This is a genomic window from Microbacterium sp. (genome assembly GCF_036823965.1).
Lineage (GTDB): Bacteria > Actinomycetota > Actinomycetes > Actinomycetales > Microbacteriaceae > Microbacterium.
In genome coordinates this window covers 169511-397586 of sequence record NZ_DAITBE010000001.1, presented here as the reverse complement: position 1 = coordinate 397586, position 228076 = coordinate 169511, and the positions used below count along the sequence as shown (strand labels likewise).

Below are 228076 nucleotides of genomic sequence, written 5' to 3'. Positions count from 1 at the left end.
GTCATCTCACGCCTCCTTCCGGCTGAGCCCGAATGCAGCACCGGCGGGAGCCGGCGTGTCCTGGTACGGCGAGTCGCCGGTCAGGTTGTCGCCTCGGTTCGCACCGGGCCGGGCCTGACGGGTGGGTCCGTCGCCGAACTCGGCCTGCACACGAGCAGCGTGGGTCGGAGCATCCGGCACATTCGCCGGGCGGTTCTTCGCGAGCTCCTTGCGGAGCACCGGCACGACCTCGGAACCGAGGATGTCGAGCTGCTCGAGCACGGTCTTCAGCGGGAGGCCCGCGTGATCGATCAGGAAGAGCTGACGCTGGTAGTCGCCGTAGTAGTCGCGCATCGCGGCGTAGCGGTCGATGACCTGCTGGGGTGAGCCCACGGTGAGCGGCGTCATCTCGGTGAAGTCCTCCATGCTCGGACCGTGGCCGTAGACCGGCGCATTGTCGAAGTAGGGACGGAACTGATTCACGGCATCCTGCGACTTCGCCGCCATGAACACCTGACCGCCGAGTCCGACGATCGCCTGCTCGGGCGTGCCGTGGCCGTAGTGCGCGTAGCGCTGCCGGTACAGCTCGATCAGACGCTGGTAGTGCTCCTTCGGCCAGAAGATGTTGTTGGCGAAGAAGCCGTCGCCGTAGTACGCGGCCTGCTCGGCGATCTCGGGCGTGCGGATGGAGCCGTGCCAGACGAAGGGCGCGATGCCGTCGAGCGGGCGGGGCGTCGAAGTGAAGCCCTGCAGCGGCGTGCGGAACTTGCCCTCCCAGTCGACCACGTCCTCACGCCACAGCTTGTGCAGCAGCGCGTAGTTCTCGATCGCGAGGGGCAGACCCTGGCGGATGTCCTGACCGAACCACGGGTACACCGGGCCGGTGTTGCCGCGGCCGAGCATCAGGTCCATGCGGCCGTCGGAGACGTGCTGCAGCATCGCGTACTCCTCAGCGATGCGCACGGGGTCGTTCGTGGTGATCAGCGTGGTCGAGGTCGACACGATGAGCCGCTCGGTCTGCGCTGCGAGCGCGGCGAGGAAGGTCGTGGGACTCGAGGACCAGAACGGCGGGTTGTGGTGCTCGCCGATCGCGAAGACGTCCAGGCCGACTTCCTCCGCGTGCGTGGCGATCGCGAGGGTCGCCTTGATCCGCTCCTGCTCGCTCGGCGTCACACCCGTGGTCGGGTCGCGCGTGATGTCGCTGACCGACATGATGCCGAACTGCATCGCCGGGGCGCCGGACTGCTCGCTCATGATTCCTCCGTCTGCTCGAATCGGATGACTCCGCATCCGTTTCTATTCATTTGAATGTATATGAGTCAACGCGATCGCAGCAACTTTATTCCCCGCGGTAGCCTCACAGTATGAGCAGCGCCGGCGCGGACACCGCAGACCCCCCGACCGGAGCCGTCTCGAAGCCTCGACGCAGAGTCCCGTTCTGGGACAACGCCCGCTACGCCTGCATCGTGCTCGTCGTCCTGGGGCACGCCATCCAGCGCCTCATCTACGACTCCGACATCGCGTTCGCCTTCTATCTCACGCTGTACGCGTTCCATATGCCGGCGTTCGCGATCATCTCCGGCTACTTCTCGAAGTCCGGTTCGCCGACGAAGACCCAGATGGCGCGGATCATCACCGACATCATCGTCCCCTACGTGATCTTCGAGCTGCTCTGGACCCTCACGAAGTGGCTGGTCGAAGGCCAGGCGAACCCGAACATCACCCAGCCGTCGTGGACGCTCTGGTTCCTGCTCGCACTCGGCATCTTCCGTCTGGTGCTCCCGTATCTCGCGCTGCTGCGCTGGCCGCTGCTGTGGACCGTCGTGATCTCCATCGGCGCGGGATATCTCCCGAACGTCGACAGCACCTTCTCGCTCTCCCGCACCCTCGGCCTGCTCCCCTTCTTCGCCCTCGGCTGGTGGCTCCGCGAGCACGACATCGTCACGCGACTCCGGCTGCTCGACTTCCGTCCGTGGTGGATCCGCGTCGCAGCCGTGGCAGTGATCGCCGCGACCGGCTGGGCGGCCTGGAACTGGCTGCCGATCTGGCAGGCCACCGACCTGCGCAGCTGGCTGTTCTACGAGGACTCCTACGCCGATCTGGGCGGCGAGCAGTGGTGGGCCGGAGGCGTGCGCCTCGCGCTGATGGCGCTCGCCGTGCTCCTCAGCGCGAGCTTCTTCGTGCTCGTCCCCCGCGGCACCTACTGGTGGACCACGTTCGGCCAGTACACGATGTACGTCTACCTGCTGCACTCCTTCGTGCTCTACCCGTTCCGTGAGACCGGTGTGCTGCGTGACCTGGAGCCGACCTGGATCTGGCTCCCGCTCGTCACGATCCTGTCGGTCGTCGTCGCGCTGCTGCTCGCGACCAAGCCGGTGCGCCGAGTGTTCCGGCCGCTGGTCGAGCCGCGACCCACGTGGCTCTTCAACGATCCGGCCCTCGCATCGCGCGAGAGCCGTCGCAATGACCCGACCGGCTCCCGCCGGCCACGGGACGCCGAGCGCCCGCGCTCGCGGCCGGACAGCGCCCGATAGCCTGGAGGCGTGAACCGCGCGCAGCTCATCCGTGACCGCATCGTGCGACAGGTGGAAGACACCGACTTCACCGCACACGGGCTCCATGTGCTCGTCGGGGACGAGATCGCCGAGCACCGGTGGACGCCCGACATCAGGGAAGACGTGCACTCCGCTGCGAAGGGGGTCTGCGTCCTCGCAGCGGCGCTCGCGGCCGACGACGGACTGATCTCCCTCGACGAGCCGGTCGCCGACCTGGTGCCGCACATCGCAGTCGGCGCCGGCGTCGAGGAGGTCACGCTCCGCCACCTGCTGACCATGTCGAGCGGCATCGACCTGCCGTGGTCCGAGACCATGATGACCGACTGGCCCGATCTCGCGACCGAATTCCTCGGGCGCCCTTCCCGCGGACGCGTGTTCCAGTACTCGAACGCGAGCACCTACACGGCGATGCGTGTGCTCGCGGAGCGGGTCGGCGACGTGCAGGACTACCTCTCTGCGCGGCTCTTCACCCCGCTCGGCATCGATGACGTCGTGTGGGAGCGGAGTCCGAACGGACGCATCATCGCGGGCGGCGGCCTGTTCCTCCGGACGGAGGAGCTCGCACGCCTCGGTCGGCTTCTCCGTGATCGGGGCACCTGGCACGGTCAGCAGCTCGTGTCGCCCGAATGGATCGACGCGATGCACTCCGACTGGGTCGTCGCCGGCGAGAACCCAGGCTATGACCGGTACGCACTGGCGGGCTGGGGCGGCCCAGGGGCCGGCTGGCGACTGCACGGCGCCCACGGCCAGCTGGTGATCTTCCTGGACGAAGCGGTCGTGACGATCACGGCGTCAGATCACGTCGGGGCGGATGCGGTCGCCGCATTCGTCGTCGAGAGCCTCGAGGATGTGCGGCACTGAGCGGCGAGACCGCTCAGGCGAACAACTCGGCCCCGATGTAGGACCCGGCGGTCACCCCGGCCGGAACCGCCCAGATGCCGGACCCGACGTGCCGGATGTACTCGTTCATGCGGTCGGTCGACAGCCGTCGCTGCAGCGTGATGAACTGCGCTGGATCGCGCTGGTACGACAGGAAGAACAGTCCGGCGTCGAGTCGCCCGAGATCGTTGTTGCCGTCGACGTAGTTGTAGCCGCGGCGCAGGATGCGGATCCCCTCGTTCTGCTCCGGGTGCGCGAGCCGCACGTGACTGTTCGCATCGATCGCAGCGCCGTGGAAGTCCGGCTCCGTGAACTCGTCCCCGCCGGAGAGCGGTGCGCCCTCGCCCTTGTCACGCCCGATGATCGTGTCCTGCTCGCCCAGCCGCACGCGATCCCAGGTCTCGATGAGCATCGCGATCTTGCGGGCGACGAGGTAGGACCCGCCGGCGAGCCAGGCCGGTTCGTCGTCGGACGCCACCCAGACGTGCTCGTCGAGGGCCTGATGATCGTCGGCGAGGATGTTCGCCGTGCCGTCCTTGAACCCGAAGAGGTTGCGCGGGGTCGCCTGCGTCGCAGTCGTGCGCGAGGTCTTGCCGAATCCGAGCTGCGACCAGCGCAGCCGTGCGCGCCCGAAGGCGATCCGGCTGAGATTGCGGATCGCGTGCACCGCGACCTGCGGGTCGTCGGCACAGGCCTGGATGCAGAGATCGCCGTGCGAATTCTGCGGGTCGAGATCGTCGCCGAGGAATGCCGGGAGACGCTCGAGTCCCTTCGGGCGGAGAGCGGCGATGCCGTAGCGATCCCCGTCCTCGTTCTCGAACAGTCCTGGCCCGAAGCCGAAGGTGATCGTGAGACCGGCGGCAGGAAGTCCCAGCGCCTCGCCGGTGTCATCCGGCGGAGCCTCGGTCGGTCCGCCGACAGCGCCGGTCGCGCTGACCTCGAGTCCCTGGCTCATCCGCGATGCCGCGTACGACCAGTCCTGCAGCAGGGAGATCAGGTCATCGCGGTCGGTGCGCGGCATCATGTCGAACGATGCGAAGTGCAGGTGGTCCTGCACGGCGGTGGTGATCCCCGCCTGGTGCTCGCCGAAGTATGCGAACGGATTCTGCATCTCCTCGGCGGCTCGCGCCCGTCCGATCGCCACGCCGCCGGTGAGTCCTGCGCCCGCTCCGACTGCGAGACCGGCGACGCTGCCACCGATCGCCAGACCGAGGAGTCCTCGACGGCTCAGACCGGTCGGAGCGGATGCCGCGGCGTTCTCCGCGGTCGACGCCACGTCGGCCGCGGCATCCGTTCCTGGTTCATTCACGTCGTGAATCGTACCCGTTCAGGCGATCAGTCCAGCACCGTGCCGGTCAGCTGCGAGAGCGGCTCGGCGAGGGCGTTGATCAGATCGGTGAACTCGCGCTTGTCATCCTCCGTGAGCTCGGAGTAGCCGACGAAGCCGTCGGTCAGCGAGCCGTGGGCCGCGAGCGACTCCTCGAGCGCCGCGTAGCCTGCCTCGATCTCGGAGACGAGTGCAGCCCCGTCGTCGCCCTGCGCCGTGGCGAAGTCCTGCACGAGCGAGAAGGCCATCTTCGAGCCCTCGACGTTCGCGGCGAAGTCGAAGAGGTCCGTGCCGGACCACCAGTCCTCCTCGCCGGAGATCTTGCCGGTGGCGACCTCGTCGAGCAGCGCGATCGCGCCGTTCGAGATGCCGCCGATGCCCTGGTCGTCGAGCGCGGTGGTGAAGTCGTCGGAGTGCACGTAGTCGTACAGCTCCTGCACGTCGGCGAGCAGCAGGTCACCGTAGTCTGCCCGCTCCTCCGGCGTCGACGGGGCCCAGTCCTGCCACGCCGGCGTCTCGCCGTCGGCGTTCAGCGCATCCTGCGCCGGCACCCACAGATCCTTCTCGATGCGGTGGAAGCCGGTCCAGTCGAGGCCCTCGGCGACGGCGTCGACCTCGCGGTAGTCGATGCGCGGATCGAGGTCGCCCAGCGCCTCCGCGACCGGCTCGATGCGCTCGTAGGAGGCACGGGTCTGCGGGAAGAGCGCACGAGCAGTCTCGTCGTCACCCGACTCGTAGGCCGTGACGAAGTCCTCGACGGCTGGGACGAGCTGGCCGACCTGATCCTTGACGAACGCGGCATAGAGATCCACGGCCTGCTGCTTCTGCTCGGAATCCGGGCCGTCGACCGTGACGCGGTCGCCCGTGACGGTGAACGCGGTCTTGCCGACACCCTCGCCGATCATGCCCGGCTTGCAGAGCGTGTAGTACTCGCCGGGCTGCGCGACGACCGTGAGCGTGCGCGATGCGGCCGGAGCGATGTTCTCGACCTCACCGACGATCCGCAAGCCGTCCTCGGCGAGCAGGTAGAACTCCGACACCTGGTCGGTATCGTTCTTCACCGCGAACGTGAGGGTGCCACTGGTGGCGGTCGACTCGGAGACGGCGCAGTCGCTGTCGGTCGACGAGACGTCGAACGCCGCCGCTGCATCGGCGTCGCTCTTCGCGACGCATCCGCTGAGGATCAGGACCGCAGTGCCGGTGGCAGCGAGTGCCCCGAGGATGCGACGAGAGGTGGTCATGCTGCTCCTTGTGATGAGAGGGAGGCCCTCGTGTCGTCCTCGGGCGCCGCGGAGGCCCGCGGCGTTGAGGGGCGACGAGAGCGGAGTCCGCGGATGTACAACGATCCGACGATGAGGAGGTAGAGGGTCCACGCGATCACCTGCAGCCAGGTCATCGCGGGCATGAAGCCGACGGTGGCCTGCAGGATCGAGGCGAGCGGGCCGCCCGGTGCGATCGTGGCGGAGACGTCGAACGCCCAGCCGAACGGGAAGCCGGCCCAGCCGATCGCGACACCGCCCGTGACGGCGTCGATGGGCGCCGCCGCGGTGAACGGGCCTGGCAGGGCACCGGCCTCCTGCAGGTCCATGAAGGCGTAGGCGAGCACGCCCGCTGCCACGATCACCAGGAAGCCGCCGGTCCAGGCGAAGAATCGTCGCAGATCGAGCTTCACTGCGCCGCGCGCGATCAGCCAGCCGATGACGGCAGCCACGACGAGGCCGAGCAGCGCGCCGAGGAGTGCGGACGGAGCGTCGCCGAAGGACTGCACCATCGACCAGAGCAGCAGCGTGGTCTCGATGCCCTCGCGGGCGACCGAGACGAATCCGATCGCGACGAGCGCCCAGACGCCGCCGCTCGTGAGCGCGCGGTCGATGCCGCCTTCCAGCGTGGCCTTCATCGTGCGGCCGGCACGCTGCATCCAGAAGATCATCCAGGTGACCATCGCCACCGCGAGCAGTGAGAGCCCGCCGCCGATCAGCTCCTGGGCGGTGAACGTGAGCTCGTAGGCGCCGAAGGTGAGGATCGCGCCGATGCCGAGGGCGAGCAGGATTGCGAGGCCGACCCCGGCCCACATCCTCGGAAGCACGTCGCTGCGACCGAGTCGGCGGAGGTAGGCCACCAGGATGCCGACGACGAGTGCTGCTTCAAGGCCTTCACGAAGGCCGATCAGGAAGGTGGCGAGCACGGAGAGACTCTCTGAGGAAGATGAAGGTAAGGCAGCCCTTACCAAGGAGAGACTCTAACACCGTGCGGGCCCTCCCGTGAACACGATCCGCCGAGGCGTGCTCGAGAAGGCACCGGGTAACGCGACGCAACACTCGGCCTCGCGCAGTTCGAGCGGATCTACGCTCGGGACATGGCCGCTGAACTCTCGCTCCCCATCCTCGACCTCTCGAAGCTCGACGACGGTCCCGACGCCGCCGCGCGGTTCCGCGATGACCTGCGCGCGGCGACCCACGACGTCGGATTCTTCTACCTGACCGGCACCGGGATCTCACCCGAGCTCGAGTCTCGCCTGCACCGGGCGGCACTCGACTTCTTCGCGCTCCCGGACGAGGACAAGCTCGCGATCGAGAACGTGAACAGCCCGCACTTCCGCGGCTACACGCGCATCGGCGGCGAGCGGACGCAGGGCAAGGTCGACTGGCGCGAGCAGATCGACATCGGCCCCGAGCGCGAGGCCATCGAAGGCGGACCGGCGTTCAACCGGCTCATCGGCCCGAACCTGTGGCCGGAGGCGCAGCCCGAGCTGCGCGACGTGGTCGCCGAGTGGCACGCCACGCTGTCCGAGGTCGCGCGCAAGCTGCTCCGCGCGTGGGCGCAGACCCTCGGCGCCCAGGAGACCTACTTCGACGAGCACTTCGGCGACCCGTCCACGCTGATCAAGATCGTCCGCTACCCCGGCACGCACGAGCCGGAGCCGCAGCAGGGCGTCGGGGCGCACAAGGACTCCGGCGTGCTGACCCTGCTCTGGGTCGAACCGGGCAAGGGCGGGCTGCAGGTCGAGCGCGATGGCGCATGGGTCGACGCTCCCCCGGTCTCCGGAGCCTTCGTCGTGAACATCGGCGAGCTCCTCGAGTACGCGACCGGTGGCTACCTCAAGGCCACCAACCATCGCGTCGTGTCGCCGCAGGCACCGAACGAACGCATCTCGATCCCGTTCTTCTTCAACCCTGCGCTCGACAAGCGCCTGCCGTTGATCGACCTGCCAGCGGAGCTCGCGGCAGAGGCGAAGGGCGTCACGGACGACCCCGGCAACCCGATCCACGCGCTGTACGGCGAGAACGCGCTGAAGTCGCGACTGCGCGCACACCCCGATGTCGCGGCGATCCATCACGCGGACCTGGTCGACGCCTCCGCCTGACATCTCCCCAGCGCGGTTCGCGCCTCAGAGCACCTGCGTCCCGCTCAGCGAGACGATCTCGCGCAACGCCTGCAGGTGCCCGGCGAACGCATCGAGGCCTGCCCGAGTCGAACGCACCCAGGTGCGCTGACGACTCCCGAACCGCTCCTTGCGCGCGATCACATAGCCGGCCGCTTCCAGATGACTGATCGCCTTGCTGAGCGGCGAGTCCCCGCACTGCAGGATCTCCCGAAGGGTCGGGAAGTCGAGTTCGATGCCGTCACCGAGCGATGCCATGAGCGAGAACCGGATGGGCGACGCGAAGTGGTCGTCGAGACGCGTGCGCGGGTGCGGGTTCTGGCTCACCTCAGTCACGCGGATCACGCCCTGGGACGAACGAGACGGCGACGAGCAGCGCGACCACGCCCGCACCGGCGAACGCCGTCACCGACAGGTCCGCCCCGACGCCGCCCGCGCGGATCCCGATGAACGCGAGCAGGACCGCAGCGGCCACCGCGAACGCCAGCACATGCGGCCAGCGCCACACCGCCCCGATCGCCGGCAACCCGAGCTCGGTGCGAGCCGCCAGGATCCAGGCGAGCAGGAGCAGCACCACGAGGAGCATGAGGATGCTCGTGACGACGCCTTCAGGTGCGCCAGCGAGCAGGATCAGCACACCGAATGCGACGCCGACGAGGATCGTCCCCCATCGGATGCCGCGCGACAGCGGCGCTCGGATGGGACGAGGCGGGCGCGGATCATGGGAGGCGCGGTAGAGCTGGAACACGCCGTATCCGCCCAGACCGACCAGCATCAGGATGCCGGGGGTCAGCATGGCGATGGGCGGCAGCCGCTCATCCCAGATCGCGAACCAGAAGATCACGAGTGCGACGATGAGGAGCACCGCGCCGAGGACGACGATCGGCCACCGGGCTCTCGACATCCGCCACTGCATTCCGTTGCGCTGCGCCATGCCGCTCGCAAGCTGGCTCCAGACCAGGAAGGCGAAGAGAACCACCTGTGGCACGAAGGTTCCGGCATCCCGCAGAATCCAGGCGAAGGCCGTCAGGAACACAGCCCCGACCACGGCATTGGCGATCTGCAACCAGGCCAGCGCCCGCCGATCGACAGCGCGGTCACGACGTACGGCGACCGCCTGCGCCTCGTCGAGGTATCGGCGCGCGATGTCGGCATCCGGCGGCACGAGTGCCTCGTGTCCTGGGACCGGGTTCTGCTCCATGATTCGACCTCCTCGGCTTTCCAGATGGAAAGCTCACTACTTTCCTACTGGAAAGCGAAACCGAGATCAACCCCCACACACAAAACGAAGGCCGCCCCACACCGTGGGACGGCCTTCCAAGAATGTTTTGCGCGATAGTACGCAGGTTCGCGGTGCTGTGCTCAGCGGCGAAGACCCAGGCGTTCGATCAGCGAGCGGTAGCGCGCGATGTCGATGTCCTGGAGGTAGCCGAGCAGACGACGGCGCTGACCCACCATGAGGAACAGACCACGACGCGAGTGGTGGTCGTGCTTGTGCTCCTTGAGGTGTTCGGTGAGGTCCTTGATGCGCTGCGTCAGCATTGCGACCTGCACCTCGGGGGATCCGGTGTCACCGGGGTGCGTCGCGTACTCTTCCATGATCGCCTTCTTGGCGTCAGACTCGAGTGGCATAGATGGGATCCCCTTTCAGTTCGTTGCGCGGCGCCCGACGCCTGATGCGAGGGCTCTCTTTATCCGCGGCCGATCAAACGGCAACCTGAAGAGTCTATCAGTCATCCTTCCCTTTCGACGACCGCCGCTGCCGCGGAGCGAGCCGCACGCTCCCGCGCTCCGCTACGCTCGACAGGTGCAGGACATCGGAATCGACGAGTGAGCGGGACGCGCGGACATCTCATCGATCTCCGCCCGCTGACGCAGAGCCCGGCATTCGCCCGGATGTGGATCGGCTCGACCCTCTCCGGCATCGGCGGTCAGCTCACACTCGTGACCGTGATGCTGCACGTCTTCGCTCTCACAGGCAGCACCTTCGCGGTGTCCATGATCGCCGTCGCCGGCCTCGTGCCGATGATCCTCGCCGGTCTCTACGGTGGCATGCTCGCCGACGCCTTCGACCGCCGCCGCGTCGCACTGATCGCGGCGACCATCACGTTCCTGTCGACCGCACTGCTGGCCACCCTCACCTGGACCGGCGGCGAGACCATCTGGTGGCTGTATGTGCTGAGCATGGTGACCGCCGCCGCGAACTCGGTCGGCATGGCCACCCGGACCGCGATCGTCCCTCGCCTGATCCCGCGCGAGCTCCTCGCCCCGGCATCCGCATTGAGCGGTGTCGCCTTCGGCCTCACCGTGATGGCTGGACCCGCCCTGGCAGGGCTCCTCGTCGCACTCACCGGCTACGGGTGGACCTACACGATCGACGTCATCCTGATGCTGTCGATGTTCCTCGGGCTCTGGACGCTGCCCGCACTGCGCCCCGAGGGCGAGATCGTGCGTCCAGGACTCGCATCGCTCGTCGACGGCTGGCGCTTCCTCCGGCGCGCAGGCAACATCCGCGCGCAGTACGTGATCGACATCATCGCGATGACCTTCGGGCAGCCGCTCGTGCTCTTCCCTGCGCTCGGGACCGTGCTGCTCGGCGGCGGCGCAGTCACGACCGGGCTCCTCACCGCGGCGGTCGCGGTCGGCACATTCGCCTCGAGTCTGCTCTCGGGTCGGATCGTGCAGTACCGCTGGCACGGCCGAGGCATCGAACGCGCAGTCGAGGCCTACGGCGCCGCGATCCTGCTCTTCGGACTCGTGCTGCTGCTCGGCACCTGGGCCGCCCCGGCCACCGAGACCTCGGCGAACGTCGCTCTCATCGTCGTGGCGTGCGTCGCGCTGGCGTTCTCCGGCGCGGCCGACAACGTCAGCTCGATCTACCGCAACACGATGATGCAGTCTGCTGTGCCCGACTCCATGCGCGGTCGGCTCCAGGGCGTCTTCGTCGTCGTGGTCGCCGGCGGGCCTCGCATCGGCGCGCTCTATGCCGGCGCGCTCGCGACCGTCACCTCGCTCTGGTTCCCGCCGATCCTCGGTGGGTTCCTGGTGATCGCGCTCGTCGCGATCGTGGCGCGGCGCACCCCCCGCTTCCGCGCCTATGACGCAGAGAACCCCGAGCCCTGAGGGCCCGGGGTTCCGCGCAGTCCTGACGGATCAGGTTCTGCGAGCGCTGCGATCAGTCCTGCTGCAGTGCGCCCTGCAGGTCGAGGCTGATCGTGACATCCTTGCCGACCAGCACACCGCCGGTCTCGAGTGCGGCGTTCCAGGTGAGGCCGAAGTCCTCGCGGTTGATGACCGTCTTGGCGGAGGCGCCGGCCTTGTAGTTGCCCCACGGGTCGCTGCCGAAGCCGCCGAAGTCCAGCTCGAAGCTGACCGGCTTCGTGATGCCGCGGATCGTCAGGTCGCCGTCCACGAACAGCTCGCCGCCCTCAGCGCGGGCGCCGGTGGAGACGAACTCCATGGTCGGGAAGTTCTCGGTGTCGAAGAAGTCGCCGGAGCGGAGGTGCGTGTCGCGACCCTCGTCCTTCGTGTCGATCGAGGTGACGTCGACGCTCGCCTCGACCTTGGCCTCGAGGGGGTTCTCGGGAGCGATCAGGGTCGCGCTCTTCACGCCGAAGGTGCCGCGCACCTTCGAGATCATCATGTGGCGGACGCTGAACGTGACCTCGCTGTGCGACGGGTCAAGCACCCAGGTGCCTGCACGGTAGCCGGGGATGTCGATGGTGGTCATGGGATCTCCTCACGGGACGGGGGGCCGCAGCTGCGGCATACGAGAGAACAACTCGCATTCACGAGAATACATTCCCGTGCATGCGAGATTGCTGGACCGGCCTCGGATCGACTCGGTCGGACAACGCAGAACGCGCCTCACTCCGTACAGGAGAGAGGCGCGTCCGGTGCAGTTCGTTCAGCCGACGGCGACCAGATCGATGATGAAGATCAGGCTCTTGCCGGAGAGGAAGTGTCCGCCACCCGCGGGGCCGTAGGCCAGGTGGGGCGGGATGACGAGCTCGCGGCGCCCGCCGACCTTCATGCCGGGGATGCCGTCCTGCCAGCCCTGGATCAGGCCGCGCAGCGGGAACTGGATGGTCTCGCCGCGACCCCACGAGGAGTCGAACTCCTCGCCGGAGTCGTACTCGACACCGGCGTAGTGCACGGTCACGGTGTCGCCGGGCTTCGCCTCGGCGCCGTCGCCCTCGATGAGGTCGCGGATGACGAGCTCCGAAGGAGCGGGGCCGGCTGGTGCGTCGAACTCAGGCTTTGTGCGATCAGTCATGCTTCCATCCAACCCGAGCCGCGCTGACTGGTCAACGCGAGCGCACCCGCTGACAGCGAACAGAGCAGACGAAGACCCTCTTGACACCTCGCGCGAGCAGGAGCACCCTGAGTACAGATCAACTCAGCGCCCGGGTGACATGCAGGCATCGCCGCAGCACCGGGCGCTGAGTCTGTCTGCAGGAGGCGTGCTCGACCCCTGGCCGGTGCGGCTCAGTGCGACGGCAGCGCGTAGGCGATGAGACGCTCGGCGACCTCGACGGGACGACTCAGCATCACGCAGTGGCTCCCGGGGATCTCGTCGGGCGTCACGCCCAGCCGCTCCGCCGCGACCCGACGCTGGAACGCCACGGGGAAGAACCGGTCGTCCCTGCAGATGAGCAGATGCGTCGGCACCTGAGGCCAGGAGTCGAGCGGCCAGACCGCCGCCATCGAGGCGGATGACGGATGCTCGCGCTCCCTGCTCATCGCATCCAGGGCGAGCTCGCGCGGAACGTCGTGAGCGAAGCTCACGAGCGGATCCTCGTTCCCCGTGAGACCGCCATCCAGCGCCGCCTGCTCCTCCACCGCCGCCGCGTAGCCCGTGTTCGCCCACCACTCATCCGGTGCCTCGCCCGGCGCGGGGATCATGCCGGCGAGCAGCACGAGCGCATCGGCATCCATCCGTTCGGCGACCAGCGGCGCCGTGAAGCCGCCGAAGGAGTGCCCGACCACGACGATCCCGCGTCCCTCGGCGGGCCCGCAGGCGTCGACGACCGCCGCAGCGTAGTCGGCGAGGGTCAGCGCATCGTCGTCCGCTGGGAGGTCGGGGGCGACGACGCGATGCCCTCGCGCCTCGAGCTCCGCCTGCACGAGATGCCAGGACCAGCCGACGTCGCCGCCGCCGTGGATCAGCACGAACATCGTCATGTCGACTCGTCCTCTCCCGGCTCTCCGCGGATCCGGTGTCAGTAGGCCAGCAGCGCCGCCCTGGTCGCTCTGGTGCGGATCAGCAGCGCCCGCTCGTCATCCGCGGCGAGCGGGTCGCGGCCGGTGACCGCACGCTGGCGCACCGAGGCGAGCGCCGTCGCATCCTTGATGAACTCCCGCATGAGCGGTCGCCTGTCGCCGCGCAGCTGCGCGGCCCACGCGAGACCGACCTTGCGTCCGGCTGGGGTCGCCAGCATCGTGACCTCCTCCGGCGTGAACCAGCCGGCGGCGGCGTACTCCCCCAGGCGGGTTCGCGTGAGACGGGCCTCCTCGCGCTTGAGCGCGATGATCCCGAGGATGAACCCGATGAACAGGGGCACCTGCAGCGTCACGTACAGCACGAAGAAGTCGGCGAAGGTCGCGGAGCCGTTCCACAGCGCGTGCAGCAGGATCGCGCCGAGGAGGCCGAGCAGTCCGACGCCCACCGCCGAACCTGCGGACGCATGACGTCGCGCCGCGAGGCCGATCGCGAAACCGGTGAGCGCGGTGAACATGGCGTGCGCGAACGGCGAGAGCAGGGCCCTGACCACGAAGGTGACCGTGAGCTGCGCTCCGCCGCCCTCGATCAGGCTGATCGCGAAGTACTGGATGTTCTCCGTGAAGGCGAAGCCCGCACCGACCAGCGCACCGTAGACGACGCCGTCGACCGGCCCGTCGAACGCACGACGCGCGACGAGGAAGACGAGGAAGACGCCGAAGCCCTTCCAGAACTCCTCCACGATGGGCGCCTGGACGACCGCCGTCAGCGCGTCGTCGCGGAGGCCGACCAGGAGCGTGATCCCGAGATCCGTCAGGAGGGTGAGACCCACTGCGGCGACAGCACCCCAGGCGATCGCGAAGATGACGAGCCGCTTGGGCTCCGGCTCCCAGCGGTCGATCATGCGGATGCCGAGGAAGACGATCGTGAGCGGGATGAGCGCGAGTACGAGACCGATCACCGACGCGAGCGGACCGAGCGCCCACACGAAGTAGCCGATCAGCGCCAGCAGCAGGAATCCCAGGAATCCGAACAGCCAGAACGAGACCGAACGGCCCTTCTTCGTCGGAACAGGCAAGGCGGGCAGCGCTTCGGCGGGAGACGGGGCGACCGGTGCCGGCGGCGTGTACGCGGTCGGCTGCGCGAGTGCCGAGGCATAGGCCGGCTGCTGGGCGAACTGCGGCGGCGTGTACGGCGACTGCGAGTACTGCTGCGCCGAGTACTCCGGCGCCCGCGACGGCTGTCCCGGCTGCTGTCCCTGGTGCGGAGCGGGGTGGGCGGGCGGCGGGGTGTACGGCGACGGCTGCTGCGGCTGAGGCGGTCCTCCGAAGGTCATGGGGACAGCCTATGGGTCCACGGTGCTGCTGATCCGGCGATCCGGCGATCCCTGCCAAGCGATCTCGGCTCCGCACCCGGTAGCGTAGAGGCATGCGGTTCGCTCATCTGCGCCGTGCCGACTCCCCCCGCGCGGTCCTCGCCGTGGTGGAGGACGCCGATGCCATCCTCGTCTCAGACCTCCTGCCCGACGCTCCTGCCACCCTGCAGCAGCTCATCGAGGGAGGAGACGAGACCCTCGACGCACTGCGCGCTGCGCTGTCGCTCGGCACCGCGCCGCGGCATCCGCTCGATGGCTGGACATACGACTCCGCGGTGATCGCTCCCCCGGCCGTGCTCGCGGTCGGCCTCAACTACGCCGCGCATTCCAGCGAGCTGGGGCTCAAGACCGACACCGCCCCGACCGTGTTCACGCTGTGGCCGAACTCGCTCACCGGGCACGAGCAGACCACCTCGTGGCCGCGTGCGCTCAGCGAAGCCGTGGACTACGAGGCTGAGCTCGGCGTGCTGATCGGCACCCCGGCCAAGAACGTGTCGGAGGGCGACGCGCTCTCGCACGTGTGGGGCTACACGGTGGTCAACGACATCACGGCTCGGAACATCCAGTTCGCGGAGGCGCAGTGGTCGCGCTGCAAGTCCTTCGACGGCTTCACGCCGACCGGGCCCTTCGCGGTCACGGCCGACGAGGTCGCCGACCCGCAGGACCTGCACATCTGGACGATCGTCGACGGCAACACCGTGCAGGACGCCTCGACGGACCAGATGGTGCGCTCGGTCGCGAAGCTCATCGCGCACCTGTCGCAGTCGCTGACGCTGCTGCCCGGCACGCTGATCTCGACCGGCAGCCCCGGCGGCGCCGGCTACTCGCGCGACCCGCAGATCTTCCTGCGCGATCGGTCGACGGTCACCGTGGGGATCGACGGCATCGGTGCGCTCACGACGCACTGCCGCATCCTCGACTGACGCCGTATCCCGCAGGGCGCGAGAGGCCCCGGTGGGATTCCACCGGGGCCTCTCGCCGTGCGGGCCGGATCAGATCTCGATGAGATCCTCCGGCGAGATGATCGGGATCGCGGCCGTCACTGCCTCGAGTCCGGAGAGACGTGCGGGCGAGAGCTGCTTCATGACCTCATCGCGCGACATGAGCCCAGCCTCGACGACCAGGTCGGCGACGTTGCGGTTCGTGAGCAGCGCGGTCTTCGCGAGCGCCGCAGCGGCGGCGTAGCCGATGAACGGAGTGAGTGCGGTGATCACGCCGACCGATGCACCCACCATCGCACCCAGACGATCGCGGTTCGCCGTGATGCCGTCGATGCAGTTGACGCGAAGCGTCCACATCGCCTGACGCATCCAGGTGATCGACTGGAAGATCGAGTGCGCGATCACCGGCTCGAAGGCGTTGAGCTGCAGCTGGCCGCCCTCGACCGCCATGGTCACGGTCATGTCGGCACCGACGACCGCGAATGCGACCTGGTTCACGACCTCGGGGATCACGGGGTTGACCTTGCCGGGCATGATGCTCGATCCGGCCTGCATCGCGGGCAGGTTGATCTCGCCGAAACCGGCCTGCGGTCCCGATGCGAGCAGTCGGAGGTCGTTGCAGATCTTCGAGAGCTTGATGGCGTTGCGCTTGAGCGTCGAGGAGAACGACATGAACGCCCCGGTGTCGCTGGTGGACTCAACGAGGTCGGTCGCGGTCTCGAGATCCAGCGAGGTGATCTCGCGCAGGTGCTTGAGCACAGCCGGCGCGTAGTCGACGTGGGTCGTGATGCCCGTGCCGATCGCGGTCGCGCCCATGTTGATCTCGAACATGAGCGACGCGTTCTCGCTGATGCGGCTGTGATCCTCGCCGAGCGTCGTGGCGAAGCCGTGGAACTCCTGGCCGAGGGTCATCGGCACGGCATCCTGCAGCTGCGTCCGTCCGACCTTGAGGATGTCGTGGAACTCGACTGCCTTGCCGAGGAACGACCGACGAAGCAGATCCAGCTCCTCGAGCAGCGAGCGCAGCGTCAACGAGAGGCCGATCTTGACCGCGGTCGGGTACACGTCGTTCGTGGACTGGCTGCGGTTGGTGTGGTCGATCGGCGACAGGAAGGCGTAGTCACCCTTCTCCCGGCCGGCCATCTCGAGCGCAATGTTGGTGATGACCTCGTTCGCGTTCATGTTCGTCGAGGTGCCGGCACCGCCCTGGATCACGCCGACCGTGAACTGGTCGTGGAACTCGCCGTCGATGACGCGCTGCGCCGCCCGGTCGATCAGATCGGCCCGCTCGGGATCGAGCACGCCGATCTCGCGGTTCGCGCGGGCGCTGGCCTGCTTGACCATCGCGAGCGCTCGCACCAGATCCGGGTAGACCGAGATCGGTCGCTTCGTGATCGGGAAGTTCGCATCGGCGCGGGCGGTGTGGATCCCCCAGTACGCGTCGGCAGGAATCTCCATGCTTCCGAGCGAATCGGTCTCGGTACGGGTCAGGGTAGGCGCGGCAGAAGCCATGTCACATCCTCGTGGGTCGTGGCGGGTGAGAAGGGTGGGGGATGCGACCATCCTACGCCGGTGGGACTCGGCGCCCCCTGAGTCCGCCCGCGATTCAAGCACCTTCCGCGCGAACGTACTCGCTCAGCACGACGCCCGAGTCGAACGCGGTGGTGGCGACCTCGTCGAAACGCTCCGGCGCATACGCTCCCGGCGCGAAGAGCGGGATGCCTGCGCCGAACACGACCGGGCTGCGCTTCAGCACCAGGCGGTCGATCTCGCCCAGGAGGCTCGATGCCAGTGCGCCTCCCCCGCACAGCCAGATCGCGTCGCCGGGCTCTCGCTTCAGCCGCCGCACGAGCGCGACCGGATCCTCATCGGTCGTCTGCACGTCGTCGGCCTCAGCACGCCGCGTGCTCGAGAACACGATCTGACGGAGGTGCCGGTATGGACTCGTCACGCCCATCGGCAGACCGACCGCATAGGTGTTCCAGCCCATCAGCACGGTGTCGAACATCGGAGTGGTGCGTTCGACGCCGAGCGCGAGTGCGAGGTCGGTCGGGATCGTGTCGGCGTAGCGCTCATTGATCGCGTCCATATGATCGCCCTCGATCGGGAAGGCGTCGAACTCACCGGCCGGGCCCGCGATGAAACCGTCGATGCTGACGGCGACGTAGTAGACGAGCTCTCGCATGGTGACTCCAATCACAACATTTGTCGTGGTTCGAGAGTACAACAGCTGTAGTGATGACGCTAGAGTCAGCACATGGCCAAGAACGAGACGAGGCGGCGCGCGATCGCGGACGCGGGGCTGCGCGTCCTCGCGCAGGACGGATCGCGTGGACTCACGCACCGCGCCGTCGACGAGGCTGCTGCGGTGCCGACGGGCACCACGTCGAACTACTTCCGCTCCCGAGATGCGCTCATCGCCGGACTCGTCGACCGGATCGGCGAGCGACTCTCCCCCACCCCGGAGGATCTGGAGGCCCGCGCGACGGGCACGCCGAGCCGCGAGCTCTTCGCCGACTACATCCGCGACATCGTGCGGCGTCTCACGGATGACCGCGAGGTGACGCTGGCGCTGTTCGAGCTCCGCCTCGAGAGCAGCCGACGCCCCGAGCTGGCGGCGATCCTGGGAGCGTGGCAACGCGCCGGGTTCGAGGGCGACGTGGCGTTCAACGCCGCAGCAGGGCTCCCCGGCGGGCCGCGGGAGATCGCGCTGTTCCATTACGCGATCGACGGGCTCCTGCTCGACCGTCTCACGACGTCGATCGACCCAGGCACCTCGACCGACCAGGTGATCGACGACCTGGTCGTCGGGCTCCTGCATTGACGGCTGCCGGTCGGACCCGTCGTCAGCGAGCGCGTTTGCGGGAGAAGGCCTCGAGCCGCTGCTCCGGGGTCAGGGCCGCCATCCGCTCCAGCCACGCCTCCGAGAAGAACTCGCCGGTGGGAGCGGCGGTCACCGGCACCACCGTGTGCGTGATCGTGTCCGGATGCACGTGCACGAGCTGGAACGCCTGCGCGGCATCCATTCCGTTGACATCTGCGGCAGGGAGCGACACGTTCATCGTGTAGCAGGTGGCGGACGAGACGCTCACCGGCACCCCGGCGAACGTGCCGTGCGCGGAATAGTGCAGATGGCCGGCGAGGATGCCGCGGACATCGCTGCCCCTGATGACCTCGGCGAGTTCGTCCTGGTGGCGCAGTTCCAGGATGTCGAAGAGCGGCAGGTGGCTCGGCAGCGGTGGGTGATGCATCGCGAGCAGCGTGCCGTGGGGCGCAGGCTCGGCGAGCACGTCGCGCAGCCATGCCAGCTGGGCCTCGTCGAGGTCACCGTGATGCCAGCCGGGGACGCTCGTGTCGAGCGCGATCAGCCGGAGTCCGTCGAGGTCCCAGACCCCGGTCACCGGCTCCTCCGTCGGCGCGAGGTCGAGGAGCCCCTCCCGGAGCGCCGGGCGCTCGTCGTGATTGCCCGCGACCCAGACGACGACCGTGCCGAGCTCGGCCGCGACCGGCTCGAGCGCATCGCGCAGGCGCCGATACGCATCCGGCTCCCCCAGGTCGGTCAGGTCGCCCGTCACGACGATCGCCGCAGGATGCGGGTGGACCAGTCGGATCGCCTCGAGCGTCCTGGCGAAGTTCGCCTCCACGTCGTAGCGTCCACCCAGGCGGGCGCCGCCGGCGAGGAAATGCGGGTCGCTGACGTGGATCAGCACGTGCGACGCCGGCTGATGACGACCGAACACGTACTCGTTGCCTGCGGGGGCTGTCATGCCATCAGCCTAGAGCGGGTCTCGGACTCGGGCGGCCTGCCTGCCGGCGCTCCCGTTCAGCAGCTTCGGCTCAGTGCCCGACGACGATGATCAGGATGCCGGCGATGACCGCGCACGCGCACAGCGCGAAGCACGCGTAGGCGCCGACGAGCGAGAGCCGTTTCTGCCCCTCGGTGAGCGGGCTCTTGCGCGCCTGCTTGGCAGCCTGCTTGGCCGCCCGCTTGAGCTCCTTCTCGGAGATCACGGTGATGGCGTCGGTGAACTCGGCAGGGCTGACCACCGGCGCTCGGCCGCTGCGGACGAGCAGGCGCAGGCCGACAGCGTAGAACGTGACGATCGCCGATGCCCCGATCAGGGCGGCGGCGAACACCAGGAGGAAGGCATTCCAGTCGATCACGACGTTCACTTCGACTCCTCATCCGATGCAGCCGGAACCGTGGAGCTGGCGTTCCGCTTGGCCTTCGCCAGGGCGACGCGCTGCTGGCGACGCGTCGGCGGCGGCGAGTCGGGCAGTTCGATCGCCAGACCGGACTCGGCCACGTCGCTCATGGCGTTGGCGGGGGTCACCGCGTCGCGGCGCGAGCGCAGGAACAGTCCGACGATGACGACCAGCGCCAGGACCGCGTCGATCGCGATGCCCCAGGTGCCGAGCCAGTTGATCATGAGGGCGGCGACCGCACCCACCGCTCCGGCGGCCGGCAGCGTGAGCAGCCATCCGATCGCGATGCGTCCTGCGGTCCGCCAGCGCACCGTGGACCCGCGGCGACCGAGGCCGGAGCCGATCACCGATCCCGAGGCGACCTGCGTGGTCGACAGCGCGAAGCCGAAAGCGCTCGAGGCGAGGATCGTGGCCGCGGTCGAGCTCTCGGCCGCGAAGCCCTGGGCGGGCTTGACCTCGGTCAGGCCCTTGCCGAGTGTGCGGATGATGCGCCATCCGCCGAGGTAGGTGCCGAGCGCGATCGTGACCGCACAGGCGACGATGACCCACAGGTGCGGATCCGCCTGGTCCTGGCTCTGCCAGCCGACCGTGATCAGGGCGAGGGTGATGACGCCCATGGTCTTCTGCGCGTCGTTCGTGCCGTGCGCGAGTGCGACCAGCGACGAGGTGAAGATCTGGCCCCAGCGGAACCCGTCTCGCCCGTCGGGCTTGCCGTCGTACCGGCGCGTGATCGAGTACGCGATCTTGGTGGCGATGAAGGCGATCACCAGGGCGGTCACCGGGGCGATCAGGGCCGGGAGGATGATCTTCGAGAGCACCATGCCGAAATCGATGCCGCCGACACCGACGCCGACGAGCGTGGCGCCGATCAGGCCGCCGAACAGCGCGTGCGATGAGCTCGACGGCAGGCCGAGCAGCCAGGTGAGCATGTTCCAGGTGATCGCGCCGATCAGGCCAGCGAAGATCATCGGCAGGAAGAGATCCGCCTGTTGCTGGATGCTCTCCTCACGGATGATGCCGTGCGAGACGGTCTGCGAGACCTCGGTCGACAGGAAGGCGCCGACCAGATTGAGGACGGCCGCGAGGAGCACGGCGGTCTTGGGCTTCAGCGCGCCGGTGGCGATGGGGGTCGCCATCGCGTTCGCGGTGTCGTGAAACCCGTTCGTGAAGTCGAAGAAGAGTGCCAGCAGGATCACCAGCACGACGATGAGGGCTGCGGTTTCCACCGTTCGCTTTCGGTCGTTTGAGGAAGAAGGAGGTGTCGACGAGATCGACGTGATGAACGAAGAGTTCACCGTGGGTTTGACTTCCGTTAACCGGCCCCGTTGAATCCTCCCACCCTGCCCGGTGCCGGTCAACTTGACCTGGGATAGCGTGGAGCGGTGACTCAAGCACCGATCGCCGATCGCCGTCCGACCGCCCGCACCCATCACGGTGACACCGTCGATGACCCGTACGAATGGCTGCGCGCAAAAGACGCCGCCGACGTGATCGGCCATCTCGAAGCGGAGAACGCCCACACCGAGGCATCGACCGCGCACCTCGCCGACCTCCGCGAGCGGCTGTTCCAGGAGATCAAGGGGCGCGTGCAGGAGACCGACCTCTCCGTGCCGACCCGTCGTGGCGACTGGTGGTACTACAGCCGCACCGAGGAGGGCGCGCAGTACGGCATCCACTGCCGCGCGGCAGCCGCGCCGGATGACTGGACTCCCCCGACCCTGGAACCAGGCGTACCGGTCCCCGGCGAGGTCGTGCTGCTCGACGGCAACGCCGAGGCCGAGGGCCACGAGTTCTTCTCGCTCGGCGCCTTCGACACGACCGACGACTCGACGAAGCTGCTCTGGTCGACGGACTTCGAGGGCGACGAGGTCTACACCGTGCACGTGCGCGACCTGGCGACCGGCGAGACGCTCACCGACGAGATCCCGAACACCGGGAGCGCATTCTTCACGCCGGACGGCACGGCGATCATCTACACGACGCGCGACGAGGCCTGGCGTCCGGACACGCTCTGGCTGCACCGGCTCGGCACGCCCCTCAGCGAGGATGTGCGGCTGTTCCACGAGCCGGACGAGAAGTACTGGCTGGGTGCCGGTATCACGCGCAGTCGCCGGTACCTCGTGATCGGCGTCGGCTCGAGCATCACCAGCGAGGAGTACCTGGTCGACCTGACCGGCGATCTCACCGCGACGCCGCAGATCGTGTGGCCGCGTGTCGAAGGCGTCGAGTACTCGGTCGACCACGCGGTCGTCGACGGCGAGGACCGCCTGCTGATCCTGCACAACGACGGCGCGCTCGACTTCGAGCTCGTCTCGGTCTCGGCATCCGCTCCCGCCGGCGAGCGTCACGTGGTCGTTCCGCACGTCGCCGGGCGACGGCTGCTCGGCATGGACGCGTTCCGCGACTTCGCGACGCTCGAGTACCGCAGCGAGGGTCTCGAGCGCGTCGGGCTGCTCGACTACTCGACGGATGCCGTGGACGAACTCGCGTTCGACGAGCCGCTGTACTCGGCTGGTGTCAGCGGGAACCCGGAGTGGCACTCCCCCTACCTGCGCCTCGGCTACACGTCGTTCGTGACACCCGGCACCGTGTACGACCTCGATCTCGCGACCAGTGAGCTCCTGCTTCGCAAGCGCGCGACCGTGCTCGGCGGGTACGAGCCGAACGACTACGGGCAGCAGCGCGCGTGGGCGACGGCCGAGGACGGCACCCGCGTGCCGATCTCGCTGGTCTGGAAGCGGTCGTTCGGGACGCCGGGCGACGAGCCCCGCCCGCTGCACCTGTACGGCTACGGGTCGTACGAGCACTCGATCGACCCCGGCTTCTCGGTGGCCCGGCTCTCGGAGCTCGATCGCGGCGTCGTCTTCGCGGTCGCGCACGTGCGCGGCGGCGGCGAGATGGGCCGCCAGTGGTACGAGGACGGCAAGCTGCTGCAGAAGAAGAACACGTTCACGGACTTCGTGGCGTGCGCTCGGCACCTGGTCGACAGCGGCATCACCTCGCCGGATCGGCTGGTCGCGGAGGGCGGCAGCGCCGGAGGACTGCTGATGGGTGCGGTCGCGAACCTCGCACCGGAGCTGTTCGCGGGCATCCTGGCCGCCGTGCCGTTCGTCGACGCGCTCACCACGATCCTCGACCCCTCGCTGCCGCTGACGGTGATCGAGTGGGACGAGTGGGGCGACCCGCTGCACGACGCAGACGTCTATGCCTACATGAAGTCGTACACGCCGTACGAGAACGTGCGCGACGGGGTCGAGTACCCCCGCATCCTCGCCGTCACCTCGCTCAACGACACGCGAGTGCTGTACGTCGAGCCGGCCAAGTGGGTCGCGCGTCTGCGTGAGGCAGGGGCCGAGGACGTGCTGCTGAAGTGCGAGATGGTCGCAGGGCACGGCGGCGTCAGCGGACGGTACAACTCCTGGCGCGAGCGGGCGTTCGAGCTCGCCTGGCTGCTCGACACCCTGGGTCTCGCAGAGGCCTGACACACGACACCGCTGCGCGCCACAGGGCGCGCAGCGGTGTCGGATGCAGGATTCTCAGCCGAACAGGGCTGCTGCCTCGTCGTAGCGGCTGCGCGGCACGGTGTTCAGCTCGCCCAGCGCCTCGGCGAAGGGGACCCTGACGATGTCGGTGCCGCGGAGCGAGACCATCTTGCCCCAGGCCTCTTCCACGAGCGCATCGGCCGCGTGGAGCCCGAGGCGGGTCGCGAGGACGCGGTCGAAGCCGGAGGGCGATCCGCCGCGCTGGATGTGGCCGAGCACGGTCGAACGGGTCTCGATGCCGGTGATCCGCTCGATCTCCGGCGCGAGCACCTCGCTGATGCCGCCGAGACGCGGACGGTTGAAGGCGTCGAGGCCCTTGTCGCTGAACGCCTCGTCCATCCCCGTGAGCGTGAAGCCCTCGGAGACGACGACGAGCGGAGCACGCCCACGGTCGTGCGCGCTGCTGACGAGCGCGGTGATCTCATCGATCGACATCGGCACCTCGGGGATGCAGATCACGTGCGCGCCGGCAGCCATGCCCGCGTGCAGAGCGATCCAGCCGACGTGGCGGCCCATGACCTCGGCCACCATGCACCGCTGGTGCGAGTCACCGGTCGTGCGCAGACGGTCCATGGCGTCGGTCGCGATGTTGACCGCGGTGTCGAACCCGAAGGAGTAGTCGGTCGCGCGGAGGTCGTTGTCGATCGTCTTGGGGACGCCGATCACGTTGATGCCGTCCTTCGCGAGACGATCGGCCGCCGCGAGCGTGCCCTCGCCGCCGATCGCGACGATGCCGTCGATGTGGTGACCGTAGAGCGTCTTCGCGATGTTCTCTGCGCCACCACGCGGCCCCTCGTAGGGGTTCGTCCGGCTGGTGCCGAGAATCGTGCCGCCGACCTTCGACAGACCCTTCACCTCGTGACGCGTGAGCGGGAAGAAGTCGCCGTCGACCACGCCGCGCCATCCGTCCCGGATGCCGACGAACTCGATGTCGTAGGTCGTGGTCCCCTTCAGGACGATGCCGCGGATGACCGCGTTCAGACCGGGGCAGTCGCCGCCGCTCGTGAGGATGCCGATCTTCATGCTGCCGCCTTCAGACGTTCGGGAGTGTGGGGGAAAGAGGCGACGTTGCCTCGATCGACCCTAGCGCCCCGACGCCGCTCAGCGCCATTCGGGCGAGGCGAAAACCCACGATCTTGACAGTGGGATCCGCGCGAAACCTCGAAGTTGGCGCCGAGCGTCGATCAGACCTCGAGAACGGGTGCAAGAACCGACGTTCTTAACACCGTCCTCAGGCCTCGCCGAGCGCCTGTCGCAGCAGGTGCATGAGCGCCGCGAGCTGGATCGGCTCCGCCGCCGCCTCGTCCGCCGCCTCGCCGTCCAGCGCACGGGCAGCGAGGCCCTGCTTCTGGTCGATCAGCTCGGCGATCTTCGTGTCGATCGTGTGCGCCGCGATGATGCGCCACGCCGTGACCGGCTCGTCCTGTCCGATGCGGTGCACGCGGTCGATCGCCTGCGTCTGCTCTGCGGCCGTCCACGACAGTTCGGCGAGCACCACGTTGGATGCCGCCTGCAGGTTCAGACCGACGCCGGCGGCCGTGAGCGAGCAGACCGCGATGCCGACGTCGGGGTCGCCGTTGAAGTCGTCGATCGCCTGCTGGCGGGCCGTCGTGCTCTGGTCTCCTCGGATGGACACCGAACGGATCCCGACCGAGGCGAAGTGCGCCTCTGCCCGGTCCATGACGTCGATGTGCTTCGCGAAGAAGACGACCTTGCCGACCGAGCGCTGCAGCTGCGCCGCATAGTCCGCGGCGAGCTGCGCCTTCGCCTGACCGATGCGACGCACCATGGTGAAGACGTTGTCGCCTCCCGTGCCGGACGCCTTGGACTCCTCGAGCTCGTTGTGCGCGACCATGCGGACGATGTCATCGTCGATCTCACCGGGGGCGAGACCGCGGTCTCCACGTGCGTCGATGATGCGGCGGTACTTCGCAGCCAGCCGCTCCCCCAGCTCGCGCTCCGCCTGACGGATGCTGCGGCCGAACTCGTCGTCCAGCTGCACCGGCAGGTCTGCGACGAGCTTGTCGGGCAGATCGGCGGCGACGTCCTTCTTCTTACGACGGACGATACCCATCGAGATCACGGCGTCGCGAGCCTCCGGATAGAAGGCCTTGTCCGCCGGCGTGTAGCCGGTGGCATCGAGCTTCTCCATGAGCTCGGGACCGGGCTTCTCGCCGGTCGTCCAGCCGAGGAAGCGCCAGATCGCGTCGAAGTCCTCGACGTCGTTGATCAGCGGGGTGCCGGTGAGGGCGAGCATGAGCGGGTTGCCGCCCGGGGTGCGCTCGCGCACGCGGGAGGCGAGCGACAGCACATTCTGCGACCGCTGCGAGGAGAGGTTCTTGATGAAGTGCGCCTCGTCGACGACCATGCCGCGCAGACCGATCGACGACAGCCACGAGAGGTGCCGGTCGAGGATCTCGTAGTTCACGATGAAGATGTCGGCGAACGCGTCGATGTCGGCGCCATCGCCCTGGATGACGGTCGCTCGGCGCTGCGGCGTCCACCGCTCCACCTCGCGTGCCCAGTTCATCTTCACGACGTTGGGGACGACGACCAGCAGCGGGTAGGCGCCGGCGACGGATGCCGCGAGCAACGACTGGGCCGTCTTGCCGAGGCCGGGCTCATCGGCCAGGAGGAAGCTGCGGTGACCCGCGCGCACCGACTCGAGGAAGCGCGACTGGTGCACCATCACCTCGAGGCCCTTGGGCGACAGGTGGTCGTACTCCGGGGCCGGGGGCAGCTCCATGCTCGCCGCGGCTCCGCCCGCTCCGGTCTCGAAGGACTTGTAGAGCGGTCCCATCAGCTCCCAGCCGTCCAGGCGCCGGCGCGGCGTCGTGGTCGCACGAGGCGTGAGGTCTGGTGCGAGGAACGGGTTCGCCAGCTGACGCGACTCCACCGACGGCGGGGTGACCTGACGCTCGGCGATCGCTGCCGAGACGACCGGCATCTGCACCGGCGCGATGTCGGCGATGATCAGCTCCTCCGGCGCGAGCTCGGCACCGGATTCGAGCAACCAGTCGCGGCGCATGCGCTTCGCGACGGGCGAGGTCGCCTGGTCGGCCTCCAGCAGCTGGATCAGCGAGGTGTCACGGGCAGCCGTCTTGGCGAGGATCGTCGCGACGCCGTCGAGCCGCTTCAGCAGCTCGGCGCGGGCGGGGTCGCCGATCTCGGCATCCGCCTTCACCCGTGCACGTTCCTCGCGCACCAGGAATGCAATCACCTGGAACTTGACCCTGTTCGTCGGGCCGAGCTTGCCGCGCTGCGACTTCGCCTCGATCTCGCGCACCTTGCGCGCGAGGATCGGGATCAGCGGTGCCTCGTCGTCACGACGGGACGTCTTCTTTCGCCGCGTGGCGGCGGTTGCCGTAGTCGGCATGCTCCTCCTGAGCGTGAAGGCTTTCGCATCCTCAGACGCGGGAGCCGTTCTCGATGTCCGCGTGTGGCGTGGGCCATGACCGTACGAACAGTAGATCCGTTCCCTCCGATGCACGCATCATGCGTGAGGATCGGCCGGAACCACCCTCAGTCTACGCCATCACGGGCTCCGGGCGAAGAATCGGAGCCCAGAAGGATGCGTGTCAGGCCCCGACGATGGGACGCCGGGCTCTCCGGCCGCATCGGCGACCGACGCGTGTCAGGATGCGACGCCGAGCACGCGGGCCGCGTCCGTGACGTCGTCGCCCATCTGCTCCGCGAGCTTCTCCATGCCCTCGAACGCCACCATGCCGCGCAGGCGCTCCACGAACTCGACCGTGACGTCGTGGCCGTAGAGGTCGAGCCCGTCGAGGTCGAGTCCGATCCTGCCGATCACGTGCGCCTCGACCTGGCGGACCAGCACGTCGTCGAAGGTCGGGTTCGTTCCGACCGAGATCGCCGAGGGATGCCGGAGGCCGGTGTCGTGATCGACGAGCCACCCCGCGTACACGCCGTCCGCCGGGACGAACGCGTCGGTGATGGTCGAGAGGTTGGCGGTCGGGAATCCGAGCTCGCGCCCGCGCTTGAGGCCGTGGACGACCTCGCCGCGCACGTCCGGGTATCGACCGAGCACGCGAGCGGCCGCGGTCACGTCGCCCTGGATGAGCAGTTCGCGGATCCACGTCGACGACACCCTGCGCGAGTACTCGGGCAGGTACACGTCGTCGACCACCTCGACCGTGAAGCCGTTGTCCGGTCCGAGCGCACGCAGCAGCTCCGGGGTTCCGGCGCCGCCGTGCCCGAAGCGGAAGTCCTCGCCGACCAGCACGGTCGACACCTTCAGCGCCCGCACGAGGATCTCGGCGACGAAGTCCTCGGCGCTGCGCGACGCCAGCTCGTGGTCGAAGGTGAGCAGCAGCGTGGCATCGAGGCCGAGCTCTCCGAGGAGCTCGATCTTGCGGTCGACCGACACCACGTTCTCAGGGCAGCGATCAGGGCGCAGCACCGCGAGCGGGTTGCGGTCGAAGGTCACGGCCACGGCGCGGGCGCCGGTCTCCGCTGCGCGCTCGTTCAGGCGCGCGATGACTGCGCGGTGCCCCGCGTGCACGCCGTCGAACTTGCCGATCGCCACGACGCTCGGGCCGAAGTCGGCCGGCACCTCACCGGTGTCGCGGAAGACGATCACGCGGCGACCTCGGCGCGCGAACGCTCGAGAGCCGCTGGGTTGTGCGTCCGCAGCCACCAGATGCCGAAGATCGGGAGCACGAGCGGGATGAAGAGATAGCCGCGTCCGAACAGCGACCAGACGGTCTCGTGCTGGAAGAGCTCGGGCAGCAGGATGCTCAGCAGACCGACCACGAGCACTCCCGTGAGCTCGAACACGATCGCCACCCAGGCGACGGTGTACCACCCGCGACGCCTGGCCAGCACGAGCGCGAGGGTCGCGAGGATGTAGACCAGTGCGGCCAGCGCCGACAGCGAGTACGCCAGGGGCGCCTCGTCGAATCGGCGGACGATCTGGACGAAGCTGCGGCCCGTCGCGGCGAGGGCCATGACGGCATAGACGATCACCAGGACGCGACCGATTCCTGTCATCCGAGTGGAGGGGGCGGTGGAGCTCATAGCGCATACCATCCTAGAGCCGCCGGCTGAGACGGGATCCCGCTGGTCGCCGTGTGACGTGATCTGCGGCGCGCGTCACGCGATCTGGATGGTCCAGATCACCTGCATGCGCCACAGCATGACGGCGACCGCGAATGCCGCCACGCCGAGGATCACGGTGCTCCAGCGGCTGCGTTCCATCAGGGCCCAGAGCACTCCGCCGATCGGCAGCAGTGCGGCGGACACCAGGTACACCCAGTACTCGAGCAGATCGCCGGTCGGCGCGTTGCCGGCCAGCGGTGCGACGATCGCCACGATCACCTGGACGATGAGCAGCACCTCGACGAGCGCCAGCGATCCGACGCTGAAGTCGCTCGGCCTGCGCCCAGCGAGTCCGGCGATGAGGCAGAAGAGTCCTGCCACGACTGCGACCGCGATCTGCGCGATCGTGAACCAGAGGATCATCCGGCGGCCTCCGGCATGTTCATCGCGCTCTTGAGGTCGGCGCCGCGCTTCTCGACGATCCCGACCAGGTCGCCCTGCTCGTCGATCGCCGCCGCGATCGCTCCGTCGAGACGCTCCGCCTGGCCGACGAGCCGCTTGCCGTGTCGCAGGTCTCGGGCCTCCTCGGCCGTCACGGGCAGAGCCTGCAGGATCCGTGCGGCGGCCGCGCCGGCGGTGAGCGTCGCAGCGCCTTCGAGGGCGTCGATCGAGACCGCATCGGCCACCTCGAACGGACCGACGCGGGTGCGGCGCAGGGCCGTCAGGTGTCCGCCGACGCCCAGCCCGGCTCCGAGGTCGCGGGCGAGTGAGCGGATGTACGTGCCCGACGAGCAGTCCACGATCACGTCGAGGTCGAGGTACCCATCGCCTGAGCGCTCCGCCAGCAGGTCGAAGCGCGACACGACGACATCGCGCGCGGCGAGCACGACCTCCTCGCCGGCACGCACGCGGTCATAGGCTCGGCGGCCGTCGACCTTGATGGCGGACACCGAGCTCGGCACCTGCGAGATCGGGCCGCTCAGCGCGGCGATCCCGGCGGCGATGCGTTCGGGCGAGACGTGTTCCCAGGCATCCGACGGTGCAGCCGTGACGATCTCGCCCTCGGCGTCATCCGTGCTCGTGCGCTGTCCGAGCCGGATCGTCGCCTCATAGGTCTTGTCTGCGCCGACCACGTAGGTCAGCAGTCGGGTCGCCCCTTCGATGCCGATCACCAGCAGCCCGGTCGCCATGGGGTCGAGCGTGCCGGCGTGGCCGACCTTCCTGGTCCCGAATGCGCGGCGGGTGCGAGCCACCACGTCATGGCTGGTGAGCCCAGCGGGTTTGTCGACGAGGAGGATGCCGGGCGAGACCATCCATCCAGCCTACCCACGCGCCGGCCGTCGCTCAGCCGAGCAGCGGCCGGCGGCTGAGGGCGCGCGCGGCGAGCTCGAATAGGCTGTCAGGATGCCCCAGACCGCGTCCCCGGCACCCCAGGGAAGAACGCTGCCGCTCACCGACTGGTACCGCACGAACGCACGCGACCTGCCGTGGCGGCGCGCCGCATTCCACGAGGAGTTCGGTGCATGGGGCGTGCTCGTGAGCGAGTTCATGCTGCAGCAGACGCAGGTCTCCCGCGTGATCCCCCGCCTGGAGGCCTGGCTCGAGCGCTGGCCCACCCCGGCCGCGATGGCCGCAGCGACCCCGGCGGAGGTCGTGCAGCAGTGGGCGAACCTCGGCTACCCCCGTCGCGCGCTCTGGCTGCACCGCGCCGCGGTCGAGGTGGTCGAACGGCACGGTGGCGTGGTGCCGCGAGACGTCGATGCGCTGCTCGCCCTCTCCGGCATCGGCGATTACACGGCGCGTGCCGTCTCGGTGTTCGCCTACGGCGACCGGCATCCGGTCGTCGACACCAACACCCGCAGGGTGCTCGCCAGGGCTGTCGAGGGGCGATCCCATCCGGCATCGCCGTCTCGACGAGATCTGCTGCTGATGGAGTCGCTCCTGCCATCGAGCGACGCGGAGTCAGCCGTCTTCAACGCTGCGGCGATGGAGCTGGGAGCGACTGTCTGCACCGCGCGGTCGCCGCAGTGCGAGATCTGCCCGCTGCTCGGTGATTGCGCCTGGGTCGCCGATGGACGGCCGGACACCGGTGATGCGCGCAGGCGTCAGGCGGCGTTCGAGGGCTCCGATCGACAGGCGCGCGGCGCAGTCCTGCGCGTGCTCCGCGGCGCCGACGCAGACGGTGTCGCCCTGGAGACCGTGCTCCCGGACTGGCCGGACCCGGTGCAGCGCGACCGAGCGATCGACTCGCTGATCGCAGACGGCCTGGCCGAAGCGGCGGACGGCGCACTCTCGCTCCCCCGCTGACTCCCGATCTGCGCCGGCATCACGTCAGCCGTGCCGATTCGTCCGATGCGCGAGCACGGTCAGCTCCACACGAGTGCGGACGTCCAGCTTGGCGAACACGCGCCCGAGGTGCACCTCGACCGTGCGCACGGACACTCGGAGCGTGTCCGAGATCTCCCGATTGGTCGCTCCCCCGACCGTCAGCATCGCGACCTCGAGCTCGCGCGCCGTGAGCAGCTCCGACCAGGTTCTGCGACATGCCGCCATGGAATCGGATGGCAACGCGTCGGGGTCGCCGAGGCGATCCCAGCTGTCCAGCCGGTCCTGCACGGACCTCGCCCATGCACTCGCGCCCGATATCTCGAACAGCCCGATGGCCGTGCGCAGATGGGCTCTCGCCGCCACGTGATCAGCCCGGATCGCGCACTGGACGCCGATGGCGGACTCCACGGTCGCGCGCTCGAACGGGGAGCGCACTCCACGCAGCGCGTCACGGATCTCCTGCCGCTGGACCCGCCATCCCGATTCCGTCATCGAGGCGGAACGCCGCCGCAGTTCGGACGCGAGCGCCATCCCGGGTGGGCGCAGCACGCGTCGGCGATTCCCCTCGCTCCGTGTCGACGCCCCGTCGATCCCCGGCACGGCGAAGCCGGATTGCGGTGCGCCCAGCTCGAGCCAGAGTCGTCGCGCCGACTCGGCGTCGTCGAAGGCTCCGGCCAGTGACGATCGGATGCTCCGGTCGACCAGGAGATCGAACCTGACCGGTGCGGGAAGCGCGGTCGAGAGCGCGCGCGACACCGGGCCGAGCTCGCCGAGCACCGCGATGTCGAGTCGGCGTGCGAGGATCACCCCGAGTCCGGCGAACGGGATCGTGACCGGCAGGTCGAAGGACGCGGCGATCATCCGATCACGAGCGACGCCGACGTCACCGCGCCACAGCAGCAGCAGCACCTCGGTGACCGCCAGATAGGCACGCACCACCGGGCTGTGCTCGAATCCGGTGAGGAGGGGATCGGGATCGGCCGGCACACACGGTCCGTCTGCCGCGAGCATCCGGAGCGCGCCGTCGATGTCATCCTCCAGGGCGGCCCTGAGGGCACGGACGATCCGGGCACTCGGCACCTCGACGCCGGGCGCTTCGCCGGGACCGGACTCCGGTTCACCGATGAGCAGCCAGCTGAGCTCGACCGCCGAGTCGTGCAATGCACGTCCGTCCGCCACGCGCGCGGTCCCGTCGTGGACGGTATCGAGCCAGAGTCGCATCGTCCGGCGATCACCGCGCTCGGCACTCAGGATCGCTGCGAATGCCGCCGCACGGGACCAGGCGAGCCAGTTGTCACCGTCGTCGGTCCGAGGTCCGAACGCAGCAGGAGCCGGATCCGGCACGGTCCCCTGCAGGAACGCCTGCGCGCAGATGCGACCGGAGAGCGCCTGCAGGCGGAATCGTTCGGCGCCGGCGGGGAACAGCCTGCTGAGGCGAGCGGAAGCCTCGTCGGACAGTCCCGCCGCAGCGGCAGCGACTCCGGCGGCGAGCTGGGCCATCTCCTGCGCAGCGCCCGTGGCGTGCGCTGCCGCCTCGTCGGCGAGCCGCAGCGCGCGGAGCGGACGCCCGGTCTCCGTGAGCTCACGCGCGCTCCTGATGAGCGTTGACGCGCTCGCGGGACGCCGCTGGAGCGATGCCCTCGCGCGATGCCAGTCCCGCTGCATCCGGTCTCCGCGCGCGTCGAAGACCGCGCTGAGGCGCCCGTGGACCGCAGCCTGCTGACCGGCGGTGGTGGTCGACTGCACCCAGACGGCCAGTCGAGGGTCGACCAATCGGATGCTGCCGGCACGGATCGCGATGTGGACCCCGAGCGACCCCTCGGCGATCTCCGCGGCGGAGCGGCCGTCGAACTCGAGGATCGGAGCAAGCCGATCATCCAGATGCAGCGCCAGCGCCAGCAGCAGCTCGCGATCCTCCGCGGTGAGCTCCAGCGCTCGGAACGCATCCGAGATCGCGGCGACGCAGGGAAGCGGCACGGGCAGAGAGCTGACCCCGTGCCGCTGTGCGGCAGTGAGCGTCTCCGCGACCTGCAGGATGGCGCTCCGGTCACCGTGCAGCTGCTCCACGAGCACGGTGAGCACATGGGGAGCGCAGCTGACACGGGCGGCCAGGAGGTCGTCGAGGAGCGACTCCATGGCCGGACGCACGACGAATCGTTCTGGGTGGGCGCGCGAAGCGTCGATACCGATCCCCTTCAGCTACGCGAGCCACCCATCTCGCACGGCTGAGGATAGCAAGACCGGGGTCAGTCCTCTTCGGATTCCTCGGCGCGTCGGTACGGGTCGGCCTCACCGGCGTGGGACGAGGAGGACGCGAGCTTCGCGACCTCGGTGTCCCGCTCCCGTGCTTCGCGCAGGAGTGCCGAGATGTGATCCGCGTTCTCCGGGAGCGCATCGGGGATGAACTCCAGGGTCGGCACGAGGCGCGTGCTGAGCTGACGTCCGACCTCGCTGCGCAGCATCCCGGTCGCCGAAGCGAGGGCCGCACCGCTGGCGATGCGCTCCTCCTCGGTGCCGAGGACGGTGTAGAACACCGAGGCGTGCTGGAGGTCGCCGCTGACGCGGCAGTCGGTCAGCGTCACGAAACCGAGCCGCGGGTCGCGCAGCCCCTTCTCGAGGCGTTCAGCGAGGATCACACGGATGCGGTCCGCGAGACGGGCCTGTCGTTCACCAGCCATTGTTCTCTCCTTCTCCACGAAGTCTTCGGGCGCCCTTCCTCGCTGTGCTCTCGAAGGAGCCAGCGCGAAGAGCGCCCGAAGATCTCGATCTGACTCCTAGCCTCGCGGCTTCTCGATGAGCTCGGTGGTCTCGATCTCATCGCCGATCTGGATGTCGTTGTACTTGCCGAGGCCGATACCGGCCTCGTAGTCCGTGCGGACCTCGGTGACATCGTCCTTGAAGCGGCGCAGCGACTCGATGGCGAGACCATCGGCCAGCACGACGCCGTCGCGGATGACGCGAGCCTTGGCGTTTCGCGTGATCGTTCCCGATCGCACGATGACACCGGCGATGTTGCCGAACTTGGAGGACCGGAAGACCTCTCGGATCTCCGCGACGCCCGACTGGATCTCCTCGTACTCCGGCTTGAGCATGCCCTTGAGCGAGCTCTCGATCTCGTCGATCGCGTTGTAGATCACCGAGTAGAACCGGATGTCGACGCCCTCGCGCTGAGCACGCTCGCGCGCCTTCGTGTCCGGTCGGACGTTGAAGCCGACGATGATCGCGTTGTCGATCGTCGCCAGGTTCACGTCGGACTCGGTGATCGCACCGACACCGCGGTGGATGATGCGCAGCTGCACCGAGTCGTCGACCTCGATCTTGAGGAGCGACTCCTCCAGCGCCTCGACGGCACCGGAGACGTCACCCTTGATGATGAGGTTGAGCGACTCGACCTTGCCGTCTTCGAGAGCACGGGTGAAGTCCTCGAGCGAGATGCGCTTGCGAGCCTTGGCCAGCTGCGCGTTGCGCTCGACTGCTTCACGCTTCTCAGCGATCTGGCGGGCCATGCGGTCCTCTTCGGTGACGATGAAGACGTCACCGGCGCGAGGCACGGAGTTCAGACCCTGCACCTGCACCGGACGCGACGGGTAGGCCTCGAGGACCTGCTCGCCGTTCTCGTCAGCCATGGCGCGCACGCGGCCATAGGCCGTGCCGGCCACGATGGCGTCACCGATCCGGAGCGTTCCGGACTGGATCAGCACGGTGGCGACAGAACCGCGACCCTTGTCGAGCTTCGCCTCGATCGCGACACCGCGGGCACCCTTGTTGGGGTTGGCGGTGAGGTCGAGACCGGCGTCAGCCGTGAGCAGCACGGCGTCCAGGAGGTCCTGGATGCCGGTGTTGGCGCGAGCGGAGACGTCGACGAACATGACGTCGCCACCGAACTCCTCAGCGACCAGACCGTACTCGGTGAGCTGCTGACGAACCTTCGACGGGTTGGCATCGGGCTTGTCGACCTTGTTCACCGCGACCACGATCGGCACGTTCGCCGCCTGGGCGTGGTTCAGCGCCTCGACCGTCTGCGGCATGATGCCGTCGTCGGCTGCGACCACGAGGATCGCGAGGTCGGTGACCTGCGCACCACGAGCACGCATGGCGGTGAACGCCTCGTGACCCGGGGTGTCGATGAAGGTGATGGCGCGCTCGATGCCCTCGTGCTCGGTCCAGACCTGGTAGGCACCGATGTGCTGGGTGATGCCACCGGCTTCACCCTCGATGACGTTGGTCTGACGGATCGCGTCGAGGAGTCGGGTCTTACCGTGGTCGACGTGACCCATGACGGTGACGACCGGCGGACGGATCTCGAGGTCGTCCTCGCTCTCCTCCTCCAGCTCCTGCTCGAGGTTGAGACCGAAGCCCTCGAGGAGCTCCTTGTCCTCGTCCTCGGGCGAGACCATCTGGATCTTGTAGCCGAGCTCGGCACCGAGGACCTCGAACGTCGCCTCGTCCAGCGACTCGGTGGCCGTGGCCATCTCGCCGAGGTTGAAGAGGATCGTCACGAGGGTTCCGGGCTGCACCGTGTAACCGGTCAGCGTCTCGATCTTGTCCGCGAAGTCCGCGATGGACGCGCCGCGGCGCATGCGGATGATCTCCCCGTTACCGCGGGTGACGTTGACGCCACCGACGACCGGGGCGCTCCGCATCTCGAATTCCTGCCGCTTCGCCCGCCGCGACTTGCGCTGCTTGCTCTTGCCGCCACCCTTGCCGAAGGCACCAGCGGTGCCTCCACCCGGGCCACGACCGCGACCGCCGCCGCCACCGGGACGACCTGCGAAGCCTCCACCGGGGCGTGCGCCGGGGCCACCTGCACCACCGGGTCCACCGGCACCGCCGGGACGACCGGGGCCGCCGGGACGCTGCTGGAACGGTGCACCACCGGGACGACCACCCTGACCGCCGCGCGGAGCGCCGGGACGGGGAGAGCCGGGACGGGGTGCGCCCGGACGCGGGGCGCCGGGACGAGGCGCCTGCGGGCGCGGGATGTTGCCGGGGGTCGGGCTCGGGCGCTGGCCCATGCCCTGCGCCGAGGCGAAGGGGTTGTTCCCCGGACGCGGGCCGGCGGGACGCTGTCCCATGCCCTGCGCGGAGGAGAACGGGTTGTTGCCGGGACGCGGGGCGCCGGGCTTCGGAGCGCCGCCTTCAGCGGGCTTCGACTCGGCAGGAGCCTCGGTGGCTTCTGCTGCGGGAGCCGCGGGTGCCGCGGGTGCTGCCGGAGCGGGTGCAGCCTCGGCCGGAGCCGGTTCTGCGGGCGCCGGAGCAGGCTTCGGACCCGGCTTGGGACCGGGGGTCGGTGCCGAGGAGGCACCGGGCTTGGGCGAAGAGCCGCTCGACTTCGACGCCGGCTTCGCAGCGGGCGTCGCCTCGGGGGCGGACTTCAGCGAGCCGTCGGCCTCGATCGCCGCGCGCAGCTTGCGCGCCACCGGCGGTTCGATGGTCGATGAGGGGCTCTTCACGAACTCGCCGAGCTCCTTGAGCTTTGCGAGTGCGATCTTGCTGTCGACGCCGAGCTCGGCGGCGATCTCGTGTACGCGTGGTTTACCAGCCACAATTCTCCTGTCTGAGTTGGTCCACCCAGACAGGGCAGACCACTAGTCGCGGACGGGTCTCATTTCGAGCCGTTCACTTTGTTTCCATAGCTGTTCAGCCTTTGTTTCTCGGTGGGTGCTGTTCGAAGGTCCGTGTGTCCAGCTGAGTGGACGCACGCAGTGCTCGTCCGAATGCTCGACGCCGCAGTGCGGCATCCATGCATTCAGCCGTCGGATGCACCCACGCGCCGCGCCCCGGCAGAACCGCACGCTCGTCGATGACGAGGATGTTGTTCTGGTTCACCACCCTGAGCAGAGTGGAGCGGGAAGCACGCGTGCGGCAACCGACGCACGTTCGTACGGGTTCCATCTTACACCTGCGTTTCGTCTCGCTCTGTGCGAGCTGCCGCCGAGTCGGCGGAAATGACCGCGGATCAGTCGAGCACGCTGTCCGGCTGGATGTCGATCTTGGCGCCGGTGAGCTTGGCCGCCAGGCGGGCGTTCTGGCCCTCCTTGCCGATCGCCAGCGACAGCTGGTAGTCGGGGACGAGGGCTCGGACGGCCTTGGTGCTGGCATCGAGGATGAAGGCGCTCGTGACCTTCGCCGGTGAGAGCGCATTCGCGACGAACGGCGCGAGCTCCGGGTCGTAATCGACGATGTCGATCTTCTCCCCGGAGAGCTCCTCGGTGACCGCGCGGACACGGCGTCCCATCTCGCCGATGCAGGCGCCCTTGGCGTTGATCGCCGGGTCCTTCGCGACGACGGCGATCTTGGTTCGGTGGCCCGCCTCACGGGCGAGCGCGACGATCTCGACGAGACCGGCCGCGATCTCCGGCACCTCGAGCGCGAAGAGCTTGCGGACCAGGCCGGGGTGGGTGCGCGAGACGGTGATCTGCGGCCCCTTCATGCCCTTGGAGACGCTCGTGACGTAGACGCGCAGGCGCGACCCGTGCGTGTACTGCTCGCTGGGGACCTGCTCTTCAGGCGGCAGGATCGCCTCGACCGAGCCGAGGTCGACGTGGATCATGCGCGGGTTGGGTCCCTGCTGGATCACGCCGGCGACGATGTCGCCTTCCTTGTCCTTGAAGTCGCCGAGCACGACGTCATCCGCGATGTCGCGCAGACGCTGGCTGATGACCTGCTTGGCGGCGAAGGCGGCGATGCGCCCGAAGTCGTCCGGCGTGGCGTCCTCTTCACCGATGATCGCGTCCTCTTCATCGCGTACGACCTGGAGCACGGCGACATGGCCGGTCTTGCGGTCGAGATGCACGCGCACGCCCTCGACGGGAGCGCCGTCGAATGAGACGTGCTTGGAGTACGCCGTCAGGATGGCCTGTTCGATGATCGAGACGAGTTCATCGAAGGGAATCGCCTTCTCCTTCTCGATCCCTCGCAGCAGACTCAGTTCGATGTCCATGACGGCCTCCTCTATTCAGCTCTCGTCGCGTCTGTGTGCACACGCGACATCCGTACAACGATACCGTGTGCGCGGCACTGCTGCCACGACGCGACCGCTGATGCCTCTGTTCGGTCAGACCGCTGGCGCCGAGGGAAGGGCGTTGATCGCGCCGATCAGGCGGAACAGATTGCCGACCTGACGCTGATCGAGATGCAGGGCGAGCCGCGGCAGATGCAGCAGATCGTCGTCGGCGACCTCGACCCGGCTCGGCTCGGCTCGCTCGATCGCACCGACTGCGAGCATGGCGGCGAACTCCTGGTTCAGGCCCGCGATCTCGCCATCCGTCGGCTCTGCTCGCAACCGCAGCACCAGCGTGTCGCCGATCCAGCGGAGCGAGTCGTAGTTGCGCCAGAACCCGGCGATCTGCCGTCGAGCCTCCTCGACGGAGTCCGTGATGACGACGCGGTCGAAGTCTCCCTCGGAGATCACGCCGGTCGGCGCGAGATCCTCGTCGATGAACCGGCGGAGTCCGTGCCAGAAGGTTCCGCCTTTCTCGTCGAGCAGCACGATCGGGGTGGGCTCTGCCTTGCCGGTCTGCTGCAGCGTGAGCAGCTCGAACATCTCGTCGAGCGTGCCGAAGCCGCCAGGCAGGCAGATGAACCCCTGGGACTCCTTGATGAGCATGAGCTTGCGGGTGAAGAAGTACTTCATCGCGACGACATGATCCTGGCCGGCGACGAGGCTGTTGGGCTTCTCCTCGAACGGCAGACGGATGGACACGCCGAGCGAGAGCTCAGGGCCTGCGCCCTCGGCCGCCGCCTGCATGATGCCGGGACCCGCGCCGGTGACGACCATCCAGCCGTCGTTCGCGAGCGCGGCCGCCACGTCGCGCGCCTGCAGGTAGAGCGGATCATCCTGCAGGGTGCGTGCCGAGCCGAAGACGGTGACCTTGGGAATCCCCCGGTAGGGCGCGAACAGCCGGAACGCGTCGCGCATCTCCGCCAGCGCCGCCGAGGCGATCTTCAGATCGAGCCGCTCGGTGTCGTCCTCACCGAGCAGGATCGAGGTGCGCATGAGCCGCATGACCAGGCGGCGATCAGCGCTCACGCCTGCCGCATCGAGCACGGCGTTGACCTCGGCGCTCAGCGCCTCCGGCAGAGCCTCGTCGATCATGGCATCACCCGGCGACGAGTCGCGCGACCGCCTCTGCGACCGACACGGCGTCACGATCGCCACTGCGACGGTCCCACAGCTCGACCTGGCCGTCGGCGGCACCGCGGCCGACGATCACGATCTTCGGCACGCCGACCAGTTCGGCATCGCCGAACTTCACGCCGGGCGACACCTTGGGACGATCGTCGTAGAGCACGTCGAGGCCCGCCGATTCGAGCTGCGCCGAGATCTCCTCGGCGACGTCGAACGCGACCTGGTCACGACCGGCCGCGACGACCTGCACGTCGAACGGCGCGACGGATGCCGGCCAGATCAGCCCCTTGTCGTCGTTGTTCAGCTCGGCGATGATCGCGAGGATGCGGGTGACGCCGATGCCGTACGAACCCATCGTGACCGTGACGAGCTTGCCGTTCTCGTTCAGCACCTTGAGCCCGAGCGCCTCCGCGTACTTCCGGCCGAGCTGGAACACATGGCCGATCTCCATGCCGCGAGCGAGCTCGACCGGGCCGGAGCCGTCGGGTGCGGGGTCTCCCGCGCGCACGTTCGCGATCTCGACGATGCCGTCTGCAGTGAAGTCGCGTCCCGCGACGACCGAATGCGCGTGCTTCTCGTCGATGTTCGCGCCGGTGATCCACCTCGTGCCCTCGCTGACGCGGGGGTCCACGAGGTAGCGGATGTCGGTGGCGGACTCCTCGCCGAGGATCGCACCGGTCGCGGACCAGGGGCCGATGTACCCCTTCACGAGCAGCGGATGCTTTGCGAAGTCCTCGGGTGTGGCGGTCTCGACCTCTGCCGGAGCGAAGGCGACCTCGGCGCGCTTCTGGTCGACCTCGCGGTCGCCGGGGATGCCGACCACGACCAGCTCACGCGAGCCGTCGAGGTGGGTCAGCGCGAGCACGACGTTCTTGAGGGTGTCGGCTGCCGTGTACTCGCCGTCGAGCACTGCGTTCGCGTGCGCGACAAGTGTCTCGATGGTCGGAGTGTCCGGTGAGTCGAACACGACGGGCTGCGCGTCGGCGTCGAAGGGGATCGCGTCGGGGACGGCGGTGGTGAATGCCTCGACGTTCGCGGCGTATCCGCCTGCGCTGCGCACGAAGGTGTCTTCGCCGACCGGCGTCGGGTGCAGGAACTCCTCGCTGCGCGAGCCGCCCATTGCGCCGGCATCCGCCTGCACGATGACGTACTCGAGTCCGAGCCGCTGGAAGATGCGCTCATACGCATCACGCTGGGCCTGATAGCTCGCGTCGAGTCCCTCGTCGGACGCGTCGAACGAGTACGCGTCCTTCATCGTGAACTCGCGGCCGCGGAGCAGGCCTGCGCGAGGCCGCGCCTCGTCGCGGTATTTGTCCTGGATCTGGTAGATCGTGAGGGGCAGGTCCTTGTACGAGGAGTACAGGTCCTTCACGAGCAGTGTGAACGCCTCTTCGTGGGTCGGCGCGAGCAGGTAGTCCCCGCCCTTGCGGTCCTGCAGGCGGAACAGCAGATCGCCGTACTCCTCCCACCGGCCCGTCGCCTCATAGGCCTCGCGCGGCATCAGAGCCGGGAAGTGCACCTCCTGGGCACCCGCCGAGCCCATCTCCTCACGGACGACGGTCTCGATCTTCGACTTCACGCGAAGCCCGAGCGGCAGCCAGGCGAAGATGCCGGCAGCCTGCGGTCGGATGTACCCGGCGCGGATCAGCAGCCGGTGGCTGGCGACCTCGGCACCTGCGGGGTCTTCACGGAGCGTACGGAGGAAGAAATTCGAAAGACGAGTGACCACGGAGCAAGTCTACTGATCCGCGGTCACTCGTCTCGGTCGACGCTCGTCAGTTGAGCGCGGGAAGTCCGGACGGCACCACGCCACCCTTGTACAGGCTCGCGGCGAGCTCCTGGAGTGCGGTCAGCGCGACGCGCTGCGGGAGCGGACCGTAGGAGATGCGTGCGACGCCGATCTTCTCGTACTCGGATGCCGCGAGCGCACCGGGAACACCGATGACGCTCACCTTGCGCTCGCCGATGCCCTCGACGAGCTGACGTGTGATGCTCGCGTCGAGCAGCCCCGGGACGAAGACCGCGGTCGCGCCGGCGTCGATGTAGGCACGGCCTCGGTGGATCGCGTCGGCGACGCTCTCCTGGGCAGAGCGTCCGCCGGCACGCACGAAGGCGTCGGTGCGGGCGTTGAGGGCGAAGGGCACGCCCTCCGCCTCTGCAGCCTTCACGATCGCCTCGACGGCGGCGACGGACTCGTCGAAGGGCTTGAGGCGGTCCTCGACGTTGGCGCCGACGACTCCGGCGGCGATCGCGAGTCGGGTGGTCTCCCCCGCGTCGCCGTATCCGTCATCCAGGTCGGCGGTGACCGGCACGCTCACTGATGCCGCGATGCGTCCGACCATGTCGAGCATCAGGTCGCGGGGGATGGAGCCGTCGTCGTAGCCGAACGAGGCGGCGATGCCGTGTCCTGCGGTTGCGATGGCATGCGTTTCGGGAAGCGTGGCGACGGCGCGAGCCGACACCACATCCCACACGTTGACGACGCGGAGGATCTCCGGAGCGTCATAGAGTCCGATCAGAGTCTGGGCCTTGGCAGCTGGAGTGGTCATGCCACCACGCTAACGCGGGTGATCGACATCGGGGCCGGTGCGAGCGAGATAGCTCCCGGCTCGACGAGGTTGCGATATACCGGTTTGTCCGGTTGATCTGGGGTTTGCATGTCGGTGGTCCATGGTTGGCTGCGGGTATGGCGGCGATGGCGGATGCGACGATCGAGCAGGTGGAAGCACTCGGTGCGCTCACCGCGATGCTCGTCGACGTCGAACGCACACTCAGCAGCATCCAGGCGATCCGCGAAGGGATCCTCGCCCACGGATCCTCAAACACCACACACCCTGGCACGTCCAACCCCACCACGACGGCCACGACACCTGGACCAGCCCCACCGGCACCGACACACCACCACCCCAACACACCATCACCTTCACCTTCACCCACGAGCGCGCCTTCATCGAAGAAGACATCCGCTCCGAGACACCGGTCGGTGCACCATTCTGATTCGGCGTCGCTCACGGACCGGCACACTTCGTTCGAAGACCTGCCGCTGTGCCTTCCTGAGCGCTGCTGCTGATGTCTCGACCTAGGGTGGGGACATGCCTCAGCGCCGATCGCACGTCGCCCCGTCAGCCGCGCAGACCGAGCTCGCCACAGCGCTCGCAGTGCTGCGTGAATCATTGGATGCCCCAGTGGAGTTCCCGGCCGGGGTCATCGCGGAGGCGGAGGCAACGACCGTCGTCACGCCCGACCTCGACCTGCGCGACGTGCCGTTCGCGACGCTGGATCCCGAGGGATCGCGTGACCTGGACCAGGCGTTCCACCTCGAGCGTGCAGGATCGGGCTTCACGGTCCGCTACGCGATCGCCGACGTGCCCGGTTTCGTCAAGCCCGGCGGAGCCGTCGACGCAGAAGCGCGCCGCCGCGGGCAGACCCTCTACGCCGCAGACGGATCGATCCCGCTGCATCCCCGCGTGCTGAGCGAGGACCGCGCCTCGCTGCTCGCCGACGTCGATCGACCCGCGCTGGTCTGGACCTTCGCACTCGACGATTCCGGTGCAGTGTCCGAGCACCGACTTGAACGGGCACTCATCCGCTCGCGTGCGCAGCTCGACTACGTGTCAGCCCAGCAGGCGCTCGATCGCGGCGAGGACGGGCCCTGGTCGCTGCTGCCGGAGATCGGCGCCCTGCGGATCGCGCAGGAACAACAGCGCGGCGGTGCGAGCCTGAATCTGCCCAGTGAAGAGATCGTCCAGGCCGACGACGGAAGCTACGCGATCGAGCGGCGGCATCCGCTCCCGATCGAGGAGTGGAACGCACAGCTCTCCCTGATGACCGGCATGGCCGCGGCAGAGGTGATGCTCGACGCCCGCGTCGGCGTGCTCCGCACGATGCCCCAACCCGATGAGGCCTCATTCGACGCGTTCCGCCACCAGACCGAGGCGCTCGGACGACCGTGGACCTCCGGACGCTACGGTAACTACCTCCGGCAGCTCGACCGCGCGGATCCGATGACCCTGCCGGTGCTCGAGGCCGCGGCGATGCTGTTCCGAGGCGCCGGCTACGTCGTGTTCGACGGCACCGCACCGACGGATGCCGAACAGGCCGCGATCGGCGCACCCTACGCCCACGCGACCGCTCCCCTGCGCCGCCTGGTCGACCGCTGGTCCCTCGCGATCTGCCTCGCCGCATCCAACGGCGAAGCAGCTCCGGCCTGGGCACGCGAGTCCCTCGCCGAGCTGCCCACCCTGATGCAGGAATCCGGCCAGCGCGCCTCTCGACTCAACTCCGCGACGATCAATGCGGTCGAGGCGGCACTCCTCACCCCACTCGTCGGCTCGGTCGTGAATGCGACCGTCATCGAGCTGCGCGGAGAGCGCGCCTCGATCCAGATCGCAGACCCCGCTGTGACCGCGACCGCGCCGATCCCCGCCGGCGCCAAGCCCGGCGACGTGGTCGCGCTGCGCGTGGTGCGCGCGGACATCGCACGCGGTGAGGTCGAGTTCGCGCTCTGAGGGATCACCGGCGGAGCGAGCGCCGCCGCGCAAGCGCGAGCAATCAGGCCGCAGGCACGACCGTGGTCGTCATCACGAGCAGCTGCGGATCGCTCAGATCGAGCGCGACCGAGATCGAGGCGAACTCCGCGAGGGATGCAACGTGCGTGCCGCCGCACAGGATGACGGCCTCACCCTCCGGCAGCTCGCAGCGCCAGCGACGACGGTCGACGATCGTCGGCCCCTCCGTCACGATGCGGCTGGATGCGGCTGATGCCACCCACGCCGCGAGCTGCGCGTTGATGCTGCCCTCGCGATCGGCGAGCGTCGCGGCGAACGTCTCGGTGTCGAACCCCGCACGACGCAGGCTCTTCCCGAGCCGGTATTCGTCGACGCTGCCGTCGTCGTGGATGCGACTCGACTGGTTCGCCCGCCCCTCGAAGTCCGGGTTGCCGAGTGCATCCGCCCCCGGGTCCTTGCGCCACAGATCTGCGACGGCGAGGTCGAGCGCCAGCGAAGCGAGGTGGCATGCGGTGTGACCGCGACTGAGCCCCGCTCGATGCGCGGCATCCACCTCGAGGCGCACAGATGCGCCGTCGACGAATCCTGCAGCAGCCTCACCGTCGAGCAGATGCCCGACCAGCCAGGTCCAGCCCTCGGCACCGCGCTTGACCGGGATGTCGACGCCGACTGCGAACTCGCCCTCCTCGCTGACGGCTGCCATGAGCGCCTCGGCGACGACGACTCGTTCATCGCCGATCGCGATCGTCCCGGAGTCGCCGGGCTGGTCCGGCCAGGTGTGATCCACCGGATGGAACGGCGTCGCGTCGGTGACCACGACGGTACCGACCGGCGATGCCTCGACCCGGGTGACGACGGCCTCGCCTGACGTGGAGCCATCGGCGAAGGAGACGAGCGTGGCAGACATGGTTCTCCTCAGGAGGACGCACCGGAGACGACCGGTGCGATCGGGGTCAGACGATACAGGTCGAACGCTGCCGCTCAACCGGTGTCGGCCGGACGATCTCGGTCAGACGGTGATGACCTGGGCGGTGCCGACGGATGCGTCCGGCCCCATCTCGGCGGCGATGCGGTTCGCCTCTTCGATCAGCGTCGCGACGATCTCGGCCTCGGGGACGGTCTTGATGACCTCGCCCTTGACGAAGATCTGGCCCTTGCCGTTGCCGGAGGCGACACCGAGGTCGGCCTCACGAGCCTCGCCGGGTCCGTTCACGACGCAGCCCATCACCGCGACGCGCAACGGCACGGTCATGTCCTTGAGACCCTCGGTCACGTCTTCGGCCAGCGTGTACACGTCGACCTGCGCGCGACCGCACGACGGGCACGACACGATCTCGAGCTTGCGCTCACGCAGGTTCAGCGACTGCAGGATCTGGTGCCCGACCTTGACCTCTTCGGCTGGCGGCGCGGAGAGCGACACGCGAATGGTGTCGCCGATGCCCTCGCCGAGCAGGATGCCGAAGGCGGTCGCGCTCTTGATCGTGCCCTGGAACGCCGGGCCGGCCTCGGTGACGCCGAGGTGCAGGGGCCAGTCGCCGCGTTCGGCCAGCTGACGGTAGGCCTTCACCATGACGATCGGGTCGTTGTGCTTGACCGAGATCTTGAAGTCGTGGAAGTCGTGCTCCTCGAACAGCGATGCCTCCCAGACGGCGCTCTCGACGAGCGCCTCTGCGGTGGCCTTGCCGTGCTTCTCGAGGATGCGGCGGTCGAGCGATCCTGCGTTCACACCGATGCGGAGCGAGACGCCGGCGGCCTTCGCGGCCTCGGCGATCTTGCCGACGTTGCCGTCGAACTCGCGGATGTTGCCGGGGTTCACTCGGACGGCACCACAGCCGGCGTCGATCGCGGTGTAGATGTACCGCGGCTGGAAGTGGATGTCTGCGATCACCGGGATCTGGCTCTTCATCGCGATGATCTTGAGCGCGTCGGCGTCGTCCTGGTGCGGGACGGCGACGCGGACGATCTCGCAGCCGGAGGCCGTGAGTTCGGCGATCTGCTGCAGCGTCCCGTTGATATCGGTGGTCTTCGTCGTCGTCATCGACTGCACGCTGACGGGAGCGTTGCCGCCGACGAGCACCTTGCCCACCTTGATCTGGCGAGACTTCCGGCGCGGGGCGAGGACTTCGGGGATCTTCGGCATCCCGAGATTGACTGCTGGCACACCTCGATTCTACGTCGCCTGGATGCACGGAGGCTGGATGCCGGGCGGTCGGCGCGGGCCGTCATGCGCCGTGGGCGAACGCCGCCGGTGTGGTAGTTTCGGCCCATGCTCGCGAACTTCACCTGGTGGCCCGCCTCCTAGGCGGTGTGTTCGCGTTCCCACGAATCCAGACCGCCTCCGGGGCGGTCTTTTCGTTGAGCCGAGCCGGAGCCCTGCACAGGAGACATCGATGACCCCCTCACGACTCGCCGAGCTCAGCCATGACCCGGACGCCTCGTTCGTCCTGATCGCACGCGACGGCGCGGACACCGTCGAGCTGCTCACCGGCGATGTCGTCGACGTCGACCTGCTCGCCGACATCCCACTGACGATCGACGGAACCGCGCGCGAGGTCTTCTCCCTCGTCCCCTACCGCCAGGTACGCGAACGCGGTTTCGTGGCGCAGGACGACGGCGCACCGCTGCGCTGCCTGGTCGTCGACGAGCACCTGCATCTGCCGACCGCCGAACTGCTCGCGGAGCTGCCGACAGCACCCGTGCCCCTCCGCGACGACGGCTTCGACATCGCCGACGAGGACTACGCCGCGATCGTCGAGACCGTGATCGCCGACGAGATCGGCCGTGGCGAGGGCGCGAACTTCGTGATCCGCCGCGACTTCACCGCGAACATCGACGTCGACGACCGCACCGCCGCACTCACGTGGTTCCGAGCGCTGCTGACGCACGAGCGCGGCGCGTACTGGACCTTCGCGGTCTTCACGCCCGGCCACATCGCCGTCGGCGCGAGCCCGGAGGCGCACGTCGTGGCACGCGAAGGCGTCGTCACGATGAACCCGATCTCCGGCACCTTCCGGCACCCCGCCGGCGGATCGACGCGCGAGACGCTGGTCGACTTCCTCTCCTCCACCAAGGAGACCGAGGAACTCTTCATGGTGGTCGATGAGGAGCTCAAGATGATGAGCGCGGTGTGCTCCGACGGCGGACGCATCACCGGCCCGCATCTGAAGGAGATGTCGCGGCTGACCCACACCGAGTACATGCTCCGAGGCCGCAGCAAGCTCGATCCGCGCGACATCCTGCGGGAGACGATGTTCGCCCCGACCGTGACCGGCTCGCCGATGCAGAACGCCTGCGCCGTCATCCGACGTCACGAGCGCGAGCCTCGCGGCTACTACTCCGGCGTCGCCGCACTGTTCACTCCGAACGCCGACGGCGGCCACGACCTGGACGCCCCGATCCTCATCCGCACGGTGTACCTCCAGGACGGCGCGCTGCGCGTGCCGGTCGGCGCCACGCTCGTGCGGCACTCCGACCCGCACGGCGAGGTCAGCGAGACGCACGGGAAGGCAGCCGGCGTGCTCGGCGCCATCGGGGCGATCGATCGTGACCGCGCCGCCGAGGCCCGCAGTGAAGCGGATGACGCGGATGCACCGGGGGCCGCACGCAGCCTCGCAGACGACCCGGTGGTCGCCGAGCTGCTCGCATCGCGCAACTCCCGGCTGGCCGAGTTCTGGCTCAACCCGCAGGGCGACGACGACGCCGGCCGATTCGCCGGACGCACCGCCGTGGTCATCGATGCCGAAGACCGGTTCACGACCATGCTGGCGCACCAGCTGCGCCACCTCGGTCTCGCAGTCTCGATCGTCGCGTGGGACGCGGCGACGGATGCCGAACTGGATGCCGCCGACCTCGTCGTGACCGGCCCGGGACCCGGCGACCCGCGTGATGCCGAGAACCCACGCATCGCCCGCATGCGCGAGGCCGTCGGGCGGCGCCTGGACGCCGACGCACCGCTGCTGGCGGTGTGCCTGAGCCATCAGATCCTCGCCGACCGACTCGGCATCGCGCTCACGCCGCTGGACGCTCCGCACCAGGGCCTGCAGAAGTCCGTTCCGGTGTTCGGCGAGGACGCCTCGATCGGCTTCTACAACACGTTCACTGCCCGCGTCGTACCGGGGACCACCGTCCTCGAGAACGTCGAGATCTCCGCGGATCCGCTCACGGGTGACGTCTACGCGCTCCGCGGCGAGCACTTCGCCTCGGTCCAGGGCCACCTCGAGTCGATCCTGTCGCGAGACGGCATCCGCACCCTCGAGCGGCTCGTCGAGCACGCGCTGCGCTGAGTTCGGGTCGACCCGGGCTGCGCCGCTTCGAGCTGAACCCACCCGGGGCACTCGTGCTCAGTTGAGCGCGAGACGTGCGTTCAGCCGAGGATGTCGATCGGCTTGAACAGGTCGGCGATGATCAGCAGCGCGCCCATCGCGATCAGCAGCGTCGCGACGACCACCGTCAGCGGCACAAGACGCGTGGCGTCGACCGGCGCGGGCGGCGGACGACGGAACAGCTTGGCCCAGCCGCGCTTGATCCCCTCCCACAGCGCGACCACGATGTGACCGCCGTCGAGCGGCAGCAGCGGGATCAGGTTGAAGACGAACAGGGCGATGTTCAGCGAACCCAACAGGCCGAGCAGCACCGAGATCCGGTTCAGCACCGGCGCCTCGGTCGCCGCGACCTCGCCGGCGAGCCGGCCGACGCCGACGACGCTGAGCGGGCCGTTCGGGTCGCGCTCCCCACCGGTGACGAGGGCGACGCCGACGTCCCACAGGCGCACCGGCAACGTCACGATGAGCGTCCCGACCCTGGCGACGGTGTCGCCGGTCATCTCGACGCCGGCGGTCAGCGGCTGCGGGACGAATCCCATCTGCGACGCCATGCCGACGTAGCCGACCTTCTTCACGATCTCCGCGCCGGTGTCGTCCAGCAGCGGCTGTCCGCTGGCATCCGTCAGCGTCCGTTCCGCCGAGATCGGCGTGATGCGCAGGGTCTGCTGCGCGCCGTCGCGCTCGACGACGACATCGAGCGACTGACCGGGAGACGCCTGCACGATCGAGGTGGCCTCGGCGAAGGTCGAGACCGGGGTGCCGTCGATCGACACCAGCACGTCGCCCGGCATGATGCCGGCTTCTGCTGCCGGCGTCGCCTGATCCCCGGGCTGGCACTCGGTCTGAGTGGAACCGGCGGGGACGACGCACTCGTTGACCGAGGCGATCGTGGTGGTGCCCTGCTGCATCCCGATGCCGGAGAGCAGCACGGTGAAGATGACGACGGCCAGGACGAGGTTCATGAACGGTCCGCCCAGCATGACGATCACGCGCTTCCAGACCGGCAGCCGGTAGAAGACCCGGTCCTCGGCGCCCGCAGCGATCGTCTCGTCATTGGCCGAGCGAGCGTCCTGGATCAGCGCACGGAAGACGCCCTTGGCAGGCCCCGCGGTGGACGAGGCCGGGTACATGCCCGACATCGAGATGAATCCGCCGACGGGCAGCAGTTTGAAGCCGTACTCGGTCTCGCCGATCTTCTTCGACCAGAGACGTGGTCCGAACCCGATCATGTACTGGCCGACGCGCACGCCGAAGAGCTTCGCGGGAACGAGGTGGCCGACCTCGTGCAGACCGATCGACAATCCGAGGCCGATCAGCATGAAGAGGATGCCGGCCAGATAGAGGAGGATTTCCACCTGCTCACGGTACAGGGCTGGATCTAGGAATCCGCCCACACGGGCCGCGGCTCGCCGCTGATCCGGGTCGCGCCGAAGACGAATCCCGGCTGCGCCATGAGATCATTGACGCGACATGTCGATTGAACAACAACCGAGCCTGCCTCCCGTGCTCCGCCCCGCGAACCCGCCCCGGCGTGAGCTGTCCGAACTCGCTTCTCGATTCGCCCGCACTGTGCGCGGCGATGTGGACGGCGTCGTCGTCTCCGGCATCACGCTGGCGACTGCCGATCTCCGTGCTGGGGAGGCGTTCGTCGCGATCCGGGGGGTGAATCGTCACGGAGCCGAGTTCTCGGCGGCCGCCGCCGCGAAGGGCGCGGTCGCGATCATCACCGACGAGGCCGGTGCGACCATCGCCGAGACGGTCGGCCTGCCGATCCTCGTGGTCGACGACCCGCGCAGCGTGCTCGGCGACCTGAGCGCCTGGGTGTACGGCACCGAGGCCGGAGACCCGCTCCCGCTGCTGTTCGCGACGACCGGCACCAATGGCAAGACCAGCGTCTCGCATCTGCTCGAGGGCATCCTCGAGCAACTCGGCGTCGTCGCCGGACTGTCATCGACAGCCGAACGGCACATCGCAGGCGACGTCATCGTCTCACGGCTCACCACGCCGGAAGCATCAGAGATGCACGCCCTCCTGGCACTCATGCGCGAGCGTCACGTCGAAGCTGTCGCCGTCGAGGTCAGCGCGCAGGCGCTCTCCCGGCATCGCGTCGACGGCCTCGTGTTCGACGTCGCCGGCTTCACGAACCTCAGTCACGACCACCTCGACGACTACGCGGACATGGAGGAGTACTTCGAGGCGAAGCTGCCGCTGTTCCGTCCCGACCGGGCACGCCGCGCGGTCATCTGCCTCGATTCGCCGTCGGGCGCCATTGTGGTCGAGCGCGCCGAGATCCCCACGGTCACGGTGGGAACGCCGTCGATCGCTGCGGATCCGGATGCCGCTGCAACGGCCGACTGGGTCGTCGTGATCGACGACGAGCGCGCCTCCGGCACCACGTTCACGATGACCGGTCCGGCCGGCTCGCTGACGACCACCGTCCCGGTGATCGGACCGCATATGGCCGCGAACGCCGCACTGGCGATCGTGATGCTGCTCGAGGGCGGCTACGCCTGGGATCGGATCGTCACGGCACTCGAGCGCGACGGCGGCATCCACGCCTACCTGCCCGGTCGCACGCAGCTGGTGTCGGGCGACAGCGGCCCCGCCGTGTTCGTGGACTTCGGCCACTCCCCCGACGCCTTCGAGAAGACTCTCGCGGCCGTTCGCCGGGTCACCCCCGGCCGAGTCGTGATGCTCTTCGGCGCAGACGGCGACCGCGACGCGAGCAAGCGCTTCGACATGGCGCGCACCGCCGTCGAGGGCAGCGACATCCTGGTCGTCACGGATCACCACCCGCGGTTCGAGAACCCGGAATCGATCAGGGCCACGCTGGTCGAAGGCGCCCGCACGGCGCGACCGGATGCCGAGATCCACGAGTACTCCCCGCCGGAGCGCGCGATCGTCGCCGCGGTGGCGCTCGTCGGCGATGGCGACGCGATCCTCTGGGCAGGGCCAGGCCACCAGGACTACCGCGACATCCGTGGCGTCCGCACGCCGTACTCCGCCCGCGAGCTCGCGCGACGCGCGCTCAAGGCGGCCGGATGGCCGGTTCCCGACTCGCACTGGCCTGTGCCGTACCCCGACGAGGATTGAGCCGTACCCCCTGATTCTCGGGGCTCAGACCGCGGCGGCGATCAGACGATCAGCCTTCTCGCGCGCCCAGCGCTCGGCCTCGGCGAGTGACTCGACCGTGAGCGCGTCAGGCGGCTCGTGCGCATCGACGACCCGCGCGATCGTGTCGACGATACCGAGGAAGGGCAGACGCCCCTCGTGGAAGGCGTCGACCGCCTGCTCGTTCGCGGCGTTGTAGACGGCGGGGAAGGTCGCACCGGCGCGTCCGACCGCCTTCGCGAGGGACACAGCGGGGAACGCCGAGTGGTCGAGCGGCTCGAACGTCCATGACGTCGCCGACGTCCAGTCGATCGGCGTCCCGACGCCGCCGACGCGGTGCGGCCAATCGAGGCCCAGCGAGATCGGCAGTCGCATATCGGGCGGCGAAGCCTGGGCGATCGTCGATCCGTCGATGAACTCGACCATCGAGTGCACGACCGACTGCGGGTGCACCACCACCTCGATGTCGTCGTAGGCGACGTCGAACAGCAGATGTGCCTCGATCACCTCGAGTCCCTTGTTGACGAGCGTGGCCGAGTTCGTCGTGACCATGCGTCCCATGTCCCAGGTCGGATGCGCCAGCGCCTCGGCCGGCGTCACCGATGCCATCTCCTCGCGGCTGCGGCCACGGAATGGGCCACCGGACGCCGTCACGACCAGGCGTCGGACCTCGGCATGTGTGCCGCACCGCAGTGCCTGGGCGATCGCGGAGTGCTCGGAGTCCACAGGGACGATCTGATCCGGTGCGGCGGCGGCCTGCACCAGGCCACCGCCGACGATCAGCGACTCCTTGTTCGCGAGCGCCAGCGTCCGCCCGGCCTTCAGCGCTGCGAGCGTCGAACCGAGTCCGATCGAACCGGTGATCGCGTTGAGCACGACATCCGCCTCGACGTCGCGGACCAGCTGCTCAGCCTCATCAGCTCCCAGCGCCGTGTGCTCGACCTGGAACTGCTCGGCCTGCGACGCCATCATCTCGGCGTTCGTGCCGGCCGCGAGGCCGACGAGTTCGAAGCGCCTCGGGTTCGCCCGGATCACATCCAGCGCCTGTGTGCCGATGGAACCGGTGGAGCCGAGGACGATGATGCGACGCATGCCGCCAGCCTATGTCACGCCGCTGTTCGTGCTGCTGGAGCCTCGCTTACTGCTGGACGGGAGTCGTCGCGAGGATGTCGACCACGAAGACGAGGCTCTCCTTCTGGAGCTCGTTGCCCTCGGACGCGCCGTAGCCATCGGCCGGCGGCATCTCCACGATCACCTGGCTGCCGACCTTCTGCCCCTCGAGCGCGGTGCGGAAGCCGGTCACGACGCCGGTCGTCTGGAACTGCGCGGGAACGGCGTCCCGACCCCAGCTGGAGTCGAACTCCTTGCCGTCGGACCACTTCACACCGAGATACTGCACGACGACGAGGTCACCGGGCGCAACCGTCGCGCCGTCGCCCTGCTTCAGGACGGCGACCTTGGTCTCGGTGGGCTCATCGGAATCCGGGATCGTGATGGTCGGGGCGCCCTTGTCGTCGAGCTTGACGGTCGGCATGCCGGGCGTCGGGTCGACCGGGGTGCCGGTGGCGACCTCAGGGAGGTGCTCGACGGCTTCGGCGTACACGATGACGTTGCTCGCCCCGTCACCGAGCACGCTGCTCGGCAGCGCCAGGGCGATCTTCGAGCCGACGGGCTCGCACTCGAGCGCGGCGACGAAGAGCGAGGACTGGTTCGTGTCGAGCAGCACCGGGAGGAGCCCATTCTCGCCCCGGGCGGAGGAGTCGAGCACCTCGCCGCTCGCAGCATCCACGATCTGGTAGCGAACCGACACGAGGTCGTTCACGAAGATCTTCTCGCCATCGCCGGGCGTCACGACCGTGCGCTCGACACCGGCGAACGCCGCATCCGCCGGAACGGTGACCTTGGCATCCGCGCCTTCACCCGCGACGACGACCGAGTCGGAGGTCGCACCGGGCTGCGCGTCCAGCGCGCACTCGCTCGATGCCGTCGGCTCCGGCGTGCCCGAGCTCTCCGGCGCAGCGCCACCGGCGCAGCCTGCCAGCATCAGGGTCGCAGCGGCGACGGTGGACAGGAAGACGAGCGGACGCGTGCGCACAGTGAGACCTCAGGTTCGCGGGCAGGGCAGGACACTCCATCCTCCCCCATCCCCCTTTGCCCGCGCTGAGAGACGCGGCGCGATTCTTCATTCCAGCGATGGCATGAATCCGGGAGTAACCTGCTCTGATGACCTCTGAGCAGTTCGTCGAGCCCGAATCCTCGCCAGAGGACACGTCGTCGCCAGAGCCGACCTCATCGCCAGAGGATGCATCGAAGCCACGGCACGCCGGATTCGCCTATCGACTCGGTCGCGGTCTCATCACCCCACTGGCCAGGCTCGTCTACCGTCCGAAGATCGAAGGCCGTGAGAAGGTGCCGCAGAGCGGTGCGGTGATCTTCGCGAGCAACCACCTCTCGTTCATCGACTCGATCGCGATCCCGGTCGCAGCTCCCCGCCCCGTGCACTTCCTCGCCAAGTCGAGCTACTTCGAGGGCACCGGGTTCAAGGGCTGGATGAGCAAGACCTTCTTCCAGTCCATCGGCGCGATCCCAGTTCGCCGCGGCGCAGGACAGGCAGCACTCGACGCACTCGACCTGCAGCGCCAGCTGCTCGACGAGGGACTCGCGGTCGCACTGTATCCGGAGGGCACGCGTTCCACCGACGGCCGGCTCTACAAGGGCCGCACCGGTGTCGCGTTCCTCGCGCTGCAGACCGGTGCGCCGGTCGTGCCTGTCGGACTCGTCGGCACCAACAAGGTGATGCCGGTCGGCGCCAAGATGCCCACCCTGTCAGAGCGCATCACGGTGCGCTTCGGCGATCCGCTCGACCTCTCCCCGCACGGTCCGGCGACCAGCGGGCGCGCCCGTCGGCTCGCGACCGACGAGATCATGGCAGCGATCCACGCGCTCTCTGGGCAGGAACTCGCCGGCGCCTACAACGAGGCGCCGGCGCAGGGCGCCATCGAGAAGATCAAGCAGGCGCTGCCGCACGAACGTCGCTGAGGCGTGGATCCCCGGCTCGGCGACAGCCGCAGCCGTTCACGGGTCTCAGTCCTCCGCGGTGACGGTCGCCTCGTGATGCACCGGGAAGTTCATCGAGTTCGCGATGAAGCACCAGTCGTTCGCCTGCACGTGCGCCCGCTCGGCGGCCTCGATCATCGAGGCATCAGCGACGACGACCTCGGGATGCAGCGTCACCTCGACGAACGCGCCACCGCCTGAGCCGTCTTCGCGCATCACGCCCGTCGCCTGATCCCGGTACGAGATCACGACGACGCCCGCGGTCACGCAGGCGTGCAGGTACGAGAGGAGATGGCACTCGGAGAGCGACGCCAGCAGCATGTCCTCCGGGTTCCATCGGCTCGGATCGCCGCGGAACGGCTTGTCCGCAGAGGCGAGCAGCACAGGCTTTCCCTCGACTTCGATGGTGACGTCGCGCCGGTAGTCGCGATACCCGCTCGTGCCGGTGCCGCTGTTCCCGGTCCAGGTGGATGCCAGGGCGTATCGATGCTCGCCGAGGACGTGAGGGGTCGAGTTCGCTGCCATGCGTCCAAGTCTGCCACCGGTAGGCTTGTCGGGTGCTGGAGACTCTCACTGTTCAGGATGCCGTAGAGCTCGCTGTCGTCGAACGCAGCGGCTTCGTCGAATCCCGCCATGCGGGTGCGGCGGTGGTGCTGTCGCCGGATGGCGAAGTCATCGCCCGGCACGGCAACCCGGATGCCCTGATCCTGCCGCGCTCGAGCCTGAAGCCCCTGCAGGCCGTGGCGTGCATCACTGCGGGCGCTGTGCTGGAAGGCGAGCAGCTCGCGCTGTCCACCGCGAGCCACGTCGGCACCGACCGGCACGCGGCGACCGTTCGCGACATGCTCACGGAAGGCGGCCTCACCGAGGATCACCTCGCCTGCCCTCCTGCCTGGCCGACTGACACGGCGACCCGCGACGAGATGGTGCGCGAGCACGGCGCACCGGAGCGGATCCGCATGAACTGCTCGGGGAAGCACGCAGCCATGTTGCGTGCCTGCGTCGCCACCGGTTGGCCCACCGACGGCTACCTCGACCCTGCGCACCCGCTGCAGGCGCATATCCGCGATGTCATCGAGCGGCTCACCGGAGAGAAGATCGCGCACACGGCGATCGATGGCTGCGGTGCCCCGGTGCACGCGATCACGCTCACCGGGCTCACCCGCGCGATCCACCGCATCGGCACGGCGTCCGACCGTTCCCCCTTCGCCCTGCACCGTGTCGCCGGCTCGCTGGTGCGCGCCGTCCGCGAGAATCCCTGGACGATCGAGGGTCCCGGCCGTCCCGACACGATCGCGATCGAGAAGCTCGGCGTCTTCACGAAGGGCGGCGCCGAGGGGGTCATGGTGATGGTCGCCCCGAACGGCACGACGGTCGGTCTGAAGATGCTGGACGGCTCCGCCCGTGCATCGACCCTCGTCGCCGCGACGCTGCTCGCCCACGCCGGCGCACTGAGCGATGCCGACGTCGCCGCTCTCGCCGAGGCACTGCCGCTCTCGGTGCTCGGCGCCGGTGCCGAGGTCGGTCGCATCCGTCCCGGCAGCGGTATCTGACACCCGGCTCTGCCGGCCGGCTTCGGCCGCCTGCCGACAGCAGATCACGCCACCTCGGTCCGTGCGGTGCGCTGGCGCAGCTCGCGCCGGGATCGCGCGACGGGTGCCTGCTCCGCTCGTCGCGGATCCGGCTGCTCAGTGTGCGGCAGCACCGGACCGAATGCGGACAACAAGACGCGCTGCGGGCTCCGGTCCCCGCGCACGGCCCAGGCCCGGCCAGCATGCAGATGGGCGTATGGCAGAAGCTCACGCACCCCCGCCACGTGCCGCACGTCGGTCGGACTCTCCACACGGAACAGCAGGGTCCCCTCGGCGCGTATGCGCTGCAGGATGGCGGGGTTCCGCTGCCAGCTCTCGATGTCGCCGACGATCAGTGCTGGCTCCTCGAGCGCCCGCGGCGTCTCACCGCCGACCGGGATCACCTCGCACCCGGGATACTCGGCCCGCAGTCGCAGTGCCACCGCGGCGGGGCTCGTGGTCACGATGCCCGACGCACCGCTCGGAGGAGCCCACTGCGGCGTGACATCCTCCGAGAGGGGTGCCGTCGCGGAGCCCTCGATCCAGGCGATCTGCACCTCTCTCTCACCGATGCGAGCACGGCCGGGCGGGCGATCGTGCAGGAACCCGGATGCTTCGCCGCCTGCTGCAAGATGCTCGACTCTGCTCGAGAATCGGAGCAGTGCGCGGCTCGGCAACGCGTCCAGGACTCGCCCGACCGGACCTGAGGCCCTCGACGCGGTCAACACGAAGGTCGTGCGCGTCGCCGACCGCAGCACCTGCTCGCAGCGCTGCAGAAACGTCTGGGCGTAGTCCACAGGAAAACCGGACGCCAGCAGGTCCAGATCATCGCACACGACCAGGCGCCGCGGCGAGTCGGCGCCAGTTGTCCACGCGGAGAGGAGATCCCACGCGGCCTCTCGATCCGCCGGCACCCACTGCGCGTCGGGGTGCTGCGCCGCGAGGACTCGCAGCGCAGTCGTGCGCCCCGATCCCGGGGCTCCCAGGATTCCGAGTCCACGATCGACACCCAGCCGGAGCGTCTCGGCCGGCTGTCTCTGACGATCCGGCTCGTCCGCGCGTCCGAGGACGACGACGTCACTCGAGCCAGCACCACCGGCGATCTCGCGCAGCTGGAGCAGTGGCGGCAGCGCCGGGAGCCAGGGGCTGTGCGGCGCCTCCGCATCCGCCCAGCGATCCACTGCCTCGCGCAGAACGGCGTCATCAGCGCTGGCCACCCTGATCGCCTGCGGCTCCGAGTCCTGGGCGCGGCGCAGGAACGCGAGTCCGCGTGACTCAACGCCGCCGGGTATCTCCGCCGCTGCGGTGGATCCGATCATGAGCCGACTGTCTGCCGCATCCACCACCCGCAATCCGATCCGCAACGGACAGTTGGCGGCGAGAGCGTCACGGATCACACCCGACGCGCGCTGGGTGCCGAGGATCAGATGCAGACCGAGCGCGCGTCCGCGAGCTGCGACGTCGGTGAAGACGGACCCGAGGTCCGGATGCTCCTGCAGCAACGCGGCGAACTCGTCGACCACGATGACCAGCCTTGGCATCGAGACCTCGCTCACATCGCGCGCTCCAGCCTTCGCGAGCACCGCCTCCCTTCTCCGGAGCTCTGCCCGCAGGCTGGACACGCCCCGCCGAGCACCTTCCTCGTCGAGGTCGGTGATCACCGCAGCGACCTGTCGCAGAGCGCGCAGAGGCTCGAATGCCGTGCCTCCTTTGAAATCGGCGAGCACGAAGTTCACGCGACCCGGACCGTACGCCCGTGCGATCGCCGTCACCCAGGTCACGAGCAGTTCACTCTTGCCCGCCCCCGTCATCCCGGTGACGATCGCGTGCGGGCCGTCTCCGACGATGTCGACGACGGCATCCGCACTCGCGCCCCTGCCGATCGCCACGGTCAACCCGCGCGGCGACAGCTCCTGGGCGAGATCACCGAGCGTCACCGACGACGGGACGCCGTCGGGCTCCTGGCCACGATCCATCCGATCGGCGAGGATCGCCTCGAACTGCGCGCGGGAAACGCCCTCGGCTGCGACTCCGATGATCCCATCGGCCGTCCGGACGACGGCAGACTCCGGTTCGAGCACATCCAACACGGTGGTCACACCGGGCGGCACCTCGGTGTCAGCAGGCAGCAGCCAGATCACGACGTCGGCTTCGGCGTCACGGAGCTTCACTGCCACCGGGTAGTCGGCGCAGATGATGCCGATTCGGCACGTGCCCGGCCTCGCGCGGGCGGAATGCGGGGTCGGCAGGTTCATGCCCGCGGCGGCGAGATCCCCGACCAGCGCTACCTGCGACGTGCCGAAGCGCAGACACACCTGCACGAGCAGCCCTCGCGCGACAGCGGCTGCAACCGGCAGCGGGCCCCGGATGCACAGACCGTTCCCGAGCGCGATCCGGACCGGCGCATCTGCGATCGACCTGCATCGTCGCTCGAACTCCCGAGCGCGCTCACCGTCTCCCCCGCCGCTGCGGATGCCGCTGGGCACCGCGCCACGCCCGATCACGATCTCGGTCTCGGCGTCGGGCGGTCGCAAGCCCTGAAGCGGCGGCTGAGCGATGCACGTGGCGACATCCGGATATCGATGCCACATCCGTGCGCGGACTTCCCGTTGCCGATGAGCGAGTTCTTCCTCGGCGCGCGCCCATGCGGCATCCGCATCAGCCTCGTTCGATCGACGTTCGCGGCGTCTGACGCGCACGCCGTCGATCAACGACGCTGCGATCATCACCGGCCCGAGCACGGCGAAGCACAGCGCGTACAACGAGCCCGAGACGAGCCACAGCACGACACCGGCAGCGACCGGAACGATTGCAGCGATGAACGGCAGCGGCGGACGGCGTGCCGGTGCGGGAGCCGCTGGGAGCGGGATCGGCGAGGAATCCATGCCGACCATTCGACACCAGGGTGGAAGCCCTGAGCGGACCTTCCACAGACCTCCGGGGCTATTCGGCGGTATCGGCGTCCGGGGAGGATGAGTCGTCGGCGTCGGCGTCGGCGTCCGTGACCTGCACGATGATGAGCGTCACGTTGTCGCGGCCCCCGTTCTCGAGCGCCGCGGCGAGCATGGCATCGACCGCCGGTCCCGGCTCGGCGTGCTCGCGCAGGAAGTGCTGGATCCCGTAATCCGTGAGTTCCTTCGTCAGACCGTCGGAGCAGATGACGAAGCGATCCCCCGCCTGGACGTCGATCGTCAGGTAGTCCGGCGGAGTCAGCTCGCTCGCTCCCACCGCACGCGTGATCACGTTGCTGTACGGATGGCCCTCGGCCTCTTCCGGGCTCAGCTTGCCGGCAGCGATCAGCTCCTGCACGACCGAGTGATCGGTGGTGACCTGCACGAGGCGATCGTCACGCAGGAGGTAGACGCGCGAGTCGCCGATGTTCAGGGAGACCCACTGCGGCTGCTCCGCCTCGAGATCGAGGAAGACGCCGGTGAGCGTGGTGCCGGTGCCCTCGTCGGTGGTCTCCGGGTGGTCGGCGATGTCGGCCACAGCGCGCTCGAGCGCCTGCTCGATGGCCGGTCGGGTGACCGCGCCATCCGTGACGACGCCCTGCAGTCGCGTGACGGTGCTCTGGCTGGCGATCTCGCCACCGGCGTGCCCGCCCATGCCGTCTGCGACGACGAACAATGGATACTCCGCGAGGAATGCATCCTGGTTGTTGTCGCGCCGGCGGCCCTGGTCGGTGATCCCCGCCCAGGACAGCAGCAGATGGCGCTGCGCAACCGTGACGCTTCGCGTCGTCGTCGTCGTTTCAGCCACGTGCTGCCTCCGATGGGACTGCGGCCAGTCGGACGGACGCAGGATACTCACACATCGTACTGGAACCCGCAGGTCTCATACGCGAGCGCCCGGGTCCTCTGGCAGCGGGAAGAGGGCATCGATGGCCCGAAGATCGGAGGCGTCCGGTGTCCAGGCGGCTCCCGCCTCGGCGTTCGCCTCGACCTGTGCGGCCGATGTCGCCCCGGCGATCACGCTGGAGACGAGGGGGTTCGCGAGCAGCCAGCCGAACGTCGCCTGCAGCATGGTGATGCCGCGCTCGTCGCAGAATCGCTGGAACTCCTCGAGTGCCGCCCAGGGTGCGTCCTCCCAGACGTGCCGACGGCTCGACATGATCCGGCTTCCTGCAGGCCCGCCCTCGCGGGTGAACTTCCCGGTCAGCAGGCCGTTGTGCAGCGGGAAGAACGGGAAGAATCCGAGGCCGTAGCGTTCGACAGCCGGCAGCACCTCGCGCTCGGCGGCGCGCGCCAGCAGCGAATAGTGGTTCTGCGCCGAGATGAACCGTCCGGTCGAACGCTGCTGCGAGACGAACTCGGCCTCCGCGATCTGCCAGCCCGAGAAGTTCGAGTGTCCGTAGTAGCGGATCTTGCCCTCGCGGACGAGTTCATCGAGCGCATCCGTCGTCTCGGCGATCGGCGTCTCGGGATCGGGCAGGTGCAGCTGGTACAGATCGATCCAGTCGGTGCGCAGTCTGCGCAGCGACTCCTCGACCGCACGACGGACGTAGCGGCGCGACCCACGACCGGCGGGGAAGTCGTAGCCCATGTCGCGCTCGTGGCCGAACTTCGTCGCGAGGACCACGCGATCACGGCGTCCCTCGATGGCCTCCCCCATCAGGCTCTCGCTGGTGCCGGCAACGGCTCCGTACATGTCGGCGGTGTCGAGCAGGGTGATGCCGTTCCCGATCGCGGCGTCGATCACCTCGCGGGTGCCTGCGAGCGTCTCGGTGGCGGTGCCGGCACGACCGAAGTTGTTGCAGCCGAGACCCGTAGGCGACACGAGGAGACCTGATGCGCCGACGCGGCGCTGCGACATGACCATGCGTTCCACGTTAGCCCAGCCCGGCCGGCGTCGACGCCGCCACCGACGCGACAGGGCCCCCGACCGGAGTCGAGGGCCCTGCTCACATCTCTCAGGCCGGAGGCTGAGTGGGGTTGGTCGGCGGAGCCGGCGGTGCCGCAGGCGGTGCTGCCGGAGGAGCCGGCGGCGTCGTGGGCGGTGCCGGCGGTGCTGCCGGCGGAACCGGCGGAACACCGGGAGCGCCGGTCTCCGGCACTGCAGGAGGCGTGTAGCCCGGCTGGGCCGGGGGTGCATAGCCGGGCTGAGCCGGGGGTGCGTATCCCTGCGGTGCCGGCGGGGCGTAGCCCTGCTGCGGTGCGCCGTACCCCTGCGGAGCCGAATAGCCCTGCGGAGCTGCCGCCGATGCCTGCGCCGGGATCCCGTCCCAGACGGTGCGGTCGCCGAGGAAGCCGTTCGAGGCCCAGGACGCCGGCACGACGTTCGGGTTCCAGCGCGACTTGTCGAAGGCGTTGATGCCGAGCCAGACGATCGAGAGGAAGAAGTACAGAACGACCCAGACGGCATCCTTCTGCAGCTTGAGGCCGATGCGCCATGCGGCGAGCAGCGACAGCACCGCGAGGGCGATCGAGAAGATCGCGCCGATGCCGATCCACGACAGCAGGATCGTGCCGCCGAGGCCGTAGAGCACGAGCCACGGGCTCAGGTCGCCGAGCTTGAAGAAGATCATCGTGTTGTAGACCGGCACCCACGCGCGCCACTTGCCCTGCACGCCTGCCTTGTCGAAGATCTTCATCAGGAACAGCGAGCCGATCACATAGCCTGCGATCGCGACGATGAAGCTGATGAGCGCAATGACGCCGAACAACGCGGCGTACTGTGCATCGTAATAGTCCATGATCCCCTCCGGATGGGAATGAGCGAGCGCCGTCCGCGCCGCGACACCACCATATCGGTCGCCCTGTCGGCGGGCAACGACCGACGCGGGCAGAACTCCCCATGTGACGGCGACAGGACCTCCGCATGAAACACCCGTCACTCCTGGGCGCTTCCAGACGAGGGTCACTCGGCGACGACGAGCTCCAGCGTTCCGGCATCCGCTCCGTCGCGGAGGACGATCCCCTGCTTCTCCGCCCAGTTGCGGAGCGAGCGGCGCGAACCGATCTTCGGGCGGCTCTCGGCGAGTGCCCGGACGAGGAGTCCCTTGGACTTCTTGTTGAAGTGATTGAGCGCGCGCGATCCGCCCTCGTCATCGGTGACGACACGCACGTACGCCGAAGGGACCGAGTCGGGAACCGGTCCGAGCGCCACGTATGCCTCACTTCGCAGATCGAGGACGAAGGTCGGATCCTCCCCCGCGATCGCCTCGGTCGTGGCATCCGCCCAGTGCCGCCGAAGCGCAGCGATGCCGGGCAGCGAGGTGCCGGCGGCCAGGCGGTACGCGGGGATCGGGTCGAGCGCGCCGACCGGGCCCATCGGCGCGCTGTGGATCCACACGTGCGCCGCGAGCCACCGGCGAGACGCCGGAGAGAGCGTCGCGGCATCGAGCGCGTCGAAGAGCACGCCGGTGTACCGGTCGACCGCCGGCATCGTGGCGGCCGTCTTGAGCAGGCGGTTGTGCTCGATGTCACCGAGCTGCCGTGCGCTGAGCTTGAGCACCCGTCGGGAGGCGTCTTCGTCGGACGCGAGATCGATGAGCGCCTCGACGACGGCCGACCGCTGCGCGTGCAGTGACGGAAGCGCGAGCGCTGCGAGATCGAGCGGAGCGCCGTCGCCCCCGGGACGTTTGGTCTCGGACGGCGGAAGCAGGATCTTCATGATGCCTCGTTGAATGACAGACGCGTCCGCCTCGGGACCCGGTGAAGGGTGCCCGAGGCGGACGCGTCGAGGTGAACTGCTCAGGCGATGAGAGCCGCGTTGCCGGCAACGATCGTCAGGGTGTCGCCCTCCATGGAGAGGAACCCGTCCTGTGCGTTGGCCAGCACCTTGCTGCCATCCGTCTGGGTGATCCGGACCTGGCCCTCGGCGAGGATGGCCAGCACCGGCTCGTGGCCGGTCATGAAGCCGATCTCACCCTCGACGGTCTTGGCGACCACGAGGCTCGCCTCTCCCGTCCAGACCTCCGCGTCCGCGGAGACGAGGCTGACATGCAGCGCCATGGTCAGCCGTTCTCCTTCTGGATCTTCGCCCACTGCTCTTCGACGTCGTTGATGCCACCGACGTTGAAGAAGGCCTGCTCGGCGACGTGGTCGAAGTCACCGCGAGTGATCGCATCGAACGACTCGATGGTCTCCTTGAGCGGGACGGTCGAACCCTCGACACCGGTGAACTTCTTCGCCATGTAGGTGTTCTGCGAGAGGAACTGCTGGATGCGACGTGCACGCGACACGACGATCTTGTCTTCCTCGGAGAGCTCGTCCACACCGAGGATGGCGATGATCTCCTGCAGTTCCTTGTTCTTCTGGAGGATCTGCTTGACGGTCGTCGCGACACGGTAGTGGTCGTCGCCCAAGTACCGGGGGTCCATGATCCGCGACGTCGAGGTCAGCGGGTCGATGGCCGGGTACAGACCCTTGGACGCGATCTCACGAGAGAGCTCGGTCGTCGCGTCGAGGTGGGCGAAGGTGGTCGCCGGAGCCGGGTCGGTGTAGTCGTCGGCCGGCACGTAGATCGCCTGCAGCGAGGTGATCGAGTGGCCACGCGTCGAGGTGATGCGCTCCTGGAGCACACCCATCTCATCGGCGAGGTTCGGCTGGTACCCCACGGCGGACGGCATGCGGCCGAGCAGCGTGGAGACCTCGGAACCGGCCTGCGTGAAGCGGAAGATGTTGTCGATGAAGAGCAGCACATCCTGCTTCTGCACGTCACGGAAGTACTCCGCCATCGTCAGAGCCGAGAGGGCGACGCGAAGACGCGTTCCCGGCGGCTCGTCCATCTGGCCGAACACGAGGGCCGTCTTGTCGAAGACACCCGCCTCTTCCATCTCGTGGATCAGGTCGTTGCCCTCACGGGTGCGCTCACCGACACCGGCGAACACCGACACTCCACCGTGGTCCTGCGCGACGCGCTGGATCATCTCCTGGATGAGGACGGTCTTTCCGACACCGGCTCCACCGAACAGACCGATCTTTCCACCCAGCACGTAGGGGGTCAGGAGGTCGATCGACTTGATGCCGGTCTCGAACATGGTGGTCTTCGACTCGAGCTGGTCGAAGTTCGGCGCCTTGCGGTGGATCGGCCAGCGCTCGGTGACCTCGATGGTCTCGCCGGGCTCGAGGTTCAGGACCTCGCCGATCACGTTGAAGACCTTGCCCTTGGTGACGTCGCCGACGGGGACCGAGATGGCCTCGCCGGTGTCGCGCACTTCCTGACCGCGGACGATGCCGTCGGTCGGCTTCAGTGCGATGGCACGGACGAGGTCGTCGCCGAGGTGCTGAGCGACCTCGAGCGTGATCTCGACGGAGTCGTCGCCGATCACGATCGTGGTCTTGAGTGCGTTGTAGATGTCGGGGATCGAGTCGTGCGGGAACTCGATGTCGACAACCGGACCGTTGACGCGTGCGACGCGCCCGACGACCGCGGTCGCCGGCTGGTCAGCCGTAGCGGTGGGGGTCATTTTCGTCTCTCTCCTGATGGTCTATTTGCTCGATGAGAGCGCGTCGGCGCCGCCGACGATCTCTGCGATCTGCTGCGTGATCTCCGCCTGACGCGCGTTGTTGCGCAGACGGGTGTAGTCGGTGATGAGCTTGTCGGCGTTGTCGCTGGCCGACTTCATCGCCTTCTGCGTCGCCGCCTGCTTTGCGGCAGACGACTGCAGGAGAGCGTTGAAGACGCGGCTCTGGATGTACACCGGCAGGATCGCGTCCAGCACGGTCTCGGCATCCGGTTCGAACTCGTACAGCGGGTAGATCGTGTTGCCCGCCTCCGTCTCGTCGGCTTCCGAGATCTCCAGCGGGAGCAGACGCAGGGATTCCGGCGACTGCGTCATCATGCTGACGAAACGGTTGTACACGAGGTGGATCTCGTCGAGACCGCCGTCTTCGCCACCGCGGGAGAAGTCCTCGAGCAGCTTCTGCGAGATCTCCTCCGCCGTGTGGAACGACGGGGTGTCGGTGTCGCCGGTCCACTCCGCTGCCGCCGCGATGCGGCGGAACTGGAAGTAGCCGACGGCCTTGCGACCGACGAGGTAGAACACCGGCTCCTTGCCCTGCCCACGCAGGAGCTCAGCCACCTCGAGACCCTCACGGAGGATCTGCGAGTTGAAGGCTCCGGCAAGACCCCGGTCCGAGGAGAAGATCACGACCGCGGAGCGGCGGATCGTCTCAGGCTCGCGGGTGAGCGGGTGGTCGACGTTCGAGTGCGTCGCGACGGCAGACACGGCCCTCGTCACGGCTCGCGCGAAGGGGCTGGACGCTTTGACGCGTGCCATCGCCTTCTGGATGCGCGAAGCCGCGATGAGTTCCATCGCCTTCGTGATCTTCTTGGTCGTCTGAGCAGAAGAGATCTTCTGCTTGTAGACCCTGAGTTGAGCGCCCATGAAATCAGTCCCTCACGCGGTTACGCGCGACGACCCTTGACGATCTTCTCCTGGTTGACGTCGTCCGCCTCGGCAGCCGCGTGCTCCTCGTGGCCAGGAGCGCCGATGCCGGCACCCTTGCCACCCTGGAACTCCAGGATGAACGCATCGGTGTGCTTCTCGAGCTCTGCGACCGTGTCGTCGTCGAGGACGTTGGTCTCACGCAGGGTGTCGAGCACCTTCGTGTTGCGACGCAGGTAATCCAGCAGCTCGCGCTCGAAGCGGAGCACGTCGGAGACCTCGATCGTGTCGAGCTTGCCCTTGGTTCCGGCCCAGATCGAGACGACCTGCTCCTCGACGGGGTACGGCGAGTACTGCGGCTGCTTCAGCAGCTCGGTCAGGCGCGCACCACGCGACAGCTGACGACGCGACGCCTGGTCGAGGTCGGATGCGAACATCGCGAACGCCTCGAGCGAGCGGTACTGAGCGAGCTCGAGCTTCAACGTACCCGAGACCTTCTTGATCGACTTGACCTGCGCGTCACCACCGACTCGCGAGACCGAGATACCCACGTCGACCGCCGGACGCTGGTTGGCGTTGAAGAGGTCGGACTGCAGGAAGATCTGGCCGTCGGTGATCGAGATCACGTTGGTCGGGATGTACGCCGAGACGTCGTTCGCCTTGGTCTCGATGATCGGGAGACCCGTCATCGAGCCGGCGCCGAGCTCGTCGGACAGCTTCGCGCAACGCTCGAGCAGACGGGAGTGCAGGTAGAAGACGTCACCCGGGTATGCCTCACGGCCCGGCGGACGACGCAGGAGGAGCGACACGGCGCGGTAGGCCTCAGCCTGCTTCGACAGGTCGTCGAAGATGATGAGGACGTGCTTGCCGCCGTACATCCAGTGCTGGCCGATGGCCGAACCGGTGTACGGAGCCAGGTACTTGAAGCCGGCGGGGTCGGATGCCGGAGCGGCCACGATCGTGGTGTACTCCAGGGCGCCTGCCTCTTCGAGCGCGCCCTTCACCGAAGCGATGGTCGAGCCCTTCTGGCCGATGGCGACGTAGATGCAGCGGACCTGCTTGTTGACGTCGCCGGACTCCCAGTTGTCCTTCTGGTTGATGATCGTGTCGATCGCGATGGCCGTCTTACCGGTCTGGCGGTCACCGATGATCAGTTGACGCTGGCCACGGCCGACGGGGATCATGGCGTCGATGGCCTTGATGCCGGTCTGCATCGGCTCGTGGACCGACTTGCGCTGCATGACGCCGGGCGCCTGTAGCTCGAGGGCGCGGACGCCTTCGGTCGCGATCGAGCCGAGGCCGTCGATCGGGTTGCCGAGCGGGTCGACGACGCGACCCAGGTAGCCGTCGCCGACGGGCACGGAGAGGACCTCACCGGTACGGGTGACTTCCTGACCTGCTTCGACACCGGTGAAGTCGCCGAGGACGACCACACCGATCTGGTGCTCGTCGAGGCTCAGCGCGAGACCCTTGGTGCCGTCGCCGAAGGTCACGAGCTCGTTGGCCATGACGCCGGGCAGGCCCTCGACATGCGCGATACCATCCGCGGCGTCGATGACGGTGCCGACCTCGGTCGCCGCTGCCCCGGTGGGCTCGTAGGCGGCGGCGAAGTCCTTCAGCGCGTCACGGATGACGTCGGGGCTGATCGATAGTTCTGCCATTGTCTTCCCTTTGTATCTGGGTGCGCGGTTCCCCGCGCGAAGTCGTGTTAGCCCGCGAGCTTCTGGCGAAGGTCTGCGAGTCGAGCGGAGATGCTGCCGTCGATGACGTCATCGGCGATCTGCACGCGCAGACCTCCGAGAACGGCAGGGTCGATGACGACGTTGAGCGAGACCTTGCCGTCGTAGCGACGCGAGAGCGCGTCGCTCAGACGGGTGCGCTGAGCTTCGTTCAGCTCCGACGCACTGTGGACCGTCGCGACGACCCGACCGTGCTGGCTCGAGACGATGCGCATGGCGCGGTTCAGCAGCTGGCGGATGCGACGCCCGCGCGGCTGGCGCACGAGCGAGGAGACGATCAGCGACGCAGGTGCGCTGATGGAGCCCGAGACCAGGCGCTCCACGAGCTCGCCCTTGGCCGCTCCTCCCCCGAGGCGGCTGCCCAGGGCGAGTTCCAGCTCCGAGTTGGCGGCGATGACGCGAGAGAAGCCGAAGAGCTCCGCCTCGATGTCGGCACCGCTGTCGGCGACCGCCGCCGCTCGGATCGCCAGCTCCTCGATGCCGTCGATGAGCTCATCGGCGTCGGACCAGCGTTCCGTGACGACGGCCTTCAGCACGTCCCGCGTGTTCTGCGAGAACCCGGCGAAGACCGCGGCGACGACGTTCTGCCTGGACTCGGCCGAAGCCGAGGCGTCAGCAAGCGCGCCGCTCAGATGCGACGATTCGCCCACGGCATGCGCCGCGGCGAAGAGCTCCCGCGAGGTGTCGAGGGTCACGCCGGATGCCGCGGCAAGCGCCTGAACGGATGCCGCAAGCGCCTGAGTGGTCGCGCTGCCCATTACTGGGCCGCCTTCTCGGATACTTCGAGGTCGGCGAGGAAGCGATCGACCACAGCCGTCGCACGAGCGTCGTCGGACAGCGTCTCCCCGACCACGCCACCGGCGAGGTCGATGGCGAGCGATCCGACCTCGCTGCGCAGCGAGACGAGAGCGGTCTGACGCTCTGCTTCGATCTGCGTGTGCGCGGTCGCGGTGATGCGGGCAGCCTCGCTGCTCGCAGCGTCCTTGGCCTCGGCGACGATCTTCTTGCCGTCCTCACGGGCGGCCTCACGGATCTCACCGGCTTCGGTGCGAGCCTCGGCCAGCTGACGCGTGTACTCCTCGAGCGCGGCCTCAGCCTGCTTCTGAGCCTCGTCAGCCTTGGCGATGTTCCCCTCGATGGCGGCGGACCGCTCGTCGAGCATCTTCGTCAGCTTGGGAAGGGCGACCTTCCACACGACGACGAGGATGATGATGAACCACAGGCCAGACCAGATGATGTCGTACCACGCGGGGAGAAGCGGGTTGTTGGCCACTTCGCCCTCCGCCGCGAGGTTCGTGACAAGAGCGTTGAGCATCCTGTCTCCTTCAGAAGTCAGTGTGGATTACGGGAAGGGGATGAATCCGACGGCGATGCCGACGAATGCAAGCGCCTCGGTGAAGGCGATACCGATCCACATGAGGACCTGCAGGCGACCGGCGAGCTCGGGCTGACGAGCGACGCCCTCGATGGTCTTGCCCACGACGATACCCACGCCGATGGCCGGGCCGATCGCTGCGAGGCCGTAGCCGACCGAAGCGAGGTGGCCGTTGATTTCAGCGAGAACCGTAGTTGCGTCCACGGGTTTTTCCTTTCGTTGGGTGGGAAGGCTGTTGCCGACCCGCTCAGTGCTCTTCTGCGACCGCGAGCTGGATGTAGACCGCGGTGAGGACGGTGAAGACGTATGCCTGGAGAACCGTGACCAGGATTTCGAACAGGGTGAAGGCGCCGCCGAAGGCGAGGGTGCCGATACCGAGCGCGGCCCATCCTCCACCGGCGGTGAAGAAGAAGAACTGGGTGGCCGCGAAGCACAGCACCAGGATCATGTGGCCGACGACCAGGTTCATCAGGAGTCGGAGGGTCAGGGTGACCGGCCGGATGATGAAGGTCGAGATCAGCTCGATCGGCGTGACGATGATGTACACCGGCCACGGCACGCCCGAGGGGAAGAGTGCGTTCTTGAAGAAGTTCTTCGGGCTCTTCTTGATGCCGGCGTAGATGAAGGTCACGTAGCTGACGAGGGCCAGCGTGAGCGGCACCGCGATGATGGCGGTACCGGGCATGTTCAGGAACGGGATGATTCCGGTGACGTTCATGAACAGGACCATGAAGAAGATGGTCGTCAGGATCGGCAGGAACCGGTCGCCGTCCTTGCGGCCGAGCAGGTCGTGCGCGATGTTGGTGCGGACGAATCCGAGGCCCATCTCGACGAGGCTCTGGCCACGGCCGGGGATGACCTTCATGCGGCGGGTGCCGAGCCAGAGGATCAGCACCACCACGACGACGGAGAGCAGCTGGATCAGGTGGATCCGGTTGACGGGGATGGGACCGACGTGGAAGAGGATCTCCGGGAAGAATTCATCGATCGACGGACCGTGGAACTCGCCATCCGAGGACGCGAGTCGAGGGGTCAGGGTCGCAGCAAGATTAAACAGCGCGGGCTCCAGCTTCGGGGCACCGGTCAGAACCGGGGCGACGATGGTCGGTGTGCTTCACTGCGCAAGCGCTCGCGGGAGAGCGGCGGGCACGTTTCAACACTATCAGAGTCAGATGGTCCGGGAGTCCGTCGAGCCCTCGTCGGCGGGCTTTTCCGGCACAATGTGGTGCCGTCCCGGCGCCCGGTCCTCCGGGACCACGGTCGGCAGCACGACTCCGGGTGCACGGTCCTCCGGCACCTCGGTCGGGAGGGAGATGTCGCTGACGTTCGGCAGGCGCATCTTCGTGAGCACCAGCACGTCGATCACGAGCGACATGATCACGCCGGCGACGATCGACAGGAAGAACACCATCGGGTGGATCCAGGGCTGGCCGCTCAGCACGATCATGATGACGAGGAACAGGCCGAGCTTGAGCAGCCAGCCGCCCATGACGATCGCGAAGAAGAGCTGCACGTACAGGGGCTGGCCGAACCAGCGGTTCGCGATCAGGATGCTGGCACCGGTGATCGCGAGGAAGAGCATCGCGAGCACGACGCCCAGCAGACCGCTGATCAGGCCCTCGGTCTGTCCGACGATGAAGCCGACCACGCCTGCGACGATCGCGAGGATCACGGTCGCGACGCCGGACAGGATCAGGGTGCGGCGCAGGATCGGATTGCTGGACACGGGATTCGGGCTCATCAGGACTCCAGGGGTGTCGGGTCGGGCTCGGGTGCCGTCGCCGGCTTCTTGCGACGTGTGGGCAGGAGGGTGATCAGCAGGCAGGCGACGATGCCCACGAGGCCGAAGGCGACGCCGGGGAGGTACTGGCCCGGCCAGTCCTCTCTCGCGCCGACGTACATGAGCAGCACGGCGAGCGAGATCACTGCAGTCCATGCGTAGAAGATGAGCACGGCGTCGCGGTCGCGGTGGCCGAGGTCGAGCATGCGGTGGTGCAGATGCTTGCGGTCAGGCGAGAACGGCGATCGGCCGGCGCTCATACGGCGCAGCACCGCCAGCCCGAAGTCGAGCAGCGGCAGCAGCACGACCAGCAGCGGCAGCAGGATCGGGATGAAGGCACCGAGGAGCTGCGAGCGTCCGAGCTGCTCCGGGTCGAGCGCGGAGGGCTCGAGCTGTCCGGTCACGGCGATCGCCGACGTCGCCATCAGCAGACCGATCAGCAGGGCGCCGGAGTCGCCCATGAACAGCTTCGCCGGGCTCCAGTTCAGCGGCAGGAATCCGATGCACGCACCGATGAGCACTGCAGCGAGGAACGTCGAGAGGTTGAAGTAGCTGGAGGCGCCGGAGTCGCGGGTGAGGATGTACGAGTAGGCGAAGAACACGCCGTTCGCGATCAGGCACACGCCGGCGACGAGTCCGTCGAGTCCGTCGATGAAGTTCACCGCGTTCATGACGATCACGATCGCGAACATCGTGATCGTGATGCTGAGCCAGCTCGAGAAGACGATGAGGTCGCCGAAGGGCAGCGAGAGGATCTGCAGCCCGCCGCCGACGGTGATGATGCCGGCCGCGAGGAACTGCGCGCCCAGCTTGATCATCCAGTCGAGGTCCCAGAGGTCGTCGACGACGCCGATCACCGCGATCAGGAATGACGCGGCGAGAATCGACCACATGGTCTGCGGCGGCATCCAGATGGTCTGGAAGAACGGGTTCGTCGCCGAGATGCCGAAGGCGATCGCGATGCCGAAGAAGATCGCGACGCCACCCAGCCGAGGGGTGGGAGTGGTGTGCACATCCCGCTCCCGGATGCCGGGATAGAGCTTGTAGCGGAGGCTCAGCTTCCAGACCGCCCAGGTCAGTGCGAAGGTGATCGCGGCGGTGAGGATGATCGTGAAGAGATACTGCTTCACGAATTCCCGTCCTGCTGCGCCTCCTGCGTCGGCTCCGTCGCCTGACCGGACTGCGCTTCCTCGTGCTGCTGGTCGCTCTCGTTCTCGTGGCCGTGCTCGTGCTCGGTCTCGTCTGCCGGCTTCGCCTCGGGCTCGAGCAGATCGCCGAGCACCTCCTCGAGCTGCACGCGGGTCACGACACCATGGCGGAGGATGCGCACGACACCGCCCTCCGGGTCGTCGCCCATGCGGCGGACCAGGGAGGTCGCATCGATGATGGTCGAGGCGATGCCGTCCTTGCTCATGCCGTCTGCGAGATAGACCGCGACGCTCTCGCCGAGCATCTGCTCCGCATCGTGCGCCGAGATCGCGGCATCCTTGCCGGTGAGGTTCGCACTCGACACCGCGAGCGGGCCGGTCTCTGCCAGCAGTTCCAGCGCGACACGACCCTCCGGCATCCGCACCGCGACCGTGCCGAGGGTCTCCCCCAGGTCCCAGACCAACGACGGCTGTGCCGGGAGGACGATCGTGAGCCCACCGGGCCAGAACGCGTCGACGAGCCGCTGCACGGCCTCCGGCACGGACTCGGCCAGCGCGTAGAGCGTGTCCTTCGAACCGATCAGGACGGGCGGCGGCTGATTGCGGCCGCGGCCCTTGGCATCGAGCAGCTTCTGCACCGCTGCGGGCGAGAATGCATCTGCGGCGACGCCGTAGACGGTGTCGGTGGGCATGACGATGAGGTCGCCGCGGCCGATCGCCTGGCGTGCGTGCCGCATTCCGGCGAGGAGCTGTGCCTCGTCGTGGCAGTCGAAGATGGAGGACATGACGGTTCGATTCTATGCGTCGTCGGCGTGGCGGATGCTCGGAGCCGGATGATCAGGGGCGCAGCGCCGTCGTGGCACGGTCGCGGAGGGTGAGATCGCGGTGGGTGGCGGCTGCTCGCCAGCCGTCGCCGGTGAGGATGTCGCGGATCGACTCCCCCTGCAGCTCGCCGTGCTCGATCACCAGCAGACCGCCCGGTCGGAGCAGCTGCAGCGCCCTGGTGCTCAGCACCCGAACGATGTCGAGCCCGTCCGCGCCGCCGTACAGCGCCATCGCGGGATCGAACAGGCGGACCTCCGGGTCGCGCGGGATCGCGGCATCCGGCACGTAGGGCGGATTCGAGATCACGACAGCAGCCGTGCCGTCGAGCTCGGGGAACGCGGTCGCGAGATCCGACAGCACGAGCGTGAGGTTCTCGACACCGGCCGTGTTCCGACTGGCCCAGACGTGGGCATCCGGCGAGAGCTCGGCAGCGTGGATGCGCGCGTGCGGCACCTCTGTCGCCATCGCGAGCGCGATCGCCCCGCTGCCGGTGCCGAGGTCGATGCCGATCGGCGCCTCCTCCGGCGAGTTCAGCAGCGCATCGATCGCGTACTGCACGACCGTCTCGGTCTCCGGGCGAGGCACGAACACCCCGGGGCCGACCGCCAGCTCCAGGTGTCGGAAGGGTGCGGTGCCGGTGATGTGCTGGAGCGGCTCGCGCGCTGCGCGCCGGACCACCACCTCATCGAGTCGCGCTGCGGCGGCATCGTCGACCGAGTCACCGCGGATCAGTGCCGCCTGCACCTCACCTCGACGCAGCCCCAGGACGTGGCCGGCGAGGAGCTCGGCGTCTACAAGGGGATCCGGTACGCCGGCATCGGCCAGTCGCTGCGCTGCGGCGCGCACGATGGACGCGAGGGAGTTGTCAGGCATGCGTTCCAGCGTAGAGCGCCGAGGGGTGTCACAATGCCGCCCCACCAGGAGACCTCCCATAGGCTGAGGCTGCAGCTACCCGCAGAGGAAAGGCGTCTCCATGTCCGGCATCCACTCCGACATCACGACCGCGTTCGGCAACACCCCGCTGGTCCGCCTGAACACGGTGACCGAAGGACTGGGCGCCACCGTCCTCGCGAAGCTCGAGTACTACAACCCGGCGTCGAGCGTGAAGGACCGCATCGGCATCGCGATGATCAACGCGGCCGAGGCCTCCGGCGAGCTGCAGCCGGGCGGCACCATCGTGGAGTCGACGAGCGGCAACACGGGAATCGCCCTCGCGATGGTCGGCGCTGCGCGCGGCTACAAGGTCATCCTCACGATGCCTGCGTCGATGTCGAAGGAGCGCCGTCTGCTCCTCAAGGCGTTCGGCGCCGAGATCGTCCTCACCGACCCGACCAAGGGCATGAGCGGCGCGATCGAGGTCACGAAGCAGATCGTCGAGGACACCCCAGGGGCCATCTGGATCCGCCAGTTCGAGAACGCGGCCAACCCGCAGATCCACCGCGAGACGACCGCGCAGGAGATCCTGCGCGACACCGACGGCGCGGTCGACATCTTCATCGCAGGGGTCGGCACCGGCGGCACGATCACCGGAACGGGACAGGCCCTCAAGGCGGTCAAGCCCGACGTGCAGGTCATCGCCGTCGAGCCGAAGGACTCCCCCGTGCTCAGCGAGGGTCACCCCGGCCCTCACAAGATCCAGGGCATCGGTCCGAACTTCGTGCCGGCGATCCTCGACCGTGACGTGATCGACGAGGTCATCACCGCCGAGTTCGAGGAGTCGATCCGGGTGGCACGCCGACTGATGGCCGAGGAGGGTCTGCTCGTGGGCATGTCCTGCGGCGCCGCAGTGTCGGCGGCCCTCACGGTCGCAGCGCGGCCCGAGAATGCGGGCAAGACGATCGTCGTGATCCTGCCTGACACCGGTGAGCGCTATCTCTCGACCGCGCTGTTCGAGGACCTGCGCGAAGACTGACGGGGCGTACCAGGATGATCGGTCGAATGCGCGAGGACATTGCTGCAGCGCGACTCCGTGACCCGGCGGCACGCAGCGGCATCGAAGTCGCGCTCCTGTACCCGGGGCTGCACGCCATCTGGGCGCACCGGGTGTCGCACGCGCTGTGGCAACGGCGGCTGCGGCTGCTCGCGCGGGCGGGCTCGCAGATCTCCCGATGGCTGACGGGCGTGGAGATCCATCCGGGAGCGCAGATCGGCCGACGCTTCTTCATCGATCACGGCATGGGCGTCGTGATCGGCGAGACCGCCGAGATCGGCGACGACGTGATGCTCTACCACGGCGTGACGCTCGGCGGCCGCACTCGCGAATCGGGAAAGCGGCACCCCACCCTGCGCGACGGCGTCGCAGTGGGTGCCGGCGCGAAGATCCTCGGCCCCATCACGATCGGCGCCGGTTCCGTGGTCGGCGCGAACGCAGTGGTCACCCGCGATGCACCGGACGACAGCATCCTCATCGGGATTCCCGCGAAGCCCCGTCACCGCGTCGTCGGCGAGGACACGCGCGCACTGCTCACGGCACCCGACTACTCGATCTGAGCGCTGTCGAGACCTCCGCTCCGGTTCAGCGCGAGCGCTTCTCCTCGACCTTCCTCTTCAGGAAGATCATCGGCAGCAGCACGCTGCCGATCGCGGTGATCAGCCAGACGATGACGGATCCGAGCAGCCACCCGGTGAGATCGACGATGCGCAGGCCGCCGATGGGCAGCAGCACGACGATCACGAGCGCCACCAGGGTCGAGAAGATGCCGATGCCGCCCATCAGGACGGGCGCATAGCGATCGGCGAGCTTGCTGATCCACGGCGCGAGCACGCTCTGCAGGATCGCGAAGATCAGGATGCAGATGACGAAGCCCCACCACTTGTCCCACTGGATCTGGAACCCGTCGAGCAGCGCGTCGGCGACGATGAGACCGAGTCCGGCCGACACGAGGTACATCAGACCGCGGAACAGGAGTGTGATCACGCGCCGAGCCTAGCGGACCCGGTGGACGGCGGTCAGGAGTCGGAGCCCACCGCAGCGAGTCGCGCCTCTTCATCAGCCGCGATCGCAGATTCGATGATCGGCTCGAGCGCGCCGTCCATGACCTGATCGAGGTTGTACGCCTTGAACCCGGTACGGTGATCCGCGATGCGGTTCTCCGGGAAGTTGTAGGTGCGGATCCGCTCTGAACGATCCATGCCGCGGATCTGCGACTTGCGGGCGTCGGATGCCGCGGCGTCGATCTCCTCCTGCTGCTTGGCGAGGATCCTGGCACGCAGCACGCGCATGCCGGCCTCACGGTTCTGCAGCTGCGACTTCTCGTTCTGCATCGACACGACGATGCCGGTGGGCAGGTGCGTGATCCGCACCGCGGAGTCGGTGGTGTTCACCGACTGGCCTCCGGGGCCGGAGGAGCGGAAGACGTCGATCTTGAGATCGTTCTGACTGATCGCGATCTCATCCGGCTCGTCGACCTCCGGGAACACCAGCACACCGGTGGTCGAGGTGTGGATGCGTCCCTGCGACTCGGTCGCCGGCACCCGCTGCACGCGGTGCACGCCGCCCTCGTACTTGAGGTGCGCCCAGACGCCCTGCGCGGGGTCGGTCGACGACCCCTTGATCGCGAGCTGCACGTCCTTGTACCCGCCGAGGTCGGACTCGTTGCGCTCGAGGAGCTCGGTCTTCCAGCCCTTCGACGCGGCGTACTGGATGTACATGCGCAGCAGATCGGCGGCGAACAGCGCGGACTCGGCGCCGCCCTCCCCCGCCTTGATCTCCATGATCACGTCACGTGCGTCATCCGGGTCGCGCGGGATCAGGAGGCGCCGCAGCTTCTCCTGCGCCGCCTGCAGACCCTCCTCGAGCTCAGGGACCTCGGCGGCGAACGCCTCGTCCTCGCGCGCGAATTCACGCGCCGCATCGAGATCGTCGGATGCCGCCACCCACGCATCGTAGGCGGCGACGATCCGCGAGAGCTCGGCGTAGCGACGGTTGACGCGCTTCGCCCTGGCAGCGTCGGCGTGCACCGCCGGGTCGGAGAGTTCCTCCTGCACCCGGCGATGCTCGTCGATCAGCGCCTGAACGGACTCGAACACATCGACCCCGGTCAGCGGATGTTGTTGTCGTGCCCGTGTGCGCCTGACGGCAGCGTGGGGATCGACTTCTGCATCTGCACGAGGAACTCGACGTTGGAGTTGGTCTCGCGGAGCTTGCCGAGCACGACCTCGAGGGCCTGCTGCTGGTCGAGGCCGGCGAGGGCGCGACGCAGCTTCCAGGTGATCTTGACCTCGTCGGTCGACAGCAGCATCTCTTCGCGACGGGTGCTCGACGCGTTGACGTCGACGGCCGGGAAGATGCGCTTGTCGGCGAGCGAGCGCGAGAGGCGCAGCTCGCTGTTGCCGGTGCCCTTGAACTCCTCGAAGATGACCTCGTCCATCTTGGAGCCGGTCTCGACGAGCGCGGTCGCGAGGATCGTGAGCGATCCTCCGTTCTCGATGTTGCGCGCAGCGCCGAAGAAGCGCTTGGGCGGGTACAGCGCCGAGGCGTCGACGCCACCGCTGAGCACACGACCGGATGCCGGGGCCGCGAGGTTGTACGCGCGGCCGAGGCGGGTGATCGAGTCGAGCAGCACGACGACGTCGCGGCCGAGCTCGACGAGGCGCTTGGCGCGCTCGATCGCGAGCTCGGCGACCGTGGTGTGGTCCTCGGCTGGACGATCGAAGGTCGAGGCGATGACCTCGCCCTTCACGGTGCGCTCCATGTCGGTGACCTCTTCGGGGCGCTCGTCGACGAGCACGACCATGAGGTGGACCTCGGGGTTGTTCTGCGCGATCGCGTTGGCGATCTGCTGCAGCACGATCGTCTTGCCGGCCTTGGGCGGAGCGACGATCAGGCCGCGCTGTCCCTTGCCGATCGGAGCGACGAGGTCGATGATGCGCTGCGTGAGCTTCTCGGGCGCGGTCTCCAGACGCAGACGCTCCTGCGGGTAGAGCGGGGTGAGCTTGCCGAACTCGACGCGAGTCGCTGCGTCGTCGATCGAGAGGCCGTTGATCGAGTCGACCTTGACCAGCGCGTTGTACTTCTGGCGACCCTGCTGCTCGTTCTCACGAGGCTGCTTGATCGAGCCGACGATCGCGTCGCCCTTGCGCAGGTTGTACTTCTTCACCTGGCCGAGCGAGACGTAGACGTCGCTGGGGCCGGCGAGGTAACCGGTGGTGCGCACGAAGGCGTAGTTGTCGAGCACGTCGAGGATGCCGGCGATCGGGATCAGGACGTCGTCCTCGCCGATCTCGGTGTCGAACTCATCGGTCGGCGCACCGCTGCGGCGCTTGTTGCGCTGGCGGTTGCGGCCGTTGCCGCCCTGCTCGTCATCGGCTGCAGGCTGCTGCTGCTCCTGCGCCGCGCCGTTCTGACCGCGACCGCGGTTGCGGCTGCGGTTCCGGCTGCGGTTGCGGCCGCCCTGCTCGTCTCCGTCGCCGGAGTCGGCGTCGTTCGAGGACTGCGAGGACTCTGCGGGAGTCTCGGAGTTCTGCGCGGCGGGAGCCTCGGCGTCAGCCGCGGGCTTCTGCGCACCGCGACGGCCACGACCGGAGGTCTTGGGAGCAGCGGCGGTCGTCTCAGCGGCATCGCCGGCAGACGCCGAGTCGTTCTTGGCGGCGACGCCCGTGGCGTCTTCGCTCTTTGCGGCATCGTTCTTCGCGGCGTCGTTCTTGGCGGCGTCGTTCTTCGCGGCGTCGTTCTTGGCCGAGTCGTTCTTGGCCGAGTCGTCCTTCGCGGGAGCGGCGGGTGCCTCCGCGGCAGACGCGTCAGCTGCGGGAGCCTCGGCATCGGCCTTCTTGGCGCGGCTGCGACGCGGCGCCTTCGCCTTGGGCGCGGCCTCTGCGGTCTCGCCGTCGTTGCTCGGGGCTGCGGCGGGCGCGGCATCCGTCTTGGATTCTGCAGCGGCCTTCTCGGCCTTCGCGGCTGCGGTCGCGCTGGTCGCACGACGTGGTGCACGCTTGCGCGCCGGTGCGGCCTCGGTGGTCGCTTCGGCACTCACGGCCGGAGCTGCGGCAGCCGGAGCCGCCTGGTCGTTCTGGGTCTCGGAGAAATTCTCCACGAGCACTCCCTCTATGTCATGGGAAATGAGCGGTGTACGCGCACAACGGGTGCTGCGCGCGATCGCACGGGCTGACGCTCGGCGTCAGCCGGCCTTGGGCACGTATGCCGTGGGGGTTTGCGTGCGGGTCTTGCAGAGTTGCAATGGGGCCAGATTCACGAAGCTACGTGGAAGCCCTCCGCTCGATCCCCCACTGTACCACCACGCACGTCGACAGCGAGCAGGAGCGCGTCCCACGGGGTGTCGGTCACACGGTTCGCGAGTTCGACCGCATCCTGACGGCTGCCGGGACCATCTGCGAGCACCAGCACGCTCGGACCGGCACCGGAGACGACCGCGGCGAACCCGGCTGCGCGCAGCGCCTGCACGAGACGCTGCGTCTCAGGCATGGCACCTGCGCGATAGTCCTGATGCAGGCGATCGGCGGTGGCGTCGAGCAGCAGCTCGGGGCTCTGCATCATCGCGGCGATGAGCAGCGCGGACCGGGAGACGTTGAAGATCGCGTCGGCGGTCGAGACCTGCGGCGGCTGCAGGGATCGTGCCTGCGAGGTCGACATCGTGTAGGAGGGGACGAGCACGAGCGGCGAGACGCCGCGGTGCACCAGCAGCTTCTTGTGCTGCGGTCCGCGCTCCCCCACCCAGGCGATCGTGAGGCCGCCGAACAGGGCGGGCGCCACGTTGTCCGGGTGCCCTTCGAGCTCGGTGGCGAGGCGCAGGAGATCTTCGTCGCTGATCTCGACGTCGCCGGCCAGCAGCCCCTTCGCCGCGAGCACGCCGGCGGTCACCGCGGCACCGGAGGACCCGAGGCCGCGTCCGTGGGGCACCCCGTTCTCGGCGACGATGCGAAGGCCGGGCATCGGGCGTCCTGCGTCGGCGAACACATGGGCGATCGAGCGCACGATGAGGTTGGAGGCATCCGTCGGAATCTCCGCAGCGCCGGTTCCGCTGACACGGATCTCGAGCTCCCCTGCCGGGAGCTCGGTCACCTCGAGCGAGTCGTAGATGCTCAGCGCGAGGCCGAGCGTGTCGAACCCGGGACCGAGGTTCGCGCTGGTGGCGGGGACCCTGACGTCGACCGTGCGGCCGAGCGCCACCGTCACTCGCCTTCCACGCGCAGCACGGAGACCACGCGCTCGACGACGGAGCTGTCAGCCAGCGCGTCGACGGTGGCGCTGAGCGCGCTCTCGGTCGCGCGGTGGGTGCCGATGATGAGTCGAGCGGTCGGCTCGGCCTCTCCCTCGACGGTCTGCACGACGGTCGCCACGGAGACGCCGCCGTCGCTCAGCGTGCCGGCGACCGTGGCGAGCACGCCGGGCGCATCCGCGACCTCGAGCGTGATCTGGTAGCGCGTCGTGACGTGTCCGATCGGCACCACCGGGAGGTTCGCCCTGGTGGACTCGCCGACGCCGACGCCGCCGGCGATGTGCCGTCTGGCCGCAGAGACGACGTCACCGAGGACAGCGGATGCCGTCTGCACGCCACCGGCCCCCGCACCGTAGAACATCAGCGAGCCGGCAGCCTCCGCCTCGACGAACACCGCGTTGTTCGCGCCGTGGACGGCGGCGAGCGGGTGCGTCTTGGGCACCAGCGCCGGGTACACGCGCACCGAGATCGACTCGTCGCCGTTCGCCTCCAGGCGCTCGCACACCGCGAGCAGCTTGATCACGAAGCCGGCAGCGCGGGCCTCCTCGATCATGGATGCCGTGATCGAGGTGATGCCCTCGCGGTACACGGCGTCCAGCGGCACAGCGGTGTGGAAGGCCAGGCTCGCGAGGATCGCGGCCTTCTGCGCCGCGTCGTAGCCCTCGACGTCTGCCGTCGGGTCGGCCTCGGCGTAGCCGAGGCGCTGTGCGTCGGCGAGTACGTCGGCGAAGTCGGCGCCCTCGGTGTCCATGCGGTCGAGGATGTAGTTGGTCGTGCCGTTCACGATGCCCATGATGCGCACCACGCGGTCGCCGGCGAGCGAGTCGCGCAGGGGGCGGATGATCGGGATCGCACCGGCGGCCGCGGCCTCGTAGTAGACGGATGCGCCGACGCGATCGGCCGCCTCGAAGAGCTCGGGGCCGTGCGTGGCCAGCAGCGCCTTGTTGGCAGTGACGACGTCGGCGCCGGAGCCGATCGCCTGCAGGATGTTCGTGCGGGCCGGCTCGATGCCGCCGATGAGCTCGATCACGATGTCGGCGCCGAGGATCAGCGACTCGGCATCGGTGGTGAACAGCTCCTTCGGGAGGTCGACGTCACGCGGTGCGTCGAGGTTGCGCACGGCGATGCCCGCCAGTTCGAGCGATGCGCCGGCGCGGTCAGCCAGCTCGTCTCCGTGGCGCAGCAGCAGCGCCGCCACCTGGGAGCCGACCGCTCCGGCACCGAGCAGTGCCACGCGAAGTCGTCGGTACTCTGTCATCTTGCTCCTTCAGGGGTGGACGGACGGGATCCGTCGGAGTCGTTCGCCGCGTCGATGCCCGCATCCCGCGACAGCAGGTCGGCGATGGTCTCGCCGCGGACGATCACGCGCGATTCGCCGCCGCGTACGGCGACGACGGGCGGACGTGGAACGTGGTTGTAGTTGCTCGAGAGCGACACGCAGTACGCGCCGGTCGCCGGAACCGCGAGCAGGTCGCCCGGCACGAGATCCGCGGGCAGGTACTCATGGTCGACGACGATGTCGCCGGATTCGCAGTGCTTGCCGACGACCCGGCTCAGCTGCGGTGCGCCCGAGCCGACGCGCGAGGCCAGGCGGGCGGAGAACTGTGCGCCGTACAGCGCGGGGCGCGCGTTGTCGCTCATGCCGCCGTCGACGCTCACGTAGCGGCGGACCGCTCCGGATTCGATCGTGACGTCCTTCGTCGTGCCGACCTCGTACAGCGTCACACCCGCGGTGCCGACGATCGCTCTGCCGGGTTCGAAGGACAGCGCCGGGATGGCGATGCCGCGTGCAGCGCATCCCTCGGCGACGGATGCCACGATCTCGGCCGCGAGCTCGTCGATGGGCGTCGGGTCGTCGATACGGGTGTAGGCGATGCCGAAGCCGCCACCGAGATTCATCTGCGGCACCGGACCGCCGTCGAGCAGCCGCTCGTGCAGTTCGAGCACCCGCGACGCCGACTCCCGGAAACCGGCGACGCCGAAGATCTGCGAGCCGATGTGGCAGTGCAACCCGGCGAAGTCGAGTCCGGACAGTTCGCGGATGCGGGCGACGGCTTTCTCGGCATCCGGCAGCGCGAACCCGAACTTCTGGTCCTCGTGGGCCGTGGCGAGGAAGTCGTGCGTCTCGGCGTGGACACCGCTGATCACGCGCACGAAGACGCGCTGGACGGCGCCCGTTCGGGCGGTGATCGCGGCGAGCCGTTCGATCTCGATTTCGCTGTCGACGATGATCGAGCCGACGCCGACCTCGACGGCCCGCTCGAGCTCTGCCGTCGACTTGTTGTTGCCGTGGAAACCGATGGATGCGGGCGCGACGCCGGCAGCGAGCGCGACCTCGAGCTCTCCGCCGGTGCAGACGTCGACCCGCAGGCCTTCGTCGATCACCCAGCGGGCGACCGTGGCGCTCAGGAACGCCTTGCCCGCGTAGTAGACCTGCGCGGTGGTGCCGTGAGCCGCTGTCGCAGCGTCGAACGCACTGCGGAAGGCACGGGCGCGAGTGCGCACCTCGTCCTCGTCGAGCACCAGCACGGGGGTGCCGTAGGTCTGGGCGAGCGCCTGGGCGCTGATGCCGCCGAGCACGAGTGCGCCATCGCCGTCACGAGTGGCGGAGGCCGGCCAGACGCCGTTCGCCAGATCGTTCACATCGTCGGGGACGACGAGCCATTCCGGGGCGAGCGAGTCGGCAGGGGAAAGCACTGGACACCAATCGTGGGACGGATCTCGGGCGGGGACGCGCACATCGAGGTTGTCCCCGATTCTAGGGCACCGCCTCCGGGCGCCTCGTCACGGTGACTCGCCGCGTCAACCCCCTGCGACGGCTCCATCCGGCCTCGTAGGGTGGGGGCGTGACGAACTCCGAATCGCGACCCCAGCCCGGTCTCATCCCGCGCGTCAGCGGCGCGGCGATCCGTTGGGCCCTCGCCCGCAGGCCTGTCCGCGCAGTACTGCTCTATTCCGAGCGTCGCGGCGCCATGCTCGCCGACAGCATCACGTACCGAGCACTGTTCAGCGTGTTCGCCGGCGTGCTGCTCGGCTTCTCGATCGCGGCACTGTGGCTCGCAGGCAACCCGGATGCCTGGCAGGCGATCATCCGTGCGGTGCAGTCCGTGGTCCCCGGCCTGATCGGTGAAGACGGCGTGATCAAGACGACCGACCTGCAGGCGCCGGCATCCCTGTCCATCGCCGGGATCATCTCGCTGGTCGGTCTCGTCGGCGCAGCGCTCGGTGCGATCGGCTCGCTCCGCACCGCGGTCCGCGTGATCGCCGGCACGACGCACGACGACATCCTGTTCATCTGGGTCATCCTGCGCAACCTGCTCCTCGCGATCGGCATCGCGGTCGCGTTCCTCGCGGCTGCACTGCTCACCTTCGTCGGACAGCTCGGCGTCGCGTGGATCAGCGATCTGCTCGGTCTCCGTGCGGACTCGGCACTCGTCGGCGTCACCGTGCGCGTGCTGTCGCTGCTCGTGGTCTTCGCGCTCAACACCGCGCTGATCATCGGCATCTTCCGGCTGCTCTCCGGCGTCAAGCCGTCGACTCGTTCGCTGTGGTCCGGCGCACTCCTCGGCGGATTCGGGCTCCTCGTGCTGCAGGAGCTGTCGAGTCTCTTCGTCGGCGGTGCGACGAGCAACCCGCTGCTCGCATCGTTCGCATCCCTGCTCGCGCTCCTGATCTGGATGAACTTCTCCAGCCAGGTGATCCTGATCGCCTGCGCGTACATCGTGACGGCGGAGGAGGAGACGAAGGACCGCGTGCACGCTCGATTCGGCGCATCGACCTTCGTCCAGCGTCGGGTGCAGCGCGCCGAGGTCGACATGAAGATCGCGCAGGACGAGTTGCGTGCGGCGCAGCAGGCCGCGAGCGAGGAAGCCAAGGCCTGAGGCTCGACGTCTCCAGAGCGGTACCCCTCGTTGTGACCAGATCGGCTATTCTGGTCACAACGATGGGATGCTCATGGAACCGCGACGGCTGCAGGTGACGCTCGGCTCTGCCACCGTCTCCTATCTGGAATGGACGCCGACCCGAGAGAGCGCACATCCGGTACTCCTGCTCCATGGCGGTGGCACCGACAGCGCGGAGCTCTCCTGGGGCGAGGTCGGCCCCGCACTGGCTGTCGCGGGGCATCGAGTCATCGCGCCGGATCATCCCGGTTTCGGCCGCAGTCCCCGTCCTGTCTGGCGACTGACGCAGCGACGGCTGCTCGACACCGTCGGCGAATTCGTGGAAGCCCTCGGCCTCGCCGACTATACGATCGGCGGCCTCTCGCTCGGCGGCGGCCTCACGATCGGGCACGTGCTGCAGCATCCGCACCGTGTCGGCGGAGCCATGCTGTTCGGGAGCTACGGACTCATGCCGCGACTCTCGGACGGCCCCAGCGGGGCGCTGTCCCATCTCGCGACGTTCGCGCTGCTGCGCACTGGCCTGCTCTCCGCACTGACCCGCGCGTACACGCGCTCTCCGGCCGCGATCGAACGCGGACTGCGCGACATCGTCCGCGATCCGGACGCACGGACTCCCGAACTCGTCGCCGCCGTGGTCGCCGAGACCACGAGAGGCACCGGCCTCGCCGTGTTCGAGGAATGGCAGCGGGAGCAGGTGGGCTGGAACCGCCTCCGCACGGACTACACGCAGAGCCTGTCGTCGATCGAAGTGCCGGTGCTGCTCGTGCAGGGTGATCACGACGGCGGCGTCCCGCTGGCGCGAGTCCGGCGCGCGGCCGAACTCATCCCCGACGCCGAGCTCGTCATCGTCCCGGATGCCGGGCACTGGGTGCAGCGAGACCGCGCCGACATCGTCATCCCCGCCGTGATCGACTTCCTGAGGAGGACCGACAGTGCCACGACCACTCGTCGCGGACCGGCGTGACCGCATCCTGGATGCCACGGAGTCGCTGACCCTGGCCCGGGGGTTCGATGCTGTGACTGTGGCCGACATCGCCACGGCGAGCGGGATCGGAAAGGGTGCCGTCTACCTCGAGTTCGCCGGCAAGCGCGAGATCCTCGACGCGCTGCTGCGGAGGGCGGTGGTCCGAACGGACGCGAGGGTCCGCGAGGAGATCGGCGACGATCCTCGGCTGAGCACTGCCTATCGCGCGACAGCGCGCGCCGTGCTCGCCGACCCTCTGCTGACGGCGGCGTTCCTGGATGACGATGGCGTGCTCGGTCAGCACGCCGATGCCGTCTCGGATGCCCGATACCGCGCTCGCCATCTCGGAGTGATCGACCGGGTGCGCGACCTGCAGCACCGTGGACTGGTCGTCTCGACGATCGAGCCGGAGCATCTCGCACTCGCGCTGTCGAGCGCGACGATCGGGCTGCTGTCGGCCGCCCGGCTCGTCGGTCCGATCGGCACTCGCGAGCTGGAAGGTGCGATCGACGCGATCGGCACCATGGCGGCGGCCTTCGAGACCGACTGACCCAGGGCCGAGCCAGAGCGAGCAAGACCGAGCAAGACCCTGACCGCCGGCCGACTCCGCGCAGTACGCCGCTCAGCTCGTGGGGCAGACGCCCTTCTCGAGCAGGCTCTCGTCGGTGGCGATCGCGCCGTTCACGTCGATGTCGATCACCGCAGAGGTGCCCTCGATCTTCAGCCCGGTCAGGGTGATCCCTGCGGGGAGCTGATCCGCGATGCAGATGCGCTGCGTCTGCGTCAGGTTCGATCCGAGCGACCCGAGCGAGGAGTCGATCTGCCCCGCATCGAGCTGGATGCCGCTGACACTGATGCTCACCGGCGTGAGCTCGAGGTCGCCCTCGGCGACGCCGGGCGTGACGGTGAGCGCGAACGGGATGTCGACGCCGAACACCGCGAACGATCCGCCGACGGTGGCGTCCGGAGCCTCGAGCGTCACCGTCTCGATCGGGAGGTCGGTACCCGCGAGGAGCGTCGTGAACTCGGCCTGGTCGATGCGGATCGTGCCGTCCGCTCCCCCGAGGTCGCCGCCGCGCAGCGGGACGCCGGTCGCCGTCACGTCGACGGCACCGGTGATCCCCTCGAGCGTGACCGAGTCGGTCGACAGGTGGAGGCTGTCGAGCGTGCCGCCGAGCAGCTGCGGCAGCAGGATGCCGTCGGCCTCGACGTCGAGCGCCTGGTCGGCTGGGAGGTCGAGCTGGTCGATCACGATCCCGCGGACCACGCCGGGGAGCACCGCCCTGGCGATGAACTCGGCGGCGACGACGAGCAGACCGAGCACGACCACGATACTGAGAAGCACCCACGGCCAGCGACGACGCTTCCGCGCGGGCCCCGCGGCATCGCCCTGCTCCGCGACGGAGCCGGGGATCACGAGCGTCGGGTGCTCGGCGGAGGGCTCCGGGTACGGGAGGGTGTGGTTGTCGTCGCTCATGCTGACAATCCTGCCCTACCGCCCGGGGCCGACGCCGAACCTACATGCGCTCGGGTGCCGAGACTCCGAGGAGGTCGAGTCCGTTGCGCAACACCTGGCCGGCGGCGTCATTCAGCCACAGGCGAGTGCGGTGCACGGTCTCGATGGGGTCGTCGCCCTGCGGGATCACGCGGCAGTTGTCGTACCAGCGGTGGTACAGGCCGGCGAGCTCCTCCAGGTAGCGGGCGACGCGGTGCGGCTCGCGCACCTCAGCGGCGAAGGCGACGATGCGCGGGAACTCCTGCAGCGCGCCGAGCAACGCGGCCTCGGTCTCGTGCGTCAGCGTCTCCGGGGCGAACTCGGAGCGGTCGACGCCCGAGTCGGCCGCGTTGCGCGCGACATTGTGCGTACGCGCGTGGGCGTACTGCACGTAGAACACGGGGTTGTCGTTCGTGCGCTTCTGCAGCAGCTCGGGGTCGAGCGCGAGCGGAGAATCGGCGGGTGAGCGCTCCAGCGAGTACCGCAGCGCATCCGTGCCGAGCCATTCGCGCAGGTCGTCCATCTCGATGATGTTGCCGGCGCGCTTGCTGAGGCGAGCGCCGCCGACGGAGACGAGCTGCCCGATGAGCACCTCGACGTCCTTCTCCGGGTCATCGCCCGCAGCTCCTGCGAGCGCCTTCAGGCGGTGCACGTAGCCGTGGTGGTCGGCGCCGAGCAGGTAGATCTTGTGCGCGAAGCCGCGGTCGCCCTTGTTCAGGTAGTACGCGGCATCCGCTGCGAAGTACGTGTACTCGCCGTTGGAGCGACGGATCACGCGATCCTTGTCGTCGCCGAAGTCGGTGGTGCGCACCCAGACCGCGTCGCCCTCGTCGAAGACATGCCCCTGCTCGCGCAGACGGTCGACCGCCTGGTCGACGAGGCTCACGCCGTCGGCGTTCTTCGCGTGCAGCGTGCGCTCCGAGAACCAGACGTCGAAGTGCACGTTGAACTTCGACAGCGATTCCTGCTGCTCGGCGAGCTGGAACTGGTAGCCCAGCTCGCGGGCCACGAAGACCTGCTCGTCTGCAGGCAGGTCGAGGAGGTCGGGGCGCGATGCGACCACGCGCGCCGCGAGATCGGTGATGTAGCTGCCGGCGTAGCCGCCCTCCGGCGTGGGCTCGCCCTTCGCCGCGGCGACGATCGACTGTGCGAAGCGCTCCATCTGCGCGCCGGCGTCGTTGATGTAGAACTCGCGAGCGACAGTGGCTCCAGATGCAGCGAGCACGCGCCCGATCGCGTCGCCGAGCGCCGCCCAGCGGGTATGCCCGATGTGCAGCGGACCGGTCGGGTTCGCGCTGACGAACTCGATGTTGATGCTGCGACCGGCCTGCGTCTCGTTGGTGCCGTAAGCGGTGCCTGCGTCGACGATCGTCTTCGCGAGGGCGCCGGCAGCCGCGGCGTCGAGGCGGATGTTGATGAACCCGGGCCCTGCGACCTCGGCGCTCGCGACGCCGTCGACGTCTGCGAGGCCGTCGGCGATCTGCTGCGCGAGCTCGCGCGGGTTGGTGCCGAAGGGCTTGGCCAGACGCATCGCGATGTTCGAGGCCCAGTCGCCGTGGTCGCGGTTGCGGGGTCGCTCGAAGACGATGTCGGATGCTGCGAGCTCCAGCGGCTCGCCCGGGCGTCGCTCGTCCGCGATGGGAGTGAGGACGGCGAGGAGGGCTTGGGCGAGTGTTTCAGGAGTCATAGACTGCCCAGTTTACGGCGCGGCGGGGCTCCGAATTTGCGAGTGGCCCAGCGTGATCTACTCTTCATGCCATGAAGGTCCGCGTCACCCGTCATCCGCTGCGCTCCGCAGGCATCGCCATCGCCCTGCTCCTGGTGCTCGCAGCGGTGGCTCTGGGCGTCTGGCGTCCCTGGGCTCCCCTGCAGACCGCGGCACCCGTCGGAGCCGCTGCCGGCGCGGAGGGGACCACCTCGACGGTCGTCGCTCCGGCCCCGCTCGCGCTGCCCGAGAACCCGACCGTCCTGGTGTTCGGCGACTCGTGGACGTACGGCTCGGCGGCGACCGTCCCCACCGAGGGGTACGCCTATCTGCTGGGCGACCTGCTCGACGGCACGACGACCGTGCAGGGTGTTCGCGGCAGCGGCTACCTCAAGCCGGGACTCGACGGTCCCGCATTCGGCGAGCGGATCGCAGCGCTCGACCCGACGCTCGCGCCGGACCTCATCATCATCCAGGGCTCCATCAACGACCGCGAACAGGGAGCCATCGGGTACCGCGAGGCCGTCACCGCCGCCTGGGATGCCATGGCCGCGAAGTACCCGCAGGCCGCCATCGTCATCCTGGGTCCCGCACCCCACGAGTTGCCGATCGGCGCAGGCACGGCCCGCATCGATGCGGATCTGTCCGACCTCGCCGCAGCACGTGGATGGTGGTACATCTCCCCCATCGCCGAGGACTGGATCACCGAGCAGAACTACCTCGACGTGATCGACGTCGACCTCGGCCGCAAGCATCCGTCGAGCGCCGGGCATCGCTACCTGGCCGAGAAGCTCGCCGCCGACCTGACCGAACTGGGCGGCGCGCCGGTGACGGTGGCCGGTGGGTCGGAGACCACCCCCGAGCAGTGATATCGTCGTTCGGTACGCCTCCGTAGCTCAGTGGATAGAGCGCCGGTTTCCGGTACCGTAGGTCGCAGGTTCGACTCCTGTCGGGGGCACACAGGGTTGTACGCGGATGGTATGTGAATTCGTACGCGTAACCTCCAAGTACGAGAAAAGCCGCCTGGTTTCAGGCGGCTTTTCTCGTTGTTGCTCGACCTGGAGGCCTCGTGATGGGCTTCGGCCTTCGTCAGGGACAGAAATGGCCCGAAGCTCGACGCCGCTCCCCACTATTGGGCATGCTGGCGCCGACCTTCGAGCCGGTGATTTCACTGGTGGGGCAACCCCGCCTGTTATGTGCGGACGGGGTTTCGTTTTGCTCGACCGCGGTTGTGGGTGACGCGCTGGAGGGCCGTGGTCCGACGCGGCTTGCGCTGCTTCGCGCGCGGCGCCTCGATGCCGGCGCCGATGTCGTCGCCGTCCTCGGTCTTCTGGGCGGCGAAGTCGATGATCTTGTCGAGATTCGCCGCGACGACGGTCATCGTGGCTAGGAAGTACTGTGCCACCGAGCCACGCAGGCGGCGGCGGAAACCGTCCTCGAGTGCGTGGGTGCCGCCGTCCTTGAGGTACGCGTTGAAGGACTCGACGCTATTGCGGCCGTGGCCGTACATCTCTCGCCATTCCTTGGAGCCGTACTGGTACTCCTGGGCGAACTTGCCGCCTGCCTCAGCGGGAAAGGTCGTGCTCGTCTTGTTGTCGCAGACCTTCGCGGGGCCTTCGACGGGTCGCCTGATGATGGTCAGCGGCACCTTGCCAGAGGCCAGGTTGGTCGGTTTACGGGGGCAGGAAGCGGTGGGTGAGTTGCCGGCGGCGGGACACATCCAGGGTGTGCGTCCTTTCGCGTCCGGCAGTTCTTTGCGGCTGAAGAGGTAGGGGGCGCGTGCAGCGACGTCGCTCTGCCATTGCTCCAGGCGAGCTTGAGCGCGGGCGGCGCGCTGAGACTTCGTGAGGGAGCGATTTTTGTCATCGGCGTCCCCGCCGTCGCGGTAGCGTTTGCTCGCGTCGATGAGCGTCTGTGGCATCGAGGCGCAGTACCAGTTGCCGTCGACCATGATGGCTCCGGCGTAGCTGTCCTGGTAGCCGAGGAAGTTCTTGTGGTAGTCCATGACGAGCTTCGCACCGGCGGAGCGAAGGTAGTTCTGGAGGTCGGCTTCTTTGGCGCCTGGAAGGTAGGCGCGGTCGCCAATGACGTGGTCGAGGTGGAGTCCACGGCTCACGATGTTCTCGAACATCGCTCGTGCCGCTTTGCCCGGTCCGAACGCCGGGGCATGGTGACCGATGCCGACGACGATGTGCGGGATGGCTTCCGGACGGGTCGGATCATTACTCGTGAGGACCCCCAGCTCCAGTTCGTAGGCGTACTTCATCTTCGTGATGGAGGTTTTGCCGTCGTCGGAGTGGTCTTCGGTTCCCCGGGCCCAAAACGCCGCGTCGGGTTCAATGGAAACCTGTTCCTCGGCTCTTAGCTTGGAAAGCCGGGTAACGCCGACACCGCGTGCGTGCACGCGAACCGCCGTCGCGTCGATGGTGACGGAGACCTTGTCGGGGCGCAGGCGCTTGGGCATCCACAGGTAGGTCGCGTGTAGAAGCAGGTTCATCAGTTCGTCGGCTCGGTGGGCCCGAACGGAGAGTACCTCTGCGTTCTCTTCGCGGCGAGCGCGGACGTCGTCCCATTCCCACTTCTCAAGGCGCCGGTGCCTGTTGAAAATCGGGTGATAGTCGATGAGGCTCATGATGCGATTGGTCGACCGGCGCGCGCGCTCGTACCAGCCATCCGGGCTAACGGTCGGGTCGAGGGCGATGCCAAGAATCGCGGCTGTCTCGGGGGTCAACCGTTCGGTGATGATGTCGCGGAGCTTCTTGAGCTGCAGTGGCTGGTGTTCCCATGCGAGCACCAGCCACAGGATGAGGATCCCGCGCATCGGAACAGTCGCTGGCCTGCCCCCTCGGTTGGGTGCATGAACGTCCTGGTCCCACTGTGCAAGTAACTCGGGGATGCCGACGCTGTCGATGAGGTCGGCGCATTGCTGCACCATACCGGTCGCGACGGGTCCGCGGGCACGAGGATTGAAGAGCATGTCCTCAAGATCCGCATTGTCGTCGAGAAAGAGGCCGTTCTTCTTCGGCTTGTCCGTTCTCATCGCGCTACACCGACCATGCGAAGCGCCTCGTAGGCTCGGAGATCCGACATCGGGCGGACGAAGCTCATCGCCCGGCGAAGGGAGTCGGTGGATGTCATCCCGGATGCCGGGAGCAGGGCGGCGAGCGGTGTTCCAGCTTCGAGGTGCGCGACCAACCACGTCATCCGCAGGCGTGCGGGAGTGGGCTTCATGTCACCCGTTGACCCCCGAAGCACGTGTTGCATCGCCCCTTTGCGGTTGGTGGCGTTCGGTGCGACGAGAAGCTCATCCGCGGCATCGGCAAGAACCCTCTCGAAGCATTCACGCCAACGGTCCATGACGGGAACGATTCGCCCGTCGCGTGCGACCTGCACGGCCTGGACCCCGTCCAGATCGAGCAGATCGCTGCCGCGGACGGCGAGGATCTCGCCGGAGGTCAGGCCGCATCCGACACCGAGGGCGAAGATGGCCATGCACGCGACACGCTGGTGCTCCGTGCGCTGATACGCAGCCCAGTGGCGGAAGGTCGCCAGTTCCTCTTCGGAATACGGCCGCTCCGGCTCCGACGCAGTGGAGACCGCACGCTTCTCTACCGACGGCGTGATGCCGGCGAGACGCCGAAGCATCTTTCGCTCGCGCTCAGCCATCACGCGCGTAACCTCGTGTGCCCGGTCTTCGGTATAGACGTCGATCAAATCGTCCGCCAAGGCTTCGTTGAGCTGCACCATGCCGGTCTGCACGATCCAGTCGCCGAAGAAGGCGAGCGACCGCTGATGCTCTTCGATTTGACGTCGACTCATGTCAGCGCATCGCTCGGCAGTGATCTTGTCAACGAAGGGTTGCACGCGAGACCAAGTCGTCGGCGCGAGCATGGGGTTGTACTTCGAGTGAGAAGTAGACGCCGAGGCGAAGATGAGGTCTGTCATGACCGCCGTGTGCGCGGCGTTCTCGCATCACGCGCGAAGAAGTGATCTCCTAGCTCACGCACTGACCATTCGTGACATGAGGCGTCACAGATTGTGCGAGGATGTTCCAGTGTCCCCGAGTCGCCGCGCCCCACGCATGTACGCCCCGAACCCCGGCAAGTTCGGCCAGCACGCGGCTAGACGACTCTGGACTCCATTGCCGGAGGACCCGACCGAGCGCGCACGCAGCCGCGCCGCTCAGGTCCAGGACGCGGCGGTCGGGCTTGTGCTCGCCGGGCTGAAAGCGCGTCGATACAAGCGAGCCGATCTGCTCGAACGAACGGGGTGGGGCCGCGAGCGCCTGTCGCGCCTCATGAACGGAAACATCCCGGCCGGTCTGGATGACCTGATGCTTCTGCTCGATGCCGCCGGGGTGCCGTTCTCCATGGTCGCGTGGCCGTCGACGGAGGAGCAGCACAGAGAACGGCAACGCCTCACCGACGTCCGCGACTACCTCACGAAGGCGCAGCAGCAGGTGCAGGAAGAAATCGCTCGAATCGAGCAAGCGCGTCCAACGACTTGACCCCGGCCGCGTACAGGAGGTCTTGAACGGGGATCCCTTCCGTCATGCGCTGCAGTAGCCACGTCGCCCGCATCCGCTGCGGCTTCGGTCGAAGTTGGTCTCCCCGCGTGGAGCGGACGAAGTCACTGATCTTGTTCGGGTACCACCGCACGTTCGGCTGGAAGATGGGGCCGTCCGTGATGTGCAGTGACCCGCTGAGAGCGTCACGCCACTCCGCATCGACGTGAACGGCTCTTGCCCGGGGCCCGGACACTTCGACCCATGAGGCGTCAGACGAGATGTCGGACGAAGTGACCCCGCAGAGCTCCGAGGAGGTCAGGCCAGCTCCGATGCCGAGAGCAAGAAGGACCCTCGCGGACTCCCGACGGCTCTCTTGCTGGACTGCAGACCATACCCGGAGCTCAGCGATCTCTTGCGCGGCATATGGCGCGCTCGGCTCGGAACCGTAGAGGGGTGGCATCGCTCGCTCGGAGACGCCGAGGGCTTCCGCCACCCGCAGGAGGATCGCACGGCGACGACCGAGGGACGCGTCGGACTTCATCGGGAGCTGTTGCACCGCCACAGCGATGACGTCTCGCCGGAACAGGAACTCCCGCTCGAGTGGAAGCCCCGACACCACGTGCGCCCACCGAACGTGGTGTTGGACCGCCGCGAGTAGGTTCTCGTGCCGATAGGACACGCGGCGGCTCACATCGTCAACGACGAGGGCGGCGAAACGGCGCGCGTCCAGATCCACTCCGTCGACGGTGTCGTCGAGTTCGAGTGGTTTCGGTGACGTCATGACTCCTCCAAGGCATCCGCTGTGATGACGCCACGGTAGGGCGCCTGCTCGCGCACACGTCGCATCAACTGCGAGCGACGCCACCGACACGGCGTGTCACTCCAGAGAGAACGCCACCGCGCATGCCTAACGCATGCACACACCACGCAATGCCCCCAGATCCAAGAGAGACCTCGGCCCCTGGTGGGCCAGCTACGAAAGAGTCGCCGAGTACGCGCACGCCCTCGGACGCCTCCCCCGCCTCAGCGACGGAGTCCCCGCCGACGTCGTGGGATGGACGGCGGGACAGCGCCGCGCCACGACCCTGACTGCAGATCAGAAGGCCGCCCTGATGTCCCTACCCGGGTGGAGCGACAAGCCGCGCGCGGACGCGTGGGAGAAGCGGGCCGAGGAACTCCGTCGCTTCATCGCGGTGGAGGGGCGGCTGCCACGAGTGAGGGGCTCGGTTCCGGGCGAGTCCGCGCTCGCCCACTGGGTCTCTCGGCAGCGCGTTGCCGAGGCCGACGGACGTCTCTCGCCTGAACGAGTACGACTCCTGACCTACGCAACCCGCAATATCTGAACAGAGCAACTGACGCAGACCTGCGTCCGTGCAGAAACGAAGAACGGGCTGTCCGAGGTGGACAGCCCGTTCTTCAACTCTTAGCGGCTAGTTGGTGCCTTCTCCGTTGTCGCAGGGGGTCTGCGTGGATCTGACACGGGCCGGGTAGAGCATGACCCGGCGCAGTGGCTGGGACTTGCATGTGGTCGTCCCCGCCGCGGGCGCGACCGCCGAGACCTTCATCAGCGGCGGAACAGGCACTGTCCGGTCGCGGGGCGTCAGTCGAGCGGCTTGGAAGTCCTCGATGATGCGTGCGTTCGTCCCGATGACCGTGAGCACACTCAGAAAGGCCTGCGCGGTCGCGCCTCGCATTCCTCCACCCATGTTGGTCCGCGCTTCCTTCAGGGAGGCGGCGTAGGACTCAAACGCCTGACGGCCCATGCTGTACACCTTGCCCCACTGCTCGGAGCGGTAGGGGTAGTGCTGCTCATCACGCTCATCCGAGGAGGCTGCGGGGACGTGCGGGTGGAGGCGGGCGAAGTCCACCCGAGCGTCGACGAGCGCCTTGAGCTCCTGGAACGCCTGGAAACGCTCCTTCAGGTCGGTCGTCGCCGCGAGAGCACGTGCGAAGTTCTGACCTGCGGTCTGCAGGTGTGCCGGCAGACCGGGCGCATACCAGGTGCCGTCGACCAGGAGACCTGTGTCCGACTTGCCCTGGACTCCGAGCCAGGTCGACGGGTAGTCCGCGACGAGCTTTACACCGAGGTCGGCGAGCGGGGTGCGGAACGGGGCCGGCCGGGTCGCCGTGTATGCGCGGTCGGCGACGACATGGTCCACACCAGCGGAGCGGGCTGCGATGTCCTGAAGCATCTCAGCGGCGGCACCGGCGAACCCCACGCCCGGTCGGTGCGGATTGATGCCGATGACGATGTTGGGCACAGAGCGTCGCTTGTCGGGGTCGTTGGAGATGAGCACGGCGAGCTCGTCTTCCCACCCGTATCGCGTCTGACCGCGCCCGTCAGCCGTCCCACCGGTAACGCCGAAACCGGCATCGGGCTCGGCAGAAACTCGTCCTTCGCCGTCGAGAGCCTCGAACCGACGACGGCTGACACCGCGGGCACCCGCCGCACGGAAGCAGCTGTCGACGACGACGCTCACTGAGGCTTCCGAGTCAAGGCCAGCCGTCTTGTGCTGCGCCTCGAGGAGGCGGTTGGCGAACGCCACGAACCGCTTGCGACGCTCCTCCAGTTTGGCGGACTGCTCAGCGCGGCACTGGAGGAGACGCGCCCATTCGTTCTTCGTGAGTCGACGTCCGCGAGCGAAGGATGGGTAGGCGTCGACGGCGTCCATCAGCCGCCGAGTCGCGCGCTCAACCAGGCGCGCCACCTGCTCCGGAACGAGCGACGTGAAGCCATCTGGGAGATCGAGCGCTCGGCGCCTCGCGGGGGTGAAGTGCTCACACAGTACAGAGATAGCATTCGAAACGGTCAACTCCCTCTGCGCCAGTCCGAGCGCGATCCAGACCGCGAGCACCTGCCGGGAGGCCAGTGTCGCGGGTCGCGCTGACCTGCCGTCCTCCTTCGCCCACTCCGCGAAGAACTCCACGACACCCGAGGCATCGACCAGCGCGAGCGCATTCTGGAGTGTCGCCGTCGGGATCGGGGCAGCCGGACGGGCGATGTACGAAGCGATGCGGAGTCCGTTGCCGGCGAGCGAGTCCGAGTTGTTGATGGTCATGTTGGTAGCTGAGTTGTTCATGCCAGCCGTGTGCGCGGCGGGATCTCCACTTTTGCGAACATATGAGCCTCAAGGTCTCTGATCCTCTTTTTGTGACACTGATTGTCATAGATCGCGCTCATTCTGGGCTTCACACCTACGCGTTCGCAGTTGATGCGAGTTCAGCACGATCTCCAACGCGAGTCCCTGGCAACGTATGGAAGGTCACCGCTGTTATCGAGGAAAGGATCGAGTCCGGATGAGACAGGTACAAGACACCGCGGACATGACGCGCGAGCGGGATCGGCCATCCAACGCGACCACGCGCCAGCAGGCGACGGATGCTGGCGAGACCTCCCTCCTCGCGGTGGAGGCGGTACGGGCGCAGGAACTCCCCCGCAACGAAGCAACAAGGGCAGCTTGACGGGATGCGGACCCCACCTTCTCTGAAAGCGCTCGAGTGCGCATATGAGGTCTCGCTACCTGACCAGCGCGTCGCGGTCGTCGGCGACATCCATGGCAACTTCCGGTGGTTGGACATCGTCGCCAGGGCGGTCCAGACGCTCGCGCCAGATGTGAGCACCATGTTGCAGCTCGGCGACTGGGCGATGGATCCCGATGCGACCGACGAGGCCCTCGACGGAACAGGTATCGAGCGCATCTACGTGACGCTTGGCAACCACGAGCAGTGGGGCCAACTCAGCCCATTGCTCGACGCCCACCCTGGCGCCGCCATCCGAGTCTCCGACATGACCTGGATTCTGCCGAGGCCCGCACGCCTGACCGTCGGCGGGCGCGATGTCCTCTCCCTCGGAGGTGCGGTATCCGTGGACCGGGCATGGCGGCAGGAGGGCGTCAGCTATTGGAAGGACGAAGAGATCACCAGCGAGCATGTGAAGGCTGCCATCGCCGGTGGTCCAGCCGATCTCATGCTCACGCACGAGCCGCCTGCGGGCACCCCGGTGCGCGCGGTGCAGGAGATCTTGAGAACCAATCCTTTCGGGTTCCCGGACGACGCCCTCAGGGACTCAGCCAACTCCCGCGCGCGCGTGGCGAAGGTGTGGAACATTGTTTACCCGGAGCTCCTCATTCACGGGCACTTGCATGCGCCCGGCGGCGGTCAGACAGAGTATGGGCTACGTGTGGCGAGCCTCGGTCAGGATGGGCAACAGGGTAACGTCGGGTTCCTCGACATGCAGACGCTGCGCATCGAGACGCCATCGCTGCGTCAGATCCGGGAGGCAGCAGGGCGATGACCGACAAGAACCCGTGGGCGGAGATCATCGGGCCCTGTTACACGCGCGCATCCTTGGCGCGCGCCCTCGGGTGGACCGAACCAGACGTAGCGACAGCCGCGACGTCGCTCGCCGTGCTCGAACTTCTCACTGAGGACGGCGTCCTCCTCTATCCCGCCTGCCAAGTGTGGGACGGGCACGTGGTGGAAGGACTTGCTCAAGTGCTTCAGGTCTTGAGCACGGGGACGAGCGGGAGTTGGACGTGGGCGCAGTGGCTGAACACGCGACTCGATGATGGGGATGGCGGAGAGGAGCCCAGCGCCATCGAAAGACTGCGCGAGGTCGACGTTGAACGTGTACTGCTTGAAGCTCGCCATAACGCGTGGTCGTGGAGCAGCTGACGGGCTTCGCGATATCGCTTCTACGGCAAGCTCGATGTGATCTAAACACCCGTCGAACAGCTCCTCGACACATCTCGGAACAGCATCCGGTGATCCCTCAATAGCGTCGGAGTATCACGGCGCGCAACAGACGCGTGCCCGATTTTCCGGCGTCCGCGCCGAGGACGGATCGCCTTCATGTATTCCCCTAAGCCTGCTCTCCGGCACCGACCACACCCGCACACTCTCGGGAAGCCGCCGGCAGCGCCCATGCTGCTCGCAGCCGCAGCGGAAGCGGCAGGCACCTTCGTCCTCGCCTTCGGCGTCATCGGAGCAGCAACGTTCTCAGCGTCGTTCAGCGCTCACCCGTTGAGGCCGAGAGAATCACACAACTGCTGATGAAGCGACTTCAGGTGCGCGATGGCCTCGGGGGGGCAGCTCGCCGATTCCTCTTTCCACCATCGTGCTGGCGATGGCTACCTTCGAGGCGGGGCGCACATCGTGATTCTCGAGCCACCTGTCTGCCGTCTTCGACCACGCCTCGGCAAACCGGTCGCTTAACTCGAGCGCAGTCGACGACGTGCCCATCGCATGTTCAGCTCGGTACTCTTCGATTGCGGCCGTGTAAGTCTCTGAGGGCAGCAAGTTCTCGACTCCCGCGACACCAAGGGAGACGACCAGTTCCGTTGGAACCACTCGCCCGAGATGTCGAGCAAGGTCCGCTCCTCCGCCATCGCCGTCAACGAGGTATGCAACCTTCGCGGCTTGGAAGTCCAACTCCGGATAGAGATCGAGCGGTAGTTCAGACAGCCCTGGAGCGATCTGGTAGGGAAGCCTCTGCAATCCGGTGGCAAGTCGGATGAGCGAAGGCAACAGGATCATGTCACTTGCGCCCTCCGCGACGACGACACATCGCGCTGGTGTGAGAGCAGCGGCCGAAGCTCCCATCGCCATCATAAGAGACGTTAGCGCCGGAGAACGCTGGGACCAGAAGCTGTTCTCGACGTGGCTAGTCTCCTCGCCATCTACGACGACGGCACGGATTCCGACGCCGAGGTCGCTCGGCAGACAGGCCGGTGAGTGAGTGGTGTAGATCACCTTCGCGGCCTGTTCCTGCCTGGACAACATCTCCACTAGGTCTGCCTGTGCGTTGATGTGCAGATGGTTCTCCGCCTCATCGATGAGGAGGATCGGCGGCACTTCAAGCTCGCGGGACGCGAGAAACGCCGTCAGTGCGACGAAGGACCTGAGTCCCTGCGAGCGTTCCTCGAGAACGGAAGCGTAAACCTCATCTTCGACAATCCCGATGCGCAACGTCTTGCCCTCAATGTTGAGGTCGACCGCGAGGGATGATTGCTTCCAGGCGCTAGAGAAGTGCGCAGCAAGTTGCCGATTCGCTTGGTGCTTCAGTGTGTTGCGTCGCGACACCTGGTTGGTTTCGACCGCCGCCACCAGGGCAGCTAGGTCGAGACCGGCTAGGCGGGTAAGGTTTGCCAGCGCCGGCGGCGTGTCCTTCAATAGCGCCTGGTCCAGCGTGTAGGCGGACTTCAGCTCGCGGTCGGCGTCTGCGAACAATGCCATCACCGGAAGACGTTTGCCTAGTCGCTCACGCACGACGGGCTCGGGCGGAGGCGTGGCTAGCCATTCTTCGATCTGTGCCCAGGCCGACCTCAAAGCAGTCGGACTCGAGTACTTCTGAAGCTCCCGGAATATCTCTCGCCCCGAACGGAGTAGTTCGTCTCCTACTCCCGTATCCCGACTGTCCGAGTCGAAGAACAGCGCGAGTGCCTCACCGAGGTCATGAAGGTCTTCAGTCACAGACCTCCGGTGCTCGAAGTCGTCTTGACTCTCATCGCTTTCCGGATCTCCGGTATCGACTCGCTCAAGCGCGTCCAGCCGAGGAAGGGCATCGCGGAGTTCCGTAACTCGGTGAAGAACGTCACCAACCGCGGTGCGCGGAAAGGGGTGAATACCTATGGAACCGTCACCATTCGCGGTGCGTGACAACGTGAGAGTGGAGGGAGAAGACTCAAGGTCGAGGCCCTCGAGTACGGCGACGTCAACATCCTCGAGCTTGTACGTGACGGTCACAACGTCGGCATCGTCGGAGATCGCCGCTGCCCGCGAGCGCTCATCCGGAGGCAGGGTGAGATCGCCGTTGACCATTTCCAGCGCCTTGAGCAGCGTGCTCTTGCCGGCCTCGTTCGGCCCGACTACCGCGATGAGCTTCTGGTCCAGTTTGATGACCGTGTCGATAAGCCTTCCAACTCCTCGGACGCGCGCACGTAGCAGCCTCATCGGCACTCCCCCCTGATAGTAGATCTGGCCGACGGCCAAGTGATCTTCGTGTTTCACTCACTGTAGAGCTCGTGAGGATGTCCGGCGGGCCGGCAGCGATAGGTTGGCGTCATGAAATCCGTTTTTCTGCGCCCGGTCGGCGAGGCCCCGACATGGGACCCCAAAGGCAACCATCATCCCTACGTCGATCCGAAGATTCGCGGTGCACGCAAAGGCGGCGACCTGTCCGTCCAGAGGAAGCTGTACGAGGACCTCGCTGTACATCTGCACCGGAACAGATTCCCTGAGAATGGCGGAAGCGAGACCGACCACACTGACGACGCGGAATGGCTTCGTCGACTCGCGATGTACTTCGGGTGGAGCGAAGAATATCACTCTCGTGTTAGCTCCGAAGCGGCACACGAGGCGTTCAAAGTTGCTCCCTCACCCGCGTCCCACGACGACGCTAAGTAGATCGTTCCACGACACGCCTGCTCCGTCGCTGGTATGCCCCCGCGAGTCGATCTCGGCGGAAGGCTAAGAGATCGCGGCACCCTTCGGCCGGATACCGCTTCGACGCAGCCCGTTCACCTGCTCATCCAAGAACTGAGCAACAACTCACCACAGGTCGGGTGAACATCGCAGCACTCTCTAGGTCGGCAGTTGAAGCGCGATTACAGGCTGTGACCCACCTCACAAAACCACTGACTCTGCGCGAGCGCCTCGTACGCCGCACCTCGGCGGCTATTGGGATCAGTGGCAAAAGCATCAGCTGATGACTCGAAAAGTATCTCAGAGATGTCTTCTGAGGAAAGTGAACCGAATTGGCGGCCACGCGCGAGGGTATTTCGAGCTTCGACAATATCCCGGGCAGAGACCGAAGCGTACATCAGACCAAGTCGGAGGAGGCGAAACTGAAACTCGACTCGAGCGGAGGTAGTTGAGTCCACCTGGGGCCCGGGCCTGGCGTCGAATATGAAGGTCGCTGGGTCTCCCTCAACCAATTCAGCAAAGAGCCATCGCCCATCGACCCCCTCGAAATACGGATGGAACATCGTCGTTTCCATCGTGTTCGCCTGATAGGCATTCAACTGATGATTGCACTGCTGGCAAGCAGGCACGAGATTCCACGGCTCGATGGCTAGCGCTGCGATTCTGGACTTCGGTAGATAATGATCCAGAGTTGTTGCATGCCCGTACTGGCAGTAGCTGCAGAGATGATGGCGGGCCCCTGCGATAAGTGAGTCATAGTGCTTTCGGGCTGCAGTGCCAGATCCTGCCAACTGGCGGTCGTACAGGGCAACTAGTTCAGCAGAACTGAGTTCATCTACCTGGAAGTTCTCCGGTGCGCAGACGTGAACATCGCCTTCTTCAACCGCTTCGCGAAAACTCAGATGGAGCTGCGAGAGGCGTGGTACCGCGCTCCGTACGCGCTCTTTCAGGTCCTTATCCCTCATCCGCGAGGAACACGCCATCGCAACCTCGGCCACGGTCGACAACGGAGGGTCAACGGTCCACATGGCTGCTTCTCATCGCCTCAATCATTCCGCGAAGGATGGCTCTGCCCTCGCTGCCAAGCTGACCGTTGAGCTCGTCCAACGCAGCGTCGTAACCGGAATCGCGATGGTTGAGGGCAATATCTAGCAGCATGCTGTGATACCCGGTCGAGGTGACTTCCAGACCGAAGACCTCGTTGGTGAGCGTGCCGACATTCTCACCGAAAGTCTCGAGTCGTGGTCGCTTGAAGGTCGTGGTTTCCCCGTCTCGGTCAAACTTCCAGACACATCGCTTCGGTACCTCCTGCAGGACGACCGGGGAATGAGTCGCAACCACAGCGAGGCCATTGCGATTGATGAGGAGGTCGCTAAGCGCCCGCAAGAATGCCGATAGCAGTGGAGGGTGTAGGTGAGCCTCGGGTTCATCGAGAAGAACAAGACTTTTCTCGGTGACCGTTTCCACGAGCCGAGTGATGGTCAGGAGAACCAACTTATGGCCCGAGCTCAGCAGTTTGAACTTGGCAGTCAGTAGATCGAGGAAGTCATCTTCAGACTCGCGCTCCGCTGCGTCTGCGATTCCGGTTGCGTGGAAGATCGGATCACTCTCCAGTAGCCGGAGCGCTCTGACCCATCGGGACCGGCGTGAGTCTTGCAGACAAGATCGCGCCGACTTCGACATCTCCGCAGAGATCGCTCTCGGCCCCTTGATCCGCTCGGAATCATCCTTGATCTTGAGGCCAACATAGTGGTAGGTAAGGCCTTTCGTCCTGTCACGAGAGGCGGTGAGCGGCTCGAATGAGTCAAAGGCGCTGAAGGAAACCGATACGAGGTTCGCCACGGTCTCGTCGGAATCCTCCGATGATGGCGGCCCTCCGCTCGCGCCCTGTTTAACGAGATGCATCGCGAGACTATTCAGGAAGGTGCTCTTGCCGACCCCATTGCGGCCGATGATCACGTGGATGTTTGTCGGCGGTCGCGAATCCGGAGAAACCTTGAATCGTACTGGTCGGTCGCCGAGGTAATCGAGGTTGACCCGGAGGTTGTAAGGCGTGAGCCTCACTCCACCACGGGCTAGACGGGCATACTGCTCTTGAACGGTCAAGAGGGGGACATATCTGAGCAACGAAACCCTTGTCACGTCTTCGTTCTGGGCCCGCGTGAGCAATTCGGGGTCGAAGGCGAGGTCGTTTAGCCCCCTCAAAACCGTTTCCCTAACGTCCGCGCTGATCTCGGAGAGTTTCTCGTAGAAAGACGCATCCTGACCGAGCGAGAAGTATGACTCAGGGAGCTCCCGGAAACTATCAGGCGGACCAGGAAGCCGAGACTTCCCTGGCTCGCCGTCCCCTCGACCAGCAGGCAATAGACCAAACTTGCCGATCTTGGTCTCACCGATCTTGTGGCGGGTGCCGTCGGTGTCGACGACCATAACGTCGAAGGATGTCGAATACTTGAACCAGTCATCCCAGTCGATGCGGCGCAAGTACACCCTGTTTGGCCTCGACTCGTTGATCCCCGGCCATCCGGTGGAATGAAACTTCAAGGTTCTCTCCATGACGCTCGCGCGCCAGCGCGCTTGATTCGATCCGCTGGGCAACCGCGGTCTGATCCCTGCCAACCGGTATATCGAGTCGATCATACAGCGAGAGACTGCTCCGGCAGCCCTAGCTACGCTGTCGCAACTGAACACGGCAGTCAGTCGGCCGTGGTCGACGAAGTAGGGCTGTTTCCTCGCCCATCTCTACATTGCCGCGAAGCCACTCAGGCAGCGTCTAAACTACAGCGATGACGACGGCGCCATGCCGTCGGAGTAGTGAAGGTCTAGAACTCGCGCCCGACCAAACCGCCAACCTCGGTGTCAAGGATCGAACGTACTATTCCGTCATTGAACCATTCTTCTTCGATCACGTCTTGCGGGATGTCGTTGCTGTTGATGGTGCAGATGTACTGTCCACCCGTGGTCTGCACCATGTCTTGCGCGAAGCGGAGCGCCTTCGCGAGCTGGCGCGGATCGACGCCGTCGAACACGACAGAGTCGTGGACGAGGAAGTCGGGGTGACGGGCCGATACCGCTCCTTCTTCCAGCAGGGTGAGGTCGAAGCAAAAGAGCTTCATGCGGTCGACACCGCTGCTGCCTGAACCGGGGACGCTGACGGTGAACTTGTATCCGGCGTTGTCGACCTCGACCGTTAGCGCGGCATCCTTCCCATACAGCCGTCGCATCTTCTGGCTGAACTGCGCGCCAACATGGTCAAGCTTCTGTCTGGAGCTCGCGAGCTGCTCAGTTGCGCCCTTACGGAGGGTGGACTGCTGCAGTTTCAATTCCTCCCGTGTTGTCACCAGCTCACGCGCTTGTTCGATCTGAAGGTCGACTGCGGCGATACGTGCTTGCACACTCGCGAGCTCATTCCTGAGTTCGTTGAGCTCCTCAAGGGCGCCGCCGGCGTCCAGCGTGCGAAGCGCACCTACTCTCTGCTCGTCAAGACGTGAGAGGTCAGCCTTTCGAACTCTGATGCGCTCATCGAGGTTCTCGATCTCGTCTCGAAGAAAGGCTCTTCGATTGGTTAGGAGGTTGGCGTGGAACGCTGCGACATCGTGCATCTGCTTCGTGAAGCCGTTCGCGAGCACCGCGCCGGCAGCGGCGAAGAGCCCCTCGATGTCGACCACGGACTGAGCATCATTCGCGTCCTCAGAGAGTGACGAGACGTACAGCGCCCGCATTCGGCCGTCAACGACGGCCTCGTCTCGGAGAACGGAGATCTCTGCCGTGAGTTCGTCCGCGCGCTGTACCAGTGAGTTGGGGTCTTCCAAGACCCGGAAGCCCTGGATTCTGCTTTCCCATTCTTCGACCTCGGTGAGCAGTGCCGCCCGCTCAAGCGCGAGATCGCTCTCCGGACGCAATGTGGACACAAGCCCGTCGCGGGCGGCGGCAGTGATGGTTTTGAGCTGCTTGAGGCTCTTGTCGACGTTGGCGAGGTCGAGGATGACGTTCCAGTCGAGATCAAGGAGGAAAGCGATGTGCTCGCGACTACTCGTCGCGCTCTGCACCGAGATGACCTTCAGCGGGTCTTTCGGCGCATCCGTCCGAATCACGTATGACAGCAGAGTGCGGACCGAGATCCCGCCGGAGACCTTCTCCGCGAGGGGTTCCAACCGGAACAGTCCGAGCCCAAGTAGGTCCTTCCAGTCTTCTACTCCGATCTGGCCCTCAACGAGGTAGGGAGCGATGATCTCCTTGGCTGCGCCCATCCCGATGACTGAGAGTTTGTTCCCGCCAGCGAGCGCGCGAGTGGCGATGACGGCACCCCCGAACAATTGCAGCTCAAGGGTGAACTCCCAGCCGTCGTCCGCAAGCGGCTGCAGCTTCTTGTCAAAGGTGCCGCCGAGGACGTAGTCGAGGATCGACAGGAGCGTAGACTTCCCGCGCGCATTGCGGCTGTCCTGATCCGTGGAGTCGGGGGCTCGCTCGGCGACGATGGCGTTGAAGCCTGGCTGGAAGGTGATGGGCTTGAACTCGGCCCGGTTGGAGCTCAAACGAACGAGCACTATTCGATCCTCAGCATTCCGTCGTGATGATTGATTGCTCCAGCGCCATAGAGCAGGGTCAAGGCCGTGGCGAACGAGTCGTAGGGCGATGTCGGCACTGTTTCTCGGTACTCGACGAAGAGCTGACCGACGCTTAGGGTTCGCTGCCCCAGGAGGAGAAGGATTGTTGCTGCTTCCCCGACCAGCGTCTTCGCTATCGGAGTGAATTTGTCCGGGAACAGCTCACTCACGCTCGAACACCTCGCAGATTTCGAACAGGTAGGAGATTACTGCGAGCGCCGCGGCATGATGTCGCGCTGTGTCCTGAACGCCCGCATTGTCGGACGCACGTTGCACGAGGTAGTCGAACACCTCATCGGGCTCAAGCCCGTCTGCCAGGGCGGAGTGGTAATCGCTCTTGGACCGCGCCGCGAGGCGCTTTCCGAACCCGGGGCTCAACTCAGTTTGGAAAGCGATGAAGGAGGCCACGCGCTCTGCTTGGGAGAGGCCTGCGGTGATCCGTTCGACCACGCTCGGGCCAAGCTTGTTGAGCTGAATCTTCTGCTGGACAGGGAGTGCGATATCAACGGGGACTGCGGCCGGAGATTCGGCCGCGCCGACGAGAACGCTGCAGACCAACGCCAGCTCCGCGTACGACACGTTACCCAGACCGGCGCGGACAGCGCGCGCTACGCGGGCCTCATGCGCGTGCTTGGCGTCCCTGAGGAACTCGACCGTGTGCAACGCGAGCTGAGCATCCACTGCATCATGATGAGGGCCGCACAGGTAGAGCAGGTTGTCCGCCGATCCGCGTTGCTGGTCTGTCATCGACGAGTCGTACCGCGGACCCCCGGGACTTGCCGCGCAGATGTGAGCTACCTTTCCTGTTGCCTTGGGACGGTCTTCATCGGCTAGCGACTCAATTGTGAGGAGCAGTCCACATCCGGGATACGCGCAGGTGTTGCCGCTGCGGGCGACAACAACCTTTTCCTGGGCTACGGGTACAGGAGCACGCGATGACGACTTGGGCACGACCTCAGAATATGGGTTGCGTTGCGGCCAGCAGCACACGACACCGCTGACTCCGCTGAGGGGGCGCGGAGCAACTCGTCTGTCCCCGGCTGCACTTCGCCGCGGCAGCGCCGGTCAACGCAGCGTCGAAGTAGAGGACTACGACGGACACAGCAGAGGATCGGCGCCGTAATCGAGCTAAATCATCCCCGTAATCATGCGGCAAAATACCTTCCGCGTACAACCCACACAACTTGCACGAAGAGCAGTTGCGTCTGGCACCTGAATCTCCGAGCACAACGAAGAACCCCGCCTGATTCAGGCGGGGTTCTTCGCTTCATGCCAGCCGCGCGTGCGGGTCGAGGTCGGAGGCCTCCCCCCGTTTCGCCGGCACGGCGATGAATCAGGAGACAGCGGCCTCGCCACGTGGGAGGACGGTCAGGACGCGCTCGATGTGGTCGTGGAACTCGGCCATGAAGCTCCGCAGGAAGTCGGCGGTCCTCGGGTTCGACACACTGCCGTCCGCCTCGAAGTCGTCCGGGTTGAACTGGATGTATGCCTCGGGTGCCGTCATCTGCCGGGCGTTGCAGAAGCTGAGGACGCCCCGCAGACTCTGCTGCGCGAGTGCGGTGCCGATCGCGCCGACGGATGCACCGATGACGGCTGCCGGGATGTGGTCGAAGGAGTTCTGTCCCCACGGCCGAGAGGCCCAGTCGATCGCGTTCTTGAGTCCGCCGGGAATCGACCGGTTGTACTCCGGAGTGACGAACAGGACGGCATCCGCCCCGGCGATCGCGGACTTCAGGGCGAGCGCTGCCGGCGGGTAGTCCGCGTCGTAGTCCTGGCTGTACAGCGGCAGGTCGCGGATGGGGGTCTCGAAGAACTCCAGGTCATCCGGCGCGACGCTGATCAGTCCCTGAGCGAGCACTCGGTTGATCGACGTCGACGACAGGCTTCCGATGAAGTATCCGACCTTGAATGTCATGATCTCTCCCTGGATCGTGGGTGTGAGGTCATCATCCCCCGCCCATCGGGATCGATCAACGGCATCGTGTCAGTCCGACGACTTCCCCACCGGCGAGGACTCGCCATCCGCGGAGTCCTCTTCCTGGCGGGCGCGCCCCGACCCGGCCCCGAGGCTGATGGTCGAGAGCAGCCCGAGCGCGAGGAAGCCCGCGGCGGTCCAGGCGGCGTAGCGCGTGCCGTCCGAGAACGCCTGCTTCGCGTCGTCCGCGATCGCCGCCGTCTCGGGATTCGCCTCGAGCCCGGCGATCGCCCCGCCGGCGCTGTCGACCACCGCCGAGACGACCTGGTCCCGCTGCTCAGCAGGAAGCCCGCGATCATCGAGCGCCGAGCCGAGCAGACCGGCGGTGCTGCTGAACAGCACGGTGCCGAGGATCGCGACGCCGAGCGCCGCCCCGAGCTGGCGTGAGGTGGACTGGGTGCCCGAGGCGGCGCCGCTCTCGGCGACAGGGACATCCGCGAGCACCACACCGGTCAGCTGCGCGGTGGCCAGCCCCACACCGAGTCCGTACACGAACAGGAACGGGAGCAGCGGCACCCACGACGCATCCGGCCCGATGACGAACCCGACCCCGGCGACGCCGATGATCTCGGCGATCAGCCCCACCCGCACGACCCAGACCGGCGGGAACCTGCCGCTGGATGCCCCGGCCACGCCGCTCGCGACGAACGACCCTCCGGCGAGCGCCAGCAGCAGGAACCCGGTGTGCAGCGCGTCGAAGCCCAGCACGAACTGCAGCCACAGCGGGAGCGCCAGGATGATGCCGAACTCGCCGAGCGACACGACGGCCGCTGCGATGTTGCCGTTGCGGAACGACGGGATCGAGAACAGTCGGAGGGCGAGCAGCGTCGATCTGCCGGCCCGTTCGCGGTGCACCCCCCACACGATGAAACCGATGAGTGCCACGACGGCGAGGAGGAAGGCGAACGGGATGGGCGACAGGTCCAGCGGCCACGTCCAGTCGCCGAGCTGCGGTCGCTCGTCCACCAGCCACCAGCCGTAGGTGCGACCCTCGATCAGCCCGAAGACCAGGCTTCCCATCGCGACCACCGAGAGCACGGCGCCGACGACGTCGATCCTGGCTGCGCGGTCGCTTCGCGATTCGGCGACCGTCAGCAGCACGCCGATCACGATGATGATGCCGAGCGGGATGTTGATCCCGAACGCCCAGCGCCACGAGAAGGCCGTCGTCAGCCATCCGCCGAGCAGCGGCCCGACCGCAGCCATGCCGCCGATGGTCGATCCCCAGACGGCGAAGGCGATCCCCCGCTCACGTCCGCGGAACGTCGCATTGATGATCGACAGCGTCGTGGGAAGGATCATCGATCCGCCCACGCCCTGCACGAGGCGCGCGAGGATCAGCATCCCGCCGTCCGACGCGAGGGCCGCGAGGACGGAGGCCGCAGCGAAGACACCGACGCCGATGAGCATGACCCGTCGGCGCCCGAACCTGTCGGCGAGACTGCCGAACACCAGGAGCAGTGCCGCGAAGACGAGCGTGTACGCCTCCTGCACCCACTGCACCTCGGTCGAGGTGATGCCGAGATCGTCGACGACCGCGGGAATGGCGACGTTGACGATCGTCGAGTCGACGATGATCAGGGAGACGGCGATGCTGATGAAGACCAGCCCGACCCACCGCAGGCGAAGTTGCTTTTCCACAATAGCTAGCTTAGTTAGCTAAATCGGATTCCGGTAGCTCTCCGTGGGAATCGGAGCTTGTACAGTGAGCGCGTGGACCCTGTGACCGAGACTCAGCGGCAGCGACGCCCAGTCGTCGTCAGCATCGTCGTGATCCTGGTCGTGCTCAGCGGCCTGTCGAACGCCTTCATCGGCATCGTCGTGCTCCTCAGCCGCTACCGCGTGCCGGATGGCGATGTGCTGGCGGTATCGCTCATCGGCTCCGGCGTCATCCTCTTCGGTCTGCTCACGCTCGCTGTGGCCTCGGCGATCGGTCGTGGCAGCCGCCTCGCCCGCCTCCTGCTCACGACCTATCTCGGCATCCAGCTCGTGCTGCACGTCGTGACCGCTGCGACGACCGACTGGGACTGGGCCGTCTTCGCGCAGACCGTGCTCGAAGTCCTGCTGCTGGTGGCGCTGTGGGCGCCGCCGGGTTCACGACACTTCGCCGACCGCTGATCGTGCGAGCACGCGCCGGTGCACCAGCCGCACGATCTCGATCGCGAGCACGGTGAGCACCGTGATGATCGCGATCAGGGAGGCTGCCTCCTCGCCCGGATCGATGAGCTGGAAGAATCCGGTGGAGAGCGGGACGGTGAACAGCGTCGCCAACGCCACGAACATCGCGCCGACCACCAGCACCTTGTACCGGTTGAGCGGACGCGCGAGCACGGCAAGCACCCAGATACCGACGATCGCGAGGATGATCGTGGAGCCGGTCCGCAGCTGCGGTTCAGTGACACCCAGCGCCATCGCCACGCGCGTGTAGACGGTCAGGGCGATCGCGATCAGCAGCCCGGCAGGGATCGCGAAGGTCAGTGATCGACGCAGGAACCCGGGGACGTACCGCTGCACGTTCGGCATCAGAGCGAGGAAGAACGCCGGGATGCCGATCGTGAGGCCGTCAGTGATCGAGAGCTGTCTCGGCAGGAACGGGAACTCCAGCACCATCACCCCGAAGAGCACTGCGAGCGTGGTCGCGTAGACCGTCTTGGTGAGGAACAGCATCGAGACGCGCTCGATGTTCGCGATCACCTGCCGCCCCTCCGCGACGACATCCGGGAGATGCGAGAACTGGCCGTCCAACAGCACGAGACGCGCGACGGCCTTCGTCGCGGGTGAGCCGGAGTTCATCGCAATGCCGATGTCCGCCGTCTTGATCGCGAGCGCATCGTTCACGCCGTCGCCGGTCATCGCGACGGTGTGCCCGCTGGCCTGGAGCGCGACGACCATGCGCTTCTTCTGCTCGGGCGTCACCCGACCGAACACCGTGTGCGATTCGAGCACCTCGCCGAGCGCCGCGTCGTCCTCCGGGAGCTGCCTCGCGTCGTATCCCTCGTCGACCTCGAGCCCGACCTGCCTCGCGATCGCCGCGACCGTGCGCGGGTTGTCTCCGGAGATGACGCGGACGCCGACGCCCTGCGCCTGGAAGTATGAGAGCGTCTGGGCTGCATCGGGGCGCACCTTCTCGCTGAAGGTGATCACGGCGACAGGTTCGAGGCCGGTCGGCAGGGACTCGGCCTCCTGGGCTTCCGGCGGGTAGGGCTCCGAGGTGCGCGCGAGCACGAGCGTGCGCAGCCCCTCGGCCGCCAGACGCGTCACCGCTTCGCCCACATCGGTTCCGGCATCCGTCGCGACATCGCCCAGCACCATCTCCGGGGCGCCGAGCACCCAGGTCTCGTCCGAGCGATCGGCGAACGCCAGAGCGCTCCATTTCCGAGCGGAGGAGAACGAGATGTAGACGGATGCCTCGCGCGGCGCCGCCGCCGGATACGGCTCGCGCAGACACCGCGCCGTGGCGTTCGCATCAGGTGCGGCTCCGAACCAGGCGAGCGCATCCTCCCAGCCGGCTGCGGTCGCGCCGAGAGGTTCGAGGTCGCGGTATGCGAGCTCACCCTCTGTGAGGGTGCCGGTCTTGTCGAGGCAGATGACGTCGACCCGAGCGAGGCCTTCGACCGCCGGCAGCTCGTTGACCAGGACCTGCCGGGACGCGAGGCGAGCCGCACCGACGGCGAATGCGATCGATGTCATCAGCACGAGCCCGAGCGGGATCATCGCGGTCAGCGCGGAGATCGTGTTGACGATCGCCTGGGTCCAGGTGCCGGTCTCCCAAGCCGACACCCAGCCTCCCGCGACCATCATCTGCGCGTTGAGCACCAGGAGGCCGATGGGCCCGATCCCCCACCCGACCCACTTCAGCACGCGATCGACCGAGGTGCGCAGCTCCGACGCGACGAGCGAGAACCGCTTCGCCTCCGCCGCGAATTTGTTGGCGTAGGAGTCCGCACCGACTCTGATGGTCCTGGCCACTCCTTCGCCCGCCACGACGATCGACCCGGAGAGCGCCTCGTCGCCATCTCGTTTGTCGACGGCATCCGACTCCCCGGTGAGCATCGACTCGTCGATCTGCAGCGACCGGTGTTCGAGCACCACAGCGTCCGCAGTCACCTGGTCGCCGGCTCGCAGCACGAGGATGTCTCCCTCGACCACCTCGGCAGGGGCGATCTCGGACTCCTGCCCATCGCGTCGAACCCGTGCGCGCGGCGCGTTGAGCAGCGCGAGTCGGTCGAGCGATGCCTTGGCCCGGAACTCCTGCCAGCAGCCGATGATCGCGTTGCCGAACGCAGCGAGACCGAAGAGCGCATCCTGCCAGCGTCCGAGCAGGAGGAGCACCAGGAAGCAGGCGCCGACGATGCCGTTGAAGAGCGTGAAGACGTTCGCACGCACGATGTTCCACGCGCTCCGACTCGAGTCGCCGGCGAAGGCGTTGGTCTTCCCGACGGCGGTCAGCTCTGCGACGCGCGCCGCAGTGAGTCCCACTCCGGCATCGGTCTGCGTATCGATGCCGGCCGTCGCTGTGGGCTCCATCCGCTCACTGTAGCGATCGGTCGGAGCGCGACGCCAGGCAGGCGTCGCGCTCGGCCGCCCGAAGCACGGCCGGCGCCCTCAGCTCCCGACTGCGGCGAGCGCGGCGAGCGGGATCGCCGTCCAGGTCGGCCGGTTCCGCTTCTCGTACACGGCCTCGTACACGGCCTTGTCGGCCACGTAGGCGTCGAGCAGCACGCGGTGCTCGGCGACCGCGTGGTCATCCCGTGGACCGAGCGCGTCGATGTACGCGTCGAGGAAGTGCTGACGTGCGCGCTGGGACCATTCCAGACCCCTGGCGTGCCGGAGGTCGCGCTCCTCGTCCTCCACCGAGCCGGCGCCGCCCTGCGACATCTCGACCACCCCGGGGGCGTACTCGAACGAGCGGAGCATGCCGGCCACATCGCGCCATGGCGAATCCGGCAGCGCGCGCTCGCGGAACGGTCGGCCGGGCTCGCCCTCGAAGTCGACGATGCGCCAGCCGTGCGCCGTGCGCAGCGTCTGACCGAGGTGCAGGTCGCCGTGCACGCGCTGCACGTCGATGCCGCTGAGAGCGGCCACCGCACGATATGCGGCCCGCAGTCGCTCCGCGTACTGCCCGAGCTCCGGCACCACTGGCAGTGCGCGGTCGAGCCGGTCGCTCATGGCACGCGCGAGCGCGGCCGTGGCATCCGATCCCCGTCGCTCATCCGGGAACCGATCCCGCAGCGACGCGTGCACCTCTGCCATCGCAGTGCCGAGCCGTGCCGCTTCTCCGGCGAAGTCGCCGCCCGACTCCTCGACGCTCTGGGTCGGATCCGCCAGCAGGGTCCGCACGCTCCCCGTGGCGAGCTCGAAGCCGTCGGCGGCGGTGCGCAGGAACTCCTGCAGCATCGCCAGCTGCAGGACCTCGCCGTCGACCTCCACCTCGATCCAGCCGTACAGATCAGCGATGTGCTCCGAGCCTCCGCGAGTGAGTTCCTCATGGATCTCGATGTCGGGATTGAGTCCAGCGCTCACCTTGCGGAACACCTTCATGATCGCGGTGTCGTCGAACCGGATCGAGGAGTTGGACTGCTCGCCCGACATCGTCGATGCGCGCAGCTCCGGATCCAACGCATCCGAGTCGGGCACACGCACGAACCGCAGCCCGTCGATCACGGTCTTCCCGTCATCCTCGGCCGCGATGAACCCGTCGAGCCACAGCGCCATCGCCTCGCGGTCGTGCACCGCGTCGTACAGATGCCGCGCCTCTCCCTCGCCCTCGATCGATCCCACGAAGGCATGGCCGATCCGGTCCTGATACTCCACGTAGCGCGCGAGCGGCACCTGGTAGAGCTCGCTGCCGCCCTCATCGTCCGAGTACGACACCGTCACGAGGTAGACGCCGACGTCCGGACGCTCGCCGTCGCCGGGCAACGCAGCCACCGCTCGCACGTCCGCCACCCGGAACGGGCGGCTCTTGCCGGCGAACCAGCGAGTCCGCACCAGGTAGTCCTCCAGCAGGCCGTGCTCGATGATGCTCACAGTGTCCCCACTTCGTCGGCATCCGCTGCAGGATCCTGCAGCTGGAACCAGAAGAACCCGTGGCCGCCGAGGGTGAGCAGGTACGGCAGCTCACCGATCCTCGGGAACGGCACCCCACCGACGAGTTCGACCGGGACGAGCCCCTCGAACCGTCGGAGGTCGAGCTCGACCGGCTGCGGGAACTGCGACAGGTTGTTGACGCACAGGATCACGTCGACCGTGCCGTCGTCGTTCGTGTGCTCCCTGGTGTACGACAGCACAGCGGGGTTGGAGCCGCCGAGGTCGTTGAAGCTGCCGAGCCCGAATGCCGGGTGCTTCTTGCGGGCGTGGATCATCAGCCGCGTCCAGTGCAGCAGCGAGGAGCGATCCTCCTGCTGCGCCTCGACGTTGACGGCGAGGTATCCGTACACCGGGTCCTGCACGACGGGCCGGGTGAGCTTGCCGGGATTCGCGGTCGAGAACCCCGCGTTGCGATCGGAGGTCCACTGCATCGGAGTGCGGACGCCGTCGCGGTCGCCGAGCCAGATGTTGTCGCCCATGCCGATCTCGTCGCCGTAGTAGAGCACGGGCGAGCCCGGCAGCGAGAGCAGCAGCGCGGTGAAGAGCTCGATGCGGTCGATGTCGTTGTCGAGCAGCGGCGCGAGACGACGGCGGATGCCGATGTTCGCCTTCATCCGCGGATCCTGCGCGTACTCGCTCCACATGTAGTCGCGGTCCTCGTCCGTGACCATCTCGAGCGTGAGCTCGTCGTGGTTGCGCAGGAAGATGCCCCACTGGCATCCGGACGGGATCGACGGCGTCTCGGCGAGGATCTCGCTGATCGGATAGCGCGACTCGCGCCGGACCGCCATGAAGATACGCGGCATCACCGGGAAGTGGAAGCACATGTGGCATTCGTCGCCGCCGACCTCCGGGTCGCCGAAGTAGTCGACGACATCGGCCGGCCACTGGTTCGCCTCCGCCAGCAGCACGCGGCCCGGGTAGTTCTTGTCGACGAAGCGACGCACCTCGCGCAGGAACTCGTGCGTCTCCGGCAGGTTCTCGCCGTTGGTGTCGGGCCGCTCGAACAGGTAGGGCACGGCGTCCAGCCGGAACCCGTCGAGGCCCATGTCGAGCCAGAAGCGCATGGCGTCGATGATCGCCTCCTGCACCTTCGGGTTGTCGAAGTTCAGGTCGGGCTGGTGCGAGAAGAAGCGGTGCCAGAAGTACTGCTGGCGGACCGGGTCCCAGGTCCAGTTGCTCGGCTCGGTGTCGACGAAGATGATGCGGGCATCCTGGTACAGCTCATCCGTGTCGCTCCAGACGTAGAAGTCGCCGTACGGTCCGTCCGGATCGCTGCGGCTGGCCTGGAACCACGGATGCTCGTCACTCGTGTGGTTCATCACGAAGTCGACGATCACCCGGATGTCGCGCGCGTGGGCGGCATCGAGGAAGCGCTGGAAGTCCTCGGTGGTGCCGAGATCGGACTGGATGCCGGTGTAGTCGGCGACGTCGTAGCCGCCGTCGCGCAGCGGTGACGGGAAGAACGGGGGCAGCCACAGGCAGTCCACCCCGAGCCACTGCAGATAGTCGAGCTTGTCGATCAGACCACTGAAGTCGCCTGATCCGTCGCCGTCGCCGTCCTTGAACGAGCGGACGAGCACCTCGTAGAAGACTGCGGTCTTGAACCACTCCGGTGCCGGACTTCCCGGGGTGTCGGGGAATGGTTCCTGGGTGAGGATCGGGATGGATGCCGTCTGCGGAGCCGGTTCTGCAGCATTCGTCATGCGCCCAACGTGTCACAGACGGTCGACCAGCGCTGGCCCCTTGCGCCCTCCGGCGAGGCAGTGTATCCGCGGCCGGATCCCAATACATTGTGCACAATTGAATTGCGTGCAATACTCGAAGCATGCCCGTGACCGATGAGATGGTGTGCTTCTCGCTGTACTCCGCCGCACGCGCGACCACCCAGGCGTACCGGGCAGTGCTCGCCCCCTGGGGACTCACCTACCCGCAGTACCTCGTGCTCGCGCTCCTGTGGAACGAAGGCGAGCAGACCATCGGTGCCCTCGGAGAAGCGATGCAGCTCGACTCGGGCACGCTCTCCCCCCTGGTGCGCCGCATGGAGCAGGCCGACCTGGTCACCAAGGCGCGCAGCGCCGCAGACGAACGCGTCGTCACGGTGCAGCTCACCGAGCGCGGGCACTCCCTTCGCGCGGAGCTGGCCACCGTTCCGGCGAAGATCGCCGAATTCTCCGGCATCCGCGACGACGAGCACCGCCGCCGCCTCATCGCAGAGCTGCACGAGCTGACAGCACTGCTGCAGCACGCCACATCGTCCGAAGCCGGGGCCACGCGCTCCGCCGTCGGCTCCTGACCACCACTCCCGGAAGGAACAGATCCATGGAAGCCATCTACACCGCAGAGGCCCTCGCCACCGGCGCCGGCCGCAACGGGCACGTCGCCACGAGCGATCGCCGCGTCGAGTTCGATCTCGCGATCCCGAAGGAGATGGGCGGCAGCGGCGACGGCGCGAACCCCGAGCAGCTGTTCGCCGCCGGCTACGCCGCTTGCTTCCACTCCGCGCTGCAGTCCGTCGCCCGCGCGCAGAAGATCTCGATCGCGGACTCCTCTGTCGGCTCCCGCGTCGGCATCGGCTCGAACGGCGACGGCGGCTTCGGGCTGACCGTCGAGCTCGAGGTCGTCATCCCCGACCTGCCGCACGACCAGGCGCAGGCCCTCGCCGATGCAGCGCACCAGGTGTGCCCGTACTCGAACGCGACGCGCGGCAACATCGACGTCACGATCACCGTGTCCGATGACTGAGACTCGGGAGACCACCATGAAGGCACTCGTCCACCCCGCATTCGGCGAAGCAGAAGACGTCCTCGCGCTCGAGGAGCAGCCGCTCCCGGAGCCGGCCGCAGGACAGGTACGGCTGCGCATCGTCCTCTCCCCCATCCACAACCACGATCTGTGGACCGTCCGCGGCACCTACGGCTTCAAGCCGGAGCTGCCCGCTCGCTCGGGTACCGAGGCGCTCGGCATCGTCGACGCACTCGGTGAGGGCGTCGAGCACCTGACGATCGGACAGCGCGTGGCCACCGGTGGTACCTTCGGCGCCTGGGCCGAGTACATCGTCGCGAACGCCGCAGGGCTGATCCCGGTGCCGGACGGCCTCCCCGACGAGAGCGCCGCCCAGCTCGTCTCGATGCCGTTCAGCACGATCACGCTGCTGGAGTTCCTCGAGGTGAACGAGGGCGACTGGATCGTGCAGAACGCCGCCAACGGCGCTGTCGGACGGATGCTGGCACAGCTCGGCGCCGCACGGGGCGTCAACGTGCTCGGCCTCGTCCGCCGCGCCCAGGGTGTGGAGGAGCTGCGCGTCCAGGGCATCGAGAACGTCATCTCGACCGACCAGGACGACTGGCGAGAGCAGGCGGCACGCATCACCGGCGGCGCCCCCGTCGTCGCCGGCGTCGACTCGGTCGGCGGCGCAGCATCCGGCGACGTGCTGTCACTGCTGAGCGAGGGCGGCACGCTCGTCGCCTTCGGCGCCATGAACTCCCCCGTCATGCAGATCGCCTCGTCCGACGTGATCTTCAAGCAGGCGACGGTCAAAGGCTTCTGGGGCAGCAAGGTCATGCCGGCGCTCGACCCCGCGACCCGCGGTGCACTGTTCGGCGAGCTCGTGCAGCGCGTCACCGACGGCACGCTCACGCTGCCCGTCGCCGGCGTGTTCGACGCTGCCGACATCGCCGACGCCGTGCGCCTGAGCAAGACGCCGGGACGCGTGGGCAAGGTGCTGCTGAAGTTCTGAGCTGTATCGATCGTGTGGAGGGGCTGCCTGTACGGGCGGCCCCTTCTCGCGTCCCGGGTGGTGCTCGCGCGTCGAGGACTCGAGGGTCAGTTGCGCAGATCGATCTCGGCGACCGTCTCGAGTCGCTCGAGCAGCACCGCGCCGGCGCTCTCCATCGCCGAGAGCGCCGAGACGACCACGACCGCGAGGAGCAGAGCGAACAAGACGATCCCCGGCAGGTTGCGCCGGTGGGTGATCGTGACGACGAGCGCCGCCACAGCGCCGAGGATCGCGAAGGTCTGCCCGGCGATCGACCCGGCGTGCATCCGCAGCGCGGACTCGACCGTCAGCGCACCCCAGCTGTTGGACGCGAGGCTGAGCGCCATCGGGATGACGAAGAGACTGAGGATCAGGATGAGTCGGCGGCGCGTCCACCACGGCGGCGCAGCGGCGCGGACGGGCGGGTCGGCCAGCGAGGTCGTGCTCATCCCGCCACCCTACTGAGCGGCCGAGTCCACGTCGAGGATTGCGCGATGTCGGTACCCCGGCGCACACTCCCTGCATGGAGATCACACTCATGCAGCCAGCGGGCCTCGTGGTCAGTCCCGCATTCAGTCATGTCGCGGTCGTGCCGGCTGGTGCGTCCACGATCTACGTCGGCGGCCAGAACGGCATCGACGAGAACGGTTCCGTCGTCTCGGCCGACGCCGCCGAGCAGTCCCTCCGGGCCGTCGAGAACGCCCGCACCGCGCTCGCGGCCGTCGGGGCCTCGCTCGACGACGTCATCAGCTGGACCGTGCTGATCCATCAGGACGCCGATCTGCGCGCGGCATACGGCGCCGTGGCATCGACGCTCGCCCGGGAGGGTGCGCCGCCGCTCGTGACGGCGGCGATCGTCGCAGGTCTCGGCGTGCCCGGCGCACTGATCGAGGTCGCGGCGGTCGCCGCCGTCATGCTGGGCTGAACGGCGCCGGGCGAGCGGTCGCGCCCCGGCTCAGATCCGTCCCCGCACCGGCGTGCGCTCGACGGTGTCACCGGCATCCGGCATCGTCATCTCGGCACGCACGCCGAGCAGGCGCACTTCGCGCTCCTGATCCAGCGTCGCCGCGAGGGCGAGGGCGGCATCGATGACCTCATCACGGTGCGTGGTCGGGGCCGGCAGCTTGCGTCCGAAGGTCTTGGTGTCGAACGGCGCGTACCGCACCTTCAGGTGCACGCGCATCACCGGTCGACCCTCCGCCGCGCAGTCGTCGAACGCATGACCCGCGAGCTCGTGGACCGCTGCTTCGACCTCGGCCGGCGTCGTGAGGTTCGACTGGTAGGTCGTCTCACGGCTGTGGCTGCGGGCCACCCACGGCGTCTCGTCCACGACATCCGGTCCGAGCCCTGAGCCGAGGCCGTGGTACCAGACACCCATGCGCGGCCCGAACTCCGCCACGACCTCCTGCTCATCCGCGTCGGCGAGTTCACGGACCGTCCGGATGCCGTGCGCGGCGAGCCGCTTCTGCACCTTGGGCCCGACACCCCACAGATCTCGAGTCGGCTTCTCCCCCATCACCTCGAACCAGTTCTGCGCAGTGAGCCGGAACATCCCATTGGGCTTGCCGAACTCGGTGGCGATCTTGGCGCGCACCTTGTTGTCGCCGATGCCGACCGAGCAGTGCAGTCCCGTCGCCTCCAGCACCGCTGCCTGCGCATCCCGCGCCAGCGCATCCGGGTCGTCGGTCGAGGCGCCGAGGAAGCACTCATCCCACCCGATCACCTCGAGCGCGACGCCCGGCAGCGCTCGCAGCGCAGCCATGACCTCCGCTGATGCAGCCTCGTACGCCGCGTGGTCGACCGGCAGGAAGACTGCATCCTCCGGTGCCTTCCGAGCGGCGATCTTCAGCGGCATCCCCGATCCGATGCCGAAGGCGCGCGCCTCATAGGAGGCCGTCGAGACGACCGCGCGTTCCGTCGGGTCCCCGCGCCCGCCGACGATCACCGGGAGTCCGGCGAGCTCCGGTCGCCGCAGCACCTCGACCGCGGCGATGAACTGATCCATGTCCACGTGCAGCACCCAGTCGGCCATGCAACGAGTGTGCCGCCTCGGAGCGCGGATGTCACCCGTGGGCGATCACCCTGTCACCGATCATGTGGTGCGGCTCAGCCTGCGGCGACGCCGATCGCGGTCGCGATCACGGCGAGCAGTGGCAGCGTGCCCTGCATCGCTGCGGCGCGCAGCTTCGTGCGGTCCGACAGCAGGAGCACGAGCGCGGCGGCGAGCATCATGCCGGTGCCGGCGAACACGAGCGTGACGCCGACGGTTCCGGCTCCCATGATCGTCAGGCCGACACCCAGCAGCGCCGTGAGCGCGAGGAACAGGTTGTAGAAGCCCTGGTTGAACGCGAGCTGCTTCATCGTGACGGCATCCGCCTCACTGGCGACGCCGAAGATCTTGCGGGTCTCGGGCTCGGTCCACTTCAGCGACTCGAGCGCGAAGATGAACACGTGGAAGGCGGCGGAGGCCGCCGCGAGGATGAGACCGACGATGAGCATGGGCTGATTCTCCCGCGTGCCGGGTGCCTGCGCCAACACGATGCGCTGGGCGGCGTGTCCGCCGGCGCCGAGTCAGACCAGGAAGGTCGGCAGCAGCCCTGGGTTGTGCGCGTGCACCAGCACCGCGAAGACCACCGCATCGAACAGCAGGTGCACCGTCACCACGTAGGCCAGCGAATGCGTCCGCAGGAAGATGTACCCCTGCAGCAGCGCGAACGGGATCGTCAGGAGCGGCCCCCACTCCCGGTAGCCGAGCTCCCACAGGAACGACACGAAGACGATCGCCTGCAGCACGTTCGCCAGGGCGTCAGGGAAGTGCCGTCGCAGCAGCGCGAACACGGTGCAGATGAAGAACAGCTCGTCCCAGATGCCGACCGCGCCGACGCCCACGAACAGGCGGGCGATGAGATCCGGCGTGTCCACGACGGGCCAGTTCTGGTAGACGCCGCTGGTGATGAAGTAGAACGGCAGGATCAGCCAGCCGAGGATCAGCACGGCGACCAGCCACCCCCACTGCAGCCGTCCCCAGCGCTTGTGCGTGCGCCACGGGAAGCTAATCGCCCGGTCGCGGAACACGAAGCGCGAGACGACGTATGGCACGGCGACCGCGCCGCCGAGTGCCAGCGTGAACCGCAGCATCGCGAGGTTGTCGAGCTCGGCGGCGAGCGGGATCACGCTCACGATCAGCAGGCCGAGCGCGATCAGGGACAGGTCGCGGGTGAGCGAGGGAGCACGGCGACCGCCGACCACCATCGCGGTCTCCAGTCGGGCGCCGGCGCGCACCGTCTGCACCTCCGCCGGGTCGGCTCGCTCGATGAGCCAGGACGAGCCGATACCGAGCGCGAGCAGCACCCAGCCGAGCCACGGGATCTGGACGACGAAGAACGCGGGAGCCGCAGCGCACACGAGCACGGCCGGAGCCACGCCCGGCCACACGGTCGCCGTGCGCTGCACCGCGGTCACGCGCGGGGCCGACGCCGATAGACGAGGTCGCGGATGTCGCGCCCCTTCGCGATGCCCTTGCGCTCGAACGCGGTCATCACGCGACCCTCGAAGCGCTCGGCCCAGTCGCCCTCGAACGCACGCTCGAACAGCGGCTCGGCGTCGAGCACCTCGCGCATCTGCAGCGCGTAGTCCTCCCAGTCGGTGGCGAGGCGGAGCAGCCCGCCGTCGACCAGTGCGCGGGCCGCGTTGTCGGCGAATCCGGAGCGGACGAGGCGGCGTTTGGTGTGCTTCTTCTTGTGCCACGGGTCGGGGAAGAAGATCCATGCCTCGGTGACGGATGCCTCCGGCAGATACGACGAGAGGACCTCGGGCGCATTCGCCTCGACCACGCGGAGATTGCGGGTGCCGAGGCGGTCGGCGTCGAGCATCGTGCGGGCGAGTCCAGCCCGGAAGACCTCGACCGCCAGGAAATCGGTCTCGGGCCGAGCGGTCGCCGCCGCGACGATCGCGTGCCCCTGGCCGGAGCCGATCTCGACGATCAGGTCGGCCGCACGTGCATACTCGGCTGCGACGTCGAGTCTCGCCTCGGGGTGCACGGAGGTCCAGGCGACGTCACGCGGGACGTCGAGCAGATAGTGCGGCGCGAGCTCGGAGAAGGCACGCTCCTGCGCTTCGGACATCCGGCCGCTCCGGCGCACGAAGGACACCGGCTCGTCACGGAAGGTGCGGGGTTCAGGCATGAATCCAGGGTAGTCGGCCAGGCGCAGATGCCAGGACGAGCACGGCACGTGCTCGTCCGCTCACTCCGCCGGCGCCGTGACGAAGTCGATCAGCTCCTCGACGCGACCGAGCAGCTCCGGCTCGAGGTCACGGAAGGTGTGCACCTTGCTGAGGATGTGCTGCCAGGCCCGCCCGGTGTCGCCCTGGGTCTCGGACGGCCAGCCGAGTGCTCGGCAGATGCCGGTCTTCCAGTCGGTGCCCCGCGGGATCTCCGGCCAGCGCTCGATCCCGATGGTGCGCGGCGTGACGCACTGCCAGACGTCGACGAAGGGATGACCGACGATGCGCACGTGTCGTCCATGCGGACCTCTGGCCACAGCATCCGCGATCCTGGACTCCTTCGATCCCGGCACCAGGTGATCGACGAGCACGCCGTAGCGACGAGTCGCGCTCGGAGGCTCTGCCGCGAGCAGCTCGTCGAGCAGGTCAACGCCCTGCAGGAACTCCACCACGACGCCCTCGACGCGCAGGTCGGCGCCCCACACCTTCTCCACGAGCTCGGCGTCGTGCTTGCCCTCGACGAGGATGCGGCTCGGCAGCGCGATGCGCGCGCGCTGATCGGCGACGACGAAGGATCCGGATGCCGTGCGCCGATTCCCCTGCGGCGCCGCGGATGGAACCGTCAGTCGCACGGCGGAGCCGTCGATCAGGAAGCCGCCACCCAGCGGGAACAGCCGCTTGCGTCCGAGCCGGTCCTCCAGCTCGACGGTGCCACCCTGCACACGGGTCACCGCACCGCAGAAGCCGTCATCCGCGACCTCCACGACGAGATCGACCTCGGCAGGGACCTGCGGCACCGGCTTCTTGGCGCGTTCGCGCCATCCGGCTGCCAGCACATCCGATCCGTACCTGTCGTCCATGCCTCCCAGCGTATGCGTCTCCGCTCAGGGCGAACGGCGATCCGGCCACGGATGCTGTCGCGTGTCGGACTCTGTGAATAGACTCGGCACATGGGGGCACGGCGGTCAGTCGGAGGTAGGACGATGAAGACTCGATGGCTGGCGCTGGCCGCGGTGATCGGGGTGACGTTCGCTGGGATGCTCGGTGCCACTGCGGCATCCGCCACCGATCCGCTCACGCTCGATTCCGGGTACGTCACCGACGAAGCGGGCGTCCTGAGTCCGAGTGAGAAGGCGTCCGTCGAAGAGCGATTGCAGGAGTTGAGTGACAACTCCTCCGCCGACCTCTTCGTCGTACTGGTCGACGACTTCACCTCACCCACCGACAACGTCGAGTGGGCCGATACGGTCGCCGAGAACAACAACCTCGGCTCTGAGCAGTATCTGCTGGCGATCGCTGTCGAGGGTCGCAGCTACTACATCTCCGCAGCGCCGGACGGCCCGCTCAGCGACAGCAAGCTCGACGACGTCGAGGGCAAGATCCAATCGCTCGCAAGCCAGAACGACTGGGACGGCGCGATCATCCTCGCCGCAGACGAGATCCAGGGCGACGGCGGAGCCGGTGCGATCAGTGCGGTCCTCGTGATCGCCGGGATCATCGTCGTCGCACTCATCATCTGGCTCATCGTGCGGGCCGTCCGGAAGTCCCGCCGCGAGGCCGAGGTCCGCAGGCGCGGGGCCATGCCCGAGACGCCCGACCCGAACGACCCGTTCTCCACCCTCACCGACGAGCAGGTGCAGACGCAGGCCGGGTCAGCCCTCGTGCAGGCAGATGACGCCATCACCTCCAGCCGTGAGGAGCTCGGCTTCGCCGTGGCGCAGTTCGGCGACGCGGCCACCGCCGAGTTCTCGAAGGCCGTCGACGTCGCGAAGGCGAAGATGTCCGAGGCCTTCGACCTCAAGCAGAAGCTCGACGATGAGATCGAGGACACGGTCCAGGATCGCCGCGCCTGGCACATCCGCATCATCCAGCTCGCCGACGAGATCGACGATGTCCTCGACGAGAACACCGAGGCGTTCGACGAGCTGCGCAAGCTCGAGCAGAACGCCCCGCAGGAGCTCGAACGCGTTCGCGCCGAACGAGCCGCGCTGCAGCCGATCCTGGCCGCTGCGGCACCGGCCCTCGCTGCACTCACCGCGACGTACGATGCCGCAGCGCTGAGCACGGTGACCGACAACCCCGCACAGGCGCAGGAGCGCGCCGCCCTGGCGGATCACTCGATCGACGCGGCCGCCCAGGCGATCGCCGCGGGTGAGACCGGGTCAGCGGCGTTCGCGATCCGCACCGCCGAGCAGTCCGTCGCCCAGGCCGGTCAGCTCGCGCAGGCGATCACGTCACTCGGCACAGACCTCTCCGCGATCGAGGCGCAGGCGCAGGCGCTGGTCGCCGAGCTCCAGGGCGACATCGAGGCCGCGCAGCAGCTGCCCGATCCCTCCGGCACCATCGCAACCGCCGTGTCTGCGACCGCAGCCGAGCTGCAGCGGGCACAGACGAACCTCAGCGGCTCCGCCCGCAGCCCGCAGGCCGCCCTTGCCGCACTGACCGCGGCGAACGCGCAGATCGACGCAGCGATCGCGCAGGGTCGCGAGAGCGTGCAGCGTGCGGCGCGCACCGCGCAGATGCTCGAGCAGACGCTGGCGCAGGCCGGCTCCGAGATCCGTGCAGCCCGCGAGTACGTCGAGACCCGCCGTGGCACGGTCGGGTCGACGGCACGCACCAGGCTCTCGCAGGCCGAGGCGAGCCTCACGCAGGCGCTGAATCTGCGCACCACGAACACCGAAGCAGCGCTCACCGAGGCGACCCGAGCACTCGACCTCGCACGGCAGGCCACGGCATCCGCGCAATCCGACGTGCAGGCCTACAACCCGAACCGCTACGACGACAGCGGGTGGGGCGGCGGGCCGTTCGGCGGCAGCTCGGGCGGTGGCGGCGGTTCTGGTCTCGGCGGTGACATCCTCGGCGGCATCATCGGCGGCCTCCTCTCCGGCGGGGGCGGGGGCGGGAGCCGCTCGTCCTCACGCAGCAGCAGCTGGCGTTCGAGCGGCGGCGGCGGATTCCGCAGCTCCGGCTTCGGCGGCGGGGGACGCTCGAGCGGCGGCCGCAGCGGCCGTTCAGGAGGTCGACGCTTCTGAACCTCACAACACTCCCGAACCTCATAGGCACATGCGACACGCTTCAACGACGGCCCTCTGAAAGGAACCACCCATGACCAAGCAGTCCATCTTCGGGCGTATCTCCACGCTCGTCCGCGCGAACATCAACTCCCTCCTGGACTCTGCGGAAGACCCGCAGAAGATGATCGACCAGCTCGTCCGCGACTACACCAACAGCATCGCCGACGCGGAGTCCGCGATCGCCGAGACGATCGGCAACCTGCGCCTCCTCGAGCGCGACCACGAGGAAGACGTCCAGTCGGCGACGGAGTGGGGCAACAAGGCACTCGCCGCCAGCCGCAAGGCAGACGAGATGCGCACCAAGGGCGACGCGACGGATGCCGACAAGTTCGACAACCTCGCCAAGATCGCGCTGCAGCGCCAGATCAGCGCCGAACGCGAGGCGAACGGCGCCGAGCCGCAGATCGCCGCGCAGACCGAGATCGTCGACAAGCTCAAGAGCGGCCTCAACGGCATGAAGGACAAGCTCGGCGAGCTGAAGAACAAGCGCAGCGAGCTGCTCGCACGCGCCAAGGTCGCCGAGGCGCAGACCAAGGTGCAGGACGCCGTCGGCTCGATCAACGTGCTCGACCCCACCAGCGAGCTGGGCCGCTTCGAGGACAAGGTCCGCCGCCAGGAGGCCATCGCGCAGGGCAAGATCGAGCTCGCAGCATCGAGCCTCGACGCGCAGTTCGAGAGCCTGGAAGACCTCGGCGAGCTGACCGAGGTCGAGGCACGCCTCGCCGAGCTCAAGGCCGGCAGCACCGCACCGCGCCAGGCCATCGAAGGCAACTGACACCACCCGTTGATGCCCCGGACGTCCGAGTCCGGGGCATCAGCACTTTCCCCGGAGGCACTCATGGTGCGATTCCTCGTCGTCCCGCAATGGCAGGGCTCCCCGGCCGCCCGCGCGATGCTGCTCGTCGATGGCGCATCGGCGATCGCGGGTGATCTGCCCCGCAGTTCCACCACCGTGCTCGACGTACCGGTCGAGGCGGGGGAATCGCTGGGCACCGGCGTCAGACGCCTGAGTGCCCTGATCCGGACGCGAGAACTCGTCAGGGATCACCTCACCGCCGACACGGTCGTGATCGGCGGCGACTGCAGCGTGACGGTCGCTGCGCTCGATGCCCTCCCCGGCGGCACCGACGATCTCGCCGTGGTCTGGTGCGACGCGCATCCGGATCTGCACACGCCGGGCTCCTCCCCCTCCGGCGCGTTCTCCGGCATGGCGCTGCGTGCAGTGCTCGGCGAAGGCGAGGAGCAGCTGACGCTCGCACCCGGCGTCCCGCGCGAGCGCATCGTGACGGTCGGCGTGCGCGAGCTCGACGAGGCCGAGGACGATCTGCTCGCCTCGCTGTCATCCCTCTCCGCCACCGACATCGACCGCGTGGACGCACTCGTCGAGGCTGTGCGCGCGACCGGCGCGTCCCGCGTGTGGGTGCACATCGACGTCGATGTGCTCGACCCCGCAGACTTCGCGGGAGTCTCGTCCTCGGTCCCATTCGGCGTCTCACCGGCGTCGCTGAGCGCGGCAATCCGCCGCCTGCGTGAAGAGATCCCGCTGGCGGGCGCCACGATCTCCGGCTTCGCGCCACGTACGCCGGTCGATGCCGTCGACGATCTCGGCGCGATTCTTCGACTGGTCGGAGCCGTCGCATGACACAGGACTGGCGGCCCACGGCCGACGCAGCGCTCGCCCGGGGACGACGCTTCGATCGCCGCATCCCCTCATTCCTGCTGCGCTCCCCCATCAGCAGGCTCGGCTACGCCTGGGGCACCGCGGTCGGCTGGATCTGGGGCTCGATCTGGAGCACCGGCCCGGTCGAACGGCACAACGGGCTCTGGGTGTTCCGGGGCATGCCGAACTGGGCATTCAACCGCGGCGGCGTGTGCGTCGGCGGCTGCTTCCTGACCGGCGACGCGAAGCTGACCGGGGCCGTGCTGCGGCATGAGGCCGTCCACAAGGAGCAGTGGCTGCGTTACGGGTTCCTGATGCCGTTCCTGTACTGGGCAGCAGGAAGGGATCCGCTGCAGAACCGCTTCGAGATCGAAGCAGGGCTCGAAGACGGCAACTACGTTCGCCGCTCGCGCTAGCCGAGGAACGTCAGCGGCGAGCTCAGTGCTCGGCGCGGAGCAGCCCGAAGCGTTCGGGCACCCGGATCTGCGTCGGCTCGATGTCGAGCGCAGTCGTCAGGTGGTCGACGATGTCGGCGGTTCCGAGGTATCCACCGAGCAGGGTGATGTGCGTCTCGAACTCGTCATCGCAGAGCATCTCGTCGGCCCAGGCGCAGGTCGCGCGCGTCAGGGCCTCGCCGGGAGCGCAGGACCGACCGGTGCCGGGTGCGCCGGAGCGCTGCTCGCGAGCGAGCCAGGTCACCGTCATGCGCCCCGGTGCGTCGATCACGCCGATATCTGCCGCCGTGGGGACCTCGACGAAGATGCGGCCGGATGCACACAACGGCAGCGTCGCGAGGAACGTCTCGAGCTCGAGGAGCGAGCGCTCGTCCGCCGTCACCAGGTGGTGCGCGCGTCGACGGGCTGCACGGCGCTCGGCGCGTGTGCTGCGGGTGTCGAAGGACGTTTCCATGATGCATCCATCGTACACCAAGTGAAGGCTTGCCTAACCTTGGTCGGCAGGTCCCGTCGCTGCGGGTTCCACGAGCACATCGTGCAGCGCACGCAGTTCATCCTCGGTGAGCCCCTGCGCGCGGAGGTAGTCGGATGCCGACCCCCAGCGCTCGTCGATGCTCTCCAGCAGTCGGCGCATGACCGGAGCCGGCGACTGCGTCGCGAGCGCCAGGGCATGCACGGCCTCCGGGTGCTGCGACCGGAGGTACGCGGCCAGCATGCGTGAGCGCTCCGGCGGCAGCTGCGATTCCGTGAGGGCGTAGTCCGCGATCACGGCCTCCCGATCCGCGCCGACCGCAGACAGGGCCAGCGCCACGGTCACACCGGTGCGGTCCTTGCCCACGGTGCAATGCACGAGCGTCGGCTCGCCCGCCGCGATGATCCGTACTGCGGCTGCGAGACGCTCGCCGCTCTCCTCGAGCAGATGCAGGTAGAGCTCGTCGAGGCTCGTGTCGGTCTCGAAGAACGAGCGGACCGAACCGAGGAACAGGGGCAGATGCGTGGTCTCCGGTCCTTCGATCTCGGAGGGCTCGTTCGCGACCTCCTCGCCGTCGCGGAGATCGATGATGTGTCGCACGCGAGCGCCGAGCGCGGCGGCACCGTCCGCGGTCGCGGTCGACAGCTGGCCTGAACGCAGCAGCATGCCGGACCGGACGCGTCCGCCACCCGCCGTCGGGATCCCACCGACATCGCGGACGTTGGTGATGCCGTCGAACTCGAGGATCGTCATGCGGACATCTGCGCCGGGCGCGGCGGCACCGGGTAGCGACCGGCGATCACGATGCGGTTGAACGCGTTGATCGAGACGCATGCCCAGCTCAGCGCGGCGTACTCCTTCTCGGTGAACACGCTGCCGACAGCGTCATAGAGCTCGTCGGAGATGCCGTCCTCGGCGATGAAGGTGAACGACTCGGCGAGCTCGAGCGCCGCGCGCTCCCGGTCGCTGAAGACGCCGCTCTCGCGCCAGGTGGAGATCTGGGTGATCGTGTCGGTGTCGACCCCGGCGGCGACGGCTCGATCGACGTGGATCCGCACACAGAACGCGCAGCCGTTGAGCTGCGAGCAGTGGATCATGACGAGTTCCTTGAGTCGCTCGTCGATCCCGTTGTCGGCACAGATCTTGCCGACAGTCCGGGAGAACGCGTCCAGCGCCTGATACGCCTCCGGCTCCGTCTTGGACAGGTGCACTCGCGTCTCGCTCATGGCTCAATGATATTCCGGTGAGCGATCCCAGGGACCGGGCACTTCCCAGTCTCCGAAATGCACTTCGATCAACATGCGAAGAATAAATTGATCGTAACGCTGAGTAATCTCTGGACTTCAGTTGTCACATCGCTCCCGCATTTCTCGGTGACCGCGTGTCGGGAGCAGAATGATGACGTGGCGACCGACATCACTGAGTTCAGCTATCTTCCCGCACAGGCCGAGGCCCTCGGCGTTCCTGTTCCGGACGTGGAGCGACTCACCCTCACCCTCGCGGACGGACGCACGATCAGTGCGCTGAAGTTCGGCACCGAGGCACCCCTCGTCACCCTGCTGCACGGCGCCGGTCTGAATGCCCACACCTGGGACACGACGGCCCTCGCGATCGCGCGTCCGCTGCTCGCGATCGATCTCGCCGGACACGGCGACTCCTCGTGGCGCGAGGACCGCGATTACACGCCGCGCACGCTGGCGGCGGACGTCGCCGCCGCGCTGGACGCCTGGACCGAAGACCCGCAGATCGTGGTCGGTCAGTCGCTCGGCGGTCTGACCGGAGCGGCACTCGCAGCATCCCGTCCAGATCTCGTGGCGGAGCTCATCGTGGTCGACATCACCCCCGGTATCGATGTCTCGGCGGGGCCCGCCGCACTGCGCGAGTTCTACGCAGGACCCACCGACTTCGCCACGCGCGACGAGCTCGTCGACAAGGCGATCTCGCTCGGCTTCGGTGGTACGCGCCCGGAGACGGAGCGCGGGGTGTTCCTCAACACCCGCGTCCGCCCGGACGGACGCGTCGAGTGGAAGCACCACTTCGCGCACATCGCTGCCGAGGCGCTCTCTGCCCACGACTCTGGCACCGAGGCCTCCCCCTCCGTGCTGCATCAGACGGGCTGGGACGACCTCGCCGGTGTCACGGCCCCGCTCACACTCGTCCGCGCCGCACGCGGATTCGTCAGCGAGGATGACGCCGCGGAGTTCCAGCGGCATCTCCCCGCAGCACGCATCGACGTCATCGATGCGACCCACAACGTCCAGGAGACGGCGCCGCTGCTGCTCGCCGCTCTCGTCACGTCATCCGACCGGCTGGCCGGATTGTGACGTTCCGTTCCACATCTCACCCGCACCCCCACTCCTGATCCCTAGGCTCACACTCACCGGCACACAGCACCTGCCGCACCGAGAGGAAATGTCCATGTCCCGACGCACTCGTCGTCTCGCGCTGATCTCAGCACTCGCGGCCACCGCCGTGATCCTGAGCGCCTGCTCCGGCACACCCGAACCCGCGGAGACCAGCACCGGCGAGCCCGACGCCGACGCCACGCTCACCGTCGGTCTCGTGCTCGAGCCGACGAACCTCGACATCCGCCACACCAGCGGTGCCGCGATCGAGCAGATCCTCATCGACAACATCTACGAGGGCCTCGTCACCCGCACGCAGGAGAACGAGATCGAGGGTCGCCTCGCCTCCGACTACGAGGTGTCCGCCGACGGCCTGACCTACACCTTCACACTGAACGACGGGATCGCGTTCCACGACGGCACGGCGCTGACCTCGGCGGACGTCGTCTCCTCCTATGAGACCGTCCGCACCGATGCGACCGTGCAGGGCAACGCGGAATTCGCCTCGGTCGCCTCGATCACCGCACCCGACGCGACCACCGTCGAGATCGTGCTGTCGAAGCCGGACCAGAACTTCCTGTTCTCGCTCACCGGCCCTGCGGGCCTCGTGTTCAAGACCGGCGACACGACCGACCTCAAGACCGCCGAGAACGGCACCGGTCCGTTCACTCTGACCCGCTGGAACAAGGGCAGCACGATCACGTTCGCCCGGAACGACGCGTACTGGGGCGAACCGACCGGCGTGGCAGCCGTGGAGTTCCAGTACATCCCGGACTTCACGGCCGGCGTGAATGCGGCACTGGCCGGCGACGTCCAGGTGCTCACCGCTGTCGACCCGAACCTCGCTCCGCAGCTCGAGGACTCCGGCGACTTCGCCCTGACGAAGGGTCGCACCACCGACAAGGCGACGCTGGCGTTCAACAACAAGAAGGCACCGCTCGACGACGTCCGCGTGCGTGAGGCCCTCCGGCTCGCGATCGATCATGACGCCCTCGTCGAGGCCGTCGGCGCCGGCACCCCGCTGTACGGTCCGATCCCCGAGCTCGACCCGGGATACGAGGATCTGTCCGACGTGGTCTCATACGATCCCGAGAAGGCCAAGGAGCTGCTCGCCGAGGCCGGTCAGGAAGACCTCGAGCTCAGCCTGACGATCCCCGCCTTCTACGGCACGACCGTCCCGAAGCTGCTGATCTCCGACTTCAACAAGGTGGGCGTGACGCTCGACGTCGATTCGGTGGAGTTCCCGACGTGGCTCGAGGATGTCTACACCAACCACGACTACGATCTGAGCTTCGTGCTGCACGTCGAGCCGCGCGACTTCAGCAACTTCGCGAACCCCGACTACTACTTCGGCTACGACAACGCCGAGGTGCAGGACCTGTACACGCAGGCCCAGGCCGAGGTCGACCCCGACAAGTCCGCCGAGCTGCTCGCCAAGGCAGCACGCATCGTCTCCGAGGACCATGCGGCCGACTGGCTGTACAACGGCGAGACCATCACCGCGGTGAGCCCGGTGGTGTCCGGCTTCCCGAAGGACTCGATCAACTCGCGCATCAACCTGGCGGGCGTCACCGTCGCGGCCGAGTAAGCGACGGCCTCGACCTCCGTGCTCCGTTATGCGCTCTCACGAGGAGCCCTGCTGATCGCAGGGCTCCTCGTGTCGAGCGTGGTGATCTTCCTGACGCTCCGGGTGTTCCCCGGTGATGTCGCGCAGTTGATCGCCGGCACGCAGGCGTCCCCGTCCGAGGTCGACGCGCTGCGGGAGTCCCTCGGGCTCAACCGTCCGCTCATCACCCAGTACACCGACTGGATCGGCGGCATCTTCCGCGGCGATCTCGGCACCTCGCTCCTGTCCGGCGCATCCGTCGGCGAGGAGCTCTTCCTCAAGGCGCAGGTCACCGTGCCGCTCGGCATCATGGCTCTGCTCATCGCGGTGCTGATCGCGGTGCCGTTCGGCATCCTGGCAGCCCTGCTGCGTGGACGCCGTGGCGGCACGGCGCTCAGTGTCGGCGCCCAGGCTCTCGCCGCGGTGCCGGTGGTGTGGGCCGGCATGATGCTGATCGTGGTGTTCTCGGTGTGGCTCGGCTGGCTCCCGCCACAGGGATTCCCGCGCACCGGCTGGTCGACACCGGGCAAGGCGATCGAGGCGCTGCTGCTGCCCGCACTCACGATCGGGATCGTCGAGGGTGCGATGCTCATGCGCTTCGTCCGCAGCGCCACGCTGCAGGCCGCAGGGCAGGACTTCGTCCGGACCGCCGCCGCGAAAGGACTCACCCGCACTCGGGCATTGATCCAGCACGGCATCCCCGCCGTCGGCCTCTCGATCATCACGGTCCTCGGGCTCCAGGTCGCCGGGATCATCGTCGGCTCGGTCGTGATCGAGCAGCTGTTCACGCTGCCGGGCATCGGACGGATGCTGGTGGCCGACGTCGGCACGCGAGATCTCATCAAGGTGCAGAGCGAACTGCTCGTGCTCACCGGCTTCGTGCTGGTGATCGGATTCCTCGTCGATCTGCTGCACCGCACGATCGACCCACGACAGCGGGAGTCCGCATGACCGCCCGTTGGCTCCCGCGTCTCTGGGCGACCGCGACCGGCCGCTTCGGCCTGATCCTGATCGCCCTGATCGCCCTGACCGCACTCGTGTCAGTGTTCTGGACACCGTTCGACCCGCAGTCGTCGGAGATCGGCGATCGTTGGCTGCCGCCGAGTTGGCCGCACCTGCTCGGCACCGACGACACCGGTCGCGACATTCTCAGCCTGATCATGGCCGGCGCGCGCACCACCGTGTTCGTGAGCGTCGGCGCCGGCATCGTCGCCACCGTCGTCGGCATCAGTCTCGCCGCGCTCGGCGCACTCACCTCGCGCTGGCTGCGCGAGACGGTCGCGGTGCTGGTCGACATCCTGATCGCGTTCCCGGTGCTGCTCATCGCGATGATGATCTCCTCGGTCTGGGGCGGATCGCTCTGGGTCGTGGTCTGGGCGGTCGGCATCGGTTTCGGCGTGAACATCGCTCGCGTGACCAGGCCGGAGCTGCGCCGCGTGCAGCAGAGCGACTTCGTCCTCGCCGCCAAGGCGTCCGGCCTCACGCCGGCGCAGAGCCTCGTGCGCCACCTGCTGCCCAACGTCGCGCCGGTGTTCATCGTGCAGCTGTCCTGGTCGATGGCGGTCGCCGTGCTGGCCGAAGCCGGCCTCTCGTACCTCGGCTTCGGCGCATCGGTGGTCGAGCCCAGCTGGGGCCTGCTGCTCGCCGATCTGCAGCGATACATCGGCGTGCATCCGCTGTCGGTCATCTGGCCCGGACTCACCATCACGATCACCGTGCTGGCACTGAATCTGCTCGGCGACGGCCTGCGCGAGGCGACCGACCCCACGCTGCGGCATCGAGCAGCAGAGATCCATACTCCGGCGGTGGTCGCATGACGCTCTCCGTGCATGACCTGGTCATCGAGATCGACGGACGCCGAGTCGTCGACGGCATCTCCTTCGAGGTCGCCGACGGCGCCCGCCTCGGGTTGATCGGCGAATCGGGCTCCGGCAAATCGCTCACGGCGCTCGCTGTGCTCGGGCTCCTCCCCGACGGCGCGACCGCGAGCGGCAGCATCCGCTGGAACGGCACCGAACTGATCGGCATGCCCGACCGCGAGCTCGCGAAGCTGCGCGGCGACGACCTCGGCATCGTGTTCCAGGAGCCGCGAACAGCGCTCAACCCGATCCGCACGGTCGGGCGCCAGATCGCCGAGTCCATCCGCATCCACGAGGGCATCGGCCGCCGCGAGGCGCGCACCAGGGCGATCGCGGAAGCAGCGCGCGTCCGCCTGCCCGATCCCGAATCCATCGTCGACCGCTACCCGCACCAGCTCTCCGGGGGGCAGCGGCAGCGCGTCGCGATCGCGATGGCGCTGGCCTGCCGACCGCGGCTGCTGATCGCCGACGAACCGACCACCGCACTCGACGTCACCATCCAGTCCGAGATCCTCGCGCTGCTCCTCTCGCTCGTCAAGACCGAGGGCATGTCGCTCGTCTTCATCACGCATGACCTCGCGGTGCTCGCGCAGGTGGCGACCGAGGGCGTCGTGCTCGAGCACGGACGCGTCGTCGAGTCGGCCACGGTGTCGACGCTGCTCACCGCGCCGTCCTCCCCCGTGACGCAGGGACTTCTGCGCGATGCGACGGCGACCCTGTGGCGGCCGGACGGAGGTACGCAATGAGCCTGATCGAGGCACGCGGACTGAGCCGCGACTTCTTCGTGCCGAAGCGGTCGACCTTCGAGCGTGCGCGAACGCAGACGGCCCTGCATCCGACCGACCTCGATGTGGTCGAGGGCTCATCCGTCGGGATCATCGGCGAGTCGGGCTCCGGGAAGTCCACACTGGTGCGGCTGCTGCTGGGCCTCGACCGGCCGACCGCCGGCACGGTCGCCATCGGGGGACGACCAGTGGATGCCGCGGCATCCGCTCGTTCACTGCATTGGCTGCGTCGCGAGACCGGTCTGGTGTTCCAGGACCCGTACGCCTCGCTCGATCCCCGGATGACCGCGGCGCAGATCATCGGCGAGCCGCTCTGGGCGCTCGGCATCGACGGAGACCACCGGGCTCGCGTCCGCGAGGTGCTCGTCCAGGTCGGGCTCGACGCCGAGATGGCGGATCGCTACCCCCACGAGTTCTCCGGCGGCCAGCGGCAGCGCATCGCGATCGCTCGCGCGATCGTGCACGGTCCGCGGATCCTCGTCGGCGACGAACCGCTGTCCGCGCTCGACGTCACCGTGCGGGCGCAGATCCTCGAGCTGCTGATCGAGCTGCGGCGGACGACCGACCTCACGCTGCTGATCGTGTCGCACGACATCGGCGTGGTGCAGAACCTCTGCGACACGGTCGTCGTGATGAAGGACGGCCACGTCGTCGAGCGAGGGGCGACGTCCGACGTGCTGCTGCACCCGCAGCACGACTACACCAAGGCGCTGCTCGCGGCGATCCCGGTGATCCCCTCCCGCGATCGGTGAGGAGACGCTGTCAGTGCGAGCGCGCTGACGGCAGCAGACGCCAGCGTCGCCCGGTGGGTCGCAGGGCGCGCTTCATGTACACCGTGCCGAGCTCTCGGCCGAACTTGACGCCGACACGGCCCATCCGGCCGGCCTCGACGAACCCGAGCTTTGCGTGCAGGCGGATCGATGCCTCGGCACCGTCGTCGCTGATCACCGCCACGATCTCGCGGATGCCGAGATGCTCACACGCATCGATGAGCTCCTGCAGGAGGGCCGCCCCCAGTCCCTTGCCGCCGGCGCCAGGACCGAGGTAGATCGAGTCCTCGACCGTGTAGCGGTACGCGTTCTTCCCCGCCCAGGGCTGGGCGATCGCGTAGCCGAGCAGCACACCGGACGGCGACACCGCAACGAGGAACGGCAGACCGAGCCTGGTCTGCAGCGCGAACTTGTCACGCCAGTACGGGATGCTGCTGCGCCGCTCGTCGAGGGTGACGGCGGAGTTGCTCACGAAGTGGTTGTAGATCTCCCGGATGTAGGGCAGATCCGCGGCGCGCGCCGGGCGGATCGAGTACGCGAACGTCTCCGGCTGCGCAGCTGGGCGCAGATGACGCGGCAGCACACGACGACGGTCCCCCGGTTCGAACTGCATGCGCTCAGCTTAGAGAGCCGAGGGCCTCGCCCTCCACCCGCCAGTCCACGGGATCGGCGCCCTGCTCCTCCAGCAGCGCGTTCGCGCGGGAGAACGGACGGGATCCGAAGAAGCCGCGGCGCGCGGACAGCGGGGAGGGATGTGCCGACGCGATGACCGGGGTCTCCCCCAGGAGCGGCTGCAGGTTCGCAGCATCCCTGCCCCACAGGATCGCGACGAGCGGCCGCTCGCGGGCGACCAGGGTGCGGATCGCGAGCTCGGTGACCTGCTCCCAGCCCCAGCCGCGGTGCGAGCCGGCGGAACCTGGCTGCACGGTGAGCACCCGGTTCAGCAGCAGCACCCCCTGGTCGCTCCACGCCGTGAGATCACCGTGCGGCGCCGGCGGGATGCCGAGGTCGCTCTCGCGCTCCTTGTAGATGTTCCCGAGGCTCCGCGGGAGCGGGCGCACGTGGCCGTCGACGGCGAAGGACAGTCCGATCGGATGCCCCGGCGTCGGGTACGGGTCCTGCCCGGTGATGAGCACCCGTACATCGGACAGCGGACGCCGGAACGCCCGCAGCACATGGTCGCCGGCCGGAAGGTAGCCACGACCGGCCTCCTGCTCGCCGCGCAGCCGATCACCGAGACCCGAGATGACGTCCTGCATCGGGGCGAGCGCCTCGGCCCACCCCGCATCGATCTCGCCCTCGGCCGCGAGCTCGGCCAGCGTTCGCGGCACCGTCACTCGTCCGAGCGCACGCGCAGCGGACCGCGCGCGAGCAGGTGCTGGGCGGACTGCGCCACCGGGCGCATCGTGATCAGGTCGAGGTTCACATGCCCGGGCGTGCCGAGCGCGTAGGCGATCACGTCTGCCACATCGTCGGCGACGAGCGGCGCCTCGACGCCCGCGTACACGGCCTCGGCCGCGACCGAATCGCCGCCGAGACGGTTCAGGGTGAACTCCTCGGTGTGCACCATGCCGGGCGCGACCTCGACCACGCGGATCGGCTCGCCGTTCAGCTCCTGACGGAGCACGCGCACCAGCATCCCCTCGGCAGCCTTCGCGGCGTTGTAGCCGCCGCCACCCGCGTAGGCGGTCTGGGCGGCCGTCGAGGTGACGAACACCGTGTCTGCGTGTCCGTCTGCGGATGCCGCCCGCCGCAGCAGCGGCAGCAGCCCTGCCACGAGGCGTTGGGCGGCCAACACGTTGGCGTCGAACATCCACTGCCAGTCGTCGGTCGAGGCGTCCTCGACGCGGTCGGTGCCACGGGCTCCACCCGCGACCTGCACGAGGGCGTGGACGGGACCGGATGCCTCGACCTCGAGGAGCATCGCCTGCACCGCGGCCGGATCCGTGAGGTCGCACGCGATCGCCGACGCACCGGTCTCGGCGACGAGGGACGCCAGCCGGTCCTCGCGTCGCGCGATGCCGACGACATCCCATCCCTGATTCCGGAGTGCGCGCACCGTCGCCGCGCCGATCCCCGAGCTCGCACCTGTCACCACTGCACGTCTGTTGGCCATGCCTCCACCGTACGATGTCGCGCGAGATTTCGACGGCTCCCACTGTTACGTCACATTTCCCGCTCATTGTTGACAGATGGGAATACTCCGTACTCTCGCTGAAACGGCATCCGCCATCAGACCTTCCGACTGTTCAAGGGGAACAACATGTCCGCACCCGAGACCTGGCGCTTCGAGACCAAGCAGATCCACTCGGGCGCAGCACCCGACCCGGTGACCAAGGCCCGCGCGACGCCGATCTACCAGACCACGTCGTACGTGTTCGACAGCGCAGACCATGCCGCGAACCTCTTCGCGCTCGCCGAGTTCGGCAACATCTACACCCGCATCCAGAACCCGACGCAGGACGTGCTCGAGCAGCGCCTCGCAGCGCTCGAAGGCGGCACCGGCGCGCTGGTGCTGGCGAGCGGCCAGGCGGCGTCGACGTTCGCGGTCCTCAACATCGCCGAGGCCGGCGACCACTTCGTCGCATCCAGCTCGATCTACGGCGGCACGTACAACCTCTTCAAGTACACGCTGGCGAAGCTCGGCATCGAGGTCACGTTCGTCGAGAACCAGGACGACCCCGAGGAATGGCGCCGCGCGGTCCGCCCGAACACCAAGCTCTTCTTCGCGGAGACCATCGGCAACCCGCAGATCAACATCCTCGACATCCGCACGGTCGCCGATGTCGCACACGAGAACGGTGTGCCGCTGATCGTCGACAACACGATCGCCACCCCGTACCTGATCCGTCCGTTCGAGTTCGGTGCCGACATCGTCGTGCACTCCGTCACCAAGTTCCTCGGCGGTCACGGCACCACCATCGGCGGCGCCATCATCGACGGCGGAACGTTCGAGTGGTCGAAGAACGTCGACAAGTTCCCCGGCCTCACAGTCCCCGATCCCTCGTACCACGGCGCCAGCTACACCGCCGCGGTCGGAGACCCGCTCGCCTACATCATCAAGGCACGCGTGCAGCTGCTCCGCGACCTCGGCTCGGCCATCGCGCCGCAGAGCGCCTGGAACCTCATCCAGGGCATCGAGACGCTGTCGCTGCGCATCGAGCGCCACGTGCAGAACGCGCAGGAGATCGCCGAGTGGCTCGACAGCCGCGACGACGTCGCGACGGTCAACTACTCCGGCCTGCCCTCCTCGCCCTGGTACGCCAAGGCGAACGAGTACGCCCCCAAGGGCGTCGGCGCCGTGCTGTCGTTCGAGCTGAAGGGCGGCGTCGAAGCCGGTCGCGAGTTCGTGAACAGCCTCTCGCTGTTCAGCCACCTCGCCAACATCGGCGACGTGCGCTCGCTCGTCATCCACCCCGCCTCGACCACGCACGCGCAGCTGACGCCGGAGCAGCAGCTCACCGCCGGTGTCACGCCCGGTCTCGTGCGCCTCTCCGTCGGCATCGAGAACGTCGAGGACCTCAAGGCAGACCTCGACCAGGCCCTCGCCGCGGCTCGCCGCGTCTCGGAGGCCGCTCGCGCCTGAGCGGCGGGTCAGATCACGGCAGTGCTCCGGGCTCCGGCTCGGAGCACTGCTGCGTCAGGCGGCATCCCACCAGCGCAGCACCCGGAGCGCCCGCAGCGTGATCCAACGGCTGGGCATGCCTTCGGCGTGGCTCACGTCGATCAGCTGCGGTCCCTCATGATGCAGATCGCGGACCCAACGACCATCGGCGGATCGCTTCGAACGAACGTGTTCGATGGCTCCGGTCAGTCGCTCATCACGACGGTCCGCCAGCCGGAAGTGCTCGAGCGCTCGGAGCACGTCGTAGTACCAGCGCACCGGAGACGACAGCATCAGGTACCGCGGATCCACGATGTCGCCGGTGCTGCGGCGGCGGAAGAGCTGCCGGGCGAGCAGATACTCCTCCCCCGCGAGGCGGGCGTCCCGCACGGCGGGTGACGTCCCGCCGGCCAGCTCCCATGCCAGGAGCCCCTCGACCACGCACATGGTCGAATGGAACGACGACACCGTCGCGCCGTACTCGCTCCAGCAGTTCCAGCCTCCGTCGGCGAGCCGGCCGCCGAGGATCGTGTCGACGATGCTGTCACCGCTCTCGCCGAAGTACGCAGCGACCGAGAGGGCGACGCCGTTGATGCACGGTTCGACCTCGCCCTCGAAGTACGGCTGGCCTGCGTGCTCCCATCGGACGCCGGTGCGCACCCGCGCCACGGCATCCTTCGCCTCCGGTGCCGCGGGATCGAGTCCGAGTTCCATCAGCTGCTGCAGCGAGAAGTGCGTCGCGGTCCAGGCGTCGAAGAACGGACGCTCGTCGTCCGCCCACCCGGGACGGTACGCCCCGCCGTCCCAGGCGCCGTCGGGGTCCTGCAGCGCCAGCAGCGCCGCGCCCCACCCTTCCCGCACGACGCGAGCCCGCTCGGTCGCCACCACGTCGGCCGGCGCCCCCAGCAGGTCGCGTTGCACCTGCCAGCGGATCGCGGGGTCGGAATCGAGAAGCCACTCGGTGACGTCCATGCCGGGAGCCTACGCCGCTCGGCGCGGGGTGTGCACGGTACTCCGTTCGGCAGTCCCCCAGCCTGCGCCGTCGAGAATGGAAGCTCACACCGAGGAGAGCACGATCGATACGCACCTGCAGCGGCAGCGCTCCCCGAGACGACCGAAGACACGGCACGCCCGGCGGCTCGCCCTCGCCGCCGTCATCCTGCTCCTCGCCGCGGTCTGCAGCTGGATCCCCGGCGTGATCGGTACCGCCGGCGCGGCCATCCTCCCCTGGCTCGGGCTCGGTCTGCTCGCGCTGCTGGTCGCCACCCTGCTCCTGGCCCGCCGCGTCCTCGTGCTGACGCTCGTCCCCGTGCTGGTCTGGCTGCTGGCGATGGCACCGACGCTGCCCGGCTTCCCCGCCGCCACGGCAGAGGGAGCGACCCCGATCACCGTGGCGAGTCAGAACGTGCGCGCGCAATCCGGCGGCGCCGCGGCATCCGCTGCCGAACTCGCCGGCGATGGTGCCGACGTGATCGCGCTCACCGAGCTCGACGGCGCGAGCCTCGCCGCTGCCCGCGATGCGCTCGCCGCCGAGTATCCGCACTCCTACGCCGTCGGCACGGTGGCGCTCTGGAGCAGATTCCCGATCAGCGATGCCGAGCCGCTGTTCCTCGGCCTCGGCTGGAAGCGCGCGCTGCGCGTCGAGGTGCAGACCCCGACCGCTCCGCTCGCCGTGTACGTCCTGCACGCCGCCTCGGTGCGTCCTGGTCACCAGCAGGACCGTGACACCATGCTGACCGGGCTTGCCGATGCGGTCGCGGCGGACACGGCTGATGCCCTGATCGCCGTCGGGGACTTCAACGCGACGTCGGCCGATCCCGCACTCGCCGCGATCCGCGCACAGGCCGACTGGGTCCGCCCGACCGACGGCACCCTCGGCTTCACGTGGCCGACGGCGTTCCCGCTGGCACGTATCGACCAGGTCTTCGTGCGCGGCCTCTCGGTGCTCACGTCGACCACGACCCGCGCCGGGAACAGCGATCATCTGGCTACGATGACGTCGATCACGCCCTGATTCACGGGTCGATCCGGCGGGAGCCACCGGCGTCCGCCGCGCGGGCGGTCGTAACGTTCACGTGGCCGGTCCCGGACCACGCGAGAATGGACAGATGGACTGGCAGACGACCTCGGAGGACACGGTGCCCTCCGCGCCCGTGACCGAGGCCGATGTGCGACTGCTCAGGGCTCGTCCACCGGCGACCGGCGCCTGGCGCGACGGCGACGCCGTCGGCGGCCGGCACTTCGCGGCGTTCGGGTCGTTCCCGACCGAGAGCGGCACCGTGCTGCCCGGCATCCGCGTCGCCTACGAGACCTGGGGCGAGTTGAACGCCACCGCCGACAACGCCGTGCTCGTGCTGCACGCGCTCACCGGCGACAGCCATGTGCGTGGCGAGGCCGGCGCCGGCCATCCCACCGCTGGATGGTGGGAGGACCTCGTCGGCCCGGGGGCGGCGATCGACACCGACCGCTGGTTCGTGATCGCGCCGAACATGCTCGGCGGCTGCCAGGGGTCGACCGGTCCCGCAAGCGTCGACCCGAACGGGTACGAGTGGGCCTCGCGCTTCCCGTATCTGACGATCCGCGACCAGGTCGAAGCGCAGGCGCGTCTCGCCGACGCCCTCGGCGTCCAGCGGTGGGCTGCCGTGATCGGCGGATCGATGGGCGGTATGCACGCGCTGGAATGGGCGACGACCCACCCGGACCGCGTCGAGCGGCTCGCGGTGCTGTCATCTCCCCCGGTGACCACAGCCGACCAGATCGCGCTGAACTCGGTGCAGCTCGAGACGATCCGGATGGACCCCCGCTTCCAGGGCGGTGAGTACTACGACCTCGCCGACGGTGACGGCCCGCATCGCGGCCTCGCACTCGCCCGCCGCATGGCGCTGCTGAACTACCGCAGCCCGATCGAGCTGAACCAGCGCTTCCAGCGCTCCTGGCAGTCGGACGTCTCACCTCTCGGCCACGGCGGGCGCTTCGCGGTGGAGTCGTACCTCGACTTCCACGGCAACAAGTTCACGCGCCGCTTCGACGCGAACAGCTACATCACGCTCGTCGAGGCCATGAACTCGCACGATGTCGGCCGTGACCGCGGTGGCGTCGAGGAGGCGCTGCAGACCGTGACGGCGACCACGCTCGTCCTGGGCATCGACAGCGACCGTCTGTTCCCGGTCGACGGGCAGCACCGCATCGCCAGGAGCATCCCGAACGCGCTGAACGGCAACGAGGCAGTGGTGCTCGCGAGCGACTTCGGCCACGACGGCTTCCTCATCGAGAGCGAAGCCGTCGGGCTGCACCTGCGCCGGCTGTTCGACAGCTGACTCAGGCAGGCAGGTAGCGCCAGGGCAGCGCGCCGGCATCGAGACGCCCCTGCGTCCAGGCGAACGAGCGACCGGTCTCACCATCCACCACGCGCGTCTGGTAGAGCTGCGCAGTGCCCCCATCTGCCAACGCCGACTCGGCATCCGCGAACGTCGCGAGCTGATGCAGCGTGATCCAGGTCGGCGGGAACAGCGTCCACTCGCCTGCACCATGTCGCTCGAGCGCCTCATCCGGCCTGATCCAGGCGAGCTCGGCCACCTCGTCCGGTGACGGCGCGGCTTCCTGGATCGGCGCCATCGCCAGGAAGAACCAGGTGCGGATGCGGGTCGGCGCCTCGACGGGCGGCTGCCACTGCGAGAGCGGCACGAGCTCATCGACGATCAGCCCGACCTCCTCGAGAGTCTCGCGGATGCCGGCGCGCCGCGCATCGTCGATCTCCGGGTCGCCGAGGCGCCGGTCAGATGCTTCGACCTTGCCGCCGGGGAAGACCCAGGCGCCTGCGAACGATCCTCGGTCGGGACGGCGGAGCAGCAGCACCTCGAAGCCGGGATCGGCGGGGCGCAGCAGCACGATCGTACCGGCGACCGGCAACGATTCCTCCGGGGTGCTCACCCCGTCACTCTACGACGCGATGAGCGCGGAGGCGGCCCGGCTGCGCGCCTCGACCCGGTAGGAGCACAGCGCGATCACGAGACCGGCGATCGCGAGCCCGACACCGATCCAGGCGGGCGACGTGAAGCCCCAGCCCGCTGCGATGACGGCGCCGCCGAGGAACGCGCCCAGGCTGTTGCCGATGTTGAGCGCCGAGTGGTTCATGGCTGCGGCGATCGACTGGTTGTCGCCGGCGACATCCATGAGGCGCGTCTGGATCGTCGGGCTGAGCACCGACGAGACGAAGCCGACCACGAGCACGAGCAGGCAGAGGCTCACGATCCAGAACGACAGCGCCGCGAGGAGGGCGTAGGCGGCGGCCGAGGCCGCGAGGCCCCAGAGCAGCGTGCGCTTCAGGTCGATGTCGGCGAGATGCCCGCCGACCAGGTTGCCGACCGTCATGCCGATGCCCATCAGCACGAGCACGATCGGCACGACCCACTCGGGAGAGCCGGCGACCTCGGTCACGAACGGAGCGATGTAGCTGTAGACGGCGAAGAAGCCGCCGAACCCGATCGAACCGACACCGAGCGTGAACCACACCTGGCGGATGCGGAAGACGCCGAGCTCCTGCTGCATGGTGCGCCCAGGGGTGCCCGCGTGATGCGGCACGAAGAGCGCGATGCACAGCGTCGCGAGCGCGAACACCAGCGCGACGACCGCGAATGCCGCCCGCCAGCCCCACTGCTGGCCGAGGAACGTGCCGAGCGGCACGCCGACGACGTTCGCGACCGTGAGGCCCGTGAGGATGAACGCCACGCCCTTGGCCCGATTGCCCGGTCCCATGACGTCGGCTGCGACGAGCGCGCCGATGCCGAAGTACGCGCCATGCGGGAGCCCTGCGAGGAAGCGCGAGACGCCGACGAGCTCGAACGTCGGCAGCACCACGGTGAGGGCATTGAACACCGTCAACGCGAGCGCCAGCACGAGCATCACGCGGTGCCGCGGATAGCGTGCGACGAAACCGGCGATCGTCGGTGCACCGATCACGACGCCGAGGGCGTACAGCGAGATCAGCCAGCCTGCCTGGCTCAGCGCGTCCTCCTGGCTGCTCGCCCAGAGGGACGGCAGCAGGTCGCCTGCGATGTTGGGCAGCAGGCCCATGACGACGAATTCGGTCATGCCGATGCCGAAGCTGCCGATGGCGAGAGAGAGGAGCGCCCTCTTCGCCGCACCCCTCGATTCAGTCGAGGGATTCACCGGATCAGCTTAGCGGTCTTCGAGGATCGGAGAACGCGCCGGGCGTCGCTCCCAGGACTCGGCGGAAATGCCGCGTCATGTGCGCCTGGTCATGGAATCCGGCGTCCACCGCTGCCGTCGCCGGACGAGCGCCGTCGACGAGGAGCCGTCTGGCGAGATCGACCCGCCGGCTCACGACGTACTGATGCGGGGCAAGGCCGTAGGTCTGCGAGAACACGCGTGCCAGGTGGCTGGGGTGCGCGCCCAGTTCTGCCGCGATCTCGGCGATCGTGAACGACTCGGTGTAGCGGTCGTCCAGGAGATCGCGCACCCGCCGAGCCATCGGCGCGTCGCGGAGCGCTTCCACCGGCCCGCCGAGGTGCGCGAGGATGCGTCGCTGGAGCGTCAGCGTCCAGTGCTCCGCCGCCATCAGATCGCCGGGTTCACGGAGCGCGGCGTGGATGCGCTTCGCCTCGACGAGCGCTTCGGCGTCCGCGAGCGTCGGGTGCGCAGCAGCCGCCCCCGACGCTCGGTCAGGGAGCCAGGTGCTGTCGAGATACAGCACCCGCTTGCGATAGGTCCTGCCGTCGACGGTGGATCTGCCGTCATGCGGGATGCCAGGCGGGAGCAGTGTGAGCGCCTGCGGCGTGGCGAAATGCCCTGACCTGTCCAGGTCGTAGGCAACAGCCCCCTCGTCGACGACCATGACGGTCCAGCCGTCGTGCGCGTGCATCGGATACGCGTGACCGAACGCCGCATGGTAGACCTCGCGGACCGCTGGCACGGCGGGATGCCAGGCGCGGATCCGTTCGGTCATGCAAGAAACGTACAAGACGTGGTGAGGTGCGGGGCGAGATCGTGGAGTCATGAGCACGACGCAGACAGCACTCGATCCGGCACCCGCACTTCGCTTCGACACGAAGGTCGTGGTCCTCCTGAACAGCGACCTGACGGCCTGGCAGGAGCTCAATGTCACCGCGTTCCTGATGTCGGGCATCGCCGTGAGCTCGCCGGGAGTGACCGGCGAGCCGTATCGCGACGGCGACGGCGCCGAGTACCTTCCGATGCTGCGGCAGCCCGTCCTCGTGATGACCGGAGATCTGGCGCTCCTGCGGACCGCGCGTGCGAAAGCCACCACGCGGGACGACATGGCGCTCGCGATCTACACGCGACAGCTCTTCGACACCGGCCACGACGATGCGAACCGGGCAGCGGTGGCCGCGGTGTCATCCGCCGACCTCGATCTGGTCGGCATCGCGCTCCGCGGGCCCCGCAACGCGGTCGACCGCATCGCGAAGGGCGCCCGTCTGCACGTGTGAACGCGCGGCGGCGGCCCGAACCGGCGGGCTACTCCCCCGACTCCTCGATCGCGGACTCGAGGCGCTCGAGCTTCGCGTCGAGCTCGCCGGAGTATCCGGGCCGGATGTCGGCCTTGAGCACGAGCGAGACGCGCGAGCCGAAGGGCATCACGGCCTCGGTGGCGCGCTTGACGACATCCATCACCGAATCCCAGTCAGGACCCTCGATCTCGGTGAACATGCTCGTGGTGCGGTGCGGCAGCCCCGATTCGCGCACGACGCGCACGGCGGCGGCGACCGCGTCATGCACGGAGGCGTCGGTGCGCTCGATCCCCTCGGCAGGGGTTCCGCTCGGTGCGACGGAGAAGGCGATCAGCATGGTTCACTCCCGGTGTTTCGTTGGACGGTCGGTCGGCACCCGCACGAGCGCGCGGATTCCGACGATGAGCAGGACGACGAGCAGCGCGTTGCGCAGCGTGAGCACGAGCACCGGCAGCAGTTCGGCTCGCAGCAGCGCGTCGTAGCTCAACGGATACACGAGGCAGGTGAGCGCGCAGAGCACGAGGACGAGCATGGCAGGCACCCTCGCCCGCGCGGCGTCGAGCACGAGCCAGAGGATGACGGGAGCGATCAGCCAGCTCTGGAACTGGGGCGAGCCGACCTTGTTGCTCACGATGAGGGCGACCACGAGCGCGAGGGCGAGCGGCGGGAACAGACGGTGGAAGGATGCTCCGCGAGCCGTCTTCGCGAGCCCGATCGCGGCGATCACGGCGACGAGCAGGATCATCAGCGGCGTCAGCAGCGCGGTGACGGCACCCACTCCCGCGGCCGTGATCTGGAAGGTGAGGATGTCGAAGCTGTACTCGATGCGCGCGGTGCCGGCGACGGCGAGCCACAGGAACGGCGTCGCGGCGACGGCCTCGATCTGCAACCCTCGTCCGGTCTGCTCGGTCAGGAAGCCGAACAGCTCGTGATCGGCTCCGAGCACGACCAGCACGACCACGACGACGGCGGTGACCGCTGCAGCGGCGAGCAGCATGCGGATGCGCGAGCGCAGCGCGATGATCGCTGCGACGACCAGCACGCCCGGCCAGATCTTGATCCAGGCGCCGATCGTGAGCAGCGCCGCCGCGAGCGCGGGGCGGGTCATCAGCCAGAGACCGCCGACGACGGCGATCGGCACCGTGATCGCATCGATGCGGTAGATCGCGATCGGGCCGAGCAGCAGCAGTGCGGCGATCCAGAACCATGCCGCCGTGGTGCGCGACCGTGCGGGAGCACGCCCCAGCAGCACGCGGAAGGCCAGCGCGTCGAGTGCGGTCACCAGCACGGCCCAGGCGATCAGGAACGCTCCGGAGGCGCCGAGCAGCGGGATCAACGGCATCGAGAGCAGCGTGGTCAGCAGCATCGGCACGAGCGCGAGCTGCGGGTACACCCAGGTCTCGGTGATGCCGACGATCGGACCGCCGCTGAGCGCCTGCGTCGCCCAGGGCTCATAGACGAGCACCACGTCGCCCATCGGCTGGCTCGGATAGATCCAGCCCACCAGGGCGGAGATCACGTGCACCCCGAGGAACGCGCACCAGAGCGCGGTGAGGCGCGTCGTCATCCGTCGCGTCATGCCAGGAGGTCCGCGATCGCCCGCGGGAGCGCGTGCGCGACATCGAGAGCGACGATCGGATGCCCCGGCGCCCCGTCGACCGCGCCGGCCGCCAGACGACCCGCGGAGCCGTGCAGCCAAGCGCCGGCGGCTGCGACCTCGGCCACTGCTGCGTGCGGGTTCGCGGCGAGCAGCGCGCCGAGGACACCGCCGAGCACATCGCCGGTGCCGGCTGTTGCGAGCCACGCCGTGCCGGCTGCGACCTCGATCACCTGCCCGCCTGCATCGGCGATCAGCGTGCGGGCGCCCTTCAGGAGCACGGTCGCGTCGAGCGCGGCCGCGACCTCGACAGCGGCCTCAGCCCGATGCTCGTCATCGGATGCCGGCAGCCGCAGCGCCGTGCGCAACGAGGCGAACTCCTTCGCGTGCGGAGTCAGGAGCACGGGAGCGTGGCTCCCGCCGGCCAGGTCCAGGGCACCGGCATCCACCACGACGCTCGCCGTTCCCGCGAGGATCTCGCGGAGCGCGGCGGTCTCGGCATCTGTTCGCGAGTCGGCGTCGGTGCCGGAGCCGATCACCCAGGCATCGACCCTTGAGCGTCCGGTGTCGGAGCCGACCACCGTCTCGGGGCGGCGCGCCAGCACGGCATCCCCGGCCCGCTCGCCGCCCACGTATCGAACGAATCCCGCACCGGCGCGCCAGGCCGCCTCGGTGCCGAGCACGGCAGCGCCGGGGTAGGTGTCCGAACCGGTACGCAGTGCGACGACGCCCCGAGAGTACTTGTCATCGCCCGACGTCGGCACCCGCAGCAGGCGAGCAGTATCGCCACGAGTCCACTCGCGCACCTCGATCATGACTCCACGTTAGCCCGACGACCCCCGGCCCACCCACCGCGGAGTAGCGTCTGAGGGTGAGCATTCTCTTCTCCCCGCTGACCATCCGATCCCTGACCCTCCGCAATCGTCTGTGGGTGTCGCCCATGTGCATGTACAGCGCCGAGGACGGCGTCGTGCAGGAGTGGCACCACACCCACCTGACGCAGTTCGCATCCGGTGGCGCCGGGCTCATCATCGCCGAGGCCACCGCGGTCGTCCCCGAGGGGCGCATCTCGCCGAGGGACGCCGGGATCTGGACCGACGAGCAGCGTGACGCCTGGGCGCCGATCGTCGAGGCGATCCACGACCGCGGGGCCGCCGCCGGCATCCAGCTCGCGCATGCCGGCCGCAAGGCGTCGACGTGGTGGCCCTGGGCGGACGCGCAGGGGTCGGTACCAGCGGATCAGGGCGGCTGGACGACGGTCGCGCCGTCTGCCAGCGCGTTCCAGGGATTCGCGGAGCCGGAGGCCCTGGAAGCCGCCGGCATCGACGCACTCGTCACGGCATTCGCGGATGCCGCGAACCGCGCGCTCGACGCCGGCTTCGACGTGCTCGAACTGCACAGCGCCCACGGCTACCTCCTGCACGAGTTCCTGTCTCCCCTGTCGAATCGACGCGACGACGAGTACGGCGGCTCGCTCGAGAACCGCGCCCGGCTGCTGCTGCGCGTGATCGATGCGGTCCGCGAGGCTGCGGGCGACACCGTGCCGCTGTTCGTGCGCATCTCGGCGACGGACCACGCAGAGGGCGGCTTCACGCCCGAGGAGGCAGCGCGGGTCGGCGAGTGGGCGACCGAGCACGGCGCCGACCTGATCGACGTGTCCAGCGGCGGACTCGTCGCACACCAGCAGATCAGCGTGTTCCCCGGCTACCAGGTGCCACTCGCCGAGAGCGTGCGGCAGGGCGGGCGCATCCCGGTCTCGGCCGTCGGGCTCATCACCGCTGCCGAGCAGGCGGAGCAGGTGCTCGCCGAGGGCGCTGCCGACGCGATCTTCGCCGGCCGGGAGTGGTTGCGCGACCCGCACTTCGCCCTGCGCGCAGCGCACGAGCTCGGCGTCGAGGTCGCCTGGCCCCCGCAGTACGAGCGGGCGCACTGGCGCTGAGCCCGACCCGGATCCGAGTCTCGCCGTGCACGACGAAGGCCGCCGACACCCTCGGGAATCGGCGGCCTTCGTGCGTGCGCTGCGAGTCGATCAGCGACCGCGGATGCGCCGAGTGGCGTCCTGCACCTCGCCGACCAGTTCCTCGAGGATGTCCTCGAGGAACAGCACGGCGGTGGTCTGCCCCTGCGCGTCGCGCACCTTCGCCAGGTGGCGCCCCGCGCGGCGCATGACCGCGAGCGCGTCCTCCAGGTCCGTGTCCTCCTGCACCGGCACCATGTGGTGGACGCGCTTGGCCGGAACCGGCTGGATCATCTTGATCTCGGCATCCGGTCCCTCGGACGCCCGGAGGATGTCCTTCAGGTGCACGTAGCCGATCGGAGTCGCATCGTCGTCGACGATCACATAGCGCGAGAACCCGTAGCGGGCCACCGCCTTCTCGATGTCGTCCGGAGTCGTGGACTGCGGCAGCGTCACGAGCTCGCTCAGCGGCACGGCCACGTCGCGCGCCTTCTTGTCGCTGAACTCGACCGCGGCCGCCACCGTACCTGCGGCATCCATCAGCACACCCTCTCGGCGAGACTGGCTGACGATCGTCGCGACCTCGTCGAGCGTGAAGGTCGAGGCAGCCTCGTTCTTCGGCTCGACGCGGAACAGCCGCAGCACGCCGTTCGCGGCGGCGTTCAGCACCCAGATCACCGGCATGAACACCTTCGAGACCCACACGAGCGCCGGGGCGAGGATGAGCACGGCGCGATCCGGCACCGAGAACGCGAGGTTCTTTGGCACCATCTCGCCGAAGACCACGTGCAGGAACGACACGATCAGCAGCGCGATCGTGAACGACACGGCATCGACGGCGGCGTCCGGCAGCCCGACGGCGTGCAGCGGCACTGCCAGCAGGTGGTGGATGGCGGGCTCCGACACGTTCAGGATCAGCAGGGAGCAGATCGTGATGCCGAGCTGCGAGGTCGCGAGCATCAGCGTCGCGTGCTCCATGGCGTACAGCGCCGTCTTGGCAGCGCGCGATCCCTGTTCTGCGCGCGGCTCGATCTGCGAGCGCCGCGCGGAGATCACCGCGAACTCGGCGCCGACGAAGAAGGCGTTGGCCACGAGCAGCACGACCAGCCAGGCGAGTCCTCCCCAGTCGCTCATCGGGTGGCCTCCTCATCGCTCATCGACGGACTGGGGACGTATCTGACGCGATCGACGCGGCGGCCGTCCATCCGGACGACCTGCAGGCTGCCGCTGTCGAGCGGCACCTCGTCGCCGACCACCGGCACGCGCTCGAGCACGCTCATCACGAATCCTCCGACCGTGTCGTACACCTCGCCCTCCGGCACATCCACGCCGGCGCGCTGGCGCAGCTCATCGGGTCGCAGCTCGCCGGGGAACGTGACGCCGTCACGGCCCCTGATCACGCCGGCCCTGGTGCGGTCGTGCTCGTCGGCGACCTCGCCGACGAGCTCCTCGACCAGGTCCTCCAGGGTCACGAGACCGGCGGTTCCGCCGTACTCGTCGACCACGATCGCGAGCTGGTACCCGCGGGCCCGGAGCTCCGAGATGAGCGCATCGACGTGCACGGTCTCCGGCACCCGCAGCGGCTCGGTCGAGAGCGCCCCGACCGGCACATCGGTGCGACGATCGCGGGGCACCGAGATCGCGGCCTTCAGGTGCACGACGCCGGTGATGTCGTCGAGGTCCTCGTCGTAGACGGGGAAGCGGCTGTGCCCGGTGCGGCGGGCGAGCTGGATGACGTCGTCGGCCGTGTCTCCGGCCGCGATCGCGTGCATGCTGGGGCGCGCCGTCATCACGTCGGCAGCACTGAGCCGCGAGAACGTGAGCGTGCGGTCGAGCAGCGTCGCTGTGTCGGCCTCGAGCACGCCGGCGCTCGCAGATCGGCGGACCAGCGACGAGAGCTCCTCGGCGCTGCGCGCGCCGGAGAGCTCTTCCTTCGGCTCGATGCCCATGCTGCGCAGCACGCCGTTCGCGCTGCCGTTCAGCACGACGATCGCGGGGCGGAACACGGTGGTGAACGCCGTCTGGAACGGGATCACGAGCTTGGCGGTCGCGCGCGGCAGGGCCAGCGCGAAGTTCTTGGGGACGAGCTCACCGAGGATCATCGAGAGCACGGTGGCGACGAACATCGCCACGATCGTCGCGATGGGAGCGACAGCGACCTCGGGGATGTGCCAGGCGACCAGGGTCGGACGCAGCAGATTCGAGAGCGCCGGCTCCATCGTGTATCCGGTGAGCAGCGTCGTCAGGGTGATGCCGAGCTGGGCCGAGGAGAGATGCGTCGACGTGTGCTTGAGGGCACTGATCGTGAGTGCGAGGCGGGTCTCGCCTCGTGCCTGTCGAGCCTCGAGTTCAGCACGATCGAGATTGACCAGCGCGAACTCGCTCGCGACGAAGAGGCCGGTGCCGACCGTGAGCAGCAGCCCCACGCCCAACATGATGTAGTCCATCAGCGGTTCCTCTCCGGTGCGAGAGGCGGACAGTGGGGCGAGGTACTACAACTGGGAGGGTCGTCCATTATGCAGACGATTCTACCGAACCCGAGCGCTCTCACGCTCGTGCGCGCCGAGTTTTCCGCGCGGGTGCCTCACCAGCTGACCGGCAGGGCCTTCCCCTCCTCGTAGCCCGCTGCGGACTGCAGGCCGACCACGGCGCGCTCGTGGAACTCCGGAACGCTCGCCGCGCCCGCGTAGGTGAAGGAGGAACGCACGCCGGAGGTGATCATGTCGAGCAGGTCCTCGAGACCAGGACGCAGCGGGTCCAGGTAGATGCGGGACGAGGAGATGCCCTCGGCGAACAGCTCCTTGCGCGCCCGCTCGTAGGCGTCGAGCCTGCCGAACCGGGCCTGCACCGCCTTGGTCGACGCCATGCCCCAGGACTCCTTGTAGATGCGCCCGTCGTCGTCGGTCTGCAGCTCCCCCGGCGCCTCGATCGTGCCGGCGAACCAGGAGCCGACCATGACGGATGCCGCACCGGCCGCGAGCGCCAGTGCCACATCGCGGGGGTAGCGAACGCCGCCGTCCGCCCAGACGTGGGCACCGAGCTCCTGCGCCGCCTGCGCGGTCTCCAGCACGGCAGAGAACTGCGGACGCCCGACCGCGGTCATCATGCGCGTCGTGCACATGGCGCCCGGCCCGACGCCGACCTTGAGGATCGATGCTCCGGCATCGACGAGGTCCTTGACGCCGTCCGCCGTGACGATGTTGCCGGCGACGATCGGCAGCCCGAGGCCGAGCTCCGATACCGTTCGCAGCGCCCGGAGCATCCCGTCCTGGTGGCCGTGCGCGGTGTCGAGCACCAGCACGTCGACCCCGGCGCCGGCGAGCGCGCGAGCCTTGGCCGCGACATCGCCGTTGATCCCGACGGCGGCGGCGACCACGAGCCGACCGTCGGCGTCGAGCGCTGGACGGTACAGCGTGGAGCGCAACGCGCTGCGGGCGCTGAGCGTGCCGACCAGGTGCCCGTGGTGCACGACGGTGACCATCTCGACCTCGGCGTCGGTGATCACGTCGAACGCGTGCCGCTCCGATCCGATGTCGTCCGCGTCGATCGAGGGCGTCCCAGCACGCACGAGGTCGCCGAGCTGCGCATCGGGCAGCGCGGTCGCGAGGCGCGTGGCGGGAAGGATGCCGAGAATTCGATCGACCTGCACCGGTGCCGGTCCCTGCGCCACCACGATCCCGTGTCCCGCCGTGGCTGGGAGCAGGCGGAGCGCATCGGCGACGGATGCCTCCGGCGGCAGCACGAGCGGGGTGTCCCACAGGACGGGCTGCGCCTTGACCTCGCGGATCGCCGAGTCGAGATCCTGCAGCGGCATGTCCTGCGGCAGGACGCCGATGCCCCCACGGCGTGCCAGCACAGCGGCGAGCCGAGGGCCGGTGACGGAGTTCATGTTCGACGCGACCAGCGGGAGTGTGGCGGGTGTGCCGTCGCGCGGCGCCAGATCGACCTGGAGGCGACTCGTCACCGCGGATCGTCGCGGCACCAGGAACACGTCCGAATAGGTCAGATCGACAGTCGGCAGCGCACCAGAGAACTCCATGTCTCCACGGTACCGAGATCGCGGCGTGTACGGCGGGTTGCTTCGACGATTGCCGGTGCGAAACACGTTAGGCTTGACGATCGAGAGTGTGCGAACCCGGGCGCATGACCGCGCCCGTGATCAGCACAGTGTGCTTCAGCGATGAAAGAGGGCGATCGAGAGTGTCGAACCAGGTGACCGGCGTCGGAGGCGACGGGGGGTTCGGAGCCAATTCCTGGCTCGTCGAAGAGCTCTACGAGCAGTTCAAGGAGAACCGCGACTCCGTGGACAAGGAGTGGTGGCCGATCCTCGAGAAGTACCACTCCGAGACCGCAGCACCTGCCGCGCCCGCCGCGGCGCCAGCAGCATCCGGGGAGTCGGCGACTGCCGCGCACCCGGTGACCGCGCCGATCCCCGTGATCGGCTCGCAGCCCGTCGCCAGGACGACCACGAAGCCGGCAGCAGCAGCTCCCATCCCCGCGCAGGCTCCGAAGCCCACCGCGAAGGAGACGCAGGACGCCGCCGAAGAGGACAAGGTCACCCCGCTCCGCGGCCTGCCCAAGACCCTCGCAGCGAACATGGACGAGTCGCTGACCGTCCCGACCGCCACCAGCGTGCGCACGATCCCGGCGAAGCTGATGATCGACAACCGCATCGTCATCAACAACCACATGGCCCGCACGCGCGGCGGCAAGATCAGCTTCACGCACCTCATCGGCTGGGCGCTCATCCGCACGCTCGACGAGTTCCGCAGCCAGAACGTGTTCTACGCCGAGATCGACGGCAAGCCCTCCGTCGTCGCGCCGGCCCACGTGAACCTCGGCATCGCGATCGACCTGCCCAAGCCGGACGGCACGCGCGCGCTCATGGTGCCCAGCATCAAGCGCGCCGACACCCTGAGCTTCAGCGAGTACCTGGTCGCCTACGAAGACCTCGTCACCCGCGCCCGCAACAACAAGCTCACCGCAGCGGACTTCCAGGGCACCACGGTGTCGCTGACCAACCCGGGCGGCATCGGCACCGTGCACTCCGTGCCGCGTCTGATGAAGGGCCAGGGCTGCATCATCGGCGCCGGCGCCCTCGAGTACCCGGCCGAGTTCCAGGGTGCCAGCGCGCGGACGCTCAACGAGCTCGCGATCGGCAAGACGATCACGCTCACGAGCACCTACGACCACCGCGTCATCCAGGGTGCCGGCTCCGGCGAGTTCCTCAAGAAGGTGCACGAGCTCCTGATCGGGCAGCGCGGCTTCTACGACGACATCTTCGCCGCACTCCGCATCCCGTACGCGCCGATCCGCTGGAACCCCGACATCGCGGTCGACCTCGCGGAGCGCGTCGACAAGCAGTCCCGCGTGCAGGAGCTCATCAACTCCTTCCGCGTGCGCGGCCACCTCATGGCCGACATCGACCCGCTCGAGTACGTGCAGCGCTCGCACCCCGACCTCGAGATCGAGAGCCACGGCCTCACGTTCTGGGACCTCGACCGCGAGTTCGTCACCGGCGGCTTCGGCGGCCGTCGCGTCGCGAAGCTGCGTGACATCCTCGGCGTCCTGCGCGACTCCTACTGCCGCACGCTGGGCATCGAGTACATGCACATCCAGGACCCGGAGCAGCGCCGCTGGTTCCAGGAGAAGGTGGAGGTCAAGTACCAGAAGCCCGGCCATGACGAGCAGCTGCGGGTCCTCCGCAAGCTCAACGAGGCCGAGGCCTTCGAGACCTTCCTGCAGACGAAGTTCGTCGGCCAGAAGCGCTTCTCCCTCGAGGGCGGCGAGTCGCTCATCCCGCTGCTCGACGAGATCCTGCAGGGTGCGGCGACAGCCGGACTCGACGGTGCGGCGATCGGCATGGCCCACCGAGGCCGCCTGAACGTGCTCACCAACATCGCCGGCAAGACCTACGGCCAGGTGTTCCGCGAGTTCGAGGGAACCCAGACGCCGGGCAACCAGCGCGGCTCCGGTGATGTGAAGTACCACCTGGGCACGGAGGGCACCTTCGTCGCAGACGACGCGTCGGAGCTGCCGGTCTATCTCGCAGCCAACCCCTCGCACCTCGAGACGGTCGACGGCGTGCTGGAGGGCATCGTCCGCGCGAAGCAGGACCGCAAGCCGATCGGCACCTTCGCCTGGCTGCCGATCCTTGTGCACGGCGACGCCGCCTTCGCAGGCCAGGGTGTCGTGGTCGAGACGCTGCAGATGTCGCAGCTGCGCGGCTACCGCACCGGCGGCACGATCCACGTGGTCGTGAACAACCAGGTCGGCTTCACGACCACCCCGAGCGACGGACGCACGTCGATCTACGCGACCGACGTCGCCAAGACGATCCAGGCGCCGGTGTTCCACGTGAACGGCGACGACCCGGAGGCCGTCATCCACGTCGCTCAGCTCGCGTTCGAGTACCGCGAGCGGTTCCACCGCGACGTCGTGATCGACCTCGTCTGCTACCGCCGACGCGGCCACAACGAGGGAGACGACCCCTCGATGACGCAGCCGCTGATGACCGACCTGATCCAGGCGAAGCGCTCGGTCCGCCGTCTCTACACCGAGTCGCTCGTCGGACGTGGTGACATCACCGAGCAGGAGTACGACGAGGCCAAGGCGGACTTCCAGAACCGTCTCGAGATCGCGTTCGCCGAGACCCACGCCGCAGAGACCGGGGCGACGCCGATCGCTCCGGAGCTGCCGCCGGTCGAGGACCAGGTCGGTGCACCCGATGTGACCGGTGTGCCGAGCGAGGTCATCCAGTTGATCGGCGATGCCTTCGTGAACAAGCCAGAGGGCTTCACGGTGCACCCGAAGATCAACCAGCTGCTCGAGAAGCGTCTCGACATGAGCCGCAACGGCGGCATCGACTGGGGCTTCGGCGAGCTGCTCGCCTTCGGATCGCTGCTGGTCGAGGGAACGACCGTCCGTCTCGCAGGACAGGATGCTCGTCGCGGCACCTTCGTGCAGCGCCACGCGTCGCTGCACGACCGGGCCAACGGCCAGGAATGGCTGCCGCTGTCGAACCTGTCGGATGCACAGGGCCGGTTCTTCGTCTACGACTCGCTGCTCAGCGAGTACGCCGCGCTCGGCTTCGAGTACGGCTACTCGGTGGAGGCGCCTGAGGCGCTCGTGCTCTGGGAAGCGCAGTTCGGCGACTTCGTCAACGGTGCCCAGTCCGTGATCGACGAGTACATCTCGGCGGCCGAGCAGAAGTGGGGACAGCAGTCCAGCGTCACCCTCCTGCTCCCCCACGGATACGAGGGCCAGGGGCCGGACCACTCGTCCGCCCGCATCGAGCGCTTCCTGCAGCTGTGCGCGCAGGACAACATGATCGTCTCCCGCCCGTCGACCCCCGCGTCGTACTTCCACCTGCTGCGTCGCCAGGCGTACGCGCGTCCTCGCAAGCCGCTCATCGTCTTCACCCCGAAGGCGATGCTGCGTCTGCGCGGCGCCACCAGCCCGGTCGAGGACTTCACGCAGGGCCGCTTCGAGCCCGTGATCGACGACCACCGCGATCTCGACCGCTCGGCCGTCAAGCGCGTGCTCGTGCACTCGGGCAAGGTGCACTGGGATCTGCGCACCGAGGTCGAGAAGAACCCGAACCCGGAGGTCGCGCTGGTCCGTCTGGAGCAGCTCTACCCGACGCCGATCGAAGACCTGAAGAAGGTCACCGACTCGTACCCGAACGCCGAGCTGGTGTGGGTGCAGGAGGAGCCGGAGAACCAGGGCGCCTGGCCGTTCCTGGCGCTCGCCTTCGCTGATGTCCCCGGTGACCGCACGTTCCGCCCCGTCGCCCGCACGGCCTCGGCATCGCCCGCGACCGGTTCGTCGAAGGTGCACGCCGCCGAGCAGGCGACTCTGCTGCGAGAAGCGCTCACGGTCAGCTGATCGAACGCACAGAGGGGCGCCCCGACTGCTCGTCGGGGCGCCCCTCTGTGCGTGCGGAGGTGTTCAGTACCAGATGTCGAGCGAGGGCGCCGGCAGCGCGATGAACGCCCGGTCGAGCTGATCGGCGACCGCAGCGGTCGTCACGATCTTCCCCGCACCGCGCAGCGTCTCAGCGCGGACCGCGCCGGCGTAGATCGACGACAGCGCCGAGACGCCGAGCGTCGCGTCCGCATCCGCGTCGCTGCGCTCGACCGTCGCCGCACCCGCTCCGTCGACGCGCAGGCGCCACGTCCCCTCGGTGAAGTCGAGCGGATCCTCGATGCGCAGGACGAGGTCGAGCGGCGCCGAGTATCGGCGGGCCTCGAGCGTCCGCGGCAGATCGAGGATGCGCAGCCAGCCGTGGTCGTGGATCTCCTGCTTCACGCCGCGCTGGTCGGCGACCAGCCACGGCAGCGGATCGTCAGGCGTCTGCAGGTCGGCCGACACCTCGTCGACGAGGTCGTGCTGCAGCGCGAAGCGCCACAGCGCCGCGCGGGCGTCGGCCGTATCGGCGAAGAGCGCCCGGACGCGCAGGCTGAAGCGGAACGTTCCGCCGGTGTCCTCCAGGGAGTACACGATCACGCCGCGCACCTCGCCGTCCTCGTCGAGGTAACGGACGCCGCGCACCTTGTCCCGATCCGTCTCACCGGGTGAGACGCCGGCGTAGCCCTCCCAGCGCTCCGGCCAGCCGGGGATGCGTCCTGACCGGGTCACCCGATCGCGGTCGTGCACGGATGCCATGTCCTCGACCAGCTCTTCGCGCTCGCGGTACTCCAGACGGCCTGCGGGCGCATGACCGCCCCAGCCTGCTCGGCGAGTGTCGACCGTGTACCGGACGGCAGGCAGCGCTGCGCCGAAGCCGTACCGGGCGTAGATCGTCGCCTCGGACACCGTGAGGCCCGCGAGCGGCACGCCGGCGGATGCCGCTGCACGCAGTTCGCCCTCGAGCAGCGACCTGGCGATGCCGCGACGGCGATGCGTCGCCGCCACCGTCACGCCGCTGATCGCCCACATGTCGATCTCGCCGCCGGGGATCGTCATCGGCGTCACCCACGCGTCGACCGTGCCGATCGGCTTGGCGTCGTCTGCTGCATCCTGCTCGAACACGCCGACGGTTCGTCGTGTCGTGAGGGTCTTCCGGTCGTGGGTCAGCGACTCGGTCGTCGGCTCGCCGCCGAGGAACCCTCGGTGCACGGCTCGCTGGAACGGAACCGCTCTGGCCGCGTCGTGCTGGTCGACGACGCGGTAGTCGAGACCGCGGTTGCTCAACCGCTCCCGAGAGGTCTGGTCAGCCGGAACTTCACGGTGATCGATGCTCGTCATGACTCCAGCCTAGAGTCGCCGGCCGACATCGGCGGCAGCCGATCAGTGCTGGGCTGACTGCACCTCGCGCAGGCGTGCGAACACCTGGTCGCGGAGCTCCTCCGGAGCGGTCTCCTTGCAGGCCCGCGCCACGACCTCGGTCAGGGTGGTGGCGACGAGCGCCTCATCCCGGCAGGACGGGCAGTTCTCGAGATGCTCGCGGATCTCGGTGTGCTCGGTGTTGCACACCTCGTTGCGGAGGTACTCCTCCAGATCCTGACGGGCTTTGTCGCAGCCGCAGTCGCTCATTTCGCGCTCCTCGTGTTCTCAGCCGCGGCGATGCCCCGCTCCACGGCGTAATCAGCCAACAGCTCCCGCAGCATCCGCCTGCCACGATGCAGGCGACTCATCACGGTGCCGATGGGCGTCTTCATGATGTCGGCGATCTCCTGGTAGGCGAATCCCTCGACGTCCGCGAGGTACACCGCCAGCCGGAAGTCCTCCGGAACGGCCTGCAGTGCGTCCTTGACGACGGATGCCGGCATGCGGTCGATCGCCTCCGCCTCGGCCGAGCGGCTGTGCGATGCCGTCGTCGACTCCGCGCCGCCGAGCTGCCAGTCCTCGAGCTCGTCGATCGTGCCCTGGAAGGGCTCGCGCTGCTTCTTGCGGTAGATGTTGATGTACGTGTTGGTCAGGATCCGGTACAGCCAGGCCTTGAGATTCGTGCCCTGCGAGAACGTCGCCCACGACCCGTAGGCCTTCACGAACGTCTCCTGCACGAGGTCTGCGGCGTCCGCGGGATTGCGCGTCATACGCATCGCGGCGGCATAGAGCTGATCCATGAACGGGATCGCCTGCTCCTCGAACTCCTGTCGAGGGTCGCCGACGGTGTCTGCTGTTACGGTGTCATCCATCACCGGCCAGTCTAGGCCGCTGATGTCCACCGTTTCGCGTTCCAACGTGGCGAGCATGCTGTCTCCTTCTCGGCGGGTGCGCCGCTGTTCACTAAGGTGGAAACCGATGAGCGCCAACAGGTATTCCCCTCCCCCGGTCAGCGGTGCCTACATCGCGCCCGCCAGCACCGACGCCGTGCACGCCACCCTGACGATTCCCGGCTCGAAGTCGCTCACGAACCGCGAGCTCATCATCGCCGCGATCGCCGACGGACCGGGCCGTCTGCTGGCCCCGCTGCACTCCGACGACTCGCGCCGCATGGTCGATGCACTGCGTGCACTCGGCGTCGGGATCGAAGAGGTCGACGCAGGTGGCGAGTTCGGCCCCGACCTCGTCGTGACCCCTGCGAAGCTCACCGGCGGCGTGACGATCGACTGCGGCCAGGCCGGCACCGTGATGCGCTTCATCGCGCCGCTCGCCGGCCTCGCTTCCCGCGACGTGCATCTGACTGCGCACGAGACGGCGCTGCACCGCCCGATGGGGGGACTCATCAGCGCGCTGCGCGACCTCGGCGTCGACATCGACGACGAGGGCACATGGTCGCTGCCGTTCACGATCCGCGGTCATGGACGCATCCGCGGCGGCCGTGTCGAGATCGACGCATCCGCATCGAGCCAGTTCGTCTCCGGTCTCCTCCTCGCGGCTCCGCGGTTCGACGTCGGCCTGCACCTCGTGCACACCGGCGAGCACCTCCCGAGCCTCCCCCACATCGACATGACGATCGAGGCGCTGAGCCGCCGCGGCATCCGCATCGAGCGACCGGCGGTCGGCGAGTGGCTCGTCGAGGCAGGCGTTCCCCGCGCCAAGGAGATCGCGATCGAACCCGATCTCTCCAACGCAGCGCCGTTCCTCGCCGCTGCCCTGGTCACCGGCGGATCCGTCACGATCACCGGCTGGCCGGCGCACTCGACGCAGCCCGGCGCCCTGCTCCCCGAGATCCTGCAGGCGATGGGCGCGCACACGAGCCGTCACGGCGGCGCCCTCACCGTCCGGGCCGGCAGCGCGATCCACGGCATCGACATCGACCTGGCTCCGGCCAGTGAGCTCACCCCGACGATCGTGGGTCTCGCGGCGTTCGCCGAGTCGCCAACGACGATCCGCGGCATCGGCCACATCCGCCTGCACGAGACGGATCGGATCGCGGCCCTGATCGGCAACATCCGTGCGCTCGGCGGCGAGGCCGAGGAACTGCCGGACGGACTGCGCATCATCCCCCGCCCGCTGCACGGCGGCGGGTGGGCAGCACACCACGATCACCGCATGGCGACGACGGGTGCGCTGATCGGCCTCAAGGTGCCCGGCATCGAGATCGACGAGATCGGCACGACCGCGAAGACGCTTCCCGAGTTCACACTGCTGTGGGAGCGGATGCTGGGAGGCGCTGGCGCGTGAGCTGGCTCGACGACACCGACGACCTCGACGACGAGTTCGAGGACTTCGACGAGAGCAGCATCCGCGCGCGTCCGAACCCCAAGGCCAACCGACCGCGGACGAAGCGCCGCCCGGCCCACGAGGATGCGGTCATCGGACGGGTCCTCGGTGTCGACCGCGGGCGCTACACGGTCCTGATCGACGAGGACACCGATGACGAGCGCACCGTCAGCGTGACGCGCGCCCGTGAGCTGCGACGCAATCCGATCGTGACCGGCGACCTGGCCCGCGTCGTCGGCGATGTCAGCGGTGACGAGGGAACGCTCGGCCGCATCGTCGGGATCGTCGAGCGCACGTCACTGCTCCGCCGCAGCGCCGACGACACGGATCAGGTCGAGCGCGTGATCGTCGCGAATGCGGACCAGATGCTCGTCGTCGTCGCGGCGGCCGACCCGGAACCTCGCGCACGGCTCGTCGACCGCTACCTGGTGGCCGCCCTCGATGCCGGCATCCGGCCGCTGCTGGTCGTGACGAAGACCGATCTCGCCGACCCGACGCACTTCCTCTCCCACTTCGACGGCCTCGACCTCCGCGTGTTCACGAGCGCGAGAGACGAGATGCCCACGGCGGAGATCGGCGCGGCACTCGTCGGTCACACCACGGTGTTCGTTGGCCACTCGGGCGTCGGCAAGTCGACGCTCGTGAACGAGCTGGTGCCGACCGCGCTGCGAGCGACCGGACACGTCAACCAGGTCACCGGACGCGGCAGGCACACATCGTCATCCACCGTCTCGCTGCGCTACGAAGGCGCCGACGGCAACGGCTGGGTCATCGACACCCCCGGCGTCCGATCCTTCGGGCTCGGACACGTCGATCCGGCCAACATCCTCGCCGCGTTCACGGAGCTCGCGGAGATCGCCGAGGACTGCCCACGAGGGTGCACCCACCTCACCGACGCCCCGGACTGCGCGCTGATCGAAGCCGCCGAACGAGGTGACCTCAGCGAGACCGCTCTGGCGCGTCTGGACTCGCTGCAGCGACTGTTGCAGACCTTCGCTGACAAGGCGGAGCAGACTCCCGGCCGATAGGCTGGACGGGTGACTCAGCGCCTGGAATCCGGAACCCCTGCCCCCGACTTCGCCCTGCTCGACCAGGACGGTTCGACGGTCCGTCTCGCGGATCTGCGCGGACAGAAGACGATCCTGTACTTCTACCCGGCCGCCATGACGCCAGGGTGCACCACCCAGGCCTGCGACTTCCGCGACAGCATCTCGTCGCTCCAGGGCGCCGGGTACCGCGTGATCGGCATCTCGCGCGACGAACCGGCGAAGCTCGCCGAGTTCCGTGACCGTGACGGCCTGACCTTCACGCTGCTCAGCGACCCCGACCATGCCGTGCACACCGCGTATGGCGTCTGGGGCGAGAAGATGAACTACGGCAAGGTCGTCGAGGGCGTCATCCGCTCCACCTTCGTCCTGGACGAAGAGGGCGTCGTGACCCTCGCGCAGTACAACGTGAAGGCCACCGGCCACGTCGCACGACTGCGCAAGCAACTCGGCATCGACGCCTGACACCGACGTTCAGGGCCGTCGGCTGAGACGCGCCCTGTTCAGTCGGCTTCGCGTTGCACGCTCTCGGCGCGCGCGCTCGCGATCAGCAGCGCGAATCCGATGACTCCGGGGATGCCGACGCCGATCGTGAACGCCCAGGGAACCGGCTGCAGCGTGAGCGAGGCCAGGGCGATCGCCACGGCGAGCACCTGGAACACCACGCCACCCGAACGGGCCCAGGAGCGGCCGGCGCGGGCGCCGAACGCGAACGCGATCAGGCAGGCGGCGCCGATCAGGGTGAGCACGATGAGCGCGATCGCGGTCGGCAGCGACGAGGCGTCACCGGCACCGAGACCGGCGAGTTCGATGACGGCGAAGACGACCAGCGCGATGCCCTCGAGAGCGAGAACGGCCGCAGCCGTCAGGGCGAGTCGCGGTGCACGCACGGAGTCTCCTGAGAATCGAATGAGAAGGACGAAAACCCTTGATTTCGTGGGTTTCATGTAACAGAATAGACAGCGTCATGTGCTCCCACAGCGGCGTGGGGCGGACGATCCGTCCGCATCACAAAACGCGGGCATCCGTCCGCATTTGAACAGGGTAACGGATCCCGAACCGTCACCCGAATCGAGCCATCGCGTCGCGATCGTTCTTGAGAATCCACACTGAGGAGCCCCCATGGATTGGCGCGACAAAGCCGCCTGCTTGACTGTCGACCCCGAGCTGTTCTTCCCCGTCGGGAACACCGGACCCGCGGTCGATCAGATCGAGAAGGCGAAGACTGTCTGCGCCACCTGCACGGTGACCGAGATCTGCCTGCAGTACGCACTCGAGTCCAGCCAGGACTCGGGCGTCTGGGGCGGCCTCTCCGAAGACGAGCGCCGCGCCCTGAAGCGCCGCGCAGCACGCGCCCGCCGCGCGTCCTGAGACCGAGACGAGAAAGACCCGACCTGCCGCACGGCAGTCGGGTCTTTTCTGCTTCTCGGGTCGGATCGCCTCAGGGCTTGAGCCACCGCAGCGGGATGTCGATGACCACCTCGGTGCCTGTGCCTTCGCTTCCGTGCCACTCGATGCTGCCGCCGAGCTCGCCCTGGATGAGTGTGCGGATGATCTGCGTGCCGAGGCCCTGACCGATGCGACCTTCGGGCAGGCCGCTGCCGGTGTCGTGCACCGTGACCCTGAGGTTCTCCTCGGTGCGAGCGGCATCGATCGTGATGAGTCCCTCCTGACCTGCGAGGCCGTGCTCGACCGCGTTCGTCACGACCTCGGTGAGGGCGAGCGCGAGCGGTGTCGCGTATTCGCTCGGCAGCACGCCGAACCGTCCGGTCGACCGCGTCTGCGCGCGCGTGTTGGGTGCTGCCGCGACCTCGGCGACGAGCTTCAGCACGCGGTGGAAGACCTCGTCGAAGTCGACCTTCTGCGTGAGCCCCTGCGCGAGCGTGTCGTGCACGACCGCGATCGAGTCCACGCGTCGCATGGCCTGCGTCAGCGCGTCCCTCGCCTCGTCCGAGTGCGTGCGCCTGGCCTGGATGCGCAGCAGCGATGCCACGGTCTGCAGGTTGTTCTTCACACGGTGATGGATCTCGCGGATCGTGGCGTCCTTGGTGATGAGCTCCTGCTCCTGATGACGGAGCTCGGAGACGTCGCGGCACAGCACGATCGCGCCGATCCGCGTGCCGTGATCCTTCAGTGGGATCGCGCGCAGCGAGACGGTGACCCCCCGGGCTTCGACATCCGTGCGCCAGGGGGCGCGACCCGTCACGACGACCGGGAGCGACTCGTCGACCTGTCTGGACGGCGGGATCAGCCGTGTGGTGACCTCTGCGAGGGACTCCCCCTCCAGCTCGTCGTCGAAGCCCATGCGATTGAAGGCCGAGAGCGCGTTGGGGCTCGCGAAGGTGGTGATGCCGTCGACGTCGATCCTGATCAGACCGTCCGACGCACGAGGAGCGCCGCGACGGGGAGAGGTGGGGGCGGCGAGATCGGGGAAGCTCCCATCCGCGATCATGCGGAACAGGTCGTTCGCGCACTCGTCGAAGGTGATCTGCTGGCGAGAGGGGGTCCGCGCCTCGCCGAGGTTGGTGTGACGGGTCACCACGCCGATCACTCGCGGCTCGGTCGCACCCTTGCGGCGCTCGATGACGATGGGAACAGCTCGCACCCTGGTCGGCGTCTCCTCGAACCAGTCCGGCGAGGAGGAGTCGATGATCTCGGCCGTGTCGAACGCGGCCTGCACCTGCGTGCGCCACTGCGGGCGCACACGTTCGCCGACGATGTCGCGATAGAACAGGGTCGCCGCCCCGCTCGGGCGCGCGTGCGCGACCGCGATGAAGGAGTTGTCGTCCGCCTGGATCCACACCACGATATCCGCGGATGCGAGGTCGGCGAGCAGCTGCCCGTCGCCGGCGAGTCGATGAAGCCATTCGACGTCGCTCTCGGTCAGGAGTCCCTGGGCTTGGGCGAGATCACTGAGGGTTGACACCCCTCCAGCCTAGGCCGAGTTCCCTCAGAGCACCGCCAGGGACGTGGCGCGCCAACGCCGGTCCAGGCCCTCCAGACGGATCGCCACGGCGCGGGTGCGACCTGGCCCCGCCACCACGACGACCGCCTCGATGATGCCGTCGGCCGGCTCCGTCACTCTCAACGACAGGATCGCGAACGTCGGTCGCGTCGGCGCGACGCCTCTTGCACTGCGTGCCCGCGCGGACAGGTTCGCCCTGCTCACGAGCGTGCGGTACGCGTCCTCGCTGAACCAGCGCGCCAGTTGGTCGACCTCACGGACACCAGCCAGTGCCTCGAGCACTCCCTGCGTCAGTGCGCGCAGCAACGGCGCGGGGTCAGGGAGCGCCGCGGTCGCGGTCGGCTGCGGTGCGAAGTACTCGTGCAGGATCATGATGTGCTCTCCGTCGGGGATTCCGGGTGACAGTGGAGCACGTCCTGAGCCGCCGCGGAGCGGTCGGCAGAAGGAATGTGGATAACTCGTACATGCCCTCCGGCGCTGTCCTACGCTCGGTCCCGTGCATTGGGACCGCCTGTTCGAAGACCTCGAAGGTCAGCTCGCCGCCGAATGGGAGAGCGAGCGAGCCGCGCTGAGCGCGGAATCCGAACGGCTTCGCATCTCCCGCCTGGATCTGCGCAGCCGGCTGCGGCTGATGTGCGAGGTGGGAGCGTCAGTCGCGATCGAGCTGGCGAACGGCCGCAGACTCCCGGTGACCGTCCGCACGCTCGGCGCGGACTGGATCGCAGTGGAGTCGGCCCCGGGCGACGATGTGCTCCACGGTCGTTCGGTGCGCATCGTGCCGCTGCAGGCCGTGCGCGGCATCCGCACAGATCACGGCACGCTCCTTTCGAGCCTCGAGACCACCGCCGAATCCGACACCGCCCTCCGCGAGCGCATGACCTTCGGCTTCGTCCTGCGCGACCTCGCACGGCGACGCGTTCCCGTGCATCTCAGTCTGCTGATCGGCGACGACGTGCATGGCACGATCGATCGAGCCGGTGCGGATCATCTCGACCTCGCCGTCCACGATGCCGGAACCGCGCGTCTGGCCGGAGCGGTCCAGGGGTTCCGGCTCATCCCGTTCTCCGCCGTGGCAGCGGTGCGGACGCCCGGAGATCACCGGCCCTGAACGGTCGATGTCCCCCACATCTCGGGGAAGCTCGCCGTCTGGGACTGCCGCCAGAGCGCCATGCGCCTGGCGACCTCCGACTGCTCGGCCAGATACTCCTCGATGCTCGCCTCTTCGATGCGCCATCTCGCAGGAGATCCGAGCTGTGCCCCCCGCAGCTGCCCGTCCTGCACGAGCCCGATGACCTCGTCGACGCCGAGCTGCAGCAGCTCAGCCACTTGAGCGGGGGCGAGATGCTGCCGGAGCGACGCGGATGACTTTGTCATGCGCCCATTGTTCCGCACCGATATGCCAGCTATCGATACCCGATGCCACCTGTGGATAACTCCCGAGCTGCGGCCCGGGACTCTGTGACGATACCGACATGAGCTTCCTCTCCCGTCAGCGCCGTGCATTCCGCGGTGATGCCCGCTTCTTCATCGGCATCGCGTTGGTCGCGGTGTCGATCGCCGGCGTCTGGTTCCTGGTCTCAGCCGCAGATGACGTCACGCCGGTCCTCCAGGCGAGCCGAACCATCACACAGGGCGAGGCCCTGACCGCAGACGACTTCCGCGTCGCGGAGGTCGGCCTCGGCGTGCTCGCCGATCGATACATCGCGCCCGACGAACTGAGACCAGGACAGATCGCATCTCGAACGCTGCGGAAAGGAGAGCTGGTGCCGACCTCCGCGACGACCGAAGCGTCGACCGCTCGTTCCACGACGATCGTGGTGGAGAGCAGCACGCCGATCCCGCGCGACATGGATACGGGCAGCGTGGTCGAGCTCTGGAGCGCGCCGCCGCTCGACGACGGACGATCATACGACGCGCCCCGGATCCTGGTCGCCGACGTGATCGTGCGCGACGTGGTCGAGGCGGAAGGGATGCTCGCCGAGTCCGGTGCATCAGTCGAGCTCGTGATCGACCGCGCCGACGTCGCAGACGTCCTCGCCGCGGTGATGGGCGGCTCCGCGCTGTCCGTGGTCCCGATCGGCTCCGGCTCATGACATCCGTGATCGTCGCGATCCGAGAACCACGGGCGAGCGAGCTCGCGGCAGAGCTGGAGCTCGAGGGCATCACGGTCATCGCGACGGTCGATCCGTGGACACGATCGTTCCAGGATCTGCTTCCCGAGGCCGAGATGATCCTCATGCCGTCGGATCGCTCCATCCTCACATCGGAGGTGGTCTCGTCCTGCGACCGAGCCGGAGTGCGCATCATCATGCTGGGCGATGCCGACAGCCGTGCGCTCGGGCGGCTCGGCCTGAGCGGTGTCCTCCCGACCGACGCTGCTGGATGGCAGGTCGCCGCAGCGCTGGCCGCCGCCCCGACCGGAGCACCACCGATCTCGATCGACGCATCGCCGACGCGTCGACTGATCGCGGTCTGGGGGCCTCATGGAGCGCCAGGACGATCCACGATCGCGATCCAGCTCGCCGCCGAGTTCGCCCGCCGCGGGCGGCACGCGGCGCTGGTCGACGCGGACACGGTCGCCCCATCCCTCGCGCTGCTCCTCGGGCTCAGCGATGACGCACCGGGGATCGCTGCCGCCTGTCGCCGCGGCGAACTCGGCGGGCTCGACAGCCAGGAGCTCACCAGGCTGGCGACGGTCTTCGAGACGAGCGGCGGTGAGATCGACGTCTTCCCCGGCATCAACCGGCCGAGCAGATGGCCCGAGCTCTCCGCCGGGCGGCTCAGCACTGCGCTGCATGCTTGCCGCGATTGGGGCGAGGAGACGATCGTCGATGTCGCAGCGTCGTTCGACGCCGATGATGAGGCGACCTACGACCTCGCGGGTCCGCGACGACATGCCGCCACCACCTCGGCGCTGCGAGCGGCTGATGCGATCGTCGCCGTCGCATCGGCCGACCCCGTCGGCATCAGCCGATTCCTCCGCGACCATGCGGAGCTCCGTCGCCTCACGGCACCGACGCCCATCACTGTGGTGGTCAATCGCGTCCGCTCAGGACCGCTCGGTATCGACGCGCGCGGACAGGTCAGACGGACGCTCGAGCGGTTCGCAGGGATCACGGATGTCACGTTCCTGCCGTTCGATCAGCGTGCGGCGGATGCTGCTCTGCTGCACGCTCGAGCGATGGCCGACCTCACACCGCGCTCACCCTTCGTCGCCGGGATCCGCGCACTCGCCGCCGCCATGACTCCGACGACGTCGGCGGCTACTGCCGGTAGCTCGCGAGGAAGTTCCCGAGGCGTTCGACTGCTTCGCTCAGCACTCGGGTCTCGGGCAGCGTCACGAGACGCAGATGATCGGGCGTCGGCCAATTGAACCCGGTCCCCTGCACCAGCAGCATGTGCTCGGAGACCAGCAGATCGTAGACGAGCTTGCCGTCGTCGCGGATCTCATGCACGTTCGGATCGAGCTTGGGGAACGCGTACAGCGCACCCTGCGGCTTGACACAGGAGACGCCAGGGATGCTCTGCAGTCCCTCCCATGCGACATCCCGCTGCTCATGCAGACGACCGGTCGGCGCGATCAACGCATCGATGGACTGGACGCCCGAGAGCGCCGCCTGCACCGCGTGCTGCGATGGGACGTTGGGGCACAGACGCGTCGACGCCAGCAGCGTGATGCCCTCGATGAAGCCCTTGGCGTGCGCCTGCGGGCCGGTGATCACGAGCCACCCCGACCGGTAGCCCGCGACGCGGTACGTCTTGGACAACCCGTTGAAGGTGAGGCAGAGCAGGTCCGGAGCAAGGGTCGCGGTCGGGATGTGCACCGCGTCGTCGAAGAGGATGCGGTCGTAGATCTCGTCGGAGAGCAGGAGCAGCTCGTGCTCGCGGGCGATCTGGACCATGCCCTCGAGGATCTCCCTCGAGTACACGACGCCGGTGGGGTTGTTCGGGTTGATGATCACGAGCGCCTTGGTTCGCGGTGTGATCTTCGCCCGGATGTCCTCGAGGTCCGGCTGCCAGTCCTGCTCCTCGTCGCAGAGGTAGTGCACCGGCGTGCCGCCGGCCAGGCTCGTCATGGCTGTCCAGAGCGGGTAGTCGGGCGCAGGGATGAGCACCTCGTCGCCCTCGTCGAGCAGCGCCTGCATCGTCATCGTGATGAGTTCGGAGACCCCGTTGCCGAGATAGACGTCGTCAGGACCGAACCGAGGGAAGTCCTCGATCTCCTCGTAGCGGCTGACCACGGCACGCCGCGCCGAGATGATGCCCTTGCTGTCGCTGTAGCCGTGCGCGTTCGGCAGCGCCGCGAGCATGTCGTGCACGATCTGGTGCGGGGCGTCGAACCCGAAGATCGCCGGATTCCCGGTGTTGAGCTTGAGGATCTTGTGACCCTCCGCCTCGAGCCGCGCCGCCTCGACGAGTGCGTTTCCGCGGATCTCGTACAGGACGTTCTTGAGCTTCGACGACTGGTCGAAGTGGCGCGATGGTGTCATCGATCAAGCCTACAGGGACGACGAGAGGGCCAATCCACCAGGACTGGCCCTCTTGTCGGTCACGCTCGGTCGACGCGTGGCTACTTCTTCTTCTTGCCCTGCGCTCGACGCTGCTCGCGGTTGCCGGCGGGCGGCGGCGTGGCCTCGGTGCGCTGACCGAAGGCGCCGCGGGGCGCTTCCTGCTCCTCGACCGGCGCCGGCGTGGCGGCTGCGGCCGCCGCTGCCTTTCGCACACGGTCCGTCGCGGCCTGCTGCACCTGACCGCGATCGTTTCGCACCTCGACCTCGCCTGCGTCATTGGCTGCGGAGTACTCGAGTCGCTGATCGGTGCCGCCCTCGGAGAGACCCTTCGCCTCGACCTCGGTGACCTCGGAGTCCTCGGCACGACGCACCTCGACCTCGAGGTTGTAGAGGTAGCCGACCGACTCCTCCTTGATCTGCCCCATCATCGACTGGAACATCGCGTAGCCCTCGCGCTGGTACTCGATCAGCGGGTCGCGCTGCGCCATGGCGCGCAGGCCGATGCCGTCCTTCAGGTAGTCCATCTCGTAGAGGTGGTCGCGCCAGCGACGGTCGAGCACCTGCAGCACGACGCGGCGCTCGAGCTCGCGGGTCGCTGCCTCGCCGAGCGTCTCCTCGCGCTTCTCGTACGCGATCGTGGCATCCGACAGCAGTTCGCGGGTCAGGCCGTCAGCCGTGATCCCGCCCTTGCGTCCGCCGGCCTCTGCGACGACCTCGTCGATCGTCACGCTCACGGGATAGAGCGTCTTCAGCTCGGTCCACAGCGCATCGAAGTCCCAGCTCTCGTTGTGTCCTTCGCCGGTGTGGTCGTTCACGACACCGGTGATCGCGTCCTCGATGAAGTGCTGCACCCGCCCGGCGATGTCGTCGCCCTGCAGGATGTGGCGACGGTCGGCGTAGATCGCCTCGCGCTGGCGGTTCAGCACGTCGTCGTACTTCAGCACGTTCTTGCGCATCTCGGCGTTGCGCGACTCGACCTGCGACTGAGCGCTGCGGATCGCGCGCGACACCAGGCCGGACTCGATCGGCACGTCGTCGGGGAAGTTCGTGCGGGCCAGGATCGCCTCGGCTGCGCCGGACTGGAACAGTCGCATCAGGTCGTCGGTGAGGCTCAGGTAGAACCGGCTCTCACCGGGGTCGCCCTGACGACCGGAACGTCCGCGGAGCTGGTTGTCGATACGTCGGGACTCGTGACGCTCGGTGCCGAGCACGTAGAGACCGCCGGCCTCGATGACCTTCTCGGCCTCCTCGCTGACGACGCCCTTCATGGACTCGTACGTCTCATCCCAGGCGACCTCGTACTCCTCGGGCGTCTCGACGGGGTCGAGTCCCTTGCCCTTGAGCTCCTGCACCGCGAGGAACTCGGCGTTGCCGCCGAGCATGATGTCGGTGCCTCGACCGGCCATGTTCGTGGCGACGGTGACGGCACCGAGACGACCGGCGCGTGCGACGATCTCCGCCTCACGTGCGTGGTTCTTCGCGTTGAGGACCTCGTGCTTGACGCCCTTCTTCGCGAGAAGGCGGGAGAGGTACTCGCTCTTCTCGACGCTCACGGTTCCCACGAGCACCGGCTGTCCGGCCGAGTGGCGTTCGGCGATGTCCTCGACGACCTGCGCGAACTTCGCGGTCTCGTTCTTGTAGACGAGGTCCGACTGGTCCTTGCGCACCATCGGGCGGTTCGTCGGGATCGGGATGACGCCGAGCTTGTACGTCGACATGAACTCCGCTGCCTCGGTCTCGGCAGTACCGGTCATGCCGGCGAGCTTGTCGTAGAGGCGGAAGTAGTTCTGCAGCGTGACGGTGGCGAGCGTCTGGTTCTCGGCCTTGACCGGCACGCCCTCCTTGGCCTCGATGGCCTGGTGGATGCCCTCGTTGTACCGGCGCCCGACCAGGATGCGGCCGGTGTGCTCGTCGACGATCATGACCTCGTCGTTCATCACGACGTAGTCGGTGTCCTTCTTGAACAGCGCCAACGCCTTGATCGAGTTGTTCAGGAACGAGATGAGCGGCGTGTTCGCGGACTCGTACAGGTTCTCGATGCCGAGGTAGTCCTCGACCTTCTCGATGCCGGGCTCGAGCACGCCGACCGTGCGCTTCTTCTCGTCGACCTCGTAGTCCTCGCCCACTTCGAGGGTGCGCGCGATCTTCGCGAACTCGGCGAACCAGCGGTTCGCCTCGCCGGAGGACGGACCGGAGATGATCAGCGGGGTGCGAGCCTCGTCGATGAGGATCGAGTCGACCTCGTCGACGATCGCGAAGAAGTGCTCCCGCTGGACGAGATCCTCCTTGCGCCACGCCATGTTGTCGCGGAGGTAGTCGAACCCGAACTCGTTGTTCGTGCCGTAGGTGATGTCAGAGGCGTACTGCTCACGACGGACGGCCGGTGTCTGCCCGGACACGATGATGCCGGTGCTCATGCCCAGCGCGCGGAACACACGGCCCATCAGCTCGGCCTGGTAGCTCGCGAGGAAGTCGTTGACCGTGATGATGTGGACGCCCTTGCCCGCGATCGCGTTCAGGTACGCGGGGAAGGTCGCCACGAGCGTCTTTCCCTCACCGGTCTTCATCTCGGCGATGTTCCCGAGATGCAGGGCGGCGCCGCCCATGATCTGCACGTCGTACGCGCGCATGCCGAGCGTGCGCTTCGCAGCCTCGCGGACGGCGGCGAACGCCTCCGGCATCAGCTGGTCGAGGGTCTCGCCCTTCTCGAATCGCGCGCGGAGCTCCGTCGTCTCGTTGCGGAGCTCCTCGTCGGTGAGCTTGGAGATGTCGTCCTCCAGCAGCCCCACTGCCTTGACCACCTGGTTCAGACGACGGATGACCCGTCCTTCTCCAGCGCGCAGCAGCTTCTCAAGAGGATTGGCCACGGATGTCATCTCCCTGTTGGTGGATCAAGAGCCTGCGCCGGTGCGGCGTTCGCCAGGCATACTTTGTCATGTTACCGGCCCGTGACCTGCACGTCGCCTGCGAGCACTCCCAGCGATTCGCGTCGCGACACTCGCAGGACATCGGATGCGGAGCGATGTTGCCGGGTATCCATATACTCGGTATCGCTTTCCCCTGCACGAACGGAGACCATATGTCGGTGCGTCAGAGCCTGCTCGCGATCCTCGATCAGGGGCCCTGCTACGGCTATCAGCTGCGGCACGAGTTCGATCGACGCACCGGGTCGACCTGGCCGCTCAACGTGGGGCAGATCTACAACACCCTCGAACGACTCGAGCGTGACGGGCTGGTGGCCAGAGGCGGCGCCGACGAGCACGGACACGTGTACTGGCACATCACCGCCGCTGGCTCCGCCGAGGTCGCGGACTGGCTCTCCTCCCCCGTCGTCCGGAGCGTGGCCACCAGAGACGAGCTCGCCGTCAAGATCGCCGTCGCGGCCACGCTCCCCGGCGTCGACGTCGCCGAGGTCATCGCGACGCAGCGCGCCATCTCGGCGCATCGGAGTGCGGCGCTCCAGGAGGCGACCTTCGCCGGCACCGACCATGATGCGCCGGAAGCCCTCGCCTGGTCGCTGATCGTCGACTCGATGCGCTTCGCTGCCGAGGCCGAGGAGCGCTGGCTCGATCATGTCGAACGGCGGCTCGCGGCTCATCCCCGCCACGCACTGGCGCTCGAGCTCGCGACCGAGCGTCCGAAGCGAGGCCGCCCGGCCAAGGACGCAGCGGCATGAACGGAAACCCGGAGCACGGCGTTCGCCTGGAGCGGATGCGCAGCCAACCCAACACCTGCGGAAAGTAGGATCAGCACATGGCAGGTTTCTGGGGTAAGCGCAAACGCGATCAGGAAGCACTCGCTGCACAGGACGCCGACCTCGCGCGACGCGCGGAACAGGCGCTCGTCGCGGCCGATGAGCGCATCCGCACCACCGCGGACGAGCTCTCGTTCGCCGAGGCCGAGCTCGGCGAATCACTCACCGGCGACCTCCGCAAGGCACTCGCTGCTGTGCGGACGCATCTGCGCGAGGCCTTCCAGATGCACCAGCTCAACCATGATGAGATCCCGGACACCCCGGAAGAGCTGCGCACCCGCAACGCGCGCATCATCCAGTTGTGCGACTGGGCCCAGGATCTGCTCGATGAGAAGACCGACGTGCTCGCCGCGTCGATCGCCAAGGTCCGCAGAGCCCCGGAGATCATCGCCCAGGTGCGAGCCGAGACCCAGGCGCTGAGTGAACGGATCCCGCAGACCAAGGCCGCGATCGAGCGACTGTCCAGCCGGTATGCCGATTCCGCGATGGCCCAGATCACCGCCAGCGCCTCCGAGGCCGAGCAGCTCATCGCGTTCGCCACGCACGGCGCTTCGGTCTCCGAACGTCGCCGTGCCTCGAAGCAGAACGAAGAGGCGAACGTCGCGCTCGAGACGGCGACGGAGGCGACCCGACGCGCAGGAGCCCTGCTCGACGCGGTGGAGGATTTCGAGATCGAGGCGCTGCGTGCCGAGTCGACGCTGGCGGAGGTCGTCGCCGACTCGCGAGGCGATCTGATCGCTGCACGCACCGCTCCGCGCGTTCCCGCCGTCACCACGGCAGAAGCCGACCTGCAGGCCGCCCTCAGCTCACTGACACCCTCCGGCACCCCGAACGACCCCTTCGCTGAGCTCTCCCGACTGCGGGAGGCGAACGGTGCTCTCGACGATGCGATCGCGACGGCGAGGCACCGCATCGAGAACCCCCTTCCCTCGGTGGCCCAGGTGCAGCACTCGATCGACGACGCCGACCGTCAGCTCGGCGTCGCCCGTGGCCTGATCGCCGGGCATCGCGGATGGATCGGCGCGGATGCGCGCACGCGGCTGGCGGAAGCGGAGCGGCTGCGCATCGATCTCAATGAGATGCTCCCGGCCGAGGAGACGCGCGAGGCCGCTCTCATCGCGGCACGCCGCGTCGCGCACCTCGCCTCGGAGGCCCTGCAGCTCGCGCAGCGCGACATCGACTCCTCGCGCCCGCCACAGGACGACGGCTGGGGCGGCGGCGGCTGGGGCGGTGGCGGCGGACGCCGCGGCGGCGGCGACATCGCCTCCGGTCTCCTCGGCGGCCTGGTGATCGGCAGCCTCCTGGACGGCATCTTCGACTGAGAGCCACTCGTCTGACCGCTCGACCGGCGGAGACGCAGAACGGCCCGCTCCTCAGGAGCGGGCCGTTCTGTCCGTCTGCTACGAAGCGAGCGCCTGGTCGGGCGGCGCCTGCGTGCTGAGGGCGATCACGCCGTAGTCCCAGCCTTTGCGGCGGTACACGACGCTCGGATGATCCGTGCTCGCGTCGACGAACAGGAAGAAGTCGTGTCCGACGAGCTCCATGCGGTCGACGGCCTCCTCGACGGTCATCCACTCCGGGTCGAAGCTCTTGGTGCGGATGACGACAGGCGAGTACACCTCTTCCTCGTCGTTCTGGACCGGAACGGCTCCGGTCGCGACGGCGTGCAGGATGTCGGCGGATGCCGGCTGCACGTCGATCCCCTCGAGGGCGCCACTGCCCTTCTCGAAATGCGCGCCGCGGGGGTGCTGACGTCCGTCGACCCGCTTCTCCTTCGCTCGGCGCAGCTGCTCCGCCATCTTGTCGACTGCGAGGTCGAGCGCGACGAACTTGTCGCCGTCCGTGGCTTCCGCTCGCACCACCGGACCCTTGCTCACCAACGTGAGTTCGACGGTCTCATCCGGCACATGACCGTTTCGGTATGCGCGATGCGTGACCTTCACGTCCAGACGTTGCGCCTTCGCGGCAAACGTCTGCACTCGGGCGATCTTCTCCTCGACAACGGTGCGGAAGCGATCGGTGATACCCACTCCGACGCCAACGATGCTTGTTTCCATTGCTGCCTCCTTGTCCCGGTCCTCCCGGCCAAGGGCGGACCGTGGTCGCCTTGTGGTCCCCAACCGTAGTCCGCATGCCGATGGAAGTCACGGGTCATTTCCTCCGTGTCGCCGATGAGTCGACGATGAGTGTCCGGTGAGTCCGCGGTGAGACGGCGTGGCAGCCAGCGCGACAGCCGAGATCACCTCATAGCCGGCCGCGGTGAGCGCCCTCATCGCTTCGTCGAAGGTCGCACCGGTGGTGACGACGTCGTCGACGAGCACGACGCGCTCACCCGATCCTGCGCGGCGGGCGCGCATCGCGCCGTGCACGTTCTGCGCGCGCTCCGCGATGCCGAGTCCGCGCTGATCCGCCCGGCTCCGGGTGGTGCGCAGCAGCCGTGTCTCGCGCGCGCCTGCTCGGCGGATCAGCAGGTCGGGCACACGATAGCCGCGTCGCCGGAAGGCAGCGCGGGTCGTCGGCACCGGGACGACGAGGACATCACCGGATCCGCGTGCACCGTCGATCGCCGCAGTGAGCACCGCGGCGAGCGCGTCGCCCAGGGGACGCGCCAGCAGCGTCTCTCCCTCGCCCTTGAGACGTCGGATGCAGCGAGCGGCGACACCGTCGAACGACATCGCCGCGCGCACGGCCAGGCTGCTCGGCGTCACGACGTCGACGGGCAGCGGCAGAAGGGCCGAACGGCATGCGGCGCAGAGGAGGACTCCAGGGAGATCGCATCCTGCGCAGCTCGCCCCGAGCAGGAACCCGCCGAGCTCGGCGAGGAGGTCATGCGACTGCCGCGTGCGTGTCATCCGAACATCCTCGTCGCGTGCACGAGGATCGACGGAGGCGATCAGCGCGTCGCTGCCGAGGTCGCCGATCGCCGCGGTCGGTGCAGGAGGAGTGCTCGGTCACTCTCCCGAGCGGGTCGCGAGCACCTGCACGCCGGCGGCCACCTCGCGCCAGGCGGAACCGGCGTGCGCATACAGCGTCCCTGTCGCATCCAGCGCACGAATCCCGGATTCGGTGCGAGCACCGGCGAGCGAGATCGTCCCCGTCGGCGGCACCTCCATGACGCCGGGCCCGCCGACGAGCTGCGTGAGCAGGACCGGAGTCGGCGCATCGACGAGCACGCCGAGGCGTTCGGCCCCGAGCCACACCAGCTCTCGAGCGTCCCCGTCCACCAGGGTGAGCTGCTTCACCTCTCCCAGCTGCACCGGGACACCTGCTTCGTCGCGCACAACAGCCGCCACGACCACCCAGTGCTGGCCACCGAGGGTGATCACGGCCGCCACCCTCGCGCCGTCCACGGACACCCGGAGCGCCGAGATGGCGGATGCGTTCGGCCAGGCCTCCGTGATCGCGTGCTCGGTCACGTTCGTGCTCCACGCCTTGAGCGCCCCCGGCGCGTCGGCCGGCACGGTCCAGGTGTAGCCGTACGGATCGAGCGACGGCTCGATGAGCCCCGGCCGCGGATCGAGCAGGTCCACGCGACCGTCACCGACCACATACACGCCACCGTCCGCGAGCTGCACGGCCGCGTGCAGGGCGTCCCGAGCGAGATCCACCGCCCGCACGCGCTGAGGCAACGCCAGGATCTCGTCGCTGATCCCCTCGATCGGAGAGACCTCATCGCCCACGATCACTCCGAAGGCATCGTCGGTGAGGACGACGGGACCTTGATCCGCGGCATCCACCGGCAGATTCACGACGCCGGCATCCAGCGTGCGACCGTCGACCGTGAACCGCACCTGCGAGACTCGGACATCGGCGAGATCCAACGTCTGCTGCAGCTGCGTGCGCATTCTCGCGAGCGTGGTCGGGTCGAGGCGAGATGCGGCAGGCGTCAGCGCGACATCGGCGACCTGCTGCCGGTCGATCAGGACCGCGTCCTGTGCGAGCTGCACATCGGCCGGGAACGCCGTCCGCGCGGCATCCTCCAGCCAGGGGCTCGGCGAGCCGCCGACGAGCGCCCGAGTGACGGTCGTGGCGATGCTGGTCCGCCGGGGGAACCACCGGGTGTCCGGCACCAGGTGCGTCCAGCTCTGGTCGAAGTACTGCAGCGCGTAGCTGTCGAAGACCCGGGGGAATCTGGCCTCGTCGATCACGATGCCGTCCGGCGCCTGCGAGATCCGCCATTCCCCGTCATCCGTCCGTGACAGCGTGAACGGCCGCGTGGAGGGACCGCGGGACTCGGAGTACAGCCCCTCGCCGTCGACGCTGGCGACCAGATCGATCTGCACCTGCACGACCCCGGTCTCCGCCGACTCGACCTCGTCGTCGGGAATCGAAGAGCTGAAGGTCCGCGACACCACGGCGTCGTCGATCGAGACACCGGCACCCGGCTGCCAGGTCGTCTGCAGCTTCGGGGTGAGGAAGCTGCGGGCCGTGTTCCAGTTGTCGGCCGGCGAGATCGCAGCCTCCAGGAAGCCCTCGACGATCTCCTGCGGACCGGAGCCCGGCGCCGGACCGGACGCGATGAAGAGGAAGTCGCTGTCGTCCGGCACCTCCCCCAGGTCGAGGCCGACGTTCACGTCGCCGCTCATCGGCAAACCGGTGCACGCGGAGAGCGCGAGCGCCGCCGCGACGGCGGTGATGCCACGCAGCATCCGGGTCACGGACCGAGTCCTCATCACAGTCCCCATTCCTCGCGGAGCTCAGGCGGCAGGTCGACGAGCGAGATCGGCTGTGTGGCATCGCCGAGCTCGGCGAGCGGCTCCTCCGGCTCGAGCGGGATCGGGCTCGCACCCTCGGTGACCACACCATGGCGAGGCAGGGTGAGCACGAAGTTCGTTCCCTCTCCCAGCGCAGACCACACCGCCAGGGTGCCGCCGTGGATGGTGGCGTCGCCCAGCGCGATCGACAGGCCGAGACCGGTGCCGCCGATCGTCCGCTGTCGTGAGGGGTCTGCACGCCAGAACCGATCGAACACCCGCTCGACGTCGGCCGCACTCATCCCGAGCCCGAAATCGCGGACGCCTGCGGCCACTGCATGCTGATTGCTGTCGACGGTCACGACGATCGGACGGCCCTCGCCATGTTCGATCGCGTTGCCGATCAGATTGCGGAGCACGCGGCGCACTCGCCGTGGATCCATCTCGACCGGCGAGTACCCGCCGGGCGCCACGAGCCGCAGCTCGGTGCCGTGGCTCAGAGCCAGGGGACGCATCTGTTCGATGACGTCCTCGGCGACGTGCGCGAGGCTGGTCTCCTCCAGCTCCAGCTGGACGGAACCGGCATCGTATCGGCTGATCTCGAGCAGATCCGACAGCAGCACGTCGAAGCGCTGCACCTGGGCGTAGAGGAGTTCGGCGGTGCGAGCCGTCGTCGGCTCGAAATCCGCTCGCTGGTCGTTGAGCATGTCCGCCGCGAGCCGGATCGTCGTCAAGGGCGTCCGCAGCTCGTGCGAGACGTCCGACACGAAGCGCTGCTGCACCATCGACAGCTCACCGAGCTCCTTGATCTGACCTTCGATGCTGTCGGCCATCGCGTTGAACGATCTCCCGAGCGTCGCGAGCTCGTCCTCGCCGCGCACCTCGAGACGCACGCCGAGATCGCCGGCCGCGAGCCGCGCACTGGTCTCGGCGGCCTGCACGATCGGCGTCGCGACGGCTCGCAGCACGATCCACGAGATGCCGGCGACGATCGCGACCAGCGCGATGCCGGCGATCCACAACGTGCGCTGCACGAACACGAGCGTCTGGTCGGCGTCGCCGAGGTCGTAGGCCAGATAGATCGCGAACGACCCCGCCTGCGGCACCTGCAGCTGCTGGCCGACCACGATGCCCGGAACCTCCCGCCCGTCCTCGACGGGCAGGGCGACCGATTGCCAGGCCTGTCGGTCATCGAACTCCGCCACCCTGTTCTCGAGGCCGGTGCTGAGCTGGTTGCGGCTCAGACCGTTGGTGAATCCGTTCAGCGTGACCGTGCCAGCGAGCCGGAAGCCTGCGAGCTGATCCGCACTCGAGTTGCGCGCGAGCTGGCCCTGGATGCTCGTCCACAGGTCCTGCAGCGCCGCCGGGTCATCGCCGAGCTCGGCGACGTCGAGTGCGTTCTGCGCCTGATCGATCGCGCGCCTCGCGTCTTCGAGCGCGATGTTCTTCTGTGACACGAACAGATCGTTCTGGATCACCAGCGCCATGGTCACGCAGGTCACGAAGATCGCGAGCGAGGTCGCGGCGAGGGTGATGCTCAGCGTGCGGAAGCGGAGGGACCGCCGCCAGAGCGCGGCCAGCACGGTCGGCCACCCGCGCCAGTCGCGCAGGACCGCGACCGCCGTGGTGGTGGTGCCGGTCACGGTCATGGCTCGCCTAGCCGACGCTCCCGGCGCGATAGCCGACGCCCCGCACCGTCATCACGATCTTCGGGTTGTCGGGATCGAGCTCGACCTTGGCGCGCAGTCGCTGGACGTGCACGTTCACCAGCCTGGTGTCGGCCTTGTAGTGATAGCCCCAGACCTGCTCGAGCAGCATCTCGCGCGAGAACACCTGCTGCGGCTTCGAGGCGAGCGCGACGAGCAACTGGAACTCCAGTGGCGTCAGCGCGATCGGGGTCGTTCCTCGGCGGACCTCGTGCGCGTCGACGTCGACGGTGAGATCACCGACACGGAGCTGCTCGCTCGTCGCCTGCGGCGCCGGCCGCAGGCGGGTGCGGATGCGCGCGACGAGCTCCTTCGGATTGAAGGGCTTGATCATGTAGTCGTCTGCACCGACTTCGAGGCCACGGACGACATCCGCCGTGTCGCTGCGCGCGGTGAGCATGAGGATCGGAACGCCGGACTCGGCACGGATGCGCGTGCAGATCTCGATTCCGTCCATCCCCGGGAGCATGAGGTCGAGCAGGACGAGGTCCGGTCGCGTTGCGCGCCATTCGTCGACTGCTCGCGCGCCATCGGCGCAGAACACCGGCTCGAAGCCTTCGGTGCGCAGCACGATGCCGATCATTTCGGCGAGCGCCGTGTCGTCGTCGACCACAAGGATGCGTGAGGTCATAACTGTTACCTTATGGCACTCAGTCCCGGCATCCGCAGGTCTGCGCACCAGCGGTGCGGATATGACACGATGGGAGCGCGCGACGGAGGGAATGCCTGTGAGTGGCCAGACGTGGACCCCTGCCCCGAAGAAGGGCGTCATCCCTCTTCATCCGATGACGTTCGGGATGCTGCTGGGCAAGGCCTTCGCCGCGCTCCGCCACAATCCCAAGGTGCTGTTCGGCTTCGCCGTGGTGATCCAGCTCGTGGTCGTGCTCGCGACCGCCGGCGTGATGGGCGTCGTGCTGTTCACGACGTTCTCGCGGCTGGAGACGGTCCCGCCGAGCTCCCCAGACTTCGAGGCGGTGCTCGCCGGAACGATCGCGATCAACATCGTGGCAGGGCTCGTCGTCGGCATCGCCTCGATCGCCTTCACCGCGATGATGCAGGGCGTGGTCGCGGCCGAGATCGGCTACGCGGCGATCGGCGTGAAGGCGACGCTTCGGATGCTGTGGCGACGGATGGCGCCCGCGTTCTGGCGGCTGGCGGCGTTCGCATCGCTCTCGGTCGTCGCGATCTTCGGCTTCCTGGTGATCGTCGCGCTCATCATCGGCGCCTTCGTCGCCGGCGGCGTCGGCGGCACCCCCGAACTCATCGGGCTCCTGGTGCTCATCGTGTTCCTGATCGCACTCGCCAGCATCCCGCTCGTCGTCTGGCTGTCCACCAAGCTCCTGCTGGTGCCCTCGATCCTCGTGCTCGAGCACGCGCGCTTCCGCGAGGCGCTCGTGCGGTCCTGGCGGCTCACACGGGGCCGCTTCTGGGTCGCGTGGGGCGTGACATTCCTGATCGGCGCGATCATGGGTCTCGCGATGAACGTCGTGTCCATCCCGGTCTCGCTGCTCAGCACGCTGGTGGGCTCGGTCGTCGCCCCGACCGGTTCGCCGGAGCCGACGGCGATCATCACCTACGTCTTCACCCTCGTCGCGCCGCAGATCCTGCTCCTGGTGCTGCAGGCCATCACCCTCGTGGTGCAGAGCACCGGATCCGCACTCGTCTACCTCGACTGCCGCATGCGGTACGAGGGTCTCGACCAGTCGCTCATCTCCTACGTCGAGCGGCGCGATCTCGGAGCCTCCGAGGAGCAGCTCGGCGACCCCTACGCGGTCGACCCGACCCGCGCCGTCACGAGCGCCCCGCCGCCCAAGCAGGTGCCCGAGCACGTGATGATTACCGCCGGCTACGGCTCCCCCCAGCCGTATCCAGGCCAGCCCTCTCCCGGACAGCCGTACCAGGGACAGCCGTCCCAAGGAACGCCGTACCAGGGACAGCCGTACCAGGGGCAGCCGTACCAGGGGCAGCCGTCCCAAGGACAGCCGTACCAGGGAACGCCGCCGTATGCCGCGGCCCCGCAGCCGCCCGCCTTCGCCCCGGCTCCCCCTCCTGCCCCGAGCGCCGCCGTCCCGCCGATGTCACCACCCGTGCAGCCCGCGGTGCCCCCCGCCAGCCCGTCGGCACCTCCGGGATCCGACGGATGGACGGCGCCTGGCGCATCGAACGGTGATGGCTCTGCATGATCCGATGGCTCGACGATCTCGACGTCCCTGACGGGGACGAGGCTCGGCGCTGGGCGGAGGAAGAGCTGTCGAACCCTCGCTACGCCGATGCGAAGCCGACCTGGTTCGACATGGTCGCGCGCGATATCGGCCGCTTCCTCGGCGACCTGTTCACGTCTGACAACGGCGCGAACGTCGGGCCGTCGGCGTTGATCATCGTGAGCGTCATCATCGTCGCTGCCCTGATCGCCGCACTGATCATCTGGGGCCGACCGCGCGGTGCCAGTGCCGTCCGTCGCCGCGGGGGCGACCTCCTCGGAGCCAGCGACGACCGCACGGCGGCGCAGCTGCGCTCGGATGCGGAACGGAGCGCGCGCGACGGCGACTGGGACGCCGCGACGATCCTGCGCTTCCGTGCGGTCGCCCGGAGTCTGCTCGAGCGAGACCTCATCGACCCGGCCCCCGGAGCCACCGCGCAGTCCATCGCTCGCGAGGCTGCCGGAGTCTTCGGCGACGAGGCGGCGGCGATGCGGAGCGCGGCGACGGCATTCGACGACGTCCGCTACCTCCGGCATCCGGCGACTGAGCAGACCTATCGCGAGATCGCCGCCACCGATGATCGGCTGCGAGCACGTCGCCCCGAAGCGGCACTCGCATGAGCGTCCTCGAAGCAGGAACCCCGCCGTCGACCGCCGAGCGTCGACCTCGGCGCCTCCGCACCCTGATCGGCTGGCTCATCGTCGCAGCGCTCGTCGTGGGGGTGGCGTTCATCGCGATGCGCGTGAGCGCGGCAGCGCCCGGCGGGCGCGGCGGCCTCGACCCGGAAGGCCGGAACGATGCAGGGGCTCTCGCGCTGGCCGAGATCCTGCGGGATCAGGGCGTCGAGGTCGAGGTGTTCCGCTCCCGTGCGGACGCTCGCGCCGCGATCGACGCCGACTCGACGCTCGTGATGGCCAACCCGTTCTCCCTCTCCGACGAGGCGCTCGAGGAGCTGATCGAGCCAGCCGAGGATCTCGTCTTCCTCTCATCGAGCAGCAGGCTCCTCGATCTCCTCGACATCGGCGACGATGCACCTGGCAGCTCGGATTCCGCGACGGCGGAGTGCGACGTCCCGGAGTTCGCGAAGGTCGGGACGATCCGACCGGACCGCCTCTTCTCCCCCGCAGACGGGGTCACCGCGTGCTACGGCGACGCCGACGGTGCAGCGGTGCTGGTCGACGAGCGCGAGGGCGGACGCCGGGTCGTCGTCGAGGGCGCCAAGCTGTTCTCGAACGCCTACCTCGCCGAGAACGGCAACGCCGCACTCGCACTCGCAGTGCTCGGTCAGAACGACCGGGTGGTGTGGTACGTGCCGAGCTTCGCCGACTCCGACATCGAGGGCGAATCCGTCGACACCCTCGGATCGCTCACTCCCCCCTGGCTCACGCCCGCGATCCTGCTGCTGCTGTTGTCCGGCATCGCCGCCGCGATCTGGCGAGGACAGCGGTTCGGCCCACTCGTCGCCGAGACGCTGCCGGTCACCGTCCGGGCCTCCGAGACGATGCACGGTCGTGCGCGCCTCACCGCGAAGGCCGGTGACTCGGCACATGCTGCGCAGGCCCTGCGTGACGGCGCGCAGCGTCGGCTCGCCAGGGCGCTCGGGCTGGCCGTGCACGCGAACGCCGACGAGGTCGCCGATGCGGCAGCCGACCGCCTCCGTGTCCCCCGCGGCACCCTGCAGTCGCTGCTCGCCGGCCCGCTCCCGCACGACGACCCGAGCCTGATCGAACTGGCGAGGCGCCTCAGCGAGCTCGAACGCGCCGTCGACGACGGCAGGCCGCGAGCAGGGGGCACCGCATGATCCGTATCCGACCGACACTCCACCAACCCAGATGGAAGCCGAGGGCACCACGTGACCGCTGAGAACACCCCCGCCGACGACGCTGCGCTGCGTCAGGCGATGCACCGAGTGCGCACCGAGGTCGACAAGGCAGTCATCGGCCAGGCAGGCACCGTCACCGGACTGCTGGTGTCGCTGCTCGCGCGAGGACACGTGCTGTTGGAGGGCGTTCCCGGGGTCGCCAAGACCCTCGTCGTGCGCTCCTTCGCACGCGCGCTCGGACTCGACACGAAGCGCGTGCAGTTCACGCCGGACCTGATGCCAGGCGACGTCACCGGCTCGCTCGTGTACGACGCCAGGACCGGTGAGTTCGACTTCCGCGCAGGTCCGGTGTTCACCAACATCCTGCTCGCCGATGAGATCAACCGAACCCCGCCGAAGACGCAGGCGGCGCTGCTGGAGGCCATGGAAGAGCGCCAGGTCTCGGCGGACGGCGTCAGCCGGGCCCTTCCCGATACGTTCCTGGTCGCTGCGACCCAGAACCCCATCGAGCATGAGGGCACGTACTCGCTGCCGGAGGCGCAGCTCGATCGCTTCCTGATGAAGCTCGTCGTGGGGATGCCGGAGCGCGATGCCGAGGTCTCGGTGCTCCGCCGACACGCCGAGGGATTCTCGCCGCGCGAGCTGACCGGCGTCGAGGCCGTCGTCACCGCCGACGAGATCCGTGCGGCGCAGTTGGCCGCGGCTCGAGTGGAGGTCACCGACGACGTGCTCGGCTACGTGGTCGACCTCGCTCGCGCGACGCGCCAGTCGCCGTCGGTGGAACTCGGCGCCAGTCCGCGTGCGTCCACCGGCCTGCTCGCCGCCGCCAAGGCCTGGGCCTGGCTCAATGCATCCTCCGCGGTGACCCCCGATCACGTGCAGACCATGCTGGTGCCTGTCTGGCGGCACCGGCTGCAGCTGCGCCCCGACGCGCAGATGGAGGGCGTCTCGGCGGATGCCGTGCTGACCTCGGTCGTGCAGCAGACCAGGGTGCCGATCTAGGTGTTCATCACCGGCCGTCTCGCCATCGTCGTCGCCGTCGGCGTCGTCCCGCTCGTCCTCGCCGGGCTCGCGGGCTCTCCGGCGTACGCGGTGCTCGGCGCCTGGATCGCGCTCTGCGCCCTGCTGGTCGCGATCGACGTCGCCTTCGCGGCGAGTCCGCGTACCGTGACGGTGAGCCGCCGTGTGCCCGCCCGCACACGGCTCGGTGAGCCGGTGCCGGTGAGCGTCGCGGTGCACAACCACGGCGCACGCACGCTGCACGCGCTGCTCCGGGACGCGTGGCAGCCGACAGCAGGTGCGAGCGGGGAACGGCAGCGTCTCACGATCCCGACCGGTGAGCGCGCCAGGGTGTCGATCCCGCTGCTGCCGCGTCGGCGCGGCGAGCTGGTGAGCGAGTTCGTCATGATCCGCTCGCGCGGTCCGATGGGGCTCGCCGGTCGGCAGGCGCGGCACAGTGTGCGCGACGCGATCCGGGTGCTGCCCGCATTCTCGTCGAGGAAGCATCTGCCATCGCGCCTGGCACGGCTGCGCGAGCTCGACGGCAACACGAGCATCCAGGTCCGCGGACAGGGAACCGAGTTCGACTCGCTGCGCGAGTACGTGCGCGGCGATGACGTCCGGTCCATCGACTGGCGTGCCACGGCGCGGGCCGGCACCACGATGCTGCGCACCTGGCGCCCTGAGCGCGACCGGCATGTGGTGATCATCATCGACACCGGACGCACAGCGGCGGCGCGCGTCGGCGACGGCACCCGCGTCGATGCCTCACTCGAGGCGGCACTGCTGCTCGCGGCCCTCGCCAGCAGGGCGGGCGACCACGTGCATCTGCTCATGTACGACCGCGTGGTCCGCGGACGGGTGACCGGCGTCGATGGCGCCGCACTGCTGCCGGCGCTCACCGATGCCATGGCGCCGGTGCATGCGCGTCTCGTGGACACCGACTGGCACGGCGCCTTCGCGGCCGTGCGCACACTGACCACGCGCCCATCGCTGATCGTCGTGCTCACCGCGCAGGATGCGGCTGAGTCAGCGCGCGGATTCCTCGGGGCGTTCCCCGACGCATCGCGCGCGACGACGGTGCTCGTCGGCTCCGTGACCGACGACGGCATCGCCTCGCTCGCGCAGCAGCGGGGGTCTCGCGAGGAGATCTACCTCGCCGCTGCCGCCGAGCGCACGATGCGCGACGCGGAGAACGTCGCCGACGCCATCCGTCGTGCCGGCGGCGAGGCGATCGCGGCGGATCCAGAGGAGCTGCCACCCCGGATCGCGGATCGGTACCTGGAGCTCAAGGCGGCGGGCCGCCTGTAGGCGGCCACGATCGACCCCGGGCTCAGCCCGCGACCAGTCGCGGCGTGCCGGCCTCGTACTCCACCAGGTCACCGGTCTCGCCGCGACGATGCGCGCGGCCGCCGATCACGACCATGTAGATGAGGAAGACTGCCAGCGCTGCGGCGCCGATTCCGATCTTCACCGGCCACGGCAGTGCCCACCCGGTCACGAAGCCCTCGACGAGCCCGGCGAGGAGGAGTGCGAACACGAGACCGATCGCGACCGTGGCGAGGGCGCGGCCCTCGATCGCGAGCGCCTCTCCCCTGGTGCGATGGCCCGGTGCGACCCAGGCCCAGAAGACGCGGAGTCCGGCTGCTGCTGCGACGAAGATGCACGTCATCTCGAGCATCCCGTGCGGCAGGATGTAGAGCACCATGATGTCGGCTTTGTCGTATGCCGCCATCACGGCGGCCGAGGTGCCGAGCCCCATCGCATTCTGCACGAGCATGTAGATCGGCCAGATACCGGTCACGCCGAATAGCACGCACTGCATCGCGATCCAGGCGTTGTTGGTCCAGACCATGCCCATGAACTCCGCTGCCGGATTCTCGGTGTAGTACCCGGTGAAGCTCTCATCGGCGTACTGCTGCAGCGCGTCCGGCGGACCGAGGGTCGCCATCAGCGCCGGGTCGTTCGAGATCCACGCCGCGGTGCCCACCACCACTGCGATGAAGGAGAGCGCGATGACGAGCGTGAGCCAGCGCAGCCGGTAGAGCGCCGCCGGGAGCTGCAACGAGAAGAAGCGCGCGGTCTGCGTGAGGATGTTGTCCGAGGCGCCGGTGAGCCGCAGCCGAGCCCGAACGAGGATCGTGGACAGGTACGCGCCCTGCGGGGAATCCCCCACCGAGGTCTTCAGCTCCGCGAGATCAGCGGATGCCGCTCGATACCGGACGATGAGCTCATCGACGCCGTCGCCGTCGAGCCGGGCGCGGCTGAGCTCTTCCAGCCGCTGCCATTCGGCGCGACGTGCATCAGACAACGCATCGGCATCCACCTGATTTACTGTACTCATGTCCACGCCGATCGATACCGCCGACGAGGTGCTCTCCGGGGAAGCCGTCGCGATCGACGTGCAGCCGATCGGCTTCGTGCTGCGGGCGCTCGGTGCACTGATCGACATGCTGCTCGGCTTCGCCGTGTTCATCCTGTGGATCTTCCTGCGCATCTGGCTGCTCGACATCGGTGTCCTCACCGAGGCGACCGATCGGATCGCCACCGTGGCGGCGATCGTCGTGAGCTTCGTGGTGCTGCCGATCACCATGGAGGTCGCACTGAAGGGTCGCAGCCTCGGCAAGCTGGCAGTCGGCGGACGCATCGTCCGCGTCGACGGCGGTGCCGCAGGCTTCCGCCACGCCTTCATCCGTGCACTGCTCGGAGTGCTGGAGATCTATATGACCGTCGGGGGTCTCGCGGTGCTCACCGGGGCGTTCAACTCGCGGTCGCAGCGCCTCGGCGACCTGGTGGCCGGCACCTACAGCCAACGCGTCCGCACCCCGGCGCTCGTGACGCACGCACCGCAGCTCCCGTTCCAGCTGACCGGATGGGCGCAGATCGCGGACGTCGCACGGATGCCCGACCGCCTGGCGCGCCGGATCTCACAGTTCCTGCAGACCGCACCGCGCATGGTTCCCGCAGCCCGTGCGAGAGTCGCGCAGGATCTTCTGAGCGAAGCCGCACCGTTCGTGTCGCCGATGCCGACTGCGGCACCGGAGGAGGTGCTCGTCGCGATCACGGTGCTGCGACGGGAGCGGGAGCGTCGCGCGCTCGAGAACGCCGATCGTCGCGCCGAGAGGCTGACAGGGCGCCGGGTCGGAGTCTGAGCTCCCGCCCGAGTCGAGCGCGTCAGGCGCGGAGCGCCTCGTGCCGCACCACGAGCCACCCGGCCGGCACCGAGAGTCGATCCGCGTGCGGGGAGCACAGGTCGTGCGCGTTCGGATGCTGCGCAAGGCCGAGCGGTCCGAGCGCGGCCATCTGGTCACCGTAGTCGTAGGTCAGGGTCGCCACCGCTTCGCGTGCGCAGCCCACCTTCGAGCAGAGTCGTCCGTCCATCACCGTCAGCGTACGTCCGGTCGATCGCGGAGCAGCGGTGCCGCGCCGCGTTGGCGGAGAGCACCGCCTAGACTTCTGACATGCCCCGTCGACGCAGTGCACACGCATCCGCCGCTCCTCGGCGCGGCGCACGTCACGGACGCCACGGACGACTGGGGCGCAGTGAAGTGGTCCGCCCGCCGCTCGCGCCGCTCGACGGCCGTATCGATCGCTTCGATCTGACGGTCGGCACCGCCGTGGAGTTCCTGCGCGGTACCTGGCCGGAGCTGCAGGAAGTACGATTCGAGATCGGCGCGATGCCTGGTTTCGACGCCGCCGAGGACGTGCCGCGCTGGTACCTGGACCGCACGAACGCACGGATCGTGCTGTTCCGTCTGCCGATCGAGCGCCTCCTGCCGCCCGGGCACGACGATGCGGCGCACCGTCGGATGGCGATCGAGAGCGCCGTCTTCCGCGCGGCGGCGGAGTACGTCGGTCGCGAACCCTGGGATCTCGGCCACGAGCACTGAGCGCCGGCGACCGGGCGGGTGCCGGCCGACCGCCCGGCTCCTGGTCAGGGGTAGACGGTGATGCTCTGCGCAGCTCCTGGGCTCGGCTGCACCGGCCAGCCTGCGAGCGCGCCGCCCGCAGCCATCGTGACGGCTGCATGGACCGTGCCGCTCGTCTTCAGCAGGTAACTCGACCTCGGCTCGACCGGCACGTCGAGCGACCGGCCCGATGCCACCGTGACCTCGGTGGGCGAGCTGCCGTCCTCGGAGGACACCGTCACCGTGACGTCGGCATCCGTCGTGTTCATCAGATGCAGCACCGAGGTCGGGCCCGCTGGAACGGCGAACAGCGCATCGGCGTCGATCTCCGGAGCCGGGGTCACCCATGCGAAGTCGGTGCCGCGTCCGAGCCCGTCCTGCTGCCGCACTGCCGAGAGCACAGGGGCGTCAGCATCGATCTCGAGCGTGTACGAGCCGGGCGTGAGCCCGCTCAGCGAGACATCGGCCGGGAGGTCAGCCGCCAGGTCGACGGTGAACTCGTTGACCGTCGCCGACGAACCCGCCGCTCGGACGACCACGCGTGCCTGTGTCGCCGTCTGCGGCGACAGCAGTCGCAGAACCGTCATGTCGGCGTCGTCCCCGTCGCCCGCGAACGCCTGGACGCCGGCGATCACCGGGTTCTGCTGCGGTCCGGCCACGGCATCCTGCAGGTCAACGCCTGCAGGATCGAGGGTTCGCACGAGCGAGGACTGCAGCACGGCGCGCACCGGTGCTCCGTCTGAGGTCACCTGCACGACCGGAGCCGTGCTCCCCGCCGCGACCGAGGTGAGGGCGAGCGAGACCTGCGTGGTCGCCGGCACGATGACGGTTCGCGTGCTGCGGCTCTCGCCGTAGACCGACAGCGTGACGGTCGCCGGCACCTCCGACGCGTTCGTGAGCACGATGATGTCCGACGTCCCGGTGGCGACGCTGCCGCCGACGAGCCAGGACTCCAGCCGCGGGGTGCCGCAGGGAATGGCGGCGAAGCCGCTGAGATCGTCAGCCGAGACGGTGATCGACTCGGTCGCGGCGATCAGCGGAGCCGTGCGCTCGGAGACCGCGCCGGTCAGCACTGCGGCCTCACCGGCATCCACCACATCGGCCACCCTGATCGGGCTTCGCGTGAGCGGTGATGTCGTCGACCCATCGATGAGGTCGGTGGCCCCGGCCGAGCGCATGGCCAGCGGGTCGGAGGAGTCCCTGCCGATCGCACGCAGGTCGCCGTTGCAGACGAGGGAGCTGTCGCCGGCGAGCGGCGTCACCTCGACCTGCGCCGGTTCATGGCTCACCTGTGGCCATGGCGCATGGATCGCTGCGACCACGCCGGCGGCGCACGCGACCGCGACGACGGCTCCGGTCACCAGACGGGCGCCGGTGGCCACGACGCGGACGGCTCGGTTGGCGCTCATCGCTGGTCCTCCGTGTCGCGGCGTTCTTCGGGGGCATCCTGTTCGGCGGAATCCGGTTCAACGACGTCAGGCTCGGCGGCATCCGGCTCAGCGGAATCCGCTGTGCGCTGATCGGACGCGTTCGCATCGGCGATCGAACCGTCGTGATCCGGCGTCTCCGTGTCCTCTGCATCGGACCGGTCCTCGACGAGCGGCTCGTCGACCGAGGGCTCCCCGATCGGCCGCTGCTCGTCCGTGTCCTCCATCGCCACCGCGTCGAGTTCCTCGTCCTGCCCGTCATCGACGTCATCGAGGCGCCGGGGCAGCACGATCAGCTCCTGCGGAACCTGACCGACGATGCGCGACTGTGCGCGAGCGGCACGTCGCGAGGCCCTGGTCGGGATCGAGAGCAGCAGCGCGGCGAACACCACGAGCAGCTGCAGGGTGATCGCGAGGCGAGCGGCTCCCTGCTGCGTGCCGGTCATCGCAGCGGGTGCAGCGATCTCCGTGTCGACGCTCCAGAGCACCCCGCGATCCGTCGTCCCCGCATGCACGAAGCCGGCGCGCTGATCGATCGACGCCGTCGCCGTCGTCCGGAGCGCCCGGGCCTTGTCGCCCTCGCCTTCGCTCTGCTGCGCGAGCAGGACGTAGCTGATGCCGTGCGCGGCCAGGTCGCCTGGGGCGTCGAACACGCGCGCCGACAGCAGGTCGACCGACAGGGCGGTGAGGTCGGCGCCCTGGAGGTCGGTCGCGGTCGTCAGCATGGTCGTCTGGGCGCCGAGCGTCTCGCTGCCGCCCCACACGACGTCCACCGCGAGTCCGCCGTCGTTCTGCGGGGTGAGCACGAGCGTGGCCAGGTCGCGATCCGCTGCGGCTTGGGCCGCCACATACGCGGGCAGCGTCGACTGCGGACCGTTGCGAAGCGCCGTCTCGCCGAGATGGAACGCCGTGAGGGAGGGCACTGCGAGGATCACGAGCGCGACGGAGGCGACCGCGGTGGCGACGACGCGGATCCTCGGCAGGGTCAACGCCGTGTCGAGTGTCACGAGCGCAGCGCCGACCACCCCGGCCCAGGCGAGGCTGAGGCCGGTGCCCGGCCAGATCGGCACCGGAGTGCCCTGCGTGAAGCTCACGGTGATGCCGACGACCACGAAGGCGGTGGCGAGTCCGGCGAGCGCGACGACGAGCAGGGTGATACCGGCACGCCAGCGGGGCGCGACGGCCGAGGCGAGCGCAAGCAGCGCGAGCGGCGCGCACAGCACCGCGGCCCACACACCCAGCGGGAGTGCGGCGAAGGTCGTCCAGCCGGCCAGATCAGTGCTCGGGAAGCCTGTCGCGATCGCGAGTCTGCCGGCGGCATCCGCGGTCGCCTGCGCTCCGGTCCAGATCAGCCCAGGATCGCCGAGCAGCGCGAGCGGGGTTCCGTGCACGAGCTGCCAGACCACCAGCGGCGCGAACATGACCACGGCGGGAATCGGCAGCCAGAGCAGCCGACCGGCGCCGCGGAACTGCGCCGTGCCGAGCGTGATCCCCAGCGCGACCACCCACAGCAGGATGAGAGCCGGGGCGAGCGACGGCGCACACGCGGCGACGGCAGCGAGGAGCAGGGATGCCGCGCCTGCGGCTCCCCATGACCGGTGCGCGACAACGGCGGCATGGAACAGCCACGGCAGCAGCAGGTGCAGCAGGACGGCGGCCGGTCGTCCCTCGACGAGTGCCGTCAGGAAGGTCGGTGCGAGCGCCCACGCCACTCCGGCGAAGATGCGGAGCCCCGCACGGTCGGTCACCCTGGTCGCCGCGAACCATCCGCCGAGCACGGCGAGCGGCAGCGCGAGCACCCAGAGGAGCACGAGCGAGAAGGATGGCCCGGCCGGCCACAGGCTGCCGAGCACCGCGATCACAGCCGCGAACGGATCCGCAGGACCGACGACGCCGACTCCGACGCCGCGCAGTCCCCAGGCCGCGTCGCTCCAGAGCGCGGCGACCGTGTCGCGAAGCGGCAGCAGGCCACCGCCGCCGAGCGTCGGCCAGGCCAGCACCATCGTGAACGAGGCGACGCTGACGACGAGCGCGCCCAGCACCGCCCATGCTCCACCGCCTGAGAAGAAGCGCAGTTCGCTGACCGCGCCGCCTTCGCTGCCGTGTCCGTCGTCGAGGCGCCGCCGGAGCGCGGATGCAGTGATCCGCAGTGGAGTGATGCTCGCCCAGGATGTGGTTCGGAAGGCGCGGATGCTCCGCCGAGACCGTGCGATCGCGCCGAAGCGCACCATGGCGGTCAGAGCGGCGCCCCACTCGGGCAGCACCGCCTCGGGGCGCTTGCCGATCAGGTGCGTGATCGAACGCCAGAGCGCGAGCGGGATGAGGGAGAGCCAGTGGAGAACGAGCGCGGCGGCCGGCGCGTAGGCGAGCCTGCGGTGCAGTTGAGCGAGTCTGGTGACGAACGCGCGTCTGGTGCGACCGGTGGGCAGCGCGGCAGGACCGTCCGGCGAGACCGAGATGCGTGCGGCGGGAGACAGGACGACTCGGCCACCGCCCAGTCGCGCGCGCACCCCGAGGTCGAGGCCCTCGTCGGCACCGGCGAGGGCAGGATCGGGGCGGAGCGCATCGCGCACCTCGCTGCGGATGAGGATGCCGCGGATATCCGATCCGAGCACATCGTCGACGCCGTCGTGCTGGCCCTGGTCGAGTTCACCCGCCGCCAATTCCACGGAACGGCCGAGCGTGGTCATGGTGACACCGAGCGAGACGATCTCGCGGTCGTTGTCGGTGGCGACGAGCTTGGGAGCACTGATGGCCGCGGACGGCGACCGCTCGAGCATCCCGTTGAGACGCTCGAGCGCACGCGGATGCGGCGCTGTGTCGTGCGCGAGCAGCCAGACGGCTGAGCCCTCGGCCACCCGCGGTCTCGCGAGCTCGACGGCTTCGGCGAACGACGTGGTCGCCCTGGCTTCGATGATCCCCTCGACCGTGCGGGCGACGGCTTCGCTCTCCCGCGCAGACGCCGCATCGCCGCACATCACGAGCGTGACGGCGGCGGGGGGTGTGGTCTGAGACCGCACCGCGTCGAGTGTGCGGAGCAGCTGCGCGCGGGCCGATGATCCGGGGCGCGCGACGATGATGGCGTGAACTCGGGCTGGCATGACCTCGTCAGCCTATGCGCGCCGAGCCGCTCGCGAGGGCAGTGCCCCCGGCGCGCCCGCGAAGCGCTGCGCGGGGTTTCCCCTCGGAACCCGCCGCGTCACGGCACGGACGGCGCAATCAGCTCGCGCGGCGCTTGAGCTTCCGACGCTCGCGCTCGGAGAGCCCGCCCCAGATGCCGAAACGCTCATCGTTGTTGAGCGCGTACTCGAGGCATTCGCCACGCACGTCGCACGTCGTGCAGATGCGCTTGGCATCGCGAGTCGAGCCGCCCTTCTCGGGGAAGAACGCCTCGGGGTCGGTCTGTGAGCACAGTGCGTCGCTCTGCCAGGCGAGAGCATTGTCGTCGTCGCCGCTCGGCTTCCGCACCCCCGGCACTCCGAGGTTGATCGGATCGACGAACCAGTTCTCCGGTACGTCGGAACGGTATCCCGTCATCTCGATCTCCAACCCTGTCAGTGCCCCCCCGTGGGCTTCTTGCTTCCCTAATTACACCCGTGTCATTCGCTCCGGTCAAGTCGCGGATCGTAAACCCTCAAGAATGTCTTGAAGGTTCATGCGCGTCATCGGCGTGTCGCGTCCTATCGCCGCAGATCGACACGCCCGGCGGGTGCGGAAGGGTGAGCGACGGGTCAGGCGCCCGGCGTCGCGACGAACGCTTCGCCGCTGCCGGAGAGGCGCACCGTGCGCTCGTCGACCGTCACGAACGCAGCCTCGCCGACCGGGATCGAGCGCGACTCGCCGTCCGCGGTGACGACGTCGACGGTGCCTGCTGTGACGAGCACCATCGCCGGGCCCTCGACGTCGAGGTCGACGGACGCACCGGTGAGCGTCACGCGGCGCAGGGCGAAATCGGGGACCGGCGCCGGATAGACGGTGACCGCCTCATCGGCGACAGCGCGCAGCACCGGCACCTCCCCCGGCGTCGCGTCGAGGATCGAGAGCAGCTCTGGCACGTCGATCCGCTTCGGCGTGAGCCCGCCGCGCAGCACGTTGTCACTCGCCGCCATGATCTCGACGCCGAGCCCCTCGAGATACGCGTGCAGGAGACCGGCGCGGAGGAAGATCGCCTCGCCGCGGCGCAACGTCACATGGTTCATCAGCAGTGCGACGACCACGCCGGGGTCGCCCGGGTACGTGCGAGCGATACCGGCGACGGCGGCGAGCGTCGGCGCCCACTCCCCCGTGTCGGCACGCGCAGCGGCGTCGGTCACCGCATCGATGATCTCGTCGACCTCGTTCTGCGCCTCGCCGCCGAGCAGCCAGCCGATCGTGTCGCGCAGCACATCGCCCTCGCCGGCGAGGCGCGCGCGGAGTTCGACGATCGCGGGCCCGTCGCCGAGCAACTCGAGCAGGTCGAGCGTGCTCGGGATCGGACGAAGCCCGCTCAGCGACTGGAAGCGCTCGCTCAGCGCGACGATGAGCTCGGGCTTGTGGTTCGCATCGCGGTAGTTGCGCGTGGGGTCATCCGCCGGCTTCGCGGCTTCGCGGGCCCATCCGTCCTGCGCCTGCGCGATCGTCGGATGCACCTGGATCGACAGCGGCTGCGCCGCAGCGAGCAGCTTCAGCAGGTACGGCAGCGTCCCGCCGGTGACCTCATCGAGCGTGCCGCCTCCCTGCACCTCCGCCGGGTCGCCCGGGTGGTCCCCGAACCAGACCTCGGCCTCCGGCGCTCCGGACGGCGCACGCCCCTCCAGCTCGGCCAGCAGCGAGGTGGAACCCCAGGCGTAGTCGCGGGGTGTGTTCGTGAGACTCAGCAGCATGCCACCAGCGTAGAGCCGGGCGGAGATGTTCAGCGACGCGCGAGGCGCGGCGCGGTAGCCTGAACGCGATGGCTCAGCACACCAAACACCCGGTCGCGGCCCCGCCCACCGCGCCAGAGCGCGAGTCGACGGGGCATCTCCTGCTGCGCGGGTACGTGATCCTCGTCCTGATCGCGATCTTCGCGCACACGGCCGTCTACAACCTCGTCGGCCAGACCGGCGCCGGAATCGCGATGATCCTGTTCACCCTGGCGACCCTCGCGATCGGCGTGCCGATGATCTCGCGCCGGCAGCCGCAGCCCTTCCGCTGGCGCCGTCTGCCGTGGACGGCACTCGGCTACACCACGCTTGCCCTGATCTCGGTCGCCTGGTCGCAGTGGCGTGGTCCCACGCTCCTCACCTGGGTGCTGCTGGCAGCGGTGACCGTGAACGCGCTGTTCATCGCCCACGTGCTCACCTGGCACGAGATCGTGCGCGCGCTCTCCTCTGCGTTCAAGTGGATCCTCGGACTGTCGCTCGCACTGGAGCTGTGGGTCTCGCTCGTGATCCACGGTCCGCTGCTCCCGAACTTCGCCACACTGCCGGACGGGAAGCTCGATCCGCAGTGGTACTGGGTCCGCGACAATCTCTTCGACGGCGGCCGCGTCCAGGGCATCGTGGGCAATGCGAACCTGCTCGCCATCATCTCCCTGTTCGCGATCATCACGTTCGGCATCCTGTTCGCCGCCCGCGCCCGCTGGCGCACGACGCTCGCATTGTGGATGCTGCTCGCTGCCTACTTCCTGTTCCGCACCGCTTCCGCCACGGCGATGGTCTGCGCAGCGGCTGTCGCCGTGGTCCTCCTGGTCGCGCTCCTGATGCGCAGGGCGCGCACCCCCGGCGCACGGACCCGGATCTACACGGTGGCGATCGGCGGCACCGTGCTCGCGGTCGCCGCGGTCTGGCTGCTCAGAGAGCCGCTGCTGGGCCTGCTCGGCAGGAGCGCCGATCTCACCGGTCGATCGGAGAAGATCTGGACCAAGGTCACCGAGCGCGCGATGGAGCATCCGGTGTTCGGCAACGGGTTCTCCAGTCCCTGGATCCCCACGGACCCGGCCTTCGACCGCTGGATCGTCGACCACGGGATCACCGTCTTCCACGCGCACAACATGTGGCTCGACGTGTTCCTGCAGCTCGGCGGGGTCGGCGTCATCCTGATGGCGGTCGTCTACCTCAGCCTGCTCTGGCGCTCCTGGTTCTTCGCCGTCGACCGTCCGCGCTGGGACCTGAACTCCTCTCGCCAGTTCTCACCGCTCACGCTGCTCCCGAGCCTGTTCACGGTGGTCCTGCTCGTGCAGGGCCTCTCGGAGTCCACGCCCATCATGCTGTGGGGCTGGCTGCTCGTGATCCTGCTCTCCTTCAAGCTGAAGTCCGTGCCGCTGGTCGGCGTCGGCGAGCGCGACCTGGTGTTCGAGCGAGGCAACCGACAGCGGCGCGTGCCGTGACGGCCGTCCGACGGATGGCCCGGCTCCTGGGCTCCGCCGAGATGGCCCGCGCGTTCACGCTCGCGTGCCTCGCCGCCGTCTTCGGCTCGTTCGCGATCCAGCAGCTGACCTCAGCGGTGACGCTCGCCGCGATCGTCGCGGTCCTCTGCCTCATCGGTGCGGCGATCCTGTGGGTGCGCCGCGAGGAGCTCTCTCCGCTCAGGATCGCGCCGTCGTCCCTGCTGGCCTTCCTGGCCTGGGCGCTCGTCAGCATGATCTGGACCACGGATCGCGGTGACACCTTCTTCGGCTGGGCGTCGCTGTTCGGCTACGCGTTCCTCGCGATCACCGTCGGGCACATCCGAGACACGCTGCAGACCGTCCGGGCGATCGGCGACACCCTGCGGGTGCTGCTCGCCGTCTCACTCGGTGTGGAGATCCTCTCCGGAATCCTGCTCGATGTGCCGTTCGCGGTGCTGCACGTGGAGGGCCTGATCGCCGACGGCGGCCCGATCCAGGGCATCTTCGGCAGTCGCAACATGCTCGGCTTCATCGCCGTGATCGCACTGATCACCTTCGTGATCGAGTGGCGCACCAGGTCGGTGGACTCGCCGCTCGCGATCCTGTCCATCGCACTCGCCGGATCCCTGGCATTCCTGTCGGCCTCGCCGACCGTGCTCGTCCTCGCCGTCGCCGTCGGCATCGTCACCGTCGCGCTGACGATCGTGCGGCATGCCTCCGCCGAACGCCGCACCGTGGTGCAGTGGGTGCTCGGCGCGCTCGTGACGCTCGCGCTCGCCGTCGCCTTCGTGCTCCGGCACCAGATCATCGCCCTGCTGGATGCCGGTTCGGACTTCTCCCTCCGCGGCGACCTCTGGAACACGATCCTGGACTTCGTCGCCCTCAAACCGATCCAGGGCTGGGGATGGTTCGGGGCATGGTCTCGCGGGGAGTATCCGTTCACGTACATCAACTTCCAGCTCGACGATCGTCATCAGAGTGCACTGAACGCGTTCTTCGACGTGCTCCTGCAGCTCGGTGCCGCAGGACTCGTGCTGTTCCTGCTGCTGGGCGGCATCGCCCTGGTGCGGTCCTGGCTGGTCGCGAGCGTGCGGCGCTCCGTCGTCTACGCCTGGACGCCGATCATGCTGGTCACGCTCGCGGTGGATTCCATGTTCGAGAGCTTCACGCTCATCGACGCCGGCTGGTTCATGCTCGTGCTGTGCGCCCTCAGAGCCGGCCAGTCCCGTTCCTGGCGCGAGAGCATCGACGCCGCGCACACGGGGGTCATCCCGATCCTGCGACCTGAGGCCTGAGCCCGGTCCAGCTCAGCCCGACCGGTCAACTCAGCTCGGCGACAGCGCCGCTCAGTCCAGCGAGCGCAGCTTCTCGGCCCAGGCGAGCGCATCCCTGACGCCGTCTTCGATCGATCGCTCTGCACGCCAGCCGAGGACCTCGGCCGCTCGGTCGACGATCGCATATGCGCCGGCCTGATCGCCTGCTCTGCGGGGCGCCTCGACGATCCGCAGCTGCGCACCGCTCACCCGCTCGAACGCGGCGGCGAGTTCGCGCACCGTGACACCGTCGCCGGTGCCGATGTTGATGACCTGATACGGCTCGGACTCCGTGGCGACCTCGTCGAACCGCTGCACCGCAGCGACGTGCGCGAGCGCGAGATCCCACACGTGGATGTAGTCCCGGAGCCCCGAGCCGTCGCGTGTCGCCCAGTCGGTGCCAGTGATCGAGAATGCCTCGCCATTCGCGCTCGCGCGCATGATCACGCCGAGCGCGTGCGTCGGGAGCGGGTTCTGGAGCCCTGTCCGAAGCCGGGGATCGGCCCCGATCGGGTTGAAGTACCGGAGCGCGATGGCCCGGAAGTCCCCCGCGTCGGCGGAGTCCTGCAGCACCCGCTCGACCATGGCCTTCGTGGTGGCATAGGGACTCGACGGCGCGAGCTCGCCGGTCTCATCGACGCCCTGACCGCCCTCGGCGGAGTACACCGCCGCAGACGAACTGAACACGATGCGACCGATCCCCGCATCGCGCAGGCGACGCAGGAGCACGATCGTCTTGCCGACGTTGGTGTCGTAGTAGCCGAGCGGATCGGTGACGGACTCGGAGACGACGATCCGGGCGGCGCAATGGATCACCGCGTCGATGTCGGGGTGGTCGGTGAGCACGCGGTCGAGCAGCGCACCGTCGGCGATGTCGCCGACGTACAGCCCGCGTCCTTCCCCGAAGTCGCGTCGACCGGTGGAGAGGTCGTCGATCAGCACGGTCTCGATCCCGGCCTCGATGCACGCCGTCGCGACGGTGGATCCGATGTAGCCGGCGCCGCCGGTGATCAATACCTTCATCGCGGTCATCCTATCGCGGCGGCCTGCGACGACCCGGTACGTCCGTCCTCCGCGGATCCGAAGGTGACGGAAGGTAGGCTACTCTCTGCTCGTCGAGTTCACCGAGCCCCGCGAATCGAGGCGGTCGGTGGCACAACATCGGAGAATCTCCCCGTGGTCCACGTCCTTCAGCACGTCGTCTTCCCGCTCGATCGCGACCCTGATCTTCTCCCGTTGTACGCCGACCCCGAGACCTGGTCCGTGATCGAGGACGAGCCCGTCAGAGTGTCGAACCGCGCCCACCTGGGCAACGTCCTCGGGCGCCACCGTGCACGCATCGTGGCCGGTCGCCGCGTCTCGTTCGGCACCTACTTCAACGCGTTCGCCGCGTCGTACTGGCAGCACTGGACCAGCGTCCGCCAGGTGCAGCTCACCGTGCGCACGACGGGACCGGCGACCATCCTCGTGTACCGCTCGAACGGTTCGGGCATCCGGCAGCGCGTCGCGACCCGCGAGGTCACCGGCGAGACGTCGTCGTCGTTCGACCTGGACCTCACGCAGTACAGCGACGGCGGCTGGATCTGGTTCGACATCGTCGCCGATCAGGAGCAGGCCGTCCTCGAGGGTGCGGAGTGGACGTCGGCCCAGGAGCCCGCGCGCACCGGCAAGGCCTCGCTCGGCATCACGACGTACAACAAGCCCGACTACTGCGTCGAGACACTGCGGGCGCTCGCCTCCTCCCCGGACGCGCTCGAGTTCGTCGACCGGATCTTCCTGATCGACCAGGGCACCCAGCTGGTCAGCGAACAGGCCGGCTACGACGAGGTCGCGGCCCAGCTCGGGGAGACGCTCCAGGTGATCCGGCAGGCGAACCTCGGTGGCTCAGGTGGATTCTCCCGCGCGATGCACGAGTCCCTGCAGCGACCGGAGAGCGACTTCGTCCAGCTGCTCGACGACGACGTGCGACTCGAGCCGGAATCGCTGCGCCGCTCCATCGTGTTCGGACAGTTCGCGACCACGCCGGTCCTGGTCGGCGGGCACATGTTCGATCTGCTCGATCGCGCCAAGCTGCACGGCTGGGCCGAGGTCGTCGACGAGACTCCGTTCGTCTGGCGCAACCTGCACATGGACGAGATGCCGCACGACTTCGCCGTCGCCAATCTCCGCCAGTCCCCACTGCTGCACGCACGGATGGACGCCGACTACAACGGCTGGTGGATGTGCCTGATCCCGCTCGAGGCGATCCGCACGGTCGGCCTGGCGCTGCCAGCCTTCATCAAATGGGACGACGCCGAGTTCTGCCTCCGCGCCGGTGAGCAGGGATTCCCGACGGTCTCGATGCCCGGCGTGGCCCTCTGGCACGTCTCCTGGGTCAACAAGGACGACACCATCGACTGGCAGGCGTACTTCCACGCCCGCAATCGCATCGTCGCCGGACTCCTGCACTCGAACGCACCACGCGGCGGGCGGCTGCTCGTGCACAGCCGTCGAGTCGACCTCAAGCATCTGATGATGATGCAGTACTACCCCGTCGCCCTCCGTGCCAAGGCGCTGCGCGATGTGCTCTCCGGCCCCGATCACATGCGCAGGAACCTCGCGACGGCGATGCCGGCGGCGCGGGCCCTGGCATCCGAGTTCCCGGAGACGGTGGTCCATCGCGATCCGGTGGCGGCCCTCCACTCCCGCAGAGGCCGACAGGTCTACGCCCCGGTGTCGAAGAAGGACCTCGATACGCCGAGCGGACTGCGGCTGCGCTGGCTCACGCTCTCGACGCTCGTGTCGCACTGGCGGCATCGCCCCGCCCCGGAGAACGTGGCGCAGGCGGAGGTCGAGTTCGGCAAGGACGATGCCCACTGGTGGCGTCTCAGTTCCTTCGACAGCGCGCTCGTGAGTGCCGCAGACGGGTCGGGGAAGAATGTCTACACGCGTGACCGAGCCAAGTACCGACGGATGCTGCGCGATACGGTGAGACTGCACGCCGAGCTGCGTCGACGCTGGCCCGAGCTGCAGCAGCAGTACCGCGACGCCCTTCCAGAGCTCGTTTCCCCCCAGTCCTGGCAGCAGATCTTCGAGGAGAAGGCATGACCGCGGCACCCGCTGCATTCGACCCGAGCACGGCGACGATCGTGATCGTCACGTTCAACCGCTCCCACCTCCTGACCGGGCTGCTCACGAGCATCGCGGCGATGGATCCGAAGCCGGGTCGCATCGTCGTGATCGACAACGCATCGGTCGACGACACCACCGACGTGGTGGAGTCGTTCCGGGAGCGCGTCGGCACGGAGATCGTCTATCGCCGCCTCGAGACGAACACCGGCGGCTCCGGCGGCTTCAGCGAGGGCATGCGCACCGCCTACGAACTCGGCTCCGAGTGGATCTGGATGATGGACGACGACGTCGAGGTGCTGCCGGACGGCCTCGCCAAGATGGGCAAGTGGACGCCTCGCTTCAAGAGCATCCAGGGACGCCGCTTCGACTACGACGGCAGCGAGTTCTACTGGCAGTACCGGATCGCCGAACGGATGGGCATCCCGATCCCCTTCGCGCCGTCCGGGTTCGATGCCTCCGGATACAAGGAGATGAACAGCGGATGCTTCGAGGGCATGTTCATCCACCGGTCGATCGTCTCGCAGATCGGCCTGCCGGACCCCCGCTTCTTCATCTACTGGGATGACCAGATGTACGGCTGGCTCGCGTCCCGACGCACCACCGCAGTGATCGTCGACGAGTTCGTGCTGCGTCGCACCCGCGAGATCAAGCAGTGGGACATGGGCATCCGCCACATGAACGCCTCGAGCAATGCCTACCGCTTCTACATCATGCGCAACCGCGCGTACATCAAGCAGTACTACCGCGTGCACGACGTGTACAACCCCGTGCTGTTCGGACTCGGCACAGCCATGACGTTCGCCAAGGAGCTCATCCGCCTGGTGTTCGTGGAGCGGACCGTGCGCGGCACCAGCAACCTCTTCCGCGGGCTGAAGGAAGGCGGTCGACTCGGCCGCGATCGTTCCTGGCAGCCGATGGCACCTCTGGAGGCATGAGACATGAGCGAGCAGCAGCCCGACGTCCGTTGGGCGCCGATTCCTCCGAAGCCGAACAATCGCGGCCGCATCTGGCTGATCGTCGGCCTCTCCGTGCTCGCCCTCGTCATCGTCGGCGCGCTGCTGTTCTTCCTGCTGCCGCGGGGCGGAACCCCTGATCCAGGGGCGAGTGAGACGGCATCACCCTCGCCGTCTCCATCGGCCTCGGCGACCCCCTCATCGCCCGCCACGGTCGAACCGGAGCCGACTGCGCCGGTCGAGACGCAGCCGCCTGCCGCTGATCCGAGTATCGATCAGTTCCGCGCTCAGGTCGAGGTCTGGGTGACGTCAGCGCCGACCGGTCTCGACATCGTCTCGGAGACCAGCGGCAGCGAAGCGCTCGGCATCATCGACACGCTCCAGCAAGATGCTCAGCGACTGGCTGAAGCAATCGCGCCGTCATCGATCGCGTCCGAATGGAACGACGGCGTCTCCGCGTACTCGAAGCGACTGACCGAGCTTCGCGCGGCCGTCTCGAACGGGTCATCGACCGTTGCTCCCATCGACGCGGCGCAGTCCGCGGTGCAAGAGCTCACGCGCATCGCAGGGCTCTGAAGTCGGTCGTCGCGATCCGGAGGACAGCGGAGCGCGAGCCGGGAGATCTCGGACGCCACAGGTCGGCGCCCGCCACGCGTCAGACCGAAGAGTCCGCGTTGTACCGATCCAGCACCTCGGCGATCGGCGCATCGAGCACGAGAGCACCCTTGTCGAGGTACAGCCCCCGCGTGCAGAAGCGACGGAGGTCGCGCTCGTTGTGACTGACGAAGAAGAGCGTGCGGCCCTCGGCGAGCAGCTCGTCGATGCGCTTGTAGCACTTCTCCCTGAACGCCTTGTCACCGACGGCGAGCACCTCGTCGACGAGCAGGATCGGCTCGTCGAGCTGCGACACCACCGCGAACGCGAGACGGACCTTCATGCCGTTGGACAGATGCTTGTACGGCGTCTCCTCGAACCCGTCGAGCTCGGCGAAGGCGATGATGCCGTCATAGCGACGCGAGACCTCGTCGCGCGACATGCCATGCAGCCCGGCGGTGAGTCGCACGTTCTCGCGCACCGTCAGGTCACCCACGAAACCGCCCGTGATCTCGATGAGCGGGGCGACGCCGCCGTTGACCTCGACCGTGCCCGCATCCGGCAGCAGCACCTTGGCGACCAGGCGGAGCAATGTGGACTTCCCCTGGCCGTTGCGACCCACGACGCCGATCGACTCGCCTGGCTGCACGGTGAACGACACGTCGCGGAGAGCCCAGAACTCGCCCGGTCGTGAACGTCTGGACGCGCCGGCGAACAGGTCTTTGAAGGTGCGGTTGCCACGTCTGTTCCGCCGGAAATGGACACCGAGCCCCTGGACTTCGATCGCAGCCGTCATCACAGCTCCTTCAGCACTGGGCGTTCGAGCCGGCGGAAGGTCCACATCCCGAGCGCGAGGATCGCCAGGCTCATCACGACACTGATCACCAGCGTGAACAGATTCCACTGGTCGGGGAAGAACGCCATCCGATAGAGCATGAAGATCCCGGCGAGCGGGTTGAAGGCGCCCAGCGTCTGCGCGATGCCTGGCAGGTCCGTCACGTTGTAGATGATGGGAGTCGCATAGAACATCGCTCGCAGGACCAGAGCGGTCGTGCGTTCGAGGTCGACGTACATGACGCACAGCGGCGCGACGAGCAGTCCGAGGCCGACGAGCAGGATCGTCTGGAGCAGCATCGCGACCGGCATCCAGAGCAGGCCCCACCCGACCTGCACCGTCTTGCTCGGATCAGTTTCCACGAGCAGGCTGATCACGATGAACAGCACGAGCACCGGCAGGGAGAAGAGGTACTCGATCCCCTTGCTCAGCACGATGCGGTTCACCCAGATCGACCGCGGGATCGCCGTCGACCGCACGAGCCTCGCGTCCTTCTTGAACGCGCGGGTGAAGTCGCTGACGGACGAGTTGAACCAGACCCACGGCAGCAGCGCGCTGATGAGGAACACGATGTACGGCTCCTCGCCCACATCGCGGTGGAACACCTGCGTGAAGACGAACCAGTAGATCAGGCTCATCACCAGCGGATCGAGCACGGACCAGACGTAGCCCAGCATGCTCGTCGCGTAGCGGACCTTCAGGTCGCGGGCCGACAGCAGCCACAGCGAATGAAGGTATCGCCGCGGCGTTCCGGGCGCCCCGACAGCAGCGTGACTCACAGTGCCGAGTCTAGGCGAGCTCGTTGTTCCACATCGACAGCGCCGAGCCGATGGCCATGTGCATGTCGAGGTACTGGTACGTGCCCAGGCGTCCACCGAAGTGCACGTCCGTCTCGCCCTTGGTCAGCTCGCGATACGCCAGCAGTCCATCGCGGTCGCTCGGCGTGTTCACCGGGTAGTACGGCTCGTCCTCGCGCTCGGCGAACCGCGAGAACTCGCGCATGATGACAGTCTTGTCCTGGGCGAAGATGTCCTTGCGCTCAGGGTGGAAGTGCTTGAACTCGTGGATGCGCGTGTACGGCACGTCCATGTCCGGATAGTTCATGACCGTCGTGCCCTGGAAGTCGCCGACGTTGAGGACCTCCTGCTCGAAGTCGAGCGTCCGCCAGCTGAGCGCACCCTCTGCGTAGTCGAAGTAGCGGTCGACAGGGCCGGTGTAGACGATCGGCACCTGGCCGACGGTCGCGCGCTTGTTGAGTGGCTGCGACTCGTCGAAGAAGTCGACGTTCAGCTTCACCTCGATGTTGGGGTGATCGGCCATCCGCTCGATCCAAGCGGTGTACCCGTCGGTGGGCAGACCCTCCCAGGTGTCGTTGAAGTAGCGGTTGTCGTAGGTGTAGCGCACGGGCAGGCGGCTGATGATGTCGCCGGAGAGCTTGTGCGGATCCGTCTGCCACTGCTTCGCGGTGTAGTCACGGAAGAACGCCTCGAACAGGGGGCGCCCGACGAGCGCGATGCCCTTCTCCTCGAAGTTGGCAGCGGTCTTCACGTCGAACTCCCCCGCCTGCTCCTTCACGAGCGCGCGGGCCTGGTCCGGCGTGTACGCCGACTGGAAGAACTGGTTGATCGTCCCGAGGTTCACCGGCATCGGGAAGACCGTGCCCTTGTGCGTCGTGTACACGCGGTGGACATAGTTCGTGAAGCTCGTGAAGCGGTTGACGTACTCCCACACCGTGGCGTTCGACGTGTGGAACAGATGCGCGCCGTAGCGGTGCACCTCGATGCCGGTCTCAGCCTCGGCCTCGCTGTACGCGTTGCCGCCGATGTGGTGCCTGCGATCGATGACCGTGACCTTGCGGCCGGCGTTGGCGGCCCGTTCTGCGATGGTGAGACCGAAGAAGCCCGATCCGACGACGAGGAGATCCATATTGCTGCTTTCTGCCCGATGAGGCTCCGGATGCGCGCGGTGAAGCGCACGGCATACGGGCTCAACTCTACCGGGGCAGCCTCCGCGAACCCTGTCAGCGGGAGCCGGAAGTCAGCGCCCCTGCGTCGTCGATCATCGCCTGGAGCATCGGCGCGAGCGTCCGACCGTACATGTCCGAGAGATGGTTGTCATCGATGTAGACGGCGATGTTCCCGATGACCCCGGTGCAGATGCCCTCCGGACACAGCCACGGACGGAAGTCGACTGCCAGCACGCCGTCCCGCTCGGCGAAGGCCGCGAGCGCCGCGTCATCGGCGAGTCCGACATCAGCGACCTCGCAGGAGGCTTCCTCGTCGAGCACGCACTCGTACATGTCGAACTCGAAACGCGGATTGTCGCGGACCGCGATGACCTCGATGCCGCGATCCGTGAAGGCGGCGGCGACATCCTCGATGCCTTCGAGGAGCACCTCCGGCGACGTCGGACTCGCGCGGGTCACGACGAGATAGACCGCATCCGGCTGCAGCCGGAGCGCATAGTCGATGGCCGCGGCTCGCCATTCATCGCATGACGATCCGGACGTCGACCAGGAAGGCGCCCCGATCGCGATCGAACAGCCGCCCTTGAGGAGCGCGATCAAGCCCCAGTCCTCATCTTCATCCTCGACGAACGCCCTGAGCGGCGACATCAGCTGCTGCGCGTGCGAATCGCCCATCACGAGCACCCGACGGATGCTGGGATCCGAGGCGAGCGCCGTCTGCGAACAGCTCCCCTCGAGCGCGCGGTCCGCAGGTGCGAGCGCGCCAGTGCATGAGCTGCCGAGATCGACCCATTCATCGTCCAGCGCCGTCGCCAGCGGCATCAGCGGCAGTTCGACACCTGCGAGGTCGATCGGGGTGTCGATCTGCGCAGCTCCGGGGTATCCCCCTGTGTCGCTGGCTTGCAGCGCGGCAGTGCGCCGATCGACGGTGACCTGCCAGGCCACGAGCGGCACGACGACCACGAGCACGGCGGCGATCAGCACCGCACCGCCACGTCGGTGCGAGGTGTCGAGGACGCGCGCTTCGCGGATCGGTCGCTCCACGAACGACGACAGCAGGCGGGCGAGGACGAAGGACACCAGTACGATGCCGAGCCCGGCCAGCAGCCCCGGCTCGGACCGACCGCTCAACACCATCCAGGTGATGAGCACCGGCCAGTGCACGAGGTAGAGCGCGTACGCGTCACGGGAGACGAACCGGAGCGGCCTGGAGGAGAGGAAGACGGTGGGACCGCCCGGTGCGCGATCGCGTCCAGCGATGATCACCAGCGCAGTGCACACCACCGGCCAGAGCGCCAGATACCCGGGGAAGCCTCCCTGCACGTCGATCACGATGCCGCAGAGGACGATGCCGACGACGCCGACCCAGCCGAGAACGGCTGCGCTCCAGGCGGGTACGCGGAGATACGGAAGGGCCAGCGCGATGAGAGAACCGGCCGCGAACTCCCACAGCCGGGTTCGAGTGTCGAAGTAGGCGAACGACTGCTCCCGCGCCGTCTCGATGACCGAGAACCCGAGCGAGATGACGAACACCGCCCCGAACACAGCGAACAGTGCCGGGACGAGCAGGTGACGTCGCCTGCGGAGCACGAGCCAGACAGCGCCGATCAGCAGCGGCCACAGGAGGAACACCTGCCCCTGGACCGACAGCGACCAGAAGTGCTGGAACGGGCTCGGTGTCGCGGATGCGCGAGCGTAGTAGTCGACTTCGGAGAACGCGAGCGTCCAGTTCTCGACGTAGAAGAGACTCGACCAGGCCTCTCTCCACACTCGTGGCCACTCCGTCTGCGGATAGGTCAGCAGCACGACCGCGAGCACCCCGACGATCGTGACGGCTGCCGCTGGAAGCAGCCGTCTGAATCTGCGGAGCCAGAACGCGCCGAGCTGCAGACCCCGCTCGCCCTGCGCACGGCGGACGAACGACGAGGTCAAGAAGAACGCCGACACCATCAGGAAGACGTCGACACCACCGGAGACTCGCCCCAACCAGACGTGGTAGACCACGACGAGGAGGATCGCGAGCGCCCGGAGTCCATCGATATCCGCACGGTATCCGGAGACATCGGCGGTTGCGGGCGCGCTGCGGCGCAGCCGTGGCAGTTGCGACAAATTCATGCGATAGGTGGCGTACCGGCGGGTGGGGGGCGCCGCAGTCTGTTCGGGTAGACCGTAGCCGACCTCAGCCTAACCCGATCCGTCGAGCAACCCGTCGATCGCAGTCTCGATCTCCGGTCCCAGCAGCCGCGCGTATTCGAGATTCAGATGGTCCACGTCGTAGTACACGGGCACTCCGCCGATGACCGCGTAGCAGGACTCCGCGTCGCAGAACCGATCCGTGAGATCGAGCACATCCACGGACGGCGTGCCGATCTCCGCCCCGGCGACGACGACCGGATCCACCGGGTGAGCCTCAGCGCGGGGCCGCGCGCACGGCAGCGGGTTCTCCGCGTTCAGGAGCACGCAATCCGGACTGCGCACCTCGCCGTTGAACGGCGGGTCCGCGAGGGCCAGCACCTTGATGCCGTCATCGCTCCAGCGCTTCCAGTAGTCCACGAGCCCTTGCGCCATCTGATCGACCTGCGGACGGTCGCTGCCGTCGTCCACCAGCTGGAGCCGCGACGCCATCGCCGTGATCACCAGATCAGGCTTGCGATCGTCGACCTCCGTCGCCAGATCGTGCGACCATTCGCGGCACCGATCCACGTCGGCTGCTCCCCACGGGCTGCGGAACCCGATGAAGTCGACATCCGCGACCGGGCAGCCACCGTAGAAGCTCGTCGTGACGATCCAGCCGTGCTCTCTCGCCATGTCGAAGACGGGCCCCTGCCACTGCTGGGCATGGGAGTCTCCGATGAGCCAGACCTGAGTCGGATCCTTCGCACCCTTGGAGAAGTCGCACTCCAGGGTCGTGCGCTTGTCTCCGTACGACAGGATCGGCAGGAAGTCGCCGCACTCCGGAGGCGTGTAGAAGTACTCGTTCTCGGAGGTCATCACCGAGTAGTCCGCCGGCCCGAACGGTGCAGGACAGTGCGCGCCGGGAGCAAGGGCCAGCGGGCCTTCACACGAGGACGCGACAACCTCGGTGGGCGGCGCATCCGCATCCACTCGCGTCTGATACCAGGCGAGCACGCCTGCGACGAGGGTTGCGATGACGAGCATGCCAGCCAGCATGAGTACCAGGGCTCGGCGCGTGGAGTGCCGCCAGTACGCCCAGGTCTGTCCCTTGTCCTCGATGAAGCGCTTCGTCAGAGCGGCCAGCACGAGCGCCAGCGCCATCACGCCGACCTTGGACAGCGTCGTGGCCTCCCCTCCGATCACGAACGGGGCGGCGACGATGAGCGGCCAATGCCAGAGGTAGAGCGAGTAGGAGATGCCGCCAAGCCATTGGACCGGACGCAGCGCCGTCACCTTCGCGTGCCAGAGCGTCGCATGCGCGGTGCCGGCGACGATGACGGCCGCCGTACCGACGACCGGCACCAGTGCCGTGTATCCCGGGAACGCCGTCGTATGGTCGTAGGCCATCGCGGAGAAGCCGATGAGCCCGAATCCGAGGAGGCTCACGACGTTGGCCCCGGTTCGCGAGATCCGGACACGGGTGCCGAGCAGTGCCACGGCACCGCCGACGGCGAATTCCCACCCGCGAGTGAACGTCGCGAAGTACGCCTGCGGCGGCGCGACGATCGTGTAGATGATGCTCGCGGCCAGCGACAGCAGTCCGACCGTCGCGACGACGGCGATGAGCGCGTTGGAGACACGCGCACGTCGATCACGCCGGGTGGTATCGCGGCCGGTCCGATGCGAGAGCGCCACGGCCGCAAGCAGCAGCAGCGGCCACACGATGTAGAACTGCTCCTCGACCGACAGCGACCAGTAGTGCTGGACGAGACTCGCCGCGTCATTGAGCGCCGAGTAGTTGACAGACATCGCTGCCAGGAACCAGTTCTCGACGTAGCCGGCGCTCGCTGCGATCTCCCAGGCGTTGCGGCCCCAGCGCGGATACGGCAGGAAGGCGATCAGCAGCGCCAGCGATGCCACCAGCACCAGGAATGCCGCCGGGAGCAGCCGGCGGATGCGGCGAGCGTAGAACGCGCCGAGGCGGACGCCCCCCGTGCGGGACATCTCGCCGACCAGATGACCCGTGATGAGGAAGCCGGAGATGACGAAGAAGACATCGACTCCGACGTACCCGCCGGTCACCCGCACGGGCCAGAGATGGTTCAGGACGACGAGGCCGATGGCGATGGCCCGCAGCGCCTGGATGTCAGTCCGGAAGACGCGCGCACGGGGGGCGGCGGCGGGCTCCGCCGTGTGCAGCGCTGTGCTCACGAACCGAGATACTCCTGGAGCAGGTCGTCACCGGACCGAGGGACGAACCCGATCTCGAGCACGCGGGTCAGGTCGAGCTCGCTGTTGCGCGGGCGCGGTGCGATCGGACCGGAGGCCGAAGCGAAGTACTGCTCCGTCGACACACCCGTGACACGAGACGAGTCGTGGCCTGACAGCTCGTAGACGCGTCGGGCGATGTCCGCCCACGTGACACTGTCACCGGACGAAGACAGGTTGTACACGCCAGGCGTCGGGCGAGTCACGAGCAGATGCCGGATCAGAGCGGCGATCTGCGAGGCGAAGGTGAGGCGTCCACGCTGGTCGTCGACGACGCTCGGATCGACGCCCTTGGCGGCGAGGGCCGCCATCGTGCGCACGAAGTTGTTCCCGGCGCCGATCACCCATGACGTGCGGACGATGTAGTGCAGCGGCGCCGTCGCGACGGCGATGTCGCCGGCTGCCTTCGACTGCCCGTAGACGCCGAGCGGGCAGATCGCGTCATCTTCGAGGTACGCGCGGTCGGCGGAACCGTCGAACACGTAGTCGCTCGAGACGTGGACGAGGGTGATCCCGTTCTCGGCCGCGATACGTGCGAGCGCAGCGGGGCCCGCCGCATTGATCGCCCAGGCGTCGCGACGCCCCTCCGGCGTCTCCGCGCGGTCGACCGCGGTGTAGGCCGCGGCATTGATGATCGTGTCGTACTCGCGCCAGCGACGGGCATCGGCCAGGTCTCCCCCGCCGAGGTCGAATTCAGCCCGCGTGGTCCACTCGATGTTCGCCGTGCCGTCGAACTCCTCGCGGAGTGCAGTGCCGAGCTGACCGCCGGCTCCGATCACGAGCGTGCGACGAGGCGCGATGGGCGAGACATCTGCGAGGCGAGGGTGAGCGAGGTCCTTCGCCGACACCTCGGCATCCGCGAGCGGGATCGGCCACTCGATCGCGGCGGTCTCGTCGGCGAGGTTGAGGAACGAGTAGGAGGCGTCAGGCGACCAGTGGTCGTTCACCAGATACGTGTACGCGGTATCCGCCTCGAGCGTCTGGTAGGAGTTGCCGACGCCGCGCGGCACGAAGATCGCCTTGGATGGATCGAGTTCAGCGGTGAAGACCGCACCGAAGGTCGGGCCCTCGCGCAGGTCGACCCAGGCGCCGAAGATCCGCCCCGTCGCGACCGAGACCCACTTGTCCCACGGCTCGGCGTGGATGCCGCGGGTGGTGCCGATGGCGTCGTTGAAGGAGACGTTGTTCTGGACCGGCCCGAAGTCGGGCAGACCGAGCGCCGTCATCTTCTCGCGCTGCCAGTTCTCCTTGAACCACCCGCGGGAGTCGCCGTGCACCGGCAGGTCGAAGATCACCAGACCTGGGATCGCCGTGTCCGCCTGCACGAGCGCCTTGCCGAACTCGATGTCGCTCACGACGCTTACTGTCCCTTCGTCGCGTAGAACGCTTCGGTGGAGTCCTTCGACGGCGCCCACCATTCCTCGTTGTCGCGGTACCACTGGATCGTCGCCGCGAGTCCGGACTCGAAGTCCGCGTACTCCGGGGTCCAGCCGAGCTCGGTGCGGAGCTTGGTCGAGTCGATCGCGTAGCGCAGGTCGTGGCCGGCTCGATCGGTGACGTGGTCGTACGCGTCGCGCGGCTGCCCCATCTCCTCGAGGATCAGCTCGACGACGTCCTTGTTGTTGCGTTCGCCGTCGGCGCCGATGAGGTACGTGTCGCCGATCCGCCCCTTCTCCAGAATCGTCAGCACGGCAGACGAGTGGTCGTTCGCATGGATCCAGTCGCGCACGTTCTCCCCCGCCCCGTACAGCTTGGGACGGATGCCGCGGATCACATTGGTGATCTGTCGGGGAATGAACTTCTCGACGTGCTGGTACGGCCCGTAGTTGTTGGAGCAGTTCGAGATCGTGGCCTGCACGCCGAAGGAGCGCACCCACGCACGCACCAGCAGGTCGCTGCCCGCCTTGGTCGACGAGTACGGCGACGAGGGGTTGTACGGCGTCTGCTCGGTGAACCGCTCGGGATCGTCGAGCTCGAGGTCTCCGTACACCTCGTCGGTGGAGATGTGGTGGAACCGCGTCTCGTGACGACGCGCCGCTTCGAGCAGCGTGTACGTGCCGATGATGTTCGTGTCGAGGAACGGGCGAGGGCTGTGCAGCGAGTTGTCGTTGTGCGACTCGGCCGCGTAATGGACGACGGCGTCAGCGTCGGCTGTGAGCCGATCCACCAGCTCCGCGTCCGTGATGTCGCCGTGCACGAACCGTACCCGGTCCTCCGGAAGGCCGGCCAGGGATGCGCGGTTGCCCGCGTAGGTGAGCGCGTCCAGCACGGTCACGGTGTGGTCCGTGTTGCCGACCACGTAGTGCACGAAGTTGGATCCGATGAATCCGGCGCCGCCGGTGACGAGGATGTTCGACATCAACGACCTCTTTCCAGGGTCTCGAGCAGGTAGGTGCCGTATCCCGACTTCACGAGCTTCTCCGCACGGGCGCGGAGCTCATCGTCGGTGAGGAATCCCTGACGCCAGGCGACTTCCTCGGGAACACCGATGCGAAGACCGGTGCGGCGCTCCATCGTCCGCACGTAGTCGCCGGCATCCGACATCTGGTCGAACGTGCCGGTGTCGAGCCAGGCGGTACCGCGTGGCAGGACCTCGACCTGGAGCGCGCCGCGCTCGAGGTAGGCGCGATTGACATCGGTGATCTCGTACTCGCCCCGCGCGCTGGGCTCGAGCGAGCGGGCGATCTCGACGACGTCGTTGTCGTAGAAATAGAGGCCAGGCACCGCGTAGTTGCTCTTGGGCTGCGTGGGCTTCTCCTCGAGGGAGACCGCACGACCGTCCGCATCGAACTCGACGACGCCGTAGGCGTTCGGCTCGGCGACCCAGTAGGCGAACACCGCGCCGCCCTCGACGTCCGTGTACCGCTTCAGCTGCGTGCCGAGTCCAGGCCCGTAGAGGAGGTTGTCTCCGAGGACGAGCGCCACCTTGTCGTCGCCGATGAAGTCGGCGCCGATCACGAAGGCCTGCGCCAGCCCATCGGGAGACGCCTGCTGCGCGAACGTCAGGTTGACGCCGAACTGCGAGCCGTCGCCGAGAAGCCGCTCGAACTGCTCTGCATCATGCGGCGTCGTGATGATGAGGATGTCGCGGATGCCTGCCAGCATCAGGGTCGACAGCGGGTAGTAGACCATCGGCTTGTCGTACACCGGGATGAGCTGCTTGGAGATGCCGATCGTGATCGGGTGCAGTCGAGTTCCGGAGCCGCCAGCGAGAATTATGCCTTTCACCCCCATATCGTGCCACATTCCGACTGGGAGTCTCGGCAAGCGATTCGCTTGCGTCACATCAATCACACTGGCATCATCTGTATCTTTCCGCCACAATGAGCAAGTGACCGGCTCAAGATTCCCCCGTGTGCGCACGATCGTCGCCAGCGTGGCGGCCGTCGTGCTCTCCGCTTCCGTCCTCGTCGCGACTCCTGCCAGCGCGGAAGTTGCCGCATCCAACACCCCCGCGCGCAGTGCCGCGGCTCCTCTCGACACCGGGATCCGCCCGATGGCGGATCTCTCCCAGTTCAGGCCGGGAAACATCATCTCCGACGCGATCTTCTTCGATAACACGACGATGAACGCCCAGCAGATCGACGCGTTCCTGCAGAGCAAGCTGAGTGTCTGCCGCTCCAGCTACGCGTGCCTGAAGAGCTACTCGCAGCACACGCCGAACAAGGCCGCTGACGCCTACTGCAACGGGTACACAGCAGGATTGAGCGAGTACGCCTCGACGATCATCTACAAGGTCGCTCAGTCCTGCGGCATCAACCCGCAGGTGCTGCTCACGATGCTCGAGAAGGAGCAGAGTCTCGTCACCTTCGCGTACCCTGACGCGGGTCGATTCAAGATCGCGATGGGCCAGGGGTGCCCCGACACCGCCGGGTGCGATCCCGCGTACGCCGGCTTCTTCTACCAGGTCTACGGTGCCGCCCGTCAGATGAAGATCTACGCCGAGGGCCGCTGGTTCACCTACTACGCGCCGGGGAAGACCTGGAACATCCTGTACCACCCGGAACCGAAACTGAACTGCGGTTCCGCTCCGGTCTACATCGAGAACATCGCGACCTCTGCGCTGTACTACTACACGCCGTATCAGCCGAACCGGGCTTCGCTCAACGCGGGCTACGGTCTCGGCGACAGGTGCTCGAGCTACGGGAACCGGAACTTCTATCAGCTGTTCACCGACTGGTTCGGGTCGACGCAGGTCCCCGCCATCAGGCTCGTCAAGGCGAACAACGCCGATGAGATCTACCTCGTCGCCGACAAGAAGAAGTTCCACATCACGAACAGCACCGACCTCGCGGCGTACATGGCGGTGCTCGGCTGGTACCAGACGACGAGCCCGACCGCCTTGGCCGCCATCCCGAATGCCGGCGTCGCCAGCCGCTTCATCCGGGACGGTCGCGATGGCGGCATGTACCTGGTCGAGCCTGACGGCTCGAAGCATCACTTCACCGCAGCAGACCACGTCACGCGATTCGGCTTCAACATGGCCGTCTACACGTCGCTGCCTGCGGCACTCGTGGATGCCTTCCGGTCCGGCGCCGCGGTCGGAGCGTATTTCAAGGCGGAGGGCGATGATCGCTACTTCCGCTGGGAGAACGCGACGAAACGACACGTGGTCAATCAGCAGGCGTGGGCCAAGCTGCCCGCCGCCGACCGCGCATATGTGGCGACGTTGCCGACGGCCAGCGCCAACGCGATCCCCGTCGGGCTTCCGATTCTCCCTGCCGGAATGACCGTCCGCGAGCAGGGCTCCCCTGACGTCTACGTCGCCGGCACCGGAGCCGAGATCATCCATCTCCCCAGCTGGGGCCTGGCTCAGGACGCCGGTATCGCCGACAGCGGCATCATTCCCAGCGGCACTCTCGCGAAGAACGCTCCAGTCGCCGGAAGCCTCTCGGCGTATGTGGCTTGCGGTGCTGCGCTGTACGTCGTCGACGGAGGCGGGCTCACCCGAGTGCAATCCATCGCGACCGGGGTCAAAGTCACTCCGGTTCCCGACTCGATCTGCTCGTCGATCCCCAAGACCGGACGGACGTTGACCGACGCTGTGCTCGCGAAGACCCCGGGCGCGGATCCCGTCTATCTCATCCAGGGAACGCAGTTGCGACACATCCGCAGCCAGCAGCGTCTCCTCGAGGCGAACGGCAACCGCACGCTGTACTTCCTCTCATGGAGTGCGGACACTCGCGGCGGTTTCGAGGTCGGCGCCCCGCTGCTCGCGGACGGCTCCTTCGTGACGCTCGGCACGGACGAGACGTTCTACGTCGAGAAGGGGCTCCTCCGGCACGTCCAGTCGACGGCCACCCTCATCCGGCTCGCCGCACCGCGCTGGCCCACGGTCGAAGCGCTGCCTGCGGCGTACCGCGCGAGCTACCAGATGGGAACACCGATCCCTTGAGCTCAGCGCCGGATGGCGGCTCCGACGATTCCGTTAGAATGGGCTCCATGGGCTCGGCTACGCAACGACTGATCGTCATCGTGCCCGCTTGGAATGAGGCCGAGAACGTCGGTAAGACGGTCATCGAGATCAAGGCGACGCTCTCCGGAGCCGATGTCGTGGTCGTGGATGACGGGTCGACGGACGACACGGGCCGTGTCGCTCGCGATGCCGGCGCCGACGTGCTGACCCTCCCCTACAACATGGGAGTGGGTGGTGCCATGCGAACCGGATATGCGTACGCGCAGCGGCACGGCTACGATCAGGCGATCCAGGTGGATGCCGACGGCCAGCACAACGCCGAGGACATCCGGCGGATCCTCGCCGGCCTCGAGACGGCCGACATCTCCATCGGGGCGCGGTTCGCAGAGGTCGGCACATATCAGGCGAGTGGTCCTCGCCGGTGGGCGATGATATTCCTCGCCTCCGTGATCTCGAGGATCGCGCGCACCAAGCTGACCGACGTCACGAGCGGATTCCGCGCGGCCAACAAGCGAGCGATCGACCAGTACGTCACCTACTACCCGGCCGAGTACCTCGGCGACACGATCGACAGCCTCGTCGCCGCTCTCCACGCAGATCTGACCGTCACGCAGGTGCCGGTCGCCATGCGTCCACGCATGTCCGGCAATCCGAGCCAGGGGTTCATCGGGTCTGCCGTGTATCTCGGGCGCTCGATCTTCGCCCTCACGCTCGCGGTGGTCCGCCGACCGATGCGGGGGCGCGCATGATCTCGATCGGTGCCCTCGCGCTGGGGATCGTCATCGTGGGAGCGGTCACGGCTTTGCTCCTTCGACGACAGCTCCGCGAGAAGTATGCGGTGATCTGGCTCGCGATCGGACTCGCGGTCCTGCTGCTCGGGATCTTCCCGGCTGCGCTGCAGTGGCTGACCATGGCGCTCGGCTTCCAGCTGCCGGCGAACCTGATCTTCACACTCGCCATCGCCCTGCTGCTCGGCGTCTCGCTGCACCTCTCCTGGGAGCTCACGAGAACCGAGGAACGTCTGCGTCGTCTCGCCGAGGAGACAGCGATCGCTCGACTCGCGCAGCACAGGCTGGAGTCGGATCTCGACGAGCTGCGCCAGCGGGTGGAGCATCGTCAGATCCACGACGATGAGTGACCTCGCACTGGTCTTCAGCACCTTCAACCCGCCGCGCAGTCTCGTGGAGACGGTGCGGCTGCTCTCTGAGCGCTACCCGATCGTCGTCGTCGATGACGGCGGCACCGACCCGCATGACGTGCTGCCCGCCCTCGCCGAGACCGGCGCGCATGTCGTGCGGCAGCCTCGGAATTCGGGCATCGCGGCAGCGCTGAACGTCGGATGCACCATCGCTCTCGACGATGGAGCCGAACTGGTCGTCACCTTCGACCAGGACTCCACTCCACTTCCCGAGACGATCGAAACGCTCCGGACCTCGTACCTGCAGGCGGCCCACGACGGGTTGCCGATCGCAGGCATCGTCCCGAAGCAGTTCGCGCAGGTGCAGCAGTCGCGATCGGATGCGCAGCACGCCGTGGCGCGTCGGGTCATCCAGTCCGGCATGCTGATGCCGAGCTCGGCGCTCGAGGCCCTCGGACTGTTCGACGAATCGCTGTTCATCGATCTGGTGGACACGGACTACGAGATGCGAGCGCTGTCTCGTGGGTTCCGCATCCTCGCCGCCCCCACCCGGATCGAGCACGAACTGGGGAGCCCGGTCAGGCTTGCGCCGTTCGCTCCGCTGCCCCCGACCATCCCCACCATGGCGAGCACGCCGTTCCGGTACTACTACCGCGTGCGCAACCGGATCGTCCTCACACGTCGGTACTTCCGCACTGCGCCGGGGCGCATGACAACAGATCTCTTCATCGACCTGGTCTACTTCGCGCTCATCGCGCTCGCCGCTCGGCCGCGTCGGTCGATGCTGAATGTCATCCTGCGCGGTGCACGCGACGGTTTCCGCAGACGCGGCGGCCGGGCACCCGACGTCGTCTATGCGACGGCGAGCCGCATCACCTGGTCTGTCGCGGAGTAGCGCCGGTCGAGCGCCGACCGCCGACGATCACTCCCGCGATCCAGCTGGCCAGATACTCGACGACGAAACGCGTCGGCACGTGTCCTCGCCTGCGTGCGTTCCGAAGCAGCCCGATGGTCCACCCCAGGCGTCGCCGCCGCCCGAAGCCGTCCACCGCAGCGGCCGAATCCCCCGACCGCTCGCGCAGTTCATCAGCGAGGAGCTGGCGCCAGCCGACATAGACGCGGAAGAGCATCCGCAGCATCGCCCACGGACTCGCCGAGCCCTCGTAGCGCCGGGTGAACGCCCGCGCGTTCTGCCACGCCGTGACGATGACTGAGGAGCGTCTCCCCGAATCCATGCGGCTCGGATCGCCGAAGACGTTGTTGTCGTGCTGCACGTAGTCCTGGACGACCACGTCGACGACATGCGTGCCTCCCCGTGAACCGGCGACGACCGCCAGCCAATGATCATGTGCGGCCGCGCGGGTCGACATCCGGGGGAACGGCAGGGAAGGCGCGATCAGCTCGCCACGAAGAACGCAGAGCGACCCCGTGAACTGATTGTTCAGCATCGTCATGACCGGCCCGAGATCACGACGTTCCGTCCGTCCGGTGACGATCTCGCCGGGGTACGTCACCAACCGTGCCTGTCCCGAGACGAGCGCGGCGCCCTCGAGGTGCGGAAGGAGCGTCTCCAGCTTCTCCGGGTACCAGGCATCATCCTGGTCGCAGAGCGCCACCCACTCGGTCTCCTCGCCGACAGCGCGCAGGCCCCGCTCGAAATTGAGATAGAAGCCGAGGCGCTGTCCGTCCGCGAGGACGCGGAATCGGGAGTCGTCATCCGCGATCTCGGCGAGGACCCGCCTGACCGTCGCATCATCGCCGTCGACGGTGACGATGCATTCCCAGTCCGTCACGGTCTGCGCACGAAGCGACATCACCTGTCGAGCGAAGAGCTCAGGGTCTGGGTCGTATGCGGCGAGCACGATGGCTCCACGTCCTCGGGTCTGCGCCATCGTTCCTCACAAGCTCGTCGGATCCGCTCCAGTCTAAGGGAACCGCGCCGGCTGGTCGCTCTCAGCAGACCCCGGATGCGACGCCGTAGGATGAACCCATGTCCCGGGCTCTCCCTCAGCCATTCGCGGTCGAGGCGATCGCCCTCGCGCCGCTGTCAGTGATCTGCGCGGCTCGATGAAGCGCATGTCCCCCTCGCAGCCGTCTCCGGCCGCAGCACTCGCGCGGCGCCTCCTCGGGTTCTCGACGCTGCCGTTCCTGGCGTCGGTGCTTCCTCTCGTCGCGCTGCCGTTCATGTCGCGTGCGGCGAGCACCGACGACTGGAGCGCGCTGAACATCGGGCTCGGCGTCGGCACGTTCGCCGGAGCGATCGGTCTCGTCGGCTGGAACATCCTCGGGACTCCGCTGGTCGCGATGGCGGATTCGGACACCGCCCGCCGAGGCCTCTACGGCCGCTCGTTCTACATCCGTTCCGCCGTCGTCCTGCTGGCATCGATCCTGAGCGCAGTCGTCGCCTCCCTCATCTCCCCCGCGTCGTCATGGCCCGTGGCCGCAGCCTTCGCTGTGGCCGGCGCATTGAACGGCATCGGCCTGAGCTGGTATGCAGTCGGAGTCTCCTCCCCCCGGATCGCCCTCTGGTACGAGGTGGTACCTCGTGCTGCCGCGACCGCCGCCGCGATCGGCGTCGTCGTCCTCACCCAGGATGTGCTCTGGTACGGAATACTCCTGAGTCTTTCGATCATCATCGGCACCGTGGCCTTCCATCGTCGCGTGCTCGGGCGCTTCTGGCCCGCCTGGCCGGGAATGCTCCGACTGCGGTCGGACATCGGCGATATGAAGGCCGCCTGGGGCGTCGAGTCGATCGGCAGTCTGTACCAGAACGCCCCCGTCCCTGTGGCCGGACTGATCGCAGCGCCTGTCGAGGTCGCCGCGTATGCCTCGAGCGATCGTATCTACAGGTACGGAACACTCGGTGTCGCGGCAGCAGGGAACGCCCTCCAGGGCTGGGTGCTCGAAACGACGGATGTCCGGAGCCGTCGCTCCCGCAACCTGGCGGCATTCGCGGTCATGGCCGTGATCGCCGCGATCGGTTGGGTCGTCCTCGCCGTCTTCGGCCCGTTCTTGAGCGGCCTGCTGTTCGGTGCCGACAAGCAAGGCGATCCTGCCGCTTTCCACTTCCTCGGCATCGCCTTCATCTCCGTCACGATGGCGACTCCGCTCATCCGGAACATCCTGATCCCCGCCCGTCGCGACGGGTTCGTGCTCGCCGTGAACATGGTCTCGGCGATCGTCGGGGTGGCGCTGATGGTCGTCCTCGGCTCCTGGCTCGGAACCACCGGCGTCGCCATCGGCTTCGCCGTGAGCGAGACGGCGACGCTCATCGGATGCGTGTTCCTCGCGACTCGCGTCGGCCTGGCACCTCAGCAGCGAGGATCATCGACTGACAGGAAGAAGGAACGATGACGCAGCTCGAGACCGTGAGCGTCTGCATCGCGGCCTATAACGGCGAACGCTTCATCGCGCAGCAGATCCGTTCGATCCTCGACGGACTCCACCCGAGCGACGAGGTGGTCGTGGTCGACGACCGCAGCACGGACCGCACGGTCGACATCGTCGCCGCGGTCGACGATCCTCGGATTCGGCTCATTCGCCAGGGCGAGAACCGAGGGTACGTGCGCACCTTCGAAGCAGCGATCGCCGCTGCCGCCTGCGATATCGTCTTCCTCTCCGATCAGGACGATGAATGGACGCCGGGGCGCCGCACCCTGCTCGTGGATGCGCTCCGGGAGTCGGCGATCGTCGCAGGGGACGTCGTGCTCATGCCGGATGACTCCCCCCTCTCCTCGCCGCTCACCGGGCGGACGTGGCGCCTGGCGCCGTTGCGAGGCGGTGGCTCGCTCCGGAACGAGATCAGGTTGCTGATGGGGGATGCGCCCTACTACGGCTGCGCCATGGCGTTCCGGCGCGACGCCACGGCATTGGTGCTGCCGTTCCCTGACTTCCTCGTCGAGTCGCACGACCTCTGGATCGCGACGGTCGGGAACTCGGCGCGCGTTCTCGGCCACGTGCAGGCGCCCGTCCTCCGACGAAGACTGCATGACACCAACGCCTCCTCGCCGCGGCCGCGCGGGGTCCGTCAGGCGCTCCGGTCGCGGTGGATGCTGCTGCGCGCGTGGCGTGAGGCCGTGCGTCGCGTCCGCGCGTTGCGCTGACACACGACCGCTGAGCCCGCCGGCCCGCGGGCGGCAGCTGCATCAGCTCAGCGAGAACGCGTGGGCAAGCGCAGATCGGACCCCGCGGGCCGTACCATGCCGCACGACGGCCGGAAGAGCGGCGAGACCGTGGAGCCGCGACATGAGCCGGACGCGAGCAGTACGCGCAGTGCGCGTCCAGCCGAGCCCAGCTGCCTTGCCCCGGGCGACCCGATAATAACGGCGCTCGTCCCGGAAACGACTGCCATCGAGCAACGTCTTCTGGGAAGCGCTCTCGGTGTGACGTCGATACGAGAAGGCCACCGTCGGCGTATACGCCAATGTGCCTCCGTCGAAAGCGATGTCCATGAGCAGCGCCAGATCCTGGATGACGGGGAGATCGTCGGTGAAATCGATGCGCTGCACGGTCTCGACCCGCAACGAGAGAGACGGCCAGTACAACCAGTTCCCCCGGATGAGCGTCGTAGCCATCGCATCGCCTGTGAAGACCGCGATGTCCTCGCCCTTGGGAGCGAGCCACCGCTGCTTGATGCGATCGACGAGCGGGAGCACCGGACGTCCTCGCTCATCGATCACCACGACGCCCGGCTGAATCACGTCGGCATGCGGGACGCGCTCGGCCGCAGCCCTGACGATCTTCACATAGTCCGGATGCAGGAGATCGTCGCAGCCGAGGATGGTGATGAACGGCGTCGAGGCGCGACGCACGGACTCCCGGAAATTCTCGGTGATCCCCACGTTGCTCGAGTTGCGCACGTAGACGATGCGCTCGTCGGACTCGGAACGGAAATGCTCGGCGACGGAAGGGTCCGGATAGCAGTCATCGATGACGGTGAGCCGCCAGTCGGAATCGGTCTGACGTCGCACGGACTCGACCGTCTCGTAGAGCTGCTCGGGATCCCCCCAATAGGGAACGAAGATCTCGTACGTCATCGGCCGAGTCCGCAGGAGATGATCTTGTACAGCTTGGCGTCACCGCGCTGCTCCACCAGCTCGACATACGGCGAGCGCTCCAGGTGGTCGAATCCGGAGTAGTCGCCGTCGTTCTCCTGGAAGTCGCCGTCGGCGCTGAAGTCGAGGACGTATCGCACACCGGTGTCGTCGAGTGCATCGCAGACGGCGGCGGAGTCCCCCTCCGTGGCGAGGCGAGTGTTGATCGTCTCGGCGTCGTCCGTGAGATCCATCAGCAGGTGAGGCATCAGCACACGGCGGCCGCTCACCCCGTACGCGAAGGATGCCCCCGTCCATGGGTCTCCCGCGATGACGGCATCCTTCGGGACGACATCGGCCAGGTCCTCCATCAGATCGAGCTCGTCCGGCGACACGATCGGCCCACCCGGACGCAGCTCGTAGGTGAACTCGATGTCTGCGGCAGCCTGTCGAATGGCTGCATTCTGCGTCACCCCGACGAGGAGGACGACGATGACCGCCAGGAGCGAGGCAGGCACCCGTAGGGAGATCCGTCGGATCACGGCGAGCGGGCGCTGCCGGAGGGCCCACGAGACGAGCACCGCTCCGCCCAATGCAGCGAGAGGCAGCACGCCGATCGCCCAGAATGCGGCAACCCGGGGAGGATTGTTGTACCACGGCGCTGTGAACCAGAATCGGAGCACCTCATAGGGAGATGCCGCGACGATGATGTAGAGGGCCGCAGAGATGACCGCCATGCTCAGAATCGACCAGCGGACGTAGCTTCCGCGCCTGATCACGCTGTAGGCGCCGATCAGCATCAGCGCAGTGATGCCGAGCGAGCTCGGGTAGCCGTACACGCTCGCCGAGACGACTTCGCCGATCGCACCGGGAACGGTGTTGATGATGGGCCAGTAGATCTGGCTCGCCGGCGGGCGGACCACCTGCAGCAGGACGACGCCGGCGCCTGCATATGCCACGAGGAGTGCGACTCCGATGAGACGAGCGCGACCGCCTCGTCTGATCTCGACGATGATGCGGGCCACCACGAACGGCACGGTCAGCGCGACCACGGCCATGAGCGCGCCCGGATGCGCCACGCCCAGTCCGGGAATGACGAGGATCAGGAGCAGCGCCCAATCCTGCCGACGCGAGACGGCGCCTGGGCGCAGGAGCCGCCATGCGACGGCGATCGCGGCCGGGGCGAGGGCCAGTCCGAGGAACAGCGGATAGAGCACGCCGTAGTGCAGGAGGAGGAAGGGGAAGGCAGGGAACGCAGCGCTGAGGACACCTGCGATCACGGTGACGATCTGGCTCCGACCGAGGAGCTCGCGCACCAGGAAGATCGCGCCGAGCGGCCAGACGACGGCAGCGACGACGATGATCATCGCATTCGCGGCGACGGCGACGCCGGATCCGCTCAGTGCCACGATGATCGCCACCACCGCGTGCCAGCCCGACGGATAGAAGGGCACTCCCGCCGGCGACGTCATGCTTCCGAGCCAGAGCGGCGATGCATTCCCCGTGTCCAACACGTACTGGATCGCGTTGAGGTGGAAGAAGTTGTCGTACCGCTGCGAGAAGTAGTCCGGCGCATGCATGCTGCGAACCAGCACGAAGGCGATGATGACTGCGGGTACGACGAGCGCGATGGCGATGGCAATGCGTTGGTGCGCCGTCGAACGCGACGCTGGCGACGCTGGACGTCCCGCGTACTTCGACCAGAAGAACGCGGCGACGGCGGCGATGACGGTGAGGATCGCCACGGGAAGAAGGCCCCACCTGATGCCGACGATCGGCGCTGCGAGAGCGGCGACGGCGATCAGCGACACGCTGAGCGCTGGAGCCAGCGCGACCAGGCGCAGTCCTCGCAGCCGCAGGAGCGCGCCGACGATGATTCCCGGCCCGAACAGCACTGCGCCCGTGACGAGGACCGCCGGCACGATCGTGACCCAGCTCACGCCTTCTCCGCCTCGGGGTACTGCACCTTCGGATTGAAGGTGATCCCGCGCACCCACTTGCCCAGGAGCTTCGCGCGGAGGTCCAGTGGCACACGTCCGCGATGCAGGCTGAGGAACAGCCGAGCGCCGAACTCCACGAAGTGGAGGAATCCTCGGTGGTGCAGCTGCCACGAGGCTTCGTTGCGCACGCCGTAGGCGAACTTCCAGAGGCTCTTCCGGTCGACCATCGCGAAGTTCACGCCGCGATTGTCGCCCATGTCGTGGACGACCTCGCTGTCCAGCACCTGCACGCCGGGGCAGCGTCCGGTGAGGCGCAGCGTGTACTCGCGGTCGTCGAACCAGATGAAGTACTCCGAGTACGGAAGCCCGTACTCGGCGATCGCCCACCGAGGGATGAGCACCGAGACGAACGAGCAGGCGGTGACCATGACGTTCTGCTGTCCCTTGACGAGGAGACGACCCCAGTCCCATGTCGGAACGGGGTTGTTCATCTCGCAGATGCTGCCGTCGGTGAACTCCACCACCGAGCAGGCGAAAGGCACTTCGGCGCCGAGTTCGGCGACAGCGCCTTCGAAACCCGAGAGCAGCGCAGCGAGCGCATCCGGCTTCGGGTAGCAGTCGTCGTCCATGATCCAGACGTGATCCGCCCCCGATGCATAACCGCGGCGCATCCCCTCAGAGAATCCGCCCGCACCGCCGGAGTTCGTCGTCATCGTGACGATCTCGACCGGTACCGAGAGCTCGACGGACGACAGATACTCCGCGGTGCCATCGGTGGAGGCGTTGTCGATGATGAACAAGGTCTCCACCGGGTGCGACTGCGCCGCCACGGATGCGAGGACCGTCTTCAACTTCTCCAACCGGTTGAACGTGACGACGACTGCTGCGACGCTCACCACGAGCTCACCTCTTCCTTGAACCACGAACTCGCGGACTGCTGCGACAGCAGCTTCTTCTCGGCCTTGCGCTCCCTGCGCCACAGCGACTCTCGGGCCGCCTCGTCATCGACGAGGGGTGCCACGATCTCGGCCAAGCGCCGCGACGCACGATGCGCGAACCGAGGCACCAGGGCGGAGTCGGGGATGATGTCGCGCTGCGCTCCGACGTCGGTCGACACCACGGGGACTCCGTGCGCAATGGCCTCGAGCGTCGTCAGCGTGAGCCCCTCGTTGTGCGAGGACACGACGAGGACATGCGCTTCATCGAGTGTCTCGGCAACGGGGATCTTGGACGTGCGCCGGACGATGTCGGCGGCCAGTCCCTCGGCCTCGATGATGTCGTTGACCCAGCTCGCGAGTTCGCCGTCACCATGAAGGATGAACCGAAGCCGGTGTCCCTGGTGCTTCAGGCGATGCGCCATGGCGAGGAAGACCTCGGGGGCCTTCTGACGGGCGAGTCTGCCGATGAACGCGACGGTGAAGACGTCTCCGTCCGCACGCGGCCGGAAGACGGCATCCTTCGGCTTCACCGTGAGACCACCGAGCGGTGCCATCACCACCCGATCAGCCGGGATCCGCTGCACATCCGTCATCCACCGCGCAAGACTCGGCGAGATGACATGGTGCTTCGTGATCGATTCCGCGGCGACCGCGCTGCTCAGGGGGTAGCCTCCGCCGGTGTACTCGACGATGTGCGTGCTGTCGACGATCGGGATTCCGGGTCGGGATGCTGCGATCCACGCCACCCGGTCGTAGATCCACTGGTTGTGATGGATCACCACCCCGCGGACGTCGAAATTCTGCAGCAGCGCGCGCAACAGCTGCTCGATCCCCGGCGTCTGCGAATCGACCGTCGGCTCCGAGAAGGGAATGAGCAGGGCCCCATCGAGCTCGGATCGGGTGATCCACTCGTGGTGCGAGTCGCGATTCGTCAGCACGATCGGAAGGAACCCCGCTTCGCGAACAAGCTTCACCGCCTCGAAGGCCCAGAGTTCGGCACCACCGAGCTGGAACCAGTGCAAGCCGATGATCACGGCTTTCTGGGCGCCGTCGACAGCGGGTGCCGCCGGAACGATGACGTCGTCTTCGTGCAGCCCGCCCCGTCGGAACTCCGACTCGTACTGACGACGTGTGACCGGCGTGTGCAGGCGTCGCTGGAACCTGAGCAACGACAGATCACGAAGGTCGTCGTAGAAGAGTGGCGCCCGCGCCTTGACCCAGCGGGCGAGTCCGCCGACGAGTCCAGGACGCGGCGATCGATACGGATCCGATTTCAGGATCTCGTCGGATGACACGTGGAGGTGGCGGACCGGCGATCGCACGAGTGCTGCGGACGCGGCCTCCGAAGCCTGCGCACGCCGCTCCTCTGCCGGGACCGCACTGATGACGTCGAACGATGTCAGGCGGTGCCGGTTGAATCGAGACATGCCGTCGAACGTGCTGTCGTCCGTGAGCCGCGGCGGTGTCTCCACCGTGCCGTCGTACAGATGGACGCGGAAGGTTCGTTCCGGCGCCATCAGTGCGTGGAAGTTCAACGCACCCACCAGCAGGCGCCGCTCTCGTGTCGAGAGTTCGATCCCGGTCTTCTCATCCGAGAACCGGAAGAGCGCGGGCTGATCGAGAGCTTGAAGAACTGTCACGAATACTGGTTGCTTTCGGATCGAGGACGCACGACAACTCGCCGATCCTACCAGCGACCGAGATGCGCACCCTGGGCCGCGCCTGTGCCCGAGGACCGCCGCGCATTTGCGCCGATCTGCCAGGGATCAGGCGCGGCGACTCGTATGATTGCTCGAGGTGCGCGCGAGATGGTCCGCGCATACGGAAGGTGGAATCGCGGTGCAACAGGCTCGCACAGTCGACGACCAGAGGATGACGACCCCTGGTGCGAATCGAGGGCTTCTCGAGGTCTTCCGACAGCGGTATCTCCTCTCCCTCATCGTGCGCAAAGAGGTGCAGATCAGATACCGGGGCTCGATCTTCGGCTGGCTCTGGTCGTATGTGAAGCCGCTCGTCCAGTTCGTCGTCTTCTTCGTCGCGATCGGCGTCTTCCTCGGCCTGAACGATCGCGTCGAGTACTTCCCGATCTATCTGCTCTCGGGAATCACCGTCGTCACCTTCTTCAACGAGGCGTTCTCCAACGGCACGCGCTCCCTCGTGGACAACGCGGCGCTCATCAAGAAGATCTCCCTTCCGCGTGAGATGTTCCCCGTCTCGAGCGTGCTCATCGCAGCGGTGAACACCGTGCCGCAGATCATCGTCGTCGTGGGCATCTCGCTGTTCTTCGGCTGGGCGCCGTCGTTCGCCTCCGTGGCCGCGATCCTGCTGTCTCTCGTCATCATCGCCGTGCTGGCGAGCGGGCTCGGCCTGTTCTTCGGCTCGATCAATGTCACGTTCCGCGACGCGCAGAGCTTCGTGGAGATCATCGTGATGATCGCGATCTGGGCATCCCCCGTGATGTACGAATGGACGCAGGTCGCCAAGGTCGTCCCGGAGTGGCTCTTCGTGCTCTACCGGCTGAACCCCATCACCGCAGCGGTGGAGCTGTTCCACTACGGGATCTGGTTCCCGCTCGGCCCCGACAACGGCTCTCCCATCCCCGACCTCTGGATGTACGGCCTGATCGGGCTCGTGACCTCACTCATCGCACTGGTCATCGGCCAGCTCGTCTTCCGCCGACTGGAGGGTCGCTTTGCCCAGGATCTCTGATGCGCAGGTACTGCCGCGGATCATCATCGACGACGTCCACAAGACCTTCAAACTCCGGCACACGCACTCCATCAAGGAGACCGCACTCGCAGCCATCCGCCGCAAGCCGCTGACGACCAACTTCCACGCCCTCGACGGCGTCTCATTCGACATCGGAGAAGGCGAGTCGGTGGCGCTGCTCGGATTCAACGGCTCCGGCAAGTCGACGATGCTCAAGCTCATCTCAGGCGTCCTCGAGCCTGACGCAGGATCCGCGCTCACCCGTGGCCGCGTCGCCGGACTCATCGAGGTCGGCGCCGGCTTCCACCCCGATCTCTCCGGTCGGGAGAACATCTTCCTGAATGCGGCCATCCTCGGGATGAGCCGGAAGGAGACCGAGGCGCGCTACGACGAGATCGTCGCGTTCAGCGAGATCGAGCAGTTCATCGACACCGAGGTGAAGCACTACTCCTCCGGCATGTTCCTCCGACTGGCGTTCTCCGTGGCAATCCACACCGAGATGGACGTTCTGCTGATCGACGAGATCCTCTCCGTCGGCGACGAGCCGTTCCAGCGGAAGTGCATCGCGCGAGTCCGCGAGCTGCACGCCGAGGGCAAGACCCTGGTGGTCGTCAGTCACGACCTGAACATGGTCTCCGACCTGTGCGAGCGCGGCATCCTCCTGCAGCAGGGGAAGGTCCGCTTCGACGGCGCGAGCAAAGAGGCAGTGGAGCTGATGCGCGCCTAGCTCACAGCTCGGCGTGCAAACCCCACACCCGCTCGGCGGAACTCGCCCAGGAGAAGGCTCGAGAGCGATCCTGTGCGAGCACCCGCAGCCGCTGCGAGTCCGTCGCCGCGCTGATCGCCTCTGCGATCTCGGCAGGCTCCACGAGCATGCCACCGTCCGCGATGACATCGCGGTGTGCCCCCGTGTCCACAGCCACGACCGGGATGCCGAGGGTCATCGCCTCGACCGCGCGCCACGGCCACCCGTGGATCGGATCGGTCGTCGCGAAGGCCGCAGCGCCGGCGAGTGCGGCGGCGCGGTCCTCCTGGTGCAACGCTCCGCGCACATGCGCGCGGCTCTCCGGCAGGCCGGCGGCGGATGCGATGTCGGCCAGCGCCGGCTCAGCTCCTTCCGGCGCATCGAGCACGACGGCGTCCAGCCCTGCTGCGGCCGCGCCGCGGAACCCCTCGGCCAGCGTCTCCTTCGACCCGGTGAGGACCACGTAGCGCTCGGGGAGCGACAGCGCGGCGCGCCGCTCGGCCACGTCGGACGGCCGCGCGAACCCTTCGGGGGCAGCCCCCGCGATCACGCGGATCCGCCCGCCGAACTTCGCGAGCTCGCCGAGACGCTCGGCCACCGCGTGCGATGGCACGACGATCGCGTCGGCATGCTTCACCGCCCGACGCAGCATGGCGCGCTGCCACGCCACGACGGTTCGCGGCAGCGAGTCTGCCGCGTCCCAGGCACGCAGATCCCAGACCGTCACGACCGTCTGATCGTTGTCGTGGACCCGGTCGTGGCGGATCAGCGGAGCCATCAGTGTCGCGGAGTGGATCAGCCCACCGCCGACGCCTGGTGCGATCCCCATCTGCCAGGAGGCGGCGAGCTCACGCCGTGCGAGTGCGAGGGTGCGGATCTCGCCAACGCCGTCGACCGGCACCTCTGCATTGGCGGGCACGATCGCATCGACCGCACAGCCCGACGGCGTCGTCGACACGAGGCCGCGCGCGAGATCCAGCGCCGCAGCGGCGTGATCTGCGTCGACGACGTGCACGAGCTGATCCAGAACAACACGCAGCCGAGCACCCATGTCCTCAGGTTAACCGCGTCCGCTCCCCCAGCCGTGCATCGGCAGGGCCGAACCGTCCGAATGTCAGCATTCGCTCAGCATTCGGCGGCCGGACGACGGCGGATCCCCCGTTCATGCTTGAATGCTCACGTGAGCGACGGTCGACTTCCTGTACGGCGCCGATGGATCGGATGGACCATCGGCATCCTCCTGACGGTCCTCGTCGTCTCGCTCGGCTGGGTCGCTGTTCGAGGCATCGGCGCCGTGAGTGATCTGCAGCAGGTGGCCAAGAGCGCATCTCAGCTCAAGTCCGCGATCGGCTCCGGCGACCTCGAGAGTGCTGCGCCGATCGCAGAACGTATCGCTCACCACGCGCGATCCGCACACGAACTGACGTCGGACCCGATCTGGCAGGCCTTCGGCATCCTGCCCTGGATCGGTCCGAACTTCCACGCGGTGAGCGAGGTCGCCGACATCGCTGACGATGTCGCGACCGACGCACTCACCCCGATGCTCGACGCAGCCGACGGCTTCGACCTGGCGAGCCTCGGCTTCAACGGCGGCGCGATCGACCTCGCCCCCTTCGCCGCGATCGAAGCTCCGTTGGGCGAGGCCGACGACGCCTTGAGCGATGCGGAGTCCCGCGCGAGGAAGATCGACGCCGATGCGACGCTGCCACCGCTCGCCGACGCGGTCCGCGAGATGCGCTCGACCGTGTCGCAGGCCGCGACAGCGGTGGGAGCGCTCCATGGCGCGTCTGTCCTGCTGCCGAGCATGCTGGGCGGAGAGGGGCCACGGAACTACGTGCTCGCGATGCAGAACAACGCCGAGCTGCGCTCCTCAGGTGGCATCGTCGGATCGGTCGCGCTGCTGCACGCCGAGAACGGACAGGTCACGCTGGTGCAGCAGGCGGGCACCCCTGACTTCCCGGCGCTGGACGTCGGGCTCCCGGTGAGCGACTCCACACTCGCCCTCTTCGAGGACCGACCAGGGCGGTATCTGCAGAACATCACGAGCATCCCCGACTTCTCCGAGGCGGCGCCGCTGCTCGCGACGCGGTGGCAGCAGCGGTTCGGCCAGCAGATCGACGGCGTCATCGCGGTCGACACGATCGTGGCGGCCAACCTGATGTCGACCACTGGCGACCTGACGTTCGGGCCGTTCACGGCGACGGCGGACACGATCGTGAGCATCCTGCTCTCCGAGATCTACGCCGCGGTGCCGGACCCGATCGTGCAGGACGCGGTCTTCGCCCAAGCCGCGAGCGGGCTCTTCGGCGCTGCACTCGGGAGCGGCGATCCTCGCGCGCTGGTGGCCGCACTGGCGAAGTCCGCCGACCAGGACCGCATCCGGATCTGGAGCGCGCACGAGGACGAGCAGTCTCTGCTGGCCGCGTCCTCGCTGGGCGGGACGATCCCGACCGACGGCGAGGACGCGACCTACGTCGGCGTGCTGCTGAACGACAGCACCGGCGGCAAGATGGACTTCTACGCGCGCGCCTCGATCGAGACGTCGGTCGGCACGTGCCAGGGCCAGCCGACGACCCAGGTTCGCGTGACGTGGACGAACACCGTCGCCGCCGACGTGGTGCCCACCTTGACCGACTACGTCACCGGCGGCGGCAACTTCGATGTGCCGATCGGCTCGACGAGCACGCTGATCGCCGTGTACGGCCCCGAGGGATCCACCCCGTCGCACACCGACCGGGACGGCGCAGAAGAGGGCGTGCAGACCGCGACACTCGGCGATCGCGCCGTCGTGCAGCACGAAGTGCTCCTGGCGCCCGGCGAGTCGAGCACGATCACCGTCGAATTCCAGGGCACCGGCTCCGGAGAGCGCCTCACGGAGGTGCAGCACACCCCGCTGATCGACACTCCGAAGACGACACGAGGGAAACTGACCTGCGCGTCGTGACATTGCAGCGCGGATAGGGTACTGTCATCCTCACTGGGGAATATCTGGGTTCTGTCATCTTGCCGTGGGGGCAGGGGAATCCACGCAGTCGGACGCAGGGGTGTGTCTGAAGGCGATTCCGCGTGAAATCTGGGGAGAATCATGCTGAAAAAACTGGCTGCAATCAGCCTGACCGTTGGCGCACTCGTGCTCTTCGCACCTGCCGTCGCCACTGCCGCGCCGTCTGTTCCGGCCGCGTCATCCGACTCCTATGCGGACAAGCCCGGTGTGAAGGTCAACGACCCGATCATCGACATCTGCGAGGTCTCGACCGTCGTCTTCGGACCCGGCTACTTCCTGCCGTCCGAGAATGTGGGCGTGTCGGTGTCCGGTCTCAACGCCGCCGACTCCTCGGTGTCGGGGAACACCGCTGGCGCCGATGGCGGCCTGACGCTGACGTTCCGTCCGCCGTCCGACGGCGAGGGTTCGTACGCGATCGCCTTCTCGGGATCGCGTTCGTACACGGCGACCATCACGGTCTCGCACGGCCATGATGCAGCCGTCAGCTGCGATCACGACCCGGGCGTCGCCGCGGCCGGCACGGAGCTTCCGCTCACCGGCACCGGCATCGAGCTGGCGCTCACCGGTGGCAGCGTTTCACCGTGGATCCTGGGTGGCGGCGCTGTGGCGCTGGTCGCCGGAGGCGCTCTCGTCGCCGCAGGAGCCGCACGCCGCAAGCGCGCCTAAGTCCGATCGCCGCCTCGTGCGGTGGTCGACTGGACGACGGTGATCCCTCCCCCTCCGATCACCGTCGTCTGGTGATTCCGGTCATGCACCGGAAAGCCCACGACCGTCCCCTCATCTCTCACGGGACGGTCGTGGGCTGTTCTACGCCTGCGCG

The 228076-nt window shown here is 68.0% G+C and carries 210 protein-coding genes and 1 tRNA gene (1 of these 211 only partly in view); 76 read left to right on the top strand and 135 right to left on the bottom strand.

The window, feature by feature from the left end; genetic code table 11:
- Both V7Z82_RS01850 and V7Z82_RS01845 read right to left on the bottom strand, forming a co-directional pair.
- Positions 1–5 carry the beginning of an FMN reductase gene (locus tag V7Z82_RS01850; RefSeq protein WP_334147400.1) on the bottom strand. It extends 640 nt beyond the left edge of the window, so only the first 5 of its 645 coding nucleotides appear in the window; its start codon is at positions 3–5; its stop codon lies off the left edge, out of view.
- A 1-nt stretch (position 6) separates the two neighbouring features.
- Positions 7–1233, bottom strand: coding sequence for an LLM class flavin-dependent oxidoreductase (locus V7Z82_RS01845; protein WP_334147398.1), 1227 nt, complete (start codon positions 1231–1233; stop codon positions 7–9).
- Positions 1234–1343: 110 nt separating this feature from the next.
- On the opposite strand from V7Z82_RS01845, the gene V7Z82_RS01840 reads away from it, so the two are divergent.
- Complete coding sequence (locus V7Z82_RS01840) at positions 1344–2513, top strand: acyltransferase family protein (RefSeq protein WP_334147396.1); 1170 nt, start codon at positions 1344–1346, stop codon at positions 2511–2513.
- Positions 2514–2522: 9 nt separating this feature from the next.
- Entirely contained in the window at positions 2523–3395 is an 873-nt protein-coding gene (locus tag V7Z82_RS01835) for a serine hydrolase domain-containing protein (RefSeq protein ID WP_334147394.1), read from the top strand.
- Between the two features lie 13 nt (positions 3396–3408).
- Here the strand turns inward: V7Z82_RS01835 and efeB are convergent, their stop codons facing one another.
- From efeB to efeU, 3 genes are read right to left on the bottom strand one after another with little or no spacing between them, the layout of a single operon-like run.
- Entirely contained in the window at positions 3409–4689 is a 1281-nt protein-coding gene (efeB, locus tag V7Z82_RS01830; RefSeq protein ID WP_334148319.1) for an iron uptake transporter deferrochelatase/peroxidase subunit, read from the bottom strand.
- Positions 4690–4748: 59 nt separating this feature from the next.
- Complete coding sequence (gene efeO / locus V7Z82_RS01825) at positions 4749–5981, bottom strand: iron uptake system protein EfeO (RefSeq protein WP_334147392.1); 1233 nt, start codon at positions 5979–5981, stop codon at positions 4749–4751.
- Positions 5978–6925 carry an iron uptake transporter permease EfeU gene (efeU, locus tag V7Z82_RS01820; protein WP_334147390.1) on the bottom strand — a complete coding sequence of 316 codons (948 nt, stop codon included), beginning with the start codon at positions 6923–6925 and terminating at the stop codon, positions 5978–5980. Before efeU ends, efeO begins: the two co-directional genes overlap by 4 nt.
- Positions 6926–7096: 171 nt before the next feature.
- Between efeU and V7Z82_RS01815 the strand changes: the two genes are divergently transcribed.
- Positions 7097–8104: an isopenicillin N synthase family dioxygenase gene (locus tag V7Z82_RS01815; RefSeq protein WP_334147388.1), complete on the top strand. Its 1008-nt coding sequence runs from the start codon at positions 7097–7099 to the stop codon at positions 8102–8104.
- Positions 8105–8128: 24 nt separating this feature from the next.
- Here the strand turns inward: V7Z82_RS01815 and V7Z82_RS01810 are convergent, their stop codons facing one another.
- The 3 genes from V7Z82_RS01810 to rpsO all read right to left on the bottom strand — a co-directional run bounded on the left by V7Z82_RS01810 (position 8129) and on the right by rpsO (position 9754).
- A complete protein-coding gene (locus V7Z82_RS01810) occupies positions 8129–8458 on the bottom strand; it encodes a transcriptional regulator (protein WP_334147386.1) in 330 nt (109 codons plus the stop codon).
- On the bottom strand, positions 8451–9323 hold the full coding sequence (locus V7Z82_RS01805; protein WP_334147384.1) for a hypothetical protein: 873 nt from the start codon (positions 9321–9323) through the stop codon (positions 8451–8453). Before V7Z82_RS01805 ends, V7Z82_RS01810 begins: the two co-directional genes overlap by 8 nt.
- A gap of 161 nt (positions 9324–9484) precedes the next feature.
- Positions 9485–9754, bottom strand: a complete 270-nt coding sequence (gene rpsO, locus V7Z82_RS01800; RefSeq protein WP_045280509.1) for a 30S ribosomal protein S15 — start codon at positions 9752–9754, stop codon at positions 9485–9487.
- A 198-nt stretch (positions 9755–9952) separates the two neighbouring features.
- Between rpsO and V7Z82_RS01795 the strand changes: the two genes are divergently transcribed.
- The gene (locus tag V7Z82_RS01795; protein ID WP_334147379.1) at positions 9953–11245 is read left to right on the top strand and encodes an MFS transporter; all 1293 of its coding nucleotides are present in this window, start codon (positions 9953–9955) and stop codon (positions 11243–11245) included.
- 52 nt (positions 11246–11297) lie between these two features.
- On the opposite strand, the gene V7Z82_RS01790 is transcribed toward V7Z82_RS01795, so the two are convergent.
- The 4 genes from V7Z82_RS01790 to V7Z82_RS01775 form a co-directional block, all read right to left on the bottom strand.
- Positions 11298–11852, bottom strand: coding sequence for a YceI family protein (locus V7Z82_RS01790; protein ID WP_334147376.1), 555 nt, complete (start codon positions 11850–11852; stop codon positions 11298–11300).
- Positions 11853–12029: 177 nt separating this feature from the next.
- The gene (locus V7Z82_RS01785) at positions 12030–12398 is read right to left on the bottom strand and encodes an FKBP-type peptidyl-prolyl cis-trans isomerase (RefSeq protein ID WP_334147374.1); all 369 of its coding nucleotides are present in this window, start codon (positions 12396–12398) and stop codon (positions 12030–12032) included.
- A gap of 212 nt (positions 12399–12610) precedes the next feature.
- A complete protein-coding gene (locus V7Z82_RS01780; RefSeq protein ID WP_334147372.1) occupies positions 12611–13306 on the bottom strand; it encodes an alpha/beta fold hydrolase in 696 nt (231 codons plus the stop codon).
- 38 nt (positions 13307–13344) lie between these two features.
- Positions 13345–14679, bottom strand: coding sequence for a PrsW family intramembrane metalloprotease (locus tag V7Z82_RS01775; protein WP_334147371.1), 1335 nt, complete (start codon positions 14677–14679; stop codon positions 13345–13347).
- A gap of 92 nt (positions 14680–14771) precedes the next feature.
- Here V7Z82_RS01775 and V7Z82_RS01770 point away from each other — a divergent pair, with 92 nt between their 5' ends.
- Positions 14772–15641: a fumarylacetoacetate hydrolase family protein gene (locus V7Z82_RS01770; RefSeq protein WP_334147369.1), complete on the top strand. Its 870-nt coding sequence runs from the start codon at positions 14772–14774 to the stop codon at positions 15639–15641.
- Between the two features lie 69 nt (positions 15642–15710).
- On the opposite strand, the gene V7Z82_RS01765 is transcribed toward V7Z82_RS01770, so the two are convergent.
- Together V7Z82_RS01765 and V7Z82_RS01760 are read right to left on the bottom strand one after the other, a co-directional pair.
- The gene (locus tag V7Z82_RS01765) at positions 15711–17171 is read right to left on the bottom strand and encodes an aspartate ammonia-lyase (protein WP_045280514.1); all 1461 of its coding nucleotides are present in this window, start codon (positions 17169–17171) and stop codon (positions 15711–15713) included.
- A 94-nt stretch (positions 17172–17265) separates the two neighbouring features.
- Positions 17266–17844 (bottom strand): dihydrofolate reductase family protein, encoded by a 579-nt coding sequence (locus tag V7Z82_RS01760; RefSeq protein ID WP_334147367.1) that lies wholly within the window; start codon positions 17842–17844, stop codon positions 17266–17268.
- Between the two features lie 72 nt (positions 17845–17916).
- Here V7Z82_RS01760 and V7Z82_RS01755 point away from each other — a divergent pair, with 72 nt between their 5' ends.
- Positions 17917–18483, top strand: coding sequence for a TetR/AcrR family transcriptional regulator (locus V7Z82_RS01755; RefSeq protein WP_334147365.1), 567 nt, complete (start codon positions 17917–17919; stop codon positions 18481–18483).
- Positions 18484–18505: 22 nt separating this feature from the next.
- On the opposite strand, the gene V7Z82_RS01750 is transcribed toward V7Z82_RS01755, so the two are convergent.
- From V7Z82_RS01750 to V7Z82_RS01740, 3 genes are all read right to left on the bottom strand, one after another.
- Positions 18506–19426, bottom strand: coding sequence for a phosphodiesterase (locus tag V7Z82_RS01750; protein ID WP_334147362.1), 921 nt, complete (start codon positions 19424–19426; stop codon positions 18506–18508).
- A 70-nt stretch (positions 19427–19496) separates the two neighbouring features.
- Complete coding sequence (locus V7Z82_RS01745; RefSeq protein ID WP_045280518.1) at positions 19497–19832, bottom strand: hypothetical protein; 336 nt, start codon at positions 19830–19832, stop codon at positions 19497–19499.
- Positions 19829–21091, bottom strand: a complete 1263-nt coding sequence (locus V7Z82_RS01740) for an inorganic phosphate transporter (protein ID WP_334147359.1) — start codon at positions 21089–21091, stop codon at positions 19829–19831. The genes V7Z82_RS01745 and V7Z82_RS01740 overlap by 4 nt, the downstream gene beginning before the upstream one ends.
- A gap of 156 nt (positions 21092–21247) precedes the next feature.
- Between V7Z82_RS01740 and V7Z82_RS01735 the strand changes: the two genes are divergently transcribed.
- Positions 21248–23347 (top strand): S9 family peptidase, encoded by a 2100-nt coding sequence (locus V7Z82_RS01735; protein WP_334147357.1) that lies wholly within the window; start codon positions 21248–21250, stop codon positions 23345–23347.
- A 54-nt stretch (positions 23348–23401) separates the two neighbouring features.
- On the opposite strand, the gene V7Z82_RS01730 is transcribed toward V7Z82_RS01735, so the two are convergent.
- From V7Z82_RS01730 to truB, 6 genes are all read right to left on the bottom strand, one after another.
- The gene (locus V7Z82_RS01730; RefSeq protein WP_334147354.1) at positions 23402–24430 is read right to left on the bottom strand and encodes an ATP-dependent 6-phosphofructokinase; all 1029 of its coding nucleotides are present in this window, start codon (positions 24428–24430) and stop codon (positions 23402–23404) included.
- A gap of 208 nt (positions 24431–24638) precedes the next feature.
- On the bottom strand, positions 24639–26783 hold the full coding sequence (locus V7Z82_RS01725) for a DEAD/DEAH box helicase (protein ID WP_334147352.1): 2145 nt from the start codon (positions 26781–26783) through the stop codon (positions 24639–24641).
- 258 nt (positions 26784–27041) lie between these two features.
- A complete protein-coding gene (locus V7Z82_RS01720; protein WP_334147350.1) occupies positions 27042–28007 on the bottom strand; it encodes a bifunctional riboflavin kinase/FAD synthetase in 966 nt (321 codons plus the stop codon).
- Complete coding sequence (locus V7Z82_RS01715) at positions 28004–28417, bottom strand: hypothetical protein (RefSeq protein WP_442927580.1); 414 nt, start codon at positions 28415–28417, stop codon at positions 28004–28006. Before V7Z82_RS01715 ends, V7Z82_RS01720 begins: the two co-directional genes overlap by 4 nt.
- A 102-nt stretch (positions 28418–28519) precedes the next feature.
- Complete coding sequence (locus V7Z82_RS01710) at positions 28520–28888, bottom strand: hypothetical protein (RefSeq protein ID WP_334147346.1); 369 nt, start codon at positions 28886–28888, stop codon at positions 28520–28522.
- A complete protein-coding gene (truB, locus tag V7Z82_RS01705; RefSeq protein WP_334147344.1) occupies positions 28885–29778 on the bottom strand; it encodes a tRNA pseudouridine(55) synthase TruB in 894 nt (297 codons plus the stop codon). The genes V7Z82_RS01710 and truB overlap by 4 nt, the downstream gene beginning before the upstream one ends.
- Positions 29779–29869: 91 nt before the next feature.
- On the opposite strand from truB, the gene V7Z82_RS01700 reads away from it, so the two are divergent.
- On the top strand, positions 29870–30772 hold the full coding sequence (locus V7Z82_RS01700; RefSeq protein WP_334147342.1) for an A/G-specific adenine glycosylase: 903 nt from the start codon (positions 29870–29872) through the stop codon (positions 30770–30772).
- A gap of 24 nt (positions 30773–30796) precedes the next feature.
- On the opposite strand, the gene V7Z82_RS01695 is transcribed toward V7Z82_RS01700, so the two are convergent.
- The 9 genes from V7Z82_RS01695 to V7Z82_RS01655 all read right to left on the bottom strand — a co-directional run bounded on the left by V7Z82_RS01695 (position 30797) and on the right by V7Z82_RS01655 (position 41736).
- Positions 30797–32929, bottom strand: coding sequence for a response regulator transcription factor (locus V7Z82_RS01695; RefSeq protein WP_334147340.1), 2133 nt, complete (start codon positions 32927–32929; stop codon positions 30797–30799).
- Between the two features lie 110 nt (positions 32930–33039).
- A complete protein-coding gene (gene rbfA / locus V7Z82_RS01690) occupies positions 33040–33471 on the bottom strand; it encodes a 30S ribosome-binding factor RbfA (RefSeq protein ID WP_334147338.1) in 432 nt (143 codons plus the stop codon).
- 96 nt (positions 33472–33567) lie between these two features.
- Positions 33568–36339 (bottom strand): translation initiation factor IF-2, encoded by a 2772-nt coding sequence (gene infB / locus V7Z82_RS01685; protein WP_334147336.1) that lies wholly within the window; start codon positions 36337–36339, stop codon positions 33568–33570.
- Between the two features lie 94 nt (positions 36340–36433).
- On the bottom strand, positions 36434–36688 hold the full coding sequence (locus tag V7Z82_RS01680) for a YlxR family protein (RefSeq protein ID WP_334147334.1): 255 nt from the start codon (positions 36686–36688) through the stop codon (positions 36434–36436).
- A 64-nt stretch (positions 36689–36752) separates the two neighbouring features.
- A complete protein-coding gene (gene nusA, locus V7Z82_RS01675) occupies positions 36753–37736 on the bottom strand; it encodes a transcription termination factor NusA (RefSeq protein WP_045280530.1) in 984 nt (327 codons plus the stop codon).
- A 114-nt stretch (positions 37737–37850) separates the two neighbouring features.
- Positions 37851–38891, bottom strand: coding sequence for a TIGR00730 family Rossman fold protein (locus tag V7Z82_RS01670; protein ID WP_334147330.1), 1041 nt, complete (start codon positions 38889–38891; stop codon positions 37851–37853).
- Positions 38892–38895: 4 nt separating this feature from the next.
- A complete protein-coding gene (locus V7Z82_RS01665) occupies positions 38896–40653 on the bottom strand; it encodes a proline--tRNA ligase (protein WP_334147328.1) in 1758 nt (585 codons plus the stop codon).
- A 46-nt stretch (positions 40654–40699) separates the two neighbouring features.
- Entirely contained in the window at positions 40700–41473 is a 774-nt protein-coding gene (locus V7Z82_RS01660; RefSeq protein WP_334147326.1) for an isocitrate lyase/PEP mutase family protein, read from the bottom strand.
- The gene (locus V7Z82_RS01655; protein ID WP_334147324.1) at positions 41470–41736 is read right to left on the bottom strand and encodes a hypothetical protein; all 267 of its coding nucleotides are present in this window, start codon (positions 41734–41736) and stop codon (positions 41470–41472) included. Before V7Z82_RS01655 ends, V7Z82_RS01660 begins: the two co-directional genes overlap by 4 nt.
- Positions 41737–42016: 280 nt before the next feature.
- Here V7Z82_RS01655 and V7Z82_RS01650 point away from each other — a divergent pair, with 280 nt between their 5' ends.
- Positions 42017–43432, top strand: coding sequence for an RNB domain-containing ribonuclease (locus V7Z82_RS01650; protein ID WP_334147322.1), 1416 nt, complete (start codon positions 42017–42019; stop codon positions 43430–43432).
- Between the two features lie 43 nt (positions 43433–43475).
- On the opposite strand, the gene V7Z82_RS01645 is transcribed toward V7Z82_RS01650, so the two are convergent.
- Both V7Z82_RS01645 and ispG read right to left on the bottom strand, forming a co-directional pair.
- Positions 43476–44339 (bottom strand): hypothetical protein, encoded by an 864-nt coding sequence (locus V7Z82_RS01645; protein ID WP_334147317.1) that lies wholly within the window; start codon positions 44337–44339, stop codon positions 43476–43478.
- A 102-nt stretch (positions 44340–44441) separates the two neighbouring features.
- The gene (gene ispG, locus V7Z82_RS01640; RefSeq protein WP_197072145.1) at positions 44442–45593 is read right to left on the bottom strand and encodes a flavodoxin-dependent (E)-4-hydroxy-3-methylbut-2-enyl-diphosphate synthase; all 1152 of its coding nucleotides are present in this window, start codon (positions 45591–45593) and stop codon (positions 44442–44444) included.
- Between the two features lie 229 nt (positions 45594–45822).
- Between ispG and V7Z82_RS01635 the strand changes: the two genes are divergently transcribed.
- Complete coding sequence (locus tag V7Z82_RS01635) at positions 45823–47715, top strand: chorismate-binding protein (RefSeq protein ID WP_334147313.1); 1893 nt, start codon at positions 45823–45825, stop codon at positions 47713–47715.
- A gap of 80 nt (positions 47716–47795) precedes the next feature.
- On the opposite strand, the gene V7Z82_RS01630 is transcribed toward V7Z82_RS01635, so the two are convergent.
- Positions 47796–49109 carry a M50 family metallopeptidase gene (locus V7Z82_RS01630; RefSeq protein ID WP_334147311.1) on the bottom strand — a complete coding sequence of 438 codons (1314 nt, stop codon included), beginning with the start codon at positions 49107–49109 and terminating at the stop codon, positions 47796–47798.
- Between the two features lie 115 nt (positions 49110–49224).
- Here V7Z82_RS01630 and V7Z82_RS01625 point away from each other — a divergent pair, with 115 nt between their 5' ends.
- The gene (locus V7Z82_RS01625; protein WP_334147309.1) at positions 49225–50847 is read left to right on the top strand and encodes a Mur ligase family protein; all 1623 of its coding nucleotides are present in this window, start codon (positions 49225–49227) and stop codon (positions 50845–50847) included.
- A gap of 24 nt (positions 50848–50871) precedes the next feature.
- On the opposite strand, the gene dxr is transcribed toward V7Z82_RS01625, so the two are convergent.
- Positions 50872–51957 (bottom strand): 1-deoxy-D-xylulose-5-phosphate reductoisomerase, encoded by a 1086-nt coding sequence (dxr, locus tag V7Z82_RS01620; protein ID WP_334147308.1) that lies wholly within the window; start codon positions 51955–51957, stop codon positions 50872–50874.
- A gap of 46 nt (positions 51958–52003) precedes the next feature.
- Complete coding sequence (locus V7Z82_RS01615) at positions 52004–52960, bottom strand: FKBP-type peptidyl-prolyl cis-trans isomerase (RefSeq protein WP_334147306.1); 957 nt, start codon at positions 52958–52960, stop codon at positions 52004–52006.
- Positions 52961–53088: 128 nt separating this feature from the next.
- On the opposite strand from V7Z82_RS01615, the gene V7Z82_RS01610 reads away from it, so the two are divergent.
- The gene (locus tag V7Z82_RS01610) at positions 53089–53904 is read left to right on the top strand and encodes a lysophospholipid acyltransferase family protein (RefSeq protein WP_334147304.1); all 816 of its coding nucleotides are present in this window, start codon (positions 53089–53091) and stop codon (positions 53902–53904) included.
- 45 nt (positions 53905–53949) lie between these two features.
- Here V7Z82_RS01610 and V7Z82_RS01605 read toward each other — a convergent pair whose 3' ends face one another.
- A complete protein-coding gene (locus tag V7Z82_RS01605; RefSeq protein ID WP_334147302.1) occupies positions 53950–54447 on the bottom strand; it encodes an OsmC family protein in 498 nt (165 codons plus the stop codon).
- Positions 54448–54479: 32 nt separating this feature from the next.
- Between V7Z82_RS01605 and V7Z82_RS01600 the strand changes: the two genes are divergently transcribed.
- Complete coding sequence (locus V7Z82_RS01600) at positions 54480–55475, top strand: asparaginase (RefSeq protein WP_334147300.1); 996 nt, start codon at positions 54480–54482, stop codon at positions 55473–55475.
- 44 nt (positions 55476–55519) lie between these two features.
- Here V7Z82_RS01600 and V7Z82_RS01595 read toward each other — a convergent pair whose 3' ends face one another.
- The 17 genes from V7Z82_RS01595 to prmC all read right to left on the bottom strand — a co-directional run bounded on the left by V7Z82_RS01595 (position 55520) and on the right by prmC (position 72564).
- On the bottom strand, positions 55520–58378 hold the full coding sequence (locus tag V7Z82_RS01595; protein ID WP_334147298.1) for an FtsK/SpoIIIE domain-containing protein: 2859 nt from the start codon (positions 58376–58378) through the stop codon (positions 55520–55522).
- A 58-nt stretch (positions 58379–58436) separates the two neighbouring features.
- Complete coding sequence (locus V7Z82_RS01590) at positions 58437–59252, bottom strand: PP2C family protein-serine/threonine phosphatase (RefSeq protein WP_334147297.1); 816 nt, start codon at positions 59250–59252, stop codon at positions 58437–58439.
- Between the two features lie 75 nt (positions 59253–59327).
- The gene (locus V7Z82_RS01585) at positions 59328–60305 is read right to left on the bottom strand and encodes an aldo/keto reductase (RefSeq protein ID WP_334148317.1); all 978 of its coding nucleotides are present in this window, start codon (positions 60303–60305) and stop codon (positions 59328–59330) included.
- A gap of 97 nt (positions 60306–60402) precedes the next feature.
- Positions 60403–61185 (bottom strand): large exoprotein, encoded by a 783-nt coding sequence (locus V7Z82_RS01580; protein ID WP_334147295.1) that lies wholly within the window; start codon positions 61183–61185, stop codon positions 60403–60405.
- Positions 61186–61349: 164 nt separating this feature from the next.
- Complete coding sequence (locus V7Z82_RS01575) at positions 61350–62105, bottom strand: YaaA family protein (protein ID WP_334147293.1); 756 nt, start codon at positions 62103–62105, stop codon at positions 61350–61352.
- Between the two features lie 80 nt (positions 62106–62185).
- On the bottom strand, positions 62186–62446 hold the full coding sequence (locus tag V7Z82_RS01570) for a F0F1 ATP synthase subunit epsilon (RefSeq protein WP_334147289.1): 261 nt from the start codon (positions 62444–62446) through the stop codon (positions 62186–62188).
- Positions 62447–62448: 2 nt separating this feature from the next.
- On the bottom strand, positions 62449–63903 hold the full coding sequence (gene atpD, locus V7Z82_RS01565) for a F0F1 ATP synthase subunit beta (protein ID WP_334147287.1): 1455 nt from the start codon (positions 63901–63903) through the stop codon (positions 62449–62451).
- Between the two features lie 21 nt (positions 63904–63924).
- On the bottom strand, positions 63925–64824 hold the full coding sequence (locus V7Z82_RS01560; protein WP_334147285.1) for a F0F1 ATP synthase subunit gamma: 900 nt from the start codon (positions 64822–64824) through the stop codon (positions 63925–63927).
- A 20-nt stretch (positions 64825–64844) separates the two neighbouring features.
- Positions 64845–66485: a F0F1 ATP synthase subunit alpha gene (gene atpA, locus V7Z82_RS01555; protein WP_334147283.1), complete on the bottom strand. Its 1641-nt coding sequence runs from the start codon at positions 66483–66485 to the stop codon at positions 64845–64847.
- A 47-nt stretch (positions 66486–66532) separates the two neighbouring features.
- On the bottom strand, positions 66533–67321 hold the full coding sequence (locus tag V7Z82_RS01550) for a F0F1 ATP synthase subunit delta (RefSeq protein ID WP_334147281.1): 789 nt from the start codon (positions 67319–67321) through the stop codon (positions 66533–66535).
- Positions 67321–67878 (bottom strand): F0F1 ATP synthase subunit B, encoded by a 558-nt coding sequence (locus tag V7Z82_RS01545; RefSeq protein ID WP_334147279.1) that lies wholly within the window; start codon positions 67876–67878, stop codon positions 67321–67323. The genes V7Z82_RS01550 and V7Z82_RS01545 overlap by 1 nt, the downstream gene beginning before the upstream one ends.
- A 27-nt stretch (positions 67879–67905) precedes the next feature.
- Positions 67906–68142 carry an ATP synthase F0 subunit C gene (atpE, locus tag V7Z82_RS01540; RefSeq protein ID WP_017203132.1) on the bottom strand — a complete coding sequence of 79 codons (237 nt, stop codon included), beginning with the start codon at positions 68140–68142 and terminating at the stop codon, positions 67906–67908.
- Between the two features lie 43 nt (positions 68143–68185).
- Positions 68186–68905, bottom strand: coding sequence for a F0F1 ATP synthase subunit A (gene atpB / locus V7Z82_RS01535; protein WP_436836542.1), 720 nt, complete (start codon positions 68903–68905; stop codon positions 68186–68188).
- A 201-nt stretch (positions 68906–69106) separates the two neighbouring features.
- A complete protein-coding gene (locus V7Z82_RS01530; RefSeq protein ID WP_334147273.1) occupies positions 69107–69679 on the bottom strand; it encodes a hypothetical protein in 573 nt (190 codons plus the stop codon).
- Complete coding sequence (locus tag V7Z82_RS01525) at positions 69679–70848, bottom strand: MraY family glycosyltransferase (protein ID WP_334147271.1); 1170 nt, start codon at positions 70846–70848, stop codon at positions 69679–69681. The genes V7Z82_RS01530 and V7Z82_RS01525 overlap by 1 nt, the downstream gene beginning before the upstream one ends.
- Entirely contained in the window at positions 70845–71651 is an 807-nt protein-coding gene (locus tag V7Z82_RS01520; RefSeq protein ID WP_334147269.1) for an L-threonylcarbamoyladenylate synthase, read from the bottom strand. Before V7Z82_RS01520 ends, V7Z82_RS01525 begins: the two co-directional genes overlap by 4 nt.
- A 52-nt stretch (positions 71652–71703) precedes the next feature.
- Positions 71704–72564, bottom strand: a complete 861-nt coding sequence (gene prmC / locus V7Z82_RS01515; protein WP_334147267.1) for a peptide chain release factor N(5)-glutamine methyltransferase — start codon at positions 72562–72564, stop codon at positions 71704–71706.
- 100 nt (positions 72565–72664) lie between these two features.
- Here prmC and cysK point away from each other — a divergent pair, with 100 nt between their 5' ends.
- Both cysK and epsC read left to right on the top strand, forming a co-directional pair.
- Positions 72665–73603, top strand: coding sequence for a cysteine synthase A (gene cysK / locus V7Z82_RS01510; protein ID WP_334147265.1), 939 nt, complete (start codon positions 72665–72667; stop codon positions 73601–73603).
- Positions 73604–73617: 14 nt separating this feature from the next.
- A complete protein-coding gene (gene epsC / locus V7Z82_RS01505; protein WP_334147263.1) occupies positions 73618–74181 on the top strand; it encodes a serine O-acetyltransferase EpsC in 564 nt (187 codons plus the stop codon).
- Positions 74182–74206: 25 nt separating this feature from the next.
- Here epsC and V7Z82_RS01500 read toward each other — a convergent pair whose 3' ends face one another.
- The 6 genes from V7Z82_RS01500 to lysA form a co-directional block, all read right to left on the bottom strand.
- Entirely contained in the window at positions 74207–74608 is a 402-nt protein-coding gene (locus V7Z82_RS01500) for a hypothetical protein (protein WP_334147261.1), read from the bottom strand.
- A 32-nt stretch (positions 74609–74640) separates the two neighbouring features.
- Positions 74641–75720 (bottom strand): peptide chain release factor 1, encoded by a 1080-nt coding sequence (gene prfA, locus V7Z82_RS01495; RefSeq protein WP_334147260.1) that lies wholly within the window; start codon positions 75718–75720, stop codon positions 74641–74643.
- 11 nt (positions 75721–75731) lie between these two features.
- Complete coding sequence (rho, locus tag V7Z82_RS01490; RefSeq protein ID WP_334147258.1) at positions 75732–77723, bottom strand: transcription termination factor Rho; 1992 nt, start codon at positions 77721–77723, stop codon at positions 75732–75734.
- A 155-nt stretch (positions 77724–77878) separates the two neighbouring features.
- A complete protein-coding gene (thrB, locus tag V7Z82_RS01485; RefSeq protein WP_334147256.1) occupies positions 77879–78823 on the bottom strand; it encodes a homoserine kinase in 945 nt (314 codons plus the stop codon).
- The gene (locus V7Z82_RS01480; protein ID WP_334147254.1) at positions 78820–80124 is read right to left on the bottom strand and encodes a homoserine dehydrogenase; all 1305 of its coding nucleotides are present in this window, start codon (positions 80122–80124) and stop codon (positions 78820–78822) included. Before V7Z82_RS01480 ends, thrB begins: the two co-directional genes overlap by 4 nt.
- On the bottom strand, positions 80121–81563 hold the full coding sequence (gene lysA / locus V7Z82_RS01475) for a diaminopimelate decarboxylase (protein ID WP_334147252.1): 1443 nt from the start codon (positions 81561–81563) through the stop codon (positions 80121–80123). Before lysA ends, V7Z82_RS01480 begins: the two co-directional genes overlap by 4 nt.
- A gap of 149 nt (positions 81564–81712) precedes the next feature.
- Here lysA and V7Z82_RS01470 point away from each other — a divergent pair, with 149 nt between their 5' ends.
- The 3 genes from V7Z82_RS01470 to V7Z82_RS01460 all read left to right on the top strand — a co-directional run bounded on the left by V7Z82_RS01470 (position 81713) and on the right by V7Z82_RS01460 (position 84282).
- A complete protein-coding gene (locus tag V7Z82_RS01470) occupies positions 81713–82747 on the top strand; it encodes a YihY/virulence factor BrkB family protein (protein WP_334147250.1) in 1035 nt (344 codons plus the stop codon).
- A 73-nt stretch (positions 82748–82820) separates the two neighbouring features.
- On the top strand, positions 82821–83732 hold the full coding sequence (locus V7Z82_RS01465; RefSeq protein WP_334147248.1) for an alpha/beta fold hydrolase: 912 nt from the start codon (positions 82821–82823) through the stop codon (positions 83730–83732).
- Positions 83701–84282 (top strand): TetR/AcrR family transcriptional regulator, encoded by a 582-nt coding sequence (locus V7Z82_RS01460; RefSeq protein WP_334147246.1) that lies wholly within the window; start codon positions 83701–83703, stop codon positions 84280–84282. Before V7Z82_RS01465 ends, V7Z82_RS01460 begins: the two co-directional genes overlap by 32 nt.
- A gap of 72 nt (positions 84283–84354) precedes the next feature.
- Here V7Z82_RS01460 and V7Z82_RS01455 read toward each other — a convergent pair whose 3' ends face one another.
- Together V7Z82_RS01455 and argS are read right to left on the bottom strand one after the other, a co-directional pair.
- Positions 84355–85209 (bottom strand): LmeA family phospholipid-binding protein, encoded by an 855-nt coding sequence (locus tag V7Z82_RS01455; protein ID WP_334147244.1) that lies wholly within the window; start codon positions 85207–85209, stop codon positions 84355–84357.
- Between the two features lie 40 nt (positions 85210–85249).
- Entirely contained in the window at positions 85250–86914 is a 1665-nt protein-coding gene (gene argS / locus V7Z82_RS01450) for an arginine--tRNA ligase (RefSeq protein ID WP_334147242.1), read from the bottom strand.
- 71 nt (positions 86915–86985) lie between these two features.
- Here argS and V7Z82_RS01445 point away from each other — a divergent pair, with 71 nt between their 5' ends.
- Positions 86986–87801: an SGNH/GDSL hydrolase family protein gene (locus V7Z82_RS01445; RefSeq protein WP_334147240.1), complete on the top strand. Its 816-nt coding sequence runs from the start codon at positions 86986–86988 to the stop codon at positions 87799–87801.
- A 16-nt stretch (positions 87802–87817) separates the two neighbouring features.
- Positions 87818–87890 (top strand) — tRNA-Arg (locus V7Z82_RS01440).
- Positions 87891–88124: 234 nt separating this feature from the next.
- Here the strand turns inward: V7Z82_RS01440 and V7Z82_RS01435 are convergent.
- Positions 88125–89972, bottom strand: a complete 1848-nt coding sequence (locus V7Z82_RS01435; RefSeq protein ID WP_334147238.1) for a hypothetical protein — start codon at positions 89970–89972, stop codon at positions 88125–88127.
- Entirely contained in the window at positions 89969–90877 is a 909-nt protein-coding gene (locus V7Z82_RS01430; RefSeq protein ID WP_334147236.1) for a hypothetical protein, read from the bottom strand. Before V7Z82_RS01430 ends, V7Z82_RS01435 begins: the two co-directional genes overlap by 4 nt.
- A gap of 136 nt (positions 90878–91013) precedes the next feature.
- On the opposite strand from V7Z82_RS01430, the gene V7Z82_RS01425 reads away from it, so the two are divergent.
- The gene (locus V7Z82_RS01425) at positions 91014–91439 is read left to right on the top strand and encodes a hypothetical protein (RefSeq protein ID WP_334147234.1); all 426 of its coding nucleotides are present in this window, start codon (positions 91014–91016) and stop codon (positions 91437–91439) included.
- Here the strand turns inward: V7Z82_RS01425 and V7Z82_RS01420 are convergent.
- Positions 91372–92220, bottom strand: a complete 849-nt coding sequence (locus V7Z82_RS01420) for a hypothetical protein (RefSeq protein ID WP_334147232.1) — start codon at positions 92218–92220, stop codon at positions 91372–91374. The genes V7Z82_RS01425 and V7Z82_RS01420 overlap by 68 nt on opposite strands.
- 133 nt (positions 92221–92353) lie before the next feature.
- Between V7Z82_RS01420 and V7Z82_RS18095 the strand changes: the two genes are divergently transcribed.
- Positions 92354–92782: a helicase associated domain-containing protein gene (locus V7Z82_RS18095; RefSeq protein WP_442927533.1), complete on the top strand. Its 429-nt coding sequence runs from the start codon at positions 92354–92356 to the stop codon at positions 92780–92782.
- 87 nt (positions 92783–92869) lie between these two features.
- Here the strand turns inward: V7Z82_RS18095 and V7Z82_RS01415 are convergent, their stop codons facing one another.
- Entirely contained in the window at positions 92870–94519 is a 1650-nt protein-coding gene (locus tag V7Z82_RS01415; RefSeq protein WP_334147230.1) for a hypothetical protein, read from the bottom strand.
- Between the two features lie 386 nt (positions 94520–94905).
- On the opposite strand from V7Z82_RS01415, the gene V7Z82_RS01410 reads away from it, so the two are divergent.
- Together V7Z82_RS01410 and V7Z82_RS01405 are read left to right on the top strand one after the other, a co-directional pair.
- A complete protein-coding gene (locus tag V7Z82_RS01410) occupies positions 94906–95733 on the top strand; it encodes a metallophosphoesterase family protein (protein WP_334147228.1) in 828 nt (275 codons plus the stop codon).
- Positions 95730–96113: a hypothetical protein gene (locus V7Z82_RS01405; protein WP_334147226.1), complete on the top strand. Its 384-nt coding sequence runs from the start codon at positions 95730–95732 to the stop codon at positions 96111–96113. The genes V7Z82_RS01410 and V7Z82_RS01405 overlap by 4 nt, the downstream gene beginning before the upstream one ends.
- Before the next feature lie 363 nt (positions 96114–96476).
- Here the strand turns inward: V7Z82_RS01405 and V7Z82_RS01400 are convergent, their stop codons facing one another.
- The 8 genes from V7Z82_RS01400 to V7Z82_RS01365 all read right to left on the bottom strand — a co-directional run bounded on the left by V7Z82_RS01400 (position 96477) and on the right by V7Z82_RS01365 (position 107084).
- Positions 96477–98429 carry an AAA family ATPase gene (locus V7Z82_RS01400; RefSeq protein ID WP_334147224.1) on the bottom strand — a complete coding sequence of 651 codons (1953 nt, stop codon included), beginning with the start codon at positions 98427–98429 and terminating at the stop codon, positions 96477–96479.
- A gap of 614 nt (positions 98430–99043) precedes the next feature.
- Positions 99044–99889, bottom strand: a complete 846-nt coding sequence (locus tag V7Z82_RS01395) for an HNH endonuclease (protein WP_334147220.1) — start codon at positions 99887–99889, stop codon at positions 99044–99046.
- On the bottom strand, positions 99876–101405 hold the full coding sequence (locus tag V7Z82_RS01390; RefSeq protein ID WP_334147218.1) for an AAA family ATPase: 1530 nt from the start codon (positions 101403–101405) through the stop codon (positions 99876–99878). Before V7Z82_RS01390 ends, V7Z82_RS01395 begins: the two co-directional genes overlap by 14 nt.
- A 278-nt stretch (positions 101406–101683) precedes the next feature.
- Positions 101684–103408, bottom strand: coding sequence for a DUF2326 domain-containing protein (locus V7Z82_RS01385; RefSeq protein WP_334147216.1), 1725 nt, complete (start codon positions 103406–103408; stop codon positions 101684–101686).
- Positions 103408–103638: an ABC-three component system middle component 6 gene (locus tag V7Z82_RS01380; RefSeq protein WP_334147214.1), complete on the bottom strand. Its 231-nt coding sequence runs from the start codon at positions 103636–103638 to the stop codon at positions 103408–103410. The genes V7Z82_RS01385 and V7Z82_RS01380 overlap by 1 nt, the downstream gene beginning before the upstream one ends.
- Positions 103631–104215 (bottom strand): ABC-three component system protein, encoded by a 585-nt coding sequence (locus V7Z82_RS01375; protein ID WP_334147211.1) that lies wholly within the window; start codon positions 104213–104215, stop codon positions 103631–103633. The genes V7Z82_RS01380 and V7Z82_RS01375 overlap by 8 nt, the downstream gene beginning before the upstream one ends.
- Before the next feature lie 586 nt (positions 104216–104801).
- On the bottom strand, positions 104802–105386 hold the full coding sequence (locus V7Z82_RS01370; RefSeq protein ID WP_334148313.1) for an NADPH-dependent FMN reductase: 585 nt from the start codon (positions 105384–105386) through the stop codon (positions 104802–104804).
- Positions 105387–105452: 66 nt separating this feature from the next.
- The gene (locus tag V7Z82_RS01365; protein WP_334147208.1) at positions 105453–107084 is read right to left on the bottom strand and encodes a DHA2 family efflux MFS transporter permease subunit; all 1632 of its coding nucleotides are present in this window, start codon (positions 107082–107084) and stop codon (positions 105453–105455) included.
- Positions 107085–107156: 72 nt separating this feature from the next.
- On the opposite strand from V7Z82_RS01365, the gene V7Z82_RS01360 reads away from it, so the two are divergent.
- A complete protein-coding gene (locus V7Z82_RS01360; protein WP_334147206.1) occupies positions 107157–107561 on the top strand; it encodes a hypothetical protein in 405 nt (134 codons plus the stop codon).
- On the opposite strand, the gene V7Z82_RS01355 is transcribed toward V7Z82_RS01360, so the two are convergent.
- The 3 genes from V7Z82_RS01355 to treS form a co-directional block, all read right to left on the bottom strand.
- Positions 107538–109970: an HAD-IC family P-type ATPase gene (locus V7Z82_RS01355; protein WP_334147204.1), complete on the bottom strand. Its 2433-nt coding sequence runs from the start codon at positions 109968–109970 to the stop codon at positions 107538–107540. The two genes, V7Z82_RS01360 and V7Z82_RS01355, sit on opposite strands and share 24 nt — an antisense overlap.
- Before the next feature lie 78 nt (positions 109971–110048).
- Positions 110049–111473: a maltokinase N-terminal cap-like domain-containing protein gene (locus V7Z82_RS01350; protein ID WP_334147202.1), complete on the bottom strand. Its 1425-nt coding sequence runs from the start codon at positions 111471–111473 to the stop codon at positions 110049–110051.
- Positions 111470–113239, bottom strand: coding sequence for a maltose alpha-D-glucosyltransferase (gene treS, locus V7Z82_RS01345; RefSeq protein ID WP_334147200.1), 1770 nt, complete (start codon positions 113237–113239; stop codon positions 111470–111472). Before treS ends, V7Z82_RS01350 begins: the two co-directional genes overlap by 4 nt.
- Positions 113240–113361: 122 nt before the next feature.
- Between treS and V7Z82_RS01340 the strand changes: the two genes are divergently transcribed.
- From V7Z82_RS01340 to V7Z82_RS01330, 3 genes are read left to right on the top strand one after another with little or no spacing between them, the layout of a single operon-like run.
- Positions 113362–113829 (top strand): MarR family winged helix-turn-helix transcriptional regulator, encoded by a 468-nt coding sequence (locus V7Z82_RS01340; protein ID WP_334147198.1) that lies wholly within the window; start codon positions 113362–113364, stop codon positions 113827–113829.
- A 26-nt stretch (positions 113830–113855) separates the two neighbouring features.
- Complete coding sequence (locus tag V7Z82_RS01335) at positions 113856–114278, top strand: organic hydroperoxide resistance protein (RefSeq protein WP_334147196.1); 423 nt, start codon at positions 113856–113858, stop codon at positions 114276–114278.
- 16 nt (positions 114279–114294) lie between these two features.
- The gene (locus V7Z82_RS01330; protein WP_334148311.1) at positions 114295–115272 is read left to right on the top strand and encodes a zinc-binding dehydrogenase; all 978 of its coding nucleotides are present in this window, start codon (positions 114295–114297) and stop codon (positions 115270–115272) included.
- A gap of 86 nt (positions 115273–115358) precedes the next feature.
- Here the strand turns inward: V7Z82_RS01330 and V7Z82_RS01325 are convergent, their stop codons facing one another.
- Positions 115359–115739: a hypothetical protein gene (locus V7Z82_RS01325; RefSeq protein ID WP_334147194.1), complete on the bottom strand. Its 381-nt coding sequence runs from the start codon at positions 115737–115739 to the stop codon at positions 115359–115361.
- 74 nt (positions 115740–115813) lie between these two features.
- On the opposite strand from V7Z82_RS01325, the gene V7Z82_RS01320 reads away from it, so the two are divergent.
- On the top strand, positions 115814–116215 hold the full coding sequence (locus V7Z82_RS01320; RefSeq protein ID WP_334147190.1) for a RidA family protein: 402 nt from the start codon (positions 115814–115816) through the stop codon (positions 116213–116215).
- Positions 116216–116245: 30 nt separating this feature from the next.
- Here V7Z82_RS01320 and V7Z82_RS01315 read toward each other — a convergent pair whose 3' ends face one another.
- The 5 genes from V7Z82_RS01315 to V7Z82_RS01295 form a co-directional block, all read right to left on the bottom strand.
- Positions 116246–117322, bottom strand: a complete 1077-nt coding sequence (locus tag V7Z82_RS01315) for a DNA polymerase IV (protein WP_334147188.1) — start codon at positions 117320–117322, stop codon at positions 116246–116248.
- Positions 117323–117396: 74 nt separating this feature from the next.
- Positions 117397–117789: a DUF1304 domain-containing protein gene (locus tag V7Z82_RS01310; protein WP_334147186.1), complete on the bottom strand. Its 393-nt coding sequence runs from the start codon at positions 117787–117789 to the stop codon at positions 117397–117399.
- Between the two features lie 72 nt (positions 117790–117861).
- Positions 117862–118752, bottom strand: a complete 891-nt coding sequence (locus V7Z82_RS01305) for a CPBP family intramembrane glutamic endopeptidase (RefSeq protein ID WP_334147184.1) — start codon at positions 118750–118752, stop codon at positions 117862–117864.
- On the bottom strand, positions 118749–119474 hold the full coding sequence (gene trmB, locus V7Z82_RS01300; protein WP_334147182.1) for a tRNA (guanosine(46)-N7)-methyltransferase TrmB: 726 nt from the start codon (positions 119472–119474) through the stop codon (positions 118749–118751). The genes V7Z82_RS01305 and trmB overlap by 4 nt, the downstream gene beginning before the upstream one ends.
- Positions 119475–119534: 60 nt before the next feature.
- Positions 119535–120374, bottom strand: coding sequence for a DUF3097 domain-containing protein (locus tag V7Z82_RS01295; RefSeq protein ID WP_334147180.1), 840 nt, complete (start codon positions 120372–120374; stop codon positions 119535–119537).
- A 123-nt stretch (positions 120375–120497) separates the two neighbouring features.
- On the opposite strand from V7Z82_RS01295, the gene V7Z82_RS01290 reads away from it, so the two are divergent.
- The 4 genes from V7Z82_RS01290 (at position 120498) to V7Z82_RS01275 (ending at position 124664) form a co-directional block, all read left to right on the top strand.
- Complete coding sequence (locus tag V7Z82_RS01290) at positions 120498–122546, top strand: TPM domain-containing protein (protein WP_334147178.1); 2049 nt, start codon at positions 120498–120500, stop codon at positions 122544–122546.
- A gap of 73 nt (positions 122547–122619) precedes the next feature.
- Positions 122620–123363: a PspA/IM30 family protein gene (locus V7Z82_RS01285; protein ID WP_334147177.1), complete on the top strand. Its 744-nt coding sequence runs from the start codon at positions 122620–122622 to the stop codon at positions 123361–123363.
- A gap of 63 nt (positions 123364–123426) precedes the next feature.
- The gene (locus tag V7Z82_RS01280; protein WP_334147175.1) at positions 123427–124230 is read left to right on the top strand and encodes an arginase family protein; all 804 of its coding nucleotides are present in this window, start codon (positions 123427–123429) and stop codon (positions 124228–124230) included.
- Positions 124227–124664: a Fe-S oxidoreductase gene (locus tag V7Z82_RS01275; protein WP_334147173.1), complete on the top strand. Its 438-nt coding sequence runs from the start codon at positions 124227–124229 to the stop codon at positions 124662–124664. The genes V7Z82_RS01280 and V7Z82_RS01275 overlap by 4 nt, the downstream gene beginning before the upstream one ends.
- 22 nt (positions 124665–124686) lie before the next feature.
- Here V7Z82_RS01275 and V7Z82_RS01270 read toward each other — a convergent pair whose 3' ends face one another.
- From V7Z82_RS01270 to V7Z82_RS01260, 3 genes are read right to left on the bottom strand one after another with little or no spacing between them, the layout of a single operon-like run.
- Positions 124687–125157 carry an SIP domain-containing protein gene (locus V7Z82_RS01270; protein ID WP_334147171.1) on the bottom strand — a complete coding sequence of 157 codons (471 nt, stop codon included), beginning with the start codon at positions 125155–125157 and terminating at the stop codon, positions 124687–124689.
- A 33-nt stretch (positions 125158–125190) separates the two neighbouring features.
- Positions 125191–125928 (bottom strand): tyrosine-protein phosphatase, encoded by a 738-nt coding sequence (locus tag V7Z82_RS01265; protein ID WP_334147168.1) that lies wholly within the window; start codon positions 125926–125928, stop codon positions 125191–125193.
- A complete protein-coding gene (locus V7Z82_RS01260) occupies positions 125925–126401 on the bottom strand; it encodes a carboxymuconolactone decarboxylase family protein (protein WP_334147167.1) in 477 nt (158 codons plus the stop codon). Before V7Z82_RS01260 ends, V7Z82_RS01265 begins: the two co-directional genes overlap by 4 nt.
- A 177-nt stretch (positions 126402–126578) precedes the next feature.
- Between V7Z82_RS01260 and V7Z82_RS01255 the strand changes: the two genes are divergently transcribed.
- The 6 genes from V7Z82_RS01255 to V7Z82_RS01230 all read left to right on the top strand — a co-directional run bounded on the left by V7Z82_RS01255 (position 126579) and on the right by V7Z82_RS01230 (position 132522).
- Entirely contained in the window at positions 126579–127499 is a 921-nt protein-coding gene (locus V7Z82_RS01255; RefSeq protein WP_334147165.1) for an alpha/beta fold hydrolase, read from the top strand.
- Between the two features lie 94 nt (positions 127500–127593).
- Positions 127594–129108 carry an ABC transporter substrate-binding protein gene (locus tag V7Z82_RS01250; RefSeq protein ID WP_334147163.1) on the top strand — a complete coding sequence of 505 codons (1515 nt, stop codon included), beginning with the start codon at positions 127594–127596 and terminating at the stop codon, positions 129106–129108.
- A gap of 18 nt (positions 129109–129126) precedes the next feature.
- On the top strand, positions 129127–130077 hold the full coding sequence (locus V7Z82_RS01245) for an ABC transporter permease (protein WP_334147161.1): 951 nt from the start codon (positions 129127–129129) through the stop codon (positions 130075–130077).
- Positions 130074–130943 (top strand): ABC transporter permease, encoded by an 870-nt coding sequence (locus V7Z82_RS01240; RefSeq protein ID WP_334147159.1) that lies wholly within the window; start codon positions 130074–130076, stop codon positions 130941–130943. Before V7Z82_RS01245 ends, V7Z82_RS01240 begins: the two co-directional genes overlap by 4 nt.
- A complete protein-coding gene (locus V7Z82_RS01235; RefSeq protein WP_334147157.1) occupies positions 130940–131731 on the top strand; it encodes an ABC transporter ATP-binding protein in 792 nt (263 codons plus the stop codon). The genes V7Z82_RS01240 and V7Z82_RS01235 overlap by 4 nt, the downstream gene beginning before the upstream one ends.
- Positions 131728–132522: an ABC transporter ATP-binding protein gene (locus V7Z82_RS01230; RefSeq protein ID WP_334147155.1), complete on the top strand. Its 795-nt coding sequence runs from the start codon at positions 131728–131730 to the stop codon at positions 132520–132522. The genes V7Z82_RS01235 and V7Z82_RS01230 overlap by 4 nt, the downstream gene beginning before the upstream one ends.
- A gap of 10 nt (positions 132523–132532) precedes the next feature.
- On the opposite strand, the gene V7Z82_RS01225 is transcribed toward V7Z82_RS01230, so the two are convergent.
- Genes V7Z82_RS01225 through V7Z82_RS01215 form a run of 3 tightly spaced genes read right to left on the bottom strand, consistent with a single transcriptional unit; the run spans position 132533 to position 134656 of the window.
- A complete protein-coding gene (locus V7Z82_RS01225) occupies positions 132533–133153 on the bottom strand; it encodes a GNAT family N-acetyltransferase (protein ID WP_334147153.1) in 621 nt (206 codons plus the stop codon).
- 4 nt (positions 133154–133157) lie between these two features.
- Entirely contained in the window at positions 133158–133871 is a 714-nt protein-coding gene (locus V7Z82_RS01220; RefSeq protein WP_334147151.1) for a uracil-DNA glycosylase, read from the bottom strand.
- Between the two features lie 2 nt (positions 133872–133873).
- Positions 133874–134656: an SDR family oxidoreductase gene (locus tag V7Z82_RS01215; RefSeq protein ID WP_334147149.1), complete on the bottom strand. Its 783-nt coding sequence runs from the start codon at positions 134654–134656 to the stop codon at positions 133874–133876.
- A 147-nt stretch (positions 134657–134803) separates the two neighbouring features.
- Here V7Z82_RS01215 and V7Z82_RS01210 point away from each other — a divergent pair, with 147 nt between their 5' ends.
- Positions 134804–136126, top strand: coding sequence for a bifunctional o-acetylhomoserine/o-acetylserine sulfhydrylase (locus V7Z82_RS01210; RefSeq protein ID WP_334147147.1), 1323 nt, complete (start codon positions 134804–134806; stop codon positions 136124–136126).
- Between the two features lie 54 nt (positions 136127–136180).
- Here the strand turns inward: V7Z82_RS01210 and V7Z82_RS01205 are convergent, their stop codons facing one another.
- On the bottom strand, positions 136181–137116 hold the full coding sequence (locus tag V7Z82_RS01205) for a hypothetical protein (RefSeq protein WP_334147145.1): 936 nt from the start codon (positions 137114–137116) through the stop codon (positions 136181–136183).
- Between the two features lie 76 nt (positions 137117–137192).
- Here V7Z82_RS01205 and V7Z82_RS01200 point away from each other — a divergent pair, with 76 nt between their 5' ends.
- Both V7Z82_RS01200 and metX read left to right on the top strand, forming a co-directional pair.
- Positions 137193–138158, top strand: a complete 966-nt coding sequence (locus tag V7Z82_RS01200; RefSeq protein ID WP_334147143.1) for an endonuclease/exonuclease/phosphatase family protein — start codon at positions 137193–137195, stop codon at positions 138156–138158.
- A gap of 94 nt (positions 138159–138252) precedes the next feature.
- Positions 138253–139461, top strand: coding sequence for a homoserine O-acetyltransferase MetX (metX, locus tag V7Z82_RS01195; RefSeq protein ID WP_334147141.1), 1209 nt, complete (start codon positions 138253–138255; stop codon positions 139459–139461).
- 1 nt (position 139462) lies between these two features.
- Here the strand turns inward: metX and V7Z82_RS01190 are convergent, their stop codons facing one another.
- The 3 genes from V7Z82_RS01190 to V7Z82_RS01180 are packed head-to-tail and all read right to left on the bottom strand — an operon-like array spanning position 139463 to position 142109.
- Positions 139463–140074, bottom strand: a complete 612-nt coding sequence (locus V7Z82_RS01190; protein ID WP_334147139.1) for an NUDIX hydrolase — start codon at positions 140072–140074, stop codon at positions 139463–139465.
- Positions 140075–140083: 9 nt separating this feature from the next.
- Entirely contained in the window at positions 140084–141313 is a 1230-nt protein-coding gene (locus tag V7Z82_RS01185; protein ID WP_334147137.1) for an MFS transporter, read from the bottom strand.
- A gap of 4 nt (positions 141314–141317) precedes the next feature.
- Complete coding sequence (locus V7Z82_RS01180; RefSeq protein ID WP_334147135.1) at positions 141318–142109, bottom strand: helix-turn-helix transcriptional regulator; 792 nt, start codon at positions 142107–142109, stop codon at positions 141318–141320.
- 49 nt (positions 142110–142158) lie between these two features.
- Between V7Z82_RS01180 and V7Z82_RS01175 the strand changes: the two genes are divergently transcribed.
- A complete protein-coding gene (locus tag V7Z82_RS01175; RefSeq protein ID WP_334147133.1) occupies positions 142159–142611 on the top strand; it encodes a DUF2000 domain-containing protein in 453 nt (150 codons plus the stop codon).
- 28 nt (positions 142612–142639) lie between these two features.
- Here V7Z82_RS01175 and V7Z82_RS01170 read toward each other — a convergent pair whose 3' ends face one another.
- From V7Z82_RS01170 to V7Z82_RS01160, 3 genes are read right to left on the bottom strand one after another with little or no spacing between them, the layout of a single operon-like run.
- Positions 142640–142969: a thiamine-binding protein gene (locus V7Z82_RS01170; RefSeq protein ID WP_334147131.1), complete on the bottom strand. Its 330-nt coding sequence runs from the start codon at positions 142967–142969 to the stop codon at positions 142640–142642.
- A 3-nt stretch (positions 142970–142972) separates the two neighbouring features.
- Positions 142973–144199, bottom strand: a complete 1227-nt coding sequence (locus tag V7Z82_RS01165; protein WP_334147129.1) for a hypothetical protein — start codon at positions 144197–144199, stop codon at positions 142973–142975.
- 8 nt (positions 144200–144207) lie between these two features.
- On the bottom strand, positions 144208–145044 hold the full coding sequence (locus tag V7Z82_RS01160) for an ADP-dependent NAD(P)H-hydrate dehydratase (RefSeq protein ID WP_334147127.1): 837 nt from the start codon (positions 145042–145044) through the stop codon (positions 144208–144210).
- 56 nt (positions 145045–145100) lie between these two features.
- Between V7Z82_RS01160 and V7Z82_RS01155 the strand changes: the two genes are divergently transcribed.
- The gene (locus tag V7Z82_RS01155) at positions 145101–146168 is read left to right on the top strand and encodes an NADH:flavin oxidoreductase/NADH oxidase (RefSeq protein ID WP_334147125.1); all 1068 of its coding nucleotides are present in this window, start codon (positions 145101–145103) and stop codon (positions 146166–146168) included.
- Positions 146169–146258: 90 nt separating this feature from the next.
- Here V7Z82_RS01155 and V7Z82_RS01150 read toward each other — a convergent pair whose 3' ends face one another.
- The 3 genes from V7Z82_RS01150 to V7Z82_RS01140 form a co-directional block, all read right to left on the bottom strand.
- Positions 146259–147320, bottom strand: coding sequence for a hemolysin family protein (locus V7Z82_RS01150; RefSeq protein ID WP_334147123.1), 1062 nt, complete (start codon positions 147318–147320; stop codon positions 146259–146261).
- Positions 147317–148633, bottom strand: a complete 1317-nt coding sequence (locus V7Z82_RS01145; RefSeq protein ID WP_334147120.1) for a hemolysin family protein — start codon at positions 148631–148633, stop codon at positions 147317–147319. Before V7Z82_RS01145 ends, V7Z82_RS01150 begins: the two co-directional genes overlap by 4 nt.
- 137 nt (positions 148634–148770) lie before the next feature.
- Positions 148771–150225: a GuaB1 family IMP dehydrogenase-related protein gene (locus tag V7Z82_RS01140; RefSeq protein WP_334147116.1), complete on the bottom strand. Its 1455-nt coding sequence runs from the start codon at positions 150223–150225 to the stop codon at positions 148771–148773.
- Between the two features lie 161 nt (positions 150226–150386).
- Here V7Z82_RS01140 and V7Z82_RS01135 point away from each other — a divergent pair, with 161 nt between their 5' ends.
- Positions 150387–154073 carry a multifunctional oxoglutarate decarboxylase/oxoglutarate dehydrogenase thiamine pyrophosphate-binding subunit/dihydrolipoyllysine-residue succinyltransferase subunit gene (locus V7Z82_RS01135; RefSeq protein ID WP_334147114.1) on the top strand — a complete coding sequence of 1229 codons (3687 nt, stop codon included), beginning with the start codon at positions 150387–150389 and terminating at the stop codon, positions 154071–154073.
- A gap of 63 nt (positions 154074–154136) precedes the next feature.
- Here the strand turns inward: V7Z82_RS01135 and V7Z82_RS01130 are convergent, their stop codons facing one another.
- From V7Z82_RS01130 to V7Z82_RS01120, 3 genes are read right to left on the bottom strand one after another with little or no spacing between them, the layout of a single operon-like run.
- The gene (locus V7Z82_RS01130; protein ID WP_334147112.1) at positions 154137–155435 is read right to left on the bottom strand and encodes a GNAT family N-acetyltransferase; all 1299 of its coding nucleotides are present in this window, start codon (positions 155433–155435) and stop codon (positions 154137–154139) included.
- Positions 155436–155477: 42 nt separating this feature from the next.
- Positions 155478–155723 (bottom strand): zf-HC2 domain-containing protein, encoded by a 246-nt coding sequence (locus V7Z82_RS01125; RefSeq protein ID WP_045280625.1) that lies wholly within the window; start codon positions 155721–155723, stop codon positions 155478–155480.
- Entirely contained in the window at positions 155720–156385 is a 666-nt protein-coding gene (locus V7Z82_RS01120) for a sigma-70 family RNA polymerase sigma factor (RefSeq protein ID WP_442927522.1), read from the bottom strand. Before V7Z82_RS01120 ends, V7Z82_RS01125 begins: the two co-directional genes overlap by 4 nt.
- Positions 156386–156434: 49 nt before the next feature.
- Between V7Z82_RS01120 and aroA the strand changes: the two genes are divergently transcribed.
- The 3 genes from aroA to bcp are packed head-to-tail and all read left to right on the top strand — an operon-like array spanning position 156435 to position 159310.
- Positions 156435–157760 (top strand): 3-phosphoshikimate 1-carboxyvinyltransferase, encoded by a 1326-nt coding sequence (gene aroA / locus V7Z82_RS01115; protein WP_334147107.1) that lies wholly within the window; start codon positions 156435–156437, stop codon positions 157758–157760.
- The gene (gene rsgA, locus V7Z82_RS01110) at positions 157757–158827 is read left to right on the top strand and encodes a ribosome small subunit-dependent GTPase A (protein ID WP_334147105.1); all 1071 of its coding nucleotides are present in this window, start codon (positions 157757–157759) and stop codon (positions 158825–158827) included. The genes aroA and rsgA overlap by 4 nt, the downstream gene beginning before the upstream one ends.
- A gap of 9 nt (positions 158828–158836) precedes the next feature.
- Positions 158837–159310, top strand: a complete 474-nt coding sequence (gene bcp, locus V7Z82_RS01105; protein ID WP_334147103.1) for a thioredoxin-dependent thiol peroxidase — start codon at positions 158837–158839, stop codon at positions 159308–159310.
- Positions 159311–159348: 38 nt separating this feature from the next.
- Here bcp and V7Z82_RS01100 read toward each other — a convergent pair whose 3' ends face one another.
- Positions 159349–159735 carry a hypothetical protein gene (locus tag V7Z82_RS01100; protein WP_334147101.1) on the bottom strand — a complete coding sequence of 129 codons (387 nt, stop codon included), beginning with the start codon at positions 159733–159735 and terminating at the stop codon, positions 159349–159351.
- Positions 159736–159967: 232 nt separating this feature from the next.
- Here V7Z82_RS01100 and V7Z82_RS01095 point away from each other — a divergent pair, with 232 nt between their 5' ends.
- Complete coding sequence (locus V7Z82_RS01095; protein WP_028503730.1) at positions 159968–160216, top strand: WhiB family transcriptional regulator; 249 nt, start codon at positions 159968–159970, stop codon at positions 160214–160216.
- A gap of 70 nt (positions 160217–160286) precedes the next feature.
- Here the strand turns inward: V7Z82_RS01095 and V7Z82_RS01090 are convergent, their stop codons facing one another.
- Complete coding sequence (locus tag V7Z82_RS01090; RefSeq protein WP_045280631.1) at positions 160287–161771, bottom strand: sensor histidine kinase; 1485 nt, start codon at positions 161769–161771, stop codon at positions 160287–160289.
- 24 nt (positions 161772–161795) lie between these two features.
- A complete protein-coding gene (locus V7Z82_RS01085; protein WP_334147083.1) occupies positions 161796–162182 on the bottom strand; it encodes an Rv3235 family protein in 387 nt (128 codons plus the stop codon).
- A 124-nt stretch (positions 162183–162306) separates the two neighbouring features.
- On the opposite strand from V7Z82_RS01085, the gene V7Z82_RS01080 reads away from it, so the two are divergent.
- Entirely contained in the window at positions 162307–162918 is a 612-nt protein-coding gene (locus V7Z82_RS01080) for a hypothetical protein (RefSeq protein WP_334147082.1), read from the top strand.
- On the opposite strand, the gene V7Z82_RS01075 is transcribed toward V7Z82_RS01080, so the two are convergent.
- A complete protein-coding gene (locus V7Z82_RS01075) occupies positions 162906–163184 on the bottom strand; it encodes a helix-turn-helix domain-containing protein (RefSeq protein WP_334147080.1) in 279 nt (92 codons plus the stop codon). The two genes, V7Z82_RS01080 and V7Z82_RS01075, sit on opposite strands and share 13 nt — an antisense overlap.
- A 98-nt stretch (positions 163185–163282) precedes the next feature.
- Between V7Z82_RS01075 and V7Z82_RS01070 the strand changes: the two genes are divergently transcribed.
- Positions 163283–163903, top strand: a complete 621-nt coding sequence (locus V7Z82_RS01070) for an SAF domain-containing protein (RefSeq protein WP_334147077.1) — start codon at positions 163283–163285, stop codon at positions 163901–163903.
- Positions 163900–165183 (top strand): AAA family ATPase, encoded by a 1284-nt coding sequence (locus V7Z82_RS01065; RefSeq protein WP_334147075.1) that lies wholly within the window; start codon positions 163900–163902, stop codon positions 165181–165183. The genes V7Z82_RS01070 and V7Z82_RS01065 overlap by 4 nt, the downstream gene beginning before the upstream one ends.
- Here the strand turns inward: V7Z82_RS01065 and V7Z82_RS01060 are convergent.
- Positions 165074–166300, bottom strand: coding sequence for a pyridoxal phosphate-dependent aminotransferase (locus V7Z82_RS01060; RefSeq protein ID WP_334147073.1), 1227 nt, complete (start codon positions 166298–166300; stop codon positions 165074–165076). The two genes, V7Z82_RS01065 and V7Z82_RS01060, sit on opposite strands and share 110 nt — an antisense overlap.
- A gap of 80 nt (positions 166301–166380) precedes the next feature.
- Positions 166381–169188, bottom strand: coding sequence for a preprotein translocase subunit SecA (gene secA / locus V7Z82_RS01055; protein WP_334147072.1), 2808 nt, complete (start codon positions 169186–169188; stop codon positions 166381–166383).
- Positions 169189–169400: 212 nt separating this feature from the next.
- Here secA and V7Z82_RS01050 point away from each other — a divergent pair, with 212 nt between their 5' ends.
- Positions 169401–169997, top strand: a complete 597-nt coding sequence (locus V7Z82_RS01050; protein ID WP_334147070.1) for a PadR family transcriptional regulator — start codon at positions 169401–169403, stop codon at positions 169995–169997.
- Between the two features lie 77 nt (positions 169998–170074).
- A complete protein-coding gene (locus V7Z82_RS01045) occupies positions 170075–171397 on the top strand; it encodes a hypothetical protein (protein WP_334147067.1) in 1323 nt (440 codons plus the stop codon).
- A gap of 78 nt (positions 171398–171475) precedes the next feature.
- Here the strand turns inward: V7Z82_RS01045 and hpf are convergent, their stop codons facing one another.
- From hpf to mtrA, 5 genes are all read right to left on the bottom strand, one after another.
- Positions 171476–172132, bottom strand: a complete 657-nt coding sequence (gene hpf / locus V7Z82_RS01040) for a ribosome hibernation-promoting factor, HPF/YfiA family (RefSeq protein WP_334147065.1) — start codon at positions 172130–172132, stop codon at positions 171476–171478.
- Between the two features lie 87 nt (positions 172133–172219).
- Complete coding sequence (locus V7Z82_RS01035) at positions 172220–172927, bottom strand: ComF family protein (RefSeq protein ID WP_334147063.1); 708 nt, start codon at positions 172925–172927, stop codon at positions 172220–172222.
- A 99-nt stretch (positions 172928–173026) separates the two neighbouring features.
- Positions 173027–174724, bottom strand: a complete 1698-nt coding sequence (locus V7Z82_RS01030) for an LpqB family beta-propeller domain-containing protein (RefSeq protein WP_334148308.1) — start codon at positions 174722–174724, stop codon at positions 173027–173029.
- A 23-nt stretch (positions 174725–174747) separates the two neighbouring features.
- On the bottom strand, positions 174748–176418 hold the full coding sequence (gene mtrB, locus V7Z82_RS01025) for an MtrAB system histidine kinase MtrB (RefSeq protein ID WP_334147061.1): 1671 nt from the start codon (positions 176416–176418) through the stop codon (positions 174748–174750).
- A 7-nt stretch (positions 176419–176425) separates the two neighbouring features.
- Complete coding sequence (gene mtrA, locus V7Z82_RS01020; protein ID WP_334147059.1) at positions 176426–177106, bottom strand: MtrAB system response regulator MtrA; 681 nt, start codon at positions 177104–177106, stop codon at positions 176426–176428.
- 97 nt (positions 177107–177203) lie between these two features.
- On the opposite strand from mtrA, the gene V7Z82_RS01015 reads away from it, so the two are divergent.
- The 5 genes from V7Z82_RS01015 (at position 177204) to V7Z82_RS00995 (ending at position 182808) form a co-directional block, all read left to right on the top strand.
- Positions 177204–178658, top strand: a complete 1455-nt coding sequence (locus V7Z82_RS01015; protein ID WP_334147057.1) for a glycerophosphoryl diester phosphodiesterase membrane domain-containing protein — start codon at positions 177204–177206, stop codon at positions 178656–178658.
- The gene (locus V7Z82_RS01010) at positions 178655–179296 is read left to right on the top strand and encodes a DUF4129 domain-containing protein (RefSeq protein ID WP_334147055.1); all 642 of its coding nucleotides are present in this window, start codon (positions 178655–178657) and stop codon (positions 179294–179296) included. The genes V7Z82_RS01015 and V7Z82_RS01010 overlap by 4 nt, the downstream gene beginning before the upstream one ends.
- Positions 179293–180477, top strand: a complete 1185-nt coding sequence (locus tag V7Z82_RS01005) for a DUF4350 domain-containing protein (protein ID WP_334147053.1) — start codon at positions 179293–179295, stop codon at positions 180475–180477. The genes V7Z82_RS01010 and V7Z82_RS01005 overlap by 4 nt, the downstream gene beginning before the upstream one ends.
- A 99-nt stretch (positions 180478–180576) precedes the next feature.
- Complete coding sequence (locus V7Z82_RS01000; RefSeq protein WP_334148306.1) at positions 180577–181500, top strand: AAA family ATPase; 924 nt, start codon at positions 180577–180579, stop codon at positions 181498–181500.
- Positions 181501–182808 carry a DUF58 domain-containing protein gene (locus V7Z82_RS00995; RefSeq protein ID WP_334147051.1) on the top strand — a complete coding sequence of 436 codons (1308 nt, stop codon included), beginning with the start codon at positions 181501–181503 and terminating at the stop codon, positions 182806–182808.
- A gap of 22 nt (positions 182809–182830) precedes the next feature.
- Here V7Z82_RS00995 and V7Z82_RS00990 read toward each other — a convergent pair whose 3' ends face one another.
- Positions 182831–183823 (bottom strand): stage II sporulation protein M, encoded by a 993-nt coding sequence (locus tag V7Z82_RS00990; RefSeq protein ID WP_334148304.1) that lies wholly within the window; start codon positions 183821–183823, stop codon positions 182831–182833.
- Positions 183824–183839: 16 nt separating this feature from the next.
- Here V7Z82_RS00990 and V7Z82_RS00985 point away from each other — a divergent pair, with 16 nt between their 5' ends.
- Positions 183840–184649 (top strand): RDD family protein, encoded by an 810-nt coding sequence (locus V7Z82_RS00985; protein ID WP_334147049.1) that lies wholly within the window; start codon positions 183840–183842, stop codon positions 184647–184649.
- Positions 184650–184671: 22 nt separating this feature from the next.
- Here V7Z82_RS00985 and V7Z82_RS00980 read toward each other — a convergent pair whose 3' ends face one another.
- On the bottom strand, positions 184672–184878 hold the full coding sequence (locus V7Z82_RS00980) for a DUF3499 family protein (protein ID WP_045280651.1): 207 nt from the start codon (positions 184876–184878) through the stop codon (positions 184672–184674).
- An 80-nt stretch (positions 184879–184958) separates the two neighbouring features.
- On the opposite strand from V7Z82_RS00980, the gene V7Z82_RS00975 reads away from it, so the two are divergent.
- Positions 184959–185387, top strand: a complete 429-nt coding sequence (locus tag V7Z82_RS00975; RefSeq protein ID WP_334147047.1) for a hypothetical protein — start codon at positions 184959–184961, stop codon at positions 185385–185387.
- Between the two features lie 44 nt (positions 185388–185431).
- Here V7Z82_RS00975 and V7Z82_RS00970 read toward each other — a convergent pair whose 3' ends face one another.
- The 4 genes from V7Z82_RS00970 to manA form a co-directional block, all read right to left on the bottom strand.
- A complete protein-coding gene (locus tag V7Z82_RS00970; RefSeq protein WP_334147046.1) occupies positions 185432–186814 on the bottom strand; it encodes a DUF5719 family protein in 1383 nt (460 codons plus the stop codon).
- Positions 186811–189933, bottom strand: coding sequence for a glycosyltransferase (locus V7Z82_RS00965; RefSeq protein WP_334147045.1), 3123 nt, complete (start codon positions 189931–189933; stop codon positions 186811–186813). The genes V7Z82_RS00970 and V7Z82_RS00965 overlap by 4 nt, the downstream gene beginning before the upstream one ends.
- A 118-nt stretch (positions 189934–190051) precedes the next feature.
- The gene (locus V7Z82_RS00960) at positions 190052–190369 is read right to left on the bottom strand and encodes a WhiB family transcriptional regulator (protein WP_082071713.1); all 318 of its coding nucleotides are present in this window, start codon (positions 190367–190369) and stop codon (positions 190052–190054) included.
- Between the two features lie 194 nt (positions 190370–190563).
- The gene (gene manA, locus V7Z82_RS00955) at positions 190564–191694 is read right to left on the bottom strand and encodes a mannose-6-phosphate isomerase, class I (protein WP_334147041.1); all 1131 of its coding nucleotides are present in this window, start codon (positions 191692–191694) and stop codon (positions 190564–190566) included.
- A 68-nt stretch (positions 191695–191762) separates the two neighbouring features.
- Between manA and V7Z82_RS00950 the strand changes: the two genes are divergently transcribed.
- Together V7Z82_RS00950 and V7Z82_RS00945 are read left to right on the top strand one after the other, a co-directional pair.
- Positions 191763–193178, top strand: a complete 1416-nt coding sequence (locus tag V7Z82_RS00950) for an O-antigen ligase family protein (protein WP_334147040.1) — start codon at positions 191763–191765, stop codon at positions 193176–193178.
- Positions 193175–194473, top strand: a complete 1299-nt coding sequence (locus V7Z82_RS00945; RefSeq protein WP_334147039.1) for an O-antigen ligase family protein — start codon at positions 193175–193177, stop codon at positions 194471–194473. Before V7Z82_RS00950 ends, V7Z82_RS00945 begins: the two co-directional genes overlap by 4 nt.
- 51 nt (positions 194474–194524) lie before the next feature.
- Here the strand turns inward: V7Z82_RS00945 and galE are convergent, their stop codons facing one another.
- Complete coding sequence (galE, locus tag V7Z82_RS00940) at positions 194525–195514, bottom strand: UDP-glucose 4-epimerase GalE (protein ID WP_334147038.1); 990 nt, start codon at positions 195512–195514, stop codon at positions 194525–194527.
- A gap of 153 nt (positions 195515–195667) precedes the next feature.
- Between galE and V7Z82_RS00935 the strand changes: the two genes are divergently transcribed.
- The 3 genes from V7Z82_RS00935 to V7Z82_RS00925 are packed head-to-tail and all read left to right on the top strand — an operon-like array spanning position 195668 to position 199131.
- Positions 195668–197578: a glycosyltransferase gene (locus tag V7Z82_RS00935; RefSeq protein ID WP_334147037.1), complete on the top strand. Its 1911-nt coding sequence runs from the start codon at positions 195668–195670 to the stop codon at positions 197576–197578.
- Positions 197575–198537, top strand: a complete 963-nt coding sequence (locus tag V7Z82_RS00930; protein ID WP_334147036.1) for a glycosyltransferase — start codon at positions 197575–197577, stop codon at positions 198535–198537. The genes V7Z82_RS00935 and V7Z82_RS00930 overlap by 4 nt, the downstream gene beginning before the upstream one ends.
- Positions 198538–198540: 3 nt before the next feature.
- Positions 198541–199131: a hypothetical protein gene (locus tag V7Z82_RS00925; RefSeq protein WP_334147034.1), complete on the top strand. Its 591-nt coding sequence runs from the start codon at positions 198541–198543 to the stop codon at positions 199129–199131.
- 79 nt (positions 199132–199210) lie between these two features.
- Here V7Z82_RS00925 and V7Z82_RS00920 read toward each other — a convergent pair whose 3' ends face one another.
- The 8 genes from V7Z82_RS00920 to rfbA form a co-directional block, all read right to left on the bottom strand.
- Positions 199211–199945 (bottom strand): ABC transporter ATP-binding protein, encoded by a 735-nt coding sequence (locus tag V7Z82_RS00920; RefSeq protein ID WP_334147032.1) that lies wholly within the window; start codon positions 199943–199945, stop codon positions 199211–199213.
- Positions 199945–200763, bottom strand: coding sequence for an ABC transporter permease (locus tag V7Z82_RS00915; protein ID WP_334147028.1), 819 nt, complete (start codon positions 200761–200763; stop codon positions 199945–199947). Before V7Z82_RS00915 ends, V7Z82_RS00920 begins: the two co-directional genes overlap by 1 nt.
- 10 nt (positions 200764–200773) lie before the next feature.
- Positions 200774–201910, bottom strand: coding sequence for a UDP-galactopyranose mutase (gene glf, locus V7Z82_RS00910; RefSeq protein WP_334147026.1), 1137 nt, complete (start codon positions 201908–201910; stop codon positions 200774–200776).
- Positions 201911–202004: 94 nt separating this feature from the next.
- Entirely contained in the window at positions 202005–204065 is a 2061-nt protein-coding gene (locus tag V7Z82_RS00905; RefSeq protein ID WP_334147024.1) for an acyltransferase family protein, read from the bottom strand.
- Positions 204066–204134: 69 nt separating this feature from the next.
- Positions 204135–206276, bottom strand: coding sequence for an acyltransferase family protein (locus V7Z82_RS00900; protein ID WP_334147022.1), 2142 nt, complete (start codon positions 206274–206276; stop codon positions 204135–204137).
- Positions 206273–207688 carry a bifunctional dTDP-4-dehydrorhamnose 3,5-epimerase family protein/NAD(P)-dependent oxidoreductase gene (locus V7Z82_RS00895; RefSeq protein WP_334147020.1) on the bottom strand — a complete coding sequence of 472 codons (1416 nt, stop codon included), beginning with the start codon at positions 207686–207688 and terminating at the stop codon, positions 206273–206275. Before V7Z82_RS00895 ends, V7Z82_RS00900 begins: the two co-directional genes overlap by 4 nt.
- A gap of 5 nt (positions 207689–207693) precedes the next feature.
- Complete coding sequence (gene rfbB, locus V7Z82_RS00890) at positions 207694–208692, bottom strand: dTDP-glucose 4,6-dehydratase (RefSeq protein WP_334147018.1); 999 nt, start codon at positions 208690–208692, stop codon at positions 207694–207696.
- Positions 208692–209561 (bottom strand): glucose-1-phosphate thymidylyltransferase RfbA, encoded by an 870-nt coding sequence (gene rfbA, locus V7Z82_RS00885; RefSeq protein WP_334147016.1) that lies wholly within the window; start codon positions 209559–209561, stop codon positions 208692–208694. The genes rfbB and rfbA overlap by 1 nt, the downstream gene beginning before the upstream one ends.
- Positions 209562–209664: 103 nt before the next feature.
- On the opposite strand from rfbA, the gene V7Z82_RS00880 reads away from it, so the two are divergent.
- Genes V7Z82_RS00880 through V7Z82_RS00865 form a run of 4 tightly spaced genes read left to right on the top strand, consistent with a single transcriptional unit; the run spans position 209665 to position 213782 of the window.
- Entirely contained in the window at positions 209665–211728 is a 2064-nt protein-coding gene (locus tag V7Z82_RS00880; protein ID WP_334147014.1) for a hypothetical protein, read from the top strand.
- A gap of 47 nt (positions 211729–211775) precedes the next feature.
- Entirely contained in the window at positions 211776–212498 is a 723-nt protein-coding gene (locus tag V7Z82_RS00875; RefSeq protein ID WP_334147012.1) for a glycosyltransferase family 2 protein, read from the top strand.
- Entirely contained in the window at positions 212495–212887 is a 393-nt protein-coding gene (locus V7Z82_RS00870) for a DUF2304 domain-containing protein (RefSeq protein WP_334147010.1), read from the top strand. The genes V7Z82_RS00875 and V7Z82_RS00870 overlap by 4 nt, the downstream gene beginning before the upstream one ends.
- Positions 212880–213782 (top strand): glycosyltransferase, encoded by a 903-nt coding sequence (locus V7Z82_RS00865; RefSeq protein WP_334147008.1) that lies wholly within the window; start codon positions 212880–212882, stop codon positions 213780–213782. The genes V7Z82_RS00870 and V7Z82_RS00865 overlap by 8 nt, the downstream gene beginning before the upstream one ends.
- On the opposite strand, the gene V7Z82_RS00860 is transcribed toward V7Z82_RS00865, so the two are convergent.
- Positions 213760–214779, bottom strand: coding sequence for a glycosyltransferase (locus tag V7Z82_RS00860; protein WP_334147006.1), 1020 nt, complete (start codon positions 214777–214779; stop codon positions 213760–213762). The genes V7Z82_RS00865 and V7Z82_RS00860 overlap by 23 nt on opposite strands.
- Positions 214780–214963: 184 nt before the next feature.
- On the opposite strand from V7Z82_RS00860, the gene V7Z82_RS00855 reads away from it, so the two are divergent.
- Together V7Z82_RS00855 and V7Z82_RS00850 are read left to right on the top strand one after the other, a co-directional pair.
- Positions 214964–216241, top strand: coding sequence for a lipopolysaccharide biosynthesis protein (locus tag V7Z82_RS00855; protein ID WP_334147004.1), 1278 nt, complete (start codon positions 214964–214966; stop codon positions 216239–216241).
- A complete protein-coding gene (locus tag V7Z82_RS00850) occupies positions 216238–216990 on the top strand; it encodes a glycosyltransferase (RefSeq protein WP_334147002.1) in 753 nt (250 codons plus the stop codon). The genes V7Z82_RS00855 and V7Z82_RS00850 overlap by 4 nt, the downstream gene beginning before the upstream one ends.
- Before the next feature lie 42 nt (positions 216991–217032).
- Here the strand turns inward: V7Z82_RS00850 and V7Z82_RS00845 are convergent, their stop codons facing one another.
- Genes V7Z82_RS00845 through V7Z82_RS00830 form a run of 4 tightly spaced genes read right to left on the bottom strand, consistent with a single transcriptional unit; the run spans position 217033 to position 222438 of the window.
- Entirely contained in the window at positions 217033–217923 is an 891-nt protein-coding gene (locus V7Z82_RS00845; protein WP_334147000.1) for a glycosyltransferase, read from the bottom strand.
- Positions 217920–219860, bottom strand: a complete 1941-nt coding sequence (locus tag V7Z82_RS00840) for a DUF6541 family protein (protein WP_334146998.1) — start codon at positions 219858–219860, stop codon at positions 217920–217922. Before V7Z82_RS00840 ends, V7Z82_RS00845 begins: the two co-directional genes overlap by 4 nt.
- Complete coding sequence (locus V7Z82_RS00835; RefSeq protein WP_334146996.1) at positions 219857–220756, bottom strand: glycosyltransferase family 2 protein; 900 nt, start codon at positions 220754–220756, stop codon at positions 219857–219859. Before V7Z82_RS00835 ends, V7Z82_RS00840 begins: the two co-directional genes overlap by 4 nt.
- Positions 220753–222438 (bottom strand): glycosyltransferase, encoded by a 1686-nt coding sequence (locus tag V7Z82_RS00830; RefSeq protein WP_334146994.1) that lies wholly within the window; start codon positions 222436–222438, stop codon positions 220753–220755. Before V7Z82_RS00830 ends, V7Z82_RS00835 begins: the two co-directional genes overlap by 4 nt.
- Positions 222439–222670: 232 nt before the next feature.
- On the opposite strand from V7Z82_RS00830, the gene V7Z82_RS00825 reads away from it, so the two are divergent.
- Together V7Z82_RS00825 and V7Z82_RS00820 are read left to right on the top strand one after the other, a co-directional pair.
- Positions 222671–223507 carry an ABC transporter permease gene (locus V7Z82_RS00825; RefSeq protein ID WP_334146992.1) on the top strand — a complete coding sequence of 279 codons (837 nt, stop codon included), beginning with the start codon at positions 222671–222673 and terminating at the stop codon, positions 223505–223507.
- Positions 223491–224234: an ABC transporter ATP-binding protein gene (locus V7Z82_RS00820; RefSeq protein WP_334146990.1), complete on the top strand. Its 744-nt coding sequence runs from the start codon at positions 223491–223493 to the stop codon at positions 224232–224234. The genes V7Z82_RS00825 and V7Z82_RS00820 overlap by 17 nt, the downstream gene beginning before the upstream one ends.
- Position 224235: 1 nt before the next feature.
- Here V7Z82_RS00820 and V7Z82_RS00815 read toward each other — a convergent pair whose 3' ends face one another.
- Positions 224236–225303, bottom strand: a complete 1068-nt coding sequence (locus V7Z82_RS00815; RefSeq protein WP_334146988.1) for a glycosyltransferase — start codon at positions 225301–225303, stop codon at positions 224236–224238.
- Positions 225304–225432: 129 nt separating this feature from the next.
- Here V7Z82_RS00815 and V7Z82_RS00810 point away from each other — a divergent pair, with 129 nt between their 5' ends.
- Entirely contained in the window at positions 225433–227196 is a 1764-nt protein-coding gene (locus tag V7Z82_RS00810; RefSeq protein ID WP_334146986.1) for a DUF4012 domain-containing protein, read from the top strand.
- A 141-nt stretch (positions 227197–227337) separates the two neighbouring features.
- Positions 227338–227922: a hypothetical protein gene (locus V7Z82_RS00805; protein WP_334146983.1), complete on the top strand. Its 585-nt coding sequence runs from the start codon at positions 227338–227340 to the stop codon at positions 227920–227922.
- Positions 227923–228076 lie beyond the last annotated feature (154 nt).

Bases quoted from the DNA above. Each gene is read 5' to 3' on its own strand.
- V7Z82_RS01845 (WP_334147398.1), bottom strand. From the start codon at position 1,233: ATGAGCGAGCAGTCCGGCGCCCCGGCGATGCAGTTCGGCATCATGTCG.
- V7Z82_RS01840 (WP_334147396.1), top strand. From the start codon at position 1,344: ATGAGCAGCGCCGGCGCGGACACCGCAGACCCCCCGACCGGAGCCGTC.
- efeO (WP_334147392.1), bottom strand. From the start codon at position 5,981: ATGACCACCTCTCGTCGCATCCTCGGGGCACTCGCTGCCACCGGCACT.
- V7Z82_RS01815 (WP_334147388.1), top strand. From the start codon at position 7,097: ATGGCCGCTGAACTCTCGCTCCCCATCCTCGACCTCTCGAAGCTCGAC.
- V7Z82_RS01805 (WP_334147384.1), bottom strand. From the start codon at position 9,323: ATGGAGCAGAACCCGGTCCCAGGACACGAGGCACTCGTGCCGCCGGAT.
- rpsO (WP_045280509.1), bottom strand. From the start codon at position 9,754: ATGCCACTCGAGTCTGACGCCAAGAAGGCGATCATGGAAGAGTACGCG.
- V7Z82_RS01790 (WP_334147376.1), bottom strand. From the start codon at position 11,852: ATGACCACCATCGACATCCCCGGCTACCGTGCAGGCACCTGGGTGCTT.
- V7Z82_RS01785 (WP_334147374.1), bottom strand. From the start codon at position 12,398: ATGACTGATCGCACAAAGCCTGAGTTCGACGCACCAGCCGGCCCCGCT.
- V7Z82_RS01780 (WP_334147372.1), bottom strand. From the start codon at position 13,306: ATGACGATGTTCGTGCTGATCCACGGCGGCGGCGACGTCGGCTGGTCC.
- V7Z82_RS01775 (WP_334147371.1), bottom strand. From the start codon at position 14,679: ATGACCTTCGGAGGACCGCCTCAGCCGCAGCAGCCGTCGCCGTACACC.
- V7Z82_RS01770 (WP_334147369.1), top strand. From the start codon at position 14,772: ATGCGGTTCGCTCATCTGCGCCGTGCCGACTCCCCCCGCGCGGTCCTC.
- V7Z82_RS01765 (WP_045280514.1), bottom strand. From the start codon at position 17,171: ATGGCTTCTGCCGCGCCTACCCTGACCCGTACCGAGACCGATTCGCTC.
- V7Z82_RS01760 (WP_334147367.1), bottom strand. From the start codon at position 17,844: ATGCGAGAGCTCGTCTACTACGTCGCCGTCAGCATCGACGGTTTCATC.
- V7Z82_RS01755 (WP_334147365.1), top strand. From the start codon at position 17,917: ATGGCCAAGAACGAGACGAGGCGGCGCGCGATCGCGGACGCGGGGCTG.
- V7Z82_RS01750 (WP_334147362.1), bottom strand. From the start codon at position 19,426: ATGACAGCCCCCGCAGGCAACGAGTACGTGTTCGGTCGTCATCAGCCG.
- V7Z82_RS01730 (WP_334147354.1), bottom strand. From the start codon at position 24,430: ATGAAGATCGGCATCCTCACGAGCGGCGGCGACTGCCCCGGTCTGAAC.
- V7Z82_RS01725 (WP_334147352.1), bottom strand. From the start codon at position 26,783: ATGCCGACTACGGCAACCGCCGCCACGCGGCGAAAGAAGACGTCCCGT.
- V7Z82_RS01715 (WP_442927580.1), bottom strand. From the start codon at position 28,417: ATGACAGGAATCGGTCGCGTCCTGGTGATCGTCTATGCCGTCATGGCC.
- V7Z82_RS01710 (WP_334147346.1), bottom strand. From the start codon at position 28,888: ATGATCCTCTGGTTCACGATCGCGCAGATCGCGGTCGCAGTCGTGGCA.
- truB (WP_334147344.1), bottom strand. From the start codon at position 29,778: ATGGTCTCGCCCGGCATCCTCCTCGTCGACAAACCCGCTGGGCTCACC.
- V7Z82_RS01700 (WP_334147342.1), top strand. From the start codon at position 29,870: ATGCCCCAGACCGCGTCCCCGGCACCCCAGGGAAGAACGCTGCCGCTC.
- V7Z82_RS01695 (WP_334147340.1), bottom strand. From the start codon at position 32,929: ATGGAGTCGCTCCTCGACGACCTCCTGGCCGCCCGTGTCAGCTGCGCT.
- rbfA (WP_334147338.1), bottom strand. From the start codon at position 33,471: ATGGCTGGTGAACGACAGGCCCGTCTCGCGGACCGCATCCGTGTGATC.
- V7Z82_RS01680 (WP_334147334.1), bottom strand. From the start codon at position 36,688: ATGGAACCCGTACGAACGTGCGTCGGTTGCCGCACGCGTGCTTCCCGC.
- nusA (WP_045280530.1), bottom strand. From the start codon at position 37,736: ATGGACATCGAACTGAGTCTGCTGCGAGGGATCGAGAAGGAGAAGGCG.
- V7Z82_RS01670 (WP_334147330.1), bottom strand. From the start codon at position 38,891: ATGATCGACGAGGCTCTGCCGGAGGCGCTGAGCGCCGAGGTCAACGCC.
- V7Z82_RS01660 (WP_334147326.1), bottom strand. From the start codon at position 41,473: ATGACCACTCCAGCTGCCAAGGCCCAGACTCTGATCGGACTCTATGAC.
- V7Z82_RS01650 (WP_334147322.1), top strand. From the start codon at position 42,017: ATGCCTCAGCGCCGATCGCACGTCGCCCCGTCAGCCGCGCAGACCGAG.
- V7Z82_RS01645 (WP_334147317.1), bottom strand. From the start codon at position 44,339: ATGTCTGCCACGCTCGTCTCCTTCGCCGATGGCTCCACGTCAGGCGAG.
- V7Z82_RS01635 (WP_334147313.1), top strand. From the start codon at position 45,823: ATGACCCCCTCACGACTCGCCGAGCTCAGCCATGACCCGGACGCCTCG.
- V7Z82_RS01625 (WP_334147309.1), top strand. From the start codon at position 49,225: ATGTCGATTGAACAACAACCGAGCCTGCCTCCCGTGCTCCGCCCCGCG.
- dxr (WP_334147308.1), bottom strand. From the start codon at position 51,957: ATGCGTCGCATCATCGTCCTCGGCTCCACCGGTTCCATCGGCACACAG.
- V7Z82_RS01610 (WP_334147304.1), top strand. From the start codon at position 53,089: ATGACCTCTGAGCAGTTCGTCGAGCCCGAATCCTCGCCAGAGGACACG.
- V7Z82_RS01605 (WP_334147302.1), bottom strand. From the start codon at position 54,447: ATGGCAGCGAACTCGACCCCTCACGTCCTCGGCGAGCATCGATACGCC.
- V7Z82_RS01595 (WP_334147298.1), bottom strand. From the start codon at position 58,378: ATGGATTCCTCGCCGATCCCGCTCCCAGCGGCTCCCGCACCGGCACGC.
- V7Z82_RS01585 (WP_334148317.1), bottom strand. From the start codon at position 60,305: ATGTCGCAGCGCCGCGTCGGCGCATCAGGTCTCCTCGTGTCGCCTACG.
- V7Z82_RS01580 (WP_334147295.1), bottom strand. From the start codon at position 61,185: ATGGACTATTACGATGCACAGTACGCCGCGTTGTTCGGCGTCATTGCG.
- V7Z82_RS01575 (WP_334147293.1), bottom strand. From the start codon at position 62,105: ATGAAGATCCTGCTTCCGCCGTCCGAGACCAAACGTCCCGGGGGCGAC.
- V7Z82_RS01570 (WP_334147289.1), bottom strand. From the start codon at position 62,446: ATGGCGCTGCATGTCAGCCTCGTCTCCGCGGACGCGGAGGTCTGGACG.
- atpD (WP_334147287.1), bottom strand. From the start codon at position 63,903: ATGACCCCCACCGCTACGGCTGACCAGCCGGCGACCGCGGTCGTCGGG.
- V7Z82_RS01560 (WP_334147285.1), bottom strand. From the start codon at position 64,824: ATGGGCGCTCAACTCAGGGTCTACAAGCAGAAGATCTCTTCTGCTCAG.
- atpA (WP_334147283.1), bottom strand. From the start codon at position 66,485: ATGGCAGAACTATCGATCAGCCCCGACGTCATCCGTGACGCGCTGAAG.
- V7Z82_RS01550 (WP_334147281.1), bottom strand. From the start codon at position 67,321: ATGGGCAGCGCGACCACTCAGGCGCTTGCGGCATCCGTTCAGGCGCTT.
- V7Z82_RS01545 (WP_334147279.1), bottom strand. From the start codon at position 67,878: ATGCTCAACGCTCTTGTCACGAACCTCGCGGCGGAGGGCGAAGTGGCC.
- V7Z82_RS01530 (WP_334147273.1), bottom strand. From the start codon at position 69,679: ATGAGCCCGAATCCCGTGTCCAGCAATCCGATCCTGCGCCGCACCCTG.
- V7Z82_RS01520 (WP_334147269.1), bottom strand. From the start codon at position 71,651: ATGTCCTCCATCTTCGACTGCCACGACGAGGCACAGCTCCTCGCCGGA.
- prmC (WP_334147267.1), bottom strand. From the start codon at position 72,564: ATGCCTGACAACTCCCTCGCGTCCATCGTGCGCGCCGCAGCGCAGCGA.
- cysK (WP_334147265.1), top strand. From the start codon at position 72,665: ATGTCCGGCATCCACTCCGACATCACGACCGCGTTCGGCAACACCCCG.
- epsC (WP_334147263.1), top strand. From the start codon at position 73,618: ATGATCGGTCGAATGCGCGAGGACATTGCTGCAGCGCGACTCCGTGAC.
- V7Z82_RS01480 (WP_334147254.1), bottom strand. From the start codon at position 80,124: ATGACAGAGTACCGACGACTTCGCGTGGCACTGCTCGGTGCCGGAGCG.
- V7Z82_RS01465 (WP_334147248.1), top strand. From the start codon at position 82,821: ATGGAACCGCGACGGCTGCAGGTGACGCTCGGCTCTGCCACCGTCTCC.
- V7Z82_RS01455 (WP_334147244.1), bottom strand. From the start codon at position 85,209: ATGAGCGACGACAACCACACCCTCCCGTACCCGGAGCCCTCCGCCGAG.
- argS (WP_334147242.1), bottom strand. From the start codon at position 86,914: ATGACTCCTGAAACACTCGCCCAAGCCCTCCTCGCCGTCCTCACTCCC.
- V7Z82_RS01445 (WP_334147240.1), top strand. From the start codon at position 86,986: ATGAAGGTCCGCGTCACCCGTCATCCGCTGCGCTCCGCAGGCATCGCC.
- V7Z82_RS01435 (WP_334147238.1), bottom strand. From the start codon at position 89,972: ATGAGAACGGACAAGCCGAAGAAGAACGGCCTCTTTCTCGACGACAAT.
- V7Z82_RS01430 (WP_334147236.1), bottom strand. From the start codon at position 90,877: ATGACAGACCTCATCTTCGCCTCGGCGTCTACTTCTCACTCGAAGTAC.
- V7Z82_RS01425 (WP_334147234.1), top strand. From the start codon at position 91,014: ATGTACGCCCCGAACCCCGGCAAGTTCGGCCAGCACGCGGCTAGACGA.
- V7Z82_RS01420 (WP_334147232.1), bottom strand. From the start codon at position 92,220: ATGACGTCACCGAAACCACTCGAACTCGACGACACCGTCGACGGAGTG.
- V7Z82_RS18095 (WP_442927533.1), top strand. From the start codon at position 92,354: ATGCACACACCACGCAATGCCCCCAGATCCAAGAGAGACCTCGGCCCC.
- V7Z82_RS01415 (WP_334147230.1), bottom strand. From the start codon at position 94,519: ATGAACAACTCAGCTACCAACATGACCATCAACAACTCGGACTCGCTC.
- V7Z82_RS01410 (WP_334147228.1), top strand. From the start codon at position 94,906: ATGCGGACCCCACCTTCTCTGAAAGCGCTCGAGTGCGCATATGAGGTC.
- V7Z82_RS01405 (WP_334147226.1), top strand. From the start codon at position 95,730: ATGACCGACAAGAACCCGTGGGCGGAGATCATCGGGCCCTGTTACACG.
- V7Z82_RS01395 (WP_334147220.1), bottom strand. From the start codon at position 99,889: ATGTGGACCGTTGACCCTCCGTTGTCGACCGTGGCCGAGGTTGCGATG.
- V7Z82_RS01375 (WP_334147211.1), bottom strand. From the start codon at position 104,215: ATGACAGACCAGCAACGCGGATCGGCGGACAACCTGCTCTACCTGTGC.
- V7Z82_RS01355 (WP_334147204.1), bottom strand. From the start codon at position 109,970: ATGGAGCCCACAGCGACGGCCGGCATCGATACGCAGACCGATGCCGGA.
- treS (WP_334147200.1), bottom strand. From the start codon at position 113,239: ATGACGAATGCTGCAGAACCGGCTCCGCAGACGGCATCCATCCCGATC.
- V7Z82_RS01340 (WP_334147198.1), top strand. From the start codon at position 113,362: ATGCCCGTGACCGATGAGATGGTGTGCTTCTCGCTGTACTCCGCCGCA.
- V7Z82_RS01335 (WP_334147196.1), top strand. From the start codon at position 113,856: ATGGAAGCCATCTACACCGCAGAGGCCCTCGCCACCGGCGCCGGCCGC.
- V7Z82_RS01330 (WP_334148311.1), top strand. From the start codon at position 114,295: ATGAAGGCACTCGTCCACCCCGCATTCGGCGAAGCAGAAGACGTCCTC.
- V7Z82_RS01325 (WP_334147194.1), bottom strand. From the start codon at position 115,739: ATGAGCACGACCTCGCTGGCCGACCCGCCCGTCCGCGCCGCTGCGCCG.
- V7Z82_RS01320 (WP_334147190.1), top strand. From the start codon at position 115,814: ATGGAGATCACACTCATGCAGCCAGCGGGCCTCGTGGTCAGTCCCGCA.
- V7Z82_RS01315 (WP_334147188.1), bottom strand. From the start codon at position 117,322: ATGGCCGACTGGGTGCTGCACGTGGACATGGATCAGTTCATCGCCGCG.
- V7Z82_RS01310 (WP_334147186.1), bottom strand. From the start codon at position 117,789: ATGCTCATCGTCGGTCTCATCCTCGCGGCGGCCTCCGCCGCCTTCCAC.
- trmB (WP_334147182.1), bottom strand. From the start codon at position 119,474: ATGCCTGAACCCCGCACCTTCCGTGACGAGCCGGTGTCCTTCGTGCGC.
- V7Z82_RS01295 (WP_334147180.1), bottom strand. From the start codon at position 120,374: ATGGACGACAGGTACGGATCGGATGTGCTGGCAGCCGGATGGCGCGAA.
- V7Z82_RS01290 (WP_334147178.1), top strand. From the start codon at position 120,498: ATGAAGACTCGATGGCTGGCGCTGGCCGCGGTGATCGGGGTGACGTTC.
- V7Z82_RS01285 (WP_334147177.1), top strand. From the start codon at position 122,620: ATGACCAAGCAGTCCATCTTCGGGCGTATCTCCACGCTCGTCCGCGCG.
- V7Z82_RS01280 (WP_334147175.1), top strand. From the start codon at position 123,427: ATGGTGCGATTCCTCGTCGTCCCGCAATGGCAGGGCTCCCCGGCCGCC.
- V7Z82_RS01275 (WP_334147173.1), top strand. From the start codon at position 124,227: ATGACACAGGACTGGCGGCCCACGGCCGACGCAGCGCTCGCCCGGGGA.
- V7Z82_RS01270 (WP_334147171.1), bottom strand. From the start codon at position 125,157: ATGGAAACGTCCTTCGACACCCGCAGCACACGCGCCGAGCGCCGTGCA.
- V7Z82_RS01265 (WP_334147168.1), bottom strand. From the start codon at position 125,928: ATGACGATCCTCGAGTTCGACGGCATCACCAACGTCCGCGATGTCGGT.
- V7Z82_RS01260 (WP_334147167.1), bottom strand. From the start codon at position 126,401: ATGAGCGAGACGCGAGTGCACCTGTCCAAGACGGAGCCGGAGGCGTAT.
- V7Z82_RS01250 (WP_334147163.1), top strand. From the start codon at position 127,594: ATGTCCCGACGCACTCGTCGTCTCGCGCTGATCTCAGCACTCGCGGCC.
- V7Z82_RS01240 (WP_334147159.1), top strand. From the start codon at position 130,074: ATGACCGCCCGTTGGCTCCCGCGTCTCTGGGCGACCGCGACCGGCCGC.
- V7Z82_RS01235 (WP_334147157.1), top strand. From the start codon at position 130,940: ATGACGCTCTCCGTGCATGACCTGGTCATCGAGATCGACGGACGCCGA.
- V7Z82_RS01230 (WP_334147155.1), top strand. From the start codon at position 131,728: ATGAGCCTGATCGAGGCACGCGGACTGAGCCGCGACTTCTTCGTGCCG.
- V7Z82_RS01225 (WP_334147153.1), bottom strand. From the start codon at position 133,153: ATGCAGTTCGAACCGGGGGACCGTCGTCGTGTGCTGCCGCGTCATCTG.
- V7Z82_RS01215 (WP_334147149.1), bottom strand. From the start codon at position 134,656: ATGGCCAACAGACGTGCAGTGGTGACAGGTGCGAGCTCGGGGATCGGC.
- V7Z82_RS01210 (WP_334147147.1), top strand. From the start codon at position 134,804: ATGTCCGCACCCGAGACCTGGCGCTTCGAGACCAAGCAGATCCACTCG.
- V7Z82_RS01205 (WP_334147145.1), bottom strand. From the start codon at position 137,116: ATGGACGTCACCGAGTGGCTTCTCGATTCCGACCCCGCGATCCGCTGG.
- V7Z82_RS01200 (WP_334147143.1), top strand. From the start codon at position 137,193: ATGGAAGCTCACACCGAGGAGAGCACGATCGATACGCACCTGCAGCGG.
- metX (WP_334147141.1), top strand. From the start codon at position 138,253: ATGGACTGGCAGACGACCTCGGAGGACACGGTGCCCTCCGCGCCCGTG.
- V7Z82_RS01180 (WP_334147135.1), bottom strand. From the start codon at position 142,109: ATGACCGAACGGATCCGCGCCTGGCATCCCGCCGTGCCAGCGGTCCGC.
- V7Z82_RS01175 (WP_334147133.1), top strand. From the start codon at position 142,159: ATGAGCACGACGCAGACAGCACTCGATCCGGCACCCGCACTTCGCTTC.
- V7Z82_RS01170 (WP_334147131.1), bottom strand. From the start codon at position 142,969: ATGCTGATCGCCTTCTCCGTCGCACCGAGCGGAACCCCTGCCGAGGGG.
- V7Z82_RS01165 (WP_334147129.1), bottom strand. From the start codon at position 144,199: ATGACGACGCGCCTCACCGCGCTCTGGTGCGCGTTCCTCGGGGTGCAC.
- V7Z82_RS01160 (WP_334147127.1), bottom strand. From the start codon at position 145,044: ATGATCGAGGTGCGCGAGTGGACTCGTGGCGATACTGCTCGCCTGCTG.
- V7Z82_RS01150 (WP_334147123.1), bottom strand. From the start codon at position 147,320: ATGAGCGACTGGGGAGGACTCGCCTGGCTGGTCGTGCTGCTCGTGGCC.
- V7Z82_RS01145 (WP_334147120.1), bottom strand. From the start codon at position 148,633: ATGGACTACATCATGTTGGGCGTGGGGCTGCTGCTCACGGTCGGCACC.
- V7Z82_RS01140 (WP_334147116.1), bottom strand. From the start codon at position 150,225: ATGGAGTTCTCTGGTGCGCTGCCGACTGTCGATCTGACCTATTCGGAC.
- V7Z82_RS01130 (WP_334147112.1), bottom strand. From the start codon at position 155,435: ATGACGAGCATCGATCACCGTGAAGTTCCGGCTGACCAGACCTCTCGG.
- V7Z82_RS01125 (WP_045280625.1), bottom strand. From the start codon at position 155,723: ATGAGCGACTGCGGCTGCGACAAAGCCCGTCAGGATCTGGAGGAGTAC.
- V7Z82_RS01120 (WP_442927522.1), bottom strand. From the start codon at position 156,385: ATGCTCGCCACGTTGGAACGCGAAACGGTGGACATCAGCGGCCTAGAC.
- aroA (WP_334147107.1), top strand. From the start codon at position 156,435: ATGAGCGCCAACAGGTATTCCCCTCCCCCGGTCAGCGGTGCCTACATC.
- V7Z82_RS01095 (WP_028503730.1), top strand. From the start codon at position 159,968: ATGGATTGGCGCGACAAAGCCGCCTGCTTGACTGTCGACCCCGAGCTG.
- V7Z82_RS01085 (WP_334147083.1), bottom strand. From the start codon at position 162,182: ATGATCCTGCACGAGTACTTCGCACCGCAGCCGACCGCGACCGCGGCG.
- V7Z82_RS01075 (WP_334147080.1), bottom strand. From the start codon at position 163,184: ATGACAAAGTCATCCGCGTCGCTCCGGCAGCATCTCGCCCCCGCTCAA.
- V7Z82_RS01070 (WP_334147077.1), top strand. From the start codon at position 163,283: ATGAGCTTCCTCTCCCGTCAGCGCCGTGCATTCCGCGGTGATGCCCGC.
- V7Z82_RS01065 (WP_334147075.1), top strand. From the start codon at position 163,900: ATGACATCCGTGATCGTCGCGATCCGAGAACCACGGGCGAGCGAGCTC.
- V7Z82_RS01060 (WP_334147073.1), bottom strand. From the start codon at position 166,300: ATGACACCATCGCGCCACTTCGACCAGTCGTCGAAGCTCAAGAACGTC.
- V7Z82_RS01050 (WP_334147070.1), top strand. From the start codon at position 169,401: ATGTCGGTGCGTCAGAGCCTGCTCGCGATCCTCGATCAGGGGCCCTGC.
- V7Z82_RS01045 (WP_334147067.1), top strand. From the start codon at position 170,075: ATGGCAGGTTTCTGGGGTAAGCGCAAACGCGATCAGGAAGCACTCGCT.
- hpf (WP_334147065.1), bottom strand. From the start codon at position 172,132: ATGGAAACAAGCATCGTTGGCGTCGGAGTGGGTATCACCGATCGCTTC.
- V7Z82_RS01035 (WP_334147063.1), bottom strand. From the start codon at position 172,927: ATGACACGCACGCGGCAGTCGCATGACCTCCTCGCCGAGCTCGGCGGG.
- V7Z82_RS01030 (WP_334148308.1), bottom strand. From the start codon at position 174,724: ATGCTGCGTGGCATCACCGCCGTCGCGGCGGCGCTCGCGCTCTCCGCG.
- mtrB (WP_334147061.1), bottom strand. From the start codon at position 176,418: ATGACCGTGACCGGCACCACCACCACGGCGGTCGCGGTCCTGCGCGAC.
- mtrA (WP_334147059.1), bottom strand. From the start codon at position 177,106: ATGACCTCACGCATCCTTGTGGTCGACGACGACACGGCGCTCGCCGAA.
- V7Z82_RS01010 (WP_334147055.1), top strand. From the start codon at position 178,655: ATGATCCGATGGCTCGACGATCTCGACGTCCCTGACGGGGACGAGGCT.
- V7Z82_RS01005 (WP_334147053.1), top strand. From the start codon at position 179,293: ATGAGCGTCCTCGAAGCAGGAACCCCGCCGTCGACCGCCGAGCGTCGA.
- V7Z82_RS01000 (WP_334148306.1), top strand. From the start codon at position 180,577: ATGCACCGAGTGCGCACCGAGGTCGACAAGGCAGTCATCGGCCAGGCA.
- V7Z82_RS00985 (WP_334147049.1), top strand. From the start codon at position 183,840: ATGTCCACGCCGATCGATACCGCCGACGAGGTGCTCTCCGGGGAAGCC.
- V7Z82_RS00980 (WP_045280651.1), bottom strand. From the start codon at position 184,878: ATGGACGGACGACTCTGCTCGAAGGTGGGCTGCGCACGCGAAGCGGTG.
- V7Z82_RS00975 (WP_334147047.1), top strand. From the start codon at position 184,959: ATGCCCCGTCGACGCAGTGCACACGCATCCGCCGCTCCTCGGCGCGGC.
- V7Z82_RS00970 (WP_334147046.1), bottom strand. From the start codon at position 186,814: ATGAGCGCCAACCGAGCCGTCCGCGTCGTGGCCACCGGCGCCCGTCTG.
- V7Z82_RS00965 (WP_334147045.1), bottom strand. From the start codon at position 189,933: ATGCCAGCCCGAGTTCACGCCATCATCGTCGCGCGCCCCGGATCATCG.
- V7Z82_RS00960 (WP_082071713.1), bottom strand. From the start codon at position 190,369: ATGACGGGATACCGTTCCGACGTACCGGAGAACTGGTTCGTCGATCCG.
- manA (WP_334147041.1), bottom strand. From the start codon at position 191,694: ATGCTGCTGAGTCTCACGAACACACCCCGCGACTACGCCTGGGGTTCC.
- V7Z82_RS00950 (WP_334147040.1), top strand. From the start codon at position 191,763: ATGGCTCAGCACACCAAACACCCGGTCGCGGCCCCGCCCACCGCGCCA.
- galE (WP_334147038.1), bottom strand. From the start codon at position 195,514: ATGAAGGTATTGATCACCGGCGGCGCCGGCTACATCGGATCCACCGTC.
- V7Z82_RS00930 (WP_334147036.1), top strand. From the start codon at position 197,575: ATGACCGCGGCACCCGCTGCATTCGACCCGAGCACGGCGACGATCGTG.
- V7Z82_RS00925 (WP_334147034.1), top strand. From the start codon at position 198,541: ATGAGCGAGCAGCAGCCCGACGTCCGTTGGGCGCCGATTCCTCCGAAG.
- V7Z82_RS00920 (WP_334147032.1), bottom strand. From the start codon at position 199,945: ATGACGGCTGCGATCGAAGTCCAGGGGCTCGGTGTCCATTTCCGGCGG.
- glf (WP_334147026.1), bottom strand. From the start codon at position 201,910: ATGGATCTCCTCGTCGTCGGATCGGGCTTCTTCGGTCTCACCATCGCA.
- V7Z82_RS00905 (WP_334147024.1), bottom strand. From the start codon at position 204,065: ATGAATTTGTCGCAACTGCCACGGCTGCGCCGCAGCGCGCCCGCAACC.
- rfbB (WP_334147018.1), bottom strand. From the start codon at position 208,692: ATGTCGAACATCCTCGTCACCGGCGGCGCCGGATTCATCGGATCCAAC.
- V7Z82_RS00875 (WP_334147012.1), top strand. From the start codon at position 211,776: ATGGGCTCGGCTACGCAACGACTGATCGTCATCGTGCCCGCTTGGAAT.
- V7Z82_RS00870 (WP_334147010.1), top strand. From the start codon at position 212,495: ATGATCTCGATCGGTGCCCTCGCGCTGGGGATCGTCATCGTGGGAGCG.
- V7Z82_RS00865 (WP_334147008.1), top strand. From the start codon at position 212,880: ATGAGTGACCTCGCACTGGTCTTCAGCACCTTCAACCCGCCGCGCAGT.
- V7Z82_RS00860 (WP_334147006.1), bottom strand. From the start codon at position 214,779: ATGGCGCAGACCCGAGGACGTGGAGCCATCGTGCTCGCCGCATACGAC.
- V7Z82_RS00855 (WP_334147004.1), top strand. From the start codon at position 214,964: ATGTCCCCCTCGCAGCCGTCTCCGGCCGCAGCACTCGCGCGGCGCCTC.
- V7Z82_RS00850 (WP_334147002.1), top strand. From the start codon at position 216,238: ATGACGCAGCTCGAGACCGTGAGCGTCTGCATCGCGGCCTATAACGGC.
- V7Z82_RS00845 (WP_334147000.1), bottom strand. From the start codon at position 217,923: ATGACGTACGAGATCTTCGTTCCCTATTGGGGGGATCCCGAGCAGCTC.
- V7Z82_RS00825 (WP_334146992.1), top strand. From the start codon at position 222,671: ATGACGACCCCTGGTGCGAATCGAGGGCTTCTCGAGGTCTTCCGACAG.
- V7Z82_RS00815 (WP_334146988.1), bottom strand. From the start codon at position 225,303: ATGGGTGCTCGGCTGCGTGTTGTTCTGGATCAGCTCGTGCACGTCGTC.
- V7Z82_RS00805 (WP_334146983.1), top strand. From the start codon at position 227,338: ATGCTGAAAAAACTGGCTGCAATCAGCCTGACCGTTGGCGCACTCGTG.